The organism is Streptomyces sp. JLBT605 (genome assembly GCF_058215555.1).
On record NZ_CM177087.1, the window covers coordinates 5,117,031 to 5,347,716 of the forward strand.

At 72.1% G+C, this 230,686-nt stretch carries 198 protein-coding genes, 1 tRNA gene, 1 pseudogene and 2 riboswitches (2 of these 202 only partly in view); of the genes and pseudogenes, 124 read left to right on the forward strand and 76 right to left on the reverse strand.

The genetic code is table 11. The annotated features are described in order from the left end of the window. The 4 genes from sucB to AC4BDD_RS22330 all read right to left on the reverse strand — a co-directional run. A protein-coding gene (gene sucB, locus AC4BDD_RS22315; protein ID WP_490687232.1) for a 2-oxoglutarate dehydrogenase, E2 component, dihydrolipoamide succinyltransferase crosses the window boundary here: on the reverse strand, positions 1 to 195 show its beginning. 1,584 nt of this gene lie to the left of the window's left edge; the window shows 195 of its 1,779 coding nt (coding positions 1-195); its start codon is at positions 193 to 195; its stop codon lies off the left edge, out of view. A gap of 47 nt (positions 196 to 242) precedes the next feature. Beyond that, the gene (lpdA, locus tag AC4BDD_RS22320; RefSeq protein WP_490687233.1) at positions 243 to 1,631 is read right to left on the reverse strand and encodes a dihydrolipoyl dehydrogenase; all 1,389 of its coding nucleotides are present in this window, start codon (positions 1,629 to 1,631) and stop codon (positions 243 to 245) included. A 322-nt stretch (positions 1,632 to 1,953) separates the two neighbouring features. After that, the gene (locus AC4BDD_RS22325) at positions 1,954 to 3,483 is read right to left on the reverse strand and encodes a leucyl aminopeptidase (RefSeq protein WP_490687234.1); all 1,530 of its coding nucleotides are present in this window, start codon (positions 3,481 to 3,483) and stop codon (positions 1,954 to 1,956) included. 470 nt (positions 3,484 to 3,953) lie between these two features. Then, positions 3,954 to 4,778 (reverse strand): adenosylcobinamide-GDP ribazoletransferase, encoded by an 825-nt coding sequence (locus tag AC4BDD_RS22330; RefSeq protein WP_490687235.1) that lies wholly within the window; start codon positions 4,776 to 4,778, stop codon positions 3,954 to 3,956. Between the two features lie 111 nt (positions 4,779 to 4,889). Between AC4BDD_RS22330 and AC4BDD_RS22335 the strand changes: the two genes are divergently transcribed. Beyond that, positions 4,890 to 5,630, forward strand: coding sequence for a hypothetical protein (locus AC4BDD_RS22335; protein ID WP_490687236.1), 741 nt, complete (start codon positions 4,890 to 4,892; stop codon positions 5,628 to 5,630). A 12-nt stretch (positions 5,631 to 5,642) separates the two neighbouring features. Here AC4BDD_RS22335 and AC4BDD_RS22340 read toward each other — a convergent pair whose 3' ends face one another. The 3 genes from AC4BDD_RS22340 to AC4BDD_RS22350 all read right to left on the reverse strand — a co-directional run bounded on the left by AC4BDD_RS22340 (position 5,643) and on the right by AC4BDD_RS22350 (position 10,415). Then, entirely contained in the window at positions 5,643 to 7,448 is a 1,806-nt protein-coding gene (locus tag AC4BDD_RS22340; protein ID WP_490687237.1) for a phosphatidylglycerol lysyltransferase domain-containing protein, read from the reverse strand. A gap of 155 nt (positions 7,449 to 7,603) precedes the next feature. Then, the gene (cobT, locus tag AC4BDD_RS22345; protein WP_490687238.1) at positions 7,604 to 8,650 is read right to left on the reverse strand and encodes a nicotinate-nucleotide--dimethylbenzimidazole phosphoribosyltransferase; all 1,047 of its coding nucleotides are present in this window, start codon (positions 8,648 to 8,650) and stop codon (positions 7,604 to 7,606) included. A gap of 559 nt (positions 8,651 to 9,209) precedes the next feature. Then, a complete protein-coding gene (locus AC4BDD_RS22350; RefSeq protein ID WP_490687239.1) occupies positions 9,210 to 10,415 on the reverse strand; it encodes a bifunctional adenosylcobinamide kinase/adenosylcobinamide-phosphate guanylyltransferase in 1,206 nt (401 codons plus the stop codon). Between the two features lie 173 nt (positions 10,416 to 10,588). Between AC4BDD_RS22350 and AC4BDD_RS22355 the strand changes: the two genes are divergently transcribed. Beyond that, a complete protein-coding gene (locus AC4BDD_RS22355) occupies positions 10,589 to 10,795 on the forward strand; it encodes a hypothetical protein (RefSeq protein WP_490687240.1) in 207 nt (68 codons plus the stop codon). Positions 10,796 to 10,829: 34 nt separating this feature from the next. On the opposite strand, the gene AC4BDD_RS22360 is transcribed toward AC4BDD_RS22355, so the two are convergent. From AC4BDD_RS22360 to AC4BDD_RS22370, 3 genes are all read right to left on the reverse strand, one after another. Further along, the gene (locus tag AC4BDD_RS22360) at positions 10,830 to 11,936 is read right to left on the reverse strand and encodes a S1C family serine protease (protein ID WP_490687241.1); all 1,107 of its coding nucleotides are present in this window, start codon (positions 11,934 to 11,936) and stop codon (positions 10,830 to 10,832) included. A 107-nt stretch (positions 11,937 to 12,043) separates the two neighbouring features. Continuing rightward, on the reverse strand, positions 12,044 to 12,781 hold the full coding sequence (locus AC4BDD_RS22365) for a class I SAM-dependent methyltransferase (RefSeq protein ID WP_490687242.1): 738 nt from the start codon (positions 12,779 to 12,781) through the stop codon (positions 12,044 to 12,046). Positions 12,782 to 12,867: 86 nt separating this feature from the next. After that, the gene (locus tag AC4BDD_RS22370; RefSeq protein WP_490691891.1) at positions 12,868 to 13,506 is read right to left on the reverse strand and encodes a DUF3043 domain-containing protein; all 639 of its coding nucleotides are present in this window, start codon (positions 13,504 to 13,506) and stop codon (positions 12,868 to 12,870) included. A 231-nt stretch (positions 13,507 to 13,737) separates the two neighbouring features. Here AC4BDD_RS22370 and AC4BDD_RS22375 point away from each other — a divergent pair, with 231 nt between their 5' ends. The 4 genes from AC4BDD_RS22375 (at position 13,738) to AC4BDD_RS22390 (ending at position 16,866) form a co-directional block, all read left to right on the forward strand. After that, positions 13,738 to 14,526, forward strand: coding sequence for a PspA/IM30 family protein (locus AC4BDD_RS22375; protein ID WP_490687243.1), 789 nt, complete (start codon positions 13,738 to 13,740; stop codon positions 14,524 to 14,526). 41 nt (positions 14,527 to 14,567) lie between these two features. Beyond that, positions 14,568 to 14,846: a PspA-associated protein PspAA gene (gene pspAA / locus AC4BDD_RS22380; RefSeq protein WP_490687244.1), complete on the forward strand. Its 279-nt coding sequence runs from the start codon at positions 14,568 to 14,570 to the stop codon at positions 14,844 to 14,846. 65 nt (positions 14,847 to 14,911) lie between these two features. Beyond that, positions 14,912 to 16,195 (forward strand): sensor histidine kinase, encoded by a 1,284-nt coding sequence (locus AC4BDD_RS22385; protein ID WP_490687245.1) that lies wholly within the window; start codon positions 14,912 to 14,914, stop codon positions 16,193 to 16,195. After that, entirely contained in the window at positions 16,192 to 16,866 is a 675-nt protein-coding gene (locus AC4BDD_RS22390) for a response regulator (protein WP_490687246.1), read from the forward strand. Before AC4BDD_RS22385 ends, AC4BDD_RS22390 begins: the two co-directional genes overlap by 4 nt. A 127-nt stretch (positions 16,867 to 16,993) precedes the next feature. Here AC4BDD_RS22390 and nadA read toward each other — a convergent pair whose 3' ends face one another. After that, complete coding sequence (gene nadA, locus AC4BDD_RS22395) at positions 16,994 to 18,172, reverse strand: quinolinate synthase NadA (protein WP_490687247.1); 1,179 nt, start codon at positions 18,170 to 18,172, stop codon at positions 16,994 to 16,996. A gap of 251 nt (positions 18,173 to 18,423) precedes the next feature. Between nadA and erpA the strand changes: the two genes are divergently transcribed. After that, positions 18,424 to 18,777: an iron-sulfur cluster insertion protein ErpA gene (erpA, locus tag AC4BDD_RS22400; RefSeq protein WP_135340779.1), complete on the forward strand. Its 354-nt coding sequence runs from the start codon at positions 18,424 to 18,426 to the stop codon at positions 18,775 to 18,777. Positions 18,778 to 18,886: 109 nt separating this feature from the next. Here erpA and AC4BDD_RS22405 read toward each other — a convergent pair whose 3' ends face one another. Together AC4BDD_RS22405 and AC4BDD_RS22410 are read right to left on the reverse strand one after the other, a co-directional pair. Continuing rightward, on the reverse strand, positions 18,887 to 20,581 hold the full coding sequence (locus tag AC4BDD_RS22405) for a hypothetical protein (RefSeq protein WP_490687248.1): 1,695 nt from the start codon (positions 20,579 to 20,581) through the stop codon (positions 18,887 to 18,889). A 184-nt stretch (positions 20,582 to 20,765) separates the two neighbouring features. Continuing rightward, entirely contained in the window at positions 20,766 to 20,987 is a 222-nt protein-coding gene (locus AC4BDD_RS22410; protein ID WP_490687249.1) for a hypothetical protein, read from the reverse strand. Between the two features lie 176 nt (positions 20,988 to 21,163). Here AC4BDD_RS22410 and AC4BDD_RS22415 point away from each other — a divergent pair, with 176 nt between their 5' ends. Next, the gene (locus AC4BDD_RS22415; protein WP_490687250.1) at positions 21,164 to 22,138 is read left to right on the forward strand and encodes a carbohydrate kinase family protein; all 975 of its coding nucleotides are present in this window, start codon (positions 21,164 to 21,166) and stop codon (positions 22,136 to 22,138) included. A 104-nt stretch (positions 22,139 to 22,242) separates the two neighbouring features. Here AC4BDD_RS22415 and AC4BDD_RS22420 read toward each other — a convergent pair whose 3' ends face one another. Further along, a complete protein-coding gene (locus AC4BDD_RS22420) occupies positions 22,243 to 23,772 on the reverse strand; it encodes a cysteine desulfurase/sulfurtransferase TusA family protein (protein ID WP_490687251.1) in 1,530 nt (509 codons plus the stop codon). Positions 23,773 to 24,308: 536 nt separating this feature from the next. On the opposite strand from AC4BDD_RS22420, the gene ctaC reads away from it, so the two are divergent. From ctaC to AC4BDD_RS22440, 4 genes are all read left to right on the forward strand, one after another. Further along, the gene (ctaC, locus tag AC4BDD_RS22425) at positions 24,309 to 25,316 is read left to right on the forward strand and encodes an aa3-type cytochrome oxidase subunit II (RefSeq protein WP_490687252.1); all 1,008 of its coding nucleotides are present in this window, start codon (positions 24,309 to 24,311) and stop codon (positions 25,314 to 25,316) included. After that, positions 25,313 to 27,052 (forward strand): aa3-type cytochrome oxidase subunit I, encoded by a 1,740-nt coding sequence (gene ctaD / locus AC4BDD_RS22430; protein ID WP_490687253.1) that lies wholly within the window; start codon positions 25,313 to 25,315, stop codon positions 27,050 to 27,052. The genes ctaC and ctaD overlap by 4 nt, the downstream gene beginning before the upstream one ends. After that, positions 27,049 to 27,447, forward strand: a complete 399-nt coding sequence (locus AC4BDD_RS22435; RefSeq protein WP_490687254.1) for a cytochrome c oxidase subunit 4 — start codon at positions 27,049 to 27,051, stop codon at positions 27,445 to 27,447. The genes ctaD and AC4BDD_RS22435 overlap by 4 nt, the downstream gene beginning before the upstream one ends. Before the next feature lie 220 nt (positions 27,448 to 27,667). Continuing rightward, the gene (locus tag AC4BDD_RS22440; protein ID WP_490687255.1) at positions 27,668 to 28,918 is read left to right on the forward strand and encodes a L,D-transpeptidase; all 1,251 of its coding nucleotides are present in this window, start codon (positions 27,668 to 27,670) and stop codon (positions 28,916 to 28,918) included. Between the two features lie 47 nt (positions 28,919 to 28,965). Here the strand turns inward: AC4BDD_RS22440 and AC4BDD_RS22445 are convergent, their stop codons facing one another. Next, complete coding sequence (locus AC4BDD_RS22445) at positions 28,966 to 29,370, reverse strand: hypothetical protein (protein WP_490687256.1); 405 nt, start codon at positions 29,368 to 29,370, stop codon at positions 28,966 to 28,968. A gap of 183 nt (positions 29,371 to 29,553) precedes the next feature. Here AC4BDD_RS22445 and ctaE point away from each other — a divergent pair, with 183 nt between their 5' ends. The 6 genes from ctaE to AC4BDD_RS22475 all read left to right on the forward strand — a co-directional run bounded on the left by ctaE (position 29,554) and on the right by AC4BDD_RS22475 (position 36,843). Beyond that, complete coding sequence (ctaE, locus tag AC4BDD_RS22450) at positions 29,554 to 30,174, forward strand: aa3-type cytochrome oxidase subunit III (RefSeq protein WP_490687257.1); 621 nt, start codon at positions 29,554 to 29,556, stop codon at positions 30,172 to 30,174. 83 nt (positions 30,175 to 30,257) lie between these two features. Continuing rightward, the gene (gene qcrC / locus AC4BDD_RS22455; protein WP_490687258.1) at positions 30,258 to 31,067 is read left to right on the forward strand and encodes a cytochrome bc1 complex diheme cytochrome c subunit; all 810 of its coding nucleotides are present in this window, start codon (positions 30,258 to 30,260) and stop codon (positions 31,065 to 31,067) included. Continuing rightward, a complete protein-coding gene (gene qcrA, locus AC4BDD_RS22460) occupies positions 31,064 to 32,113 on the forward strand; it encodes a cytochrome bc1 complex Rieske iron-sulfur subunit (protein ID WP_490687259.1) in 1,050 nt (349 codons plus the stop codon). The genes qcrC and qcrA overlap by 4 nt, the downstream gene beginning before the upstream one ends. Further along, positions 32,110 to 33,741 carry a cytochrome bc1 complex cytochrome b subunit gene (gene qcrB / locus AC4BDD_RS22465; protein ID WP_490687260.1) on the forward strand — a complete coding sequence of 544 codons (1,632 nt, stop codon included), beginning with the start codon at positions 32,110 to 32,112 and terminating at the stop codon, positions 33,739 to 33,741. Before qcrA ends, qcrB begins: the two co-directional genes overlap by 4 nt. A 227-nt stretch (positions 33,742 to 33,968) precedes the next feature. After that, positions 33,969 to 35,036, forward strand: a complete 1,068-nt coding sequence (gene trpD, locus AC4BDD_RS22470; RefSeq protein WP_490687261.1) for an anthranilate phosphoribosyltransferase — start codon at positions 33,969 to 33,971, stop codon at positions 35,034 to 35,036. Positions 35,037 to 35,147: 111 nt separating this feature from the next. Next, positions 35,148 to 35,265, forward strand: a riboswitch (SAM riboswitch). A 171-nt stretch (positions 35,266 to 35,436) separates the two neighbouring features. After that, positions 35,437 to 36,843, forward strand: a complete 1,407-nt coding sequence (locus AC4BDD_RS22475; RefSeq protein ID WP_490687262.1) for an aminotransferase class V-fold PLP-dependent enzyme — start codon at positions 35,437 to 35,439, stop codon at positions 36,841 to 36,843. A gap of 54 nt (positions 36,844 to 36,897) precedes the next feature. On the opposite strand, the gene AC4BDD_RS22480 is transcribed toward AC4BDD_RS22475, so the two are convergent. Together AC4BDD_RS22480 and AC4BDD_RS22485 are read right to left on the reverse strand one after the other, a co-directional pair. Further along, the gene (locus AC4BDD_RS22480; RefSeq protein WP_490687263.1) at positions 36,898 to 37,179 is read right to left on the reverse strand and encodes an Lrp/AsnC family transcriptional regulator; all 282 of its coding nucleotides are present in this window, start codon (positions 37,177 to 37,179) and stop codon (positions 36,898 to 36,900) included. After that, positions 37,176 to 37,883, reverse strand: coding sequence for a rhomboid family intramembrane serine protease (locus AC4BDD_RS22485; protein ID WP_490687264.1), 708 nt, complete (start codon positions 37,881 to 37,883; stop codon positions 37,176 to 37,178). Before AC4BDD_RS22485 ends, AC4BDD_RS22480 begins: the two co-directional genes overlap by 4 nt. A 182-nt stretch (positions 37,884 to 38,065) precedes the next feature. On the opposite strand from AC4BDD_RS22485, the gene AC4BDD_RS22490 reads away from it, so the two are divergent. The 5 genes from AC4BDD_RS22490 (at position 38,066) to AC4BDD_RS22510 (ending at position 43,777) form a co-directional block, all read left to right on the forward strand. Then, positions 38,066 to 38,311 carry a hypothetical protein gene (locus AC4BDD_RS22490; protein ID WP_490691892.1) on the forward strand — a complete coding sequence of 82 codons (246 nt, stop codon included), beginning with the start codon at positions 38,066 to 38,068 and terminating at the stop codon, positions 38,309 to 38,311. Positions 38,312 to 38,332: 21 nt separating this feature from the next. Then, entirely contained in the window at positions 38,333 to 39,694 is a 1,362-nt protein-coding gene (locus tag AC4BDD_RS22495; RefSeq protein WP_490691893.1) for an NYN domain-containing protein, read from the forward strand. A gap of 392 nt (positions 39,695 to 40,086) precedes the next feature. Beyond that, positions 40,087 to 41,109, forward strand: coding sequence for a C40 family peptidase (locus AC4BDD_RS22500; protein ID WP_490687265.1), 1,023 nt, complete (start codon positions 40,087 to 40,089; stop codon positions 41,107 to 41,109). A 244-nt stretch (positions 41,110 to 41,353) separates the two neighbouring features. After that, entirely contained in the window at positions 41,354 to 42,400 is a 1,047-nt protein-coding gene (locus AC4BDD_RS22505) for a C40 family peptidase (RefSeq protein WP_490687266.1), read from the forward strand. Positions 42,401 to 42,550: 150 nt separating this feature from the next. After that, positions 42,551 to 43,777: a hypothetical protein gene (locus AC4BDD_RS22510; protein WP_490691894.1), complete on the forward strand. Its 1,227-nt coding sequence runs from the start codon at positions 42,551 to 42,553 to the stop codon at positions 43,775 to 43,777. Here AC4BDD_RS22510 and AC4BDD_RS22515 read toward each other — a convergent pair. Beyond that, entirely contained in the window at positions 43,758 to 44,327 is a 570-nt protein-coding gene (locus tag AC4BDD_RS22515) for a PadR family transcriptional regulator (protein ID WP_490687267.1), read from the reverse strand. The genes AC4BDD_RS22510 and AC4BDD_RS22515 overlap by 20 nt on opposite strands. Before the next feature lie 124 nt (positions 44,328 to 44,451). Between AC4BDD_RS22515 and AC4BDD_RS22520 the strand changes: the two genes are divergently transcribed. Further along, positions 44,452 to 46,125 (forward strand): MATE family efflux transporter, encoded by a 1,674-nt coding sequence (locus tag AC4BDD_RS22520; protein WP_490687268.1) that lies wholly within the window; start codon positions 44,452 to 44,454, stop codon positions 46,123 to 46,125. Here the strand turns inward: AC4BDD_RS22520 and AC4BDD_RS22525 are convergent. Continuing rightward, entirely contained in the window at positions 46,080 to 47,330 is a 1,251-nt protein-coding gene (locus tag AC4BDD_RS22525; protein WP_490691895.1) for a glycosyltransferase 87 family protein, read from the reverse strand. The genes AC4BDD_RS22520 and AC4BDD_RS22525 overlap by 46 nt on opposite strands. A 137-nt stretch (positions 47,331 to 47,467) precedes the next feature. Between AC4BDD_RS22525 and AC4BDD_RS22530 the strand changes: the two genes are divergently transcribed. Next, the gene (locus tag AC4BDD_RS22530; protein ID WP_490687269.1) at positions 47,468 to 48,610 is read left to right on the forward strand and encodes a glycosyltransferase family 4 protein; all 1,143 of its coding nucleotides are present in this window, start codon (positions 47,468 to 47,470) and stop codon (positions 48,608 to 48,610) included. Positions 48,611 to 48,779: 169 nt separating this feature from the next. Here AC4BDD_RS22530 and AC4BDD_RS22535 read toward each other — a convergent pair whose 3' ends face one another. Then, positions 48,780 to 50,579 (reverse strand): AMP-dependent synthetase/ligase, encoded by a 1,800-nt coding sequence (locus AC4BDD_RS22535; RefSeq protein ID WP_490687270.1) that lies wholly within the window; start codon positions 50,577 to 50,579, stop codon positions 48,780 to 48,782. 265 nt (positions 50,580 to 50,844) lie between these two features. On the opposite strand from AC4BDD_RS22535, the gene AC4BDD_RS22540 reads away from it, so the two are divergent. The 6 genes from AC4BDD_RS22540 to AC4BDD_RS22565 all read left to right on the forward strand — a co-directional run bounded on the left by AC4BDD_RS22540 (position 50,845) and on the right by AC4BDD_RS22565 (position 56,103). Next, a complete protein-coding gene (locus AC4BDD_RS22540; RefSeq protein ID WP_490687271.1) occupies positions 50,845 to 51,627 on the forward strand; it encodes a metallophosphoesterase family protein in 783 nt (260 codons plus the stop codon). Between the two features lie 66 nt (positions 51,628 to 51,693). Continuing rightward, a complete protein-coding gene (locus AC4BDD_RS22545; protein ID WP_490687272.1) occupies positions 51,694 to 52,137 on the forward strand; it encodes an SRPBCC family protein in 444 nt (147 codons plus the stop codon). A 71-nt stretch (positions 52,138 to 52,208) separates the two neighbouring features. Beyond that, the gene (locus AC4BDD_RS22550; RefSeq protein WP_490687273.1) at positions 52,209 to 53,495 is read left to right on the forward strand and encodes an ArsA family ATPase; all 1,287 of its coding nucleotides are present in this window, start codon (positions 52,209 to 52,211) and stop codon (positions 53,493 to 53,495) included. Between the two features lie 125 nt (positions 53,496 to 53,620). Beyond that, positions 53,621 to 54,160: a DUF5304 family protein gene (locus tag AC4BDD_RS22555; protein WP_490687274.1), complete on the forward strand. Its 540-nt coding sequence runs from the start codon at positions 53,621 to 53,623 to the stop codon at positions 54,158 to 54,160. A 58-nt stretch (positions 54,161 to 54,218) separates the two neighbouring features. Beyond that, positions 54,219 to 55,160: an ROK family glucokinase gene (locus AC4BDD_RS22560; RefSeq protein WP_490687275.1), complete on the forward strand. Its 942-nt coding sequence runs from the start codon at positions 54,219 to 54,221 to the stop codon at positions 55,158 to 55,160. Between the two features lie 154 nt (positions 55,161 to 55,314). Further along, positions 55,315 to 56,103: an endonuclease/exonuclease/phosphatase family protein gene (locus AC4BDD_RS22565; protein WP_490687276.1), complete on the forward strand. Its 789-nt coding sequence runs from the start codon at positions 55,315 to 55,317 to the stop codon at positions 56,101 to 56,103. Positions 56,104 to 56,143: 40 nt separating this feature from the next. Here AC4BDD_RS22565 and AC4BDD_RS22570 read toward each other — a convergent pair whose 3' ends face one another. Together AC4BDD_RS22570 and AC4BDD_RS22575 are read right to left on the reverse strand one after the other, a co-directional pair. Then, a complete protein-coding gene (locus AC4BDD_RS22570) occupies positions 56,144 to 56,743 on the reverse strand; it encodes a hypothetical protein (RefSeq protein ID WP_490687277.1) in 600 nt (199 codons plus the stop codon). Then, positions 56,730 to 57,557, reverse strand: coding sequence for an alpha/beta hydrolase (locus AC4BDD_RS22575; RefSeq protein WP_490691896.1), 828 nt, complete (start codon positions 57,555 to 57,557; stop codon positions 56,730 to 56,732). The genes AC4BDD_RS22570 and AC4BDD_RS22575 overlap by 14 nt, the downstream gene beginning before the upstream one ends. Positions 57,558 to 57,697: 140 nt before the next feature. Between AC4BDD_RS22575 and AC4BDD_RS22580 the strand changes: the two genes are divergently transcribed. From AC4BDD_RS22580 to AC4BDD_RS22595, 4 genes are all read left to right on the forward strand, one after another. After that, positions 57,698 to 58,513, forward strand: a complete 816-nt coding sequence (locus AC4BDD_RS22580) for a lysophospholipid acyltransferase family protein (protein WP_490687278.1) — start codon at positions 57,698 to 57,700, stop codon at positions 58,511 to 58,513. A 134-nt stretch (positions 58,514 to 58,647) separates the two neighbouring features. Next, complete coding sequence (gene macS / locus AC4BDD_RS22585; protein ID WP_490691897.1) at positions 58,648 to 59,868, forward strand: MacS family sensor histidine kinase; 1,221 nt, start codon at positions 58,648 to 58,650, stop codon at positions 59,866 to 59,868. A gap of 35 nt (positions 59,869 to 59,903) precedes the next feature. Continuing rightward, on the forward strand, positions 59,904 to 60,596 hold the full coding sequence (locus AC4BDD_RS22590; RefSeq protein ID WP_490691898.1) for a response regulator: 693 nt from the start codon (positions 59,904 to 59,906) through the stop codon (positions 60,594 to 60,596). Positions 60,597 to 60,718: 122 nt separating this feature from the next. Then, positions 60,719 to 61,747: a 6-phosphofructokinase gene (locus AC4BDD_RS22595; RefSeq protein WP_490687279.1), complete on the forward strand. Its 1,029-nt coding sequence runs from the start codon at positions 60,719 to 60,721 to the stop codon at positions 61,745 to 61,747. 124 nt (positions 61,748 to 61,871) lie between these two features. Here AC4BDD_RS22595 and AC4BDD_RS22600 read toward each other — a convergent pair whose 3' ends face one another. Both AC4BDD_RS22600 and AC4BDD_RS22605 read right to left on the reverse strand, forming a co-directional pair. Continuing rightward, positions 61,872 to 63,788, reverse strand: coding sequence for an anthranilate synthase family protein (locus tag AC4BDD_RS22600; RefSeq protein ID WP_490687280.1), 1,917 nt, complete (start codon positions 63,786 to 63,788; stop codon positions 61,872 to 61,874). Positions 63,789 to 63,899: 111 nt separating this feature from the next. Next, positions 63,900 to 63,956 (reverse strand): trp operon leader peptide, encoded by a 57-nt coding sequence (locus AC4BDD_RS22605; protein WP_369696850.1) that lies wholly within the window; start codon positions 63,954 to 63,956, stop codon positions 63,900 to 63,902. A 150-nt stretch (positions 63,957 to 64,106) separates the two neighbouring features. Here AC4BDD_RS22605 and AC4BDD_RS22610 point away from each other — a divergent pair, with 150 nt between their 5' ends. Further along, on the forward strand, positions 64,107 to 65,456 hold the full coding sequence (locus tag AC4BDD_RS22610) for a class II 3-deoxy-7-phosphoheptulonate synthase (protein WP_490687281.1): 1,350 nt from the start codon (positions 64,107 to 64,109) through the stop codon (positions 65,454 to 65,456). Positions 65,457 to 65,605: 149 nt separating this feature from the next. Beyond that, positions 65,606 to 65,851 carry a (2Fe-2S)-binding protein gene (locus tag AC4BDD_RS22615; protein ID WP_490687282.1) on the forward strand — a complete coding sequence of 82 codons (246 nt, stop codon included), beginning with the start codon at positions 65,606 to 65,608 and terminating at the stop codon, positions 65,849 to 65,851. A 40-nt stretch (positions 65,852 to 65,891) separates the two neighbouring features. On the opposite strand, the gene bfr is transcribed toward AC4BDD_RS22615, so the two are convergent. Beyond that, positions 65,892 to 66,380, reverse strand: coding sequence for a bacterioferritin (gene bfr, locus AC4BDD_RS22620; protein WP_490687283.1), 489 nt, complete (start codon positions 66,378 to 66,380; stop codon positions 65,892 to 65,894). A 156-nt stretch (positions 66,381 to 66,536) separates the two neighbouring features. Between bfr and AC4BDD_RS22625 the strand changes: the two genes are divergently transcribed. After that, entirely contained in the window at positions 66,537 to 67,160 is a 624-nt protein-coding gene (locus AC4BDD_RS22625) for a sulfite oxidase-like oxidoreductase (protein WP_490687284.1), read from the forward strand. Positions 67,161 to 67,209: 49 nt separating this feature from the next. Here the strand turns inward: AC4BDD_RS22625 and AC4BDD_RS22630 are convergent, their stop codons facing one another. The 5 genes from AC4BDD_RS22630 to thiO form a co-directional block, all read right to left on the reverse strand. Next, positions 67,210 to 68,085 (reverse strand): deoxyribonuclease IV, encoded by an 876-nt coding sequence (locus AC4BDD_RS22630; RefSeq protein ID WP_490687285.1) that lies wholly within the window; start codon positions 68,083 to 68,085, stop codon positions 67,210 to 67,212. Positions 68,086 to 68,213: 128 nt separating this feature from the next. Continuing rightward, positions 68,214 to 70,199 (reverse strand): Stk1 family PASTA domain-containing Ser/Thr kinase, encoded by a 1,986-nt coding sequence (gene pknB, locus AC4BDD_RS22635; RefSeq protein ID WP_490687286.1) that lies wholly within the window; start codon positions 70,197 to 70,199, stop codon positions 68,214 to 68,216. Positions 70,200 to 70,321: 122 nt separating this feature from the next. Next, positions 70,322 to 71,062, reverse strand: coding sequence for a thiazole synthase (locus AC4BDD_RS22640; protein WP_490691899.1), 741 nt, complete (start codon positions 71,060 to 71,062; stop codon positions 70,322 to 70,324). A 194-nt stretch (positions 71,063 to 71,256) separates the two neighbouring features. Next, positions 71,257 to 71,457, reverse strand: coding sequence for a sulfur carrier protein ThiS (gene thiS / locus AC4BDD_RS22645; protein WP_490687287.1), 201 nt, complete (start codon positions 71,455 to 71,457; stop codon positions 71,257 to 71,259). Next, positions 71,454 to 72,653, reverse strand: coding sequence for a glycine oxidase ThiO (thiO, locus tag AC4BDD_RS22650; RefSeq protein WP_490687288.1), 1,200 nt, complete (start codon positions 72,651 to 72,653; stop codon positions 71,454 to 71,456). Before thiO ends, thiS begins: the two co-directional genes overlap by 4 nt. Then, positions 72,651 to 72,763: riboswitch (TPP riboswitch) on the reverse strand. (Overlaps the previous gene by 3 nt.) Before the next feature lie 180 nt (positions 72,764 to 72,943). Between thiO and AC4BDD_RS22655 the strand changes: the two genes are divergently transcribed. From AC4BDD_RS22655 to AC4BDD_RS22675, 5 genes are all read left to right on the forward strand, one after another. After that, positions 72,944 to 74,218, forward strand: coding sequence for an NAD(P)/FAD-dependent oxidoreductase (locus AC4BDD_RS22655; protein ID WP_490691900.1), 1,275 nt, complete (start codon positions 72,944 to 72,946; stop codon positions 74,216 to 74,218). 146 nt (positions 74,219 to 74,364) lie between these two features. Continuing rightward, positions 74,365 to 74,730 carry an Rv2175c family DNA-binding protein gene (locus AC4BDD_RS22660; RefSeq protein ID WP_490687289.1) on the forward strand — a complete coding sequence of 122 codons (366 nt, stop codon included), beginning with the start codon at positions 74,365 to 74,367 and terminating at the stop codon, positions 74,728 to 74,730. Positions 74,731 to 74,806: 76 nt separating this feature from the next. Then, the gene (gene thiE, locus AC4BDD_RS22665) at positions 74,807 to 75,526 is read left to right on the forward strand and encodes a thiamine phosphate synthase (RefSeq protein ID WP_490687290.1); all 720 of its coding nucleotides are present in this window, start codon (positions 74,807 to 74,809) and stop codon (positions 75,524 to 75,526) included. Between the two features lie 157 nt (positions 75,527 to 75,683). After that, positions 75,684 to 76,604 carry a methylenetetrahydrofolate reductase [NAD(P)H] gene (metF, locus tag AC4BDD_RS22670; protein ID WP_490687291.1) on the forward strand — a complete coding sequence of 307 codons (921 nt, stop codon included), beginning with the start codon at positions 75,684 to 75,686 and terminating at the stop codon, positions 76,602 to 76,604. A 39-nt stretch (positions 76,605 to 76,643) separates the two neighbouring features. Beyond that, positions 76,644 to 77,654 (forward strand): hypothetical protein, encoded by a 1,011-nt coding sequence (locus tag AC4BDD_RS22675; RefSeq protein ID WP_490687292.1) that lies wholly within the window; start codon positions 76,644 to 76,646, stop codon positions 77,652 to 77,654. A gap of 184 nt (positions 77,655 to 77,838) precedes the next feature. Here the strand turns inward: AC4BDD_RS22675 and AC4BDD_RS22680 are convergent, their stop codons facing one another. From AC4BDD_RS22680 to AC4BDD_RS22695, 4 genes are all read right to left on the reverse strand, one after another. Next, complete coding sequence (locus AC4BDD_RS22680) at positions 77,839 to 79,443, reverse strand: phytoene desaturase family protein (protein ID WP_490687293.1); 1,605 nt, start codon at positions 79,441 to 79,443, stop codon at positions 77,839 to 77,841. A 515-nt stretch (positions 79,444 to 79,958) separates the two neighbouring features. Next, on the reverse strand, positions 79,959 to 80,597 hold the full coding sequence (locus AC4BDD_RS22685) for a TetR/AcrR family transcriptional regulator (RefSeq protein ID WP_490687294.1): 639 nt from the start codon (positions 80,595 to 80,597) through the stop codon (positions 79,959 to 79,961). A gap of 85 nt (positions 80,598 to 80,682) precedes the next feature. Beyond that, positions 80,683 to 82,767 (reverse strand): YhgE/Pip family protein, encoded by a 2,085-nt coding sequence (locus AC4BDD_RS22690; protein WP_490687295.1) that lies wholly within the window; start codon positions 82,765 to 82,767, stop codon positions 80,683 to 80,685. Beyond that, positions 82,739 to 83,587, reverse strand: coding sequence for an ATP-binding cassette domain-containing protein (locus AC4BDD_RS22695; protein WP_490687296.1), 849 nt, complete (start codon positions 83,585 to 83,587; stop codon positions 82,739 to 82,741). The genes AC4BDD_RS22690 and AC4BDD_RS22695 overlap by 29 nt, the downstream gene beginning before the upstream one ends. Positions 83,588 to 83,828: 241 nt before the next feature. Here AC4BDD_RS22695 and AC4BDD_RS22700 point away from each other — a divergent pair, with 241 nt between their 5' ends. The 3 genes from AC4BDD_RS22700 to AC4BDD_RS22710 all read left to right on the forward strand — a co-directional run bounded on the left by AC4BDD_RS22700 (position 83,829) and on the right by AC4BDD_RS22710 (position 86,033). Next, a complete protein-coding gene (locus tag AC4BDD_RS22700) occupies positions 83,829 to 84,440 on the forward strand; it encodes an SAV_6107 family HEPN domain-containing protein (protein ID WP_490687297.1) in 612 nt (203 codons plus the stop codon). A gap of 130 nt (positions 84,441 to 84,570) precedes the next feature. Then, positions 84,571 to 85,362, forward strand: a complete 792-nt coding sequence (locus AC4BDD_RS22705) for a methyltransferase (RefSeq protein WP_490687298.1) — start codon at positions 84,571 to 84,573, stop codon at positions 85,360 to 85,362. Between the two features lie 269 nt (positions 85,363 to 85,631). Continuing rightward, positions 85,632 to 86,033, forward strand: a complete 402-nt coding sequence (locus AC4BDD_RS22710) for an SCO2097 family morphological protein (protein WP_490687299.1) — start codon at positions 85,632 to 85,634, stop codon at positions 86,031 to 86,033. A 228-nt stretch (positions 86,034 to 86,261) separates the two neighbouring features. On the opposite strand, the gene AC4BDD_RS22715 is transcribed toward AC4BDD_RS22710, so the two are convergent. From AC4BDD_RS22715 to AC4BDD_RS22730, 4 genes are all read right to left on the reverse strand, one after another. Then, positions 86,262 to 88,706 carry a transglutaminase TgpA family protein gene (locus tag AC4BDD_RS22715; RefSeq protein WP_490687300.1) on the reverse strand — a complete coding sequence of 815 codons (2,445 nt, stop codon included), beginning with the start codon at positions 88,704 to 88,706 and terminating at the stop codon, positions 86,262 to 86,264. Beyond that, positions 88,703 to 90,079: a DUF58 domain-containing protein gene (locus AC4BDD_RS22720; RefSeq protein WP_490687301.1), complete on the reverse strand. Its 1,377-nt coding sequence runs from the start codon at positions 90,077 to 90,079 to the stop codon at positions 88,703 to 88,705. Before AC4BDD_RS22720 ends, AC4BDD_RS22715 begins: the two co-directional genes overlap by 4 nt. Next, positions 90,079 to 91,194, reverse strand: coding sequence for an AAA family ATPase (locus tag AC4BDD_RS22725; protein WP_490687302.1), 1,116 nt, complete (start codon positions 91,192 to 91,194; stop codon positions 90,079 to 90,081). The genes AC4BDD_RS22720 and AC4BDD_RS22725 overlap by 1 nt, the downstream gene beginning before the upstream one ends. A gap of 200 nt (positions 91,195 to 91,394) precedes the next feature. Next, complete coding sequence (locus AC4BDD_RS22730) at positions 91,395 to 91,979, reverse strand: beta-class carbonic anhydrase (RefSeq protein WP_490687303.1); 585 nt, start codon at positions 91,977 to 91,979, stop codon at positions 91,395 to 91,397. Positions 91,980 to 92,373: 394 nt separating this feature from the next. On the opposite strand from AC4BDD_RS22730, the gene rsmH reads away from it, so the two are divergent. The 16 genes from rsmH to AC4BDD_RS22810 all read left to right on the forward strand — a co-directional run bounded on the left by rsmH (position 92,374) and on the right by AC4BDD_RS22810 (position 110,629). Next, positions 92,374 to 93,333 (forward strand): 16S rRNA (cytosine(1402)-N(4))-methyltransferase RsmH, encoded by a 960-nt coding sequence (gene rsmH / locus AC4BDD_RS22735; protein WP_490687304.1) that lies wholly within the window; start codon positions 92,374 to 92,376, stop codon positions 93,331 to 93,333. Between the two features lie 121 nt (positions 93,334 to 93,454). Further along, on the forward strand, positions 93,455 to 93,862 hold the full coding sequence (ftsL, locus tag AC4BDD_RS22740; protein WP_490687305.1) for a cell division protein FtsL: 408 nt from the start codon (positions 93,455 to 93,457) through the stop codon (positions 93,860 to 93,862). Between the two features lie 10 nt (positions 93,863 to 93,872). Beyond that, positions 93,873 to 95,879 (forward strand): peptidoglycan D,D-transpeptidase FtsI family protein, encoded by a 2,007-nt coding sequence (locus AC4BDD_RS22745; RefSeq protein ID WP_490687306.1) that lies wholly within the window; start codon positions 93,873 to 93,875, stop codon positions 95,877 to 95,879. A 10-nt stretch (positions 95,880 to 95,889) separates the two neighbouring features. Further along, on the forward strand, positions 95,890 to 97,647 hold the full coding sequence (locus AC4BDD_RS22750) for a UDP-N-acetylmuramoyl-L-alanyl-D-glutamate--2,6-diaminopimelate ligase (RefSeq protein WP_490687307.1): 1,758 nt from the start codon (positions 95,890 to 95,892) through the stop codon (positions 97,645 to 97,647). 62 nt (positions 97,648 to 97,709) lie between these two features. Continuing rightward, positions 97,710 to 99,146 carry a UDP-N-acetylmuramoyl-tripeptide--D-alanyl-D-alanine ligase gene (locus tag AC4BDD_RS22755; protein WP_490687308.1) on the forward strand — a complete coding sequence of 479 codons (1,437 nt, stop codon included), beginning with the start codon at positions 97,710 to 97,712 and terminating at the stop codon, positions 99,144 to 99,146. Further along, a complete protein-coding gene (gene mraY / locus AC4BDD_RS22760) occupies positions 99,143 to 100,207 on the forward strand; it encodes a phospho-N-acetylmuramoyl-pentapeptide-transferase (RefSeq protein ID WP_490691901.1) in 1,065 nt (354 codons plus the stop codon). The genes AC4BDD_RS22755 and mraY overlap by 4 nt, the downstream gene beginning before the upstream one ends. Then, the gene (gene murD / locus AC4BDD_RS22765; protein WP_490687309.1) at positions 100,204 to 101,685 is read left to right on the forward strand and encodes a UDP-N-acetylmuramoyl-L-alanine--D-glutamate ligase; all 1,482 of its coding nucleotides are present in this window, start codon (positions 100,204 to 100,206) and stop codon (positions 101,683 to 101,685) included. Before mraY ends, murD begins: the two co-directional genes overlap by 4 nt. A gap of 53 nt (positions 101,686 to 101,738) precedes the next feature. After that, positions 101,739 to 103,361, forward strand: a complete 1,623-nt coding sequence (gene ftsW / locus AC4BDD_RS22770) for a putative lipid II flippase FtsW (RefSeq protein WP_490687310.1) — start codon at positions 101,739 to 101,741, stop codon at positions 103,359 to 103,361. Positions 103,362 to 103,367: 6 nt separating this feature from the next. Then, the gene (murG, locus tag AC4BDD_RS22775; RefSeq protein WP_490687311.1) at positions 103,368 to 104,462 is read left to right on the forward strand and encodes an undecaprenyldiphospho-muramoylpentapeptide beta-N-acetylglucosaminyltransferase; all 1,095 of its coding nucleotides are present in this window, start codon (positions 103,368 to 103,370) and stop codon (positions 104,460 to 104,462) included. An 83-nt stretch (positions 104,463 to 104,545) separates the two neighbouring features. Then, positions 104,546 to 105,343 carry a cell division protein FtsQ/DivIB gene (locus tag AC4BDD_RS22780; RefSeq protein ID WP_490687312.1) on the forward strand — a complete coding sequence of 266 codons (798 nt, stop codon included), beginning with the start codon at positions 104,546 to 104,548 and terminating at the stop codon, positions 105,341 to 105,343. A gap of 287 nt (positions 105,344 to 105,630) precedes the next feature. Continuing rightward, a complete protein-coding gene (gene ftsZ / locus AC4BDD_RS22785; protein WP_490687313.1) occupies positions 105,631 to 106,878 on the forward strand; it encodes a cell division protein FtsZ in 1,248 nt (415 codons plus the stop codon). 12 nt (positions 106,879 to 106,890) lie between these two features. Continuing rightward, positions 106,891 to 107,652 (forward strand): peptidoglycan editing factor PgeF, encoded by a 762-nt coding sequence (gene pgeF, locus AC4BDD_RS22790; RefSeq protein ID WP_490687314.1) that lies wholly within the window; start codon positions 106,891 to 106,893, stop codon positions 107,650 to 107,652. Continuing rightward, complete coding sequence (locus tag AC4BDD_RS22795) at positions 107,649 to 108,368, forward strand: YggS family pyridoxal phosphate-dependent enzyme (RefSeq protein WP_490687315.1); 720 nt, start codon at positions 107,649 to 107,651, stop codon at positions 108,366 to 108,368. The genes pgeF and AC4BDD_RS22795 overlap by 4 nt, the downstream gene beginning before the upstream one ends. A 123-nt stretch (positions 108,369 to 108,491) precedes the next feature. Beyond that, on the forward strand, positions 108,492 to 109,127 hold the full coding sequence (locus AC4BDD_RS22800) for a cell division protein SepF (protein ID WP_490687316.1): 636 nt from the start codon (positions 108,492 to 108,494) through the stop codon (positions 109,125 to 109,127). Positions 109,128 to 109,201: 74 nt separating this feature from the next. After that, positions 109,202 to 109,498 carry a YggT family protein gene (locus AC4BDD_RS22805; protein WP_490687317.1) on the forward strand — a complete coding sequence of 99 codons (297 nt, stop codon included), beginning with the start codon at positions 109,202 to 109,204 and terminating at the stop codon, positions 109,496 to 109,498. Positions 109,499 to 109,546: 48 nt separating this feature from the next. Beyond that, complete coding sequence (locus tag AC4BDD_RS22810) at positions 109,547 to 110,629, forward strand: DivIVA domain-containing protein (RefSeq protein WP_490687318.1); 1,083 nt, start codon at positions 109,547 to 109,549, stop codon at positions 110,627 to 110,629. Between the two features lie 304 nt (positions 110,630 to 110,933). On the opposite strand, the gene ileS is transcribed toward AC4BDD_RS22810, so the two are convergent. Continuing rightward, positions 110,934 to 114,077, reverse strand: a complete 3,144-nt coding sequence (ileS, locus tag AC4BDD_RS22815; protein ID WP_490687319.1) for an isoleucine--tRNA ligase — start codon at positions 114,075 to 114,077, stop codon at positions 110,934 to 110,936. 655 nt (positions 114,078 to 114,732) lie between these two features. Here ileS and AC4BDD_RS22820 point away from each other — a divergent pair. The 5 genes from AC4BDD_RS22820 to AC4BDD_RS22840 all read left to right on the forward strand — a co-directional run bounded on the left by AC4BDD_RS22820 (position 114,733) and on the right by AC4BDD_RS22840 (position 118,840). Beyond that, complete coding sequence (locus AC4BDD_RS22820; protein ID WP_490687320.1) at positions 114,733 to 115,638, forward strand: TraR/DksA family transcriptional regulator; 906 nt, start codon at positions 114,733 to 114,735, stop codon at positions 115,636 to 115,638. A gap of 79 nt (positions 115,639 to 115,717) precedes the next feature. Then, positions 115,718 to 116,320, forward strand: a complete 603-nt coding sequence (locus tag AC4BDD_RS22825; protein WP_490687321.1) for a signal peptidase II — start codon at positions 115,718 to 115,720, stop codon at positions 116,318 to 116,320. 265 nt (positions 116,321 to 116,585) lie between these two features. Next, on the forward strand, positions 116,586 to 117,527 hold the full coding sequence (locus tag AC4BDD_RS22830; protein WP_490687322.1) for an RluA family pseudouridine synthase: 942 nt from the start codon (positions 116,586 to 116,588) through the stop codon (positions 117,525 to 117,527). Continuing rightward, on the forward strand, positions 117,527 to 118,054 hold the full coding sequence (locus AC4BDD_RS22835) for a GNAT family N-acetyltransferase (RefSeq protein ID WP_490691902.1): 528 nt from the start codon (positions 117,527 to 117,529) through the stop codon (positions 118,052 to 118,054). Before AC4BDD_RS22830 ends, AC4BDD_RS22835 begins: the two co-directional genes overlap by 1 nt. A 186-nt stretch (positions 118,055 to 118,240) precedes the next feature. Continuing rightward, positions 118,241 to 118,840, forward strand: coding sequence for a dienelactone hydrolase family protein (locus AC4BDD_RS22840; RefSeq protein WP_490687323.1), 600 nt, complete (start codon positions 118,241 to 118,243; stop codon positions 118,838 to 118,840). Positions 118,841 to 118,907: 67 nt separating this feature from the next. Here AC4BDD_RS22840 and AC4BDD_RS22845 read toward each other — a convergent pair whose 3' ends face one another. From AC4BDD_RS22845 to AC4BDD_RS22865, 5 genes are all read right to left on the reverse strand, one after another. Further along, on the reverse strand, positions 118,908 to 120,545 hold the full coding sequence (locus AC4BDD_RS22845; RefSeq protein WP_490687324.1) for an alkaline phosphatase D family protein: 1,638 nt from the start codon (positions 120,543 to 120,545) through the stop codon (positions 118,908 to 118,910). Positions 120,546 to 120,857: 312 nt separating this feature from the next. Continuing rightward, entirely contained in the window at positions 120,858 to 121,694 is an 837-nt protein-coding gene (locus tag AC4BDD_RS22850) for a thioredoxin domain-containing protein (protein WP_490687325.1), read from the reverse strand. 68 nt (positions 121,695 to 121,762) lie between these two features. Then, positions 121,763 to 122,431, reverse strand: coding sequence for a hypothetical protein (locus AC4BDD_RS22855; RefSeq protein WP_490687326.1), 669 nt, complete (start codon positions 122,429 to 122,431; stop codon positions 121,763 to 121,765). Between the two features lie 104 nt (positions 122,432 to 122,535). After that, positions 122,536 to 123,642 (reverse strand): thioredoxin domain-containing protein, encoded by a 1,107-nt coding sequence (locus tag AC4BDD_RS22860; RefSeq protein WP_490687327.1) that lies wholly within the window; start codon positions 123,640 to 123,642, stop codon positions 122,536 to 122,538. After that, the gene (locus AC4BDD_RS22865) at positions 123,639 to 124,979 is read right to left on the reverse strand and encodes a DUF2252 domain-containing protein (protein WP_490687328.1); all 1,341 of its coding nucleotides are present in this window, start codon (positions 124,977 to 124,979) and stop codon (positions 123,639 to 123,641) included. Before AC4BDD_RS22865 ends, AC4BDD_RS22860 begins: the two co-directional genes overlap by 4 nt. A gap of 192 nt (positions 124,980 to 125,171) precedes the next feature. Between AC4BDD_RS22865 and dnaE the strand changes: the two genes are divergently transcribed. Next, the gene (gene dnaE, locus AC4BDD_RS22870; RefSeq protein WP_490687329.1) at positions 125,172 to 128,714 is read left to right on the forward strand and encodes a DNA polymerase III subunit alpha; all 3,543 of its coding nucleotides are present in this window, start codon (positions 125,172 to 125,174) and stop codon (positions 128,712 to 128,714) included. A 113-nt stretch (positions 128,715 to 128,827) separates the two neighbouring features. Here the strand turns inward: dnaE and AC4BDD_RS22875 are convergent, their stop codons facing one another. Continuing rightward, complete coding sequence (locus AC4BDD_RS22875; RefSeq protein WP_490687330.1) at positions 128,828 to 129,004, reverse strand: hypothetical protein; 177 nt, start codon at positions 129,002 to 129,004, stop codon at positions 128,828 to 128,830. 259 nt (positions 129,005 to 129,263) lie between these two features. Between AC4BDD_RS22875 and AC4BDD_RS22880 the strand changes: the two genes are divergently transcribed. The 4 genes from AC4BDD_RS22880 to AC4BDD_RS22895 all read left to right on the forward strand — a co-directional run bounded on the left by AC4BDD_RS22880 (position 129,264) and on the right by AC4BDD_RS22895 (position 133,473). Continuing rightward, positions 129,264 to 130,544, forward strand: coding sequence for an NYN domain-containing protein (locus tag AC4BDD_RS22880; RefSeq protein WP_490687331.1), 1,281 nt, complete (start codon positions 129,264 to 129,266; stop codon positions 130,542 to 130,544). 187 nt (positions 130,545 to 130,731) lie between these two features. Further along, positions 130,732 to 131,712 (forward strand): ABC transporter ATP-binding protein, encoded by a 981-nt coding sequence (locus AC4BDD_RS22885; RefSeq protein WP_490691903.1) that lies wholly within the window; start codon positions 130,732 to 130,734, stop codon positions 131,710 to 131,712. 187 nt (positions 131,713 to 131,899) lie between these two features. After that, complete coding sequence (locus tag AC4BDD_RS22890) at positions 131,900 to 132,724, forward strand: ABC transporter permease (RefSeq protein ID WP_490687332.1); 825 nt, start codon at positions 131,900 to 131,902, stop codon at positions 132,722 to 132,724. 59 nt (positions 132,725 to 132,783) lie between these two features. Next, positions 132,784 to 133,473: a hypothetical protein gene (locus AC4BDD_RS22895; protein ID WP_490687333.1), complete on the forward strand. Its 690-nt coding sequence runs from the start codon at positions 132,784 to 132,786 to the stop codon at positions 133,471 to 133,473. A 40-nt stretch (positions 133,474 to 133,513) separates the two neighbouring features. On the opposite strand, the gene ybaK is transcribed toward AC4BDD_RS22895, so the two are convergent. From ybaK to AC4BDD_RS22910, 3 genes are all read right to left on the reverse strand, one after another. Next, positions 133,514 to 134,011 carry a Cys-tRNA(Pro) deacylase gene (ybaK, locus tag AC4BDD_RS22900; protein ID WP_490687334.1) on the reverse strand — a complete coding sequence of 166 codons (498 nt, stop codon included), beginning with the start codon at positions 134,009 to 134,011 and terminating at the stop codon, positions 133,514 to 133,516. Positions 134,012 to 134,029: 18 nt separating this feature from the next. Further along, entirely contained in the window at positions 134,030 to 134,770 is a 741-nt protein-coding gene (locus AC4BDD_RS22905; protein WP_490687335.1) for an LON peptidase substrate-binding domain-containing protein, read from the reverse strand. A 132-nt stretch (positions 134,771 to 134,902) separates the two neighbouring features. Further along, entirely contained in the window at positions 134,903 to 136,501 is a 1,599-nt protein-coding gene (locus AC4BDD_RS22910; RefSeq protein WP_490687336.1) for an oxidoreductase, read from the reverse strand. A 156-nt stretch (positions 136,502 to 136,657) separates the two neighbouring features. On the opposite strand from AC4BDD_RS22910, the gene hisD reads away from it, so the two are divergent. From hisD to hisF, 8 genes and pseudogenes are all read left to right on the forward strand, one after another. Further along, a complete protein-coding gene (hisD, locus tag AC4BDD_RS22915) occupies positions 136,658 to 137,992 on the forward strand; it encodes a histidinol dehydrogenase (RefSeq protein ID WP_490687337.1) in 1,335 nt (444 codons plus the stop codon). Then, a pseudogene (locus tag AC4BDD_RS22920) lies at positions 137,989 to 139,089 on the forward strand (histidinol-phosphate transaminase); the annotation flags it as partial. The gene hisD and the pseudogene AC4BDD_RS22920, both read left to right, overlap by 4 nt. 125 nt (positions 139,090 to 139,214) lie before the next feature. Beyond that, positions 139,215 to 139,817, forward strand: coding sequence for an imidazoleglycerol-phosphate dehydratase HisB (hisB, locus tag AC4BDD_RS22925; protein WP_490687338.1), 603 nt, complete (start codon positions 139,215 to 139,217; stop codon positions 139,815 to 139,817). Beyond that, on the forward strand, positions 139,814 to 139,978 hold the full coding sequence (locus AC4BDD_RS22930; protein ID WP_490687339.1) for a hypothetical protein: 165 nt from the start codon (positions 139,814 to 139,816) through the stop codon (positions 139,976 to 139,978). Before hisB ends, AC4BDD_RS22930 begins: the two co-directional genes overlap by 4 nt. Next, positions 139,975 to 140,616 carry an imidazole glycerol phosphate synthase subunit HisH gene (gene hisH, locus AC4BDD_RS22935; protein ID WP_490687340.1) on the forward strand — a complete coding sequence of 214 codons (642 nt, stop codon included), beginning with the start codon at positions 139,975 to 139,977 and terminating at the stop codon, positions 140,614 to 140,616. The genes AC4BDD_RS22930 and hisH overlap by 4 nt, the downstream gene beginning before the upstream one ends. After that, positions 140,616 to 141,338, forward strand: coding sequence for a bifunctional 1-(5-phosphoribosyl)-5-((5-phosphoribosylamino)methylideneamino)imidazole-4-carboxamide isomerase/phosphoribosylanthranilate isomerase PriA (priA, locus tag AC4BDD_RS22940; RefSeq protein WP_490687341.1), 723 nt, complete (start codon positions 140,616 to 140,618; stop codon positions 141,336 to 141,338). Before hisH ends, priA begins: the two co-directional genes overlap by 1 nt. Next, positions 141,335 to 141,739 carry a RidA family protein gene (locus AC4BDD_RS22945; RefSeq protein WP_490691904.1) on the forward strand — a complete coding sequence of 135 codons (405 nt, stop codon included), beginning with the start codon at positions 141,335 to 141,337 and terminating at the stop codon, positions 141,737 to 141,739. Before priA ends, AC4BDD_RS22945 begins: the two co-directional genes overlap by 4 nt. Next, positions 141,736 to 142,506, forward strand: coding sequence for an imidazole glycerol phosphate synthase subunit HisF (gene hisF, locus AC4BDD_RS22950; RefSeq protein WP_490687342.1), 771 nt, complete (start codon positions 141,736 to 141,738; stop codon positions 142,504 to 142,506). Before AC4BDD_RS22945 ends, hisF begins: the two co-directional genes overlap by 4 nt. A 23-nt stretch (positions 142,507 to 142,529) precedes the next feature. Here hisF and AC4BDD_RS22955 read toward each other — a convergent pair whose 3' ends face one another. From AC4BDD_RS22955 to AC4BDD_RS22965, 3 genes are all read right to left on the reverse strand, one after another. Further along, complete coding sequence (locus AC4BDD_RS22955; protein WP_490687343.1) at positions 142,530 to 143,162, reverse strand: TIGR03085 family metal-binding protein; 633 nt, start codon at positions 143,160 to 143,162, stop codon at positions 142,530 to 142,532. Positions 143,163 to 143,268: 106 nt separating this feature from the next. Beyond that, a complete protein-coding gene (locus AC4BDD_RS22960) occupies positions 143,269 to 144,519 on the reverse strand; it encodes a PucR family transcriptional regulator (RefSeq protein WP_490687344.1) in 1,251 nt (416 codons plus the stop codon). 120 nt (positions 144,520 to 144,639) lie between these two features. After that, positions 144,640 to 145,527 (reverse strand): hypothetical protein, encoded by an 888-nt coding sequence (locus AC4BDD_RS22965; protein WP_490687345.1) that lies wholly within the window; start codon positions 145,525 to 145,527, stop codon positions 144,640 to 144,642. Positions 145,528 to 145,642: 115 nt separating this feature from the next. Between AC4BDD_RS22965 and hisI the strand changes: the two genes are divergently transcribed. From hisI to pepN, 20 genes are all read left to right on the forward strand, one after another. Next, positions 145,643 to 146,023: a phosphoribosyl-AMP cyclohydrolase gene (gene hisI / locus AC4BDD_RS22970; protein ID WP_490687346.1), complete on the forward strand. Its 381-nt coding sequence runs from the start codon at positions 145,643 to 145,645 to the stop codon at positions 146,021 to 146,023. Between the two features lie 11 nt (positions 146,024 to 146,034). Beyond that, positions 146,035 to 147,534, forward strand: coding sequence for an anthranilate synthase component I (locus AC4BDD_RS22975; RefSeq protein ID WP_490687347.1), 1,500 nt, complete (start codon positions 146,035 to 146,037; stop codon positions 147,532 to 147,534). A gap of 200 nt (positions 147,535 to 147,734) precedes the next feature. Then, positions 147,735 to 148,382: a TIGR02234 family membrane protein gene (locus AC4BDD_RS22980; protein ID WP_490687348.1), complete on the forward strand. Its 648-nt coding sequence runs from the start codon at positions 147,735 to 147,737 to the stop codon at positions 148,380 to 148,382. A gap of 437 nt (positions 148,383 to 148,819) precedes the next feature. After that, positions 148,820 to 149,050, forward strand: a complete 231-nt coding sequence (locus tag AC4BDD_RS22985; protein WP_490687349.1) for an HGxxPAAW family protein — start codon at positions 148,820 to 148,822, stop codon at positions 149,048 to 149,050. 169 nt (positions 149,051 to 149,219) lie between these two features. Next, on the forward strand, positions 149,220 to 149,657 hold the full coding sequence (locus AC4BDD_RS22990; protein ID WP_490691905.1) for a DUF2752 domain-containing protein: 438 nt from the start codon (positions 149,220 to 149,222) through the stop codon (positions 149,655 to 149,657). Positions 149,658 to 149,802: 145 nt separating this feature from the next. Beyond that, on the forward strand, positions 149,803 to 150,612 hold the full coding sequence (gene trpC, locus AC4BDD_RS22995) for an indole-3-glycerol phosphate synthase TrpC (protein WP_490687350.1): 810 nt from the start codon (positions 149,803 to 149,805) through the stop codon (positions 150,610 to 150,612). Positions 150,613 to 150,776: 164 nt separating this feature from the next. Further along, positions 150,777 to 150,947, forward strand: coding sequence for a tryptophan biosynthesis modulator TrpM (gene trpM / locus AC4BDD_RS23000; protein ID WP_490687351.1), 171 nt, complete (start codon positions 150,777 to 150,779; stop codon positions 150,945 to 150,947). 196 nt (positions 150,948 to 151,143) lie between these two features. Further along, positions 151,144 to 152,385, forward strand: a complete 1,242-nt coding sequence (gene trpB, locus AC4BDD_RS23005; protein ID WP_490687352.1) for a tryptophan synthase subunit beta — start codon at positions 151,144 to 151,146, stop codon at positions 152,383 to 152,385. Further along, complete coding sequence (trpA, locus tag AC4BDD_RS23010; protein WP_490687353.1) at positions 152,385 to 153,230, forward strand: tryptophan synthase subunit alpha; 846 nt, start codon at positions 152,385 to 152,387, stop codon at positions 153,228 to 153,230. Before trpB ends, trpA begins: the two co-directional genes overlap by 1 nt. A gap of 124 nt (positions 153,231 to 153,354) precedes the next feature. Then, positions 153,355 to 154,158 (forward strand): DsbA family protein, encoded by an 804-nt coding sequence (locus AC4BDD_RS23015; RefSeq protein ID WP_490687354.1) that lies wholly within the window; start codon positions 153,355 to 153,357, stop codon positions 154,156 to 154,158. An 87-nt stretch (positions 154,159 to 154,245) separates the two neighbouring features. Further along, complete coding sequence (gene lgt / locus AC4BDD_RS23020) at positions 154,246 to 155,229, forward strand: prolipoprotein diacylglyceryl transferase (protein WP_490687355.1); 984 nt, start codon at positions 154,246 to 154,248, stop codon at positions 155,227 to 155,229. A gap of 329 nt (positions 155,230 to 155,558) precedes the next feature. Continuing rightward, positions 155,559 to 156,290, forward strand: a complete 732-nt coding sequence (locus AC4BDD_RS23025; RefSeq protein WP_490687356.1) for a VIT1/CCC1 transporter family protein — start codon at positions 155,559 to 155,561, stop codon at positions 156,288 to 156,290. A 519-nt stretch (positions 156,291 to 156,809) separates the two neighbouring features. Continuing rightward, positions 156,810 to 161,333 carry a glutamate synthase large subunit gene (gltB, locus tag AC4BDD_RS23030; RefSeq protein ID WP_490691906.1) on the forward strand — a complete coding sequence of 1,508 codons (4,524 nt, stop codon included), beginning with the start codon at positions 156,810 to 156,812 and terminating at the stop codon, positions 161,331 to 161,333. Next, on the forward strand, positions 161,326 to 162,786 hold the full coding sequence (locus tag AC4BDD_RS23035; RefSeq protein WP_490687357.1) for a glutamate synthase subunit beta: 1,461 nt from the start codon (positions 161,326 to 161,328) through the stop codon (positions 162,784 to 162,786). Before gltB ends, AC4BDD_RS23035 begins: the two co-directional genes overlap by 8 nt. Positions 162,787 to 163,100: 314 nt before the next feature. Further along, the gene (locus tag AC4BDD_RS23040) at positions 163,101 to 163,946 is read left to right on the forward strand and encodes a S1 family peptidase (protein WP_490687358.1); all 846 of its coding nucleotides are present in this window, start codon (positions 163,101 to 163,103) and stop codon (positions 163,944 to 163,946) included. Between the two features lie 373 nt (positions 163,947 to 164,319). Next, positions 164,320 to 165,147: a S1 family peptidase gene (locus AC4BDD_RS23045; RefSeq protein WP_490687359.1), complete on the forward strand. Its 828-nt coding sequence runs from the start codon at positions 164,320 to 164,322 to the stop codon at positions 165,145 to 165,147. Between the two features lie 326 nt (positions 165,148 to 165,473). Beyond that, complete coding sequence (locus AC4BDD_RS23050) at positions 165,474 to 168,590, forward strand: endo-alpha-N-acetylgalactosaminidase family protein (RefSeq protein ID WP_490687360.1); 3,117 nt, start codon at positions 165,474 to 165,476, stop codon at positions 168,588 to 168,590. Between the two features lie 156 nt (positions 168,591 to 168,746). Continuing rightward, entirely contained in the window at positions 168,747 to 169,640 is an 894-nt protein-coding gene (locus AC4BDD_RS23055) for a helix-turn-helix domain-containing protein (RefSeq protein ID WP_490687361.1), read from the forward strand. 9 nt (positions 169,641 to 169,649) lie between these two features. Next, complete coding sequence (locus AC4BDD_RS23060; RefSeq protein ID WP_490687362.1) at positions 169,650 to 169,955, forward strand: chorismate mutase; 306 nt, start codon at positions 169,650 to 169,652, stop codon at positions 169,953 to 169,955. Positions 169,956 to 170,096: 141 nt separating this feature from the next. Next, the gene (gene pepN / locus AC4BDD_RS23065; protein ID WP_490687363.1) at positions 170,097 to 172,652 is read left to right on the forward strand and encodes an aminopeptidase N; all 2,556 of its coding nucleotides are present in this window, start codon (positions 170,097 to 170,099) and stop codon (positions 172,650 to 172,652) included. A gap of 203 nt (positions 172,653 to 172,855) precedes the next feature. Here pepN and atpF read toward each other — a convergent pair whose 3' ends face one another. The 3 genes from atpF to AC4BDD_RS23080 all read right to left on the reverse strand — a co-directional run bounded on the left by atpF (position 172,856) and on the right by AC4BDD_RS23080 (position 175,786). Next, positions 172,856 to 173,332 carry a F0F1 ATP synthase subunit B gene (gene atpF, locus AC4BDD_RS23070; RefSeq protein WP_490687364.1) on the reverse strand — a complete coding sequence of 159 codons (477 nt, stop codon included), beginning with the start codon at positions 173,330 to 173,332 and terminating at the stop codon, positions 172,856 to 172,858. Positions 173,333 to 173,464: 132 nt separating this feature from the next. Further along, positions 173,465 to 173,914 (reverse strand): hypothetical protein, encoded by a 450-nt coding sequence (locus AC4BDD_RS23075; RefSeq protein ID WP_490687365.1) that lies wholly within the window; start codon positions 173,912 to 173,914, stop codon positions 173,465 to 173,467. A gap of 72 nt (positions 173,915 to 173,986) precedes the next feature. Next, positions 173,987 to 175,786, reverse strand: a complete 1,800-nt coding sequence (locus AC4BDD_RS23080) for a bifunctional metallophosphatase/5'-nucleotidase (RefSeq protein WP_490687366.1) — start codon at positions 175,784 to 175,786, stop codon at positions 173,987 to 173,989. 151 nt (positions 175,787 to 175,937) lie between these two features. On the opposite strand from AC4BDD_RS23080, the gene AC4BDD_RS23085 reads away from it, so the two are divergent. Then, on the forward strand, positions 175,938 to 176,636 hold the full coding sequence (locus AC4BDD_RS23085; RefSeq protein ID WP_490687367.1) for an SIMPL domain-containing protein: 699 nt from the start codon (positions 175,938 to 175,940) through the stop codon (positions 176,634 to 176,636). Between the two features lie 145 nt (positions 176,637 to 176,781). After that, positions 176,782 to 178,233, forward strand: coding sequence for a pyruvate kinase (gene pyk, locus AC4BDD_RS23090; protein ID WP_490687368.1), 1,452 nt, complete (start codon positions 176,782 to 176,784; stop codon positions 178,231 to 178,233). A gap of 20 nt (positions 178,234 to 178,253) precedes the next feature. Here pyk and AC4BDD_RS23095 read toward each other — a convergent pair. After that, positions 178,254 to 178,326: transfer RNA gene (locus AC4BDD_RS23095), tRNA-Leu, on the reverse strand. Positions 178,327 to 178,425: 99 nt separating this feature from the next. On the opposite strand from AC4BDD_RS23095, the gene AC4BDD_RS23100 reads away from it, so the two are divergent. Further along, complete coding sequence (locus AC4BDD_RS23100; protein ID WP_490687369.1) at positions 178,426 to 179,061, forward strand: ANTAR domain-containing response regulator; 636 nt, start codon at positions 178,426 to 178,428, stop codon at positions 179,059 to 179,061. 88 nt (positions 179,062 to 179,149) lie between these two features. Here AC4BDD_RS23100 and AC4BDD_RS23105 read toward each other — a convergent pair whose 3' ends face one another. From AC4BDD_RS23105 to AC4BDD_RS23145, 9 genes are all read right to left on the reverse strand, one after another. Then, positions 179,150 to 179,866 carry an ABC transporter ATP-binding protein gene (locus tag AC4BDD_RS23105; RefSeq protein ID WP_490687370.1) on the reverse strand — a complete coding sequence of 239 codons (717 nt, stop codon included), beginning with the start codon at positions 179,864 to 179,866 and terminating at the stop codon, positions 179,150 to 179,152. Then, the gene (locus tag AC4BDD_RS23110) at positions 179,863 to 180,804 is read right to left on the reverse strand and encodes an ABC transporter ATP-binding protein (RefSeq protein WP_490687371.1); all 942 of its coding nucleotides are present in this window, start codon (positions 180,802 to 180,804) and stop codon (positions 179,863 to 179,865) included. The genes AC4BDD_RS23105 and AC4BDD_RS23110 overlap by 4 nt, the downstream gene beginning before the upstream one ends. 6 nt (positions 180,805 to 180,810) lie before the next feature. After that, entirely contained in the window at positions 180,811 to 182,547 is a 1,737-nt protein-coding gene (locus AC4BDD_RS23115) for a branched-chain amino acid ABC transporter permease (RefSeq protein WP_490687372.1), read from the reverse strand. A gap of 13 nt (positions 182,548 to 182,560) precedes the next feature. Then, positions 182,561 to 183,493, reverse strand: a complete 933-nt coding sequence (locus AC4BDD_RS23120; RefSeq protein ID WP_490687373.1) for a branched-chain amino acid ABC transporter permease — start codon at positions 183,491 to 183,493, stop codon at positions 182,561 to 182,563. A gap of 95 nt (positions 183,494 to 183,588) precedes the next feature. Beyond that, complete coding sequence (locus tag AC4BDD_RS23125) at positions 183,589 to 184,821, reverse strand: branched-chain amino acid ABC transporter substrate-binding protein (protein WP_490687374.1); 1,233 nt, start codon at positions 184,819 to 184,821, stop codon at positions 183,589 to 183,591. 463 nt (positions 184,822 to 185,284) lie between these two features. Next, positions 185,285 to 185,722 (reverse strand): hypothetical protein, encoded by a 438-nt coding sequence (locus AC4BDD_RS23130; RefSeq protein ID WP_490687375.1) that lies wholly within the window; start codon positions 185,720 to 185,722, stop codon positions 185,285 to 185,287. A gap of 119 nt (positions 185,723 to 185,841) precedes the next feature. Further along, on the reverse strand, positions 185,842 to 186,738 hold the full coding sequence (locus tag AC4BDD_RS23135) for a trypsin-like serine protease (protein ID WP_490687376.1): 897 nt from the start codon (positions 186,736 to 186,738) through the stop codon (positions 185,842 to 185,844). A 170-nt stretch (positions 186,739 to 186,908) separates the two neighbouring features. After that, entirely contained in the window at positions 186,909 to 187,415 is a 507-nt protein-coding gene (locus AC4BDD_RS23140; RefSeq protein ID WP_490687377.1) for a hotdog fold thioesterase, read from the reverse strand. Positions 187,416 to 187,478: 63 nt separating this feature from the next. Further along, positions 187,479 to 189,791 (reverse strand): FdhF/YdeP family oxidoreductase, encoded by a 2,313-nt coding sequence (locus tag AC4BDD_RS23145; protein WP_490687378.1) that lies wholly within the window; start codon positions 189,789 to 189,791, stop codon positions 187,479 to 187,481. A 166-nt stretch (positions 189,792 to 189,957) separates the two neighbouring features. Here AC4BDD_RS23145 and polA point away from each other — a divergent pair, with 166 nt between their 5' ends. The 4 genes from polA (at position 189,958) to pgfA (ending at position 195,965) form a co-directional block, all read left to right on the forward strand. Then, the gene (gene polA / locus AC4BDD_RS23150; protein ID WP_490687379.1) at positions 189,958 to 192,708 is read left to right on the forward strand and encodes a DNA polymerase I; all 2,751 of its coding nucleotides are present in this window, start codon (positions 189,958 to 189,960) and stop codon (positions 192,706 to 192,708) included. A gap of 123 nt (positions 192,709 to 192,831) precedes the next feature. Further along, on the forward strand, positions 192,832 to 194,586 hold the full coding sequence (locus tag AC4BDD_RS23155; RefSeq protein ID WP_490687380.1) for a lytic transglycosylase domain-containing protein: 1,755 nt from the start codon (positions 192,832 to 192,834) through the stop codon (positions 194,584 to 194,586). A gap of 158 nt (positions 194,587 to 194,744) precedes the next feature. Then, complete coding sequence (locus AC4BDD_RS23160) at positions 194,745 to 194,879, forward strand: SPW_0924 family protein (RefSeq protein WP_490687381.1); 135 nt, start codon at positions 194,745 to 194,747, stop codon at positions 194,877 to 194,879. 15 nt (positions 194,880 to 194,894) lie between these two features. Further along, a complete protein-coding gene (gene pgfA, locus AC4BDD_RS23165; protein ID WP_490687382.1) occupies positions 194,895 to 195,965 on the forward strand; it encodes a cell envelope lipid trafficking protein PgfA in 1,071 nt (356 codons plus the stop codon). 61 nt (positions 195,966 to 196,026) lie between these two features. Here pgfA and AC4BDD_RS23170 read toward each other — a convergent pair whose 3' ends face one another. Both AC4BDD_RS23170 and AC4BDD_RS23175 read right to left on the reverse strand, forming a co-directional pair. Beyond that, on the reverse strand, positions 196,027 to 198,876 hold the full coding sequence (locus tag AC4BDD_RS23170; protein WP_490687383.1) for an ATP-dependent RNA helicase: 2,850 nt from the start codon (positions 198,874 to 198,876) through the stop codon (positions 196,027 to 196,029). A gap of 4 nt (positions 198,877 to 198,880) precedes the next feature. Next, positions 198,881 to 199,741, reverse strand: a complete 861-nt coding sequence (locus AC4BDD_RS23175) for a class I SAM-dependent methyltransferase (protein ID WP_490687384.1) — start codon at positions 199,739 to 199,741, stop codon at positions 198,881 to 198,883. Positions 199,742 to 200,107: 366 nt separating this feature from the next. Here AC4BDD_RS23175 and rpsA point away from each other — a divergent pair, with 366 nt between their 5' ends. From rpsA to AC4BDD_RS23195, 4 genes are all read left to right on the forward strand, one after another. Next, complete coding sequence (gene rpsA / locus AC4BDD_RS23180) at positions 200,108 to 201,607, forward strand: 30S ribosomal protein S1 (RefSeq protein WP_490687385.1); 1,500 nt, start codon at positions 200,108 to 200,110, stop codon at positions 201,605 to 201,607. A gap of 309 nt (positions 201,608 to 201,916) precedes the next feature. After that, positions 201,917 to 202,861 carry a PAC2 family protein gene (locus tag AC4BDD_RS23185; protein ID WP_490687386.1) on the forward strand — a complete coding sequence of 315 codons (945 nt, stop codon included), beginning with the start codon at positions 201,917 to 201,919 and terminating at the stop codon, positions 202,859 to 202,861. Positions 202,862 to 203,024: 163 nt separating this feature from the next. Continuing rightward, a complete protein-coding gene (gene coaE, locus AC4BDD_RS23190; RefSeq protein ID WP_490687387.1) occupies positions 203,025 to 203,633 on the forward strand; it encodes a dephospho-CoA kinase in 609 nt (202 codons plus the stop codon). A gap of 145 nt (positions 203,634 to 203,778) precedes the next feature. Continuing rightward, complete coding sequence (locus AC4BDD_RS23195; protein WP_490687388.1) at positions 203,779 to 204,147, forward strand: tetratricopeptide repeat protein; 369 nt, start codon at positions 203,779 to 203,781, stop codon at positions 204,145 to 204,147. 87 nt (positions 204,148 to 204,234) lie between these two features. Here AC4BDD_RS23195 and AC4BDD_RS23200 read toward each other — a convergent pair whose 3' ends face one another. Beyond that, positions 204,235 to 204,555 (reverse strand): DUF6343 family protein, encoded by a 321-nt coding sequence (locus tag AC4BDD_RS23200; RefSeq protein WP_490687389.1) that lies wholly within the window; start codon positions 204,553 to 204,555, stop codon positions 204,235 to 204,237. 137 nt (positions 204,556 to 204,692) lie between these two features. Here AC4BDD_RS23200 and AC4BDD_RS23205 point away from each other — a divergent pair, with 137 nt between their 5' ends. Next, positions 204,693 to 205,424, forward strand: a complete 732-nt coding sequence (locus tag AC4BDD_RS23205) for a DUF7873 family protein (RefSeq protein ID WP_490687390.1) — start codon at positions 204,693 to 204,695, stop codon at positions 205,422 to 205,424. A 364-nt stretch (positions 205,425 to 205,788) separates the two neighbouring features. On the opposite strand, the gene AC4BDD_RS23210 is transcribed toward AC4BDD_RS23205, so the two are convergent. Beyond that, complete coding sequence (locus tag AC4BDD_RS23210; RefSeq protein ID WP_490691907.1) at positions 205,789 to 206,976, reverse strand: FUSC family protein; 1,188 nt, start codon at positions 206,974 to 206,976, stop codon at positions 205,789 to 205,791. Between the two features lie 129 nt (positions 206,977 to 207,105). Continuing rightward, positions 207,106 to 207,651 (reverse strand): DUF1697 domain-containing protein, encoded by a 546-nt coding sequence (locus AC4BDD_RS23215; RefSeq protein ID WP_490687391.1) that lies wholly within the window; start codon positions 207,649 to 207,651, stop codon positions 207,106 to 207,108. A 111-nt stretch (positions 207,652 to 207,762) separates the two neighbouring features. Between AC4BDD_RS23215 and AC4BDD_RS23220 the strand changes: the two genes are divergently transcribed. Next, positions 207,763 to 208,404 carry a nucleoside/nucleotide kinase family protein gene (locus AC4BDD_RS23220; RefSeq protein WP_490687392.1) on the forward strand — a complete coding sequence of 214 codons (642 nt, stop codon included), beginning with the start codon at positions 207,763 to 207,765 and terminating at the stop codon, positions 208,402 to 208,404. 71 nt (positions 208,405 to 208,475) lie between these two features. On the opposite strand, the gene AC4BDD_RS23225 is transcribed toward AC4BDD_RS23220, so the two are convergent. Then, positions 208,476 to 209,057, reverse strand: coding sequence for a methylated-DNA--[protein]-cysteine S-methyltransferase (locus AC4BDD_RS23225; RefSeq protein ID WP_490687393.1), 582 nt, complete (start codon positions 209,055 to 209,057; stop codon positions 208,476 to 208,478). Positions 209,058 to 209,114: 57 nt separating this feature from the next. Continuing rightward, on the reverse strand, positions 209,115 to 210,101 hold the full coding sequence (locus AC4BDD_RS23230; protein ID WP_490687394.1) for a glycerophosphodiester phosphodiesterase: 987 nt from the start codon (positions 210,099 to 210,101) through the stop codon (positions 209,115 to 209,117). A gap of 198 nt (positions 210,102 to 210,299) precedes the next feature. On the opposite strand from AC4BDD_RS23230, the gene uvrB reads away from it, so the two are divergent. The 4 genes from uvrB to AC4BDD_RS23250 all read left to right on the forward strand — a co-directional run bounded on the left by uvrB (position 210,300) and on the right by AC4BDD_RS23250 (position 216,522). Next, positions 210,300 to 212,456 (forward strand): excinuclease ABC subunit UvrB, encoded by a 2,157-nt coding sequence (gene uvrB, locus AC4BDD_RS23235; RefSeq protein WP_490687395.1) that lies wholly within the window; start codon positions 210,300 to 210,302, stop codon positions 212,454 to 212,456. A gap of 218 nt (positions 212,457 to 212,674) precedes the next feature. Further along, the gene (locus AC4BDD_RS23240; RefSeq protein ID WP_490687396.1) at positions 212,675 to 213,253 is read left to right on the forward strand and encodes a TerD family protein; all 579 of its coding nucleotides are present in this window, start codon (positions 212,675 to 212,677) and stop codon (positions 213,251 to 213,253) included. A 129-nt stretch (positions 213,254 to 213,382) separates the two neighbouring features. Beyond that, positions 213,383 to 215,305 carry a TerD family protein gene (locus AC4BDD_RS23245; RefSeq protein WP_490687397.1) on the forward strand — a complete coding sequence of 641 codons (1,923 nt, stop codon included), beginning with the start codon at positions 213,383 to 213,385 and terminating at the stop codon, positions 215,303 to 215,305. 200 nt (positions 215,306 to 215,505) lie between these two features. Next, positions 215,506 to 216,522: a TerC family protein gene (locus AC4BDD_RS23250; protein WP_490687398.1), complete on the forward strand. Its 1,017-nt coding sequence runs from the start codon at positions 215,506 to 215,508 to the stop codon at positions 216,520 to 216,522. A 40-nt stretch (positions 216,523 to 216,562) separates the two neighbouring features. On the opposite strand, the gene AC4BDD_RS23255 is transcribed toward AC4BDD_RS23250, so the two are convergent. The 3 genes from AC4BDD_RS23255 to AC4BDD_RS23265 all read right to left on the reverse strand — a co-directional run bounded on the left by AC4BDD_RS23255 (position 216,563) and on the right by AC4BDD_RS23265 (position 219,376). Next, the gene (locus AC4BDD_RS23255) at positions 216,563 to 217,846 is read right to left on the reverse strand and encodes an MFS transporter (protein ID WP_490691908.1); all 1,284 of its coding nucleotides are present in this window, start codon (positions 217,844 to 217,846) and stop codon (positions 216,563 to 216,565) included. 155 nt (positions 217,847 to 218,001) lie between these two features. Next, a complete protein-coding gene (locus AC4BDD_RS23260; RefSeq protein ID WP_490687399.1) occupies positions 218,002 to 218,655 on the reverse strand; it encodes an MBL fold metallo-hydrolase in 654 nt (217 codons plus the stop codon). A gap of 4 nt (positions 218,656 to 218,659) precedes the next feature. Further along, on the reverse strand, positions 218,660 to 219,376 hold the full coding sequence (locus AC4BDD_RS23265; protein WP_490687400.1) for a maleylpyruvate isomerase family mycothiol-dependent enzyme: 717 nt from the start codon (positions 219,374 to 219,376) through the stop codon (positions 218,660 to 218,662). A gap of 245 nt (positions 219,377 to 219,621) precedes the next feature. Here AC4BDD_RS23265 and uvrA point away from each other — a divergent pair, with 245 nt between their 5' ends. After that, on the forward strand, positions 219,622 to 222,639 hold the full coding sequence (gene uvrA, locus AC4BDD_RS23270; protein ID WP_490687401.1) for an excinuclease ABC subunit UvrA: 3,018 nt from the start codon (positions 219,622 to 219,624) through the stop codon (positions 222,637 to 222,639). Positions 222,640 to 222,865: 226 nt separating this feature from the next. Here uvrA and AC4BDD_RS23275 read toward each other — a convergent pair whose 3' ends face one another. Continuing rightward, positions 222,866 to 223,834: a carbohydrate kinase family protein gene (locus tag AC4BDD_RS23275; protein ID WP_490687402.1), complete on the reverse strand. Its 969-nt coding sequence runs from the start codon at positions 223,832 to 223,834 to the stop codon at positions 222,866 to 222,868. Positions 223,835 to 224,117: 283 nt separating this feature from the next. Here AC4BDD_RS23275 and AC4BDD_RS23280 point away from each other — a divergent pair, with 283 nt between their 5' ends. After that, positions 224,118 to 224,540, forward strand: coding sequence for a Rieske (2Fe-2S) protein (locus AC4BDD_RS23280; protein ID WP_490687403.1), 423 nt, complete (start codon positions 224,118 to 224,120; stop codon positions 224,538 to 224,540). A gap of 55 nt (positions 224,541 to 224,595) precedes the next feature. Here AC4BDD_RS23280 and AC4BDD_RS23285 read toward each other — a convergent pair whose 3' ends face one another. Continuing rightward, entirely contained in the window at positions 224,596 to 225,540 is a 945-nt protein-coding gene (locus tag AC4BDD_RS23285) for a hypothetical protein (protein WP_490687404.1), read from the reverse strand. A gap of 333 nt (positions 225,541 to 225,873) precedes the next feature. On the opposite strand from AC4BDD_RS23285, the gene AC4BDD_RS23290 reads away from it, so the two are divergent. From AC4BDD_RS23290 to AC4BDD_RS23310, 5 genes are all read left to right on the forward strand, one after another. Then, positions 225,874 to 226,521 carry a papain-like cysteine protease family protein gene (locus tag AC4BDD_RS23290; RefSeq protein ID WP_490687405.1) on the forward strand — a complete coding sequence of 216 codons (648 nt, stop codon included), beginning with the start codon at positions 225,874 to 225,876 and terminating at the stop codon, positions 226,519 to 226,521. Next, positions 226,518 to 227,375 (forward strand): hypothetical protein, encoded by an 858-nt coding sequence (locus AC4BDD_RS23295; RefSeq protein ID WP_490687406.1) that lies wholly within the window; start codon positions 226,518 to 226,520, stop codon positions 227,373 to 227,375. Before AC4BDD_RS23290 ends, AC4BDD_RS23295 begins: the two co-directional genes overlap by 4 nt. Before the next feature lie 211 nt (positions 227,376 to 227,586). Beyond that, positions 227,587 to 229,626 carry an excinuclease ABC subunit UvrC gene (gene uvrC / locus AC4BDD_RS23300; protein WP_490687407.1) on the forward strand — a complete coding sequence of 680 codons (2,040 nt, stop codon included), beginning with the start codon at positions 227,587 to 227,589 and terminating at the stop codon, positions 229,624 to 229,626. Continuing rightward, positions 229,623 to 230,567 (forward strand): RNase adapter RapZ, encoded by a 945-nt coding sequence (gene rapZ / locus AC4BDD_RS23305; protein ID WP_490687408.1) that lies wholly within the window; start codon positions 229,623 to 229,625, stop codon positions 230,565 to 230,567. The genes uvrC and rapZ overlap by 4 nt, the downstream gene beginning before the upstream one ends. Continuing rightward, positions 230,564 to 230,686 carry the 5' end (the start) of a gluconeogenesis factor YvcK family protein gene (locus AC4BDD_RS23310; protein WP_490687409.1) on the forward strand. The gene runs 906 nt beyond the window's last position, so 123 of the gene's 1,029 nt are visible here — the first part of the coding sequence; its start codon is at positions 230,564 to 230,566; its stop codon lies beyond the right edge, outside the window. Before rapZ ends, AC4BDD_RS23310 begins: the two co-directional genes overlap by 4 nt.

A 230,686-nucleotide genomic window follows, 5' to 3' on the forward strand; every position in this document is an offset into this window, starting at 1 on the left:
CTCGTCCTCGGCCACCTTGATGGAGGAGAGGATGCCGGAGGCGGGCGCCGGGATCTCGGTGTCGACCTTGTCGGTCGACACCTCGAGCAGCGGCTCGTCGGCCTCGACACGCTCACCCTCGGCCTTGAGCCAGCGGGTGACGGTGCCCTCGGTCACGCTCTCGCCGAGCGCCGGCAGGGTTACGGAAACCGCCATGGTTTCGGTTGCTCCTAACGATCTGTGCGGATGGGTCGCGCCCGGGATTAGTCGTGCGAGTGCAGCGGCTTGCCGGCCAGCGCCAGGTGCGCCTCGCCGAGAGCCTCGTTCTGGGTCGGGTGCGCGTGGATCAGCTGCGCGACCTCGGCCGGCAGCGCCTCCCAGTTGTAGATCAGCTGCGCTTCGCCGACCTGCTCGCCCATACGGTCACCGACCATGTGGACGCCGACCACGGCTCCGTCACGGACCTGGACGAGCTTGATCTCGCCCGCGGTCTTGAGGATCTTGCTCTTGCCGTTGCCCGCGAGGTTGTACTTCAGAGCGACGACCTTGTCAGCGCCGTACAGCTCCTTGGCCTTGGCCTCGGTGATGCCGACCGAGGCGACCTCCGGGTGGCAGTACGTGACACGGGGCACGCCGTCGTAGTCGATCGGCACGGTCTTGAGACCGGCCAGCCGCTCCGCCACCAGGATGCCCTCGGCGAAGCCGACGTGCGCGAGCTGGAGGGTCGGGACGAGGTCGCCGACCGCCGAGATCGTCGGGACGTTGGTCTGCATGTACTCGTCCACGAGGACGTAGCCGCGGTCCATGGCGACCCCGGCCTCCTCGTAGCCCAGGCCCTGGGAGACCGGGCCGCGGCCGATGGCGACCAGCAGCACCTCGGCCTCGAAGGTCTTGCCGTCGGCCAGGGTGACGCGGACACCGTTCTCGGTGTACTCGGCCTTCTCGAAGAAGGTGCCCAGGTTGAACTTGATGCCGCGCTTGCGGAAAGCGCGCTCAAGAAGCTTGGAGCTGTTCTCGTCCTCGACCGGGACGAGGTGCTTGAGGCCCTCGACGATGGTGACGTCGGTGCCGAAGGACTTCCACGCGGAGGCGAACTCGACGCCGATGACGCCGCCGCCCAGGATGATCGCGGACTGCGGGACGCGGTCCAGGGTCAGGGCGTGGTCCGAGGAGATGATGCGGTTGCCGTCGATCTCCAGGCCCGGCAGCGACTTCGGCACGGAGCCGGTGGCCAGCAGGATGTGGCGGCCCTGGATGCGCTGGCCGTTCACGTCCACGGAGGTCGGGGACGACAGGCGGCCCTCGCCCTCGATGTAGGTCACCTTGCGGGAGGCCACGAGGCCCTGCAGGCCCTTGTACAGGCCCGCGATCACGTCGTCCTTGTACTTGTGGACGGCCGCGATGTCGATGCCCTCGAAGGTGGTCTTGACACCGAACTGGTCGGCCTCGCGCGCCTGGTCGGCGACCTCGCCGGCGTGCAGCAGGGCCTTGGTGGGGATGCAGCCGTTGTGCAGGCAGGTGCCGCCGAGCTTGTTCTTCTCGATCAGGGCGACGTCCAGGCCCAGCTGGGCTCCGCGCAGGGCCGCGGCGTAACCGCCACTGCCACCGCCGAGGATCACTAGGTCGAAAACGGTGCTGGCGTCGTTCGCCACGTCACGTCCTCCATGCATGTGCGCCGGTCGCCGGGTCCCCTCCCTGGGGGTACGACCGGCATGTCGGCTGGTGTTCGGCCGCTTTGTCTTCGGCCCTGTGGTGGGGGCCCTGTCCTGCCGAGAACCCATCTTCGCACTTGTTGACGGAAGGCGGGACGCGGGGCCCGATGTGTGAGACCCCCGGTCAACCCGTGTCCGGGGGTTACTCACGCGTACGCCGACTCCTTCGGGTACGGATCCCGACGGTCGGCGCGATGAGCCGTACGGGCCGAATGGCCCCGGGCACAGGGCCCGGGGCCACGAGACGGCCGTCAGCCCGCTGTCAGCCGAGGTCGCCGTCGGCGGTGCGCTCCGCCAGCCGGACCAGGGTGCGGATCGCGGAGCCGGTGCCGCCCTTGGGGGTGTACCCGGAAGGACCGGACTCGTTGAAGGCCGGGCCGGCGATGTCCAGGTGCGCCCAGGTGATGCCCTCGCCCACGAACTCCTTGAGGAAGAGGCCGGCCACCAGGCCGCCGCCCATCCGCTCACCCATGTTGGCCAGGTCGGCGACCTGCGAGTCCATGCCCTTGCGCAGGTCGGACGGGAGCGGCATCGGCCAGGACTGCTCGCCGACCTCGCCGGCGATCTCGTGGATCGCGGTGCGGTAGGCCTCGTCGTTCGCCATGATCCCGAAGGTGCGGTTGCCCAGCGCCATCACCATCGCGCCGGTCAGCGTGGCCACGTCCACGATGGCGTCCGGCTTCTCCTCCGAGGCGCGGGTCAGCGCGTCGGCGAGCACCAGCCGGCCCTCGGCGTCGGTGTTGAGCACCTCGACGGTCTTGCCGCGGTACATGGTCAGCACATCACCCGGTCGGGTGGCGGAGCCGGAAGGCATGTTCTCCGCGAGCGCCAGCCAGCCGGTGACGTTGACCCGCAGGCCCAGCCGCGCGGCGGCGACCACGGCGGAGAACACGGCGGCGGCGCCGGCCATGTCGCACTTCATCGTCTCGTTGTGGCCGGCCGGCTTCAGCGAGATGCCGCCGGAGTCGTAGGTGATGCCCTTGCCGACCAGCGCCAGGGTCTTCTCCGCCTTGGCGTGCGTGTAGCTGAGCTTCACCAGGCGCGGCGGGGTGGCCGAGCCCTGGCCGACGCCGAGGATGCCGCCGTAGCCGCCCTTCTTGAGCGCCTTCTCGTCCAGCACCTCGATCTTGAGGCCGTGCTCCTTGGCCGCCTCCTGGGCGATGGCGGTGAACGCCTTCGGGTCCAGCACGTTGGGCGGGGTGTTGACCAGGTCGCGGGCGCGGTTGATCTCGGCGACCAGCGCGACGGTGCGCTCGGCGGCGGCCTTGAACGCCTTGTCGCGCGGCTTGGCACCGAGCACGGCGACCTCGGCGAGCGGGGCGCCGTTCCCCTTCTTCTTCGCCTCACCGCGGTCGTTGGCGTAGGAGTACGCGCCCAGCAGCGCGCCCTCGGCGATCGCCGCGGCGTCCCCGGCGTCCTGGATCGGCAGCGCGAAGGCGCCCTTCTTGGACCCGGCCAGGGCACGGGCGGCGGCGCCGGCGGCCCGGCGCAGCGCCTCGGTGCCGTACCGGCCGTCGTCGCCGTCCTCCTCGGTGGGGACGTCGCCGAGACCGACCGCGAGCACGACCGGGGCCTTCAGCCCGGCCGGCGCCGGCAGCTTGGTCACCTCGGCCTCGGCGCCGGACGCGCCGAGCGTCTCCAGTACGGTCGCCAGCTTGCCGTCGAACGCGGAGTCCACGGCCTCGGCGCCGGGGGCGACGACGGGGCCCTTGGGGCCCTTCGCCACGCCGACGACGACGGCGTCCGCGCGCAGCGTCGCCGCGGAGGAGGTGCTGAGAGTGAGTGCAGTCACGGTAGTGGGGTCCCTCTTCCGGTAGTTCCCTCGGCCGATGGGTGGGTCAGCCGCGCCCTGCTGGCATCGTATGCGCCGGTTGTCTGGTGGCCCGGCGCGGGCCGTCGCCGATGCCGGGGGCGGGCGTGCAGGCCATCGGGAGCCTAACTCGCCCGGAGCGGCCCGCGTGCCGCCCGCCTCCGGGTACGGCGGCCGGTCCGCCGTCCGGGGAGGCGGAGTTGACCCGCCGCGCCGGAGCCCGCCCCCGTCCCCGGCCCCGCCGGCGGACCCGGACCGCGGCCGCCGGGCCGCCCGACGGCGGGGTCCGGGTCGCGGTCGGCGGCGGGGTCCGGGGCCGTGGCTGCCGGGCCGCTGATGGCCGGGTTCGGGTGCCGGTTGCCGGGTGCCCGCGGGCCGGGTCCGGGTCGTGGTCGCCGGGGGGCTGATGGCCGGGTCGGGGCCGTGCGGCCGGACGGCGTCAGTGGACGGTGTCAGCCGAGGGTGAGGACCAGCCAGGCGGTGACCGTGGCGGTCTCCGCCAGCCCGCCGAAGACATCGCCGGTCACCCCGCCGAAGCGGCGGCGGCAGTGCCGCAGCAGGAGTTCGGAGGCGGCCAGCGCGGCCGCCGCGGCGAGCCCGTGGCGCACCGCCGCCGACGGCCCGAAGACCGCGCCCAGCGCCGCGCATCCGGCAGTGACCAGCGCGGCGGACAGCGCGGCCGAGCGCACCGGCACCGCCCCGGCCACCGCCGCGCCCAGGCCGCCCGGCCGGGCGGCCGGCACCGTGCTGCGGGCCGCCAGGGTCAGCGCGCAGCGCGCCACGGTGGCGGCGACGGCCGCCGCGACCGCGCCGTGCGCCCAGTCCTCGGCATACAGCTCGTAGCCCGCCGCGACCTGGGCGAACAGCACGAACACCAGGGTGATGACGCCGAACGGCCCGATGTCGGACTGCTTCATGATGCGCAGCGCGTCCTCGGCGGGCTTGCCGCTGCCGAGCCCGTCGGCGGTGTCCGCGAGCCCGTCGAGGTGCAATCCGCGGGTGAGCGCGGCGGGCAGCGCGGCGGTGGCGACGGCGGCGAGCAGCGGGCCGCTGCCGAACAGCAGCAGCAGACCGCCGAGCGCGGCCGCGCACCCCCCGACCACCAGCCCGGCCAGCGGCGCGCAGAGCATGCCGGTGCGGGCCGCCGCCCGGTCCCAGCGCGCCACCGTCACCGGCAGCGCGGTGAGCGTTCCGAAGGCGAAGCGCACACCGTCCGTCAACCCGGCGCGCGGTGGGTGCGGCGGGCGTGCGGGGGACGCTTGCGGCGTGGTGTCCATGGCCGCGCAGGCTATCGCTTGCACGCTGAGAGGCCAGAGGTCGCGCGGCGGCCGTCGACCGCGGTCGTGGGAGGGGGTACCTCCCAGCGGCAGCTGGAGGTAGGGAGGGACATGGGGCACTGGTGGGAGCGGAACATCGTGGAGCCCGGCAAGCTGCCGCTGTTCCTGGCTCTGCTGTCGTTCATCCTGTCCTTCCTGATCACCCGGACCATCACCCGGATGATCAAGGCGGGGAAGGGGCCGTTCCGCAACGTCACGCCGGGCGGGCTGCACATCCACCACGTGGTGCCGGGCGTGCTGCTCTGCGTGATCGGCGGCTTCGGCGCGGTCGGCAGCGGCACGCACGGCTTCGGCGCCTACGTCTCGGCCGTGCTGTTCGGGGTGGGCACCGGACTGGTCCTGGACGAGTTCGCGCTGATCCTGCACCTGCACGACGTGTACTGGAGCGAACAGGGCCGGCAGAGCGTCGAGGTCGTGGTCATCACCGCGGCCCTGGTGGGGCTGTTGCTCAGCGGATTCGTGCCGTTCGGGGTGGACGACCTGTCCCAGGAGGAGCAGGGCGACCGCACGACGGTGGTGCTGACCATCTGCGGCAACTTCCTGGTCGCGCTGCTCGCGCTGGGCAAGGGCAAACCGCGGATGGCGGTGGTGGGGGCGCTGCTGCCCCCGGTGGCGGTGCTCGGCGCGGTGCGGCTGGCCCGGCCCGCCTCGCCCTGGGCACGCCGTCTCTACCGCCGCCGCCCGCGGACGCTGGCCCGCGCGCGGGTGCGCGCAGAGCGGCACGACGCGCGCTGGAACGCGGTGCGGCGGCGGTTCCAGGACCTGATCGGCGGCTTCTCCGAGGAGCCGTGACCGGCCCTCTTCTCAGGCGCGGACCGGCCTCTCGGCGCCCTGCCCTGGCTCCTGGGGATCGGGACCGTCCCCGCTGGTCTCCAGATGGCTGCGGTTGAGCCATTTGGGCAGGCCGGGGGCTTGCAGGAACCCCTCGGCGCGGGCGCTGGCGAGGGCGATGCGCGGCAGGTCGGTGCTCTTCTCGAAGAGCAGGTAGCGCGGCTCCCAGAACGGGCGGTACTTGGCGTTGGCCCGGTAGAGCGACTCGATCTGCCACCAGCGGGAGAAGAAGCTGAGCAGCGAGCGCCACAGCCGCAGCACCGGGCCCGCGCCCAGCCGCGAGCCGCGCTCGAAGACCGACCGGAACATCGCGAAGTTCAGCGAGATCTGGGTGACGTCGACCTCCGCCGCCCGCTGGATCAGCTCCAGGACCATGAACTCCATCAGGCCGTTGTCCGAGTCCCGGTCACGGCGCATCAGGTCCAGCGACAGGCCGCCGGCGCCCCAGGGCGCGAAGCTCAGCAGCGCCCGCGGCTTCCCGTCGGCGTCGGAGCAGTCCAGCATCACGCAGCGGCCGTCGGCCGGGTCCCCCAGCCGGCCGAGCGCCATGGAGAAGCCGCGCTCGGTCTCGCCGTCCCGCCAGTCGTCGGCGAGCCGCACCAGTGCGGCCATCTCGTCGGCCGGAATGTCCTCGTGGCGGCGGATCCGGACGGTGTATCCGGCGCGCCGGATGCGGTTGTACGCCTGGCGGACGGTGCGCATCGCCCGGCCTTCCAGGGTGAACTCGCCGGTGTCCACGATCGCCTCGTCGCCGATCTCCAGCGCGTCCAGGCCGTGCCGGGCGTAGATGGTGCCGCCCTCCTCACTGGCGCCGATGACGGCCGGGATCCAGCCGTGCTCGCGTGCCTCGGCCAGCCAGCGGTCGATCGCCCCCGGCCACGCCTCGGGGTCGCCGAGGGGATCACCGGAGGCGAGGGAGACCCCGCCCACCACCCGGTAGGTCACGGCCGACTTGGCGGTGGGCGACCAGATGACGCTCTTGTCGTGGCGCAGCGCGAAGTAGCCGAGCGAGTCGCGGTCGCCGTGCCGGGCCAGCAGGCCGCGCAGCCGCTCCTCGTCCTCCCTGGTGAGCGGGTCGACGGCACGGCGCGCGCGGAAGGCCGCGTAGAGCACCAGGAGCAGCAGCAGGGTGCTCATGACGTTGATGGCGACGTTGACCCAGGCGGGCGTCCGGATGTCGGCGAACCGCTCGTCGGCCGGGGCCAGCGACACCAGCCGCAGCACGCCGTAGCGCCAGCGGTCGAGAAAGGTGGCGTGCTCCTCGCCGGGCGCGGTGTTGGTGACGGTGACCAGGCCGGCGGCGATCAGCGAGCCGGCCAGCACGCCGAGGACGGCGACCGCGGCCGCCAGGCGCGGGTTGGCGCGGTCGCCCTTGGCGTAGAACTCGCGGCGCCCGGCGAGCAGCGCGGCGAGGAACATCACCGTGAGGATCAGCGAGATCCAGTTCTGCGGGTGCCTGCGGAAGTCGTGCCACAGCATGGCGAGCACCAGCAGGCCGGTGAACAGGCCGCTGAGCACCAGGTTCAGGATCCAGGCGGCCCGCTTGCGGCGGCGCATGGTGATGGCGAGGAACAGCGAGAGGGCGGCCGAGAAGAAGCCCGCGGTCAGCAGGTACGGGGTGAAGAGCTCGTCCTCGTTGTGGCTCCGGATGTCGTTGCCGAAGGACACCCATACCGCGCCGAGCAGATTGACGAAGGTGACGGCGCGCAGGTACCAGACGGCGAAGGCGGCGCCGCGCTGCGGCCAGGCGCGGCGGCGTGTTCCCTCTTGCTGACTCAATGCGGACGTCTCCCGTCAAAAGCGATCTTAGGAGGATCCTAAGAGGGGAGAGCGTTCTGGGGTAAATCGGACTTAGGTGGACTTGGTGAGGCTCGATCGGGCCGAGGTCTCATCCGGCCGAAGGTCGAAGGTGTACGGCTGGGAACGTGCGGCCGTCACGCGCGCTCGGGCAACTCCGCCAGGAGCGCCGCCGCGGCCTGCACCAGCGGCAGGGCCAGCAGCGCCCCGGTTCCCTCGCCCACCGTGACGCCGTGGTCGAGCAGCGGGTTGAGCGCCATCCGGTCCAGCGCCTTCTCCTGCGCCGGCTCGCCGCTCGCCTGACCGGCCAGCCACCAATCCGGCGCGCGGAACGCCACGCGCTGCGCCACCAGGGCACACGCCGCCGAGACCACGCCGTCCAGGATCACCGGCGTCCGCCGCACGGCGCTCTGCAGCAGGAACCCGGTGATCGCCGTCAGATCCGCGCCGCCGACCGCCGCCAGCAGCTGGAGCTGGTCCCCGAGCACCGGCCGCGCCCGCCGCAGCCCGTCCCGGATCGCGGCGCACTTGCGCATCCAGGCCAGGTCGTCGATGGCCACGCCGCCGCGGCCGGTGACCACCGAGGCGTCGGTGCCGCACAGCGCGGCGATCAAGGTGCCCGCGGCGGTGGTACCGCCCACGCTCAGGTCGCCGAGCACCACCAGATCGGTGCCCGCGTCGGCCTCCTCGTCGGCCACCGCCATCCCGGCCCGGAAGGCCCGCTCCGCCTCCTCGGCGGTGAGCGTGTCCTCGATGTCCAGCCGGCCCGAGCCGCGCCGCACTCGATACCGGGTGACCTCCTCGGGCAGCTCGGCCGGATCGCAGTCCAGCGACATGTCGACCACCCGCAGCGGAACCCCGAAGCGGCGAGCCAGCACCGCGACCGGGCTCTCCCCGTCCAGGGCCGCGCGGACCAGGGTGACCGCGCTGCCGGCCGGGCGGCCCGACACGTCCAGCTGTGCCACCTGGTGATCGCCCGCGAAAAGCAGCACCCGCGGCCGCTCGACGGGCCTGACCGGCACCTGCCCCTGGGCGGCGCTGAGCCACTCGCCCAGCTCGTCCAGCCGGCCCAGCGCGCCGGGTGCCGGCACGAGCCGTTCCCGCCGCTCCTCGGCGTCACGCCGAACGCTGCCGTCAGGCCGCTCGATCAGGTCGACGAAGTCATCCAGATTCAGACCGCTCACCCGCAAAACCCTATCGCCTCCCGGCGAGGGGCCGTTCGGCGCTGAGCTGATGCGGGGCGCAAGCACGGTGGCCGGGTCGGTGCCGCCCCGGGGCGTCACCTCGTGCGGCGCGACTACTGGTCGCTCGCTGGGACGAGCCGCGTCGCCCGCGCCTTCTGCGGGGAGCGCCCCGACGCGTCCCCTTCCGCCGTCCTGCGGCTGTCCCCCGCCCGCTCGACGGCACCTACGCCGGCCGACGTCCCCTTCCGCCGTCCTGCGCTGACCGTAGGTCCCGCGTATGGTCCGCGAGGTCCTCGGGGCCGTCTCCGGTGGCTGACCGGAGCCCTGCAATCGTCGGGGTCGGGTCCCACCGGGTCTCAGTCGCGGGACGGCGGGAGGGTGGGTACCGGGGCGCTCCCCGCAGAAGGCGCAGGAAACGTCGCCGAGCCCTGCGGTCTACCCGTGGCCTGCGCCGCACGTGGGGGCACCTCCCAGCGGTAGCTGGGGGAGAGACGCCTCGGTGCACACCCGACCCAGCCACCGGGGCATGCGACCCAACGCCCACCCGCGGGCAGGCAAACTAGCCGCGTAGCGCCAGCGCCTGTCCCGCCACGACCAGCAGGACGTGCTCGCACTCCGCCGCGAACGCCGCGTTCAGGCGGCCCAGTTCGTCCCGGAAGCGGCGCCCGGCGGCGGTGGCCGGCACCACCCCGGAGCCCACCTCGTTGCTCACCGCGACCACCGTGCGCCCGGTGGCCCGTACCGCCGCGACCAGCTCCGACACCCGTTCCCGCAGGGCCCTCTCGCCGCCCTCCGCCCAGCTGGTGTCGTCCCACGCGCCCACCGCGTCCATCGCGTCCGTCAGCCACAGCGACAGGCAGTCGATCAGCAGCGGCGGCCCGTCCGAGGCGAGCAGCGGCACCAGGTCGCAGCTCTCGGTGGTCCGCCAGCTGCCCGGCCGCCGCTCGCGGTGGAGCGCGATCCGCGCGGCCCACTCCGGGTCGCCGTCCCGGGAGCCCCCGGTGGCCACGTACAGCACCTCCGGGAACGACTCCAGCCGCCGCTCCGCCTCCACCGACTTCCCCGACCGCGCCCCGCCCAGCACCAGGGTGCGCCGGGGCAGGTCCGGGACGAAGCGGTACTCGCCGACGGTCAGCGTCGACCCGTCCGGCACCGCCCGCGCGCCCGCGGCGGCCAGCCGGCGGTGCAACTCGGGGCCGGGCGGCACCTCGTGGCCCAGATGGACGGCGAGCACATCGGTGGTGGCGGTCACCGCGCCCGCCGCCCGCAGCCGGGCCAGCGCGTCCGGGCGGCCCAGTACGTCCAGCAGCACCATGTCGTACGGCAGGGCCTGCCCGGACTCCGCGAGGCCGGCGGGGGCGGCGCCCGGCGGGAGGTAGAGCAGCCGGTCGCCGTCCGGACCGGTGACCTCGTAGCCGGTGCCGGGGGCGTCCAGCGCGACGGCCAGTACCCGGTGCCCGCTGATCAGCGCCAGCTCCCGCCCGTCCGGCACCCGCGCGGGCGTGGGCAGCCCCGCCGGGTACTCGAACGCCGGGCCGTCGTGCGGATGCGACAGCAGCACCTGCCGCACACCGGTCAGCGAATGCCCGGCGCGCGCGGCCGCGAACGCCGGACCGGGGGTCAGATCGAGCAGCAGGGCGCCATCGACGAGCAGCGCGGTCGACGCCCGCGCCTCGTCGCCCACGGCGGCGGCGCAGGCCGCGCAGGGGCAGCCGTGGCGCGGCAGCCCGTCCGGGGCCCCGGTGCCGAGGAGAGTGAGTTCCACGCCCTGATCGTCTCGCGTCGGCGCCGGGCGGGCGCGCGGGGCCACCACTTGGGGTGAGCCCGCAGTGGTCCCCGCGACGTCCGGACCGTCCCCATGGGCGGTGATCAGCGCCTAGGCTGCCAGGAGCACCACCGAGCAGCACCCTTGCGAACGGCGTGATCGAGGAGGCGTACATGGCGTGGACCTGGCGGTTCGAGAAGTCGGACGGTACGGAGACCGAGCCCGCGGTGGAGCCCGAGGAATTCCAGAACCAGGGGGACGCCGAGTCCTGGATCGGCCAGGTCTGGCAGGAACTGCTGGAGGGCGGCGCGGACCAGGTGCGGCTGTTCGAGGACGGCGCGGAGATCTACGGGCCGATGAGCCTGCACGCTCAGTCCTAGCCCTCGTGGCGGAGGACGCGCCGGGCGGCGCCGGTCACAGCTCGCCGAGGGTGACCTCCACCGTCCGGCGCTCGCCGTCCCGCTCGAAGCCGACGGTCGCCTTGTCACCGGGCTCATGGGCGGCCAGCGCCTCGGACAGCGCGGTCATCGAGCCGATCTGGGTGCCGTTCAGGGCGGTGATGACGTCGCCCGCCTCGATCCCGGCCTCGGCGGCCGAGCCGCCGTCGGCGACCGAGACCACGGCCACACCCTGCGGCCGGTAGTCGTCGCCGAGCACGGTGCGGGCGGTGATGCCGAGCGCCGCTTTCCCCGAGGCGGTGACCTTGCCGTCCCGGATGATCTGATCGGCGATCTCGGTCACCGTGGAGGAGGGGATGGCGAATCCGATTCCGGCCGCCGAGTCCCCCAGGTCCGGGGCGGTCGCGGCCAGGGTCGGCACCCCGATGACCTGGTCGGCGAGGTTGACCAGCGCGCCGCCGCTGTTGCCCGGGTTGATCGCCGCGGAGGTCTGCACCAGATCGTTCATGGTGGTCGCGCCGCCCTCCTGGTCGTTCTCGCTGACCGTGCGGCCCACCGCCGAGACGATGCCCTGGGTGACGCTGCCGGAGAGCCCCAGCGGGCTGCCCATGGCCAGCACGATCTGCCCGACCTGCACCGTCGAGGAGTCGGCGAAGACGGCCGGCTTCAGCCCGCGCGGCACACCGTCCAGCTTGATCACGGCCAGGTCCTGCTCCGGGTAGCTGGCCACCAGGGAGGCCGACCGGGTCTCCTTGCCCGTGGCCAGCGTGACGTCGAAGGTCTTGGCGTCGCCGACCACATGGGCATTGGTGACCACATGGCCCTTGCGGTCGTAGACCACCCCGGAGCCCAGGCTGTCCCCGGTGGTGATCTGGACGACCGAGGGGAGCACCGCCGCGACCGTCTTCTCGTACCCCTCCTGGAGCTCGGCACTGCCCTGGGCGGGGGAGAGTCCGCTGCCGGAGGCGGGCGCGGAGACCGACGGGGAGGGGGCGAGCGGCCCGGCGTGTTTGCCGGGCCGGTCCCCGAGGCCGCATCCCGTCGCCCCCCATCCGGTGAACAGCACCAGCGTGGACAGGGCGACGGCGGCCGGCGGGTGTCTGTGGGGGCGAGATCCGTCCATGACGGAAGTGTCCCTTTCACCGGGAACCGCGGCCATGCCGGTCGGCTGTACGGGTCAGCCAGGGGTTGCCGGGCCCGGTCGGCGGCCGGGCCCGGGGCGCTCTGGGGTCAGCCGCCCCGTACCCCGCACAGGTGCAGCAGCGCGGCGACCGCGCGATACGGGTCGGTGCGCCCGGCGCGGTCCTCGGCCGCCAGCAGCCGGGCCAGCCGCTCGGGCTCCGGTGGCAGTTCGTCGTCGCCGGCCTGATCGGTGAAGAGCCGGACGCCGTACCAGGTGTCCAGCGGCACCCCTATACCCGCGAGGGTCGCCGTCAGGTCCGCCAGCCGGTCCGCGCGCACCCGCAGCCCCAGGCGGTTGGTGTAGACCGGCGATCCGAAGGCCGCCAGCGCGGTGTCCCAGTCCCCGGCCATGCCCGGCCGCAGGGCGAGCGCGTCGGCGTTGCGTACCAGCAGGGACAGCAGGCCGCCGGGCGCCAGCACCCGGGCCAGCCCGGCCAGCATCGGGTCCGGCTCCGGCACGTACATCAGCACGCCGTGGCAGAGCACCACGTCGAAGGAGCCGGGCAGGAAGTGCGCGCCGGTGTCCCGGCCGTCGCCCTCGATCAGCCGCACCCGCTCCCGGATGCCCTCCGGCTCGCCGGCCAGCGTGCCGCGCACCGCGTCCAGCATCGCCGGATCGGACTCCAGGCCGGTCACCTCATGGCCCACCCGGGCCAGCCGGAGCGCCTGGGTGCCCTGGCCGAGACCGACGTCGAGCACCCGCAGCCGCCGGCCCACCGGATAGCGGGCGGCGATCCGCTCGTCGAGCTGGCGGGCGACCAGTTCCTGCCGCACGGTGTTCCGCAAGCCCCCAAGGCCGCTCAGCCAGCCTTCGGCACCACCGGAGAAGCCCTGCGCGAAGCCGGCCGAAGAAGCCGGCGGCTGGGTCGGGCTCAGGGCCGCTCTCCGCGCTTGACCTGCGGCTTGGGCAGCCGCAGACGACGCATCTGAAGGGTGCGCATCAGGGCGTACGGCACCGCGCCGCGCAGGTTCTCGTCGGGGAAGCGCTGCCGCAGCTGCCGCTTGAGCCGAACCCCGATCACGACGGAGTTCGCGACGATCAGGAGGATCACGACCATCCACGCCAGCAGCACATAGCTCTGCATGGCACCGGCCTGGATCATGCTCAGCACCAGGATGAGCACGGCCAGCGGCAGGAAGAACTCCGCGATCACGAACCGGGAGTCCACGTAGTCACGCGCGAACCGCCGCACCGGACCCTTGTCCCGGGCGGGCAGGTACCGCTCGTCACCATTGGCCAGCGCCTCGCGCTGCCGGGCGAGGTCGACGCGCCGGGCCTCCCGCTGCCGCCGCGCGGCCTCCTTGCGGTTGGTCGGCGTCTGCGCCAGGCTGCGGCGCTGCGACTGGGCCTCGCTGCGCTTGGGCGTGGGGCGGCCCTTGGGCGCCTGCGGGTTACGGGACGGCTGCTGTGGCTGGTCCGCGGTCACCTTGGCGGGCGCGGCCTGCTCTTCCTTCGAACGGCTTCGGAACACGAAACCCAAGGGTACGGGGTCCCGGGGTGTGGGCCCCAGCCCCGAGGGGAACGATCCGGCAACGGCAACCCGCCGTAGCGTGCCCCGGCGGACCGGCTGGTCGCCCGCTTCACCGGGCTCCTCCCTCCGCCGGAGAGACGGCACCGCCGATCGTCCTGGAGGAGGAGTACGAGCGGCTCCGGACAGTGCGGTAATGGAAGCAGGGCCCGTACGCTGGGTCTGTCAGGGTGTGCCGGAGTCTCGTCCGTCAGAAGGGGGCGCGCGAAGCCCATGAGCGGTGTCATGAAGCGTATGGGGATGATCTTCCGCGCGAAGGCCAACAAGGCCCTCGACCGGGCCGAGGATCCGCGCGAGACCCTCGACTACTCGTACCAGAAGCAGCTGGAGCTGCTGCAGAAGGTGCGACGCGGCGTCGCCGACGTGGCCACCTCGCGCAAGCGCCTGGAGCTCCAGCTCAATCAACTGCAGAGCCAGTCCGTCAAGCTGGAGGACCAGGGCCGCAAGGCGCTGGCACTGGGCCGCGAGGACCTGGCGCGCGAGGCGCTGTCCCGGCGCGCCTCGCTCCAGCAGCAGGTCACCGACCTGGAAACGCAGCACCGGACCCTCCAGGGCGAGGAGGAGAAGCTGACGCTGGCCGCGCAGCGGCTGCAGGCCAAGGTCGACGCCTTCCGCACCCGGAAGGAGACCCTCAAGGCCACCTACACCGCCGCCCAGGCGCAGACCCGGATCGGCGAGGCGTTCTCCGGCATCTCGGAGGAGATGGGCGACGTCGGCATGGCGATCCAGCGTGCCGAGGACAAGACCGCCCAGATGCAGGCGCGCGCGGGCGCGATCGACGAGCTGCTGGCTTCCGGCGCCCTGGACGACCCGACCGGCATGGCCAAGGACGACCTCACCGCCGAGCTGGAGCGGATCTCCGGTGGGGCGGACGTGGAGCTGGAGCTCCAGCGGATGAAGGCCGAACTGGCGGGCGGCAGCGGTCCGCAGCAGGCTATTGAGGGCGGCCGGCCGGAGCGGACCGAGCAGGCCCAGGGGCAGCACAAGTTCGACAAGAGCTGAGCCGGCGGCCCCTCGCCGGGCGGATCTCTTCAGGAGGCGTCGTGATCGTACGCATCATGGGGGAGGGGCAGCTGAAGCTGGCGGACAGCCATTTCTCCGGCCTGAACAAGCTGGACGACGAACTGCTCGCCGAGGTCGAGCGGGGGGACGAGGAAGGCTTCCGGCGCACCCTCGCGGCCCTCCTCGACGCCGTGCGAGCACTGGGCGAGCCCCTGCCGGACGACACCCTGGAGCCGTCCGAGCTGATCCTCCCGGCATCCGACGCCACCCTGGACGAGGTCAAGCGGATGCTCAGCGACGACGGGCTCATCCCCAGCTGACCGAAGTCCACCCGGCTGATCCAGGTGGCAAGCGGGGCACACCGGACGCGCCCCAGCACTTACCTTTGGATGCCGTGACTCCCTTCGCCGCCGGACCGGGCCTCGCCCGCTCCTACCGCTGGCTGCGCGCGCATCCCTACGCCCTGGACACCGTGCTGGCCCTGGGCGTCTTCGGCACCATCCTGATCGGCGCGGTGACCAATCCGCGCCACACCGAGCCCGCCCCGCTCGGCGCCGTCTTCGTGCTCGTCTGCGCGCTCGCCTCCGCGGCCCTGATCCTGCGCGGCCGGTACCCGCGCAGCGTGCTCGCCTTCACCAGCGCCGCGTCGCTCGCCGAGCTGGTGGGCCCGGTGCGGGACGGCCCGCCGCGCGGCGCGATCATCCTCAGCGTCGTGGTGGCGCTGTACACCGTCGCCTCGCGCACCGATCGGCCCACCACCTGGCGGATCGGCGCCGCCACCGTCGCGGTCATCAGCGGGTCCAGCATGCTGCTGGGCACCGGCCCCTGGTACGCCGCGGAGCATCTGGGGGTCTTCGCCTGGACCGGCATGGCCGCGGCCGCCGGGGACGCGGTGCGCAGCCGCCGGGCGTACGTGGCCGCCATAGAGGAGCGCGCGGTGCGGGCGGAGCAGAGCCGTGAGGAGGAGGCCCGCCGCCGGGTCGCCGAGGAGCGGCTGCGCATCGCCCGCGAGCTGCATGACGTCGTCGCCCACCACATCGCCCTGGTCAACGTGCAGGCCGGGGTGGCCTCGCACGTCATGGACAACCGCCCCGACCAGGCAAAACAGGCCCTCGCGCACGTCCGGGAGGCGAGCCGCTCGGCGCTCGACGAACTGCGCGCCACCGTCGGCCTGCTGCGCCAGTACGGCGACCCGGCCGCTCCCACCGAGCCGGCCCCCGGCCTCGGTGTCCTCGGCCAGCTCGTCGACGGCTTCGTACGCGCCGGGCTGAGCGTCGCGGTCACCATCGAGCCGGCGGAGGGGCCCGGAGCGCTGGCCGCGAGCGTGGACCTGACCGCCTACCGGGTGGTGCAGGAGGCGCTGACCAATGTGCACAAGCACGCCGGGCCGCAGGCCAAGGCCGAGGTGCGGATCGTCCGGTCCCGGGCCGCGCTGGAGGTCACCGTGGAGGACGACGGCGCGGGCGGAGGTCCGGCGGAGGACGGCGCCGGCGGCCGGCACGACGGCAGGGCCGGCGGCGATGGGGGTGGCGGACACGGGCTGATCGGCATGCGGGAGCGGGTCGCCGCGCTGCGCGGCGAGTGCGAAGCCGGACCCCGGAGCGAGGGCGGCTTCCGGGTACGGGCGAGACTTCCCCTGCAGGCCCGCACGGGAGGGGACCCCGAATGACGATCAAGGTGCTGCTCGCCGACGACCAGGCGTTGCTCCGCAGCGCGTTCCGGATACTGGTCGACTCCGAGCCGGACATGGAGGTGGTCGGCGAGGCGTCGGACGGCGCCGAGGCGGTGAAGATCGCCCGCGAGCAGGGCGCCGACGTGGTGCTGATGGACATTCGGATGCCCGGCACCGACGGGCTGGCGGCCACCCGCATGATCACCGAGGACCCGCGGCTGTCCGGGGTGCGGGTGGTCATGCTGACCACCTTCGAGGTGGACGAGTACGTCGTGGAGTCGCTGCGCGCGGGCGCCAGCGGCTTCCTGGGCAAGGGCGCCGAGCCCGAGGAACTGCTGTCCGCGATCCGGGTCGCGGCGGGCGGCGAGGCGCTGCTCTCGCCCGCCGCGACCAAGGGGCTGATCGCCCGGTTCCTGGCCCAGGGCGGCGGCGACCAGCCGGCCGACTACGACTCGGCCCGGCTGGACGCGCTGACCTCGCGGGAGCGCGAGGTGCTGGTGCAGGTCGCGGGCGGCCTGTCGAACGACGAGATCGCCGAGCGGCTGGAGGTCAGCCCGCTCACCGTGAAGACGCACGTCAACCGGGCGATGGCGAAGCTCGGCGCGCGCGACCGGGCCCAGCTGGTGGTCATCTCCTACGAAACCGGCCTGGTCCGCCCCCGGGCATAAGGGGCGCGGGGAGTCCTCAATCGCCGGATGGGCAAGATCAGCCCGTCCGGCGATTGAGGACTGGGGGTCCCCCCGACGAAGTCTGGGGGAGGGCCCGGGGCGGAGCCCCGGCTCAAAGGCAGGCTGCCTACGGCAGCGCGAGCATCCGCTCCAGCGCCAGCTTCGCGAAGCTCTCGGTCTCCCGGTCGACCTGGATCCGGTTGACGACCTTGCCCGCCGCGAGCGACTCCAGCGCCCACACCAGGTGCGGCAGGTCGATCCGGTTCATCGTGGAGCAGAAGCAGACCGTCTTGTCGAGGAAGACGATCTCCTTGCCCTGGTCGGCGAAACGGTTCGCCAGCCGGCGCACCAGGTTCAGCTCCGTGCCGATGGCCCACTTGGACCCGGCCGGGGCGGCCTCCAGCGTCTTGATGATGTACTCCGTGGAGCCGACGTAGTCCGCCGCCGCCACGACCTCGTGCTTGCACTCGGGGTGCACCAGCACGTTGACGCCCGGGATCCGCTCCCGCACGTCGTTGACCGAGTCCAGCGAGAAGCGGCCGTGCACCGAGCAGTGCCCGCGCCACAGGATCATCTTCGCGGCGCGCAGCTCCTCGTCGGTCAGCCCGCCGTTCGGCTTGTGCGGGTTGTAGACGACGCAGTCGTCCAGCGACATCCCCATGTCGCGGACCGCGGTGTTCCGCCCGAGGTGCTGGTCGGGCAGGAAGAGGACCTTCTCACCCTGCTCGAACGCCCAGTCCAGGGCGCGCTTGGCGTTGGAGGAGGTGCAGATGGTGCCGCCGTGCTTGCCGGTGAACGCCTTGATGTCCGCGGAGGAGTTCATGTACGAGACCGGGACGGTGAGCTCGGCGATGCCCGCCTCGGTGAGCCGGTCCCAGCACTCGGCGACCTGCTCGGCGGTGGCCATGTCGGCCATCGAGCAGCCCGCGGCCAGGTCGGGGAGGATGACCTGCTGGTCGTCGCCGGTGAGGATGTCCGCGGACTCGGCCATGAAGTGCACACCGCAGAAGACGATGTACTCGGCGTCCGGCCGGGCGGCCGCGTCCCGGGCGAGCTTGAAGGAGTCGCCGGTGACGTCGGCGAACTCGATGACCTCGTCGCGCTGGTAGTGGTGGCCGAGGACGAAGACCTTGTCCCCGAGCTTTGCCTTCGCCGCGCGGGCGCGCTCCACCAGGTCCGGGTCGGAGGGCGCGGGCAGATCGCCGGGACACTCCACGCCGCGTTCGCTCTTCGGGTCGGCCTCGCGGCCGAGCAGAAGCAGGGCGAGCGGTGTCGGCTGGACATCGAGTGGCTGGGCGGTGGTCACGACACGCACCCTTCTTTCTTCGTCTGCGGGAAGCCCCGAACGAGGCTTGTCGTCATACTGACGCTATTTATCATAACCGGTTTGTGTCACGTTGACGATGGCCATCGCGTCGATGTGACGCATTCCCGTGTGCCTGAGCGGTGTGCGAGCATGAGGGGCACACGAGAAATGCGCTGGGCCCCGGAATGAATCCGGGTTGCCGCTGGTTGAAGCCGACGGCAAGCAGTCCGTACGACCCTGGAGAGAAGCAGATGACCGTTCAGGACGAGACCACCGCGAGCGAGGGCATCATCCTGTCCGACGCCGCCGCGTCGAAGGTCAAGAGCCTGCTGGAGCAGGAAGGCCGCGACGACCTCGCGCTGCGCGTCGCCGTCCAGCCCGGTGGTTGCTCGGGCCTGCGCTACCAGCTCTTCTTCGACGAGCGTTCGCTCGACGGCGATGTGGTGAAGGACTTCGACGGCGTCAAGGTCGTCACCGACCGCATGAGCGCCCCGTACCTGGGCGGTGCCTCCATCGACTTCGTGGACACCATCGAGAAGCAGGGCTTCACCATCGACAACCCGAACGCCACCGGCTCCTGCGCCTGCGGCGACTCCTTCAGCTGAGCCTCGCCGGCCGTCCGGCGAGACGCGTGGAGGCGGTGGTCCCGATCCGGGACCACCGCCTTCGCGTATGTTCAGCGCCCGCGCCGCCCTCGGCTCATGGGCGCTCCGGTCACCTCACCGGCACGGTCTCACCGGTGGAGGCGTCGACCACCTTCCGGTCGCCCAGCGGCTTGTCGAGCGTCACCTTCGTCTCCTGCTCCTGCGCGAGCGTGATGCACGGCCGACCCGGCTCGTCCCGCTCGCCGGTGATCCGGACCTTCACCTCGCCGGACGACTCCTCGGCGGTGCCGGTGTAGGTGGAGCACACTCCGCCGAAGAAGCGCAGGGTCAGCGTCCTGCCGTGCGTCGCATAGGCGACGGCATGCTCGGTGGAGTCCCACTTGCCCGGCTTGACGGGGGTGCCCGGTGCGGCCTCCTGGCCCGGCTCCTCGCCGGGGGCTGCCGGCTCATCGCCGGGGGCCTGCTCCTCGCCGCCGTCCGCCGCGGTCCCCTTGACGAACGCCGGGTCGATCGCGGGCGGGGCGACGAACGACGTGGCCCCATCGCCGCTCGCGCCCGGCGAGCGCACCTCGAAGATCCACGACGGCACCAGCGCGTACCGGCCGTCCACCGAGTGGGCCGCCAGCCCGAAGGTGGCCTTCTCCACGGTCATGGTGGCGGGCCTGCCGGGCGCCGGCGCGCACTCGGCGGACCCGTCCTTGCCCTTGCCGCCACCGACCGTGCCGTCCGTGGTCTTGCTGTCCTTGCCCTTGCCGTCGGCGCCCGGCTCCGAGCCGTCGGTGTGCGGCACCGGCACCGCGCAGTTCGTCGGCTTCTTCGGCGCCACCCCTCCGGCCGCGTCGTCGTTCAGCCGCTTCAGCGTCTTCTCGGCGCTGAGCAGCGGATAGTCCCCGGTCGGCTTCAGCTCCGAGAGCATCCCGCTGCCGCCGACGACGGAGCCGTCCGCGGCGATCTGCAGCCGGGTCTGCCAGCCGTGCGTGGGCAGCCCGCCGATCACCGGGCTCGCGGTGACCACGCGCAGCGCGCCGTGCACCTCACCGGCGTCCAGCTTCGCCCCGCTCAGCCCGAGCGTCTTCAGCACCGGCGCGGCGGCGCGCTTCGCGGCCTGCTCGGAGACGGCCGTGGAGCCGCCGGAGGCACCGGAGCCGCCGCGGAGGCTGCCGCAGCCCTTGGGTGCCGGGCCCTCCTCGGCATCCGAGGAGGAGACGCTGTCGTCGGGGGAGCCAACACCCAGCGGCCGCTCGACGCAGGTGGAGCCGCCGGGGGTGCCGTACATCGAGTACATCCAGCCGCCCGGGCCCTCCTGGTTGACCTGGAGGGTCGGGCTCATCGCGTCCGGAGTGCCGCCGACCTTCCAGACGAGCCGATCGGCGTGCGGAGTGCCGGAGACGTCCAGCGCCTTCGCCAGCCGGGCCACCTCTTCCTTGGTGACCTTCCCCCCGGTCAGATAGGCCGGCGCGGACTTCGGCCCGTCGGGCAGCTTGCCGCCGGCCTTGTACCGCGTGCCGTACGGATTGTGCTCTCCGACCGCGATGCCGTGCGACGCGCCGGTCCCCGACTCGCCCTTCCCCACGCCGGGGTACTGGTCCAGCGCCAGCGGCTCGGGGGCTCCGCCCTGGGCCGATCCACCGCCCGACCCGCCGTCGCCGGACGCCACCGCCGCCCAGTACGCTCCGCCGCCACCGGCGAGCAGCACGGCCGCGGCGACCGAGGCGACGGCCAGCGGCGAACGCCGTCGGCGGGCCGGGGCGTCGTCGACGTCGGGGCCGGGGGTCTGAGGGGTGTCTTCGGTGCTCTCGCTCACCGGTCCGCTCCTTCGTGCTCCGCTCGATGTGTACGGCTCGTCCCCTTCATGGGACGCCGCTGTGACGGAGCAGGGCGGCGAGCGGTTCCCCGCGTTCGTTTTCCGGGCGCGCCTTTCCCGAGGGCGCTGCCCGGGCGAGCGTTTCCGGCGGGCGGTTCCCGGCGGGCGGTTCCCGGCGCGGCGGTCAGTCGCCGTAGTCGGACATGCCGTCCACCAGACGGGCGGACTTCGGCGGAACGGTGACCCCGTGGATGCGCGAGGGGGAGACGCGGTCCGGGACCGGCGCTACGGTGGCGGACCAGTGGGCGGCCATCGCGGCGCAGTCGCCGCGCAACTCGGCCAGCGACTCGGCCTCGGCGTCGGTGCCGGTGGTTCCGGGAAGGTCGGGGGTGGTCTGCTGATGCATGGAAGCTCCCGTTCCGGGGGGCCGCGCTCGCGGCCCCGTACAAAAGCACCGTATGCAGCGCTCGGGCGGTGAAGAAGGCCCTACTATCGGGTAGTTTCGCCCGTTCGTTGGGTGACCCATGGACCGGGTAGCGTGAAGCGTCAGAATTCGCCGTCCTTCGCAGGAGCAGATTCGCCGTGCGCATCGCAGTCACCGGCTCCATCGCTACCGACCACCTGATGACCTTCCCCGGCCGCTTCGCCGATCAGCTGGTCGCCGACCAGCTGCACACGGTCTCCCTCTCCTTCCTGGTCGACACGCTCGACGTCCGCCGCGGCGGCGTCGCCCCGAACATCTGCTTCGGCATGGGCGTGCTCGGCCTGCGGCCGATCCTGGTGGGCGCCGCCGGCTCGGACTTCGCCGAGTACCGCGCGTGGCTGGACCGGCACGGGGTGGACACCGCCTCGGTCCGCATCTCCGAGGTCCTGCACACGGCCCGCTTCGTGTGCACCACGGACACCGACCACAACCAGATCGCGTCCTTCTACACCGGTGCGATGAGCGAGGCCCGGCAGATCGAGCTGCAGCCGGTGGCCGACCGCGTCGGCGGGCTCGACCTGGTGCTGATCGGCGCGGACGACCCCGAGGCGATGGTCCGGCACACCGAGGAGTGCCGCACCCGGGGCATCCCGTTCGCCGCCGACCCCTCGCAGCAGCTCGCGCGGATGGACGGCGAGGACATCCGCGGCCTCATCGAGGGCGCCGAATACCTCTTCACCAACGAGTACGAGAAGGCCCTGGTCGAGAACAAGACCGGCTGGAGCGCCGACGAGATCCTCGGCAAGGTCGGCGCCCGCGTCACCACGCTGGGCGCGCGCGGGGTGCGCATCGAGCGCTCGGGTGAGGAGCCGATCGTCGTCGGCTGCCCGGAGGAGGACGCCAAGGTCGACCCGACCGGGGTCGGCGACGCCTTCCGCGCGGGCTTCCTCGCCGGTCTCTCCTGGGAGCTGCCGCTGGAGCGGTCGGCCCAGATCGGCTGCATGCTCGCGACCCTGGTGATCGAGACGCTCGGCACCCAGGAGTACGAGCTGCGGCGCGGCCACTTCATGGAGCGCTTCGCGAAGGCGTACGGGGACGATGCGGCGGCCGAGGTCCGCAGCCACCTGGCCTGATCGGCCGAGAGCCCACAGCCCACAGCCCCCCGGCACGCCCGGGGGGCTGTGGGCGCTCCGGTGGGTCGCCGTAGGAGAAGGAGTGGCGACCCACCGGGCACGCCCTATCGGCTGCGCGCCACCCGGTAGGCCGTTCCGCGCTCGGCCGGGCGTTCACCCAGGTAGTCGTGGCCGCGCATGGCGCACCAGGCGGGGATGTCCAGCCGGGCCGCCTCGTCGTCGGAGAGCACCGCCACCACGGCGCCGACCGGCACTTCGCCGATCACCTTGGCCAGCTCGATCACCGGAATGGGGCAGCGCTTGCCGAGGGAGTCGACGACCAGCGCGTCCGCCGGCTCGTTGGGCTCGGACGGCGCGTCCGGCGCCGACTCGGTCCTCGCATCCGTCGCGGCCGTCGCGGCCGTCGCATCCGTCGCATCCGTCGCGGCCGGCCCGGCGGTCGGCGCGCCCGCCGGTGCGGCGCTCGTCGCGGCCACCTCCGGGAGCGTCGCCGCGGCGGGGGCACCCAGCCGCTCGCGCACCGATCGCACCACTCCCGGCAGCAGCTCCAGGAAGCGCTCCACCTCCGCCGCCTCGGTGCCGGCCGGCAGCGACACCCGTACGTTCCCCTCCGACAGCACCCCCATCGCCCGCAGCACATGGCTGGGCGTCAGCGTGCTGGAGGTGCAGGAGGAACCGGAGGAGACGGAGAACCCGGCACGGTCCAGCTCGTGCAGCAATGTCTCCCCGTCGACATAGAGACAGGAGAAGGTGACCAGGTGCGGGAGCCGCCGCACCGGATCGCCTACCACCTCCACCTCGGGCACCAGCTCCGGCACCCGCCTGCGGATCCGGTCCACCAGCTCCCGCAGCCGCGCCGACTCGGCCGCCGCCTCCTGCCGCACCGCTCGCAGCGAGGCCGCGGCGGCGACGATCGCCGGGAGGTTCTCGAAACCGGCCGCGCGCCCGGACTCCCGTTCGTCCGCCGGTCCCTGGGCGGCGAACCGCACCCCCTTGCGCACCACCAGCAGCCCGACCCCGGCCGGTCCGCCCCACTTGTGGGCGCTTCCCGTCAGCAGCGACCAGTCGCCCTCGACCGGACCCCAGCCCAGCGACTGCGCCGCGTCGACCAGCAGCGGCACCTCGGCCGCCCGGCACTCCTCGGCGATCGCGGCGACCGGCTGCTCGGTGCCGACCTCGTGGTTGGCCGACTGGAGGCAGGCCAGGGCGGTCGGGCCGGGCGCCTCGCGCAGCGCCGCCGCGTAGGAACCGGGCGCGACCCGGCCGGTACGGTCCACCGGCACCTCGGTGACGGTTCCGCCGGCGGCCTCGTGCGCCGCGGCGGAGTGCAGCACCGCGGAGTGCTCGACGGCCGAGACGATCAGGTGGCGGCCGGCCCGGCGGCGGCCCGCCAGCGCTCCGGCGATGCCGTCGTGCAGCGCGCGCGTCCCCGAGCTGGTGAAGACCAGTTCGTCGGGGCGGCAGCCGACCGCCTCGGCCGCGGTCTGCCGGGCGGCGTCCAGCAGCATCCGGGCGCGCCGCCCCTCGCGGTAGAGCCTGGCCGGGTCGGCCCAGCCCTCATCGAGGGCGGCGACCAGCGCCTGCCGGGCGACGGGGTGCAGCGGGGCGGAAGAGGCGGCGTCGAAGTAGGGCACGTAACGAACGCTAGTCGCTCGGCCCGTGCGGGCAAGGGCCGAGTCGTCCGGCCATGGGCGGCGGCGGGGCAACGGCCGGGGTGGCGCGGTCCCCGCGCGGTCCCGGGCAGTCCCCGCGCGGTCACTCGCGCAGCCCCCGCCCGGTGGCGGAACCGTCCGGTCATGCGCGGCGGTGCGGCCCCGCCAGGGAGACGGAACCGTTTCCGGCCAGGGTGGCCGGGGGAGGGGGATTCGGCCGTGCCGCTCCGCCTCTGTCCGGCCTCGCTCGGATACCGTGTCCACACGCTCGCCAGGGCACGGCTCGACGGCCCGTCAACGGCGGGGCCCACCAGGGCGGAACCGCTGGCGGAGGCCGTTATTCCACCCCTTCGGGGAGTGACGCGGCGCGTTGGGCACCCTCCCCGCGCGGCCCTAAAAGGCGTCCAGTAGGGTTTGGTCCGCATAAACATCCAAACCCCTGCCCGCACCGGGCCGGCGACCGACCAGCGAGACGGCCGCAGCCGGCCGCGCGGGCGAGACTCTCGGGAAGGCGCTACGTGAGTCCCAACGGCTCCGACCGCTCGTCGCGGCGCCCGGTGCGGCGGAAGCTGCTGCAGGCGCTGTCCGCGGGCTTGGTCCTGGCGACCGCCACCGGTTGCACATCCAAGGACTTCCCCCGCCTCGGATTGCCCGATCCCGCTACGGAAGAGGCGCCGCGGATCCTCTCCCTGTGGCAGGGCTCCTGGGCTGCTGCCCTCGCGGTCGGCGTCCTGGTGTGGGGCCTGATCCTGTGGAGCTGCATCTTCCACCGGCGCAGCAGGACCAAGGTCGAGGTTCCTCCGCAGACCCGGTACAACATGCCCATCGAGGCGCTGTACACCGTGGTCCCGATCATCATCGTCTCGGTGCTCTTCTACTTCACGGCCCGTGACGAGAACGAGCTCCTCAAGGTCGACAAGAAGCCCGACCACGTCGTCAACGTCGTGGGCTACCAGTGGAGCTGGGGCTTCAACTACATGGAGAACGTGGACGGCGACGCCGCCACGGGCTACACGTACAAGGCCAAGAAGGGCGACGAGAAGCTCCCGAAGCAGAACACTCCGCCGGAGAACATCGCCAACATCCCGGACCGCATGCTGGCCACCGTGCCCGCCGGCGCCGAGGGTGTCTACGACGCGGGCATCCCGGGCGACCGGAACCCGGACAAGGGCTGGCCCGGTCCCACGCTGTGGCTGCCCAAGGGCGAGACCGTCGAGTTCATCCTGACCTCCCGGGACGTCATCCACTCGTTCTGGGTCGTGCCGTTCCTGATGAAGCAGGACGTCATCCCCGGGCACACCAACCGCTTCCAGGTGACTCCGAACAAGGAGGGCACCTTCATGGGCAAGTGCGCCGAGCTCTGCGGCGCCGACCACTCCCGGATGCTCTTCAACGTCAAGGTCGTCTCCCCCGAGGAGTACCGGGCGCACCTGAAGGAGCTCAAGGACAAGGGTCAGACCGGCTACATCCCGTCGGGTATCGAGCAGACTGACCATGCCAAGAACGCGGAGACGAAGCAGAAGTGAGCATCGAAAACGAACCTCGGGCGGCGAGCGAAGCCGCCTCCTACGAGGACGAGCTGCCAGTCCGCACCAAGCAGCCCGGCAATGTCGTGGTGAAGTGGCTGACGACCACTGACCACAAGACCATCGGTACGCTGTACCTGGTCACCTCGTTCGCGTTCTTCTGCATCGGTGGTCTGCTGGCGCTGTTCATGCGCGCCGAGCTGGCGCGTCCCGGCACGCAGATGATGTCGAACGAGCAGTTCAACCAGGCGTTCACGATGCATGGCACGATCATGCTGCTGATGTTCGCCACGCCGCTGTTCGCGGGCTTCGCGAACTGGATCATGCCGCTGCAGATCGGTGCGCCGGATGTGGCCTTCCCGCGGCTGAACATGTTCGCCTACTGGCTCTACCTGTTCGGTTCGCTGATCGCGGTGGCCGGGTTCATCACCCCGCAGGGCGCGGCCGACTTCGGCTGGTTCGCCTACTCCCCGCTGTCGGACGCGGTCCGCTCCCCGGGTGTGGGCGCGGACATGTGGATCATGGGTCTGGCGTTCTCCGGTTTCGGTACGATCCTGGGCTCGGTCAACTTCATCACCACCATCATCTGCATGCGTGCCCCGGGCATGACGATGTTCCGGATGCCGATCTTCACCTGGAACGTGCTGCTGACCGGTGTGCTGGTGCTGCTGGCCTTCCCGGTGCTGGCCGCGGCGCTGTTCGCGCTGGAGGCGGACCGCAAGTTCGGCGCGCATGTCTTCGACGCGTCCAACGGTGGCGCGCTGCTGTGGCAGCACCTGTTCTGGTTCTTCGGCCACCCTGAGGTGTACATCATCGCGCTGCCGTTCTTCGGCATCATCTCCGAGGTCGTGCCGGTCTTCTCGCGCAAGCCGATGTTCGGTTACGGCAGCCTGATCGCCGCGACCATCGCGATCGCGGGTCTGTCGGTGACGGTGTGGGCGCACCACATGTACGTCACCGGTGGTGTGCTGCTGCCGTTCTTCTCCTTCATGACCTTCCTGATCGCGGTTCCCACCGGTGTGAAGTTCTTCAACTGGCTGGGCACCATGTGGAAGGGCTCGCTCAGCTTCGAGACACCCATGCTGTGGGCCGTCGGCTTCCTGATCACCTTCACCTTCGGTGGACTGACCGGCGTCATCCTGGCCTCGCCGCCGCTGGACTTCCACGTCTCGGACTCGTACTTCGTCGTCGCGCACTTCCACTACGTGATCTTCGGCACCGTGGTGTTCGCGATGTTCTCCGGATTCCACTTCTGGTGGCCGAAGTTCACCGGCAAGATGCTGGACGAGCGGCTCGGCAAGATCACCTTCTGGACGCTGTTCATCGGCTTCCACGGCACCTTCCTCGTCCAGCACTGGCTGGGTGCCGAGGGCATGCCGCGCCGTTACGCGGACTACCTGGCCGCCGACGGCTTCACCACGCTGAACACCATCTCGACGATCAGCTCCTTCCTGCTGGGCCTGTCGATCCTGCCGTTCTTCTACAACGTGTGGAAGACGGCGAAGTACGGCAAGAAGGTCGAGGTCGACGACCCGTGGGGTTACGGCCGCTCGCTGGAGTGGGCGACCTCCTGCCCGCCGCCGCGGCACAACTTCCTCACCCTGCCCCGCATCCGCTCCGAATCCCCGGCGTTCGACCTGCACCACCCGGAGATCGCGGCGCTTGACCAGCTGGAAAACCTGGGCGAGCACGCCGAAGACAAGGCCCTGGCGGGCGGCAAGGAGGCCGGCAAGTGAAGGTCCAAGGCCGGATGTTCATCTGGCTCGCCGTCTTCGTCCTCGCCATGGCCGTGGTCTACGGCGTGTGGTCGAAGGAGCCGGCGGGCACCACCGCGCTGTTCCTGGCCTTCGGCCTGTGCATCATGATCGGCTACTACCTGGCCTTCACGGCTCGCCGGGTGGACACCGGAGCGCAGGACAACAAGGACGCTGACGTCGCGGACGACGCTGGTGAGCTGGGCTTCTTCTCCCCGCACAGCTGGCAGCCGCTGTCCCTGGCCGTCGGTGGCGCGTTCGCCTTCATGGGCGTCATCTTCGGCTGGTGGCTGCTGTACTTCTCGGCCCCGATCATCCTGGTCGGCCTCTTCGGCTGGGTGTTCGAGTACTACCGCGGCGAGAACCAGAACCAGTAGCTCACGCACGACGCCGCGCGCGGCGAGCAAGACAGGGCCCGGACACCTCCTCAGGTGTCCGGGCCCTTCGTCGTACCGTCCGTCATCCGCTCACGTCATCCGCTCGCGTGATCCGCTCGCGTCATCCGGGACCGCGCGATCCGCCCCGAGCGGTCCCGGCGCCCCTCGATTGCAGTCATCCGGCGCGCCGTTCCTGCCATTTCTTCATAGTTTGTGGTTTATGAGTCACAGCTCTCGTACCCGCACTGTCCCGGTCTGCGCCCTGCTGGTGGCGCCGCTCGCGGCGGGCCTCGCCGGCTGCGGCGGCTCGTCCTCGGATCCGCTCGCCGCCAAGCCGTACGACGCCGCGGGGCACGTCGCCTTCGGCGGCCTCGCCACGGGCAGGCAGGTCGATCCGGACAAGCCCCTGGAGGTGACCGTCAAGGGGGACGGCAGCCACATCACCGACGTGACCGCCACGGACGCCGCAGGACGGTACGTACGCGGCGAACTCAACGCCGACGGCACGAGATGGCGCAGCACCGCGCCGCTGGCCGCAGGGGCCCACTACACGCTGCGGGTGAGCACCGAGGACGCGGTCGGCCGGCCCGGCCGCCGGACCATCGGCTTCGACACCGCCCCCGCCGACCGGCGACTGCGCGTCACCTTCGGCCCGGACAGCGGCACCTACGGGGTGGGGCAGCCCATCACCGCCGAGCTGAGCAGGCCGGTCAAGAGCGCCTCGGGGCGCGCGGCGGTGGAGAGCGCCCTGAAGGTGGAGGCGCAGCCCGCGGTCAAGGGCGCCTGGCACTGGGTGAACGCGCGGACCCTGCACTACCGGCCCAAGGCCTACTGGCCCGCAGGCGCCCGCATCTCCGTCCGCTCCGCACTGGACGGCGTCAGGGTCGGCCGCGGGCTGTACGGCGGGGCCTCCAAGCCGCTGAAGCTGCGCACCGGTGCCCGGATCGAGGCCATCACGGACGCGCGTACCCACCAGATGACCGTGCTGCACGACGGCAAGAAGATCCGCACCATCCCGATCACCACCGGACGACCCGGTTTCGACACCCGCAACGGTGTCAAGGTGGTCCTCGCCAAGGAAGCCTTCGTACGGATGCGCGGCACCAGCATCGGCATTCCCGAGGGAAGTTCGGACTCCTACGACCTGCCGGTCTACTGGGCCACCCGGGTCACCTGGAGCGGCGAATACGTGCACGCGGCGCCCTGGTCGGTGGGCTCGCAGGGGTCGGCGAACGTCAGCCACGGCTGCACCGGGATGAGCACCGAGAACGCCCGCTGGTTCTTCGGCGCGATCCACGTCGGCGACATCGTCAAGGTCCAGGGCAGCAGGGGCGCGACCATGACGCCCTTCGACAACGGCTTCGGCGACTGGAACATGTCGTGGGAGAAGTGGAAGAAGGGCAGCGCGCTGCGGCCTACGGCGGACCGGGGCGGCCTGGCCGACGCGGCCAGGCTCCGCCCCACGGTGTGAGGCCCCCGGCCCGTGGTGTGAGCGGCGAGGGCCCCCGGCCGCCAGGCTCAGGCGGCCCCGAGCTCCAGTCTCCTGCGCAACAGTCCGGCCAGCGCGTCGGCGAACGCCACCGGATCCACCGGATGGGTGACGGCGGCCTCCGCGCGGCTCCAGGTCGCCAACCAGGCGTCCTGCGGACGGGCGATGAGCAGCAGCACCGGCGGACAGCGGAAGATCTCGTCCTTGATCTGCCGGCACACCCCCATGCCGCCCGCCGGCACGGCCTCGCCGTCCAGCACGCAGACGTCGACGCCGCCCGCCTCCAGGGCGGAGAGCACGGCGGGCAGGGTGGCGCACTCCAGGAACTCGACCGGCGGGACGTCGGGGGCCGGGCGCCGGCCGGCGGCCAGCCTGACCTGCTCGCGGACGGTCGCGTCATCGCTGTAGACCAGCACCGTGGCGGTCGGCTGCATTGTTCCTCCACGCTCGTAGACGGCACGCTTGCGGTTCCGGAACCGTGCCGCGGATGCTACTCCTCACGCGCCCCTCCGGCAGCGGTACGAACAGTGCTGCGATGGGCCGTTCGGGCCCCGCACAGGGTGCTGACACACCGAACGGCACCCCCCGGAGTGAGGGCTGGATAAGCGACCGACATAATGTCGGTCGTGGCGACAGCAACAGCAGTAGATACCGGGCACGCGCACCCGTCGGTCAACCGGCCGAACCTCACCAGCGTCGGAACCATCATCTGGCTGAGTTCCGAGCTGATGTTCTTCGCGGCCCTCTTCGCGATGTACTTCACCCTTCGATCGGTGACGGGCTCCGAGCACTGGAAGGAAATGGCCGATGCGCTGAACTTCCCGTTCTCGGCCACCAACACCACGATCCTGGTGCTCTCCTCCCTCACCTGTCAGCTCGGCGTGTTCGCCGCCGAGCGCGGTGACGTGAAGAAGCTCCGCATGTGGTTCGTGATCACCTTCATCATGGGTGCCATCTTCATCGGCGGACAGGTCTTCGAGTACACCGAACTGGTCAAGCACGAGGGTCTCTCGCTCTCGTCCGACCCGTACGGCTCGGTGTTCTACCTGACCACCGGCTTCCACGGACTGCACGTGACGGGCGGACTCATCGCCTTCCTGCTGGTCCTGGGCAGGACGTACGCGGCCAAGAGGTTCACCCACGAGCAGGCGACCGCGGCCATCGTCGTGTCCTACTACTGGCACTTCGTCGATGTCGTCTGGATCGGCCTCTTCGCCACGATCTACATGATCAAGTAATCCGGCGGCCGGGATGTCACATCCCGCACCGGAGCAACGTCCTTAAAGCATCGACGCAGAAGATCCTGACACCGGGGTAATCCGTGAAAAAGCTCTCCGCACGACGACGCCATCCGCTGGCGGCGGTCGTCGTCCTACTCTTCGCGCTGGCGGTCACTGGGGGGCTGTACGCCGCGTTCGCACCCGCGGACAAGGCGAAGGCCGATGATTCCGCCCAGTCCCTCGCCATCGAGGAGGGCAAGAAGCTCTACACCGTGGGGTGCGCAACCTGCCACGGTACCGGCGGACAGGGCACGAGCGACGGCCCGAGCCTGGTCGGCGTCGGTTCGGCCGCCGTCGACTTCCAGGTCAGCACCGGCCGCATGCCCGCGCAGCAGCCCGGAGCCCAGGTCCCGAAGAAGAAGGTGATCTACACCGAGGCCCAGACCGAGCAGCTGGCCGCGTACATCGCCTCGCTCGGCCCCGGCCCGGAGACGCCGACCAAGAGCCAGTACGACCCCTCGGACGCGGACATCGCCAAGGGCGGTGAGCTCTTCCGTACGAACTGCGCGCAGTGCCACAACTTCACCGGTAAGGGTGGCGCCCTCACCGACGGCAAGTACGCGCCGAAGCTCGACAACGTCAGCCCGAAGCACATCTACGAGGCCATGCAGACCGGCCCGCAGAACATGCCCTCCTTCCCCGACTCGACCATGCCGGAGAAGGAGAAGCAGAACATCATCGCGTACCTCGGCGAGGTCAACAGCTCGGACACCGAGACCCCCGGCGGCATGGAACTGGGCGGGCTCGGCCCGGTCAGTGAGGGCCTGTTCGCCTGGATCTTCGGTCTCGGCGCCCTGATCGTCGTCACCATCTGGGTTGGCGCCCGGACCGCAAAGGCCAAGAAGTCATGAGTACCCAAGACATCCCAGAAGAAGAGAACCTGCCGGCAGAGCAGGGCGCCGAGGCGGTAGCCGTTCCGGAAGACCCCTTCCACGACCCCGGTGTGCCGCCGCACGAGCCGCGGATCCAGGACATCGACGAGCGGGCCGCCCGGCGCTCCGAGCGCACGGTCGCACTGCTGTTCACCCTGTCGATGCTCGCCACGATCGGCTTCATCGCCTCGTTCGTGGCCTTCCCGGTCGACGAGATCGTCTACGTCTTCCCGCTCGGCCACATCAGCTCGCTCAACTTCGCGCTGGGCCTGACGCTCGCCATCGCCCTCTTCTGCATCGGCGCGGGCGCGGTCCACTGGGCCCGCACCCTGATGTCGGACCACGAGGAGTTCAACGAGCGTCACCCGATCGAGGCGACCCCGGAGCTTCGCGAGAAGGTCTTCGAGGACTGGAACCAGGGCGTCGCGGACTCCGGCTTCGGCCGCCGCAAGCTGGTGCGCAACACGATGTTCGGCGCGCTGACCCTGGTGCCGCTCGCCGGCCTGGTGCTGCTGCGCGACCTCGGTCCGCTGCCGGAGGACAAGCTCCGGCACACCAAGTGGGCCAAGGGCAAGCGCCTGATGAACCAGAACACCATGACGGCGCTGCGTCCCGAGGACATCCCCGTGGGTTCGCTGACCTTCGCCATGCCCGAGGGCATGAGCGAGGAGGACCACGACTTCCAGATGCAGATCGCCAAGGCCGCCCTGATGATCGTCCGGATCAAGCCGGAGGACATCAAGGACAAGCGCGAGCTGGACTGGTCGCACGACGGCATCGTCGCGTTCTCCAAGATCTGCACGCACGTCGGCTGCCCGATCAGCCTGTACGAGCAGCAGACGCACCACGTGCTCTGCCCCTGCCACCAGTCGACGTTCGACCTCGCCGACGGCGGCCGAGTGATCTTCGGCCCGGCCGGTCACGCCCTGCCGCAGCTGCGGATCACTGTGAACGACGAGGGCTACCTCGAAGCCATGGGCGACTTCGCTGAGCCCGTCGGCCCTGGTTTTTGGGAGCGCGGATGAGCACCACTACCGAAACGCGACGCAGGGGCAAGGCTCCGGCCGGCGAGCGGGTCGCCGACTGGATGGACGGTCGGCTGGGCACCTACAAGCTGGCCAAGGGCGGCCTGCGCAAGGTCTTCCCGGACCACTGGTCGTTCATGCTGGGCGAGGTCTGCCTCTACAGCTTCATCGTCATCATCCTCACGGGTGTCTACCTGACGCTCTTCTTCCACCCCAGCATGGAAGAGGTCGTCTACCACGGTCCGTACGTCCCGATGCAGGGTGTGCGGATGTCCGAGGCGTTCGCCTCGACCCTGGACATCAGCTTCGAGGTCCGCGGTGGTCTGCTCATCCGGCAGATCCACCACTGGGCCGCGCTGATCTTCCTGGGCGGCATGCTCGTCCACATGATGCGGGTGTTCTTCACCGGCGCGTTCCGCAAGCCGCGTGAGATCAACTGGGTCTTCGGCTTCCTGCTCTTCGTCCTCGGCATGTTCACCGGTTTCACCGGTTACTCGCTGCCGGACGACCTGCTCTCCGGAACCGGTATCCGCTTCATGCAGGGTGTGCTGCTGTCGATCCCGCTGATCGGCACGTACCTGTCGATGTTCCTCTTCGGCGGCGAGTTCCCCGGCATGGACATCATTCCGCGGCTGTACTCGATCCACATCCTGCTGCTGCCCGGCATCATGCTGGGCCTGGTGGTCGCCCACCTGATCCTGGTCTTCTACCACAAGCACACCCAGTGGCCCGGGCCCGGCAGGAGCGAGAAGAACGTGGAGGGCATGCCGCTCTTCCCGGTCTACACGGCCAAGGCGGGCGGCTTCTTCTTCCTGGTCTTCGGTGTCATCGCGTTCATCTCCGCGATCGCCACGATCAACCCGATCTGGGCCATCGGCCCGTACCGGCCGGACCAGGTGTCCACCGGCGCCCAGCCGGACTGGTACCTGGGCTTCGCCGAGGGTCTGGTCCGTGTGATGCCGGGCTGGGAGATCAGCGCGTGGGGTCACACCCTCGTCCTGGGTGTGTTCATCCCGATCGTGATCTTCCCGCTGGTCCTGATCGCGCTGGCGGTGTACCCGTTCGTCGAGTCCTGGGCCACCGGTGACAAGCGCGAGCACCACATCCTGGACCGGCCGCGCAACCGGCCGACCCGCACCGCCTTCGGTGTGGCCTGGGTGACCCTCTACATGATCACCCTGATCGGTGGCGGTAACGACCTGTGGGCGACCCACTTCTCGCTCTCGATCAACCAGGTCACCTGGTTCGTGCGGATCGGCATGTTCGCCGGCCCGGTGATCGCCTACGTCGTGACCAAGCGGATCTGCCTGGGTCTGCAGCGCCGCGACCGCGACAAGGTGCTGCACGGTCGCGAGACCGGCATCATCAAGCGCCTGCCGCACGGTGAGTTCATCGAGGTGCACGAGCCGCTCCCGCAGGACCAGCTGCACAAGCTGACCTCGCACGACCAGCCCAAGCCGCTGGAGCTGGAGCCGGAGGTCGACGAGAACGGCGTGCGGCGCAAGGTGACGCGTTCCGAGAAGCTCCGTGTGAAGCTCTCCAAGAGCCTCTACGGCGAGGGCACGCAGATCCCCAAGCCGACCGCCGAGGAGTACAAGGAGATCACCGAAGGCCACGGCCACCACTGATCATCCGCTCGTCGAGCTGACGCCACAGCCGAGGGCCCCGGCCCGCCCCCACGGGGGTGGACCGGGGCCCTCGGCCTGTCCCTGGCGTGTTTCCCGGACCGTCCAACCCGGCGTCCGCCCTGCGGGCAGGACCGCGGCGGGCGGCGGTGCGCCGCTAGGCTGGCTGACGGCCCCGCCTGCGGCAGGCGGACCGCCTTTTCAGCCCACCGCGGATCCAGGAGCGGACCATGGACGTTGTCAGCCCAGTCGGAGGCGACCCGCGTGCGACGGCCACCAGCTGGCCGGAGATTCTCAACTCGCTGCTGCGCGGGGTGGACCTGAGCGCCGACGACACCGCCTGGGCGATGGACCGCATCATGCGCGGGGAGGCGACCGACGCGCAGATCGCCGGCTTCGCGGTCGCGCTGCGCGCCAAGGGCGAGACCGTCGCCGAGGTGTCCGGGCTGGTCCGCACGATGTACGAGCACGCGACCCTGATCGAGGTGGAGGGGCCGGCCGTCGACATCGTCGGCACCGGAGGGGACCAGGCGAAGACGGTCAACATCTCCACCATGTCCGCCCTGGTCGTGGCCGGCGCCGGGGTGAAGGTGGTCAAGCACGGCAACCGCGCCTCCTCCTCGGCCAGCGGATCCTCCGATGTGCTGGAGAAGCTGGGAGTCAACCTGGAGCTGTCGCCGGGGCGCGTCGTCGAGGTGGCCCAGGAAGCGGGCATCACCTTCTGCTTCGCGGTCAGGTTCCACCCCTCGCTGCGGCATGTCGCGCCCGCCCGGCGCGAGCTGGGCATCCCCACCACCTTCAACTTCCTCGGCCCGCTGACCAACCCGGCCAGGGTCACCGCCCAGGCGACCGGGGTCGCGGACGCCCGGATGGCGCCGATCATCGCCGGCGTGCTGGCCGACCGGGGCTCGTCGGCCCTGGTCTTCCGCGGCGAGGACGGCCTGGACGAGCTGACCGTCACCGCGCCCTCCCAGGTGTGGGTGGTCCAGGAGGGCACGGTGCGCCCGGAGCGCTTCGACCCGCGCGATGTCGGCATCGACCTGGTGCCGGTGGAGGCGCTGCGCGGCGCCGACGCCTCGTACAACGCGGACGTGGCCCGGCGGCTGCTGGCCGGCGAGCGCGGCCCGGTACGGGACGCGGTGCTGCTGAACGCGGCCGCCGCGCTGGTCGCCCTCGACCCGGGCCCCGGGTCGCTGACGGAGCAGATCGCGGCCGGTATCGACCGGGCCGCGGAGTCCATCGACTCGGGCTCGGCCCAGCGGGCCCTGCAGCGCTGGGTCGAGGCCAGCAACGTGTAACTCCCTTGCGGAGTCCGCCGATGGGGCCGGACCGGTGGTCCGGCCCCATCGCCGTCCCGTCATGCGGACGGCTACTTGCGCTGCGGCGATCATTTGGCATACTTCCCGTCAGGTCACGAGTGACAGCGACTACGGCCCCGGCCCGCTGTCCGGCAACCCTCCGTCCGTGGCGGGGTGCCCCGGGTGATGACCAGGCCGCAGGCAGCGAGGTCTGCGGCAAGCGCGGACCCCTTGCGATCCCTGGGGTCCTGGTCCTCAAGGGAGCAGTCTCGTGAGCAAGCGAATGCGATAGGGCCCGTCGGCCCCTCTTCCGCACACCCCTCTCTCCTTTTCTCCGCTGTCGCGCGTTGCCCTGCCGCCGCGCAGTGGGTTTCGCCTGCCTTCCCCACGGGAGTTCGCCATGTCTGTCTCCACCGTTGCCGCCGACCCGTCGATTTGTGCCCCGCTGCCCGTTCTGGGACGGGACGTTCGGGTGCCGCTCGTCACCGGTGGCGAGGTGACCTACGCCGCCCTGGACTACGCCGCCAGCGCCCCCGCCCTCCAGCGGGTCTGGGACGACATCGCCGCCTACGCCCCGTACTACGGCAGCGTGCACCGGGGAGCGGGCTACCTCTCGCAGCTGTCCACCGAACTGTTCGAGAACAGCCGCGGGCAGGTCGCCTCGTTCCTCGGCTGCCGCCCCGACGACCAGGTCGTCTTCACCCGGTCCACCACGGATTCGCTCAATCTGCTGGCCGCCGCGCTGCCCGCCGGCACCCGGGTCTTCGTCTTCGAGACCGAGCACCACGCCTCGCTGCTGCCCTGGGAGCGCCGGGCGGACGTCGAGGTGACCTACCTGGCCGCGCCCCGGTCGCGCCGCGAAGCGGTCGAGAGCCTGGAGCGGGCGCTCACCGATCGCGAGCCCCACGGCCCGGCGCTGGTGTGCGTCACCGGCGCCTCCAACGTGACCGGCGAGCTGTGGCCGGTGGAGGAGCTGGCGGCCGCCGCGCATGCGCACGGGGCGCGGATCGTGCTGGACGCCGCGCAACTGGCGCCGCATCACCCGGTGGACATCGCGGCGGCGGACGTGGACTGGGTGGCCTTCTCCGGGCACAAGCTGTACGCCCCGTTCGGCGCCGGGGTGCTGGCCGGGCGGGCGGACTGGCTGCGCGAGGCGGATCCGTACCTGGCCGGTGGCGGGGCGAGCCGCACGGTGGCGCGCCGGCCCGACGGCGGGGTGGACGTGGAGTGGCACACCAGCGCGGCGCGGCACGAGGCCGGTTCGCCCAACGTCATCGGTGCCTACGCCGTCGCCGCCGCCTGCAAGGCGCTGACCGAGGCCGGGTTCGAGGCCCTGGTCGCCCGTGAGCAGCGGCTGCTGACCCGGGTCCTGGCCGGCCTCGCCGAGGTGCCCGAGGTGCGCGTGCTGTCGCTGTTCGGCGACGACACCGCAGACAGGGTGGGCGTGGTGTCGTTCGTGGTGGAGGGCTGGAACAGCTCGCACCTGGCCGCGGCGCTCTCCGCCGAGTACGGCATCGGGGTGCGCGACGGGCTGTTCTGCGCCCACCCGCTGGTCCGCACCCTGCTGGGCGGCGACGCCCAGGACCCGGGGGAGTGCGGTGCTCCGGAGGCGGCGCCGGGTGTGGACCCCTCCTCGCCGAAGGCGGGCGAGGAGGGAAGGTCGCTCAACGCCATCCGGGTGAGCTTCGGCGCCGGGACCCCCGACGAGCACGTCGAGCGGTTCGTCGCCGCGGTGAAGGAGCTGGTCCGGGACGGCGCGAAGTGGAGGTACCGCACGGAGGACGGGCGCTGCGTCCCGGCGGTCTAGCGCCTGTGGCAGGGGGGCCGGGGCGCGAAAGCGCCCCCGCGGCGCCCCCCGGGGTCAGGCGTCCAGGCCGATGGCGAACGCCGCTTCCAGGTCGTGCTGGGAGTACGTACGGAAGGCCACGTGCGTCTCCGTCGAGGCGACGCCGGGCACCTTGTTGATCCGGCCGGGGATGACATCCGCGAGGTTCTCGTGGCCGGGCACCCGCACCATCGCGATCAGGTCGTGCGCACCGGTGACCGAATAGACCTCACTGACCCCCTCCAGAGAGGCGATCTTCTCGGCGATCTCGGGGATCTGGTCGACGTGGGTCTTGATGAGCACGATGGCGGTGATCACGGTGGACTGTCTCCCTCACTGGGACGGGCTGCGCCCCTCACTCTATCCGGCCCCCGGAAACGCCCCCAGGCGAAGAGGAAGCCGAGGGTGAAGCCGATCAGATGGGCCAGATAGGCCACCCCGGGACGATCGCCCGCCTGGTGGACGGCCAGCCACTGGAGGGCGAACCAGAAGATCAGTACCACCCAGGCCGGGAAGCGCAGCGGCAGGAAGAGCAGGAACGGGAAGAGGCTGGTCACCCGGGCCCGGGGGAAGAGCCACAGGAAGGCGCCGAGCACCCCGGAGATGGACCCGGACGCCCCGACCAGGGGCTGCGTGGAGCCGGCGTGCGCGATGGCGTAGCCGGCCAGCGCCAGATAGCCGGTGCCCAGGTAGAAGACGGCGAACAGCGGACGGCCCATCCGCTGCTCGGCCATGGTGCCGAAGACGTACAAGAACAGCATGTTTCCGAGCAGATGCAGCCAGTTGCCGTGTACGAACAGCGCGGTGAGCGGGGTGAGCGCGTCGTCCGGGCCCGCGAGGAAGTCCTCCGGCACCACGCCCCAGCGCGCGAAGTACTCCGTCTGCCGGCGGAGCAGCTCCCCTCCCGTGCCGTAACCGGGGTTGAACCCGGAGGCCGGACCGATCGCGAAGACCAGGCAGCAGACGCCGATGAGCGCGTAGGTCACGGTGGGCCGGCCGGGAGCTGCTGGCGTCTCGATCACGCACAGATCATGGCGTACCGGGTGGAACCTGCCCAGAGTGCCTCGCCGCGGCCGCGGTGGCGACAGGCCCCGGCGCCCGGCACCCCTCAGGCCGTAGGGTTACAGCACGCGGCATGGACATCGTGCCCGCGCCCAGGATGTGCGCCGCGGCGCCCGCGGCATCCCGAGAAGAGGACGAGACGATGGCCGTTCCCGAGCCGACCGACCGGACCCGGTGGCGCTGCACCCTGTGCGGCAACCTCACCCGCTTCGACGTGACCCGGTCGACCAAGGCCGTGGAGTACGTCCACCTGGATCTGGCCGGGGAGCCGGCGATCGAGGAGCGCCAGGTGGTCAGTGAGACCATCGAGTCGGTGCGTTGCCGCTGGTGCAACGCGGTCGACCAGATCGAGCTGGTGGACCGCCCGGGCGCCGGCGCGAGCGCCTGAGAAACGGAGCGGTGACAGGTGGTGGAACGGACGGACGGCCCGCAGGCGGCCGGTGACGCCGATGGTGGCGGCACCGAGTCCCTGGACCGTCCCCTGCCCGAAGGGGTGCGGCGCCGGGTCGTGGCGCTCGTCGCGGAGGCCTTCGGTGGCCTGACGGTCACCGAACTCCCACCCCAGTTGCGGCAGTACGCCCGTTTCACCCCGACTCGTCGGGCGAAGTTCGCGGGGAACGCCATGGCGGCCGCGGTGGAGGGCGACGCCGTCTTCCGGCAGCGGATCGGCGTCCGGCTCCGCGAGGCGCACGGCGAGCTGGCCGAGGCGATCGACGGCGGATCGCCGCCGGCCGCCGCGGATCCGGTCGACGTGGCGGCGCTGGCCTATGTGCTGCGCCCGGCCGGCTGGGTCAAGCTCGTCGAGGCGGCGGGCGAGGAGGTGCAGCGGGCGGATGCCGAGCGGGCCGGCGAGGAGGCGGAGCGCGAGGTGGCTCGGCTGCGCGAGGAGCTGGCGCAGACCCGGGCCGCGGGCCGGGCCGAGGCCGAGCGGAACCGGGCCGAGCTGGAGGCCGCCCGCAAGGAGGCCGAAGCGCTGCACCGCAAGCTGCGCAGTGCGCTGAGCGATGTGAAGCGCGGTGAGGCCGCCCTGCGCAAGGCGGAGGCCGAGCTGGAGTCGGTGCGCTCCGCGGCCGCCGCGCAAGGGGCCATGGCGGACGGTGAGGCGCGCCGGCTGCGGGCCCGGGTGGCGGAGGCCGAGGCGGCGCTGGAGGCGAGCCGCCGGGCCGCGCGCGAGGGCCGCAGCGTGGAGGACATGCGGGTGCGGCTGCTGCTGGACACGGTGCTGGAGTCGGCGCAGGGCCTGCGCCGGGAGCTGGCGCTGCCGCCCGCGTCCACCCGTCCGGCGGACACCGTGGACGCGGTCGAGCCGGGGAAGATGACGCCGAAGGACATCGCGCGGCGGGCCCTGTCGGAGACCGACCCCGCGCTGCTGGACCAGCTGCTGGCGCTGCCTCAGGCGCATCTGGTGGTGGACGGCTACAACGTCACCAAGACCGGCTATCCGACCATGCCGCTGGAGAAGCAGCGGCTGCGGCTGCTGGGCGGGCTCGCGGTGCTGGCGGCGCAGACCGGCGCCGAGATGACCTGCGTCTTCGATGGAGCCGAGCTGGCGGCCCCGGTGCTGCTCGCGCCGCCGCGCGGGGTGCGGGTGCTGTTCAGCAAGCCGGGGGTGACGGCCGACGAGCTCATCCGGCAGCTGGTGCGCGCCGAACCGCCGGGCCGTCCGGTGGTGGTGGTCTCCACCGACCGTGAGGTGGCGGACGGGGTGGCCAGGGCCGGGGCGCGGCCGGTGGCGTCCGCGTTGCTGCTCAAGCGACTTGCCCGCACCTGAGTGTTATGCCCGACCTGGCCAGCGTGCCCGCGCCTGAGCGGCGTGCCCCACGCCCGGCCGGTGACGAACGTGCTCGCGCCTGAGTGGCGTGCTCGAACCTGATGCGAACATATTCGGCGGCGACCCGGATCTGATCGTCAGCGCAGCGTCAACTGCCCATCACGGTACGTATGATGTTTGTAAAAGATACGCGTGTGGACAGAGTTTTTTGCCGGTGGGATTTGAAGCGATCACGATGAGGTTACTAAGGTCAACCTCGAACCTCCGCGCGGGTGATCATCCACCGAGGATGGCCGCGGAGGTACCGCCGAGTCCGCGGTGTGAGAGCGGAGCCGGGGTCATGTACCCCCACCAACCCGGTAGGCGGCTGGAGGAAGAAGGAGCTCGCCCCCGTGGCGTCCCACCGTCGACCCAAGCAGCCGAGCCGCACTCGGGTAACCGTCTTCACCGCGACCGCCGCCGCTGCCGTGGCGCTCTCGTCCCAGGCGGCCAACGCCGAGCCGAAGCAGACCAAGGAGCAGGTCAAGGCCAAGGTCGACAGGCTGTACGAGCAGGCGGAGCAGGCCACCGAGGCGTACAACGGTGCCAAGTCGCAGCAGGAGAAGCTGGAACAGCAGGTCAAGGACCTCCAGGACAAGGTCGCGCGCGGCCAGGAGGACCTGAACAAGCTGCGTGACGGGCTGGGTTCGATGGCCACCGCCCAGTACCGCTCCGGCGGCATCGACCCCTCCGTCCAGCTGCTGCTCTCCTCCGACCCGGACGACTACCTGGACAAGGCGTCCACCCTCGACCAGCTGACCACCAAGCAGGCCGGGGCGATCCAGCGGATCGGCGAGAAGCAGCGGACGCTGGAGCAGCAGCGCACCGAGGCGAAGACCAAGCTGAAGGACCTGGCCGCGACGCGTAAGTCGCTCGGCGAGAAGAAGAAGGAAATCCAGGGCAAGCTCGCCGAGGCCCAGCGGCTGCTGAACACCCTCACCGAGAAGGAGCGGGCCGCGCTCGCCGCCAAGGAGGAGCGCGCCAACCGCGCCGACGACCGGGTCGACCTGGGTGACGACGTCCCCGAGTCGCAGCGGGCCGCCGCCGCGCTGGCCGCCGCCAAGACCAAGATCGGCGCCCCGTACGTGTGGGGCGCGACCGGCCCCAGCTCCTTCGACTGCTCCGGCCTCACCTCCTGGGCGTACGCGCAGGCCGGCGTCCAGCTGGACCGCACCTCGCAGGCGCAGGCCAACAACGGCACCCGGATCGGGCAGAGCCAGCTCAAGCCGGGCGATCTGGTGCTCTTCTACGACGACCTGCACCACATAGGCCTTTACGCGGGCAACGGCCAGGTGCTGCACGCCCCGAAGCCCGGCGCCAACGTGCGCTACGAGTCGATGAACAACATGCCGTTCATGTTCGGCGTCCGCATCTGAGGACGTCCCTCGCGCCGGGGTCTGAACCCCGGCGGGCCCCGGCCCGCCGCGGACGCCCGCGAGAAACGCCCGTCCGGGCGAATCCGGGCACTCTCCGCTGACCCCACGCCCCGCCGGTGACCTGCGCGTACCGGCGGGGCGTCGCCGTGTGTGCGAGGCGCGGAGCTTTGGAAGCCGCGCGGTGGCGGGGCTACTGTCTGCGCCCAGTTCTTTCCTCGACTCAGCGGAAGGGGTGCGGCGTACCGTGGCGTCCCATCGCCGGCCCTCGCCGTCCGGGCTCGACCGGGTGCGGCGGGCAACCGTTCTGTCCGCCGCCGTGGCCTCGGCGGCCGCGGCGCTCTCGACCGTTCCGGCCACCGCTGAGCCCAGGGACCCGGCGGCCGCCGCGGCATCGGCGAAGAAGAAGGTCGACCGGCTCTACGCGCAGGCGGAGCGGGCCACCGAGAGGTACAACGCGGCGGGTGAGCGCGCCACCCGGCTGCGCCGCGAGGTGAACCAGCTTCAGGACCGGGTGGCCCGCGGTCAGGAGCGCGTCAACCGGATGCGGGACAACCTCGGCGCGCTCGCCGGTGCCCAGTACCGGTCGGGCGGAATCCATCCGGGCCTGACACTGATCTTCTCCGAGGATCCGGACAGCTACCTGGAGAAGGCCGCGACCCTGGAGCGGATCGGCCATCAGCAGTCCGGACGGCTGCGCGAGCTGCGGACCGCGCTGCGCGCGCTGCGCCAGGAGCGGGCCGAGGCGGCCGAGAAGCTCACCGAACTGGCCGGCAGCCGGGCGGCCGTGGACCGCCACAAGAAATCCGTTCGGCACCGGCTCGCCACCGCGCGCCGGGTGCTCAGCGCGCTCTCCCCCGACGCCCGCGCGGCATACGACCGCGCCTCCCGGGGCGACGGCCACGGGGGCGTCGAACTGCCCGGCATGCCGGACCTGTCCGGCTCCTCGGCCCGCGGGGCGGCGGCCCTGCTGGCGGCGCGGCAGGCGGTCGGTTCGCCGTACGTCTGGGGGCAGGCCGGGCCCGGCGCGTTCGACTGCTCGGGGCTGACCCAGTGGGCGTACCAGCGGGCCGGGGTGGCCATTCCGCGCACCTCGCAGGCGCAGCGGTTCGCGGGCCGGTCGGTGCCGCTGTCCCAGGCCCGCCCCGGCGACCTGGTCGTCTACCGCTCGGACGCCAGCCATGTGGCGATGTACGCGGGTGGCGGCCAGGTGATCCACGCGCCCTACCCCGGGGCCCGGGTGCGGTACGACCCGGTCGGCATGATGCCGATCGCCTCTGTCACCCGGCCCTGAGCGGAGCGGGCCCGCCGCGAGCCCACCGCGCCCTCGCCATGGGCGCGGATTCCGGCCGCCGTTGGCCGAAGTACGCGCTCCGCACGCCGTGGGGCGGCTCGTACGATCTGACGCGTGGCAGGTCAGCGGTGGTGGGGTGGCGGATGGCGGATGGTGCTGGGACCGGTGGTGAGTGCCGTGCTGCTGGCCGCCACCCTCACCGGATGCGGTGACAGCACGGCCGCCGGCCCCGGTGGGGCGGACCGCACGGCCATCCAGCGGATGCTGGACCGGCGGGCCGAGGCGGTACGGGAGCGGGACGCGGGCGCCTTCCTCGCCACCGTGGACCGGGGCGCGCGCGGCTATCTCGGCGGGCAGCGGCGGGTGTTCGACAACCTGGCGGACGTCCCGCTGCGCAGCTGGACCTATCGGCTCACCGACACCGGCGGCTTCGAACCGATCGCCGGGTCGGGGCACCGGATCGCCGCCCAGGTCGAACTCCGCTACCGATTGGCCGGATATGACAGCGCGCCGGTCATCAGTGAGCAGTTTCTGACGCTGGTCCGGCGCCGCGGGCAGTGGTACATCGCCGGCGGCGGTCGGCGCACCGCGCAGCAGCTGTGGGACCAGGGCGCCGTGGAGGTGGTGCGCGGCGAGCACAGCCTGGTCCTCGGCGTCGGCCACCGCCGCGACCGGCTGCGCGCCATCGCGCGCACCGCCGACCGCGCGGTGCCCGCCGTGAACCGGGTGTGGCACGACCGTTGGGCGGGGCGCGTGGTCATCCAGGTGCCCGCCTCCCTGGACCGGATGGGCGCCCTGCTGGGCGCCCCGGCGAGCCACTACCGGGGCATCGCGGCCGTCACCACCGGCGAGGTCGGCGGCACCGGCAGCGCGCCCGCTGACCGGGTGATCGTCAATCCGGAGACGTATCCGGTCCTTGCCGAGCTGGGCCGCCAGGTGGTGATCACCCATGAGACCGCCCATGTCGCCACCCGCGCCTCCACCACCGAGGGCACCCCGCTGTGGCTGTCCGAGGGCTTCGCCGACTGGGTGGGCTACCGGGACACCGGCCGCGCGCCCCGCGACATAGCCCCCGAACTCACCCGGGCCGTCGCCGCGGGCAGCGCCCCGCGCGAGCTGCCGCGCACCGCGGACTTCAGCTTCGGCGAGGATCCCGCCGCGCTGTCCCGGGCGTACGAGGAGGGCTGGCTGGCCTGCCGGATGATCGCCGAGCGCTGGGGCGAGCGGAAGCTGGTGGAGTTCTACCGCGCGGTCGGCGCGAACCCGGCCAAGGACCAGCGAGCCTCGGTGGAGGCGGCGGTCTCAGCCGTCCTCGGGATGGCGCCGGATCGGTTCACGGCGCAGTGGCGGGCGTACGTCAGGAAGGTTCTGGGCTAGCCCCCGAGTCCGCCCCGGCCTCCCGCCGGTCCTCCAGCGCCTTCAGGGCCTCGGCCAGCCAGGCCCGCTCCGCCTCGCCCGTGGCGCGCGCGATCCGCAGCATGCCCTGCCGGAAGAGGTCCCCGGCCTCCTCCGCCCGCACCGGCGCGCCGTCCCGGTAGAAGAAGCTCGACGGTGCCTCCAGGAACGCCTTCCTCCGCCGCAGCACCGCGGCCTGCTCGGCGGGGTCCGGCAGATGCCGGAGGAAGGCCAGCACCGTGAAGAAGCGCTGGCCGTCGGTGATCTCCACCTCCTTGGGGGTGCGCAGCCGGGCGAGCAGCTCCTCGCGGCCCGCCTCGGTCAGCGACAGCACGCGGCGCGGCGCGGCACCGGTGCCCGGACCGGTGCGCTGCGCCACCAGGCCGTTCTTCACCAGGCGGCTGATCGCGGGGTAGAGGGCGCCGTCGCTGACCGGGCGGACGTGCCCGCTCAGGCCCTTGATGCGCTCCTTGAGCTCGTACCCGTGCAGCGGCTCGTCCTGGAGGAAGCCCAGGATCGTCAGCTCCAGCATGCGCACCGTCCCTTCGCCCCGGCCCGTCCTGTTGTCCGGCCCGTCCTGTTGTACGGCCAGGTGGCTTCATGATACCTCTCAACGCTGTACATCGAATCGAGGTATCGAAGGTCATGGGGGAGCTGTGGCAGGGAAGACCGATCGCGGGAGACTCATCGCGCTGGCCTGGCCGGTCTACGGCGAGCTGCTCGCCGGAGTGGTGGCCGGCATCGTCAACATGGTCTGGGTGGCCCGGCTGGGCGGTGACGCCGTCGCCGCGGTCGCCGTCGCCACCAACGTCGAGAACCTGCTGCTCGGCGTGGTCCTGATGGCGGGCAGCGGGACGACGGTGCTCGTCGCCCGGGCCGCCGGAGCCCGCCACCCGGCCGGGCTGCGCGCCGCCGTCCGCGGCGGGGTGGCGCTGGGCGCCCTGCTCACCCCTGTCGTGGCCGTCGGCGGCTGGACGCTGCGCGAGCCGCTGGCCCGGCTGGTGCTCGGCGGCCAGGACGGCCCGGTGCTCTCGCTGGCCACCGGCTACTTCGCGATCTCGCTGCCCGGCATCGCGGTCTTCTACGCCCAGAACATCCTGGACGGGATCCTCAAGGGGACCGGCGACACCCGCACTCCGATGCGCCTGGCGCTGCTGGCGAACGCATTGATACTGATCCTCGACCCGCTGCTCATCCTCGGCCTGCTGGGCCTGCCCGAACTGGGCGTGCCGGGCGCGGCGCTGGCCACCGTCATCGGCCGGTCCATCGCGCTCGCCGCCGGTGTGGCGGCGCTGCGCCGCAACCCGCTGCTCCGTCCGGCGCGCGGCATCCGGCCCGCCGAGCCGCTCGGCGCGGCGCTGCGCCGCACGGCCGCCACCGGGGTGCCGATGTCCGCCGACTTCCTGATCCGGATGGCCGGGTCGCTGGCCCTGGTCGCGATCGTGGCCCGGCTCGGCGTCACCGAGGTCGCCGCCTACGGCATCGCGACCAAGGCCATGTACGTGGCCACGATGGGCTTCTACGCGCTGCGGCAGGCGGCGTCGATCCACACCGCGCAGACCCTCGGCGCCCGCGAGGCGGGCTGTCCCGAGGCATCCGACACCCCGGCGCCGCGCGTGCCCACGCCGGGCGTGCCGGTGCCGGCGTCTGTGCCGGCGTCGGGGTCTGTACCCGTGCCGGTGCCGGCTTCTGTGCCAGTGCCCGTGTCTGGGCCGGTGCCTGCGCCCGTGCCCGTGCCCGTGCCCGACGAGGCTGCCCTCGGCGGGCTGGCGCCGGGCCGGTCGGCTCCCGTCCGGGTCGCCGCTGACGCGCCCGCGCTCAACACGCCTGCACCCGACGCGCCCGCACCCGACGCGCCCGCGCGGCGCCAGCCTGCTTTCGGCCGGCTCGCCGCCGACGACGAGCGGGCCGTGATCGGGCGGCAGGCGCTGCTGCTGGGCGGTGCGTTCGGCGCGGGCGCCTCGGTGGTGTTGCTGGTGGCCGCCCCGTGGCTGATGCGGGCGTTCGGCGCCGAGCCGGCGGTCGTCGCGGCCGGGGTGCTGTTCCTGCGCTGCCTGGGCCCGTATCTCACCCTGCTGGCCTGCTTCATCGCGCTCGGCGGGGTCTTCGAGGGCAGCGGCGGCAGCCCGCTGATGATGCGGGTCACGACAATCGGGGTCGCCGTCCAACTCCCGCTCGCCTACGCCCTGTCGGGCCTCGGGCTGCCCGGGGTGTGCCTGGCGATGGGGGTGAGCGCGGGGCTGCAGTGCCTCGCCGTGCTCCGCCTCTTCCGGCGTCTGGCCGGTCAGCCGGAGCGGACCGGTCCGGTGGGCGCGGCCTCCTCGGGCTGAGGCGTGCCCCGCTCCCCAGGCCGGGGCACGGTCGAACGCCACAGCCGGGCGCCGGAGACCACGGCCGCGGCGACCAGCAGGCCGTTGCGCAGCGCCAGCACCCCGATCCCGGGCCAGTCGCTCGCCACCACGTGGTCGAACCAGACCGGGAACTCCAGCAGGGTGACGGCGGTCGCGGCCAGCACCAGCAGCGCGGCCGGCCGCTGCCGGCTGGAGCGCACGGTCAGACAGACCGCGGCCAGCCCCACCAGCCACAGCAGATACTGCGGGCTGATCACCCGGCTGGTGACGGTGAACAGCAGCACGGCGGTGAGCGCCGCGTCGTACACCGTGCCCGCGGTCCACCGCCGGGCCCGCCATCGCCACAGCAGCAGCCAGCCGAAGACGGGCCCGGTCAGGATCAGCGCGGCCCGGCTGACCGCCGCCACGTACGGGCCCAGGAACTCCACCGAGCCGTAGTGCAGCAGCACCTGTCCGTCCCAGCCCAGCCGGCGGCCGACGTGGAACACCAGCGCGCCCAGCGACTCGACCTCGGTGCCCCGGCCCCGCTGCGCGGTGAGGAAGTTCAGCGAGCCCGGCGCCACGGCCCAGCTCACCAGCAGCCCGGCGCCCAGCGCGGTGGCGGCGGCCGCCACCGTCGCGCGGGTCCGGGCGCCGCGCGGGCTGCCGGTGACCAGCAGTGCCGGCCAGACCTTCAGCAGCGCCCCGAAGCCCATCAGCGCCCCCGCCAGCCGGGGCCGCCGCCCGGCCGCGAGCAGCGCGGCCACCGCCACCGCGGTCACCATCAGGTCGTAGCGGGCGTAGCCGGTCGGCCCCAGCAGCGGCACCCCGGCCACCCACAGCCAGGCCCCGGCCGAGCCGCGCCCGGGTCCGCGCCCGGCCCGTACCAGCAGCGCCAGCACCGTCGCGTCGGCGGCGCACAGCAGGACGGAGAAGGCGACGGCGTAGTCCAGGAACGGCAGCAGACCGGGGGAGAGCACCGCGAGCGCGGCGCCCGGCGGGTACTGCCAGGCCACGTCGTCGGCCGGGAAGGCGCCCGAGCGCAGCAAGATCGACCACCCCCGGTAGATCACCGACACATCACCGGTGACGTCCGGCCCCGGCAGCACCAGCACCTTGGCCACGGACAGCAGGAGCAGCGCCCGGGTTGCGGCCCACACCGGAAAGAGCGCCCGTACCCCGCCGAAACGCGACATGACAGGCATCATGCCCGCCCGCTCCCTCCGGGCCCGGAACCTCCCGGGGCGTGGCGGCGCGGGCCAGCCCCCGCGGCGCGCTGCCGGACACCCCCCCAAGCGGCACCGGACGCGGTCGCCGATCGCACCCGGTACTGTCGGCGGCGATGCACAAGACGCTGATCGTGACCAACGACTTCCCGCCGCGCCCCGGCGGTATCCAGTCGTTCCTGCACAACATCGCGCTGCGGCTGGATCCCGAGCGGATCGTCGTCTACGCCTCCACCTGGAAGCGCGGCCGGGAAGGCGCCGAGGCCACTGCCCGCTTCGACGCCGAGCAGCCCTTCCCGGTGGTGCGGGACCGGACCACGATGCTGCTGCCCACCCCGCGCGTCACCCGGCGCGCGGCCGCGCTGCTGCGCGAACACGACTGCACCTCGGTGTGGTTCGGCGCGGCGGCGCCGCTCGGCCTGATGGCCCCCGCGCTGCGCGCGGCGGGCGCGGACCGGCTGGTCGCCACCACCCACGGCCACGAGGCGGGCTGGGCCCAACTCCCCGCCGCCCGGCAGCTGTTGCGCAGGATCGGCGAGGGCACCGACACCATCACCTACCTCGGTGAGTACACCAGGTCGCGGATCGCCGGCGCGCTCACCGAGCAGGCCGCCGCCCGCATGGTGCAGCTCACCCCCGGCGTGGACGAGAAGACCTTCCACCCCGGCTCGGGCGGTGACGAGGTGCGCGAGCGGATGGGCCTGGCGGACCGCCCGGTGGTGGTCTGCGTCTCCCGGCTCGTGCCGCGCAAGGGACAGGACACCCTGATCCGCGCCATGCCGCGAGTGCTGCGCGCCGCCCCGGACGCGGTGCTGCTCATCGTCGGCGGCGGCCCGTACGCCAAGGACCTGGCGAAGCTGGCCGCCGCGACCGGGGTCGGCCACGCGGTGCGCTTCACCGGAGCCGTGCCCTGGGAGGAACTGCCCGCTCATTACGGCGCGGGCGACGTCTTCGCCATGCCGTGCCGCACCCGCCGCGGCGGCCTGGACGTGGAGGGCCTGGGCATCGTCTACCTGGAGGCGTCCGCCACCGGGCTGCCGGTCATCGCCGGGGACTCCGGCGGCGCGCCGGACGCGGTGCTCGACGGCGAGACCGGCTGGGTGGTCAGCGGCGGCTCCGCCGAGCAGACCGCCGACCGGATCGTCACCCTCCTGGACGACCCGGACCTGCGCCGCCGGATGGGGGAGCGCGGGCGGGCCTGGGTGGAGGAGCGCTGGCGCTGGGACCTGCTCGCCGAGCGCCTCAAGGACCTGCTCTGACCGGACCGGCCCCGAGAGGACCCGTACGACCGGACCGGCCCGAGGGAACCCGTCCGACCGGACCGGCCCCGGGAGGAGCGGCTCCGACCCGCTCCGGCAGACCCGCTCCGGCCTACGCGCGAGGGGCGCGGCACCCGCGTGCCGCGCCCCTCACCCGTATCTCCGCGCCTCAGCTCTGGTAGATCGCCTCGATCTCGGCCGCGTAGTCCTTGGCCACCACATTCCGCTTGAGCTTCAGCGACGGCGTGACATGGCCGGAGTCCTCGGTGAACTGGGCGGGCAGGATGCGGAACTTGCGCACCGACTCGGCCCGCGAGACCGCCGCGTTGCCGTCCTCCACCGCGCTCTGGATCGCGGCCAGCAGCTCCGGGTCCTCCCGCAGCTCCGCGACGGTGGTGCCGGCCGGCTTGCCGTGCTCCTCCAGCCAGCGCGGCAGGAACTCCTCGTCGATGGTGACGAGCGCGCCGACGAACGGGCGGCCGTCGCCGACCACCATGCACTCGGCGACCAGCGCGTGCGCCCGGATCCGGTCCTCGATCACCGCCGGGGCGACGTTCTTGCCGCCCGAGGTGATGATGATCTCCTTCTTCCGGCCGGTGATGGTGAGGTAGCCGTCCTCGTCCAGCGTGCCGACGTCACCGGTGTGGAACCAGCCGTCGGACATCGCCTCCGCGGTCGCGCCAGGGTTCTTCCAGTACTCGGTGAACAGGTGGTCGCCGTGGAGCAGCACCTCGCCGTCGTCGGCGATCCGCACCACCGTGCCCGGCATCGGCTGCCCGACGGTGCCGATCTTCTGCCGGTCCCAGGGGTTGAAGGTGGTCGCCGCACAGGACTCGGTCAGGCCGTAGCCCTCCAGCACCGTGAAGCCGATGCCGCGGTAGAAGTGGCCCAGCCGGGCGCCCAGCGGCCCGCCGCCGGAGATGGCGTGGGTGGCCCGGCCGCCCAGCACCGCGCGCAGCTTGCTGAAGACCAGCCGGTCGAAGACCTTGTGCTTCAGGCGGAGCCCCAGGGACGGACCGGAGGGGGAGTCGAGCGCCTCGCTGTAGGCGATCGCCACATCGGCGGCCTTGTCGAAGATCTTGCCCTTGCCGTCCGCCTGGGCCTTCGCCCGCGCCGAGTTGTAGACCTTCTCGAAGACCCGCGGCACGCCCAGGATCAGCGTCGGGCGGAAGGAGGCCAGCTCGTCGGTGAGCGTCTTGATGTCGCTGACGTGGCCCAGCTTGATCGGGGCCAGCACCGCGCAGATCTCCACCAGCCGCCCGAAGACATGGGCCTCGGGGAGGAAGAGCAGCACGGACGACTCACCGGTGGCGAAGATCGGCTTGAGCCGGGCGACCGCGTTGCCGCACTCGGCGAAGAAGCTGCGGTGCGAGAGCACACAGCCCTTGGGGCGGCCGGTGGTGCCCGAGGTGTAGACGATGGTGGCCGGGGAGTCCGCGGTGGCCACCGCGGAGCGCTGGTCGACCAGCTCCTCGGAGACGTCCGCGCCGGCGGCGGTCAGCTGCTCGATGGCGCCGCCGCCCTCGATCCGCCACAGGTGCTTCAGCTCCGGCAGGGAGTCCCGGATGGAGTCCACGGCCGACTCGTGGGCGGCGGTCTCCACCAGCACCGCGACCGCGCCCGAGTCGCTGAGGATCCACTGGATCTGCTCCGGCGAGCTCGTCTCGTAGACCGGCACGGTGACCGCGCCCGCGCTCCAGATCGCGAAGTCCAGCAGGGTCCACTCGTACCGGGTGCGCGACATCAGCCCCACCCGGTCGCCCGGCTGCACGCCCGAGGCGATCAGACCCTTGGCCGCGGTGCGCACCTCGGCCAGGAACTCGGTCGCGGTGACGTCCTGCCACTCGTTGCCGATCTTGCGGCCGACGACCGCCACATCAGGATGCTGGGCGGCATTGCGGCGGATGAGATCCGTCAGATTGCCGTCGGCCGGAACCTCGTACAGGGCCGGGAGGCTGAACTCGCGCAAGACTGCTGCTCCTCGTCGGGCGCCGGCGCCACGACACTGTGGGCTGTGCGTCGGCTGCGGTCCATGATCTGGCAGGGGGGTGGTGGACTGCCCGGACGTTACCCATCGGTATGGCCTCCGGGATAGAGGGTGCCGCCCAGATGTTTTATGCGTCACACACTGCGACGCTGCCCAGCGCAGACTAGTCGAGTCGCCCTGCCACCCGGAAGTAACCGCAGGTAGATGACCTTCCAGCGACATACCCGGAACGCCTAAGGTGATCAGCATGCGTGTCCATGTGGTCAGCGACGTACACGGGAACAGCGAGGCCCTGGCCAAGGCCGGCGACGGCGCCGACGCCCTGGTCTGCCTCGGTGACCTCGTCCTCTTCCTCGACTACGCCGATCACTCGCGCGGCATCTTCCCCGACCTGTTCGGGGAGGCCAACGCCGACCGGATCGTGGAGCTGCGCACCGCGCGCCGCTTCGAGGAGGCCCGCGACTTCGGCCGGCGGCTGTGGGAGGCGCTGCCCGGCGGGGGCACCCCGGCGGGCAAGCAGGCGGCCATCGAGTCCGCCGTCCGCAAGCAGTACGCCGAACTCTTCGCCGCCTTCCCCGCTCCGACGTACGCCACCTACGGCAATGTCGACATCCCGCGCCTGTGGCCGGAGTACGCGGCCCCCGGCACCACCGTCCTGGACGGCGAGCGGGTCGAGATCGGCGGCCGGGTCTTCGGCTTCGTCGGCGGCGGACTGCGCACCCCGATGCGCACCCCGTACGAGATCGACGACGAGACCTACGCCGCGAAGATCCTGGCGCTCGGCGAGGTCGACGTGCTGTGCACCCACATCCCCCCGGACGTGCCCGAACTCTGCTACGACACCGTCGCCCGCCGCTTCGAGCGGGGCAGTAGCGCCCTGCTCGACGCCCTTCACACCGTCCGCCCCGAATACCACCTCTTCGGCCACGTCCATCAGCCGCTGGCCCGCCGGATGCGGATCGGCGGCACCGAGTGCGTCAACGTCGGCCACTTCGCCTCCACCGGCACCCCCTGGGCCCTGGAGTGGTGACCGGCGCACGATAGCCTTCCCCCGCAGGCACACCAGTCGGCGGACCGGTACGAAGGAGTCACGGCGATGGCGGAACACACCAGCTCAAGCATCACGATCGAAGCGGCACCGGCCGACGTGATGGCGGTGATCGCCGACTTCGAGCGCTACCCGGAGTGGTCGGGAGAGGTCAAGGAGGCCACCATCCTCACCAAGGACGGGGAAGGCCGGGCCGAGCAGGTGCGGATGGTCCTCGACGCCGGCGCCATCAAGGACGACTACACCCTCGCCTACACCTGGACCGGCGCCGACCAGGTCAGCTGGTCGCTGGTGAAGTCCCAGATGCTGCGCGCCCTCGACGGCTCCTACCGGCTCGCCCCGCAGGCCGGCGGGGCCCGCACCACGGTGACCTACCAGCTCACCGTGGACGTCAAGATCCCGATGCTCGGCATGATCAAGCGCAAGGCCGAGAAGGTCATCATCGACCGTGCCCTGGACGGGTTGAAGAAGCGCGTCGAGAGCCGCGCCTGACGCGCCTGACGCCTTTCGTCCCGGCACCTGCCCACCGGGACTTCCCCGCCGGAACCCTCCCCGGAGCTGAGATGCGCACGGTCCTCGTCACCGGACTCGGCGGCGCGGGCCGCACCACCGTCGCGGCCGCCACCGCGCACGCCGCCGCCCGCGCCGGCCGCCACGTCCTGCTGCTCACCACCGACCGGAGCGCCGGGGCCCAGGCCCTGCTCGGGCTGCCGGCCCGCGAGGAGGCCGAGCCCGGGCGGCCGTGGACCCCGCCGGTGGAGACGGCGCCGGGGCTGTGGGCCGCCACGATCGCCTCCGGGGACCACTTCCGGGCCGAACTGGGCGCCCTCCAGCAGCGCGGCAGCGGCCTGCTCGACCTCCTGGGCGCCACCCCGCTGGAGGGCGAGGAGCTCACCGAGCTCCCCGGAGCCGAGGCGTTCGCCCTGCTCCGAGCCCTGCACCTGGCCGCCGGACCCGCGGACCATGCCGCCCCGACCGCCGCCGCGGACGGAGACCACGCGCCCGCCGACGGCGCCGCCGCCCGGTGGGACCTGCTCGTCGTCGACATGCCGCCGGCCGCGGACACCGTCGCCCTGCTCGCCCTGCCCGCACAGCTGCGCCGCTATCTGCGACGGCTGCTGCCCCCCGGGCGCCAGGCCGCCCGCGGCGCGCTGCGGCCGATGCTCGCCCAGCTCGCCGGGGTGCCGGCCCCCGCCGAGCGGCTGTACGAGTGGGCCGAGCGCTGGGAGCGTGAGCTGGCCGCCGTCCAGGGTGTCGTGGACTCGGCCGCCACCACGGTGCGGCTGGTCACCGACCCCGGGCCGTCGTCGGCCGCGACCCTGGGCGCCGTCCGCGCCGGACTGGCCCTGCACGGCTGCCGGGTCGACGCCGTCGTCGCCAACCGGCTGCTGCCCACCGGCTCCGCCGACCCCTGGCTGGCCGCCGTCTCCGGCGGGCAGCAGGCGGCGCTGAAGGAGCTGCTCGAGGAGTGGGGGCCCGTCGCGCCGGTCCATGAACTGCCGCACCTGGGCGCCGAACCGGACGGCGCCGCCCCGGCCGCGCTCACCGCCTGCCTGCCGGCCCCCGACGACCGGCCCGACCTGCCGGCCGCGGACCCCTGGACCGTGGAGGACCGGATCGCCGCCGACGGCGAGCTGGTGTGGCGGCTGCCGCTCCCCGGCGCCACCCGCGACACCCTCGGGCTGATCCGGCGGGGCGACGAACTCATCGTCAGCGTGGGCCGGTTCCACCGGCTGCTGCCCCTGCCCTCCGCGCTGCGCCGCTGCACGGTCGCCGGCGCCGGGCTGCGCGACGGTGAGCTGAGCGTGCGCTTCGCCCCCGACCCGGCGCTCTGGCCCCAGCGGTCCTGAGCCCGTGCCGAGCCCGTCCGGAGCCTGCCTCGGCGGCCGGGGCAGCGCGCACCGGCGGCGGGGTCCGTTCGGGTAACGTCGAAGACAAGCCGCCAGCAGCCAGTTTCCCGCCGCAGGAGCCCGCCATGAGCGATGCCACCGAGCGCCCCGCCGACGCCGACGTCCCCTCCCCGGACGGGACACCCGACCGGAGCGCCCGGGCCGACGCCGACGCGTCCGCGACCAAGGACCCGGACGCCGGGGCCGGTGCGGACGGCGGCACGGAGGTCCCCTTCAAGGACGACATCGACGCCGACGCCTGGCGGCGGGCCTGCGCCGAGGACCTGGCCGCCGAGCAGGCCCGCCGCCGGGCCCGGCACAGCGAGCGGCAGCCGGGCAGCGCGGCCGAGGAACTGCGCAAGCTCGCCGAGGCGGTCGCCGAGAAGGTGTCCGCCCTCCAGGCCCCGATCGCCGGCACGGCGGTCCACGGGGCCGTACAACAATTGATCGCACAGGCGAAGGCCGCGGTCGAGCCCGTCATCGAGCGCAATCCCGAGGTCTTCGACCACCTCGCCTCCGCGGGAACCGAGCTGTTGGCCGCATACCGGGCCGCGGTCGCCGGGCAGGAGCAGCGCTGGGCCCAGGGCTCCGAGCGTTCGAGTAGTGAACACATCGACCTCGACTGAGCCGATGCTCCGGTACGGTGTTCCCCGGCGGGGTTCGACCTAAAAACTGAGGGACCACATGGGACTCACCATCGGCGTTGACATCGGCGGCACGAAGATCGCAGCTGGTGTGGTCGACGAAGAGGGCGCGATTCTCGACACGAGCACGGTGCCCACCCCGTCGACTCCCGAAGGCGTCATCGACGCCATCGCCGACGCGGTACGCACCGTCAGTACCGGTCACGAGATCGAGGCGGTCGGCATCGGAGCCGCCGGATACGTGGACGACAAGCGCGCCACGGTGCTCTTCGCGCCCAACATCAACTGGCGCCACGAGGCACTCAAGGACAAGGTCGAGCAGCGCGTCGGACTCCCCGTCGTCGTCGAGAACGACGCCAACGCCGCCGCCTGGGGCGAGTACCGCTTCGGCGCCGGCCAGGGCCACGACGACGTCGTCTGCATCACCCTGGGCACCGGCCTCGGCGGCGGCATCATCATCGGCGGCAGGCTGCACCGCGGCCGCTTCGGCGTCGCGGCCGAGTTCGGCCACCTCAGGGTCGTGCCGGACGGTCTGCTGTGCGGCTGCGGCAGCCAGGGCTGCTGGGAGCAGTACGCCTCGGGCCGCGCGCTCGTCCGCTACGCCCGGCAGCGCGCCGCGGCCACCCCCGAGAACGCCGCGCTGCTGCTCAGCCTCGGCGACGGCACCCCCGAGGGCATCCAGGGCAAGCACGTCAGCGACGCCGCCCGCCAGGGCGACCCGGTCGCCATCGACTCCTTCCGCGAGCTGGCGCGCTGGGCCGGCGCCGGCCTGGCCGACCTCGCCTCGCTCTTCGACCCCTCGGCGTTCATCGTCGGCGGTGGTGTCTCCGACGAGGGCGACCTGGTCCTGGACCCGATCCGCAAGTCCTTCCGGCGCTGGCTGGTGGGCAGCCAGTGGCGGCCGCACGCCCAGGTGCTCGCCGCCCAGCTCGGCGGCAAGGCCGGTCTGGTCGGCGCGGCCGACCTGGCCCGCCAGGGCTGAATCAGGGGCCGGTCGGCGACACGAGCGGCCGGCACCAGTCGGGTTCGCGCGGACCGCGCGGCCCGAGGCCGTCCGGGTGGGGGTGCCGCCAGGCGGGCGCCCCCATCGCGGCGGGGAGGGATAGCACCGCGCTCCCGGGGAAAGGGATAGCACCGTGCCGCATGATCTCCCCGCCTCCCGCACCGAGCCCGACGGCTCGGCCGTGGTCCGCCTGCTCAGCTACAACATCCGCTCGATGCGCGACGACACGGCGGCGCTGGCCCGGGTCATCCGGGCCTGCGACCCCGATGTGGTGTGCGTCCAGGAGGCGCCGCGCTTCTTCCGCTGGCGCAAGGCCGCGGCCCGGCTCGCCCGCGACACCGGCCTGATGTACGCCACCGGCGGCGCCACCACCGCGGGCCCGATGATCCTCACCTCGCTGCGCGCCCAGGTGGAGCGCACCGAAGAGGTCCTGCTGCCCCGCACCCCCGGGCTGCACCAGCGCGGGCTGGCCATCGCCGAACTCCGCTTCGGTGCCAGGACCGGTGCCGGAGCCGGGGTACGGCTGGGGGTGCTCAGCTGCCACTTGAGCCTCGCCGCCGCCGAGCGCTACCAGCAGGCGGGGCTGCTGCTCGACAAGCTCGCCGGCCTCGACGTCCCGCACGCGGTGGCCGCCGGCGACATCAACGAGCCCCCGCACGGCCGGAGTTTCCAGCGGCTGGCCGGAGCGCTACGGGACGGCTGGAGCGCCAAGCCGTGGGGCGGGGAGCACACCACCCCGCCCGAGCGGCCCCGTCAACGCATCGACGCGATCTTCGCGACCGAGGGTGTGGAGGTGCTGGGCTGCGGGGTGCCGTCCGGGCTGCCGGGGGTCACGGCACACGACCTGACGGCGGCCACCGACCACCTTCCGGTCCTCGCCGCGCTGCGGATCACCCCCGTCGCGGCCGACCCTCCCTCTTGAGGGCCCATAAGGCCCTGGCAACCGGCTGCGTCGCGCGGCCTCAGACCACGGCGCCGCGCCCCGGGTCGTCGTCCTCGTCCTCGTCACGGTCCTTCATCCGCATCACCAGGGTGACGAAGCCGCCGAGGAAGCCGACGACCCCCAGGGTGCTGATCCACCAGACCATCTCCACCTGGAGCAGCACCGTGCCCAGCAGCAGCAACGGGCCACCGATGACGCCCAGCCAGGCGAACCGCGCGGTGGTGTCGGCGGGCGGCAGCGGCGGCGGCTCCGGGGGCACGAAATGGCCCTCGTCGGTCTCGTCGAAGTCGTCCTCGGACGCCTCGGCGGGCTCCCAGTCGCGCGGGCCCACGCCCGGTGCGAAGACGATGAAGCTGCCGACCTGCTTGCCGCCCGGGCCGGACGCCTCCGGCTCCGGACCGCCGGAGGCCTCCTCGGCGTCCGCGTCGGCGGCCTCCCCGGCGGGCCGGCCGGCGCCGACCGGCCCCGCGGCTGCGGGCTCCCGGCGGACGCCCTCGGCGTCCGGCCAGGGCGCGGCGCCCGGCGGGTCCGGGGGCTCCGCGCCGTACGCCGCGACGATCTCGGCGAACGCGGCGTCGTCGTCGCGCGCGCCGGTCCCGTCCGGGTCACGCTCCGCCACTGGCCGCCGTCCCCTCCGCACCGGCGCCGGTCGCGTCCGCGACCGCGCCGGTCCCCGCCGCTTCGGCACCCGGCGTCAGCCGGTCGATGAACGCGGCGGTCTCGGCGAAGATCAGGTCGGCGTCCCAGTCCAGCGTCGCCACGTGGTAGCTGCGCTCCAGCAGCCGCTCGGTGACGTCCCGGGAGGAGACCCGGCCGAGGATGCGCGCCGAGTCGACCGGCGGCACCACGTGGTCCTGCGGGCTGTGCAGCACCATCAGCGGCTGGGTGACCTGCGGCAGGTCGGCGTCGACCAGCCGGAAGAACTGCCGCAGCGAGTGCACGGCGTGCAGCGGCACCCGGTCGTATCCGACCTCCGCCGCGCCCGGCTTGGCGATGTCGCTGATGATGCCCTTGACCGAGGGGATCAGATGGCGCGCGATCGGCACCGCCACCGCCGCCTTGTCGTGCACCTTGTTGCCGGGGTTGACCAGGACCAGACCACTGACCGCCGCTCCGTGCTTGGCCGCCAGCCGCAGCGCCAGCGCACCACCCAGCGACAGCCCGCAGACGAACACCTGGCGGCAGCGCTCGGTCAGCGCGCGCAGTTCGCGGTCCACCTCGGCGTACCAGTCCTGCCAGCCGGTGACCGCGAGGTCCTGCCAGCGGGTGCCGTGGCCGGGCAGCAGCGGCAGCGAGACGGTCATCCCGCGCTCCGCGAGATGGTCGGCCCAGGGGCGCACCGACTGGGGGGAACCGGTGAAGCCGTGACAGACGAGCACGCCGGTCTCTCCGCCGTCGTGGCGGAACGGCTCGGCTCCGGGCAGCAGCGGCAGCGGCACCGGGGGTCTCCGTTCGACGAGTGGGAAAATGGCTGTGGGCGGGGCCAGGGCGGCCCCGTCGCCTCAGCGTACGCGGCGCGCCCCCCAGGGGGTAGGCAGGTAAGGTCTCCTCGTCAGACACAGGAGGTCCTCGGTTGTTCTACGGTGCGATGAAGCTGTCGGTTGGTGGCGCGTTGAAGCTCACTTTCCGGCCATGGGTGGAGGGCCTGGAGAACATCCCCGCTTCGGGTCCGGCGATCCTGGCGAGCAACCACCTCTCCTTCTCCGACTCCTTCTTCCTGCCCGCGATGCTCGACCGGAAGGTCACCTTCATCGCGAAGCAGGAATATTTCACCTCGCCCGGAGTCAAGGGAAAGCTGACGGCCGCCTTCTTCAAGGGCGTCGGGCAGCTGCCGGTGGACCGCTCGGGCGCCCGGGGCGCGGGCGAGGCCGCGATCAAGAGCGGCATCGAGGTGCTGGAGCGCGGTGAGTTGTTCGGCATCTACCCGGAGGGCACCCGCTCGCCCGACGGCCGCCTCTACCGCGGCAAGCCCGGTGGGCTGGCCCGGGTGGCGCTGGCCACCGGTGCGCCGGTGATCCCGGTCGCGATGATCGACACCGAGAAGATCCAGCCGCCGGGCAAGGTGATGCCCAAGATCATGCGGCCCGGCATCCGGATCGGGAAGCCGCTGGACTTCAGCCGCTACCACGGCATGGACGGCGACCGCTTCATCCTGCGCTCGGTGACCGACGAGGTCATGTACGAGATCATGAAGCTGTCCGGCCAGGAGTACGTGGACATCTACGCCACGGCCGCCAAGCGGCAGATCGCCGACCGGGCCAAGGCCGAGGCGGAGGCCGCGAAGGAAGCCGCCAAGGAGGCCGCCAAGGCAGCCGGGCAGCAGCCTGACGAAGGGGAGAACCACGGCCGCAGGCTGTGGAAGAAGACCGCCGGTCAGCGCGGGGCGTAGCCGCGCCCGGCGGGGTGCCCCTCCCGGCCTCGGCGCCCGAAGAGGCCGAGCGGGAGAGGCCGAGGGGGGAGAGGGAAGTGCGGGAGCCGAAGCCCGCCCCGGAGCGGGAGCCGAAGCCCGCCCGGGTGGTCCGGATGTCCGTGGAACAGCCGCTGTGGCAGGCGCTGACCGCCTACCGGGTGCTGACCCTGCTGTACGCCATCGCGCTCTTCGCCCTGGCCTACGACAGGTACGAGCACCCGCTGGGCGCGGGCGCCTACATGCTGGTGCTGACCGTGTGGACCGCCTGCACGGTGCGCATGGTCTCCTCGGCGGAACGCTGCACGCTCCGCTTCCTGGTCGCCGATCTCACCGTCGCGGTGGCCGGCGTCCTGCTCACCCCCGTGGTGGACACGCACGACCGGATCGCCGACGGCGCCCCCACCCTGCCGTCGATATGGACCGCGGGTGCGGTGCTCGGCTTCGCGATCAAGGGCGGCTGGCGGTGGGCCGCGTGGACCTCGGCGATCGTCGGGGTCGCCAACATCGTCCAGCGCGGCGGCTTCGCCCAGGGCAGCGTGCACTCGGTGGTCCTGGTCTGGGTGGCGAGCGTGGCCATCGGCTATGTCGTCGAAGTCGCCCGGGCCAGTGAGCGCACCCTCGCCCGCGCCCTGCAGATCGAGGCCGCGACCCGGGAGCGGGAGCGGCTGGCCCGTGACATCCACGACAGCGTGCTCCAGGTGCTGGCGATGGTGCAGCGGCGCGGTGCCGCGATCGGCGGTGAGGCGGCCGAACTCGGCCGGATGGCCGGCGAGCAGGAGGTCGCGCTGCGCACGCTGGTCTCCAGCGGGCTGGTGAGCCGTCAGCGCACGGCGAGCGGGCACGAGGAGGTGACCCCCGGCGGGGATGCGCCGCCGTCGCCGGGTGCGGGTCGGTCGTGCCCACCGGTTCCGCCCCAGTCGAACGAATGCCCGCAACCGTGCGATCTCCGTGCGCTCCTCGCTTCGTACGCCGGATCGCGGGTCACCTTCTCCGAGCCCGGGGCCCCGGTGCTGATGGAGGCGTCCGCCGCCGCGGAGTTGGCCGCGGCGGTCGGTGCCGCACTGGACAACGTGTGGGTGCACGCCGGCCCCGGCGCCCGGGTGTGGATCCTGGTGGAGGACGAGCCGGACGCGGTCATGGTGACCGTCCGGGACGACGGACCGGGCATCGCGGAGGGGCGGCTGGCCGACGCCGAGCGCGAAGGGCGCCTGGGGGTGGCGCTGTCGATCCGCGGGCGTCTGCGCGATCTCGGCGGCAGTGCCGAGTGGATCTCGGCTCCCGGTCAGGGCACCGAGGTGGAGTTGACAGTTCCGCGGGGGAAGGCAGAGCGATGAACGGCACGAGGCGGCAGACGGACGACGCGGACGACATGAACGGCACGAGCGGCGCGAGTGACGCGGCGATCAAGGTGATGGTGGTCGACGACCACCCGATGTGGCGGGACGCGGTCGCCCGCGATCTGGCCGAGGCCGGTTTCCAGGTGGTGGCCACCGCGGGCGACGGCCCGCAGGCGGTGCGCCGGGCCAAGGCCGCCGAGCCGGACGTGCTGGTCCTCGACCTCAATCTGCCAGGGCTGCCGGGGGTCGAGGTCTGCAAGGAGCTGGTGGGCGGCAACCCGGCACTGCGGGTGCTGGTGCTCTCCGCGAGCGGCGAGCACGCCGACGTGCTGGAGGCGGTGAAGTCCGGCGCCACCGGCTATCTGCTCAAGTCGGCCAGTACCGAGGAACTGCAGGACGCGGTGCGCCGGACCGCGGCCGGCGACGCGGTGTTCACCCCGGGCCTGGCAGGCCTGGTGCTCGGCGAGTTCCGCCGGCTGGCCGGCGAACCGGCCCCGGCCGCCGCCTCCGGCGAACCGCCCGCCCCGAAGCTCACCGAGCGGGAGACCGAGGTGCTTCGGCTGGTGGCCAAGGGGCTGTCGTACAAGCAGATCGCCGAACGCCTGGTCATCTCGCACCGCACGGTGCAGAACCACGTCCAGAACACCCTGGGCAAGCTCCAGCTGCACAACCGCGTGGAGCTGGTGCGGTACGCCATCGAACGCGGCCTCGACTCTTCCGGGTGAACCCCGGATCTCAACTCCCTTGATCCGCACCTGAATTCACCCTTCACCCCATCCCGTGTGACCTGGATCACCACTACCGTTGCCGTCGGTAGGGGAAGTCCTCACGGAGAAGGGAAGATGCGATGCGGGTCGGAGTACTGACCGGCGGCGGCGACTGCCCCGGGCTCAACGCGGTCATCCGCGCCGTCGTCCGCAAGGGCGTGCAGGAATACGGCTACGACTTCACCGGCTTCCGCGACGGCTGGCGCGGTCCCCTCGAGGGCGACACCGTGGCCCTCGACATCCCGGCGGTGCGCGGCATCCTGCCGCGCGGCGGCACCGTCCTCGGCTCCTCGCGGACCAATCCCCTCAAGGCGGAGAACGGAATCCGCCGCATCAAGGAGAACCTCGACAAGTACGAGGTGGACGCGCTCATCGCGATCGGCGGCGAGGACACCCTGGGCGTCGCCGCCCGGCTCAGCGGCGAGTACGGCATCGCGTGCGTCGGCGTCCCCAAGACCATCGACAACGACCTGTCCGCCACCGACTACACCTTCGGCTTCGACACCGCCGTCAACATCGCGACCGAGGCCATCGACCGGCTGCACACCACCGCCGAGTCCCACATGCGGGTCCTGGTGGTCGAGGTGATGGGCCGGCACGCCGGCTGGATCGCCCTGCACTCGGGGCTCGCGGGCGGGGCCAACGTCATCCTCGTCCCCGAGCAGCGCTTCGACGTCGACCAGGTCTGCGCCTGGGTGGAGTCCCGCTTCCAGATCCGCTACGCCCCGATCGTGGTCGTCGCCGAGGGTGCCATGCCCAGGGACGGCGACGCGGTGCTCAAGGACGAAACGCTCGACTCCTTCGGCCATGTGCGGCTCTCCGGCGTCGGCGAGTGGCTGGCCAAGGAGATCGAGAAGCGCACCGGCAAGGAGGCCCGGACCACCGTGCTCGGGCACGTGCAGCGCGGTGGCACACCCAGCGCCTTCGACCGCTGGCTGGCCACCCGCTTCGGCCTGCACGCCATCGACGCCGTCCGCGACCGGGACTTCGGGAAGATGGTCGCCCTGCGCGGCACCGACATCGTCCGCGTCCCGCTCGCCGACGCGACGGCGAAGCTGAAGACGGTCGACCCGTCGCTCTACGCCGAAGCGGGCGTCTTCTTCGGCTGAGCGCCGGGTTGTGGGCATTCGTCCCGGAGGGCGGGACGGGTGGGCACAACCCGGCCACCGGCCCGCAGTCGCGTACGAGACGGTCATGCCCGGCGGGCGGTGCGCGCACCGTCGCCGGGTGCCGTCAGACGCGTACTGTCGCAAGCAGCTCCGCCACGATCGCGACACCGTTCATCGTGAGGACCGACTCCGGGTGGAACTGCACGCCGGCGAAGCCCGGACCGCGCAGCGCGTGCACATCCCCGGTCGCCGGGTCCCGGCTCACCTCGACCCCGCGCATGCCCAGCTCCGCCGCGGCAACCGCGTCGCACCGGGCGGTGAAGGTGTTGTAGAAGCCCACCACCTCCTCGCGCCCGAAGAAGTCGACGCGCTCCTGCGCCCCCTGGAAGGGCACGCTCTTGCGGGCGATGCCCAGCCCCAGCTCGGCCGCGATCAGCTCATGGCCCAGGCACACGCCCAGAAGGCCGTACCGGTGTCCCAGGAGCAGCTCCGCCGTCAGCCCGCGCAGCAGCCGCATCTTCGGGTCGGCCGGATCGGAGGGGTTCCCCGGGCCGGGGCCGAGGACGATCGGGCCCTGGTGGGCGAGCGCCGCCTCGCGCAGCCCGGGCTCGTCGAAGCGGCGGACGGTGACGGTCAGGCCGGAGGTGCGCAGCAGATGCGCCAGCATCGCGGTGAAGGTGTCCTCGCCGTCGATGATCAGCGCGTCCCCGGTCAGGGGCGCCGCCTGGGCCGTGGTCCGCATCCGCAGCCAGAACGGCGCCAGGTCGGCGCGGCGGGCGTCCAGCGCGGCCCGTACCCGGGGGTCGTCCGCCAGCCGCGGCAGGTCCGGCTCCGCGGCCCCGGCCGGCGCGGGCCGCACGCCCAGCGCGCTCAGCACCCCGGCCGCCTTGGCGTGCGTCTCGGCGACCTCGCCGTGCGGGTCGGAGGCCCGTACCAGCGTGGCGCCGACCGGCACCCGCAGCCCGCCGTCCGCGTCGATGTCCGCGGTGCGGATCAGGATCGGCGAATCCAGGGTCTGCGCCCCGCCCGCGTCCCGCCCGATGAGCGCCAGCGCGCCCGCGTAGTAGCCGCGCCCGCCGACCTCGTGCCGCTCGATCACCCGGCAGGCGTTCTGCACCGGTGATCCGGTGACCGTGGCCGCGAACATCGTCTCCCGCAGCACCTCGCGCACATCCAGCGTGGACCTGCCGCGCAGCTCGTACTCGGTGTGTGCCAGATGGGCCATCTCCCGCAGCCGCGGCCCGACGACCACCCCGCCCCGGTCGCCGACGGTGCACATCATCTTCAGCTCCTCGTCCACGACCATGGACAGCTCCTCCACCTCCTTGCGGTCGTGCAGGAACTCCAGCAGCCCCGCCGTGCTCGCCCCCTCGCGCGGATAGCGGTAGGTCCCGCTGATCGGGTTCATCACGACGGTGCCCCCGGACATCCGCACATGGACCTCGGGGCTGGCCCCCACCAGCGTCCGGTCGCCCAGGTGCACCAGATAGGTCCAGTACGCGCCGCGCTCGCCGGAGAGCAGCCGCCGCAGCAGCGCCAGCGCGTCCCGGGCGCCGAAGCCGGGGATCTGCCCCCGGAAGGTGCGGCGGATGACGAAATTGGCGCCCTCGCCGGTCCCGATCTCCTCCGCGATGACCCGCTCGACGATCCGGGCGTACTCCTCGTCACTCACGTCGAAACGGCCGTCCTCGACCCGCACCCGGTGGCCGGGAAGCGCCGCCAGCAGCTCCGCCAGCGGCAGCCGGCGGGTCTCCCGCGGCCGCAGCACGGCCAGCGGGGTGGCGTCGTCACGCACCTGGAAGCCGCGCTCCCGGATCTGCCGGAAGGGGATCAGCGCCAGCGCGTCGACCGCGGGGCCGTGCTCGGGCACCCCGGTGGGCAGGGGGATGTCCGTCAGCCGCTCGACCTCGGTGACCTGGCCGGTCAGCACCTCGACGGTGGACTCGGCGGCGCCGGGGGTGCGGCGGTGCAGCACGGCGAAGGGCGGGGCGTCGGGCGAGAGCAGCTGTCGCACGACGGCGGCGGCGGTGTCGTGGCGCATGTGCGGTGTTCCTTCCGGTGGGAGGAACGACCCCGGGCTGTGTCTGTCTCACAGCGTGCCGAAGGCCGCCCCTCGGGCGGCCTTCGCGATCTGGTCTGGGATGCGCGCGAATCAGTGGGCCGCCGGATGAGCGGTCCACCACCAGTCCATGGTCAGTCGCGCGAACATGCCCCGCACCCTACCCGACGCCGGCGCGGACTCCTCGCACGCAAAAGCCGCGGACCCGTCCCGGATCGTCGTGTGATCGTCATGGGGACGAGTTGTCTCACCCTGTGGGCGGGGGGCTGGACCAGCCGGTTGACCCCGTAATGTTGAAGCGTGACCGTGAACGCTGAAATCCACGCCGGTGGAAACACCTGGCGCTCCCTTCCCGCGGCGCAGCAGCCTGACTGGCCGGACCAAGAGGCTCTGCGCGATGTCATCGCCGAGCTCGAGTCCTATCCGCCGCTCGTCTTCGCAGGCGAGTGCGACCAGCTGCGCGCCCGGCTCGGAGCCGTCGCGCGTGGCGAGGCGTTCCTGCTCCAGGGCGGCGACTGCGCCGAGGCGTTCGACGCCGTCGGCGCCGACCAGATCCGCAACAAGCTCAAGACGCTGCTGCAGATGGGCGCCGTGCTCACCTACGCCGGGTCCGTCCCGGTGGTGAAGGTGGGCCGCATCGCCGGTCAGTACAGCAAGCCGCGCTCCAAGCCGACCGAGACCCGCGACGGGGTCACGCTGCCCACCTACCGCGGCGACTCGGTCAACGGCTTCGAGTTCACCGCCGAGGCGCGCACCCCGGACCCGCAGCGGCTCAAGCGGATGTACCACGCGTCCGCCTCGACGCTGAACCTCGTCCGCGCCTTCACCACCGGTGGCTACGCGGACCTGCGCCAGGTCCACGCCTGGAACCAGGACTTCGTGAAGTCCTCCCCCTCCGGCCAGCGCTACGAGGCGCTGGCCCGGGAGATCGACCGGGCGCTGAACTTCATGAACGCCTGCGGGGTGGACCCGGAGGAGTTCCGGACCGTCGAGTTCTACTCGTCGCACGAGGCGCTGATCCTGGACTACGAGTCGGCGCTGACCCGCATCGACTCGCGCAGCGGGCAGCTGTACGACGTCTCCGGCCACATGGTGTGGATCGGCGAGCGCACCCGGCAGCTGGACGGGGCGCACGTGGAGTTCGCCGCCCGGATCCGGAACCCGATCGGCGTGAAGCTCGGCCCGACGACCACGCCCGAGGACGCGCTGACGCTGATCGACCGGCTCGACCCGGACCGCGAGCCGGGCCGTCTGACCTTCATCACCCGGATGGGCGCGGACAAGATCCGCGAGAAGCTGCCCACGCTGGTGGAGAAGGTCACCGCCTCCGGTGCCCAGGTCGTGTGGATCTGCGACCCGATGCACGGCAACACCTTCGAGGCGGCCTCCGGCCACAAGACCCGGCGCTTCGACGACGTGCTGGACGAGGTCAAGGGCTTCTTCGAGGTCCACAAGAGCCTCGGCACGCACCCGGGCGGCATCCACGTGGAGCTGACCGGCGACGACGTCACCGAGTGCGTGGGCGGCGGCGACGAGATCTTCGTCGACGACCTGCACCAGCGCTACGAGACGGCCTGCGACCCGCGGCTCAACCGCAGCCAGTCGCTGGACCTGGCGTTCCTGGTGGCGGAGATGTACCGGGACCAGTAGCGGGACCTTTCAGGCCCGCGCGTGCGGTGCCTTGGTGGGTAGGGCGCGGATCACAGCGATCCGCGCCCTCTCGCTCTTTTGCGCCAGGACCGGGGCGGGTAAGGTGAGGGTAACCTTACTGATCAATCCGGTTCATTCGGGAGCACCGCGTGTACGTCTGCTCATGCTTCGGCATCACCGAGAAGCAGGTGCAAGAGCATGCGGCTGCCGGTGCCTGCACCCCCCGGCAGATAGCCGGCGCCTGCAAGGCCGGCACGGACTGCGGCTCCTGCGTCCGCCGTATCCAGGCGCTGCTCGGACGGGGCGCGTGCCCCCGCCGTGAGCTGCTCGACCAGGGCGAGCCCGCCTCCGCGGCGCTGGCCTCCGGTGCCGCCCTCGCCGCTCCGGCCGCCTGACCCTGGCCTCTGGCCCTGACCCTGGCCAAGGCCCGGCTCGTCAGCCGCTTCCCGGGCTCGTCTGCTCGATCTGCTGCGCGAGGTAGAGCGCTTCGCCGAGCTTCTCGATGAGCTCCAGCTGGGTGTCGAGGTAGTCGATGTGGTGCTCCTCGTCCGCCAGGATGCTCTCGAAGATGTTGGCCGAGGTGATGTCGCCCTTGCTCCGCATCACCTCGATGCCGCGGCGCAGCCGGTCGATCGCCTCCACCTCGACCTGGCGGTCCGCCTGGAACATCTCGGTGACCGTCTGGCCGACCCGGACGTGGAAGAGCCGCTGGTAGTTGGGCAGGCCGTCGAGGAACAGGATCCGGTCGGTGAGCACCTCGGCGTGCTTCATCTCGTCGAAGGACTCATGGCGGGTGTACGCCGCGAGCTTGGTCCAGCCGAAGTTGTCCTGCATCTTGGCGTGCAGGAAGTACTGGTTGATCGCGGTGAGCTCGCCGGTGAGCTGCTCGTTGAGGAACTCGATGACCTCGGGGTCGCCCTGCATCGAAGGGCTCCTTCCCATGGGAATGCGGAACGGCAGGTTGCGCGCATCCTCGCACCGCACCTGTGGGCCGTCCAGTAAGTTCACGCTTAGTACGGCTTGTCCCATGTGTCCAGTGGCCGGTCACGACCACCCCTTACGGTCTGACACCATGGACCCATGGGTCAGTCGGAAAGCCGCGAGGGGGAGCTCGCACAGCTGCCCCCGGGGCAGCGGCTGCAGCGCGGTTGGCCGGTTACGCACTACGGACCGGTCCCGAAGTTCAAACCGGACCGCTGGGAGTTCCGGGTCTTCGGCGCCACGGCCGACGGGGGCAAGCACACCTGGACGCATGACGAGTTCTCCACGCTGCCGTACACCACGGTCGTGGCCGATCTGCACTGCGTCACGAAGTTCAGCATGCTGGGCGCGGAGTGGGGCGGTGTCGCGGCGCGCACCTTCCTGGAGCTCGCCCCGCCCGCGCCGGAGGCCACCCATGTGATGGTCTGGGCCGAGTACGGCTTCAGCTCGAACCTGCGCCTCGCGGACTTCGCCTCCGACAGCACGATCTTCGCCACGCACAAGGACGGCGAGCCGCTCACCGCCGAGCACGGCTTCCCGGTCCGGCTGATCGTCCCGCACCTGTACGCCTGGAAGGGCCCCAAGTGGGTGCGCGGCGTGGAGTACATGACGGCGGACCGCCGCGGCTTCTGGGAGGAGCGCGGCTACCACAACATCGGCGACCCCTGGCGTGAGCAGCGCTATTCGTACCAGGAGGAGCCGGGGGACGGCCCGGAGCTGTGACGGCCCGGAGCTGTGATCCGGTGACGCGCTGACGCGCGCGCCTTCGCCGTCAGCCGTCCCGCAGCGCCTTGAGCATCGCCACATCGGCCGCGTCCCGGCCCTCTGAGCCCGGGGTCTCGATCACCAGCGGCACGCCCGTCGTCGCCGGATGCGTGAACAGCTCGCGGAACGGCTCCGCCCCGATGTGGCCCGCGCCGATGTTCTCGTGCCGGTCCCGGTGGGCGCCGGCGACGTCCTTGGAGTCGTTGGCGTGGATCAGTTTCAGCCGCCCCTCGCCGACCACGGAGACCAACTCGTCGAGGGTCTGCTTCGTCCCGCCGGGGGCCGCCAGGTCGTGCCCGGCCGCGAAGACATGGCAGGTGTCGAGGCAGACGCCCAGCCGGGGGTGGTGGTCCAGGGCGTCGAAGTACGGCCCGAGGTCGGCCACCAGCGAGCACAGCGAGGCGCCCTGCCCGGCCGTCGGCTCCAGCAGCAGCCAGGGATCGTCCTCGTGGTCCAGCTCGTCCAGCAGCGGCAGCACCAGTGAGCGGACCTGGGTGAGCGCGGTGGCGCGATCCCGCCCGCCGGTGGCGGAGCCGGTGTGCACCACGACGCCCCGCGCGCCGATCGCCCGGCCGCGGCGCAGCGAGTGGCGCAGCGAGAGGCAGGAGCTGTCGGCGGTCGCCGGGTTGTTCGTGCCGAAGTTGATCAGGTACGGCGCGTGGATGTAGGCCGGGATCGACAACTCGGCGCAGTGGGCGCGGAACTTCTCGTCCTGGACGGCATCGCCGGGCGGCGTTGCCCAGCCGCGCGGGTTGGCGACGAAGACCTGGACGACCTCGGCGTCGATCGCGGAGGCGTGCGCGAGGCCCGAAGTGGCCAGGCCGCCGGCCACCCGGACATGGGCGCCGATGGGGTTGCGGGTGCGGTTGGCTGACGTGCTCACCGTACCCAGGGTGCCAGGTTCCGCGGTGCGCCCCGCACCGGCCCTGCCCGTCCGGAAAACGCGGCCGCCGCTCCCCCGGGCGGGCGAGCGGCGGCCGACTGCTGAAACGTGCGGGTGGCCGGGGGCGGCTAGAAGACGCCCCCGTCGAGCTCCAGGGTGATCTCGCTGCCCTCCGGGGCTTCCTCGCCGGCGTCCACCGACTGGTCCTTGACCGTGTCACCGGGGAAGAGCAGCGGCTTGTCGACCTTCACGTCGAAGCCCAGGTCCTTCAGCGTCTCCTTGGCGTCGTCGACGTTCTCGCCCTCGACGTCGGGCACCTCCACCATCCGCGGTCCCTTGGACAGCGTCAGGGTGATGGTGTCGCCCTTGCCGGCCTTCTGGTCTTCCCCCGGCGACTGCGCGGCGACGGTGCCCGCGTCCTCCTCGGAGAACACCTGCTCCTCGGCGAACTCGACCTTGAAGCCCTCGTCCCGCAGATCCGACTCCGCGTCCGCCGCGGACTCGCCCAGCACGTCCGGGATCTTGATCGCCTCGCCCCTGCTGACGATGAGCGAGACCGCGCTGTCCGGCCGGCGCTCGGCTCCCGCGCGCGGGTCGGCGGAGAGCACCGTGCCCTGCGGGGTCTCGGAGCTGAACTTCCGGGTCACCTTCCCCACGGTCAGCCCCGCGTCGCTGATCTTCTCCTTCGCCTCGCTGAGCGGCATGCCGACCACATTGGGCACCTCGGCGCGCGGCGGACCCTGGGAGACCCGGATGGTGACCGTGCCGGTGTTCCGGATGCGCTCACCGACCCCGGGCTTGGTGTCGATGACCTTGCCCTTGCCGACCAGGTCGCTGAACTCCTTGACGACCTTCACGTCCAGGCCCGCGTCGTGCAGTTTCTTCTCCGCCTTGGCCTGCTCCAGACCGATCACGCCCGGCACCTTGGTGAACTGGCCGGAGCTGACATACCAGACCCCGGCGCCGATGCCCAACAGCAGCAGCACCGCGGCGACCACGGTGACGATCGGATTCGGCATCCGCCTGCGCCGCGTGGGCGGGGCGGGGGCGGGGGGCTCCGGCGGCAGCTGGAGGCGGCTGGTGCGGTCGATCCCGTTGGCCCCGGCAGCCGTGGCCGGCACGGCGCCGGCCGGCCCCGGCCCGTCCGCGCCGACCGGCCGGGCGATGACGCTGGTGCGGTCCTGGGACCCGTCGTGGCCACCGGGCCTCGCCTGCGGCGGCATGAGGTCCAGCTGCTCGTCGGTGAGCCCGGCGCGGACCGCCCGGGCCAGCCCCAGCAGCTCCACCGCGTCGGCCGGACGCCGCTCGGGGTCGCGGGCGGTGGCGGCCGCCACCAGGTCGTCCAGCCCGGAGGCGAGCCCCGGCACCGCGGCGGACGGCGGGGGGACGTCCTCGTTCAGGTGCTGGTAGAGGATGTGCGCCGGGGTCCCGCCGCCGTGCGGCTTGCCGCCGGTCAGCATCTCGTACACCACCACGCCGCAGGCGTAGATGTCCGCGCGGGTGTCCGCGGTGCCGTGCTCGATCTGCTCGGGCGCCAGATAGGACACCGTGCCCATGATCGACTGGGTGTCGGTGCTGGTGGCCGCGCCGACGGCACGCGCCAGCCCGAAGTCGGCGACCTTGACCCGGCCGTCGTCCCCGATCAGGACGTTCTCCGGCTTCATGTCGCGGTGCACGAAACCGGCCCGGTGGGCGGCCCCGAGCGCGGCGAGCACCGGCTCCAGGATGTCGAGGGCGGCCCGGGGCTGCAGGGCACCGCGACCGCGCAGCACGTCGCGGAGGGTGCACCCGGCGACGTACTCCATCGCCAGGTAGACGTAGCCGCGGTCGGTGCCCTGATCGAACACGCCGACCACATTGGGGTGGGCGAGTCTGGCCACGGACTTCGCCTCGCGGATGAAGCGGTCCACGAAGGCGGCGTCGGTGGCCAGCGACGGGTGCATCACCTTGAGGGCGAGCACCCGGTCGAGCCGGGTGTCGAGGGCCCGGTAGACCGTGGCCATGCCGCCCACGGCGATACGCGCCTCGACGCGGTAGCGGCCGTCGAGCACCTGCCCGACCAGCGGGTCTTCCCGGTGCGAGCCGGGGGCAGGGTCCTGCAGGGTGGTATCCACGAGAAGGCAGTTTACGAGCCGCCCCGACACGCTTTGGTCACCCCGGGGGCGACCGGGAGGGACTGCAGCCGAACAGTGACATGCTCACGGCCTTCGCACGGCATTCCCTGCCGTCTCCCGGCTCAGAAGGCGGGGCGTTCCGGGTCGAAGTCGGCCATCCCCTCGGCCGGTGACGACGCCAGCGCGAAGTGCCGGCGCGGGATCCGGCCCGCCCGCCAGGCCAGCCTGCCCGCCTCGACCGCGTGCCGCATCGCCTGGGCCATCAGCACCGGCTCCTGGGCGCGGGTCACCGCCGAGGCGAGCATCACCGCGGCACAGCCCAGCTCCATGGCGAGCGCCGCGTCCGAGGCGGTCCCGGCCCCCGCGTCGAGGATCACCGGCACCGTGGCCCGCTCGGTGATCAGCTGGAAGTTGTGCGGGTTGCGGATGCCGAGCCCGGAGCCGATGGGCGAGCCCAGCGGCATGATCGCCGCGCACCCCACGTCCTCCAGTTTCCGGGCCAGCACCGGATCGTCGTTGGTGTAGGGCAGCACCGTGAAGCCGTCGTCGACCAGGATCTCGGCGGCGTCCAGCAGCTCGACCGGGTCGGGCAGCAGGGTCCGCTCGTCCGCCACCACCTCCAGCTTGATCCAGTTCGTACCGAGTGCCTCCCGGGCCAGCCGCGCGGTCAGCACCGCCTCGCCGGCGGTGAAGCAGCCCGCCGTGTTCGGCAGGACCCGGATGCCGTGCCGGTCGAGCACGGAGAGCACCGAGCCCCGCACGGTCGGGTCCAGGCGGCGCATCGCCACGGTCGTCAGCTCGGTGCCGGAGGCGAGCAGCGCCCGCTCCATCACGTCCAGGCTGGGCGCGCCGCCGGTGCCCATGATCAGCCGGGAGGTGAAGGTGGTGGAGCCGATGGTGAGCGGGTCGGCCGCCGGGCCCGCGCTCGGGTCGTGTCCGGCGGTGGCGGCGGCGGTCGTGGTGGCGGTGGCCAGGTCGGGTCCTGCGGTAGCCGGGTCGGAGACAGCGGTGGCGGTGGCGGTGGCGCCGGCCGGTTCGGTGGTGCGGGCCATCCTGATCAGCCTCCCTGGACTGCGGTGAGGACCTCGATCCGGTCGCCGTCGCCGAGCCGGGTGGCCGGCCACTGGCCGCGCGGGACCACGGTCTCGTTGACGGCGGCGGCCACGCCGGCCGCGGCCTGGGTGAAGGTCGCCACGAGCAGGTCGAGGGTGAGGCCGTCGGGGACCTCGCGGGTGACTCCGTTGACGCTGACGGTCATGCGGGCTGCTCCTGGAGTGCGGGTGCGCTGAAGCGCCGGGGGGTGAAGGGGCGGGCCAGGCCGGGGAGTTCGCCGGTGGTGAGCGACTCGGCCAGGATGTCCCCGGTGATCGGGGTGAGCAGGACGCCGTTGCGGTGGTGGCCGGTGGCCAGCTGGAGTCCCGGCAGCTCGGTCGGCCCCAGCAGCGGGGCGTTGTCGGGGGAGCCGGGACGCAGCCCGGCGCGGGTCTCGGTGAGCGGCAGCTCGGTGATGCCGGGCACCAGCTCGTGCGCGTCCCGCAGCAGCTCGTAGACCCCGCCGGCGGTGACGGTGGTGTCCCAGCCCAGCTCCTCGGTGGTCGCCCCCACCACCAGCTCGCCGTTCTCCCGGGGCACCAGATAGATCTGACCGCCGCGGACCACCGCACGCACCGTCCGCGAGAGGAACGGCGCGTACGCCTCGGGCACGCGGAGCCGCAGCACCTGGCCCTTCACCGGGCGGACCGGCGGCAGTACCTCGGGCGGCACCCCCTCCAGCAGCCCGCTGTGACTGCCCGCGGCAAGCACCACCTGGCCGGCGGCCACGGTCCGCCCGGCGAGGACGACGCCGGTCGCCCGGTCCCCGGTCAGCACCAGCCGCTCCACCCGGGAGGGCAGGAAGCCGACCCCGGCCCGCCGGCAGGCGGTCAGCAGCGCCGCGGCCAGCCGCCGCGGATCGGCCTGGTGGTCGCCGTCGACGCGCAGTCCGCCGCGTACGCCGGGCGCCAGCATCGGCTCCAGCCGGCGGCACTCCCGCCCGCTCAGCCACTGCGAGTCCAGCCCGCAGCGCTGCTGAAGCGCGTGGAGTTCCCGCAGGTGGGCGCGGTCGTCGGCGTCCAGTGCGACGGCCAGGGTGCCGCAGGGCCGGAAGCCGATGTCCTGACCGCTCGCCTCCGCCAGCTCGGCCGCGAAGTCCGGATAGCGGCGCGCGGAGGCGAGGTTGAGATCGAGCAGGGTCTCCTCGCCGTAGTGCAGTTCGGTGACCGCCGCCAGCATCCCGGCCGCCACCTGCGCGGCGCCGCCGCCCGGCTCCGGGTCGGCCACCGCGGCGCGCAGCCCGCGCTGGGCCGCCCGCCAGGCCGTGACCAGCCCGATGATGCCGCCGCCGACCACCAGGACGTCGTATGGACCGCGCGGGACATCATCCGCTTCGTGCCATTTGTGCTTATTCGCGTGCATGGGCGCTCAGCCCCTCCCTTCGCCGGCATGACCCGGATCAGGTTCGTACGGTCGGAGGCCGCGACAGCCTCCCTCTCAGCCCGGTGCGCCGGGCTCCCGCGAGTGCGTATGTGGCCGCCACCCTAGTACGCCGCCCGAATCGGCCGGAAGGGCGCTCGCCGCCCGCCCGCTCCGGCCACCGCGCGCTCGCGCCCCCGTGTCGCCGAGGCTGACGGTGTGTCAGAGATCTCGCCGCGCGGGTCTCCGGTCGACCCCGGGCCACGTCCTACAGTGATCGTGTGACTGATCGGCTGAGCGAGCGTGACCAGACCGGGACGGGCGGCGGAGAGGGCCGCCGCGTGGTGATCGCCGGGGCGGGGATCGCCGGCGTGCAGACCGCCGTGGCGCTGCGCGAGGAGGGCTGGCGCGGTGCCATCGCGCTGGTGGGTGCCGAGCCCCACCAGCCGTATGACCGCCCGCCGCTGTCCAAGGGCATCCTCCTGGGCAAGGCCGAAGGCTCCACCTTCGACATCGACTTCGAGGCCCTCGGCGTCGAGCTGCACCTCGGCCGCCGGGCCACCGGGCTGCGCGCCGAGGAACAGCTGCTGGAGACCGAGGCCGGCCCCGAGCGCTACGACCACCTGGTGATCGCCACCGGCGCCGAGCCCATCGCCCCGCCCGGCCTGGAGTGGCAGCCGTCCCCGTCCGGCGGAGCCGACCTGCCCGGTGTCCACCTGCTGCGCACCCTGGACGACGCCGAACGGCTGCGGCCGGTCCTGACCGGGCAGCAGGACGTCGTGGTGGTCGGCGCGGGCTGGATCGGCGCCGAGTTCGCCACCGCGGCGCGCGAGGCGGGCTGCGCGGTGACCGTCGTCGAGGCCGCGGACCGGCCGCTCGCCGGGGCCCTGCCGCCCGAGGTCTCCGCCTACATGGCGGGCTGGTATCTGGGCAGCGGCGCGGAGCTGATCACCGGCGCGCGGGTGACCGCGGTCGAGGAGGGCGGGGTGCGGCTGGCGGACGGCCGCCGGCTGACCGCGGGAGCGGTGCTCGTCGGCATCGGCGCCCGGCCCGCGACCGGATGGCTCGCCGGTTCCGGCATCGAGCTGGCCGCCGACGGTTCCGTGCCGGTGGACGAGCGGCTGCGCACCGGGCTGCCGGAGGTGTACGCCGTCGGCGACTGCGCCTCCTTCCCCTCCGCCCGCTACGGCGAGCGGCTGCTGGTCCACCACTGGGACAACGCGCTCCAGGGGCCGCACACCGTCGCCGCCAACCTGGTCGGCTCGCAGCGGCCGAACTTCACCGGTGCCGTCTACGACCCGGTGCCGTACTTCTGGTCCGAGCAGTTCGGCCGCTTCGTGCAGTACGCGGGTCACCACGCCGCCGCGGACGAGCTGGTGTGGCGGGGCGATCCGAGCGGCGCGGCGTGGTCGGTGTGCTGGCTGCGGGACGGCGTGCTGGTCGCCCTGCTGGCGGTGGGCAGGCCGCGGGATCTGGCCCAGGGGCGCAAGCTGATCGAGCGGGGCGCGGCCCTGGACAGGAACCGCGCGATGGACGCATCGGTTCCGCTGAAGTCCGCACTGCTGTGACCCCGGACGCGGTCCGGACGGCGGCGCGGCGGCGGCGAGCCGACCGCCAAACGACCGCGGGACGACGGAAGCGATAGCGGAAGCGATGACTCCAAGGGGTGCGGAGCGGTCGCCGAGTGTCAGTCCCAGATGGCAGGCTTGTTCCCGTGACCGAGATTGACACAAAGATCGATGCTCTCGTACCCGACTGGCTCACCCTCCCCGACGTCGCCGAGCGTCTCGACGTCGAAGTGACCCGGGTCCGGCAGCTGGTCAAGGAGGGCCAGCTGATCGCCGTCCGGCGTGGCGAGAACCGCGTACTTCAGGTGCCCGCCGCCTTCGTCGGCGACGGAAAGATCGTCAAGGGCCTCGCCGGCACCCTGACGCTGCTGAAGGACGACGGGTTCAGCGACGAAGAGATGCTCGAGTGGCTCTTCACCTCCGACCCGACCCTGCCGGGCACGCCCGCCGACGCCCTGCGCGAGAATCGCGGCACGGAGGTGAAGCGCCGCGCCCAGGCGCTCGCCGTCTGACAGCCCGCAGCCGTACGGTGTGCGGACCGGGACGCCCCCGGTCCGCACACCGCCAACCCGGGGGGTACGCACTTCCATGGCCACCGCCGCAGCCACCGACCCAGCCACCGCCGCCGCGGACCCGGCCCTCGCCGAGGCCCAGGCCCCCGCCGCCCGCCGACAGCTCGCCGACGCCCGGCTGTATCTGTGCACCGACGCGCGCAAGCGCCAGGGCGACCTGCCGGAATTCCTGGACGCCGTGCTCAGCGGCGGCGTCGACATCGTCCAGCTGCGTGACAAGGGCATGGAGGCGGGCGAGGAGCTCGAGCACCTCCAGGTCTTCGCCGACGCCTGCCGGCGCCACGGCAAGCTGCTGGCGGTCAACGACCGCGCCGATGTGGCGCACGCCATCGCCTCCGACGTGCTGCACCTGGGCCAGGGCGACCTGCCCGTCCCGGCGGCCCGCGCCATCCTCGGCCCCGACGTCCTGATCGGCCGGTCGACGCATGCCGAGGCGGAGGTGGCGGCGGCGATCGCCGAGCCCGGCGTGGACTACTTCTGCACCGGGCCCTGCTGGCCCACCCCGACCAAGCCGGGCCGGCACGCCCCCGGGCTCTCCCTGGTGCGGTACGCCGCCGCGCGGCGGCCGGAGCGGCCCTGGTTCGCGATCGGCGGGATCGACGCGGGCAACCTGGACGAGGTGCTGGACGCCGGCGCCCGCCGGGTGGTCGTGGTGCGCGCGATCACCGAGGCCGACGATCCGGGCGCCGCGGCGGCCGATCTGGCCAAGCGGGTGCGGGCCGCGGCCGGCCACTGAACCGGTCACTGAGCCGGCCACTGATTCAGCCACTGAGCCGGTCGCTGGGCCGACTCTGAGCCAACATCATGTCCGAAGTATGGACGTCGGCCCGGCGAAAAGGGCATATCGACTTGGTTGACTGTGCCAGTGGCAGGCCGCTGGTTAACCTGCCGGTATGGCCCTAGGCACCGCTTCCACCAGGACAGATCGCGCACGCACGGTGCGTGAACTGCTCGCGTCGGGCGAGCAGTCCTATTCCTTCGAGTTCGCCGCACCGAAGACCGAGAAGGGCGAGCGGACCCTGTGGAACGCTATTCGCCGTATCGAGGCGGTATCGCCCACCTTCGTCTCCGTGACCTATGGAGCGGGCGGCTCCTCCCGGGAAGGCACGGTCCGCGCCACCGAGCGCATCGCCACTGACACCACGCTCACCCCGGTCGCCCACCTCACCGCGGTCAACCACTCCGTGGCGGAGCTGCGGAACATCATCGGCCAGTACGCCGACGCCGGGATCCGGAACATGCTCGCCGTCCGCGGTGACCCGCCCGGCGACCCGATGGGCGAGTGGCTGCGGCACCCCGAGGGCGTCCGCTACGCCGCGGAACTGGTGCGGCTGATCAAGGAGTCCGGCGACTTCTGCGTGGGCGTCGCGGCCTTCCCCGAGATGCACCCGCGCTCGACGGACTGGGAGACCGATGTCCGTCATTTCGTCGACAAATGCCGGGCGGGCGCGGACTTCGCGATCACGCAGATGTTCTTCTACCCGGAGGACTATCTGCGGCTGCGTGACCGGGTCGCGGCGGCGGGCTGCCAGACGCCGATCATCCCCGAGATCATGCCGGTCACCAACGTCCGGCAGATCGAGCGATTCGCGCAGCTCAGCAATGCCGCGTTCCCCCCGGAGCTGGCGGAGCGGATCCTGGCGGTGCAGGACGACCCGGCCGCTGTACGCTCAATCGGAATCGACTACGCCACGAACCTGTGCGCGCGGTTGATGGCCGAGGAGATCCCCGGGCTGCATTTCATTACGCTGAACCACTCCACGGCGACCCTGGAAATCTATGAGAATCTCGGACTGCATCAGCGGTCCGGGTGACGGCAGCCGGCATCCGGCCGCCGTGGGAGTGGGGCGTACATGGGCTGGACGGTCCTCTACATCGCGTTCGGCATCGTCGCGCTGTGGCTGCTCGGCGAGGTGCTGCTGCAGCACAAGGCACGGCTGCGCTGGCGGCTGCTCGCCTTCGCCGGCTTCCTGGGCGTGGTCGCCGGGGTCCTCATCCCGTCCGTGATCGTGATCGGGGTGGGGGCCGCGGCCTTCGCCGTGGGCCAGACCTATGTCACGCTCTCCTTCCGCCGCGGCTTCTCGGCGGGCTGGGCGCTGAACGTCGGGAAGGGCACTGCCAAGCGGCGACCCGAGCCGGTGAACGCCGAGCCCACCCTCCAGGTCTCCGGCCTGGAGGTCTCCGGCGCGGACGGCTCCGGCCCGGAGTCGGTGCCGGGCGCGCCGCCGGTGCCCGCCGCGGTCCCGGCCGCCGCCCCTGAGCCGCCCACCTACCAGCCCGAGCCGCTGCCCGACGAGGACACCGGCGGGTACGCCGCCTACCGCGACCCGGCACCCGAGCCCGGCTACGCCCCGTACGCCGCCGAGCAGACCGGCTACGCCGACTACGGCAGCTACGACAGCTACGGCGGCTACGGAGCCCCGGCCGCCGGGCACGACGCGCCGGCCGGCGCCGGCCAGGACCTGCTGACCGGTGGCGTCCAGGGCTATGCCGACGCCGCCGCCGGGGCCGGCTACCCGGCCCCGGGTGATCCCGGTGGCTACGGCTACGAGACGGACGCCGGGGGATACGCCGTCTACTCCGACCCGTACGGGACCGGCGGGCAGCACAACTACCCGTCCTACGAGCCGCCCTACGACCCCTACGGGCACCAGAGTTACGGCCACGGCACCGACGACCTCTACGCCGCCCAGGACCCCTACGCCGTGGCCCAGCCCTACGCCGCGGGCCCGGAGGGAACCGGGCAGGACGGGCTGTGGGTGCCCCAGCAGCGCGACGGCGAGCCCGGACAGCCCGCCCCCGACCAGCACTACCCGTACCAGCAGGGCTATCCGACCGGCTACGACGAGCAGTACCGCTACTGAGCACCGCCGCGAGCAGGGCGGGGACGGGCGCCGACGTGAGCAGGGCGGAAACGGGTACGGGCAGTGCCGTGCCCGGCGCGTCCCCGATCCGCCCGGCGCTGAGCGGGACCAGCCGTTCCGGTGGCGGCAGCCCGGCCGCGTGATGTGAATGCAGGGCCCCACGGCTTGTGGGGCCCTGCGGCGTTCACTGGGAGCCGCGCCACTCCGCGCCGTCGACGATCAGGCCGGCGACCATCGCGCCGGACATCCCGGCATGGGCCAGCCCGCCGCCGGGGTGGGCCCAGCCGCCCGCCAGATAGAGCCCCGGTATCCGGGTGAGGTTCGCGGGCCGCAGCTGCCGCCCGCCCGCCCCGGCCAGCGCGGGCGCCGGGACGGCGCCGCCCGCGGCGCCGGTCTGGGCCGCGATGTCGCACGGGGTGCGCACCTCGCGCCACAGCAGCCGCTCCCGCAGCCCGGGTATCGCCGCTTCGGCCGCCGCGACCAGCCGGTCCGCCGCGGCCTCGGCCGCTGCCCGGTCGGACCAGTCCACCGGGCCGTGCGGGGCGACGGTCGCGGTGAGCGTGACGGCCTCGTGGTCCTCGTCCGGGCGCGTCGTCGGATCGTCCGGCCGCAGCACCGACACCGTCGGACGCGGGCACAGCGGAGCCGCTCCGGCGCCGCCGTCGCCGAAGACGGCCGTCAGCTCGGCGGCCCGGTCCCCGGCATGGACCACGGTGCGGTGCGCGGTGCCCGCAGGGCGGGCGCCGGAGAGCGCGAGGAAGACCGTGAGCCGGGCGGCCGGCCGCCCGGCCGGACCGGTCGGCGGCGCCACGTCCCCCTGCTGCCAGGGGTGCGCGCCGCCCAGCAGCGGCGGAAGCGCCGACGGGTCGATCCCGGCGACCACCACATCCGCCTCGATGACCGTGCCCCGCCCCGCGGCGGAGTCCGGCCCGCTCGCGTCCGGCCCGGTGCCGTCGCTCCCGCCGGGGGTCTCGGCCAGCACGATGCCCGCCGCGCGCCCGTCCTTCTCGACGATCCCGGTCACCTCGGCCCCGAAGACGAACTCCACCTTCCGGGCCCGGCACCGCTCGTACAGCGCGTCGGCGATCGCCCGCATCCCGCCGCGCGCGTACCAACTGCCGAAGGTCTGCTCCAGATAGGCCAGCACCGTCGCGCTCGCCGGGGCGGTGCGCGGATCGAGGCCGTGCGCCAGGGCATGGCTCTCCAGCAGCGCGACCAGCCCCGCGCTCCGCAGCTCGCGCGCCGCGACCTCGGCCAGCGTGCCGGGCCGGGCGGGACCCCGGCGGAACCAGCCGCGCCGCGCCACCGCCGGATACGGATCCCGGCCGAGCGGCGACCAGTCGGCGCGCAGCGGCTCCTCCAGCAGCGGCCGGCGGGTGGCGTCCCACGTCTCACGGGCGCGGTTGATCAGATCGCTCCAGCGCTCGCCGGCGCCCGCCCCCAACGCCTCGTCCAGCGCCCGGACCACGCCCGCGCGGGAGGCGTTGGGCAGCGGGAGGTCGGTGCCGTCGGGGAAGAGGTGCCTGCTCGCCGGGTCGACCTGGGACAGCTCGACGCGGCTCTCCAGGGACTCCTTGCCGGTCTTGAGGAACAGATCGCGATAGACGGCGGGGAGATGCAGCAGCCCGGGGCCGGTGTCGAAGACGAACCCGTCCCGCTCGAAGCGCCCGAGAGCGCCGCCGTGGGTGCGCCCTCGTTCGTACACCACCACCCGGTGGCCCGCGACGGCCAGCCGGGCGGCGGCCGCCATCGCGCCCATCCCGGCGCCGATCACCGCAATCCGTGCCATGCCCGCGACTTTATCCGCCGCCACCGACAACGCTCCGCGCCAGGTGGGGTGCGGGGCGCGTGGCCGGGACTGAGGACGAGCGCGCAGGCCGCGGGCGACCGGGAACCCACGACTGAGTATCCGTACCTAGTCCCGGAGATGAGTAGCAGCGCGGATGGGCGGGCCGCCGGGCGGGGGAGAGAGTGGGGGGCACGGACCGGGCGCGGCGCCGGCACCGCCGACACGGGGCGGCGGAACGGCGGCGCGGCGACCTGGCCGTGCAGGGGGAGGCCATCGCACGGGGCATATGGGGGCTCCGGGCGGAGGCATGGGGGAAAGACGGGGGTGAACGGGGTTCGTCCTCAACCGTCGGACGGGGCATGGCCAACGGGCCTCTCCCACGGTTGGGGACACCCCCCGGGACCTCCCCGGGGTCCCGGGGACACATCGCGGCCGACATCGCGGCTGACATCGCGGGTGCGGGGGCAGCACAGCACCGGTGGGACTCCCCGGGATCGGCTCCCGCCGTCGGCTTCTCAGCTCCCGGTCGCCGCGTTCTGCGAGTGCGGTCGCCCGCTGACCCGGCCCTGGAGCAGCCGGGAGAGCGCCGCGTGCACATCGTCGATCGACCGCTCCGGCTGGTACGACTGCCAGTCCAGCGCGGCCACCAGCACCATGCCGAAGAGAGCGGACGCGGTCAGCGGGATGTCGATCTCCTCGCTCAGCTCCCCCTCGGTCACCGCCTCCCGCAGCACCGACTCGATCACCGCTATGGCGCGCTGCCGTACGCGCATCAGCGTGGACTGCCAGGCCCGGTTGGTCCGCCACAGCTCCGCGACGTACAGCTGGGTCAGCGCGGGGTAGCGGGAGATGAAGTCCAACCCCGCCCGGATCATCGCGTCGAGCGCGTCCACATGGCTGCCGCCCCGCTCGGCGGTCTCGTCGGCGGCGTGCTGGAGCGAGTCGGTGAGCAGTTCGATGCCGTGCCGCAGCAACTCCTCGAAGAGCACGGTCTTGCTGGCGAAGTTGTAGTAGACCGTGCCCTTCGCCACCCCGGCCCGCTCGGCGATCTCGTCCACCGTGGTGGAGGAGAAACCCTGCTCGGCGATGAGCGTGACCGCTGCCTCGAAGAGTTTCTGCCGGGTGGCCTGGCGGCGTGTGCTGCTGCTGTCCATGACTCCGATTCTCCCTGCTGAAGGGCGTGTTCCGGACCGCCGGCCGGGCTCGGTCACCCGGCCGGGGTTCGAACGCGCTGCCTGGTCACAGGCTGAGTTCCGGGTGCAGGCGGCTGAAGGACCAGACCTGCTTGCGCCGCGCCGTCCAGGCGGTGAGCGCCAGGGCGGCCACGGTGTACGCGCCCAGTACCGCGCCCGCCTCCCACACCGGCGCCAGGCCGCCTCCGCTGATCAGCCGTCGCAGTCCGGACACGATGTGGCTCATCGGCAGGAAGGGGTGCAGGGCGCTGAAGAAGCCGGGGCTGGTCTGCACCGGATAGGTGCCGCCCGCCGAGGTCAGCTGGAGCATCAGCAGCGCCAGTACCAGGATCCGGCCGGCCGGGCCGAAGCAGGCGTTCAGCCACTGCACGATCGCCGCGAAGCAGGCGGTCACCAGCAGCAGGAAGGCGACCGTGCCGCCGGCCCGCTCCATCTCCAGGCCCAGCTGCCAGTGGAGTACGGACATCAGCGCCAGCGTCTGCAGGACCCCGATGGCGACCACCGGCAGCCAGCCGGCCAGCGCGATACGCCAGGAGGCGGCGCCCGCGGCGAGTGCGCGCCGGTTGAGCGGCTGGATCAGCATGTAGGCCACCATCGCGCCCACCCACAGGGACAGCGGGATGAAGTACGGCGCGAACCCGGTGCCGTAGTTGGGCGCCTTGTGCAGCGTCTGCGAGGCGAGCTGGACGGGATCGGCCATCACCTCGGTGCGGGCGTCGCGGTCCCGCTTGTCGTAGTCCGGGATCTTCCCGGCGCCCTTGTGCAGCCCGTCGGAGAGCTTCCCCGACCCGTCGACGAGCCTGAGCAGGCCGCCGTCGAGCGAGTCGGCGCCCTTGCGCAGCTCGCCGATACCGGTGTCCAGGGAGCCCGAACCCTTCTTGGCGCTGGTCAGCCCGGTGTGGATGCCGTCCGCGCCCTTGGCGACCTGGTGCGCGCCGGTGTTCAGGGCGTTGATCTTCTTGACGGCGGTGTCCAGGTCCTCGGCCAGATGCGGCGCCTTCTTCGCCAGCCACTGCGCCTTGGTGTGCAGATCGTCCAGATGGCCGCCGAGGGTCTCCAGGTCGGTGGTGTGCTTCTGGACCAGGTCGTCGACGTCCTCGGCGACGTCCGCGGCGGTGTCGGCCGCGTCGACCGCCTTCTTCAGCGCCGTGCAGTCGGGAGCCGTCTCCACCAGCCCCTCGCAGCGCAGCTTGTAGTCGGCGGCCAGATCGTCGGAGGCGGTCCGCGCGCGGGTCGCGGCGGTGGACGCCGCCTCGGGCAGCTTGTCCAGGTCCTCGGACGCCTTCTGCGCGGCGTCCGCGACGAGTTGTGAGGCGTCGCCGATGTCCTTGCCGTGCTCCTTGAGGAACGGCCGGACCTTGTCGGCTGTGCCGTTGACCTTGTCCGCCAGCGTCTGGGTGCCGTCGGCCAGGTCACCGGCCCCGGTCTCCAGCCTCCCCGCGCCCTGGTCGAGTGTGGTGAGGCCCTTCTTGAGGCTGCGGCTGCCCTTCTTCGCCTTGGCCAGCCCGGTGGCCAGGGTGTCGGCGCCCTTCTCGGCCTTGCCCAGGCCCTTGTCGATCCGGGCGGCGCCCTTCGCGGCCTTCAGGGTCTCACCGTGGATGTCGGAGAAGGAGACGAAGATGTTGTCGTAGAAGTTGCGGGACACCTTGGCGGAGGCGGCGGCCCGCACTTCGGAGAAGACCGAGCGGGAGATCTGGCTGACGATGTAGTTGTTGGCGTCGTTGGTCCGCACCCGCAGCGCACCGGTCTCCGGGCTGTCGCCCGAACTGGAGGAGATCCGCTTGCTGAAGTCCGCGGGCATGGTGAGGGAGAGGTAGTACCTGCCGTCCTCCAGCCCCTTGCGGGCATCGGCCGCGCTGGTCTCGTGCCACTCGAAGGTCTTGCTGTCCAGCAGCCGCTTGGTGATGTCGTCGCCCGCGGTGATCTTCTCGCCCTTCACCTGCACGCCCCGGTCGTCGTTGACCAGTGCCACCGGGATCTTCTCCAGCCGCCCGTACGGGTCCCAGAACGACCAGAGGTAGAGCGCGCCGTAGAGCAGGGGGAGCAGGAGCAGGGCGACCAGCGCCGCCCGGGGCATCCGCCCTCGGCCGAAGCGCTTCAGCTCAAGCGCGGCCAGCTTCGGAGATCGCATGCTCCGCTCCTTCCTCGTCGTCACCGCGGGCTTCGTCGTCGCCTTCCGCGGTTTCCGTGGCTTCGGCGGTTTCCGTGGCTTCGGTGGTCCGGGGGGTCTCGGTGGTTGCCGGGGCGGTGCGGACGACCACCGCGTCGTCGGGTGCCTGGCTGCACACCGCCAGCACCGTGGTGCCGTCCGCCGCGATGGCGCGCAGCAGCTCCCAGGCCCGCTCGCGCTCGGCGTCCGAGAGCTTGAGGTCGGTGTCGTCGACGGCCAGCAGGCGGGGCCGCGCGATCAGCGCCAGCGCCAGCGACAGCCGGAGCGCCTCGAGCCGTTCCAGGTCGCGGACGGCCGTACGCGGGCCCTTCGGCAGCTCCGTGAGGTCGAGGCCGGCGGCCGCCATGGCCGCGTCGATCCGGGCCCGCGCCGCCCGGGTCCGCTCGGCGCGGGGACGCAGCAGCGCCCGTGGCGAGCCGGTGAAGCGGCGCTGGAGCAGCGCGTGTTCGCGCAGGTGCTCGGCGACGGTCAGCGCCGGGTCGAGTTCGGTGACGCCGGGGACGTGGGCGAGCGCCGAGACGCGCCGCACGGCCGGCATGCGCGCCGGCAGCCGGTGTCCGGCGACTTCGGCGTGTCCGGCGGTGACGCGCATACGGCCGGTGAGGGCGAGCAGGAGACAGGTACGGCCGGAACCGGACGGCCCCTCGACGGCGATCAGCGAGCCCGGATCCGCGGTGATGTCGACGTCGCGGAATGCCCAGCCGCGCGGGCCGGAGATGCCGAGTCCCTCGGCGAAGACAGCGGCCCCGTGCGGGGCGGACTGCGGTGGCGTGGCTTCCAACGGGCCCCTCCCTCTCCCGAATTTTTGAACTGACCAGTCAGTCTAAAACAGTATGCGGGACGGCGTCCGGGGAACGGGTGACCGGGTGGCGGACAGAGCTGTGGAGGCAGCCTGTGATCGATGGAGTCGAGAGCGTGTTCGCGCAGGTCAGAGCGATTGTCAGTGGTGTGCCGGACGATGGGCGCAGATGGCGGGCACGTCGGTTTCGGCGGATCCGCCCTGGGACGACAGGAGGTTCGTCATGGCCACCACCGCCGCCGCGCGTCGGCACCGTGCCGCCCGCACCGCCCCCTCGTTGACCGGCCCCGCGAGTGATGTCCACCCCGTCCTGCGCCGGACCGCGGCCCCGCCCGCCGCGCTCGGCCTGCTGGCCCAGGCCCACCTCGGCCTGGAGGAAGCCACCCTCCTCGAAGCGGCCAACGACCGGTTCGCCGCCGCCCACCTGGCCGCGCTGCGCACCGCCGCCGCCGTGCTCGCCGTCCGCGGCCGCCCCGAGCCGGCCCCGCGCCGCCGCGCGCGGATCCGCAGCGCCTGGGAGGTGCTGCCCGAGGTCGCCCCCGAACTGGCCGAGTGGAGCGCGCTCTTCGCCTCCGGGGCTGAGCGCCGGGCGCGCGCCGAGGCCGGGATACCGGGCGCGGCGAGCCACCGGGACGCCGACGATCTGCTCCGTGCCGTCGCCATGTTCCTGCGCGTCGTCGAGCGGATGCTGGTCCTCCAGCCGGCCCTCCCGCGGCAGCCCGCGGACGCGGGCGCCCCGAGTTCGGGCGCCCCGAGGCCGGACACCCCGAGTCCGAGCACCCCGAGTCCGGACACCCTCGACGGGCCGCCCCGCGCGGCGGCGGGCGGCTGGTGAGGCGATAGGCGCCGGCTGGGAACAGGGCTGCCGGGCCGCCCCTTCGCCGCCCATTAGGCTGGGGATGTCGACGTCAGCCACCCGTCACCACCGCACCGGTGCGACGAACCCGCGCGAGGAGCCATCCGCCGTGTCAGACGCTTCCCCCATCCCCGGCGGGGAGACCCCCTTCCGCCCCCGCGCGTCCCTGCGCACCGCCGTGGTGTGGGAGGTCCTCAAGGACGCCCTGGACCGGCGGGCCAAGTCGGCTGATCCGGCGGCCGGGGGCGTGCTCGACGTGCTCGACACCGGCGGCGGCACCGGCAACTTCGCGGTGCCGGTGGCCCGGCTGGGACACCGCGTCACCGTCGTCGACCCGAGCCCGAACGCGCTGTTCGCGCTGGAGCGGCGGGCCGCCGAGGCCGGGGTCGCCGACCGGGTGCGCGGTGTGCAGGGCGACGCGCACGGCCTCTTCGACGTCGTCGAGCCCGCGGGTTACGACGTGGTCCTCTGCCATGGCGTGCTGGAGTACGTCGACGACCCGGCCGAGGGCGTGCGCAACGCCGCCACCGCCCTCCGCCCCTCGGGCACCCTCAGCCTGCTCGCCGCCGGGCTCGGCGGCGCGGTGCTGGCCCGGGCGCTCGCCGGGCACTTCACCGAGGCCCGGCACGCGCTGACCGACCCCGCGGGCCGGTGGGGGAAGGGCGACCCGGTCCCGCACCGCTTCACCGCCGAGCAGCTCACCGAACTCGTCACCGCCGCCGGACTGGAAGTCGGCGCCGTGCACGGCGTCCGGGTCTTCGCCGACCTGGTCCCCGGGGTGCTGGTGGACACCGAGCCCGGCGCGGTGGACGCCCTTCTCCAGCTGGAGGCGGCCGCCGCGGAGCTGCCCGCCTTCCACGCCGTCGCCACTCAGCTGCACGTCCTCGCAGAGCGGGGCTGAGTACCCCACACGCCTCCGAGCTGCGGTTCCGGGCAGGTGGAGTAGGCCACAGCCTGCCCGGTCGGGCGGTTCGCCCCGTATGATCGGGGGACACCGTCCGGCATGGCGGATCGGCGGGTGGGGAATGGAGCTCTCAGCACCACCATCCACCAGGGCGGTACCGGTGGGTGAATTGGCGCAGAGGGGCGGGTTTCACGGGGGCGATTCCCTGCCTATCCTGAAAGGGTCGCATCCGGTCGCCCCCCGCGACCGACGAGTAGGAGGACTCCGTGCCGCTCTCGGAGCACGAGCAGCGCATGCTCGAGCAGATGGAGCGAGCGCTGTACGCCGAAGATCCCAAGTTCGCGACAGCGCTTGAGGGTAGCGGCCTGCGTACGTACACCCGACGACGGGTCTACCAGGCGGTCGCTGGGTTTCTGGTGGGTATCGCGCTCCTGATGGTCGGCGTCGCTGTCCAGGAGATCTGGGTCAGCGTGGTGGGCTTCCTCGTCATGCTCGGCTGTGCCGTGCTCGCGGTCACCGGCTGGCGCAAGGCGCCCAAGCCGGGGGAGCAGCGCGCCGCCGGACACGGCGGAGCACCGGGTGGTCGCCGCCAGGGCCGTCAGCGTCGTTCGATGATGAACCGGATGGAGGAGCGGTGGCAGCGCCGCCGCGATGACCAGGGCCACTGAACGACTGCCGGCCGGCAGTAGCTGAAAGCTTGCGTGAGGGCGGACGCCGCATGGCGTCCGCCCTCACTGCGTTGCCCGCCCCATCACGTCTTACGTCGTCGCTGGGGCCCTGCGTAGGCACTGGCGCTGCGGTCCGGCGGTCTCGGAGGTGACCGGACCGCCGCCCGGGCCGCCGCCCGGGCCGACCGCCCGGAGCGGCCGGCCCGATCGATCAGGACCCGGAGGCGGTCAGCCGCGCTGCCGGCCCGGACGCCGGGCCAGGTCCCGCCAGCGGTTCCACCGGGGCGCCGCCGGTCCCCACCGCTCCAGCCAGGTCGACCAGCGCTGCGCGGCCGCCCACCCCACTCGGACGGCAGAGCGCGGGGCGAGCAGGGCACGCAGCCGGGTGCGCCGGTCCGCCGAGCTCCGCAGCCCGGCGACCACCAGCCGCACATCGTCCGCCAGGCCCGCGGCCGGGCGCGGCGAGGGCGCGTACAGCAGCTGCTCCACCGCCGCCGCCACCCGCCCCGCCGCCTCGGTCGCGGCCGGATCCAGCCCGCGGTCCCCGGCGATCCGGGCCACCGCCTTCCGCGAGGTCTGCGAGTCGTCGGGGACGACACCGAAGTCCCAGCCCGAGTCGATCAGCTCATGCCAGGCGGCGAGCGTGCGGTCCGCGGCGTCCTCGGGCGTGCGGCCCCCGGAGCCGTTCAGCCGCCGGGCGCGTATCCGCAGCCGCCACAGCATCGGCAGCAGCACCAGGACGACCAGCAGCAACACCGGCGCAGCGATCCCCAGGACCGGGCGGATCCGCCAGTGCCCCCCGCCGGAGGAGGCGTCGTCGGCCGTGTCGACCGGCGCGGCACCGCACTCACCGAGCTTCCGCTCCTGCGGCGGGCAGCTCTCGGCGGCCGACGGCGCGGCGTGGGACGGCTTGGCCGAATCGGTCGGCTTGGGCTCCGCCACATCGGTGCCGTCGTCGGAGGGGATGGTCTCCCGGGTGTAGTCCGGCTGGCTGCCGCGGCTCGGCGTGGGCTCGAAGCGGGTCCAGCCCACCCCCTCGAAGTACAGCTCGGGCCAGGCGTGCGCGTCCCTGATCCCGACGGACATCGTGCCGTTCGACCGGGCGGTGCCCGGGGTGAAGCCGACGGCCACCCGCGCCGGTATGCCCAGGGTGCGGGCCATGGCCGCCATCGAGAAGGAGAAGTGGACGCAGAAACCCTCCCGCTGCTCCAGGAAGGTCGCGATGGCGTTGGGCCCGCTGCCGGCCTGCACCTGGGTGTCGTAGCGGAAGCCGCCGCTGACGGCGAACCAGTTCTGCAGCTTGACGGCCTGCTCGTACGGGTTGTTCACCCCCGAGGTCACCTCGCGGGCGGTCTGCGCCACGATCGTCGGCAGCGACTCGGGCACCTTGGTGTACTCGCGCAGCAGCGACGCGGGCGGCTCGGGGGCCGCGGCCAGCTGCTCGGCGGTCGGCTCCACCCGCAGGCTGGAGACCTGGTAGTCCACCCCCTTGGTGGTCTGCCCCCGGTCGCCGACCAGGGTCCTGCCCTCCGGCTCGAACCGCCAGCGGCCGTCGATGTCGACGCCGGTGGCCGGATACGGCATCGGGAGCCAGCTCTGGGCGTACCAGTCGGCGGCCGTGATGCTGGTGTTGATCTCGGTGGTGCGCGCGTCGCTGCCCAGCCCCTGCGGCTGGGGCAGCGGATTCGGCACATCCTTGACGGCCCGCTCCGAGGGCTTCCAGGTGGCGCCGTCGAACTTGTCGAGCGCGACGATCCGCAGGTAGAGGTCCTGGGTGCGGTCGGAGGTGGTGCGGTAGCGCAGCACCTCACGGTTGGCCGGCTGGTTGAGGCTGTTCTGCAGCGACACCAGCGGATTCACCGCCGAGATCGTGCCGCCCGAGCCGCCCCCCGAGCCGCCCTCGCCCTGCTGGTCCAGCAGCCCCGGCCCCAGCGACGGCAGCACCGCGGGCACCGCCAGCGCGACGCCCAGCGCCAGCGCCCCGATCCTGCGCCCGGTACGCACCGGGGCCGGAGCCGGCCCGCCGTCCGCGTCCAGGGCGGACGGCATCCGGCCCCCGGCGCCGGGCCCGCCGCCCGGGGCGGGGAACACCCGGCCCCACCGCGACAGCCGCTCCCGGCCCTCGGCCAGGAGCAGCAGCAGATAGCCGCTCGCCGCCAGCAGGAACCACAACCAGTCCCGGTCGCCGTCGGACAGACCGGCCGCGACCGAGTACAGCGCGAGCAGCGGCAGACCGGCCGGCGCGGCCGTCCGGTACGTCACCGCCAGCGCGTCCACCACCAGGCCGATCAGCAGCACCCCGGCGATCAGCAGCACCCGGATGCCGTCGGTCAGCGGCGCCGGGATGGCGTACGTGCCCACGTCATCGGCGCCCTGAGCGACCAGGCGGCCGAAGTCCTGTATCGACCCGGGGCTGGGCAGCAGCCCGAGGAAGGCCCGCTCACGGGCGAAGACGAGGTTGAGCAGCACCAGGCTCACCAGCGCCTGCGCCACCACCGTCAGCGGTCGGGCCAGCGGCACCCGCCGGCCCACCGCCCCCACTCCACTCTGCACCGCCAGCAGCAGGACCGCCTGGACGATCCAGCGGGACGGATGCACCAGCGGCAGCAGCGCGCAGGCCGCCGCCATCGTCGCCAGCGCCGCGCAGACCGCCAGCCGCGACCGCCCGCTCATGACCACACCCCCGTACCGCTCCCCGCCACCGCCGGCCCGTCCTGGGCCCGGCCCCCGCCATGGGCGTCGGCCTGCCGCCACAGCCCGGCCAGCGGGGTGCCCGGACCGACCGGCAGCGCCGTCCAGCCCGCCTCGCGCAGCAACCGCAGCCGCGGCTCCAGACGCGGGTCGGCGGCCTGCCCACCGCGCGCCCAGGCGGCGTTGTCCAGCACGAACGCCACCGCGCCCCCGCCGCGCGGCCGCATCCGGGCGGCGATCGCCGCCTGCTCGTCGTCCAGATCACCGAAGAAGGCCACCAACAGCCCCTCGTTCCCCCCGCGCAGCGCGTCGTGCGCCAGGTCCAGCCCCGCCTCGTCCGAGTGCTCCACCACGGCGAGCATGTCCAGCAGCAGGCCGACGGTGTCCGCCGACTCCAGGGCGGGGCCGGCCCCGTGACCGCCCGCCGCGTCGGTGCCCGGCACCGAGGCGCCGGTGTCGGTCAGCAGCCGGACCGCGTACCCCCGCTGCAGCAGATGGACCGCCGCGGACGCCGCGCCGGAGACCGCCCACTCGAACGGCGAGTCCGGCCCCGAGCCCTGGTGGGCCACGGCCCGGGTGTCCAGCAGCACCGTGCAGTGCGCCCGCTGCGGCTGCTCCTCGCGACGGACCATCAGCTCGCCGTACCGGGCGGTGGACCGCCAGTGCACGCGGCGCAGATCGTCGCCGTACCGGTAGCCGCGCGGGATGACGTCGTCCTCGCCGGCCAGCGCCAGCGAGCGGTTCCGCCCGTCGCCGTACCCTGCGGACTCGCCCGCGAGCCGGACCGCGGGCAGCGGCTCCACCCGCGGTACCACCGTCAGGGTGTCGTACGCGCTGAAGGCGCGGGTCAGCTCGCACATCCCGAACGGATCGCACAGCCGCAGCTGGAGCGGGCCCAGCGGATACCGCCCCCGCAGATCCGACCGGACCCGGTAGGCCACCTCGCGCCGCCCGGCCGGCTCGATCCGGTCGAGCACGAAGCGGGGGCGCGGCCCGAGCACGTACGGCACCCGGTCCTGGAGCATCAGCAGACCGGTGGGCAGCCGCGAGATGTTGTCGATGCGCAGCTGCACCCGCGCCTGGGAGCCCGCGGGCACCCGCCCGGGGCTCAGCCGCCGGCTGCCGGCCACCCGGTGCCGGGTGCGGTAGAGCACCGCCACGCACACCAGGGGCAGCGCCGCCAGCAGCAGGCCGACCCGCAGCAGGTCGGCCTGGCCCAGCACGTAGGCGCAGACCGCCGCGGCGATCCCGGCGGCCAGGAAGGACCGGCCGCGCGTGGTCAGTCCGCCGAGCGCGGCGCGCATCCCGCCCCTGTCGTCACCGCCGTCGCCCGGCGGCATCCCCCCTGCGGACATCACAGCCTCCGCGCCCCCGGCGGCTGGTGGCCGTAGTCGGTGGGCGGCATCGCCGCGGGCCTGGCCGGAGGCATGCCCGGGGGCATGGCCGGCGGCGCGACCGGAGGCATGGCCATCGTGTGCGCCGGGACCGGCTGCGGGCCGCGCGGGGTGGCGGTGGGCACCGGGGTGCGGTGCAGGATGTCCGCCACCACCTGCTCGGCGGTGCGCCGGTTCAGCTGGGCCTGGGCGGTGGGCAGCAGCCGGTGCGCCAGCACCGGCACGGCCAGCGACTGCACGTCGTCCGGCAGCGCGAACTCCCGCCCGGCGAGCGCGGCCGACGCCTTGGCGGCCCGCAGCAGGTGCAGCGTGGCCCGCGGGGACGCGCCCAGCCGCAGCTCGGGGTGGTTCCGGGTGGCCGCGACCAGGTCCACGACATACCGCCGCACGGCCTCGGCCACATGGACGGTGCGCACCGCGTCGACGAGCTTGACGATGTCGTCGGCGTGCGCGACCGGCCGCAGGTCGTCCAGCGGCGAGAGGCCGCCGTGCACGTCCAGCATCTGCAGCTCGGCCTCGGGGCTGGGATAACCCATCGACACCCGCGCCATGAAGCGGTCGCGCTGGGCCTCGGGCAGCGGGTAGGTGCCCTCCATCTCGACCGGGTTCTGGGTGGCCACCACCATGAACGGACCGGGCAGCTCATAGGTGTGCCCGTCGATGGTGACCTGCCGCTCCTCCATCGACTCCAGCAGCGCCGACTGGGTCTTGGGCGAGGCGCGGTTGATCTCGTCGCCGATCACGATCTGCGCGAAGATCGCGCCCGGCTTGAACTCGAATTCCTTGCGCTGCTGGTCGAAGATGCTCACGCCGGTGATGTCCGACGGCAGCAGGTCCGGCGTGAACTGGATCCGGCGCACCGAGCAGTCGATGGACCGGGCCAGCGCCTTGGCGAGCATGGTCTTGCCCACGCCCGGGACGTCCTCGATCAGCAGATGTCCCTCGGCGAGCAGGACGGTCAGCGAAAGCCGCACGACCTCGGGCTTGCCCTCGATCACACCCTCCACCGACCTGCGGACCCGCTCCGCTGTGGTGGTCAGATCTCCGAGGCTTAGCTGCTCGTCATAGGTCGTCACCCGGCCCTCCTAGGCCCGTCCTTCGGGCCGACGCCCTCGATACGGACCCGACCCACCCCGATACGCGGACACCGTCCCCGCCCATCGGCGGGAACGATGTTCCTCACGCATTCTTGCCGCCCCCGCGGCATCCCGTCACTCGCCTGTGGACAACGGGCAGGCGCGCGCCGGGATCGCGCCGCCAAGGCGCCGACGCGGGCTCAGCCTCGAGGCTCGGCTGCCGCGGTCGGCCCGGCCGGGTCGATCTCGCGCAGCAGGCCCGTGTGCACATCGAAGACGAAGCCTCGCACATCGTCCCTGTGCAGCAGGAACGGGGAGGTACGCACCCGCTGCATCGACTGGCGCACGTCCTTGTCGAGGTCCTTGAACGCCTCCACCGCCCACGACGGCCGCTGGCCCACCTCGGCCTCCAGCTCGTGCCGGAAGTCCTCGGTCAGGTTCAGCAGGCCGCAGCCGGTGTGGTGGATGAGCACCACGCTGCGGGTGCCCAGCGCTCGCTGGCTGATGGTGAGGGAGCGGATGACGTCGTCGGTGACGACGCCGCCCGCGTTGCGGATGGTGTGGCAGTCGCCGAGCCGGAGGCCCAGCGCGGCATGCAGGTCGAGACGGGCGTCCATACAGGCGACGACGGCGACGCGCAGCACGGGGCGGGCGTCCATCCCGGGGTCGTGGAAGTCGCTGGAGTAACGGGCGTTGGCTTCGACGAGACGGTCCGTGACCGTGCCTCCCGGACGGGACACGCTGTCGGCGGACTGGGGCAGCGGCTGAGGCGCGGATATCGACATGGTTACGAAGGTATGCGGAGCTGCGTCGATGTGTCGCCTGTGAGGTCGGGCAAACGCGGGCACATCACACCTCGGGAGCATCATGTGAGCTAACCCACACGGGTGAGATCCGGTGTGTCGCGCCGGCGGTCGGGCTGGTCCGGCGCGGCCATGAGACGCGCTGGCCAGTTGGTTGACCGAAGGGACGAGTGGACTAAAGTGACGCGAAGTGGGAGGCGCGACGCTCCCCCTGGATCCCGAAAAATGCCACGTGCGCGGTGCGTACGTACCTCTCGGCCTCCTCCCGCTCCCGGCCGCCTGACGTCACTTCCCCGGCGCCAGAAGGCCACTTCCCCTTCGAGCGGGTGGGGACCTGGCGGTGCGTGCCGCCGCGCCGGACCTCCCAGAAGGGCGCATGAGCAGCAACGCTCTCCACGTTCCCGTCATGCTCCAGCGCTGCCTGGACATGCTCGCTCCCGCCCTCGCCGAGCCCGGTGCGGTCGTCGTCGACTGCACCCTCGGCCTCGGCGGACACAGTGAGGCGCTGCTGAAGAGCTTCCCCGCCGCCCGGCTGGTGGCGCTCGACCGCGACCCGGCCGCCCTGAAGCTCTCCGCGGAGCGCCTGGCGCCGTATCGAGATCGCGCCACCTTGGTCCACGCGGTCTACGACGAGCTCCCCGACGTCCTCGACCGGCTCGGGCTGCCCCGGGTCCAGGGCGTCCTCTTCGACCTCGGCGTCTCCTCCATGCAGCTGGACGAGGCCGACCGCGGCTTCGCCTACGCCCAGGACGCGCCGCTGGACATGCGGATGGACCAGACGACCGGCATCAGCGCCGCCGAGGTGCTGAACACCTACCCGCCCGGCGAACTCGTCCGCATCCTGCGCACCTACGGCGAGGAGAAGTTCGCCCGGAAGATCGTGGACGCGGTGGTCCGGGAGCGGGAGAAGGAGCCGTTCAGCAACAGCGCCCGGCTCGTGGAGCTGATCCGCGACGCGCTGCCGCAGGCCGCCAAGCGCACCGGGGGCAATCCGGCCAAGCGCACCTTCCAGGCCCTGCGGATCGAGGTGAACGGCGAGCTCAGCGTGTTGGAGCAGGCCATCCCGGCCGCGGTGGGAAGGCTCGCCGTCGGCGGCCGGATCGCCGTCCTGTCCTACCACTCGCTGGAGGACCGCCTGGTCAAGCAGGTGTTCGCGGCCGGCGCCGCGAACACCGCGCCGCCCGGCCTGCCGGTCGTCCCCGAGCAGTACCAGCCGCGGCTGAAGCTGCTGACGCGCGGCGCCGAGCTGCCCACCGAGGAGGAGGTCGCGGAGAACCGCCGCGCCGCCCCCGCCCGGCTGCGCGGCGCCCAGCGCATCCGCGAGGACGTCCGGTGATCCGGCGCGGCCCCCGAGGCTCGGCGCGGCACCGGCCGCAGCCGTACAGCCCGGAGCCGTGCAGCCCGCGGCCGCGCGTCGCCGGGAGCGTCCTCGGGAGCGACGCCGGCCAGGGGTCGGAATGAGGGGCTCCGGGGGGTCGGGGGCGGCCCGTCGGACGCCCTTCGTACTGCTGGTCGTGGTGTTGCTGAGCTCCGGGCTGATCAGCCTGCTGGTGCTCAATTCCGCGCTCAACCAGGGATCCTTCGAGCTGGAAAGACTGGAGAAGCGGACCAGCGAGCTGGGCGACGAACGCCAGGCCCTCCAGCAGGAGGTGGACGAGCTCTCCGCTCCGGACGCGCTGGAGCGGCGCGCCCGCGAGCTGGGCCTGGTCCCCGGCGGCACCCCGGTCTTCCTCGGCCCGGACGGCACCGTCCACGGCGTGCCCGGCGCCGCCGACTCCTCCACCGTCCTGCGCGCCCCCCGCTCCGGGCCGGCGCCGCTCGCCCCGCTCGCCCCCGCGAGGCCCGCCGCTCCCGACCCTCGGTAGGTGACGCCGCATGACCACCCCACGAGACCCGCGGCGCCGCGTGCCGGGCCCCTCCCGCCCGCGCGGCGAGTCGGCAGGGCGCTCCGCCGCCCGGCCGAAGGACGCCGCCGCCCGGCCCCGCCCGGCCGCCCGGCAAGGCTCCCGCCCCGGCCCCCGCCCCGCGCGCCCCGGCGGATCCGGCCGGGCGCCCCAGCCCTTTCGGCTGGGCAGCCCGCGCCCCCGGCTGCGGCTGGTCAGCCTGCTGCTGACCCTGGTGATGGCGGCCTTCGTCATCCGGCTGCTCCAGGTGCAGGCCGTGGACGCCGACACCTACTCGGCCAAGGCCAACGTCAACCGCTACGTCCCGGTCACCCTCGCCGCCGAGCGCGGCACCATCACCGACCGGTCCGGGATCGACCTGGCCACCACCGTGGACGCCTACGACATCACCGCCGCCCCCGACCTGCTCACCCGCCGCACCACCGGCACCGGTGACGCGCCCCGGCAGGCCGCCGCGCTGCTCGCCCCGATCCTGGGCGCAAGCGAGGCGGAGCTGGAGAAGAAGCTCACCGCCAACCCCGAATCCAAGTACGTCGTGCTGGCGCGGCAGCAGTCCCCGCAGGTCTGGAACCAGATCAAGGACCTGAAGAAGGCGCTGGCCGACAAGGCCGAGCAGACCGAGGGCGTGAACGTCCTGGCCGGGGTCAACCGCGAGCCGCACAGCAGGCGCGTCTACCCCAACGGCGACCTCGCCGCGGGCGTGCTGGGCTTCGTCAACACCGAGGGCAAGGGCGCCGGAGGCATCGAGCAGCAGCTGGACACGGAGCTCGCCGGCCAGGACGGCAAGCGCGTGTACGCCCAGTCCGGCGGCCGCCAGGTGCCCACCGCCGACGCCGACGAGCACGCCGCGGTGCCCGGCTCGGACGTCGAGCTGACCATCGACCGGGACATCCAGTGGGCCGCCCAGCGGGCCATCAGCGAGCAGGTCAGCCGGTCCAAGGCGGACCGCGGCTACGTCGTCGTCCAGGACACCCGCACCGGCGAGATCCTCGCCCTGGCCAACGCCCCCGGCTTCGACCCGGGCGACGTCTCCGGCGCCGACGCCGCGGCCCTGGGCAACGCCGCGCTCGGCGACGCCTACGAGCCGGGCAGCGTCAGCAAGGTGATGTCGATGGCCGCCGTGCTGGAGGAGGGCGCCGCGCGCTGGGACACCCACGTGGAGGTCCCCAACCGGCTGCCCCGGGCCGACCGCGCCTTCGCCGACGACATCGACCACGCCACCTGGTACCTCACGCTCAACGGCGTGCTCGCCAAGTCCAGCAACATCGGCACGATCCTCGCCACCGAGCAGCTGGGCAAGACCCAGTCGCAGGCCAACCGGGTCCTCTACTCCTACCTGCGGAAATTCGGGATCGGCCAGCGCACCGGGCTCGGCTTCCCCGGCGAGACCCCGGGCATCCTGGCCAAACCGGAGGACTGGAGCGCCTCGCAGCAGTACACCATCCCGTTCGGCCAGGGGCTCTCCCTCAACGCCGTCCAGGCGGCCTCGGTCTACTCCACCATCGCCAACGGCGGTGAGCGCGTCGCGCCCTCGCTGGTGCGCGGCACCCAGGGGCCGGACGGCCGCTTCACCCCCGCTCCCGCCCCCAAGCGCACCCGGGTGGTGAGCGAGAAGACCGCGAGGACCCTGGCCGCCATGCTGGAGTCGGTGGTGGACGACCGCGAGGGCACCGGAAACCGGGCGAAGATCCCCGGCTACCGCGTCGCGGGCAAGACCGGCACGTCCAACCGGGTGGATCCCAAGACCGGCAGGTACCACGGATACACGGCCTCCTTCGCCGGTTTCGCCCCCGCCGACCAGCCCCGCGTCACCGTCTACTGCGCCGTGCAGAATCCGACCAGCGGGAGCTACTTCGGCGGCCAGGTCTGCGGCCCGGTGTACAAGCAGGTCATGGAATTCGCGCTGAAGACGATGGGCGTCCCGCCCTCCGGCAAATCCTCCGCCCGACTGCCGGTGAGCTACTCCCCGGGCGGCTGAGCACACCACCGTGACGACCATCACCCCCGGTCCCGGGAATCGCCGCCCATTTCGCGGCGAGGCGGGTACGCCCGGTACGCTCACCGCCGTGCCACAAGCTGATCAGTCCCAAACCTCCCAGAAGGACATTCCCGCGGTTCCCCCGGGAGCGCCCCGTCCTGACCAGGCCCGCTCCACCCCGCTCGCGGAGCTGGCCGATCAGCTGGGCATCGAGGCCCCGGAGGGGAAGCCGGTCACCGGCATCACCCACGACTCCCGGGCGGTACGGCCCGGCGACCTGTACGCCGCGCTGCCCGGCGCCCGCGTGCACGGCGCCGACTTCGCCGCCCAGGCCGCCGACCTCGGAGCCGTGGGCGTCCTGACCGACCCGGCGGGCGCCGAGCGTGCCGCCGCCACCGGGCTGCCGGTCCTGGCCGTGCCGGACCCCCGGGCCCGGATGGGCCGGCTGGCCGCCACCATCTACGGCGATCCGGGCTCCGACCTGCTCCAGATCGGCATCACCGGTACCTCGGGCAAGACCACCACCGCCTACCTCGTCGAGGGCGGCCTGCGGGCCGCCGCGGCGCGACAGGGCGACGGCGGGCTGACCGGCCTGATCGGGACGGTCGAGTCGCGGATCGGTGACGAGCGCGTCAAGTCCGAGCGCACCACCCCCGAGGCCACCGACCTCCAGGCGCTCTTCGCCGTGATGCGCGAGCGCCGGGTGCGCTCGGTGGTGATGGAGGTCTCCAGCCACGCCCTGGTGCTGGGCCGGGTCGACGGCTGCGTCTTCGACGTCGCGGTCTTCAACAACCTCAGCCCGGAACACATGGAGTTCCACACCGGCATGGAGGACTACTTCCAGGCCAAGGCCAGGCTCTTCACCACCGCGCGCAGCCGCGCCGGCGTGGTGAACTACGACGACGAGTACGGCAAGCGCCTGGCGCGGGAGTCCGAGGTCCCGGTCACCACCTTCTCCGCCGAGGGCCACCCGGACGCCGACTGGCGCGCCACCGACGTCGAGGTCGGGGCGCTCGGCTCGACCTTCGTCGCACGCGGCCCCGGCGGCGTGGCCGTGCGGGCCGCGTCCCCGATCCCCGGCCCGTTCAACGTCGCCAACGCGCTCGCCGCCATCACCGCCCTCGTCGTCGCCGGGATCGACCCGCAGACCGCCGCCGACGGTGTCGCGGCCGTCCCCGGGGTGCCCGGCCGACTGGAGCGCGTGGACGCCGGACAGCCGTACCTGGCGGTCGTGGACTACGCCCACAAGACCGACGCCGTCGAATCGGTGCTGCGCGCCCTGCGCAAGGTCACCAAGGGCAGGCTGCACGCCGTGCTCGGCTGCGGCGGCGACCGCGACCCGCACAAGCGCGCCCCGATGGGCGCCGCGGTCGCGCGCTTCGCCGACACCGCCGTGCTGACCTCCGACAACCCGCGCTCCGAGGACCCGCTGGCCATCCTGGCGACCATGCTCGCCGGCGCCGCCGAGGTGCCCGCCCACGAGCGCGGCGAGGTGCTGGTGGACGCCGACCGCGCCGCCGCCATCGCCGCCGCCGTGGCCCGCGCCGAGCCCGGCGACACCGTCCTGGTCGCGGGCAAGGGCCATGAGCAGGGCCAGGACATCGCCGGAGTGGTGCGTCCCTTCGACGACCGCGAGGTGCTGCGCCAGGCCATCGAACGCTCCAGGGCCGCCACCCCGGGCGCCGCCGGGGACCCGCACGACGCCCCCGCCTCGTTCCGCCCCTCTTCATCCGTTTCCCCCTCCTCGCACCACCACGACCAGGGATGACAGACCGACATGCGCGCACCAGCCTCCAACAGGAAGCTTTTCGGTACCCCCGGAGGTGACCAGTGATCGCACTGTCCCTCGCCGAGATCACCGCGATCGTCGGTGGACAGCCGCACGACATACCGGACGGGGACCAGCCGGTCACCGGCCCGGTCGTCATCGACTCCCGTGAGGTGCGGCCCGGCGCCCTCTTCGCGGCCTTCGCCGGCAGCTCGGTCGACGGCCACGACTTCGCGACGCGCGCCGTCGCGGCGGGCGCGGTGGCGGTCCTGGCCACCCGCCCCCTCGGCGTCCCGGCGATCGTCGTGGACGACGTCGAGCGGGCCCTGGGCGCGCTGGCCCGGGCCGTGGTCGAGCGGCTGGGCACCACGGTCGTCGCCCTCACCGGCTCTTCCGGCAAGACCAGCACCAAGGACCTGATCGCGCAGGTGATCCAGCACCACGCGCCGACGGTGTGGACCCCCGGCTCGCTCAACAACGAGATCGGCCTGCCCCTCACCGCGCTCAGCGCGGACGAGAACACCCGCCACCTCGTGCTGGAGATGGGCGCCCGCGGCGTGGGCCACATCCGCTACCTCACCAGCCTCACCCCGCCGCGGATCGGCCTGGTCCTCAACGTCGGCACCGCGCACCTGGGAGAGTTCGGCGGCCGCGAGCAGATCGCCGAGGCCAAGGGCGAACTCGTCGAGGACCTGCCCGCCGCCGAGGCCGGCGGAGTGGCCGTGCTCAACGCGGACGACCCGCTGGTCCGCGCCATGAGCAGCCGCACCAAGGCCCGTACCGTGCTGTTCGGCGAGGCCGAGGACGCGGATGTGCGCGCCGAGAATGTCCGGCTCACTACGGAAGGTCAGCCCGCCTTCACGCTTCACACCCCCACCGGGTGCAGCGACGTGACCTTGCGCCTGTACGGTGAGCACCACGTGTCGAACGCGCTCGCCGCGGCCGCCGTCGCCCATGAGTTGGGCATGTCCGCGCAGGAGATCGCCGTGGCGCTCTCCGAGGCCGGGCAGCTCTCCCGCTGGCGTATGGAGGTCACCGAGCGCGCGGACGGCGTGACGGTCGTCAACGACGCCTACAACGCGAACCCCGAGTCCATGCGAGCCGCGCTGCGTGCGCTGGCCGCGATGGGCAAGGCCAGGCAGGCACAGGGTGGGCGTACGTGGGCGGTGCTGGGCCAGATGGCCGAGCTCGGCGAGGAGTCACTCGCCGAGCACGACGCGGTCGGGCGGCTGGCCGTCCGGCTCAACGTCAGCAAGCTCGTGGCGGTCGGCGGCCAGGAGGCCGCCTGGCTCGACATGGGCGCCAAGAACGAGGGTTCGTGGGGTGAGGAGTCGGTGCACGTGTCCGACGTGCGGGCGGCGGTCGACCTGTTGCGCAGTGAGCTGCGTCCGGGGGACGTCGTGCTGGTGAAGGCGTCCAGGTCGGTGGGCCTGGAGCGGATCGCGCTGGAGCTGCTGGACAGCGCGGGCGAGGGTGAGGTCGCCGGCCGATGGGCATGAGGCAGATCCTCTTCTCCGGAGCCATCGGGCTCTTTCTCACGCTGATCGGCACCCCGCTGCTGATCAAGCTGCTGGCCCGCAAGGGCTACGGGCAGTTCATCCGCGACGACGGCCCGCGTACCCACGGCAGCAAGAAGGGCACGCCCACCATGGGCGGCATCGCCTTCATCCTGGCCACGATCATCGCGTACGCCCTGACGAAGGTGATCACCTCCAGCGACCCGACCTTCTCCGGTGTCCTGGTGCTCTTCCTCTTCGCGGGCATGGGCCTGGTCGGCTTCCTCGACGACTACATCAAGATCGTCAAGCAGCGGAGCCTGGGTCTGCGCGCCAAGGCGAAGATGGCCGGCCAGCTGATCGTCGGCATCGCCTTCGCGATCCTGTCGCTGAACTTCGCGGACGCCCGCAACCAGACGCCGGCCTCCGACAAGCTCTCCTTCACCCAGGACTTCGGCTGGCAGATCGGCCCGGTGATCTTCGCGATCTGGGCGCTGTTCATGATCCTGGCGATGTCCAACGGCGTGAACCTCACCGACGGTCTGGACGGTCTGGCCACCGGTGCCTCGGTGATGGTCTTCGGCGCCTACACCTTCATCGGTGTCTGGCAGTACCAGGAGTCCTGCGCCAACCAGCCCACCGCGTACCAGGCCTGCTTCGAGGTCCGGGACCCGCTCGACCTCGCCGTCGTCGCGTCCGCGCTGATGGGCTCCTGCTTCGGCTTCCTGTGGTGGAACACCTCCCCGGCCAAGATCTTCATGGGTGACACCGGATCGCTCGCCCTCGGCGGCGCGCTGGCGGGTCTGGCGATCTGCTCCCGCACCGAGATGCTGCTGGCCATCCTCGGCGGCCTCTTCGTGCTGATCACCCTCTCCGTGATCATCCAGGTCGGATCGTTCCGCCTGACCGGCCGACGGGTCTTCCGGATGGCGCCACTCCAGCACCACTTCGAGCTGAAGGGCTGGAGCGAAGTCCTGGTCGTGGTCAGGTTCTGGATCATCCAGGGCATGTGCGTCATCGTGGGACTGGGCATCTTCTACGCGAGCTGGCGGGCCAACAAGTGAGCGAGCAGGGGACACCGGACTTCACCGGCAAGCGCGTCACGGTCGCCGGACTCGGCGTCTCCGGGGTCCCCGCAGCCCGCGTGCTGCGGGGCCTGGGCGCCGAGGTCACCGTCGTCAACGGCAGCGACGGGCCACGCGAACGCGCCCAGGCGGCCGAGCTGGAGCCGCTCGGGGTCACCGTGCGGCTGGGCGACGCCTCGCTGCCCGAGGGCACCGAGCTGGTCGTCACCACCCCCGGCTGGAAGCCGTCCAGCCCGATCTTCGCCGCCGCCGAGCAGGCCGGGGTCCCGGTCTGGGGCGACGTGGAGCTGGCCTGGCGGCTGCGCGGACCGGACGCGGCGCCCTGGCTCGCGATCACCGGCACCAACGGCAAGACGACCACCGTCCGCATGCTGGCGTCCATCCTCGAGGCCGCCGGACTGCGCACCGCGGCCGTCGGCAACATCGGCGTCTCGCTGCTGGACATCGTCACCGGCGACGAGCAGTACGACGTGCTGGCCGTGGAGCTCTCCAGCTACCAGCTGCACTGGGCGCCCTCGGTCCGCGCGCACTCCGCCGCGGTCCTCAACCTGGCCCCCGACCACCTCGACTGGCACGGCTCGATGACCGCGTACGCCGCCGACAAGGGCCGGATCTACGAGGGCAACCGGATCGCCTGCGTCTACAACGCCGCCGACCCGGCCACCGAGAACCTGGTGCGGGAGGCCGACGTCGAGGAGGGCTGCCGCGCCATCGGCTTCACCCTCGGCACCCCGGGCCTGTCCGAACTCGGCGTCGTGGACGGCATCCTCGTCGACCGGGCCTTCGTGGCCAACCGGCGCGAGCAGGCCCAGGAGCTCGCCGAGGTCAGCGACATCGCCGCGTCTTCCCGGACGGCCCCCGGGGCCCCCGGGCCGGCGCCGCACAACATCGCCAACGCCCTGGCCGCCGCCGCCCTGGCCCGCGCCTTCGGCGTGGAGCCCGCGGCGGTGCGCGAGGGGCTGCGGGCCTTCCGCCCGGACGCCCACCGCATCGCGCACGTCGCCGACGTCGACGGCGTCGCCTACGTGAACGACTCCAAGGCCACCAACACCCATGCCGCCGAGGCGTCGTTGGCGGCGTACGAGCCGATCGTGTGGATCGCCGGCGGCCTCGCCAAGGGCGCCACCTTCGACGGCCTGGTCACCGCGGCCGCGGGGCGGTTGCGCGGCGTCGTGCTGATCGGGGCCGACCGCGCCCTGATCCGCGAAGCGCTGGCGCGACACGCCCCGGATGTCCCGGTCGTCGACCTCGACCGGACCGACACTGGAGCGATGGCGGCGGCGGTCCGGGAGGCCGCGCGGCTCGCCGAACCGGGGGACACGGTCCTGCTGGCCCCGGCCTGCGCCTCGATGGACATGTTCGTCAACTACACCGTGCGGGGTGACGCCTTCGCCGCGGCCGTTGCCGAGCTGGCCGGCGGCGCCCACGGCGCGGACGACGGACCGAACGAGCATTGACCCGCCGGTCCGCCGCGAGGACCGCTCGCGCGGGCTGTACGGAGGGATGCGAGATGACTCATGACGAGTCCGCGGCATCGCGGCCCCGGGCGGCCCGCCCCGCGGTGGACCGGGGCCGCCCGCCGGAGCCCGCCCAGGCCCGCTTCGGCGTACGCGCGCTGCTGTCCGGGCTGAGCCGGCCGCGAGGACACCGGCCGCGCGCCGGCCTGGCGGGCGGTGGCTTCGCCGCCCCGGTGCGCGGCGGCTTCCTCGCCCCTGCGGGCGGTGGCGTCCTTCCCCCCGTGGCGCACCCTGGCCCCCCGGGTCTCGCCCTGCGGGAGCGCTCGGTGGCCCGTACCGGGCGCCCGGGGCGCACCGTCGGCCCGGTGCGCCGCGGCGGCGGCGCGTCCGGCGGGCCGCGAGCCCCGCGCGGCGGCGCCTCCGGCGGGCCGCGGCAGCTGCTGGCCAGGGCCCGGCGGGCCTGGGACCGGCCGCTCACCGCCTACTACGTGATCCTCGGCGGCAGCCTCCTGATCATCGTGCTGGGCCTGGTGATGGTCTACTCCGCCTCCCAGATCAAGGCGCTGCAATCCGGCCTCGCCCCCTCCTACTTCTTCCGCAAGCAGCTGCTGGCGGCCGTCCTCGGCGGCGCCCTGATGCTGTTCGCCGCGCGCACCCCGATCAAGCTGCACCGCGCCTTCGCCTATCCGCTGCTCGCCGTCTCCGTCTTCCTGATGTGCCTGGTCCAGGTGCCGGGGATAGGAGTGGCGGTCAACGGCAACCGGAACTGGATCTCCTTCGGCGGCCCCTTCCTGCTGCAGCCGAGCGAGTTCGGCAAGCTGGCGCTGGTGCTGTGGGGCGCGGACCTGCTGGCCCGCAAGCACGAGAAGCGGCTGCTCACCCAGTGGAAGCACCTGCTGATCCCGCTGGTGCCCGCCACCTTCGTCCTGCTCACCCTGATCATGCTGGGCGGCGACATGGGCACCGCCATCATCCTGACCGCGATCCTCTTCGGGGTGCTGTGGCTGGCCGGCGCGCCCACCCGGCTCTTCGTCGGCGTGCTCGGCTGCGCCGCGTTCATCGGCGTCCTGCTGATCAAGACCAGCGCAAACCGGATGTCCCGGCTGGCCTGCCTGGGGGCCACCGAGCCCGGCGACGGCGATCAGTGCTGGCAGGCGGTGCACGGCATCTACGCCCTGGCCAACGGCGGATGGTTCGGATCCGGCCTCGGGGCCAGCATGGAGAAATGGGGCGAACTCCCTGAACCACACACCGACTTCATCTTCGCCATTACCGGGGAGGAACTCGGCCTCGCGGGGACACTGTCGGTGCTCGCCCTCTTCGCGGCTCTAGGCTATGCGGGTATCCGCGTGGCCGGACGCACGGAGGACCCCTTCGTGAGGTATGCCGCGGGAGGCGTGACCTGCTGGATCACGGCCCAGGCCGTGGTCAACATCGGTGCGGTGCTCGGTCTGCTGCCGATCGCCGGCGTCCCGCTCCCGCTGTTCTCCTACGGAGGGTCCGCCCTGCTGCCGACCATGTTCGCCATCGGGCTGCTGATCGCCTTCGCGCGAGCGGAACCCGGTGCCCGAGCGGCCTTGGCCATGCGGCAGCCTGTGTTCGGTAAGAAGCGGGCTGGGCTGAGATGGAAGACGATGAGACGGCGCGGCGACAAGCGGCCGTCCGGAGAGCGGTGAATTTCGGTGCATGTCGTACTCGCCGGTGGGGGGACCGCCGGCCACATCGAGCCCGCGCTCGCCCTCGCGGACGCCCTGCGGAGGCAGGACCCGACCGTGGGGATCACGGCGCTCGGCACGGAGCGGGGTCTTGAGACCCGGCTCGTACCCGAGCGGGGGTACGAACTCGGGCTGATCCCGGCCGTCCCGCTGCCGCGCAAGCCCACCCCTGAGCTGATCACCGTCCCCGGGCGGCTGCGCGGCACCATCAAGGCCGCCGAGCAGATCCTGGAGCGCACCAAGGCCGACTGCGTCGTCGGCTTCGGTGGCTATGTGGCCCTGCCCGGCTATCTGGCGGCGAAGCGGCTCGGGGTGCCGATCGTGGTCCACGAGGCGAACGCCCGGCCCGGCCTGGCCAACAAGATCGGCTCCCGCTACGCCAAGTTCGTCGCGGTCAGCACCCCGGACAGCAAGCTGCGCAACGCCCACTACGTCGGCATCCCGCTGCGCCGCTCCATCGCCACCCTCGACCGGGCCGCGGTGCGCCCCGAGGCCCGCGCCGCCTTCGGGCTCGACCCCAACCTGCCCACGCTGCTGGTCTCCGGCGGCTCGCAGGGCGCTCGCCGGCTCAATGAGGTGGTGCAGACGGTCGCGCCCTTCCTCCAGCGCTCCGGGATCCAGATCCTGCACGCGGTCGGCCCCAAGAACGAGCTGCCGCCCGTGGACAACATGCCCGGAATGCCGCCGTACATCCCGGTATCGTATGTGGACCGGATGGACCTCGCGTACGCCGCGGCCGACATGATGCTCTGCCGCGCGGGTGCGATGACCGTCGCCGAACTCTCCGCCGTCGGGCTGCCCGCCGCCTACGTCCCGCTGCCCATCGGCAACGGCGAACAGCGGCTGAACGCCCAGCCGGTCGTCAAGGCCGGCGGCGGTCTGCTGGTCGACGACGCCGAGCTCAGCCCCGAGTGGGTGCAGTCCCAGGTGCTCCCGGTGCTCAGCGACCCGCACCGGCTGTACGAGATGTCGCGGCGCGCCGCGGAGTTCGGCCGCAGGGACGCCGACGAGCTGCTGGTCGGCATGGTGTACGAGGCGATCGCCCAGCGCCGCCAGGCGTGACCGGGCAGGTGCGCCGCCAGGTGTGAGGCCGCGGGCCCGGGGAGGTCAACCCCCGGGCATTCGGCCGGAAGGAGTGGGGCAGCGTGGCCGGACCGACGACCGCCAAGCGCGGTGACCGACCGGCGCCGTCGTCCGGCCCGGCGCCCCGGACCCTCCGGGCGCGCCGCCGGCTGCGATTGCCCGGCCGCCGCACCCTGCTGCTGCTCCTGGTGGCCGCCGCCCTGCTCGGCGGGGGCGGTACCTGGCTGTTCTACGGCTCGAGCTGGCTTCGGGCCGAGCGGGTGAACATCACCGGAACCGAGGTCCTGACCCCCGGCGAGGTACGGAAGGCGGCGGCGGCTCCGCTGGACTCCCCGATGGTCTCGGTGGACACCGGCGCGATCGAGCACAGGCTCCTTGCGCGGCTGCCGAGGATCGCGGCGGTGAAGGTGGCCCGTTCCTGGCCGCACACCATCCGCGTCGAGGTGACCGAACGGAAGCCGGTGGCCATTCTCCGCACCGGCGGGAAGTTCACCGAAGTCGACAAGTCCGGTGTCCGGTTCGCCACCGTCGCCGAGGCCCCGAAAGACGTTCCGCTGCTCGAATTGGGCATCGAGCGATCGGCGAGTTCCCGCCGATTCGGCGCCGACCGGTTGCGCCGTGAAGGAGTGCGGGTCGCGACCGCGCTTCCCGCGCGCGTCCACCAGGACACCCGCCGGATCCGGGTAAACTCCTACGACTCCATCACCGTGGTGCTGACCGGCGACCGTACGGTGATGTGGGGCAGCGGGGAGCGCGGCGCCGCAAAGGCCCGGGCGCTGACCGCGCTGATGAAAGCGGTGCCCCAGGCGGGTCACTTCGACGTCAGTGCGCCGAGTGCCCCCGCCGCGTCCGGTAGTTGACGTAGATGTGGACGGACATCCCGGCAGGCCAGCACCCTGGTTGGCTACCCCTAGGGGTGATCACATAGGGTGAAAAGAAAAACGGGAGGTTCGGCGTGTTCATTGAACGCGCCCGGCTTGTCGACTTAGTGTCCTGTTCCAAGAACCCAGGGAACAGCAGCACTAGTAACCCTAAACTTCACCTTTAGGGTTGGGCCGGCCAAGAGGACCGCCCCATTCGGCATCAGTCGGCGCACCGCAGCAACTGCGGAGTGGCGACACGTAAATCGAGGCGAGAGGCCTTCGACGTGGCAGCACCGCAGAACTACCTCGCAGTCATCAAGGTCGTCGGCATCGGCGGCGGTGGCGTGAACGCCATCAACCGGATGATCGAGGTCGGGCTCAAGGGCGTCGAGTTCATCGCGATCAACACCGATGCGCAGGCCCTGCTGATGAGCGACGCCGACGTCAAGCTCGACGTCGGCCGGGAGCTCACCCGCGGTCTCGGCGCCGGCGCCAACCCCGACGTCGGCCGGAAGGCCGCGGAGGACCACCGCGAGGAGATCGAGGAGGTCCTCAAGGGGGCCGACATGGTCTTCGTGACGGCGGGCGAGGGCGGTGGCACGGGCACCGGTGGCGCGCCCGTCGTCGCCAACATCGCGCGGTCGCTCGGCGCTCTGACGATCGGTGTGGTCACCCGCCCGTTCACCTTCGAGGGACGCCGCCGGGCGAACCAGGCGGAGGACGGCATCGCGCAGCTGCGCGACGAGGTCGACACCCTCATCGTGATCCCGAACGACCGACTGCTGTCCATCTCGGACCGACAGGTGAGCGTGCTCGACGCGTTCAAGTCCGCGGACCAGGTGCTGCTGTCGGGTGTCCAGGGCATCACCGACCTGATCACCACCCCCGGCCTGATCAACCTGGACTTCGCCGACGTCAAGTCCGTGATGTCCGAGGCGGGCTCGGCCCTGATGGGCATCGGCTCGGCGCGTGGCGACGACCGCGCGGTGGCGGCGGCCGAGATGGCCATCTCCTCGCCGCTGCTGGAGGCGTCCATCGACGGCGCCCGCGGCGTCCTGCTCTCCATCTCCGGCGGCAGCGACCTCGGTCTCTTCGAGATCAACGAGGCCGCCCAGCTGGTGAGCGAGGCCGCGCACCCCGAGGCGAACATCATCTTCGGTGCCGTCATCGACGACGCGCTCGGCGACGAGGTCCGGGTCACCGTCATCGCGGCCGGCTTCGACGGCGGCCAGCCGCCGGCCAAGTCCCGCGACAAGGGGATCGGTTCGTACAGCCGGGACGACTCCGCCGGCGGCTCCGCGGCCCGCTCGGCCGCCCCGGCCGAGCCCAGCCGGCCGTCCTTCGGCGGACTGGGCAGCGTCACCCAACGGGAGGAGGAGCCGGTTCCGGACACTTCGCCGGTCGCCGACGTCCCGCCCGCGTCCTACTCCGGCGCGTCCTCCGCCCCGGTCAGCACGCCGCAGGTCCCGCCGGCCCGTCCCTACCAGGACAGCCAGGCCGAGGAGCTGGACGTGCCGGACTTCCTGAAGTAAGTACCGCCTGAAGTGATAGGGCAACAGCACCGAGCGAGCGGCGCGCACTTCGCTTTCACCGACCGGTGGGGCGGGGTGAGCGCCGCTCCGTACGCGGAGCTCAACCTCGGCGGCGCGGTCGGCGACGACCCCGCGGTGGTCCGGACCAACCGGGAGCTCGCCGCCAAGGCGCTCGGCCTGGATCCGGCGGCGGTGGTCTGGATGAACCAGGTGCACGGCCGGGACGTCGCCATCGTCGACGGCCCGTGGCCAGCAGACCTCGCGCCGGAAGAGGTGCCCGGCGTGGACGCGGTGGTGACCAACCGCCCAGGGCTCGCCCTCGCCGTGCTCACCGCCGACTGCACTCCGGTGCTGCTGGCCGACCCGGTCGCCGGAGTCGCCGGCGCGGCGCACGCCGGCCGGCCGGGCCTGGTGGCCGGAGTCATCCCCGCGGTGGTGGAGGCGATGCTGACACTCGGCGCCGAACCGTCCCGGATCGTCGCGCACACCGGACCCTCGATCTGCGGCCGCTGTTACGAAGTACCCGAGGCGATGCGGGACGCGGTCGCCGAGGCGGTCCCCGCGGCCCGGTCCCGTACCAGCTGGCAGACCCCGGCGGTGGATGTGGCGGCCGGGGTCATCGCCCAACTCGCCGCGTTCGGTGTGAGAATCGCGGGACGGTCTCCCGTCTGCACGCTCGAATCGGCGGACCACTTCTCTTACCGGCGCGACCGCACCACGGGGCGGCTCGCGAGCTATGTCTGGGTCGGGGGCCCTGGGGGAGCTGAGCTGTGACCGATCGCAAGGCGGAACTGGCCGCGAACCTGGCCCGGGTAGAGGAACGTATCTCTGCCGCCTGCGCCGCCGCCGGCCGGAAGCGCGAGGAGGTGACCCTGATCGTGGTCACCAAGACCTACCCCGCCAGTGACGTCCGGCTGCTGGCGGAGCTGGGTGTGCGGCAGGTCGCGGAGAACCGCGATCAGGACGCGGCGCCCAAGGCCGCCGAATGCGCCGATCTGTCCCTTGCTTGGCATTTCGTCGGCCAATTGCAGACAAACAAAGTGCGTTCGGTGGCGAGTTATGCCGATATCGTGCAATCAGTCGACAGACGGCGGCTGGTTGACGCGCTGTCCACCGCGGCGGTGCGGGCCGGGCGCGAGCTGGGCTGTCTCATCCAGGTCGCGTTCGACGCCGGATCGGGTGAGGGTGCCGGGCGCGGTGGAGTCCCGCCGGAGCGGGTGGCCGAACTGGCGGACGCCGTGGCCGAAGCCCAAGGTCTGCGCCTGGAGGGGCTGATGACCGTCGCTCCGCTCGCCGGCCCGTACGCGGGCAGACCGCGAGCGTCCTTCGACCGGCTGATGGAAATCTCAACCGGCCTGCGCGCGAACCATCCTGCTGCGAACATGGTCTCGGCAGGGATGAGTGCGGACCTCGAGGACGCCGTGGCGGCGGGAGCGACACATGTGCGTGTAGGCACCGCGGTACTCGGAGTCCGACCCCGGCTCCGGTAACGTCGCCAAGAAGTCGGACCACAGTAGAAAATATGGTCATTCCCGCGAAAAGGCGGGCAGACCGCGTGGATCCACGGTATCCGGTGGCGGAGCCGATCCACCACAGAGCGGAGGACGCAGAGAATGGCCGGCGCGATGCGCAAGATGGCGGTCTACCTCGGCCTCGTGGAGGACGATGGGTACGACGGCCGGGGGTTCGACCCCGACGACGAGTTCGAGCCCGAACCGGAGCCCGAGCGCAGGCGGCACCAAGCACCGCCGGAGCCTCGCTCGGAAAGGGACGAATCGGTTCGAGTCGCCCTTCCGCCCGCCCAGCGTGAACCCGCTCCGCTCGTAACGGAAAGCGGACGTTCTGGGTCCCTCCTTGCCGAAGGAGGGCGAGGGGGAAGAATCGCCCCCGTGGCGTCCATCACACCTGACCGCCAGAATCTGGAGAAGAACGCACCGGTGATCATGCCCAAGGTTGTGTCCGAGCGTGAGCCTTACCGCATCACGACACTGCACCCCCGGACCTACAACGAAGCCCGTACCATCGGGGAACACTTCCGTGAGGGCACTCCGGTGATCATGAATCTGACGGAGATGGACGACACCGACGCGAAGCGACTTGTCGACTTTGCCGCCGGTCTGGTCTTCGGTCTCCACGGGAGTATTGAGCGGGTGACACAGAAGGTGTTCCTGTTGTCTCCTGCTAACGTCGATGTCACGGCGGAGGACAAGGCCCGTATCGCTGAGGGCGGGTTCTTCAACCAAAGCTGAGACGCAACAGCGGTAGCACCGAGCAGATCCGGCCGCGAGGCCGAGGTACGAGCAAGGGGAGAGGGAAGCGCGGGATGGACATCGCACTCCAGGTGATCTACATCGCGCTGTATTGCTTCCTGATCGTGCTGATCTTCCGGCTGGTCATGGACTACGTCTTCCAGTTCGCCCGGTCGTGGCAACCCGGGAAGGCGATGGTGGTCATCCTTGAGGCCGCCTACACTGTCACCGATCCGCCGCTCAAGCTGCTGCGGCGGTTCATCCCGCCGCTGCGTCTCGGGGGCGTGGCGCTCGACCTGTCCTTCTTCGTACTGATGATCATCGTCTACATCCTGATCACCGTCGTGAGCAACGTTGCGAGCAGCGTGTGAACGATACGGTCTTGCAATTGCCGACGACTACGTTGAGGTGAAGAAGAGATGCCATTGACCCCCGAGGACGTGCGGAACAAGCAGTTCACGACCGTCCGCCTCCGTGAAGGCTATGACGAGGACGAGGTCGATGCCTTCCTCGACGAGGTCGAGGCCGAGCTGACCCGGCTGCTGCGCGAGAACGAGGACCTGCGGGCGAAGCTGGCCGCCGCGACTCGTGCCGCCGCGCAGAACCAGCAGCAGGGCATGCGTAAACCTCCCGAGCCACAAGATCGACCGGGCGCTCCGGTGCCCGCTGCCATATCGGGCCCGCAGCCGGTGCCCCCGCAGCAGCAGCAGATGGGCGGTCCGCCCCAACTGCCCGGCGGTGCACCCCAGCTGCCTCCCGGCCCTGGTGGCCACGGCCCGCAGGGCCCGCACGGTCCCGGCCCGATGGGCGGCCCGCTCGGTCCCGGCCCTATGGGCCAGCAGGGTCCGATGGGCGGTCCCGGCCCGCAGCTCCCGCAGCCCGGTCAGGGCCCCGGTGGCGACAGCGCCGCCCGGGTGCTCTCGCTGGCGCAGCAGACCGCCGACCAGGCGATCGCGGAGGCCCGCTCCGAGGCCAACAAGATCGTCGGCGAGGCCCGCAGCCGCGCCGAGGGCCTGGAGCGCGACGCCCGCGCCAAGGCGGACGCGCTGGAGCGGGACGCGCAGGAGAAGCACCGCGTCGCGATGGGCTCCCTGGAGTCCGCCCGCGCCACGCTGGAGCGCAAGGTCGAGGACCTGCGCGGCTTCGAGCGCGAGTACCGCACCCGCCTGAAGTCGTACCTGGAGAGCCAGCTGCGTCAGCTGGAGAACCAGGCCGACGACTCGCTGGCTCCGCCGCGGACCACGGCCGCTCCCTCGCTGCCGCCGTCCCCGTCGATGGCCTCGGCCGCCGCGGGCCCGATGAGCGGGGGCCACACCATGGGCGGAAACCAGACCATGGGCGGCCACAACCAGGCCGGCGGTGCGCCGTCCTACGGTGGCCAGCAGCAGATGTCCCCGGCGATGACCCAGCCGATGGCACCGGTGCGGCCGCAGGGCCCGCAGCCGATGCAGCAGGCGCCGAGCCCGATGCGGGGCTTTCTGATCGACGAGGACGACAACTGATCGCGCGGTTCGCGCGGAGCGCGTAGCCGTCGGCAGGCAGAACGGGCCGGGCCCCGGGAGGATTCTCCTCCCGGGGCCCGGCCCGTTTGCGCTGCGCCTTGGACGGCGGCCGTTTCTTTGTTCCCCGCCCCGCCCCGTCCCGTACGGGGGCTGGCCCCCGTACCCCCAGTCCTCAATCGCCGGACGGGCTTGAACACCTGCCCGGACGGGCTGGATCTTTCAGCCCCTCCGGCGATTGAGGAGCGGGGTCTGGGGCGGAGCCCCAGTTCGGGACGGGGGCACCCCCGGACGGAGTCCCGCGGGGTTACGCCTTGCGGAGGCGGAAGGCGAGAGCCAGCCCCTCGTCCACGAACTCCTCACCGTAGGAGTCGTCCGCCTCGCCGTCCGCCAGGTCCACCGCCAGCACCTCGTCCGCGATCAGCGACGCGTGCTCGGCCACGGCCTCCGCCGTCTCCGCATCGGTGGCGCGCCAGCGCAGCGCGATCCGGTCGGCTACGTCCAGCCCGCTGTTCTTCCGGGCCTCCTGGATGAGCCGGATCGCGTCGCGGGCCACGCCCGCGCGCCGCAGCTCCGGGGTGATCTCCAGGTCCAGCGCCACGGTGGCGCCCGCGTCGGAGGCGACCGACCAGCCTTCCCGCGGGGTCTCGGTGATGATCACCTCGTCGGGGGAGAGGGCCACCGGCTCACCGTCGACCGGCACCGAAGCGGTGCCCTCGCGCAGCGCGAGCGACAGCGCGGCCGCGTCCGCCTCCGCGATCGCCTTGGCCACCGCCTGCACTCCCTTGCCGAACCGCTTGCCCAGCGCCCGGAAGTTGGCCTTCGCGGTGGTGTCGACCAGCGATCCGCCGACCTCGGAGAGCGACGCCAGCGAGGTGACGTTCAGCTCCTCGGTGATCTGGCTGTGCAGCTCGGGGGAGAGCGTCTCGAAACCGGCCGCGGCGACCAGGGCGCGGGACAGCGGCTGCCGGGTCTTGACCCCGGACTCGGCGCGGCTCGCACGGCCCAGCTCGACCAGGCGCCGGACCAGCACCATCTGCTGGGAGAGCGCCGGGTCGATCAGCGTCCGGTCGGCGGTCGGCCAGCTCGACAGGTGCACCGACTCCGGGGCGTCCGGGGTCACCGGGACGACCAGGTCCTGCCAGACCCGCTCGGTGATGAAGGGGACCAGCGGCGCCATGAGCCGGGTGACCGTCTCGACGCACTCGTGCAGCGTGCGCAGCGCGGCCGCGTCACCCTGCCAGAACCGGCGGCGCGAGCGGCGCACGTACCAGTTGGACAGGTCGTCCACGAACGCCGACAGCAGCTTTCCGGCCCGCTGGGTGTCGTAGGCCTCCAGGGCCTGGGTGGTCTGTTCGACCAGGGTGTTCAGCTCGCCCAGCAGCCAGCGGTCCAGTAGCGGCCGGTCGGCCGGGGCCGGGTCGGCCTCGCTGGGCGCCCAGCCGGAGGTGCGCGCGTACAGCGCCTGGAAGGCGACGGTGTTCCAGTAGGTCAGCAGGGTCTTGCGGACGACCTCCTGGATGGTGCCGTGGCCCACCCGGCGGGCCGCCCACGGCGAGCCGCCGGCCGCCATGAACCAGCGCACCGCGTCCGCGCCGTGCTGGTCCATGAGCGGGATCGGCTGGAGGATGTTCCCCAGGTGCTTGGACATCTTCCGGCCGTCCTCGGCGAGGATGTGGCCCAGGCAGACGACGTTCTCGTAGCTCGACTTGTCGAAGACGAGGGTGCCGACCGCCATCAGCGTGTAGAACCACCCGCGGGTCTGGTCGATGGCCTCGGAGATGAACTGCGCCGGGTAGCGCTTCTCGAAGATCTCCTTGTTCTTGTAGGGGTACCCCCACTGCGCGAACGGCATCGAGCCCGAGTCGTACCAGGCGTCGATCACCTCCGGCACGCGCACCGCCGTCAGCTCGCAGCCCTCGGCGGGGCAGGTGAAGGTGACGTGGTCGATGAACGGGCGGTGCGGGTCGAGCCTGGACTGGTCGCTGCCGGTCAGCTCGGAGAGCTCGGCCAGCGAGCCGACGCAGGTGAGGTGGGCCTCCTCGCAGCGCCAGATCGGCAGCGGCGTGCCCCAGTAGCGGTTGCGGGAGAGCGCCCAGTCGATGTTGTTGCTGAGCCAGTCACCGAACCGGCCGTGCTTGACCGACTCGGGGAACCAGTTGGTCTTCTCGTTCTCCCGCAGCAGCGCGTCCTTGACCGCGGTGGTGCGGATGTACCAGGACGGCTGGGCGTAGTAGAGCAGCGCGGTGTGGCAGCGCCAGCAGTGCGGGTAGCTGTGCTCGTAGGCGACGTGGCGGAAGAGCAGGCCACGGGCCTGGAGGTCGGCGGTGAGCGCCTCGTCGGCCTTCTTGAAGAACTGGCCGCCGACCAGTGCGACGTCCTCGGCGAAGGTGCCGTCCGGGCGCACCGGGTTGATCACCGGCAGGCCGTAGGCGCGGCAGGTCCTCAGGTCGTCCTCACCGAAGGCGGGTGCCTGGTGCACCAGACCGGTGCCGTCCTCGGTGGTGACGTACTCGGCGTTGACGACGAAGTGCGCGTCCTCGATCGCGACCAGCGAGAAGGGGCGGTCGTAGGTCCAGCGCTCCATCTCACGGCCGGTGAAGGACTGGCCGGTGGGCTCCCAGCCCTCACCGAGCGCCTTGGAGAGAAGCTGCTCGGCGACGACCACCTTCTCCTCGCCGTCGGTCGCGACGACGTAGCGGACATCGGGGTGGGCGGCGACGGCGGTGTTGGACACCAGGGTCCAGGGGGTCGTCGTCCACACCAGCAGGGACGCCTCGCCCGCCAGCGGGCCGGAGGTGAGCGGGAAGCGGACGAAGACCGACGGGTCCACCACGGTCTCGTAGCCCTGGGCCAGCTCGTGGTCGGACAGCCCGGTACCGCAGCGCGGGCACCAGGGGGCGACCCGGTGGTCCTGGACCAGCAGGCCCTTGTTGAAGATCTCCTTCAGCGACCACCACACCGACTCGATGTACTCGGGGTTCATCGTCCGGTAGGCGTCGTCGAGGTCGACCCAGTAGCCCATCCGGGTGGTGAGCTCGGTGAACGCGTCGGTGTGCCGGGTCACCGACTCACGGCACTTCGCGTTGAACTCCGCGATCCCGTACGCCTCGATGTCCTTCTTGCCGCTGAAGCCGAGCTCCTTCTCCACCGCCAGCTCGACCGGCAGGCCGTGGCAGTCCCAGCCCGCCTTGCGGCCGACGTGGTAGCCCTGCATGGTGCGGAAGCGCGGGAAGACGTCCTTGAAGACCCGGGCCTCGATGTGGTGGGCACCGGGCATGCCGTTGGCGGTCGGCGGGCCCTCGTAGAAGACCCACTCGGGCCGTCCCTCGGACTGGTCCAGGCTGCGGGCGAAGATCTTGTTGTCCCGCCAGAAATCGAGCACGGCGTGCTCGAGGGCGGGCAGGTCGACCTGGGCGGGCACCTGGCGGTACTGCGGCTGCGGACTCATCGGGGTCGTCCTCCGGCGGACACGTCGTTTCCGTTCCGTCGGAGGGACGAGAGCTGCGCGCTCCCGCGGTACCACCCTCCTTGACCGCGAGCGGTCTCGCTCCCGGCCCCCTCATTGGGGTCGCGAAGCCGGCTCTACTCGCCCTCGGCGGCCCCAGCGGAGCGGGCCCCATGGATCGGGCTTTCTTCCGGCAGCTCCGGGGTGATCCTTCACATCGCGCTCGCCCCCGGGCTCGCACCGTCCCCGGGTCGCTCATGGCTGCGTACGACGTTACTCGTCCCCATCCACGCCTTTCGCTGCTCCCCCGGGCTCTCGTCTTCGCTCGAGCTGGGGGCGCCCCCACAGTGTAAGGGCCCGGGCCGGGTGTGGCCGCCTGGTTTTCCCGCCGGCCCGGGCGGGCGGACCGACCGGACTCCTCCGCTCGGCCGACCGGAGGAGTGGGCGTGCCCCGCCCCGCCGGCACCCGGGCGAGGGGCCCGGCGTGGCGTCCGGCGGATTATCGGGCGGGACGTGGGGCACAACGGATGAGACCGCTTTCTCGTACGAGCAAGCCGGGCGAATCGGGCGGCGTGCCCCGTTGCCGCGTGCTCGGAGTCGATTTATCGTTCCGGGACGATTCGCGCGCAAGATCACAATATGTGAAGGGGCCGCGGCCATGGTGGCCAAGAAGACCGTGCCGGCCGGGAAGGCCGAGACGAAGAGCGCACCGGGCAAGAAGGCCGTACCGGCGAAGACGGCCACGGCCAAGGCCGCCGCGGACGACGGCACCGCGAAGACGAACGCCGAGACGAACGCCGAGACGGCCGCGAAGACGACCGCGAAGACGACCGCGCGGAAGACCACCCGGAAGGCCGCGGCGGAGACGACGGCCGCGAAGAAGACCGCATCGGCGAATGCGAAGAAGACCGCGTCGGCGAAGAAGACGAGCCCGAGGAAGACGGTCTCGAGTAACTCGAAGAAGACGGCCCCGAGGAAGACGGTCCCCCAGAAGTCCACAGCCACCAAGCCCGCACCGGCGAAGAAGGCGGTGCCCGCGGAGAAGACGGGAGCCAGGACATTGGCGCTGAAGAAGACACCGGGTGGCGCGCTGCCGGCCGGCGGGGCCCCCGCCCCGGCGGCGGACGCGGTTCCGAACGCGGTTCCCAAGGCGCGCGGCGGAGCCGACCCCGGCGAGCTGGCGGTCCGCCCCGGGGAGGACCCCTGGACCTCCGAGGAGGTGGCCGCGGCCCGCAGCGAACTGCACGACGACGCGGAGCGGCTGCGCGGCGAGATCCTCGCCTCCGAGGCGGCGATCACCCGGCTGATGCGCGACTCCGGGGACGGCGCGGGCGACGACGAGGCGGACACCGGCTCCAAGAACATCACCCGGGAACACGAGCTGGCGCTGGCGACCATCGCCCGCGAACGGCTGCAACAGACCGAGCGGGCCCTGGATCGTCTGGACGCCGGGACGTACGGACTGTGCGAGAGCTGCGGCAAGCCCATCGGCAAGGCCCGGACGCAGGCGTTTCCGCGCGCGACCCTGTGCGTGGAGTGCAAGCAACGCCAGGAGCGCCGCTGACCACTCGTACGAGTGTGCCGTAACCTCGTCCTCAGCCAGGCGGGCGCTTGGCGCCGGACGGATACGTTGAGGGACTCACGTGACAGAGGCGGAGCAGGCCATCGGTACGCCAGACGCGGACAGCGGCGACGAGGCCGGAGCGACGGCGGGCGCCGAGCCCACGGGCGCCGGGCAGCCGGAGACCACGGACGGCCGTGGCAGGCGCCGGATCGGCACGCTGCTCGGGGTGGCCGCCTTCGCCTACCTGCTCGACCTGGTCAGCAAGCTGCTCGTCGTCGCTCACCTGGAGCACCACGCGCCGGTCGAGGTGTTCGGCAGCTGGCTGCAGCTCGAGGTGATCCGCAACCGGGGCGCGGCCTTCGGCGTCGGCGAGGCGATGACCATCGTCTTCACGGTGATCGCCGCGGCGGTGATCGTGGTGATCGCGCGGATCGCCCGCAAGCTGTACAGCCTGCCGTGGGCCATCGCGCTGGGCATGCTGCTCGGCGGCGCCTTCGGCAACCTCACCGACCGCCTCTTCCGGGCCCCCGGCGGGCTGCAGGGCGCGGTGGTGGACTTCGTCGCGCCGGCGCACTTCGCGGTGTTCAACCTCGCGGACTCCGCCATCGTCTGCGGCGGCTTCCTGATCGTGATCCTTTCCTTCCGCGGCCTCGACCCGGACGGGACCGTCCACCACGACTGACCGTGCACCACGACTGACCGTGCACCACGGCTGACCGTGCACCACGGCTGATCGCGTGACCGGGCTCACGACTGACCGCCCTCACGGCTGACCGCCGCACGACCGACCGGGCGCGACGACGGCCGCGCACACGACTGACGGCCGCGACGACGGCCGCGCACACGGCTGACCGGGCACGACGACCGGCCGTTCACCGGCGCCGGGCGCGGCCCCGGCCGGAAGCCGGCCGTACCGAGCCCGGCGCGCGGTCCGGCATACTCGTCGGGTGAGCACGATTCCCGAGATCCGAACCCTGCCCGTGCCCGAGGGCCTCGAAGGCGAGCGCGTCGACGCCGCCATAGCCCGTATGTTCGGCTTTTCGCGGACCAAGGCGGCAGAGCTGGCCGCCGCCGGGAAGGTCCAGGTCGACGGCAGCGTCGCCGGCAAGTCCGACCGCGTGTCCGGCGGGGCCTGGCTCGAGGTCGAGATGCCGCAGGCCGCGCCGCCGGTGCGGGTCGTCGCCGAGCCCGTCGAGGGCATGGAGATCGTGCACGACGACGAGGACGTCGTGGTGATCGTCAAGCCGGTCGGCGTCGCCGCCCACCCCAGCCCCGGCTGGACCGGGCCGACAGTGATCGGCGGGCTCGCCGCCGCGGGCTACCGGATCTCCACCTCCGGCGCCGCCGAGCGCCAGGGCATCGTGCACCGGCTGGACGTCGGCACCTCCGGGCTGATGGTCGTCGCCAAGTCCGAGCGCGCCTACACCCTGCTCAAGCAGCAGTTCCGGGAGCGCACCGTCGACAAGCGCTACCACGCGCTGGTCCAGGGCCACCCGGACCCGCTCAGCGGCACCATCGACGCCCCCATCGGCCGCCACCCCACCCACGACTACAAGTGGGCGGTCATCGCCGAGGGCAAGCCCAGCGTCACGCACTACGACCTGGTCGAGGCGTTCCGGGCCGCCAGCCTCCTCGACATCAAGCTGGAGACCGGCCGTACCCACCAGATCCGGGTGCACATGGCCGCCCACCGCCACCCGTGCGTCGGCGACCTGACCTACGGAGCCGACCCGACGCTCGCCAAGCGACTGAAGATCACCCGGCAGTGGCTGCACGCGGTGCGCCTCGGCTTCGAGCACCCCGCCGACGGCTCCTGGGTGGAGTTCCACAGCGCGTACCCCGACGACCTCCAGAACGCGCTGGACATCGTCCGCGCGGAGAGCGCGTGATACCGGCGCCCGAGGCGCCGGGGGGCATCGAGATCACGGTGGTGCCGGGGGACGGCGACCTGACGGGCTGCCACGCCGTCCGCCGTGAGGTGTTCATCGAGGAGCAGGGCATCGCGGTGGAGGAGGAGCTGGACGCGTACGACCTGCACGCCGTCCACCTGCTCGCCACCGGCCCGGACGGCACCGCGCTCGGCACCGCGCGCTTCCTGCACGGCCCGGCCGCGGACACCAAGTACGGCCACGCCGGGATCGACGGCCGCGTCACCGCCGTGCTCGGTCGGCTGGCTGTGGGCCGCGCGGCCCGCGGCACCGGCCTGGGCGCGGCCCTGGTCCGCGCGGTGGAGGCCGAAGCCCGCCGGACCGGGCTGGCCGAGGTCTACCTGGAGTCGCAGACCCATGCGCTGGGGTTCTACCAGCGGCTCGGTTACGCGGCGTACGGCCCGGAGTTCGACGAGGGCAGCGGGATCCCGCACCGCGCCATGCGGAAGGCGCTGACGACCGCGCCCGACGGTTCCGGCCGCACCTGACGCTCCACGCTTGCCGGCCGCGCCTGACGCCGCACGCCTCACGCTTGGCCTCTGCCGGCCGCACCGGTCAACCGGTCGGGCACCCGGTGCGCCGGGTGGGGCGCCGCACCGGGCGGTCGCGCCGGCTACCGGAACCAACTGGCACGATGGACCTGATCGACATCCAGCGACAGGGAAGTGACAGCTGTGGCGGCCTCCTCGGACCCCTCGACGATTCTCCTTCTGCACTCGGCCTTCGGGCTGCGGCCGGCGGTGCACGCCGCGGCGGACCGGCTGCGGGCCGCCGGACACGAGGTGCACGTCCCCGACCTCTACGAAGACCGGCCGGTGCGGACGGCGGAGACCGTCGAGGAGGGCATGGCGATCAAGGACGCGATCGGCACCGACGAACTGCTGCGGCGCGCCGTCGCGGCCGCCGCGCCGCTCTCCGACCGCGGCGTGGTCTACGCCGGATTCTCGCTCGGCGCGGCGCTTGCGCAGAACCTCGCCCTCGCGGACGAGAAGGCGCGCGGGCTGCTGCTCCTGCACGGCACCTCGGACCTGGCGGAGGACGCGTCGGTCGACGACCTGCCGGTCCAGCTCCATGTCGCGGACCCGGACCCGTTCGAGCCGCACGACTGGTTGAACGCCTGGTACCTGCGGATGCGGCGGGCCGGCGCCGAGGTCGAGGTCTTCCGGTACGCGGGCGCGGGCCATCTGTACACCGACCCGGAGCTGCCGGACTACGACGAGGAGGCGGCGGACGCCACCTGGAAGGTGGCGCTCGGCTTCCTGTCGGAGCTGTGACGCGACGCGGGGCCGCCGAGTCAAGGCCGCGGGGCCGCCGCGACCGGCGGCGGCCCCTTGAAGGTGGCTAGCGCACCGGCTGGTCCGCGCGCTCCACGCGCTGGGTGCCGCTCCGGGTGCGGTAGGAGCGGGCCCAGGCGGAGGTGGCCTGGGGGTCGGTCTTGTCGGACACGGTGAAGTAGTCCATCTGCGTCCGCTCGGCGGTCACGTCCAGCACCCCGTAGCCGTGGTTGTCCATGTCCAGCCACTTCACATGGCGGTTGGCAGCCCGGATCGCGCCCTCGGCCACCGTGGAGAGCGTGTTCGGCAGCACATGCAGCATGTCGTCGATGTTGTCCGAGGTCACCGAGGTGACCACGAACTCGGTGGCGGCCGACCGGGACAGCGGATAGGTGGCGGCCCGCACCGGCACGTCGTTCGCCCACGCCATGTGGATGTCGCCGGTGAGGAAGACGGTGTTGTCGATGGAGCGCTCGGTCAGGTGGGCGAGCAGCTCGCGCCGGTCGTCGGTGTAGCCGTCCCACTGGTCGACGTTGATCGCCAGCCCCTCCTGGGGCAGCCCCAGCAACTCGGCCAGCGGCCCCAGCAGATGGGCGGGTACGGAGCCGAAGGCCACCGGCGAGATCATCACCGAGGTGCCCACCAGCTTCCAGGTGGTGTCCGAGCCGGCCAGCCCCGCCTTCAGCCAGTCCAGCTGGGCGCGCCCGGTGATCGTGCGGTCCTTGTCGTCCACCTCGCCGCTGCCGATACGGGACTGCTCGGAGCGGAACGAGCGCAGGTCCAGCAGGTGCAGGTCGGCGAGGCTGCCGAAGCGCAGCCGCCGGTAGGTGGTGCCCTCGGTGGAGGTCCGCACCGGCATCCACTCGAAGTACGCCTGCTTGGCGGCGGCGACCCGCTGCGCCCAGTCGCCCTCGGCGCCGGGCGTGTGGTTCTCCGCCCCGCCCGCCCAGGCGTCGTTGGCGAACTCGTGGTCGTCCCAGATCGCCACGACGGGATGCGCGTGGTGCATCGCCTGGAGGTCGGGGTCGGTCTTGTAACGGCCGTGCCGGGTGCGGTAGTCGGCGAGCGTGGTGATCTCGTGGGCGGGGGAGTGCTGCCGGACGACGTACTTCGGCTCCGGGTACTGGCCCGTCCCGTACTCGTAGATGTAGTCGCCGAGGTGCAGCACCGCGTCCAGGTCGCGACGGGCGGCCAGATGGCGGTAGGGCGCGAAGTAGCCCGACTCCCAGTTGGCGCAGGAGACGACGCCGAAGCGGACGCCGCCGACGGCCTGGCCGTGGGCCGGCGCGGTCCGGGTGCGTCCGGCGGGGGAGCGCACCTCGCCGACCGCGAACCGGTAGTAGTAGCCGGTGGCCGGCCGCAGCCCGCGCACATCGGCCTTGACGGTGTGGTCGGCGGCGGCGGAGGTCTTCACGGTGCCGCGCGCCACGACCTTGCCGAACGCCTGGTCCTCGGCCACCTCCCAGGCGACCTCGACCTGCGGGCCCTGCCCGGACCCGGGCTCAGCTCCGGGCTCCGGGGTCACCCGGGTCCACAGCAGGATCCCGTCCGGAAGCGGGTCGCCGGAGGCGACACCGTGCAGGAAGGCGGGCCCGGAGCTGTCGGCGCGTGCGGCGGGGGCTCCGGTGGCAAGGGGAAGAACGGCTGCGGCAGCGGCGACGGCCGTGACGGCGCTGCGGCGCGATATGGAGTCGTGGGAGGTCACGGCGGCCGACCCTACTGGCAAGTAGGTGGAGTGAGAAGGCTTACGGGCAGGTGAACTCCAAAAGTTCGCTTGTTGGTTGCTTGGCGTGCGTATGCAGCGACGGTTGCCCTATGGCCAGCATGACGGACAGGCCCGGTTTGTTGAATTTTGCGCAACTGGCCGTGAGGGCGAAGTGCTTCGAGTCGCCGTTCCACCCGCCGAGGGACTGCTTCCGAGCGACTGACCATCGCCTCTGACGCACAGGGCCCCGCCGTGTCCCTTCGGACGCGGCGGGGCTCCGGCGTTCAGCGCTCGTCAAGGCCGAGCGGCGAACTACTTCTTCAGCACCGGCTTGAGCGCGACCTCAAGCTGCTCAGGGGTCATCGGGACGTTCTTGCCGTCGTAGGTCAGCCTGTCGCCCTTGTGGAACAGGGCGGGGGTGCCGTTGACCTTGTTCTTCTCGAAGAGCGTGCCCATCTCCAGCGCCCACTTGTCGAAGGTGCCCTTCCGGACGTCCTTCTCGAAGCCCTTGTTGCCCTTGAGCGCCTTGACCTGCTGGGCGACCTCGATCAGCCGCTCGTCGTCCGAGTAGGCGTCATCGCGCTCCTGGGGGTGGTTCTTCTCGTCGTACAGGGCGGCCTTGTACTCGAGGAACGCCTCCGGGCTGACGTTCAACGCCGCGCCGAGCGCGCTGACCGCGTTCTTCGAGCCGCTTCCGCCGGCCATGCCGTCGATGAAGTTGACCATCACGAACCGCACCTTGTAGCGGCCGCTGTCCAGGTCCTTGGCGACCTGCTGGCCGGCGTTCGCCTCGAAGATCGCGCAGGCCGGGCAACGCGGGTCCTCGTAGAGCTCGATGGTCTCCTTGGCCTGCTTCTTGCCGATGACGATCTCGGTGCCCTTGTCACCGGTGGTGTTGGCGGGCTTGACGTAGGTCGTCTTCGCGGCCGCCGCGCGCCACTCCTTGTTGCTCACCTTGACGTTCTTGCTGCCGTCGGTGGAGTTGCTGATCGCGTAGCCGATGCCGCCGGCCACTGCCAGGACGACCACGATCGAGCCGGCGACCGTCAGTTGACGGCGGACCTTGTCCTTCTTGGCCTGGCGCTCGCGCTCGGCGCGCAGCCGCTCTCGGGCTGCCTGCTTGTTGGCCTGGCTGTTCCGGTTGCTCATGATTTCTTCTTCTCCGTCGCAAAAGGGGTCGGTGAGAGGTACAACGCCGTGTTCGGGCGGCCGGATACTCAGACGGCCGCGATCGGACACGGCGGACCACGCCGGACCACCGAGTGCACCAGGAGCGGAAGCGCGCGCGGTCTGCGCGCGCGGTGCCGGGAAGGCGCGAGGGGACGGGTCTGCCGGGCGGGGGCGACGACCGCGGCCACCGCCATCAGCAGCGGGCGGAAGGCGAACGCGGCGACCGCGCCCAGCAGTCGGACCAGCGCCGCCTCGCCGCGCCGCAGCCAGGCCGCGGCGATCATGCCGACCGCGACGTGCGCGGCGAGCAGCAGCCAGGGGGAGACGCCGGGCAGGCCGGGCGGGTGGGCGCCGGAGACCTGGACGAACGAGCCGCCCACGCTCCCACCCGAGCAGAGGAAATCGACGCCGAACGCCCGCAGCGGCCCGGTCACTGGGCCGCCGGTCGGGCCGTAGCAGGCGTGCTGGCCGGTGGTGAAGGCCGTGTCGGCGGCGAGCTCAAGCGGCACCAGCAGGGCGGCGATCCGCCAGTAGCTCCGCTCCCGGCCGGCCAGCGCGTAGGCGATCGTGAAGACGCCGACGCAGAGCCCGGCGACCGTGGTCACCGGCAGCGGCATCCCCGACAGCAGCACATGCGACGCGGCGGACAGCGTCACGCACAGCGCTGTGAAGAGCGCTGCGCGTGCTGCCCGCAGATGAGTCGCAGTAATGTCCATCGGCGCAGAGTGTGCCACGACCGGACGTAGGCGTCGCGTCAAGATTTGGTCTCTCCGCGACGCCGCCGCCCTGCCCGCCGCCCCGACACCCTTCCCCAAGGCTCCTAGAGGCGCTTGGCCACCGCGGCGTTGTACTCCGCGGGGCTCATCGGGGTGCCGCCGCCCTCGGCCAGCGGCTGACCGTCCAGCCGGACCGACGGCACGCTGCCGACGCCCGCCTCCATGAAGGCGGCCGCCACCTTCTCCGCCCAGGCGTCGTACGTGCCCTCCCGCACCGCCTTGGCGAAGCCGGCGTCGGACTTCAGCGCGGGGACCTCCCGGGCCACCTTCAGCAGGTAGTCGTCGTCGGCGAAGGAGTCGACGGACTCCTCCGGGTGGTGCTCCTCGGAGTAGAGCGCCTTCTTGTACGCGAGGAAGGCGTCCGGGCTCACGTCGAGCGCCGCGCCCAGCGCGCTGAGCGCGTTCTTCGAGCCGGATCCGGTGAGCTTGCCGTCCAGGAAGGCGGCCATGTGGAACTGCGCCTTGTACTTGCCGGCCTCGATGTCCTTGGCCACGGTCGAGCCGACCTTCTGCTCGAACATGGCACAGAACGGGCAGCGCATGTCCTCGTAGACATCGAGGGTGTGCTTGCTGTCCTTCTCGCCGACCACGATGGTGGTGCCGTCCGGGCCGGTGGTGTGGCCCGGCTTGACCAGCCGGCCCGAGCTGCCGCCGGTGGTGGTGCCGGTGTCCTCACCGCTGTTCTCGCCGGAGCCGCCGCCGGTGTCGGTGCCGGGCGTCCCGGGGCGGGCGGGCGCGGCGCCGGGCTCATCGCCGTCCGCGCCGTCGACCTTGGCGACGCCGGCGGCCTTGCCCTTGGAGTCGCTGTCGTCGTCGGTGAAGAGGAAGACCGCGCCGGCCCCCAGCACCACGAACGCCACGGCCGCGGCTATCCAGCCCATGAGGGCCTGCCGCCGGGCGCGGTCCGAGCGCGTCGGGACCGGGACCGGAGGGGCGGCCGGATACCCGGCCGCGGGCTGCTGCGCGCCGTACGGCGCCGCCGGTGGCGGGGCCCCGTGCGGCCCGGGGACTCCCGGCTGCGCCGCGGCCTGGCCGTCGCCCTGCGGCGGCGCGGGCGGCGCGGGCGGTGTGGGAGGTGCGGGCGGTTGGCCCTGCTGGGGGGCCGCGCCCTGCTCGTGTCCCGGCTGCTCGCCGGGGTGCCGGCCGGTCACAGGCCCGGGATCCGGCCGTTGCGGAACAGGTCCACGAAGATCTGGTGGTCGGCCCGCGCCCGTGCCCCGTAGGAGTGCGCGAAGGCCACCAGCAGCTCGCCGAACCCGTCCTCGTCGGCGGCGATCACGGCGTCGATCGCCCGCTCGGTGGAGAACGGCACCAGCGAGTGGCCGCTCTGGTCGTCGGCCGCGGAGTGCATGGTCGCGGTCGCCCGGCCCAGGTCGGCCACGACCGCCGAGATCTCGGCCGGGTCGTCCAGATCGGACCAGTCGAGGTCGACCGCGTATGGCGAGACCTCGGCGACCAGCTGCCCGGCCCCGTCCAGCTCCGTCCAGCCCAGCCACGGGTCGGCGTGCGCCTGGAGGGCGCGCTGCGAGATCACCGTGCGGTGGCCCTCGTGGTGGAAGTACCCCCGCACCCGCTCGTCGGTGATGTGACGGGAGACCGCCGGGACCTGCGCCTGCTTCATGTAGATCACGACGTCGTTCTCCAGGGCGTCGCTGTTGCCCTCCAGCAGGATGTTGTACGAGGGCAGACCGGCGCTGCCGATCCCGATGCCGCGGCGGCCGACGACGTCCTTGACGCGGTAGGAGTCGGGCCGGGCCAGGCTGGACTCGGGCAGCGTCTCCAGGTATCCGTCGAAGGCGGCCAGCACCTTGTACCGGGTGGCCGCGTCCAGCTCGATGGAGCCGCCCCCGGCGGAGAAGACCCGCTCGTACTCGCGGATCTCGGTCATCGAGTCCAGCAGCCCGAAGCGGGTCATCGCACGGGCGGCGCGCAGCGAGCCCAGCAGCGGGCCATCGGCGGTGTCCAGGGAGAAGGGCGGCACCTCGTCGTCCTCGGCGCCCGCGGCCAGCGCGTGGATACGCGCCCGGTAGGCGGCGGCGTAGGTGCGCACCAGCTCGCTGATCTTCTCGTCGCTGAGCGCCTTGGTGTAGCCGATCAGCGCGATCGATGCGGCGAAACGCTTGAGGTCCCAGGTGAACGGGCCGACGTACGCCTCGTCGAAGTCGTTGACGTTGAAGATCAGGCGGCCGGTGGCGTCCATGTAGGTGCCGAAGTTCTCGGCGTGCAGATCGCCGTGGATCCACACCCGGCTGGTGCGGTCGTCCAGGTAGGGCCCGTCGTTCTTGTCCTCGGTCCGCTCCAGGTCGGCATAGAACAGGCACGCCGTGCCCCGGTAGAAGGCGAAGGCCGAGGCGGCCATCTTCCGGAACTTCACCCGGAACGCGGCCGGGTCGGCGGCGAGCAGCTCCCCGAACGCGGTGCCGAAGACGGAGAGGATCTCCTCTCCGCGTTGATCGACGTCCTTCCGGGGGACGTGCAGGTCGGACATCGAGGGGTGCCTCCTGGGTACTGGTGCGCGGACTGGTGTTCCATCGCGGACAACGCGTGAGGCTACTCCGGAGTGCCCGGCTCTGTCGGTGCGGAGGGGTAGTCTTCGAAGCTGTCCCCACCCCCGGAGCAGACCACATCGGGGAGACGGGGATCACAGCCGTCATCGAGAGTTTCCCGGGGGTTTTCCACCGTGGCCAAGCAGCCGTTCACGCACCTGCACGTACACACCCAGTACTCCCTGCTGGACGGTGCGGCGCGGCTGAAGGACATGTTCCAGGCGTGCAACGACATGGGCATGACCCATATCGCCATGACCGACCACGGCAACCTGCACGGCGCCTACGACTTCTTCCAGCAGGCCACCTCGGCCGGGGTCACCCCGATCATCGGCATCGAGGCGTACGTCGCGCCGGAGTCCCGCCGGTACAAGCGCAAGGTGCAGTGGGGCCAGCCGCACCAGAAGCGCGACGACGTCTCGGGTTCGGGTGGTTACACCCACAAGACGATCTGGGCGGCGAACAAGACCGGCCTGCACAACCTCTTCCGGCTCTCCTCCGACGCCTACATGGAGGGCTTCCTCCAGAAGTGGCCCCGGATGGACAAGGAGACGATCTCCCAGTGGTCCGAAGGGCTGATCGCCTCCACCGGCTGCCCCTCCGGCGAGGTGCAGACCAGGCTCCGGCTCGGCCAGCCGGAGGAGGCGCTCAAGGCCGCCGCCGACTACCAGGAGATCTTCGGCAAGGGCCGGTACTTCCTGGAGTTGATGGACCACGGGATCGAGATCGAGAAGCGGGTCCGCGACGGCCTGCTGGAGATCGGCAAGAAGCTCGGCATCCCCCCGCTGGTCACCAATGACTCGCACTACACCTACGCCAGCGAGTCGGAGGCCCACGACGCTCTGCTGTGCGTCCAGACCGGCAAGAACCTCTCCGATCCCGACCGCTTCCGCTTCGACGGCACCGGCTACTACCTGAAGTCCACGGAGGAGATGTACGCCATCGACTCCTCCGACGCCTGGCAGGAGGGCTGCGCCAACACGCTGCTGGTCGCCGAGCAGGTGGACACCACGGGCTGGTTCGACAAGCGCGACCTGATGCCCCGCTTCGACGTCCCCGAGGGGTACACCGAGGTCACCTGGTTCCAGGAGGAGGTCAAGCGGGGCATGGCCCGCCGGTACCCGGGCGGCATCCCGGAGGACCGGCAGAAGCTCGCCGAGTACGAGATGGACGTCATCATCCAGATGGGGTTCCCGGGGTACTTCCTCGTCGTCGCCGACTTCATCATGTGGGCCAAGAACAACGGCATCGCGGTCGGCCCCGGCCGAGGCTCCGCGGCCGGCTCGATCGTCTCGTACGCCATGGGCATCACCGACCTCGACCCGGTCGACCACGGCCTGATCTTCGAGCGGTTCCTCAACCCCGAGCGCGTGTCCATGCCCGATGTCGACATCGACTTCGACGAGCGTCGGCGCGGTGAGGTCATCCGGTACGTGACCGAGAAATACGGCGCCGACAAGGTCGCCCAGATCGGCACCTACGGCACCATCAAGGCCAAGAACGCGATCAAGGACTCCGCCCGCGTCCTCGGCTACCCGTACGCCATGGGCGACCGGATCACCAAGGCCATGCCCGCCGACGTCCTCGGCAAGGGCATCCCGCTCTCCGGCATCACGGACGAGAAGCACCCGCGGTACAGCGAGGCCGCCGAGGTCCGCGGCATGTACGAGAACGAGCCGGACGTGCGGAAGGTGATCGAGACCGCGCGCGGCATCGAGGGCCTGGTCCGCCAGATGGGTGTGCACGCGGCCGGCGTGATCATGTCCAGCGAGAAGCTGACCGACCACGTCCCGGTCTTCTCCCCGAAGAACGACGGCCAGGTCGTCACCCAGTGGGACTACCCCACCTGTGAGTCGCTCGGCCTGCTGAAGATGGACTTCCTGGGCCTTCGCAACCTCACGATCATGGACGACGCCGTCAAGATGGTGAAGGCCAACAAGGGCGTCGACCTCAAGCTGCTCGAGCTGCCGCTGGACGACCCCAAGACCTACGAGCTGCTGTGCCGGGGCGACACCCTGGGCGTCTTCCAGTTCGACGGCGGTCCGATGCGCTCCCTGCTGCGCATGATGAAGCCGGACAACTTCGAGGACATCTCCGCCGTCTCGGCCCTGTACCGGCCGGGCCCGATGGGCATGAACTCGCACATCAACTACGCCCTCCGGAAGAACGGCCAGCAGGAGATCACGCCGATCCACCCGGAGCTGGAGGAGCCTCTCAAGGAGGTCCTCGACATCACCTACGGCCTGATCGTCTACCAGGAGCAGGTGCAGAAGGCCGCCCAGGTGCTCGCCGGGTACTCGCTCGGACAGGCCGACCTGCTCCGCCGTGCCATGGGCAAGAAGAAGCAGGAGGTCCTGGACAAGGAGTTCGTGCCCTTCCAGGCGGGCTGCCGGGAGCGCGGCTACTCGGACGAGGCCATCAAGGCGGTGTGGGACGTCCTGGTCCCGTTCGCCGGATACGCGTTCAACAAGGCGCACTCCTCGGCGTACGGGCTGGTCACCTACTGGACCGCCTACCTCAAGGCGAACTACCCGGCCGAGTACATGGCGGCGCTGCTCACCTCGGTCCGCGACGACAAGGACAAGTCGGCCGTCTACCTCAACGAGTGCCGCCGTATGGGCATCAAGGTGCTCCCGCCGAACGTCAATGAGTCCGAGGCGAACTTCACCGCCCAGGGTGACGACGTGATCCTCTTCGGCCTCACCGCGGTCCGGAACGTCGGCCAGAACGTGGTCGACGCGATCATCCGTGGCCGGAAGTCGAAGGGGAAGTACAACTCCTTCCCCGACTACCTCGACAAGGTCGAGGCGGTGGTCTGCAACAAGCGCACCACCGAATCGCTGATCAAGGCGGGCGCCTTCGACGAGATGGGCCACACCCGCAAGGGCCTGACGGCGCACTACGAGCCCATGATCGACAACGTGGTCGCGGTCAAGCGCAAGGAGGCCGAGGGCCAGTTCGACCTCTTCGGCGGCATGGGTGACGACACCGGCGACGACGGTCCTGGCTTCGGGCTCGACGTGGAGTTCTCCGACGTCGAGTGGGACAAGGCGTACCTGCTCGCCCAGGAGCGCGAGATGCTCGGCCTCTACGTCTCCGACCACCCGCTCTTCGGCATCGAGCACGTCCTCAACGACAAGGCCGACGCGGCCATCGCGCAGCTGACCGGCGGCGAGCACGCCGACGGCGCGATCGTCACCATCGGCGGCATCATCTCCGGCCTCCAGCGCAAGATGACCAAGCAGGGCAACGCCTGGGCCATCGCCACCGTCGAGGACCTGGCGGGCTCCATCGACTGCATGTTCTTCCCGGCCACCTACCAGCTGATCTCCACCCAGCTGGTGGAGGACGCGGTGGTCTTCGTCAAGGGACGCCTGGACAAGCGGGAGGACGTGCCCCGGCTGGTCGCCATGGAGCTGATGGTCCCGGATCTGTCCGAGGCGTCGGCCAACGCGCCGGTGACCATCACCATCCCGACCGTCAAGGTCACCCCGCCGCTGGTCGAGAAGCTCGGCGAGGTGCTCACCCACCACCGGGGATCGACCGAGGTGCGGATCCGGCTCCAGGGGGCTCGGAAGACCACCGTGCTGCGGCTGGACCGGCACCGGGTCACCCCGGACCCGGCGCTCTTCGGGGACCTCAAGGTGCTGCTCGGCCCGTCCTGCCTGGCGGGCTGAGGCCCACCGAGCCGAGGGCAGGTCGAGCCAGGCCAAGGACAGGTTGAGAGGCAGGTTGAAGGGGGCGCGCTCGGAGTAGGCGCGCCCCCTTCAAGTTTCCGGGTGGCTTTCGGTCAGTTGTGACCGAAGCGTCTTTGCCGACCCTTGTTGGTCATGCCAGACGGGCTCATCGGCGACTGCATCTCCTCGTCCGGGGCATCCATCGAGGAGGGCCTGGCCTGCTCGTCACCCTGCTCGGCGGCGCCACGGTTCCGGCCCTTGCTGCGGTCGCGATTCTTGTTCTTCGCCATGTCTGCTATGCCTCCCGTTTGGGGTCGGGTTCCCCCGGGGTCACCCTGACACGGTTGAACGTAGTGCGCATTTCGGGCAATTACCGTGAGTGAGATGGCCTTGTGAGGGGTAAGCCGTATCCGCCACGCCGTTGATCCAGTTCGCACTGATAAGCCCTCCCTCGGCCGGGCAGACTCGAGGTGAAGCCGCGGAGAACGGGGAGCACGGCTGCGCCGGGGGGTGAGACCGCAATTCCGTAACCGAGGGAAGAGGTGGAACGTGGACCGCTGCGTCGTCCTGGTGGACGCCGGCTATCTGCTGGGCGCCGCCGCGAGTCTGCTGGCCGGAGAACCCGCCCGGTCCCGCATCACCGTCGACCACGCGACCCTCATCCAGGGGCTGCGCGAGCGGGCCGAGGCCGACACCGAGCGCCCGCTGCTGCGGATCTACTGGTTCGACGGCGCCCCCGACCGGCTGCCCCAGCCCGAGCACCGGCGGCTGCGGGTGATGCCCCGGGTCACCGTCCGGCTGGGCGCTCTGACCCGCAGCGACGGCCGCTGGGCCCAGAAGGGGGTGGACGCGGCCATGCACGCCGAGCTCACCGGACTCGCCCGCAACCGCGCCTGCTCCGACATCGTGCTCGTCACCGGCGACGGTGACCTGCTGCCCGGCCTGATGGACGCCAAGGAGCACGGCGTCGCCATCCACCTGTGGGCCGTCCAGGCCGCTGACGGTGACTTCAACCAGTCGGAGGACCTCGTCGCCGAGGCCGACGAGCGGCGGGTGCTCGACCGCACCTGGATCACCCGCGCCGTCCGGGCCAAGGAGAGCACCGCGGCCGGCGCCCCGGCCCCCGGCCCCCGGCCCGAGATCGCCGCCATCCTCGCCGCCCCGCTGCCCGAGACGGCCGCGGCCGCCGCGGCGCCCACCGCGGCCGATCCGGCCCCCGGGGCCAACGGCACTCCCCGCCCCGCCCGGGCCGCCGCGGCACCCGTGACCGCCGCGCCGCCCGCCGACCCGACCCCCTGCGGGGCGCCCCCGGCGCCCGGCACCCGCGGGGTGCCCACCCCCAAGGACCTCGCCGGCCTCGGCCGGACCGGCGGGCAGCCGGGCGGCCTGGTCCCGCAGCCCGTGCCCAGCGCGACCCTGCGGTGGTCCTCGGACAAGGGCTGGGTCGACCGTGGCGCGCCGTCGGCCGAGCCGCCCGAGACGGCCGCGCTGCCCATGCTCGCCCAGCTCACCACCGCCGAGCAGCGCTGGGCGGACCGCGAGGAGGACATCACCACGGTCAGCGGCGACCCCTACGAGGTCGGCCAGGTGTTCGCCCGGCGCTGGAGCGAGCGGCTCTCCGACCTCGGCCACCTCCAGCAGCTGTCGGCCGAGTATCCGCGCATCCCGCACCGCATCGACGGCGAGCTGCTGCGGTACGCCGCCCGCTTCGGGCTGCTCGCGCACAAGGACGACCAGATCGACGAGCACGACCGGTACGCCATCCGGGCGGGCTTCTGGCGCGAGATCGACAGCCGCACGGCCGCCGAGCACGCCCCAGCGGGCGACTGACGTCCCTTCAGCGGGGCCTCGCGCGGCCCTCGCCCCGCGAGCGGGCCCGGCGCACCGACGGGGAAGGCCGGGGGAGGTTGTCACCCGGTGAGCGCAACCCGTGCCCCGAGGCCGACCCACGGCACACGGGCGCGTACCCTCGTAGCTCGTGAGGACGGGCACAAATGAGGCGGCAGGCGGCGATGCGGTGTGCACCGTACGCGGCCTGGTCAAGACCTACCCAGCCGCGCGCCCGCGCCGCGGGGTGCCCGCCGCTCCCGCGGTCCGCGCCACCGACGGCGTCGACCTCACCATCGGCCGTGGTGAGGTCTTCGGGCTCCTGGGTCCCAACGGCGCCGGGAAGACCACCCTGGTACGCCAGCTCACCGGGCTGCTGCGGCCCGACACCGGCAGCGTGGAGATCCTCGGCCACGATCTGGTCCGCCACCCCGAGCGGGCCGCCCGGCTGATCGGCTACCTCGGCCAGGAGTCCACCGCCCTCGACGAACTGACGGTCTCGCTCGCGGCCGAGACCACCGGCCGGCTGCGCGGCCTGGACATCCACACCGCCCGCGCCGAGCGCGACGCGGTGCTGGCCGAGCTGGGCCTGACCGAGCTCGCCGGGCGCCCGCTGAAGAAGCTCTCCGGCGGCCAGCGGCGGCTCGCCTGCGTGGCGGCGGCGCTCGTCGGCGAGCGCCCGCTGCTGGTGCTGGACGAGCCAACCAGCGGCATGGACCCGGTGGCCCGGCGCGCCGTGTGGGCCGCCGTGGACCGGCGCCGGGCCGAGCTGGGCACCACGGTGCTGCTGGTCACCCACAACGTCATCGAGGCGGAGACCGTGCTGGACCGGGTCGCCGTACTGGAGCGCGGCAAGGTGATCGCCTGCGACACGCCGGCCGGGCTCAAGGCCCTGGTCGCCGAGGAGGTCCGGGTCGAGCTGGTGTGGCGGAGCGAGCCTCCGCTGCATGTGCCCGAGGTCGCCGCGTTGCGGGAGAGCGCGCACGCGCACGGACGGCGCTGGCGGCTGCGGCTCGCCCCCGAGGAGGCCCGCGCCGCGATCGCCGCGGTGACCGGCGGACCGGCCTTCGCCGCCCTCGACGACTTCACCCTCGCCACGCCCAGCCTGGAGGACGTCTACCTGGCGCTGGGCGGCCGGGCGGAAGGCAGCGAGGGGCTGGTGAAGGCGTGACCCGTCACCCCGCCGGACGGCCGCCCCGCCGCTCCGCCCCGGCCGGGCGCCCTGTCCTCGCCGGGCATCCCGCCCTCGCCCGGCGTCCCGTACTGGCCGGGCGCGGCGCCGGCTGCCGCCCCGCCGTCCTGACCCGCCACTTTGGACTCCGTCCATGGGGACCCGCACCGAAGAGGAGCCGCGCGACGTGACTGCCGTGTCCCTGGAGGCCGCGACCCGCGATGAGCGCCGGCCGAGGCCGGCCGGTGCCGCCGCACCGGCCCCGCTGGCGGCGCGGGCGCGACTGCTGCCCGCCCTCGGCGCCGTCTACCGGGCGCAGCTCTCCCGGGCCCGGGTGGCCCGCATCCCGCTGCTGTTCGTGGCCACCTTCCAGTCCATCGGGATCATGGTCCTGATGCGCGGGGTGGTGGACGGCGGCAGCGAGGCCCGGGCCGTGGTCGCCGGATCCAGCGTGCTGGTGGTGGCGTTCGTCGCGCTCAACCTGCTGGCCCAGTACTTCGGCCAGCTGCGCGCCGGCGGCGGCCTCGACCACTACGCGACACTGCCGGTGCCACCCGCCGCCGTGGTGCTCGGCGCGGCCGCCGCGTACGCCTCCTTCACCGTCCCCGGGACCGTGGTCACCGCGGTGACCGGCAGCCTGCTCTTCCAGCTGCCGATGGGGCAGCTGTGGGTGCTGGCGGCCGTCATCCCGCTCTCCGGCGCGGCCCTGGCCGGGCTCGGCGCCGCCCTCGGGCTGCTCGCCCCGCGCCCCGAGCTGGCCACCCTCGGCGGCCAGCTCGGCATGTCCGCCGCGCTGCTGCTCGGGGTGCTGCCCGCCGAGCGGATGCCGGCGGTGGTGTCGTACGCCCGTGATCTGCTGCCCTCCACGTACGGTGTGGAGGCGCTGGCCCGGACCTTCCAGACCCGGCCGGACTGGCTCGCCGTCCTCGCCGATCTGGGCGTCTGCGCGGCGGTCGGCGTCGCGTCGCTGGCCGTCGCGACCTGGGCCTACCGCCGGGCGGCGGTGCGGTGACGCATCGCAGTGGCCCTCCTGACGACATACCGACGCCGCCCACCTGGCACGATGACGGGGTGACCGCACCGTTGACGCCGCACGACAAGCCCATGCCCGAGGACGAGCCCACCCCCGGGCCGCAGCCGTCGGGATCCACCGCCTACCCCGTTCCCGAGCGCCGGGACGAGGGAGAGCACGGGCCGGTGTCCATGGCGGAGATCATCGAAGCGGTGCTGGTCGCGCTCGCCGTCGGGGTCCTCGGCGTGGGGCTCGGCCTGCTGTGGGTGTGGCTGGCGCCGCGCGTCCCGCTGATCTCGAACGGCCAGGCGATCTACCTGGAGAACTCCGAGGCCGAGGACGCGATCGCGGCCGACGGGCTCTTCGTCCTGCTCGGGCTGGGCATGGGCCTGCTGACGGCCGTCGCGGTCTTCCTGTTCCGCAAGCGCGGCGGCATCCCGCTGGTGCTCGGCCTGGCCGTCGGCGGGATCCTCGGTTCGCTGCTCGCCTGGCGCCTGGGCGTCTCCCTCGGGCCGGACACGGACATCAGGGCGCACGCCCGCGAGGTCGGCCCCGGGGTCACCTTCGACAAGCCGCTGGAGCTGAACGCCAAGGGCGCGCTGCTGGCCTGGCCGGTGGCGGCGATGGCGGTGCACCTGGCGCTGACCGGTCTCTTCGGCCCGCGCGACCCCCAGCCGCAGACCCACTGGGCCGCCCCGGCCCCTGGTCCGGGGCCGGAGTCCGCCCCGGACACCCCCCGCTCCGGCTGAGCGCTGCCCGCCGGTGAGCGGCCCCCTCGGGCGAGTCTCGTCAGCCGCGGGCGATCGGCGCGATCACCGCGCCGGTGAGTGCCGCCAGGTCTGCGGGGGACAGCTCGACCTCCAGGCCCCGGCGGCCCGCCGACACGCATACCGTCGGATGCCCGGCGGCCGACGCGTCCAGCGCGGTGGGCAGCCGCTTGCGCTGGCCGAGCGGGGAGATGCCGCCGCGTACGTAACCGGTGGTGCGCTCGGCGACCGCCGGATCCGCCATCGCCGCGCGCTTGCCGCCCATCGCGCCCGCCAGCGCCTTGAGATCGAGCGAGGCCGAGACCGGCACGACGGCGACCGTGAGCGCCTCGTCCACGGTGGCGATGAGTGTCTTGAAGACCCTCGCCGGATCCACGCCCAGCGCCCGGGCGGCCTCCTCGCCGTAGGAGGGCACCGCCGGATCGTGCTCGTAGGAGTGCACGGTGAAGTCGGTACCCGCCGCGGTGAGCGCGACCGTCGCCGGCGTCCCCGCGCTCTGCTTCCTGGACTTCTTCGCCACGGCCTGGTCGCCTCCGGATCAGTTGGGGCTGGTCGGGCGCTGAGTGGGGTCGACCAGCGGCAGCGACGGGAGCTTACCGATCAGCGTGGTCTCGGCGCGCAGCAGTTTCAGCTCGTCGGCCAGCCGGGAGGCGGTGTCGGGCGCCTGGAGCAGCCGCTGCTTGACGGAGTTGTCGAGCACCGCGGCGGCGGCCACCAGATAGGACACCACCGACGGTTCGCCGGGCAGGTCCTGCTCGGTCGCCAGGGTGCGCTCCCGCGCCCCCGCCAGCCGCTTCTGGTACGCGCGGAAGGCACGCAGCACCCCGGCGGCGAGCGCCCCGGCGCCCTCGCCCTCCTCCTCCGGCAGATGCTCGACCTCGCCGGTCAGATACGGACCGGAGGCGTCCACCGACAGCAGCCGGAACCGGGTGGTGCCGGTGGAGAGCACCTCGAAGGTGCCGTCCGACCGCTCCCGGATGGTCGCCGCGTCCGCGACGCAGCCGACCGAGTGGAAGGCCTGCATGGGGTGCGCGCCGAAACCGGCCGCGGCGCCGCGCTCGGGCAGCGCGGTGGCGTCCGGCATCCCCGGCGCGGTGGGGGCGACCTCCCGGCCGTCGCGGATGGCGATCACCCCGAAGCGGCGCGGCGCGTCCTCGGGAAGTGCCGACAGATCACGCATCAGGGCGCGATACCGCTCCTCGAAGACGTTCAGCGGCAGCACGAGGCCCGGGAACAGCACCGTGTTCAGCGGAAAGAGCGGCAGGCGGGCGGAGGTCACGACGGGTAAGCGTAATGGCCCAGGGCGCCAGGACCCGCCCCGGTGCCCGCATCCGCCGCCCTGTCGCCGCCCGCTTCCCGTCTCCCTCCGGTGTTCTTCCCCGCCTTCCTCGAAGTTTTCTTCATCAGCCTGTCACTGCCGCCGCAGCAGCCGGGAGGCGCCGGCGGCGACCGAGGTGGCCAGGATCCAGCCCAGCAGGATCAGCACTGCCGCGACCCACTGGACCGCTCCGCCCGGCCGCCAGTAGGCGTCCTGCCCCAGATCGACGACCGGCAGCAGCAGATCCAGCGTGTAGAGGTAGGCGTTCCAGTGCGGCGACTCGCCCGGCTTGAGCGCGTCCGGCCGGTGCTGGGCGAAGAAGACCGTGCCGATCGCCCACAGCACCGCCATCCACACCGCGGCCCGCCCCGGGCGGTAGCCGTACGCCACCGTCCAGTCCTGCAGATAGCCCCACAGCTTCCCGGCCAGCGGCAGGGTCTCGCGCCGCCGCCGCTGCTTGGCCAGTAAGACCTCGCGGGCGTCCGCGTCCTCACCGCTGGTGCGCAGCGCGGTGGCCAGCATCTCGTACGGGTCGGGGTGGTACTCGGGCGTGGCGGCGGAGACCCACTCCAGCCGCCGGGACAGCGGGAAGTGGCCGCGCGGAATGAGGTGCTCGTAGGCGAAGCCGGCCATCGCCAGCTGGCCCGGCCCCGGCCAGCTCACCGACCTGTCGACCAGGTTCACCACCTTGGCACCGGAGAGGATCACCCGTCCGCGCTGCGGCCGCTCGCCGAGGAACCGCAGCTCCGGCGTCTGCACCCGGCGCATGGACAGCTCCTGGTCGTTCTCCATGACGAAGCGCGCCTGGTCGAAGTCGATGGCGTCCCCGAACCGCCCGTCGTCCAGCCGCACCCCGCCCTCGCACTCGAAACGCTGGATGCGGGTGCCGCGGGTCGGCGTGCTGATGCCGTACGGGGGAGTGGCCCCGCTGGAGAACGGCGAGCTGCTGACCCCCGCCGCGGTCAGGTACAGCGTCCGCTCGACGGTCAGCTGCGGGGCGTTGAGCGCCCGCCGCCCGTACGGATTGCGCAGCTGGCTGCCGCGCAGGCTCAGGCTGACGCCGATCTGCGCGCCGCGCAGGCTCAGCTCGCCGTACGACTCGATCATCTCGGCCTGCAGATCCTGGCCGACCGTCAGACCGTCCGCGGTGATCGACCGGCCGCGCCGGTCCCGCCGCACCACCAGCTGGTTGAGCAGCAGATCGGTGCCGATGTGGGCGTCGGTCAGCCGTATCCCGTGCTCGACCACGCAGCGCGGCAGATGCAGGTCGCCCTCGGTGTGCAGCCGGGCCGCCTCCACGCGTGGCACCGCGCAGCCCACCAGCCGCAGCGTGCTGAACCGGCTCTCCGGCAGCAGCAGCTCCTGCTCGAAGCGGCAGTTGCGCATCTCCACGTACGGGTCGATGGTGCCGCCGGCGAGATCGAGGGTGCCGGTGATGTGCACGCCGTTCAGCTTGAGCGCCGCGACCCGGCCCGGCTGCGGCGTCGGGCCGTTGAGCAGCAGCAGCGCGACCACCCGCGCCCGCACGCTGCGCTCCGGGCCCCAGGCGTGCGGCCCGGTCGGATCGTTCCGCTGGGGCTGCGGGGTGCGCAGATCGAGGGTGCTGCCGTTGCGGAACGCCTGCCACATCGCCCACTCGGGGGTGGTCAGGTCGAGCCCCGCGGGTGGATCACCGTCGTGTGGCTCGGTCACAGCCTTCTTCCCCTCCCGTCCGCCGTGCGCCCGCACGGGTCCCCATTCCCGCTGAGTAACCGGTTGAACGCCAGCGGTCAGGATCAACTTAGGGGCTGCGTATCACAGGCTGATACGCGGCATCGGCCGCGCAGGCCGTCTGAGACAATTGGCCGCGTGATCTCCCGACTCGATCTGCGCGGCGCCGCCCGTCCGGAGGGTTCTCCCGACGGCGGCATCGACCGCGACCTGCTGCCCCGTGCTGAGCTCGACGTCGAGGCCGCCCTGGAGAAGGTGCGGCCCATCTGCGACGACGTGCATCATCGCGGCACCGCGGCGCTGATCGAGTACGCGGAGCGTTTCGACGGCGTGAAGATCGACCGCGTCCGCGTCCCCGCCGAGGCCCTCGCCCGCGCTCTGGAGGAGCTGGACCCGGCCGTCCGGGCGGCCCTGGAGGAGACCATCCGGCGCGCCCGGATCGTCCACCGCGAGCAGCGGCGCACCGACCAGACCGTCACCGTGGTGCCCGGCGGCACGGTGACCGAGCGCTGGGTGCCGGTCGACCGCGTGGGCCTCTACGTCCCCGGCGGCAACGCCGTCTACCCGTCCTCCGTCGTGATGAACGTCGTCCCCGCGCAGGAGGCGGGCGTCGGCTCGCTCGCCGTCTCCTCCCCGCCGCAGCGGGACCACGGCGGCCTGCCGCACCCCACCATCCTGGCGGCCTGCGCGCTGCTCGGTGTGGACGAGGTGTACGCGGCCGGCGGCGCCCAGGCCATCGCGATGTTCGCCTACGGCACCGACGAGTGCCGTCCCGTCCAGCTGGTCACCGGCCCGGGGAACATCTGGGTGGCGGCCGCCAAGCGGCTGCTCAAGGGCCGCATCGGCATCGACGCCGAGGCCGGCCCGACCGAGATCGCGATCCTCGCCGACGACACCGCCGACCCCTCGCACGTGGCCGCGGACCTGATCAGCCAGGCCGAGCACGACACGCTCGCCGCCGCCGTGCTGGTCACCCCCTCGCCGGCGCTCGCCGAGGCCGTCGAGGCGGAGCTGAAGACCCAGGTCGCGGCGGCCAAGCACCGGGAGCGGATCACCGAGGCGCTGGCCGGCCGGCAGTCCGGCATCGTGCTCGTTGACGACCTCGACCAGGGCCTGGCCGTGGTGGACGCGTACGCCGCCGAGCACCTGGAGATCCAGACCGCGGACGCCGCCGGTGTCGCCGCCCGGGTGCGCAACGCCGGCGCGATCTTCGTCGGCCCGTACGCGCCGGTCTCCCTCGGCGACTACTGCGCCGGATCCAACCACGTCCTGCCCACCGGCGGCTGCGCCTGCCACTCCTCCGGGCTGTCCGTCCAGTCCTTCCTGCGCGGTATCCACGTCGTGGACTACACCCGCGAGGCCCTGGCCGACGTCACCCACCACGTGGTGACGCTCGCCGAGGCCGAGGACCTGCCGGCGCACGGCGCGGCCCTCAAGGCAAGGTTCGATGGGAAGGTGCCGCAAGACCAGTGACCGGCAAGACCCCCTCCCCCTGGGACGAGCTCCCCATCAGGGACGAACTGCGCGGCAAGTCCCCGTACGGCGCCCCGCAGCTCGACGTGCCCGTCCGGCTGAACACCAACGAGAACCCCTACCCGCTGCCCGAGCCGCTGGTGGCCCGGATCGCCGAGCGCGTCGCCGAGGCCGCCCGCCACCTCAACCGCTACCCGGACCGGGACGCGGTGGAGCTGCGCACCCAGCTGGCGCACTACCTCTCCCGGACCTGCGGACACCACGTCGGCCCGGCGAACATCTGGGCCGCCAACGGATCCAACGAGGTGCTCCAGCAGCTGCTGCAGACCTTCGGCGGGCCCGGCCGCACCGCGATCGGCTTCGAGCCCTCGTACTCGATGCACGCGCTGATCGCGCGCTCCACCGGCACCGGCTGGATCTCCGGCCCGCGCAACGACGACTTCACCATCGACGTGGACGCCGCCCGGGCGGTCATCGCCGAGCGCCGCCCCGACGTCGTCTTCATCACCTCGCCGAACAACCCCACCGGCACGGCCGTCGAGGCCGACACCGTCCTCGCGCTGTACGAGGCGGCGCAAGCGGCCAAGCCGTCGATGGTGATCGTGGACGAGGCGTACGGCGAGTTCAGCCACCGGCCCTCGCTGCTGCCGCTCATCGAGGGCCGCCGCCACCTGGTGATCTCCCGCACCATGTCCAAGGCGTTCGGCGCCGCCGGGCTTCGGCTGGGCTACCTGGCCGCCGACCCGGCCGTGGTCGACGCCGTCCAGCTGGTCCGGCTGCCCTACCACCTGTCGGCGGTGACCCAGGCCACCGCGCTCGCCGCGCTGGAGCACACCGACACGCTGCTGAAGTACGTCGAGCAGCTCAAGGAGGAGCGCGACCGCCTGGTCGCCGAGCTCCGCGCGATCGGCATCGAGGTCACCGACTCGGACGCCAACTTCGTGCAGTTCGGGCGCTTCCCGGACAGCCACCGGGCGTGGCAGGGCCTGCTGGACCGGGGTGTCCTGGTCCGGGACAACGGAGTGCCGGGCTGGCTGCGGGTCACCGCGGGCACCCCGGCCGAGAACGACGCGTTCCTCGATGCGGTGCGCGACCTTCTGCTGCATCTCCCGGGGGCTCAGACATCAGCGGCTGACGCCGCGGGCCCCCGGACCCCCAGCCGGAAGAGCCGGGGCGAAGCCGAACGAATGCCGCTGGGGACACAGAGCAAGGAGAGCAAGTCATGACGGGCGCCGGCCGTGTCGGAAGAATCGAGCGCACCACCAAGGAGACCTCGGTCCTCGTCGAGATCGACCTCGACGGCACCGGCCAGGTCGACGTCTCCACCGGCGTCGGTTTCTATGACCACATGCTCGACCAGCTCGGTCGCCACGGGCTGTTCGACCTGACCGTCAAGACCGACGGCGATCTGCACATCGACACCCACCACACCATCGAGGACACCGCCCTCGCGCTCGGCGCCGCCTTCAAGCAGGCGCTCGGCGACAAGGTCGGGATTTATCGATTCGGCAACTGCACCGTGCCGCTGGACGAGTCGCTGGCCCAGGTGACGGTGGACCTCTCCGGGCGCCCCTACCTCGTGCACAGCGAGCCGGAGAACATGGCGCCGATGATCGGCACCTACGACACCACGATGACCCGGCACATACTGGAGTCGTTCGTCGCCCAGGCGCAGATCGCCCTGCACGTCCACGTCCCTTACGGGCGCAACGCCCACCACATCGTCGAGTGCCAGTTCAAGGCGCTCGCCCGGGCCCTGCGCTACGCCAGCGAGCGTGACCCGCGTGCGGCCGGAATCCTTCCCTCCACGAAGGGCGCCCTGTGAACGGCACGTCCACCCTCTTCATCCTCCTCGGCCTCTTCCTGCTCGGCGGAGTGATCTCCTTCGTCAAGCAGGGCATGTCCAAGAGCATGATCACCCTCCTCAGCATCGGCGCCGGGATGTCCCTGATCGCCGGGATCATCCGGCTGGAGGTGTGGAGTTGAGCGCGGCCAAGAAGGTCGTGGTCTTCGACTACGGCTTCGGGAACGTCCGCTCCGCCGAGCGCGCCCTGGCCCACGTCGGCGCCGACGTGGAGATCACCCGCGACTACGACAGGGCGATGACCGCCGACGGGCTGCTGGTGCCCGGCGTCGGCGCCTTCGCCGCCTGCATGCACGGGCTGCGCGAGGCCCGCGGCGACTGGATCGTGGGGCGCCGGCTCTCCGGCGGACGCCCCGTCATGGGCATCTGCGTCGGCATGCAGATCCTCTTCGCCCGCGGCATCGAGCACGGCGTGGAGACCGAGGGACTGGACGAGTGGCCGGGCGCCGTCGAGCCGCTGCGCGCGCCGGTCGTCCCGCACATGGGCTGGAACACCGTCACCGCGCCCGAGGGCTCGCAGCTCTTCGCGGGCGCGGACGCCGACGCCCGCTACTACTTCGTGCACTCCTACGCGGTGCGCCAGTGGGAGCTGGAGGTCGGCAACCCGAGCATCCGCGCCCCCAAGGTGACCTGGTCCACGCATGGCGAGCCGTTCGTCGCGGCCGTCGAGAACGGCCCGCTGTGGGCCACCCAGTTCCACCCCGAGAAGTCCGGCGACGCCGGCGCCCAGCTGCTGACCAACTGGATCGAGACCCTCTGATGCCGAAGCTCGAACTCCTCCCCGCCGTCGACGTCCGCGACGGGCAGGCCGTCCGCCTGGTGCACGGCGAGTCCGGCACCGAGACCTCCTACGGCTCCCCGCTGGAGGCCGCCCTCGCCTGGCAGCGCGCGGGCGCCGAGTGGCTGCACCTGGTCGACCTCGACGCCGCCTTCGGCACCGGCGACAACCGCGCGCTGATCGCCGAGGTCGCGGGGGCCATGGACATCAAGGTGGAGCTGTCCGGCGGCATCCGCGACGACGACACCCTGGCCGCCGCCCTCGCCACCGGCTGCACCCGGGTCAACCTCGGCACCGCCGCCCTGGAGACCCCGGAGTGGGTCGCCAAGGTCATCGCCGAGCACGGCGACAAGATCGCGGTCGGCCTCGACGTCCGCGGCACCACGCTGCGCGGCCGCGGCTGGACCCGCGACGGCGGCGACCTCTACGAGACCCTGGCCCGCCTGGACGCCGAGGGCTGCGCCCGGTATGTCGTCACCGACATCGCCAAGGACGGCACCCTGCAGGGTCCCAACCTCCAGCTGCTGAAGGACGTCTGCGCGGTGACCGACAAGCCGGTCGTCGCCTCCGGCGGCGTTTCGTCCCTTGACGATCTGCGGGCCATCGCCACTCTGGTACCCGAGGGCGTCGAAGGGGCCATCGTGGGCAAGGCGCTCTACGCGAAGGCGTTCACCCTCGAAGAGGCACTGGAGGCTGTGTCCTGATGAACGAAGCCGTGCGGCGAGCGCTGACCGACGACCTTTGGGAAGAGACGATCGGTTCGGCGCGCGCCGTCGCGGCGGGGGACCGCGTCCTCGTCGCGGGCACGATGCCCTTCACCGGCACCGTGCTCCAGGGCGAGGGCGACCCCTACGAACAGGCGCTGGCGGCCTTCGGCAACGCGCTTGAGGCGCTGAAGGAGTTCGGCCTCGGTGCCGAAGCCGTCATCCGCACCCGTATGTACCTCACCCACCTGCGCGACGTGGACGCGGTGGGGCGTGCCCACAAGGAACTGTTCGGCCAGGTGCGGCCGGCCGCGACGATGGTCGTGGTCGACCGGTTCGTCGATTCCCGGGTCCTGGTGGAAGTCGAAGTAGAAGCATTCCGAGGAGAGCGCACATCATGACCCTGGCGGTCCGAGTGATCCCCTGCCTGGACGTGGACAACGGCCGGGTCGTCAAGGGAGTCAACTTCCAGAACCTGCGGGACGCCGGCGACCCCGTCGAGATGGCCCGCATCTACGGCGAGGAAGGCGCCGACGAGCTGACCTTCCTCGACATCACCGCCTCCTCGGGCAACCGCGAGACCACCTACGACGTGGTGCGCCGCACCGCCGAGCAGGTCTTCATCCCGCTCACCGTCGGCGGCGGCGTCCGCACCCCCGAGGACGTGGACAAGCTGCTGCGCGCCGGTGCGGACAAGGTCGGGGTCAACACCGCCGCGATCGCCCGGCCGGAGCTGATCCGGGAGATCGCCGAGCGCTTCGGCCGCCAGGTCCTGGTGCTCTCCGTGGACGCCCGCCGCACCCCCGAGGGCAGCGGCCCCTCCAGCGGCTTCGAGGTCACCACGCACGGCGGCCGGCGCGGCACCGGCATCGACGCCGTCGAGTGGGCGCACCAGGCCGCCGAGCTGGGGGCCGGCGAGATCCTGCTCAACTCCATGGACGCCGACGGCACCAAGGACGGCTACGACACCGAGATGATCGCCGCGGTGCGCAAGCACGTCACCGTCCCGGTCATCGCCAGCGGCGGCGCCGGGCGGCTCGCCGACTTCCCGCCGGCCATCGACGCGGGCGCGGACGCGGTGCTGGCCGCCTCCGTCTTCCACTTCGGCGACCTGCGCATCGGCCAGGTCAAGGACACCCTGCGCCAGGCCGGGCACCCGGTCCGCTAGGGCCCGCCGGGGCGCCCGGCGGCTCAGATGCCCAGGTCCGCCTCGAGCAGCCGGGCGGTGTCCTCCTTCTCGCCCTCCAGCTCGACCCGGGCCGCGTCCTGGCGCCCGTACAGGAAGATCATCAGCTCCCCGGGTTCGCCGGTGACGGTGACGACCGGGGTGCCGCGGTGGGCGACGGCGGTACGGCCGTCGGGGCGGCGCAGCACCAGGCCCACCGGGGACCTGCGGGCGAAGAGCCGGGCGCCGCGCTCGACGCGGGACCACAGGGCGTCGGCGAGGACCGGATCCACCGGGCGCGGGGTCCAGTCCGGCTGGGCGCGGCGGATGTCCTCCGCGTGGACGAAGAACTCCACCGTGTTCGCGGCCTCGTCCACGGGCTTCCAAGCGAACGGCGAGAGCCGCGGCGGGCCGGTGCGGATGAGCTGGATCAGCTCCTCGTACGGCTTCGCGGCGAATTCGGCCTGCACCCGCTCCAGGCGGGCCGCCAGCGGCGGCAGCAGGAGGCCGCCGGCCGCGTCGGGGCGGCGTTCGCGGACCACCAGATGGGCGGCGAGGTCGCGGGTCGTCCAGTCGTCGCAGAGTGTCGGTGCCTGCGGTCCCGAGCTCTCCAAGAGGTCGGCGATGAGCAGGCGTTCGCGCTTCGCGTGAGTCGACATGCGGTCAGCCTACGGCCGGGCCAGGGGCGCTGCCATGGTGCCGCGCCCGGCCGCGGACGAGCCGGCGCGGCGACCGCCGGTGGCCGGCCCGCGCTGCCGGAGCGGCTCAGGCGGCCGGTCCGGCGCAGACCCGGTGGGCGATGAGCGCGGCGTGGATCGTCGGCAGGTCCGCGGGCCGGCTGGTGTCCAGGCCGGTCAGCGCCGCCACCTTGCGCAGCCGGTAGTCGACGGTGTTGGGGTGCACCTGGAGCGTGGCGGCGGCCTGCCGCCGGTCGATCGGCCCGGCCATGAACGCGCGCAGGGTGTCCAGCAGCTCCGGCTTGTCGGCCAGCGGTGCCAGCAGCGCCGCCAGCTCGGCGCGGGCCGGGCCGGGGCGGGACAGCTGGTGTTCCAGGGCGACGTCCGCCAGCCGGTACACACCGGGCGCGCGGCCGAAGGCGACGGCCACCTCGCACACCTCGCCGGCCAGCCGGGCGGCCTCCGACACCCCGTCCGGGTCGGTGGCCACCACCCCGGAGGTGATCCGGGCGCCGGACACCAGGCTCATGTAGCGGACCACGCCGGACAGCCAGTCCCAGTCCTGGGCGGTCAGCTCGGCGGCGGCGACCTCGCGCGGCACCAGCGCGATGCCGCCGTCGGCGGAGAGCACCGAGAGCACCACCCCCGCGACGTGCCGCTCCAACTCGACCCGCAGCCGCCGGAGTTTCCGCCGGGCCGCCACGGCGCTGTCGACCCCGGGCCGCAGCTCGTCCGGGTGCGGCCCGGCCCGCAGCGCGAGCACGAGATAGCAGGCCGGCAGCCGCACGCCCGCCCGTCCCGCGGCCTCCTGCGCGGGGGCCCCGTCCAGCAGGGCGGAGAGCAGGGACTGCCGTGCGGAGTGCTCATCGCCGAAGGCGGCCTGACGCTCCTGCGAATAACCCGCCGACGCCGCCGAGGTCATCAGCTGCAGATACTGGAGCACCAGCCGGCTGGTGGCGAAGACCGCGGACAGGTCCCCGGGCTCGGCGGCCGGCGCCATGTGGTCCAGGCACACCTGGGCGCCCAGGTGGTAGGCGCTGAGCACCGCCTCCAACGGCACCCCGTCCTCGGCCCGCTTGGCCGCCGACTCGCGCAGCGAGGCCAGGTGTTCGGGGCCCGGGAGGGTGCCGGTGGTGAGCACGTCGACGAAGGTGCGGATGGACTGCTCGACGACCTGGCTGATATCGGTGCGCAGCTGCTCCACGGGCAGCCTGCTGTACACCGGCAGCCGCTCGGTCAGTTCGTCGATGACCAGCGCCGCGAGATCGTGTACGGCCGAGGACAGCCGCTGGCGCAGCGGTGTGCCGCCGAATGTGATGGTCGCCTGCTGGACAGCCATGCTTCCCCCCGTCGAAGACTCGGTCGGTGTCGCGCGGGACAGTCCCTGTTACCAATGGGTAACACGACGGCCGGTCGGACACCAGGCACCTGGGGAGGGAAATGCCTGCCAATCGGGCCGTCAGCCCGGCAGCGGCGCGGAGAGCTTGCGGCCGTCCAGGCTGCCGCTGAGCGTCAGCGAGCAGGAGATCTGGTTCTTGCCCCGGTAGGTGTAGGTGTCCCGGGCCGGATAGATCGCGTAGTAGTAGTACATCCGGCCGTCCTTGATGGTGGCCAGCCGCTTGCCGGCGTCCTCCCGGCAGAGCGTCAGCACCTTCTTCTGGAGCGCCTCCTCGGTGGCGAACTCCCCGGTCAGCGTCTCGTTGGCGATGATCTCCCCGTCGTGCGGCCCGTCGCAGGACCGGGTCTGCACGGTGCGCACGCTGCTGTCCAGGGCCGGGTGGTCGAAGCACTGGCCCGGCTTGAGGACGACGTACGGCACCACCTCGGCGGGCGAGGAGGCGGACGGGCTGGGGTCCGGCTCCTCGCTCTCCGGCCCGCCCGGGCCGCCGCCCAGCGGTGCCCCCTGGCCGGGGTTCTCACTGGCGGACGGCTCGGCGGCCGAGGGGGAGGCGGACGGGGTGCCGGAGGCGGCGGGCTTGCCCCCCGGTGTCTTCCCCGCCGAGGACCCGTGATCGTCGCCGCCCCGGAGCGCCAGGGCGAGGCCGCCGGCGACCAGGGCGGCTATGACCACGGTGCCGGTCACGATCCAGGCCGTCTTCGGACCGCGCCTGCCGGGCGGGGGCGGCGGCGGGCCGTACCCGCCCGGCGCACCCGGGCCCCCGAACCCGCCCGGCGGCACCGGTCCGCCCGGCGGCACCGGTCCACCCGGTGCGCCGAATCCGCCCGGCGGCACCGGCGGCCCGAACCCCTGCGGCTGCGGCTGTCCGTCCCCGGAAGCCGGAGGAGGGCCGAAGCCGCCGTTGCCGGCGGGCGGACCGAACGCGTTCGACGGAGGCGGAAACGTCATGTCCGAAGCATGCCGCACGCCGCTGACAGCGCCGCGAGCGGGCATCCTTCCGCCAGGCCGTCCACCAGTCGGTCGGCCGGCCCGGCGGCCTTCGCCGACGAGGCAGAATGGGCGCATGACCGGCTCCGACAGCCCCGCGACCCCGTCCTCCCCGCTCGCCCCGGCCGTCGCCGCGCGCCTGAAGCGCACCGCCGACGGACTGATCCCCGCCATCGCCCAGCAGTACGACACCGGAGAGGTGCTGATGCTCGGCTGGATGGACGACGAGGCGCTGCACCGCACGCTCACCACCGGCCGCTGCACCTACTGGAGCCGCAGCCGCCAGGAGTACTGGGTCAAGGGCGACACCTCCGGCCATGTCCAGCACGTCAAGTCCGTGGCGCTGGACTGCGACGCCGACACCATTCTGGTCAAGGTCGACCAGGTCGGCGCGGCCTGTCACACCGGAGAGCGCACCTGCTTCGACGCCGACGTGCTGCCGCTCGGCGAAGAGTAGGGTCATCCGCCATGGATCTTGAGACGTTCCGCAAGCTGGCGTCCGACCGCCGTGTCATCCCCGTCAGCCGCCGCCTCCTCGCGGACGGCGACACCCCGGTCGGCCTCTACCGCAAGCTCGCCGGCGAGCGGCCCGGCACCTTCCTCCTGGAGTCCGCGGAGAACGGACGCTCCTGGTCCCGCTACTCCTTCATCGGCGTACGCTCCGACGCCACCCTCACCGAGCGGGACGGCCAGGCGCACTGGCTGGGCACCCCGCCGGTCGGCGTCCCCACCGACGGCGATCCGCTGGCCGCCCTGCGCGCCACCGTCGAGACGCTGCACACTCCGCGCGACCTCGCCGGCGGCCTGCCGCCGTTCACCGGCGGGATGGTCGGCTACCTCGGCTACGACATCGTGCGCCGCCTGGAGCGCATCGGCGACCAGGGCCGCGACGACCTGAAGCTGCCCGAGCTGACCATGCTGCTCACCTCCGACCTCGCGGTGCTCGACCACTGGGACGGCTCGGTCCTGCTGATCGCCAACGCGATCAACCACAACGACCTCGACACCGGCGTCGACGAGGCGTACGCGGACGCGGTCGCCCGCCTGGACGCGATGGAGGCGGACCTCGCGCGTCCGTCCGAGTACCAGCCGGTCGCGCTGCCGGCCTCCGAGCTGCCCGCGTACACCGCCCGCTGGGGCGGCGCGGACTTTAGGGACGCCGTCGAGGAGCTCAAGGAGCACATCAGGGCCGGCGACGCCTTCCAGGTCGTCCCCTCCCAGCGCTTCGAAACCCCGTGCGCGGCGAGCGCCCTGGACGTCTACCGCGTCCTGCGGGCCACCAACCCCTCGCCGTACATGTACCTCTTCCGCTTCCCGTGCGGGGAAGGGGAGTCCTTCGACGTCGTCGGCTCCAGCCCCGAGGCGCTGGTGAAGGTCGAGGACGGCCGCGCCATGGTCCACCCGATCGCCGGCACCCGGCACCGGGGCGCCACCCCGCAGGAGGACCAGGCCCTGGCCGAGGAGCTGCTGGCCGACCCCAAGGAGCGCGCCGAGCACCTGATGCTGGTCGACCTGGGCCGCAACGACCTGGGGCGGGTCTGCGAGCCGGGCAGCGTCGAGGTGGTCGACTTCATGTCCATCGAGCGCTACTCGCACGTCATGCACATCGTGTCCACGGTGACCGGCCGGGTCGCCGAGGGCCGCACCGCCTTCGACGTGCTCACCGCCTGCTTCCCCGCGGGCACCCTCTCCGGTGCCCCCAAGCCGCGGGCCATGCAGCTCATCGAGGAGCTGGAGCCGTCCCGCCGGGGCCTGTACGGCGGCTGCGTCGGCTATCTGGACTTCGCGGGCGACTCCGACACCGCCATCGCGATCCGCACCGCGCTGCTGCGGGACGGCACGGCGTACGTCCAGGCGGGCGCCGGGGTGGTGGCCGACTCCGACCCGGCGGCGGAGGACGCGGAGTGCCGGAACAAGGCGGCCGCGGTGCTGCGCGCGGTGCACACCGCGAACCGGCTGGGCGGGTAGCCGGTAGCCCGCAGCTGGTCTGCGGCCTCCGGGAGCCGGTCCCCGGTAGCCGGCCTGCGGCTGCCGGACGGCCGTCTGCCGCGGCTTTGCCGCACCGGTGGCGGATGTGGATCATCCGCTTCTGGTCGCCGCAGGGCTTCTGCGTACCGCTGGGCCGACCCGCCCGCGCTGTCCGTTTCGCGTACGGGATAGTGGTAGGCGTGAGTGCAGCAGCCGTACCCCCACAACGCGCCCAGTCCGAGCCGTCCGCCGCCGCGGAGCGCACGCGCCGGCGCAGTCTCGCCGTCGCCCTGCTCTCCGGTGCGGCAGGCGCCGCGCTCGTCCTGCTCGCCACCAGCCGCACCTGGGCCGAAGGCACCGCCGCGGTCGCCCAGGGCAGCATTCCGCAGCGCGCCGACGGCGACGACATCACCGGGCTGCCCGGCGCGCTCGCGGTCGTCGGCCTCGCCGCGCTGGTCGCGGTCTTCGCCGTCCGCCGCACCGGCCGCGTCATCGTCGCCGGTCTGCTCGCCCTGTGCGGCGCGGGCATCGTGGCCAGCGCGCTGGCCGGGGCCTCGGACACCGGGGCGCTGGAGGACAAGGCGTCCAGGGCGACCGGGCTGGCCGACAGCGCCATCCACGACGTGGCGCACACCGCCTGGCCGTGGGTGGCGCTCGCGGGCGGCCTGCTGCTGCTGCTCGCCGGGCTGCTCGCGCTGGGGTACGGCCGCCACTGGCCCGCCATGTCCGGGCGGTACGACCGCGGCGGCGGGCGCGCACCCCGTCCGCGACGCGCCGCCGCCGACCCGGACCGCCCGGACGAGCTGTGGAAGGCCCTGGACCGCGGCGAGGACCCCACCAGCCGTTAGGGGGTGTCCGATGGGTCTGCGCGGCGTCGCGACGCTCCCCCAGCTACCGCTGGGGGTGCCCCCAGGCACCAGCGCTCGCGGCGTTGTCGTCGGTCTCCCCCAAGCTCTCGGCTTCGCTCGAGCAGGGAGGTGCCCCCACCGCTCCGCGTGGACTCCCTCCTCCGCCTTGCGATCACAGGCACCAGGCGCCGCTCCTTCTCCCACGCCGACCCACCGGACACCCCCTAGCGGCCGGCGAGGACCCCAGCCCCTGGCGGCAGAGCACCCGCGTCACGTCCTCGAGGACACGTGATCCACGACCCCGACCCCCGCTGAAACAGCGGGGACGCATCGGGGAGAATGTGCGCGGAGCGTTCGCCCCCGCGGCCTGGCCCCGCGACACCCGGAGGTGGTCCGGGAGACGGAGCCGGGAAGCAGCACAGCAACGAGGAGTACTCATGGCGGGTAACAACCACGGTCACACCCCGGCGGCCTGGACCGGCGTCATCATCGCCTTCATCGGCTTCAGCATCTCGGGCGCCTTCACCGTGCTGGCCAACCCGGTCGGCTTCTGGGCCGGAATGGTGGTCGTCGCGCTCGGTGGCCTCGTGGGCCTGGGCATGAGGATGGCCGGATTCGGTCAGCAGCCGCGCCGCACCGCGGCGAAGTCGGCGCAGCCGCAGCACTGAGCCGAGCGGCCGAGCGGAGTCGCGGCACCCGGCCGAGGGAGCCGCGGCACGGCCCACCCGGCGCGCACGGCCCGGACAGTCTCTCCGGGCTGCGCCGTGATCGCCCGCGGGTGAGACTCGACGGGTGAGCGAGAGCCCCGTGAGCCGGACCAGCGTGAGCCGGACCAGCGTGAGCCGGAGCCGCCCCGCGAAGGCGCCCGTGGCGCCCGGTGCGGTCCGCCCGCTGGCCGCCCCGCTGGGCGTGCTGGCCGGGGTCACCGCCGCCTTCACCGTGGTGGGCCTCGTCGACCCCAACGACCCGGGGCACTATCCGGTCTGCCCGCTGCTGCGCCACACCGGGCTGCTCTGTCCCGGCTGCGGCGGACTGCGCGGCGCCCACGCCCTGGCCCACGGCGACCTGGTCACCGCGCTCGGCGCCAACGCCCTGGCCTTCGCCGGGTACCTCGCGTTCGCCGTCTTCCTCGCGGACTGGCTGCTGCGATCCGCCACGGGGCGACCGCCGGCGGCGCCGCGCGCCCGGCCCGCGCACTGGTGGGCGCTGGCCGTGCTGACGCTGGCCTTCACCGTCGTCCGCAACCTGCCTCTCGGCCGGGCCCTCGCCCCCTGACTGTCCACCCAGTGGACCTCCCAGCGACCGGATGCGGACCCTCGGTCGATCGGCGGATACCATCGCAAGTGCAGGTGAAGTGGCTCGGTCCGCCTCGCCCGCAGCCGACCGAAGCTCCATCCCCGCCCGGAAGGGGGCCGCTCGCGTGAGTGTGCTCGACGAGATCATCGACGGAGTCCGTGCCGACCTCGCGGAGCGGCAGGCGCGCGTCACCCTCGACGAGCTCAAGGAGCGGGCCGCCAAGGCGCCCCAGGCAAGGGACGGCGTCGCCGCGCTCCGGGGCGACAGCGTCAAGGTGATCTGCGAGGTGAAGCGCTCCAGCCCGTCCAAGGGCGCGCTCGCCGCGATCGCCGACCCGGCCGGCCTCGCCGCCGACTACGAAGCGGGCGGCGCGGCCGTCATCAGCGTGCTCACCGAGCAGCGGCGCTTCGGCGGGTCCCTCGCGGACCTGGAGGCGGTGCGGGCCAAGGTGGACATCCCGGTGCTGCGCAAGGACTTCATCGTCACCGCCTACCAGCTGTGGGAGGCCCGGGCGTACGGCGCCGACCTCGCCCTGCTGATCGTCGCGGCCCTGGAGCAGGACGCGCTGGTCTCCCTGATCGAGCGCGCCGAGTCCATCGGGCTGACCCCGCTGGTCGAGGTGCACGACGAGGAAGAGGTGGAGCGGGCGGTCGACGCCGGGGCCCGGATCATCGGCGTCAACGCGCGGAACCTCAAGACCCTCGAGGTGGACCGAGGCACCTTCGCGCGCGTCGCCCCGGAGATCCCGGACCACCTCGTGAAGGTCGCGGAGTCCGGCGTGCGCGGCCCGCACGACCTGATCGCCTACGCCAACGACGGCGCCGACGCCGTGCTGGTCGGCGAGTCGCTGGTGACCGGCCGCGACCCGAAGGCCGCCGTCGCCGACCTGGTCGCCGCAGGCGCCCACCCGGCCCTCCGGCACGGACGGGGCTGACCGTCATGCGGGCGTACGCGCGTGGGTCCTGCCCGGTCGGTCAGGCCGGATCAGCGAGCGGCGTCTGGTGCGGTGGATCGCAAGGCGGAGGAGCCGAGCGCAGCGGCACTGCGCGCGGCGACGACAACGCCGCGAGGCGCCGTGCCAGGCGTCGTGAACCCGGCATGACCGGCTGGGCAGGACCCTTGGCTCGGGGCTGTCGGCCCCGGGGTTGCCGTGCGCCCGCGCGCCGCGTGCGGGGACGCCGCGTGCGCTACCACATCGGCTGCGAGCCGGGGCAGATCAACGGAATGCGATGGCGTGCGGTGGCCGACCACCGCACCCCGCGCCGCTAGGCCGAATCCTCACTCACGGAATTCCTGGATCACGGAACTCCTGGACCACGGAGCTCACGGATCACGGCGGGCGCGGACCGTCGGCGACCCGCGGCACGGACGCGTATCCGAGCCGTGGCGGGTCGGCCGCCGCATACCTTGATGCCCACCAATCGTGACGTGTCGGGGCATGTCCCCGATCGAGGAGATACGTCGGATGTCTTCTGACTTCTTCATCCCGGACCCGGAGGGTCTGGTTCCCAGTGCCGAGGGGTACTTCGGTGCGTTCGGCGGCAAGTTCATCCCGGAGGCGCTGGTCGCCGCGGTCGACGAGGTCGCCGCCGAGTACGCGAAGGCCAAGGCGGACCCGGCGTTCGCCGCCGAGCTGGAGGACCTGCTGGTCAACTACACCGGCCGGCCGAGCGCACTGACCGAGGTGCCGCGCTTCGCCGAGCACGCCGGTGGCGCCCGGATCTTCCTCAAGCGCGAGGACCTCAACCACACCGGTTCCCACAAGATCAACAACGTGCTCGGGCAGGCCCTGCTCACCAAGCGGATGGGCAAGACCCGGGTCATCGCGGAGACCGGCGCCGGCCAGCACGGCGTCGCCACCGCCACCGCCTGCGCCCTCTTCGGCCTGGAGTGCACCATCTACATGGGCGAGGTCGACACCGAGCGGCAGGCGCTCAACGTCGCCCGGATGCGGATCCTCGGCGCCGAGGTGGTGGCCGTGAAGTCCGGCAGCCGCACCCTGAAGGACGCCATCAACGAGGCGTTCCGCGACTGGGTCGCCAACGTCGACCGCACCCACTACCTCTTCGGCACCGTCGCCGGCCCGCACCCCTTCCCGGCGATGGTGCGCGACTTCCACCGGGTCATCGGCGTCGAGGCGCGCCACCAGATCGTGCACCGCGCGGGCCGCCTGCCGGACGCGGCGATCGCCTGCGTCGGCGGCGGATCCAACGCCATCGGCCTCTTCCACGCCTTCCTGCGGGACATGGACGTCCGGCTCGTCGGCTGCGAGCCGGCCGGCCGCGGCGTGGAGACCGGGGAGCACGCGGCCACCCTGAGCGAGGGCGAGCCCGGCATCCTGCACGGCTCCCGGAGCTACGTCCTCCAGGACGAGGACGGCCAGATCACCGAGCCGTACTCCATCTCCGCGGGCCTGGACTACCCAGGCGTCGGCCCCGAGCACGCGTATCTGAAGGACACCGGGCGGGGCGAGTACCGAGCGGTCACCGACGACGCGGCGATGGAGGCCCTGCGGCTGCTGGCCCGCACCGAGGGCATCATCCCGGCGATCGAGAGCGCGCACGCGCTGGCCGGCGCCCTGGAGGTCGGCCGCGAACTGGGCGAGGACGGCCTGCTGCTGGTCAACCTCTCCGGCCGGGGCGACAAGGACATGGACACCGCCGCCCGCTACTTCGGGCTGTACGACTCCGCCGCGGGGGGCAAGTGATGACCAAGGACACCGGAACCGCCGGCCCCGCCGGCAACATCGCACTGCTGGACACGGTGCTGGCCACCGCCAGGAGCGAGGGCCGCGCCGCGCTGGTCGGCTACCTCCCGGCCGGCTTCCCCACCGTCGACGGCGGGGTACGGGCCATCACGGCGATGATCGAGGGCGGCTGCGACATCGTCGAGGTCGGCCTGCCGCACAGTGACCCGGTGCTGGACGGGCCGGTCATCCAGACCGCCGACGACATCGCGCTGCGCGGCGGAGTGAAGATCGTCGACGTGATCCGCACGGTCCGCGAGGTGCACGCGGCGACCGGCGCGCCGGTGCTCTGCATGACCTACTGGAACCCGGTCGACCGATACGGCCCCGAGCGGTTCGCCGCCGAGCTCGCCGCGGCGGGCGGTGCCGGGTGCATCCTGCCCGACCTGCCCGTGGAGGAGTCCGACGCCTGGCGGAAGGCCGCCGAGCAGCACGGACTGGGCACCGTCTTCGTGGTGGCGCCGAGCAGCCGTGACGAGCGGCTCGCCAGGATCACCGCGGCCGGCAGCGGCTTCGTCTACGCGGCGTCCCTGATGGGCGTCACCGGAACCCGGGACTCGGTCGGGCGCGAGGCCCAGGACCTGGTGCGCCGCACCCGGGCCACCACCGAGCTGCCGGTCTGTGTCGGGCTCGGCGTGTCGAACGCGACGCAGGCGGCCGAGGTCGCCGCCTTCGCCGACGGGGTGATCGTCGGCTCGGCGTTCGTCAAGCGGCTGCTGGACGCGCCGGACCTGGAGAGCGGCCTGGCCGGGGTGCGGGAGCTGGCCGCCGACCTCGCTCAGGGAGTGCGCGGCCGGGCGGAGTAAGGCCCCATCCGGCGGGACGCGCCGTCCGGCCGGATGCGCCGTCCGGGCGCAAAACGGCGCCGGATCGGAGCAAAAGCGAGGCGGAGGAGCGCGGCGGTGCTCCTCCGCCTTGTTGTATCCGGGCGTGAGCCCAAGAAGCGGTGGAAGCGGTGACAAGGATGGCCGGGGGCCCGGGCGGGGCAGCGCCCGCGAGCGGCTGCGGGCCCAGCAGGAGCGGGACCGGGCGCGCGAGAAGCGCCGGCGCGCCCTGATGGTGGCGGTCGTGGGGGTGGCCGTGCTCGGCATCGCCGCCGGCATCGGGGTGCTGGTCTCCGGCGACGACAAGGCCGACACCTCCGGCCCGGTCACCGCGCCGAAGGGCGCCACCGGCAAGGACGATCTGGTGATCCCGACCGGCCCGGCGAACGCCCCGGTCACCCTCACCGTCTACGAGGACTTCCGCTGCCCGGGGTGCAAGCAGTTCGAGGACACCTTCCGGGAGACCATCCACGACCTCCAGGACACCGGCCGGCTGAAGACCGACTACCGGCTGGTCACGATCATCGACGGCAACCTGGGCGGCAGTGGCTCGCGGAACGCCGCGAACGCGGCGGCCTGCGCCCAGGACGCGGGGAAGTACCTTCCGTACCACGACACGCTCTTCATCAACCAGCCCAAGGAGACCGACGACGCCTACGCCGACCAGGACACCCTGATCGAGCTGGCGGGCAAGACCGAGGGCCTGGACACCCCGGCCTTCCGCCGTTGCGTCCGGGACGGCACCCACGACGGCTGGGTGGCGAAGTCCGCCGACGCCTTCTCCGGCTCCGGATTCAGCTCCACCCCGACCGTGCTGCTGGACGGGAAGAGCGTCTACCCCGGCGACCGGGACGACCCACTCACCCCGGACCGGCTCCGGAAGCTGGTCGACGAGGCGGCCCGAAGCTAGAAGGTGTCCCCCTGATGCCCGTTACGCAGCCGTTGCCCCGGGCGGGTTGCCGCGCGGGCCGTCGGGCAGGGTAGCGTCGACCCTGACATGGACCTCGCATACATTCCCAGCCCCTCGACCAGCGTGATCAATCTCGGCCCGATCCCGCTGCGCGGCTATGCCTTCTGCATCATCATCGGCGTCTTCGTCGCGGTCTGGCTCGGCGGGCGGCGCTGGGTCGCCCGTGGAGGCCAGGTCGGCACGGTCGCCGACATCGCCGTCTGGGCGGTGCCGTTCGGCCTGATCGGCGGCCGGCTCTACCACGTCGTCACCGACTACGAGCTGTACTTCTCCGACGGGCGCGACTGGGTCGACGCCTTCAAGATCTGGGAGGGCGGCCTCGGTATCTGGGGCGCCATCGCGCTCGGCGCGCTGGGCGCCTGGATCGGCTGCCGCCGCCGGGGCATCGCGCTGCCCGCCTACGCCGACGCGATCGCGCCCGGCATCGCCTTCGCCCAGGCGATCGGCCGCTGGGGCAACTGGTTCAACCAGGAGCTCTACGGCAAGGCCACCGACCTGCCGTGGGCGCTGAAGATCGACGCGGACACCGACGCGGGCCATGTCGCCGGTACCTACCACCCGACCTTCCTCTACGAGTCGCTGTGGTGCGTCGGAGTGGCACTGCTGGTGATCTGGGCGGACCGCCGCTTCAAGCTGGGCCACGGCCGGGCGTTCGCGCTGTACGTCGCGGCGTACACCGTGGGCCGCTTCTGGGTGGAGTACCTGCGGGTCGACGACGCCCACCACGTGCTGGGCATGCGGCTCAACAACTGGACCTCGATCGTGGTCTTCCTGGCCGCGGTGGCGTACATGGTGATCTCCGCGAAGCGGGCGCCGGGCCGCGAGGCCGTGGTCGAGCCGATCCCCTCCGGGGAGGACACCCCGACCGATCCGACCGATCAGGCTGATCCGACCGATCAGGCTGATCAGTCCGATGAGGATGTGGTCGCTGTCGCCGACGAGAAGGCCGCGGATCAGGCTGACGAGGACGACGCTGAGCCGTCCACGGAGGAGCCCTCCAAGAAGTCGTGACTGTGGGCGGGGCGGTCGGTCATCTTCCCCACCCCGCCCCTTCCCGTTCTTGTCCTCAATCGCCGGACGGGCTGGATTTTCCAGCCCGTCCGGCGATTGAGGACCGGGGTCCGGGGCGGAGCCCCGGGAGGTTGGGCAGGCCACCCTCACCACACGCGTGAGGGTGGCCTCCGCATTTCCGGATTTCGCCAAGCGCCCAGCATTCCCGCAGGTCAGAGAGGTAAGTTCGGCCTTGCTTGCTGGCGGGCAAGGGGAATTCGTGCGTACCTTCGAGGTGTTGGGATCACGGCGGACCACCGCCTGCCCAAGGGGAAGGGAGCACCACCGTCATGTCCGTCATCGACACCTCAGCGCCACTGCACGTCGCGCACCGCGACAACCACACCCACCGCGATGTCAACGGCGGCTGGCTTCGCCCCGCGGTGTTCGGCGCGATGGACGGCCTGGTCTCCAACCTCGCACTGATGACCGGTGTCGCCGGCGGCGCCGTGGACCGGCAGACCATCGTGATCACCGGTCTGGCCGGTCTGGCCGCCGGTGCCTTCTCGATGGCCGCGGGGGAGTACACCTCGGTCGCCTCGCAGCGCGAGCTGGTCGAGGCCGAGCTGGACGTCGAGCGCCGTGAGCTGCGCAAGCACCCCAAGGACGAACAGCGCGAGCTGGCCGCCCTCTACGTCTCGCGGGGCGTGGAGCCGGAGCTGGCCGGCAAGGTCGCGGAGCAGCTGTCCCGGGATCCGGAGCAGGCGCTGGAGATACACGCCCGGGAGGAGCTGGGCATCGCCCCGGACGACCTGCCGTCCCCCTCGCTCGCCGCGGTGTCCTCCTTCGGCTCCTTCGCGCTGGGTGCCCTGCTGCCGGTGCTGCCCTACCTGCTGGGCGCGACCGCGCTGTGGCCCGCGGTGCTGCTGGCGCTGATCGGGCTGTTCGCGTGCGGCGCGGTGGTGGCCCGGGTGACCGCCCGCACCTGGTGGTACAGCGGACTGCGGCAGCTCGCCCTGGGCGGCGCGGCCGCGGGTGTGACGTACGCCCTGGGCATCGTGTTCGGAACGGCCGTAAGCTGACCTACCGCGCGGTAACCGCGCGCCGCCGGCCGATCGGTCCGGCGGCGCTTCGGCATGGAATGTCTCGCCCCGGCGGGGCTCGGGTGACCCCTGAGGCCGAGGGGGCCGGTGGGGAAATTTCCGCAGCCGGCGTTACCTGGCGGTTTCGATCCGTTTACCAGTGGGCATAAGGCTCAGGCGCGTGGGCAACGTCGCCCGTCTCGCGCTGTCCCCCAGACCTCTCCCCCAGCCTTTCGGCCGGGTGGGGGTGCCCCCGGCCGAAGGCTGGGGGAGCGCCTCCAGGGTGGCGTACCCCAGCGGCAGTGGCCGTTTCCGCCCCCCTCGCTCACTGGTCATCCTCCATGCGGGTTGTCCGCATGTTGAAACGGAGTATCCGCTTCCTGGGAAGCGGGCCATCATGTAACCTGCACGAAAATTCGCAGAGGGCCAACGTCGTCCCTCGGCACTTCAAATGCCATGACGACGACGGGAGAGCCGATGCGTGCTGCGTCCACAGCGTCTTACCCCGCCCGACAGGGGATGTACGACCCGCGCAACGAGCATGACGCCTGTGGCGTGGGCTTTGTGGCGACGCTCACCGGAGAGGCGAGCCATACGCTCGTCGAACAGGCCCTCACCGTCCTGAGGAACCTCGAACACCGCGGTGCCACCGGCTCCGAGCCCGACTCGGGCGACGGCGCGGGCATCCTGGTGCAGGTCCCGGACCTCTTCCTGCGCGAGAACACCGGCTTCGATCTCCCGGAAGCCGGCGCCTACGCGGTGGGCATCGCCTTCCTCCCCGAGGACGAGGCCGAGCGCGCCGCCGCCACCGCCCGCATCGAACAGATCGCGGCCGAGGAGTCCCTGACCGTCCTCGGCTGGCGCGAGGTCCCCGTCACCCCCGACCTGCTCGGCAACGGCGCCCGGGCGACGATGCCCGCCTTCGCCCAGCTCTTCGTGGCCGACGGTGTCTCCACCGGGCTGGCCCTGGACCGCAAGGCGTTCGCCTTGCGCAAGCGTGCCGAGCGGGAGGCCGGGGTCTACTTCCCGTCGCTGTCCGCGCGCACCATCGTCTACAAGGGCATGCTGACCACCGGGCAGCTGGAGCCCTTCTTCCCGGACCTGTCCGACCGCCGTTTCGCCACCGCCGTCGCGCTGGTGCACTCGCGCTTCTCCACCAACACCTTCCCGAGCTGGCCGCTCGCCCACCCGTACCGCTTCGTGGCGCACAACGGTGAGATCAACACCGTCAAGGGCAACCGCAACTGGATGCGCGCCCGCGAATCGCAGCTGGCCAGCGAGGTGTTCGGCGACCGGGACCTGGCCCGGCTGTTCCCGGTGTGCACCCCCGACGCCTCCGACTCCGCCTCCTTCGACGAGGTCCTGGAGCTGCTCCACCTCGGCGGCCGCTCGCTGCCGCACAGCGTGCTGATGATGGTCCCCGAGGCGTGGGAGAACCACCCCACCATGGACCCGGCCCGGCGCGCCTTCTACCAGTACCACTCCACGATGATGGAGCCCTGGGACGGCCCGGCCTGCGTCACCTTCACCGACGGCGTCCAGGTCGGCGCGGTCCTGGACCGCAACGGACTGCGCCCCGGCCGCTACTGGGTCACCGACGACGGGCTCGTGGTGCTCTCCTCCGAGGTCGGCGTGCTCGACATCGACCCGGCCAAGGTCGTCCGCAAGGGCCGCCTCCAGCCCGGCAGGATGTTCCTGGTCGACACCGTTCAGAAGCGGATCATCGAGGACGACGAGATCAAGGCCGAGCTCGCCACCGCCGCCCCGTACGCGGAGTGGCTGGAGGCCGGCGAGATCGAGCTGACCGACCTGCCCGAGCGCGAGCACATCGTGCACACCCACGCCTCGGTCACCCGCCGCCAGCAGACCTTCGGCTACACCGAGGAGGAGCTGCGCGTCCTCCTGGCGCCGATGGCCCGGACCGGCGCCGAGCCGATCGGATCCATGGGCACCGACTCGCCGATCGCCGCGCTCTCCGAGCGGCCGCGGCTGCTGTTCGACTACTTCACCCAGCTGTTCGCGCAGGTCACCAACCCGCCGCTGGACGCCATCCGCGAGGAGCTGGTCACCTCGCTGATCTCCTCGCTGGGCCCGCAGGGCAACCTGCTCGCCCCGGACGCCGCGTCCTGCCGCAGCGTCACCCTGCCCTTCCCGGTGATCGACAACGACGAGCTGGCCAAGCTCATCCACATCAACGCCGACGGCGACATGCCGGGCATGAAGGCCGCCACGCTGTCCGGCCTGTACCGGGTCTCCGGCGGCGGCGACGCGCTCGCCGCCCGGCTGGCCGAGATCTGCGCCGAGGCCGACGCCGCCATCGAGGACGGCGCCCGGCTGATCGTGCTCTCCGACCGGCACTCCGACGCCGAGCACGCGCCCATCCCCTCGCTGCTGCTCACCTCCGCCGTCCACCACCACCTCATCCGCACCAAGCAGCGCACCCACGTCGGGCTGCTGGTCGAGGCCGGTGACGTCCGCGAGGTGCACCACGTCGCGCTGCTCATCGGCTACGGCGCGGCCGCGGTCAACCCGTATCTGGCGATGGAGTCGGTCGAGGACCTGGTCCGGGCCGGCACCTTCTTCCAGGACGTCCCCGGCCTGGAGCCGGAGCAGGCGATCCGCAACCTCATCTACGCCCTCGGCAAGGGCGTGCTGAAGGTGATGTCCAAGATGGGCATCTCCACCGTCGCCTCCTACCGCGGCGCACAGGTCTTCGAGGCCATCGGTCTGGACGAGGGCTTCGTGGACGCCTACTTCCACGGCACCGCCACCAAGATCGGCGGCGCCGGGCTGGACGTCGTCGCCAAGGAGGTCGCGGCACGGCACGCCAAGGCCTACCCGGTCACCGGCGTCCCCTCCGCGCACCGCGCGCTGGAGATCGGCGGCGAGTACCAGTGGCGCCGCGAGGGCGAGCCGCACCTGTTCGACCCCGAGACGGTCTTCCGGCTCCAGCACTCCACGCGCGAGCGCCGCTACGACATCTTCAAGAAGTACACCGAGCGGGTGAACGAGCAGTCCGAGCGGCTGATGACGCTGCGCGGCCTGTTCGGCTTCGCGTCCGACCGCCCGTCGATCCCGGTCGACGAGGTCGAGCCCGTCTCCGAGATCGTCAAGCGCTTCTCCACCGGTGCCATGTCCTACGGCTCCATCTCCAAGGAGGCGCACGAGACGCTGGCCATCGCCATGAACCAGCTGGGCGGTAAGTCCAACACCGGCGAGGGCGGCGAGGACCCGGAGCGGCTGTACGACCCGGCGCGCCGGTCCAGCATCAAGCAGGTGGCCTCCGGCCGCTTCGGTGTGACCAGCGAGTACCTGGTCAACTCCGACGACATCCAGATCAAGATGGCGCAGGGTGCCAAGCCCGGCGAGGGCGGCCAGCTGCCCGGCCACAAGGTCTACCCGTGGGTGGCCAAGACCCGGCACTCCACGCCGGGCGTGGGGCTGATCTCCCCGCCGCCGCACCACGACATCTACTCCATCGAGGACCTCGCCCAGCTCATCCACGACCTGAAGAACGCCAACCCGGCCGCCCGCATCCACGTGAAGCTGGTCTCCGAGGTCGGCGTGGGCACGGTCGCGGCCGGCGTCTCCAAGGCGCACGCCGACGTGGTGCTGATCTCCGGCCACGACGGCGGCACCGGCGCCTCCCCGCTCACCTCGCTGAAGCACGCGGGCGGCCCCTGGGAGCTGGGCCTGGCCGAGACCCAGCAGACGCTGCTGCTCAACGGGTTGCGCGACCGGATCGTGGTGCAGACCGACGGCCAGCTGAAGACCGGCCGCGATGTGCTGATCGCCGCGCTGCTGGGCGCCGAGGAGTTCGGTTTCGCGACCGCCCCGCTGGTCGTCTCCGGCTGCGTGATGATGCGCGTGTGCCACCTGGACACCTGCCCGGTCGGCATCGCCACCCAGAACCCGGTGCTGCGCGGCCGGTTCAGCGGCAAGGCCGAGTTCGTGGTGAACTTCTTCGAGTTCATCGCCGAGGAGGTCCGCGAGCTCCTGGCCGAGCTGGGCTTCCGCACCCTGAAGGAGGCGGTCGGCCACGCCGAGCTGCTGGACACCTCCCGCGCCGTCGACCACTGGAAGGCCCGCGGGCTGGACCTCGCCCCGCTGCTGCACGTGCCGGAGCTGCCGGCCGGCGCCGTCCGCCACCAGGCCGTCGCCCAGGACCACGGCCTGGAGAAGGCGCTGGACAACGAGCTGATCGAGCTCGCCGCGGACGCCCTGGCGGCGGAGACCGCCGAGGCCGCCCAGCCGGTGCGCGCCCAGGTCGCCATCCGCAACATCAACCGCACCGTCGGCACCATGCTCGGCCACGAGGTGACGAAGAAGTTCGGTGGTGCGGGCCTGCCCGACGACACCATCGACATCACCTTCACCGGCTCGGCCGGCCAGTCCTTCGGCGCCTTCGTGCCGCGCGGCATCACCCTGCGGCTGGAGGGCGACGCCAACGACTACGTCGGCAAGGGCCTGTCCGGCGGCCGGATCATCGTCCGCCCGGACCGCGGCGCCGACCACCTCGCCGAGTACAGCGTCATCGCCGGCAACACCCTGGCGTACGGCGCGACCGGCGGCGAGCTGTTCCTGCGCGGCCGGGTCGGCGAGCGGTTCTGCGTCCGCAACTCCGGTGCCACGGTGGTCTCCGAGGGCGTCGGCGACCACGGCTGCGAGTACATGACCGGTGGCCGGGCGGTCGTCCTCGGCGAGACCGGCCGCAACTTCGCGGCCGGCATGTCCGGCGGCATCGCGTACGTCATCGACCTGGACCGGGACAACGTCAACGCCGGGAACGCCGGGGCCGTCGAGGCTCTCGAGGAGAGCGACAAGCAGTGGCTGCACGATGTCGTGCGCCGCCACCACGAGGAGACCGGCTCCACCGTCGCCCAGACCCTGCTGGCGGACTGGGACGCGGCCGCCGCCCGGTTCAGCAAGATCATCCCGACCACGTACAAGGCCGTTCTCGCCGCCAAGGAAGCCGCCGAGCGCGCCGGACTGTCCGAGTCCGAGACCACCGAGAAGATGATGGAGGCGGCGATCAATGGCTGACCCCAAGGGCTTCCTGACCACTGACCGCGAGGTCGCCAAGACCCGTCCGGTGGGCGAGCGCGTCAAGGACTGGAACGAGGTCTACGTCCCCGGCTCCCTGCTGCCGATCATCGGCAAGCAGGCCGGCCGGTGCATGGACTGCGGCATCCCGTTCTGCCACAACGGCTGTCCGCTGGGGAACCTCATCCCCGAGTGGAACGACTACGCCTACCGCGAGGACTGGACCGAGGCCAGCGAGCGGCTGCACGCCACCAACAACTTCCCGGAGTTCACCGGGCGGCTGTGCCCCGCGCCGTGCGAGTCCGCCTGCGTGCTCGGCATCAACCAGCCCGCGGTGACCATCAAGAACGTCGAGGTCAGCATTATCGACAGGGCGTGGGAGGACGGGAACGTCACCCCGCAGCCGCCGGAGCGGCTGTCCGGCAAGACGGTGGCCGTCATCGGCTCCGGCCCGGCCGGGCTCGCCGCCGCCCAGCAGCTCACCCGGGCCGGGCACACGGTCGCCGTCTACGAGCGCGCCGACCGCATCGGCGGCCTGCTGCGCTACGGCATCCCCGAGTTCAAGATGGAGAAGCGCCACATCAACCGCCGCATCGAGCAGATGCGCGCGGAGGGGACCAAGTTCCGCACCGGTGTGGAGATCGGCCGGGACATCGACGCCGCCAAGCTGCGCAAGCGGTACGACGCGGTGGTGATCGCCGCCGGCGCCACCACCGCCCGCGACCTGCCCGTCCCCGGGCGCGAGCTGAACGGCATCCACCAGGCGATGGACTACCTGCCGCTCGCCAACAAGGTGCAGGAGGGCGACTACATCGCCCCGCCGATCACCGCCGAGGGCAAGCACGTGGTGGTCATCGGCGGCGGTGACACCGGCGCGGACTGCGTGGGCACCGCCCACCGCCAGGGCGCGGCCTCGGTCACCCAGCTGGAGATCATGCCGCGGCCGTCCGAGGACCGCCCGGCCCACCAGCCCTGGCCGACCTTCCCGATGCTGTACAAGGTGACCTCCGCGCACGAGGAGGGCGGCGAGCGGGTGTACTCCGTCTCCACCACCCACTTCGAGGGCGACGAGGACGGGAACGTGCAGTTCCTGCACCTGGTCGAGGTCGAGTTCACCGGCGGCAAGCTGGAGCAGAAGCCGGGCACCGAGCGGAAGATCCCCGCCCAGCTGGTCACCCTCGCCATGGGCTTTACCGGCACCGACCAGGAGAACGGCCTGGTCCGGCAGTTCGGCCTGGAGCTGGACGAGCGCGGCAACGTCGCCCGCGACGCGGATTTCGCCACCAACGTCGACGGCGTCTTCGTCGCCGGTGACGCCGGCCGCGGCCAGTCGCTGATCGTCTGGGCCATCGCCGAGGGCCGCTCCGCCGCGCGCGGTGTCGACCGCTACCTCACCGGCACCAGCGCCCTGCCCGCCCCGATCCGCCCGACCGACCGGTCCCTGACGGTCTGAGGCCCTCGACGGCGCCGAGGGCCTCGACAGCCCTGACGCCTTCGACGGCCTGACCCTTTCCGGGGCTTCCCGGCACAACTCCACAGGCTCCGCCGCACAGCGCCGTGCGGGCCGGATGCGCGGCGTCTGCCCCCTCCCGACCGGGCAGACGCCGCGCGCTTTTGTGCCGCCCAGGGAGCGTCCGGAGTGCGAACGTGACTGGCCGGAAACCGCACCTTGTCACGCCCTTCACCCCGTCCACATAATCACACCAATGTGCTTGGCATGTGCGTGCCAAGTGCCTGCCACGCTCTTCCCCCACGAGAGGACATCCCTTGCGGAACATCCTGAAGAACGTGAAGAGATCGGCGGTCCTCGCAGCGGTGACACTCGCCGGGGTCAGCCTGCTGCCCGGCACCGCGCTCGCCGGGTCCGGCAGCGCCACGCACGACAGCGCCAGGCACGACGGCGTGAAGTCCGCCGCCGCCAAGCCCGGCCCCGGCGTCATCGGCGGCACCCGGGCCGCGCAGGGCGAATTCCCCTTCATGGTCCGGCTCTCCATGGGCTGCGGCGGCGCGCTGTACTCCAAGACGCTGGTGCTGACCGCCGCGCACTGCGTCAACGGCAGCGGCGCCAACACCTCGATCACCGCCACCGCGGGCGTCGTCGACCTGCAGAGCAGCAGTGCCATCAAGGTGCGCTCCACCCGGGTGCTCCAGGCCCCCGGCTACAACGGCAGCGGCAAGGACTGGGCGCTGATCAAGCTCGCCCAGCCGATCAACCTGCCCACCCTGAAGATCGCCGAGACCCCCGAGTACAACAAGGGCGACTTCACGGTGGCCGGCTGGGGAGCGGCCCGTGAGGGCGGGCCCCAGCAGCGCTACCTGCTCAAGGCCACGGTGCCGTTCGTGGACGACGCCACCTGCCAGTCCGCCTACGGTGGCGGCCTGATCCCGGCCGAGGAGATCTGCGCCGGCTTCATGGAGCAGGGCGGGGTGGACACCTGCCAGGGTGACTCCGGCGGCCCGATGTTCCGCAAGGACAACACCGGCCAGTGGATCGAGGTCGGCATCGTCAGCTGGGGCGAGGGCTGTGCGCGTCCGGGCAAGCCCGGTGTGTACACCGAGGTGAGCACCTTCGCCAAGGACATCAAGGCGGGTGCCGCCCAGCTCGGCGGCTGACGACCTGGCCGCTGACGGCCCGCGCCGCTGACGACCTGGTCGCTCCACCGCCGCACCACCTTGGGCGCTCCCGTGAACGCCGCCCCGGCCGGACCTTTCCCCCCGGCCGGGGCGGCGCCATATCGCCTACGTGCACGGCCTGTTCAGGGCGGTGTCCGCAATATGGACGTGGGTGGCCGGAAAGCGACCCTTGTCATCGTGTTGATGAAGTACACATAATCACAAGGCGCTTTGCGGACTCATCCCCCACTGGGTCCGGAGCACCTGACGGTGTACCGCCGCATGCCGACGCCTTGGCGTCCGCGGTGGCTTTCCGGATTTCCGGTTGGCATGGTCCTGCCATGCGCAGCAACCCCCCACGAAAGGAAATCCGTTGCAGAACATCCTGAAGCAGGTGAAGCGCACAGCAGCCGTCGGCGCTGTGGCCCTGGCCGGGTTCAGCCTCTTCCCCGCCGCCGCCCAGGCCGACCCCCACACCCTCAAGGCCGGGCAGCACAGCGCCAAGCCGGGGCCCCGCGTCGTCGGCGGCACCAAGGCCGAGCAGGGCGAGTTCCCCTTCATGGTCCGGCTGTCCATGGGCTGTGGCGGTGCCCTGTACACCCAGGACATCGTGCTGACCGCCGCCCACTGTGTGGACGGCAGCGGTCCCAACACCGACATCACCGCCACCGCGGGCGTGGTGGACCTGGAGGACTCCGCCGCCGTCACCGCCAAGTCCACCGAGGTGCTGCAGGCCCCGGGCTACGACGGCCACGGCAAGGACTGGGCACTGATCAAGCTGGACAAGAAGATCGACCTGCCCACCCTGCCGATCGCCGAGACGGACGCCTACAACAACGGCGACTTCCAGATCGCCGGTTGGGGCGCCGACAAGGAGGGCGGCGACCAGCAGCGCTACCTGCTCAAGGCGTCCGTGCCGTTCGTCGACGACGCCACCTGCAAGGGCGCCGGCGGCGACTACGCCAACCTCGTGGAGAACGAGGAGATCTGCGCCGGTCTGCTGGACCAGGGTGGGGTGGACACCTGCCAGGGTGACTCCGGCGGCCCGATGTTCCGCAAGGACGACTCCGACAAGTGGATACAGGTCGGCATCGTCAGCTGGGGCGAGGGCTGCGCGCGTCCGGGCAAGCCCGGCGTGTACACCGAGGTGAGCAACTTCGCGGCCGACATCAAGGCGGGCGCCGAGCAGCTCGGCGGCTGACCGGCACGAGCCGAGCCGGCCTGTCCAGGCCGACTGAAGAGAGAAGCGGGCGCCGTCCCCGGCCGGTACTCCTCCCGGCCGGGGGCGGCGCCTTGCCGTACGCCTCGCGCGAGCGGCCGGTACGTCCGGTGCGCGCGCCGTTAGTCCAACACTCCCGCGCCTTTGTCCATGGGCGGTCGCCCCGCCGCCGTCCCAGGGTGGAGCACCGGTCACACCCGCGAGGCGGAGGAGTCAGCGCGTTGAGACAGACAGGGGCGGCAGAGACAGGGGCGGCAGAGGCGGAGCCGGCACGGACAGGGCAGGGGCGGCCGAGCCGCAGAGCCGTCGTGGTCACCGGCACACTGACCGGCATCGGCACCGCGATCGGCACCGCCATCGGCGCGGGCGGGGGCACCGCTCAGGCTGCCGCGGCCGAGGGCACCGCGCAGGCCGCCGAGCGCGTCCTGCGGTCGGCCCGGCTGGAGGTCCGCGTCGACCCGGCCTTCCCGCGCGTCATCTCCTACACCGACACCGGGACCGGCGCGATCCTCCACGGGCAGCGGCAACCGGTCACCTCGGTGCTCATCGACGAGGTCGAGCGGACCCCCGAGGTCACCAGCACCGCCGGCACCGACCGCATCACCTACACCCTCGCCTTCGCGCCCGGTGCCGCCGCGGAAGCGGCGGAGCGCACCCGGATCGAGGTCGAGATCCGGGTGCGGGGCTGGCAGGTCCACTGGCGGGTCACCCGCGTCACCGACACCGACGCCCTCCGGGTGGGCACCCTGCGCATCCCCGGCCTGGCACTGCTCAGCGTCCACGCCGACCAGCCGGGCGCCACCCTGTACGCCGCCCGCATCGAGCTGGACAAGGCCAGGAGCGGCGACACCCTGATCCGGCTCGGCGCCATCACCCCGACCGACCCCGCGCCGCTCGGCTGCGCCTACGCGGTCGTCTCCACCGACCGGCTGGCCGCCGCCGTCGAGACCAACACCGTCTGGGACAAGCCCTCCTCCGCAGCCGGCACCACCTGGGAGAACGGCCGGCTGTGGCGTCAGACGGTGACCGAGGACGGCCGGATCACCGCCCGCCTGAGCTGCGGCCAGTGGACCCACCGGGCCGCCACCTCGCCGGTGGACGCCACCGAGCCCCTGCCGTACGCCACCGTCATCCTCACCCGCGACCGCAACGGCGACGGCGTCGTCGACTGGCAGGACGCCGCCATCGCCCTGCGCGAGATCATGGTCAACCCGCCCGGCGCCGACGAGCAGCATCTGCGCGTCGTCCCGCACATCCCCTTCAACTTCGCCAGCCAGGCCACCCATCCCTTCCTGGCCATCCTCGACAACGTCAAGCGGATCGCGCTGGCCACCGACGGGCTGCGGCAGTTCACCCTGCTCAAGGGCTACCAGTCGGAGGGGCACGACTCAGCCCACCCCGACTACGCGGGCAACTACAACAAGCGCGCCGGCGGGCTCGCCGACCTCAACACCCTGCTGCGTGCCGGCGCCGCCTGGAACAGCGACTTCGCGGTGCACGTCAACGCCACCGAGTCCTACCCGGTCGCCAACGCCTTCTCCGAGCGACTCGTGGACAAGGGCAACCCGCAGTGGGACTGGCTCGACCAGTCCTACCGCATCGACGCCCGCCGCGACCTGGTCTCCGGCGACATCGTCAAACGCTTCCAGGACCTGCGAGACCAGACCGATCCCGCGCTGGGCATGCTCTACATCGACGTCTTCCGCGAGTCCGGCTGGAACTCCGACCGGCTCCAGCGCGCCCTTCGCGACCAGGGCTGGCAGATCACCACCGAATGGGGACACGGCCTGGAGCGCTCCTCGCTGTGGTCGCACTGGGCCACCGAGACCGACTACGGACCGGACACCTCACGCGGCATCAACTCCCGGCTGATCCGCTTCCTCCGCAACCATCAGAAGGACGTCTTCGCCGACAAGTGGCCCACGCTGCTCGGCATCCCGCGCACCGGCAACTTCGAGGGCTGGGTCGGGAAGACCGACTGGCACGCGTTCTACCGGCTGATCTGGACCGACAGCCTGCCCGCCAAGTATCTCCAGGCCCACCCCATCCGTACCTGGCGCGAGCACGAGATCACCTTCGAGGGCCCCACCAGGACCTCGGTCACCGACACCGGCGGCGTCCGGCGCATCACCACCGACGGGCGGCTGGTCTACGACGGCGGCCGCTATCTGCTGCCCTGGGAGCCCCGCGAGGCCACCGACCCCGCCAAGCTCTACCACTACAACCCGGCCGGCGGCGCCACCACCTGGCGGCTGCCCCGCGGCTGGGCGGCCCTGGAACAGGTCCGGCTCCACCCGCTCACCGACCAGGGCCGGGGCGAGCCCGTCACCCTGCCGGTCAGCGACGGAAAGGTCAGCATCACCGCCGAACCCGGCCGGCCCTACGTCGTCCTGCCGGCCCTCTCTCGGACGTCGTCCGGCGACGCCCCCGGCCCGGCCCAGGCCGCGCCCGGCTGGGGCGAAGGCACCCCGCTGTACGACCCCGGCTTCCACTCCGGCACGCTGGACGGCTGGCAGACCACCGGACCGGCCCGGGTCGAGCTCAGCGAGCCGGGCGACTACGAACTGGTCATCGGCGCGGGCCCGGCCGCCACCGTCCGGCAGCGGCTGGCCCGCCTGGCGCCCGGCGGCTACGCCGCCTCCGTCCAGGTCGAGGTGGGCGCCGAGCCGGGGGAGCGGCGCCGGGCGGCGCTGGAGTTGCGCACCGCCGACGGGGTCACCGCGGCGAACTGGACCGAGACCTCCACCGCGGTCAACCACGTGGCCGCGGACCGCAAGCACGGCACTCGCTTCCAGCGGATGTTCACCTACTTCACCGTCCCCGAGGGCGGCGGACCGGTCGACCTCACCCTGCGCGCCGAGGCCGGGACGGCACGCGTGCGGTTCGACAACATACGGATCGTCCCGGCGGTCCCCAGCCGCAAGGACGGCGCCCTCGTCTTCGAGGACTTCGAGCGGGTGCCCCAGGGCTGGGGGCCGTTCGTCAAGGGCGACGCCGGCGGCTCGACCGACCCGCGCACCCATATCGCCCAGCGGCACGCCCCGTTCACCCAGGCCGGCTGGAACGGCAAGGCCGTCGACGACGTCCTGGAAGGCGGCGAATCGCTCAAATCGCGCGGCGAGAACACCGGAGTCGTCTACCGCACCGTGCCGCACACCGTGCGCTTCCGGGCCGGCCGTACCTACCGGGTCACCCTGCGGTACGCCAACGAGAAGGCCGGCCAGTACGCGTGGATCACCGCGGCCGACGACCCCGGGGCACGCGAGCTGGAACGCACCCCGCTGCCCGCCACCGGCCCGGCCACCCACACGTACACCTTCACCGCCCCGGCCACCGGCGATCCATGGGTGGGGCTGCGAAAGACGGGCGACGACGGAACCTCGGAGTTCACTTTGGACTCCTTCACGGTGGAGGAGCTGGAGTAGGGGACACCCCCTGGCGCTCCTTCCCGGCGGCCGTCTTCGTCCCCTACCGCTCACAACCCCCCACAGGGGGCGAAGACGGCCCGCCGCCCCCCGCACCCTGGCGTGGAGCCGGTCCATGGACGAAGATCGCCCCGACCGGTACCGACGGGAGCGCGGATGTATCACACGTGGATGCGGTACTTCACCCCCAGCCCGGCCCACCATCGCCTCGGCCTGGTCTGCCTGGGCGTCGGGCTCCAGCACGGCGCCCTGCCGGCCGTCGGACCGCGCACCCTCGACCACCACGTGGCGGTGGTGATCAGCGCGGGCAGCGGCTGGTTCCGCGGCCCGGACGGCCGCCGTCAGACCGTCACCGCGCCCGCCCTGCTCTGGCTCACCCCCGGCGCCAGCCACCACTACGCGCCCGACCCGGTGTGGGACGAGGCGTTCGTCGACTTCACCGGACCGGCCGCCGCCACCTACACCGAGCTGGGCTACATCGACCCCGGCCGGCCCGTGGTCCCGCTCGCCGACGCCGCCACCGCCCGCACCACCATCAACCGCATCGCCCGCGCCGCCCGGCCGGGCAACCCCTTCCTGGAGGTGGAGACCGCCGCCGCCGTCCACGAACTGCTGGTCGCGCTCCGCCGGGCCCGCGCCGGCACCGGCGGCCACCCCGTCCTCCAGGCCCTTGCCCGGGACGCCTTCCTGCCGCTGTCCGTCGCCGAACACGCCGCCCGGCACGGAATGACCCCCGCCGAGCTGCGCTCCGCGGTGCGCCGGGGAGCGGGCTGCAGCCCCAAGGACTACCTGCTGGGCGTCCGCCTCGGCCACGCCAAGGAGCTGCTGGCCGGCACCGAACTGCCCGTCGCCGCCGTCGCCCGCCGCGTCGGCTACCACGACCCCGCCTATTTCAGCCGGCTCTTCGCCCGTCGGGTCGGCACCGCCCCGGCGCGCTTCCGGGAACAGCAGGGCCGCGCGGTCCCCGGCGGCTTCAGCGACCGGATACCCGACCCGGATCACCCGCCCACCATTCAGACAGACGCGACGGCGCGGCGCCCGGGCACATAGTGTCGGTCCATGACGAACAGCGAAATCGACGCGTCCGCGCGCGCAGAGCTGGACCGGCTGCGTGAAAGCATCGACAACATCGACGCCGCCGTGGTCTACATACTCGCCGAACGCTTCAAGTGCACCCAGCAGGTGGGCCATCTGAAGGCCGCCCACAAGCTGCCGCCGGCCGACCCGGCCCGCGAGGCCCGCCAGATCGCCCGGCTGCGCGACCTCGCACAGAGCGCGAACCTCGACCCGGCGTTCGCCGAGAAACTGCTCAACTTCGTCATCGCCGAGGTCATCCGGCACCACGAGACCATCGCCCGCGACTGAGCCGCTCGCCCGGTGCGCCGTACCAGGGGCCCGGCACCCCCGGTACGACGCCCTGGGCCCAGGCCGCACGCGTTCCGCTGTGCGCTGAAAGCGCCGGTCACCCCGGTGTGCCAGGCGAGGGGCGTACGGCAGCATGGCCACATGTCCGTAACCACGCGCGACGAAGCGCAGACCCGAGCCCGGCTCCTCGACGTTCACCGCTACCTCATCGACCTGGACTTCACCCGCGGCCCGGAGCTCTTCGGCTCCACCACCACCATCCGCTTCACCGCGCGAGAGGCGGGGGCGGACACCTTCGCGGAGATCAAGGCCGCCACCGTGCACCGCGCCACCCTCGACGGCCGCGAGCTGGACCTCGGCGCGTACACGGACGACCGCCTCCACCTCACCGGCCTCACCGAGGGCGAGCACGAGCTGCGCGTCGAGGCCGACATGCGCTACTCGCACACCGGCGAGGGCATCCACCGCTTCACCGACCCGGCCGACGACGAGACCTATCTGTACTCCATGTGCTGCATGGCCGAGGCAAACCAGGTCTTCGCCGCCTTCGACCAGCCCGATCTCAAGGCAGTCTTCGAGGTCACCGTCACCGCCCCGCCGCGGTGGACCGTCCTCGGCAACGGCATCGCCGAGCGCACCGGGGATCCGGCCGACGGGCGCTGGCACATCGCTCCCACCCCGCCGATCAGCACCTATCTGCTGGCCGTCGCCGCCGGCCCCTACCACTCGGTGCGCACCGAGCACCGCGGACTGCCCCTCGGGCTGCACGTCCGCCGCTCCCTCGCCCCCCACCTCGACGCCGACGTCGACGAACTCTTCGACATCACCAAGCGCTGCTTCGACCGCTACCAGGAGATCTTCCACGAGCCCTACCCCTTCGACTCCTACGACCAGGCCTTCGTGCCGGAGTTCAACGCCGGCGCCATGGAGAACCCCGGACTGGTCACCTTCCGCGACGAGTTCATCTACCGTTCCGCGGTCACCGACGCCCAGCGCCAGACCCGCGCCATGGTCATCGCCCACGAGATGGCCCATATGTGGTTCGGCGACCTGGTCACCATGGGCTGGTGGGACGACATCTGGCTGAACGAGTCCTTCGCCGAGTACATGGGCTTCCAGATCCTCAACGAGGTCGCGGACGCGCGCCCCGGGAGCCCGGCCCCCGCCTGGCGCAGGTCCGACACCTGGGCCGACTTCGGCATCCGCCGCAAGAGCTGGGGCTACGACGCCGACCAGCGGCCCTCCACCCACGCCGTCGCCCCCGACCCCGACGGCGTCCCGGACACCGACGCCGCCCGCCTCAACTTCGACGGCATCTCCTACGCCAAGGGCGCCTCCGCGCTGCGCCAGCTCGTCGCCTGGCTCGGCGAGAAGGACTTCCTCGCGGGGATCAACGACCACTTCACCCGGCACCGCTTCGGCAACGCCACCCTCGCCGACTTCATCGACTCGCTCGCCCGATCCTCCGGCCGGGACGTGCACGGCTGGGCCGAGCGCTGGCTGCGCACCACCGGCGTCGACACCCTCACCCCCGAGATCACCACCAACGGCGACCGCTGGACCGCCGCCATCCGCCACGACGGCAGCCGCCCGCACCGCATCGCCATCGGTCTGTACGACCAGGCGCCCGCCGACCCGCGCCGGCTCCAGCTGCGCGAGCGGATCGACGCCGACCTCAGCGACGACGGCGCCACCCTCACCCTCTCCTTCACCGGTCCCCGCCCCGACCTTCTGCTGCTCAACGACGGCGACCTCAGCTACGCCAAGATCCGCCTCGACCCGGCCTCCTGGGAGACCGCGGTGCGCTCGCTCTCCGGCCTGCCCGACGCGCTCAGCCGCGCCGTGGTGTGGAACGCCGCCCGCGACATGGTGCGTGACGGCCTGCTCGCGCCCACCGCCTACCTCGACGCGGTCCGCGCCCACCTGCCGCACGAGACGGACACCGCTGCCGTCGAGGGCGTCCTGGCATTCGCCCGGCTGCACGTGGCCGACCGCTTCCTCACCCCCGAGCAGCGGCCCGCCGCCCTCGCCACCCTCGTGGCCACCTGTCGCGACCTGCTGCGCCGCACCGAGGACGGCGACGCCCCCGGCCTGCGGCTGGCCGCCCTGCGCACCTTCCTCGACAGCGCCACCAACACCGCGGAGCTGGCCCACTGGCTGGCCGACGGGATGGTGCCCGGCGGCCCGGCCCTCGACCCCGAGCTGCGCTGGCGCACCCTCTACCGGCTCGCCGTCCTGGGCGCGGCCACCCGCGCCGACATCGACGCCGAACTCGCCCGCGACTCCAGCGCCACCGGCCAGGAAGGCGCCGCCCGGTGCCGCGCCGCACTCCCTGACGCCGAGGCCAAGGCCGCCGCGTGGGCCGACCTCTTCGAGCCCCGGGAAGAGGCCCAGGAGCTGTCGAACTACCTGTTCACCGCGACCGCCCAGGGCTTCTGGCAGCCTGAGCAGCACGATCTGCTCCGCCCCTACCTCCCGCGCTACTTCCCCGAAGCCGTCCGGCTCGCCGACCGCCGGGGCCCGGTGATCGCCGAGGCCATCGGCCGCTTCGGCTTCCCGGTGACGGTCGACGCCGAGACCCTGCGGCTGGGGGAGGAGTGCCTGCGCGGCGAAGACCTCCACCCGGCGCTGCGCCGCCGCCTCGCCGACGAACTGGACGACGCACGGCGCGCCCTGCGCGTCCAGCAGACGGCATAGGGGGTGCCCGGTGGGCGCGCCCGATCGCGTCGCCGGATGACCCTGGCCCGGGGAGCCGGCCGCCGGTCTCGGCCGGCCGGCCTCCCGCCCCCGGAACCACCCGAGCGTCCCGGACACACATGAGCCCGGACGCACATGAGCCCGGACGCACATGAGCCGGGCTCCGCATCCGGAGCCCGGCTCACACCGACAATCGGGTGACCTCAGATCCGGTCGCGGGCGAACTCCTCCAGCGGCTCACCGACGATCTTGCCCGCCAGCTTGGTCGCCATCGAGCCGATCTCGGCGTTGAGCGAAGCCTCCGCCAGCGCGCGGTCGGCGTCGATCTGTGCCCGCGCGGCCGTCAGCATCTCCTCGCGCTGGCGCTGGCCCTCGGCGCGCAGCTCGGCCAGCAGCGCCGCACCCTGCTCCGCGGACTCCTGACGCAGCCGCGCCGCCTCGTGGCGCGCCTCCGCCAGCAGCGCCTGGTACTCCTCATGAGCGCGCTCTGCCTCCGCGCGCAGGTCCTCTGCCCGGTGCTGACCTCCTTCGATCCTCTGCTCACGCTCACTCAGCACCTTCGCGATGCGCGGCAGGAAGACCCCGGCCAGCATCCCGAAGCAGACGACGAAAGCGATGAACGCGACAACAAGGTCCTGCCACTCCGGCTTGAGCGGCCCGATATCCAAGGCAAGTTCCATACCCGCAAGGGTACGGGGCGGCGCGCGGCGGTCGCGTTCCGCCCACCCTTCCGCGTGGTCGCCCGTACGGGTGATCCGGGCGGCGGGCAAGCCCCGGGCGCGGCCCGGCGCGCGGCCCGGGCCGCCGGGAGGCTACGCCCCGCCACCCCGCTTGCGCTTCCGGCGCGGGCCGCGCTCCTTGGCGCCGGGCTCCGGCGGCACCGGCCGGGCGGGCAGCTCCCCGATCAGCGCGACCTTCTCGCCGCTGCGCGGGCAGGACCACACGGCCGTGCCGCCTATGACCCCCGGCCGCAGCGGATGCGAGTCGGGGTGGCCGGGACACTCGGGCCACACCGCGGGCAGCAGCGCCGCGCACAGGGCTTCCACCGCCCAGTCCTGCGCCTGGTCGGCGATGTGCTCGATGCGCTCGGCCAGGCTCCTGCCTTCCCATATCCCGATGCCCGTGCCGGAGCCGTCCGGTTCGTACAGCATCACGTACGTCTCGCCGTGGTGAACCTCTTCGACGACCTTCGGCCGCACGGCACAGGTACGGGACAGGTCCCGGAGCACGGGCTCCAGCGCGGTGGCGAACTCCTCGTTCATGCCGCCAGTGTGCCGGGTCCGGCCCGGGACCTCTCCTCGTTATCCACAGGGGCTGGCCGATTATCGGAAGAATCAGAAGACGGGGGCGCCGTCCCGGGTCAGCTTCCAGTCCACCGACGCGAACCGCGCCACGTCGATCGTGCCGTTCGCCTTCACCCACGCGATGATCGTGTTGCGGATCTCCTCGGAGTTGGCCCACACCTGCTGCGCCTTGGCCACATGCGGGAAGTTCCCGCCGCCGCTCGCCCGGTAGTTGTTGACCGCCAGCACGAACCGGGCCGCCGGGTCGACCGGCTTCCCCTCGAAGGCCAGGTTCGCGATCCGCGAGCCGGCCTCCTTGGCGATGTCGATCTCGTACGTCAGGCCGCTGACCGCGTCGTAGTTGTAGTCCGGGATGCCGTCCGCGCCTGTGAGCTTCGCCGGGTCGACCTCGCCGCCCGCCGGAGTCCGCACGTAGTACCGGGCCGAGAACTCCAGGTAGTCCTTCAGCTGGGCGCCGGTCAGTACCCGCGCCTGAAGGGTGTTCTCGAACGGGTAGAGGCCCGCCACCTCGCGGATGGTCACCTCACCCGCCGGGATCGCCGCCGTCCGCGAGAAGCACGACGCCTGGGAGAGCACCGGCAGCGCCGCGTGCTCGGTGCCGGCCAGCGCCTGCCGCACCGTCGCGGCCTGGACATGGTTGATGAAGTCGATGATCGCGGTGTCCTCGTACGGCGCCTTGTCCGCCGCCATCGCCGCCGTCGAGGTGCCGATGACCTGGTTGACGTAGGCCACGACCTTCTTGTGCTCGTCGCCGAGGAGCGCGGTGATCTCCGGGTCCTCCTCGGCCGTGTTGGAGTTCAGCACCTTCGCCGACACCGACTCCACCTGCCAGCGGCCCTTGCACCGCACCAGCTCGAAGTCGAAGAGCGTCAGCCGCTGGCCCCACTTCAGCGGCTCGGAGAGCACGACCTCCTTGCCGGTCTCCTTGTTCGCCACCCGGTACTCCGGGATCTCGGTGTGCGCGTGCCCCACCAGAATGGCGTCGATCCCCGGGACCTGCTCGGCCACCAGCGCCGCCGCGTTCTCGATGTACGGCAGCTGGTCGCCGTAGCTGGAGGTGCCGCTGGAGCCGGAGTGCGCCGAGACGATCACCACGTCGGCGCCCATCGAGCGCAGCTTCGGCACCCACTTCGCCGCCTGCTCCTCAAGGCCCGGGAAGGTCATCTTCCCCTGCACATGGGCCTTGTCCCAGATCGCGATGCCGGGGTTCGTCAGCCCCAGCACCGCCACCTTCACATCCCGGCCGCACGGGGTGCGCAGCCTACCCATCCAGTACGGCGGGAAGGCCGGGCGCAGCGTCCGGGCGTCCAGCGCGTTCGCGCCCAGCAGCGGGAAGTCGCACTGCTCCTGGAACTTCCGCAGCACCGGTATGCCGTAGTTGAACTCGTGGTTGCCGAGCGCCGCCGCGTCGTAGCCGATGGCGTTCATCGCCTGAGCCATCGGGTGCACCGGGCCGTCGGCGCCGGTGATCGGGTCCACCTTGGCGTAGTAGTAGGAGAGTTGGGTGCCCTGAATGGTGTCACCGGCGTCGATCAGCAGGGTGTTCTCCCGGCCCTTCTCCCGCCGCACCTGCTCCACCAGGGTCGAGATCTTGGCCAGGCCGACGTCGTTGTGCGCCTTGTCGTCGAACTCCCGGTCGGTGAAGTAGTCCCAGTTGAAAACGTTTCCGTGCAGGTCCGTGGTGCCCATCACGGTGAAGGAGTACCGCTTGCGGCGCGGCCCACCGGACTCCTGCGCCACGGCCGGCGCGGCGGCCGCCGCGCCGGTCAGCGCGACCCCCGCCCCGGTCGCGGCGGATCGGCCCAGGAACGTCCTACGGTTGAGCGGCATATCGGTATCTCCCCTGAAGTGTGGTGCATAACGCGCGTAGATTCTGGCGCAGTGACCACCTGTCGCAACACCCCCGCAAGGTTTCGATCAGGTTGCCCTCGGGCCATGCTGGGGTGAGGACCGACGCCATCAGGACGACAGGAGTCCCCCCATGGAGCAGCAGCCCCAGCCCTACGGCACCCCCGACGCGCCCCGGCTGGCCGTCCGGGGCGAGGCCCGCCACGAGGTGGATCCCGAAATCGCCCGGATCCAGGTCACGGTCAACGCCCGCGGCACCGACCGGCGCGGTGCCATCGCCGACCTCACCACCCGCAACCAGCGCGTCCTGGAACTCCTCAAGGGTTACGGCGACGCGGTCGAGAAGGTGGAGACCGGCTCGCTGAGCATCGCCCCGCAACTCGCCACCAAGGGGCGCCACGAACGCGTCAGCTCCTACCTAGGCACGGTCCGCACCACCGCCACCGTCGGCGACTTCACCGCCCTCGGTGAACTCACCACCCGCCTCGCCGACCTGGAGCTGACCAGCGTCGCCGGACCCTGGTGGGCCCTGCGCCCCGACTCCCCGGCCTACCGGGCCGCCCGCCGCCAGGCCGTACACGAGGCTGTGCGGCGCGCCCGGGAGTACGCCGACGCACTCGGCGCGCGCCTGGTCGCGCTCCTGGAGCTCGCCGATCAGCACGCGGAGAGCCCGGGCCCGGTCGCCAGGGGCGGGTTCTCCGGCTCGATGCGAGCTCGCGGCCCGCACGAACCGGGAGCCGCGGCCCCGGCCGTCATCGACCTCGAACCGCAGCGCCAGACCGTCTACGCGCAGGTGAACGCCCGCTTCATGATGACCCGTCCCGAGCTGTGAGACACCCCGGCCCGAGGGCACTTTTCCGCTCATCGGAGCGCGCCCCTGCACGTTTCATTAGTTGTCAATACCCCTTCACCCAAAGGCCGTTGGGCTGTCGTGACGAGCGCCACCTTTACCAGCGGGTAGGTCGTAGGGTCGAAACATGCGCCGAGCGAAAATCGTCTGCACCCTGGGACCCGCCACCGACTCGTACGAGCAGATCAAGGCACTCGTCGAAGCCGGAATGGACATCGCCCGCTTCAACCTCAGCCACGGCACCTACGCCGAGCACGAGGAGCGGTACCGACGGGTGCGCAAAGCCTCCGCGGAGACCGGCCGCAGCGTGGGCGTCCTCGCCGACCTTCAAGGCCCGAAGATCCGGCTGGGCCGATTCCGGGAAGGGCCCGTACTCCTTGAACGCGGCGATGAGTTCACCATCACCGTGGAGAAAGTGGAAGGCGACCGCTGCCGCTGCGGCACCACCTACGACGGTCTCGCCGCCGATGTCAGCCGGGGCGAGCGCATCCTCGTCGACGACGGCCGGGTGACCCTCGAAGTCGTCGACGTCGACGGCCCGCGGGTCAACACCATCGTCATCGAAGGGGGGATGGTCTCCGACCACAAGGGGCTCAACCTCCCCGGCGTCGCGGTCTCCGTCCCCGCCCTGTCCGACAAGGACATCGAGGACCTCCGCTGGGCGCTGCGAACCGGAGCCGACGTCATCGCCCTCTCCTTCGTCCGCAACGCCGACGACATCACCGATGTGCACCGGGTGATGGAGGAGGAGTGCCGCCGGCTCCCGGTCATCGCCAAGATCGAGAAGCCGCAGGCGGTGGAGAACCTCGAAGCCATCGTGGACGCCTTCGACGGCATCATGGTGGCTCGCGGCGATCTGGGTGTCGAAATGCCGCTGGAGCAGGTCCCGATCGTGCAGAAGCGGGCCATCAAACTCGCCAAGCGGAATGCCAAGCCGGTCATCGTCGCCACCCAGATGCTCGACTCGATGATCGACAACTCCCGCCCCACCCGCGCCGAAGCCTCCGACGTCGCCAACGCGGTCATCGACGGCACGGACGCCGTGATGCTCTCCGGCGAGACCAGCGTCGGCACGTACCCGGTCACGACCGTCAAGACCATGGGCCGCATCGTCGCCGCGGCCGAGCAGGACATCCTCGCCAAGGGCCTGCCCCCGCTGACGGACCGCAACAAACCCCGCACCCAGGCCGGTGCCGTCGCCCGCGCCGCGGCCGAGATCGGCGACTTCCTGGGAGCCAAGTTCCTGGTGGCCTTCACGCAGAGCGGCGACACCGTGCGCCGCCTCTCGCGCTACCGCTCGCCCATCCCGCTGCTGGCCTTCACCCCCGAGCCGGCCACCCGCTCCCAGCTCAACCTCACCTGGGGCGTGGAGACCTTCCTGGGCCCGAAGGTGGACACCACCGACGAGATGGTCCGGCAAGTGGACGAGGAACTGTTGCGCATCGGCCGCTGCCGCAAGGGCGACACTGTGATCATCACCGCGGGGTCGCCGCCCGGAGTTCCCGGTTCCACCAACCTGGTGCGCGTGCACCACATCGGCGTGGACGATCCCTCGACGGGACCCTTGTCAGGACGCTGACCTTGGAAAACGAAGTTAAGTACCCCGGGTGGGATTCGAACCCACGCTGGATGGTGTTTGAGACCATTGCCTCTACCGCTGGGCTACCGGGGCGCCCTTCAAAATGAAGGCTAGCGGAGAATCGCCGTGCCTCAAACATACAGGAGATAGGTAGGCTCAGGGTGCCCCACCTGCCCAGAAGCGAGGAGCACAGTGAGCACCACTGACGCCCCCGACGCGCAGTCGCACGTCCCACCGCAGACCACCCGTGTCGTCATCGCCGAGGACGAGGCCCTGATCCGTCTCGACCTCAAAGAGATGCTCGAAGAAGAGGGGTACACCGTCGTCGGTGAGGCCGGCGACGGGGAGACGGCTGTCGCGCTCGCCCAGGAGCACCGCCCCGATCTGGTCATCCTCGATGTGAAGATGCCGGTGCTGGACGGTATCTCCGCCGCCGAGCGGATCGCCGCCGACAGCATCGCCCCCGTGCTGATGCTGACCGCCTTCTCCCAGCGCGAGCTGGTGGAGCGGGCGCGGGACGCCGGTGCGATGGCCTACCTGGTCAAGCCGTTCAGCAAGAGCGATGTGGTGCCGGCCATCGAGATGGCGGTGTCCCGGTTCGCGGAGCTGAAGGCGCTGGAGCAGGAGGTGGCCGACCTCGCGCAGCGACTGGAGACCCGGAAGCTGGTCGACCGGGCCAAGAGCGTCCTGCAGACGCAGTACGGGCTGACCGAGCCGGCCGCGTTCCGCTGGATCCAGAAGACGTCGATGGACCGACGTCTTTCGATGCAGCAGGTCGCGGAGGCGGTCATCGAGGACGCCGAGGAGAAGAAGGCCGGCAAGGAGTAGCCCGCCCGAACCCAGCGCCGAAGGGCCCGTACCGCCTTCGCGGTACGGGCCCTTCGGGCGCATTGGGCGGGTCGGTCCTCGCCCCGGGTCAGTCCTCGCCCAGATACGCCTTGCGCACCGACTCGTCGTGCAGCAGCGAGGCGCCGCTGCCGGAGAGCACGATGCTGCCGATCTCCATGACATGGCCCTGGTCGGCCAGCGAGAGCGCGGCCTGGGCGTTCTGCTCCACCAGCAGGATGGTGGTGCCCTGGGCCTTGAGCTCGCTGATGGTCGCCATGATCTTCTGCATCATGATCGGTGACAGGCCCATGGAGGGCTCGTCGAGCATCAGCAGCTTGGGCCGTGACATCAGGGCCCGGCCCATGGCGAGCATCTGCTGCTCACCGCCGGAGAGCGTGCCCGCCGCCTGGCCGCGGCGTTCGCCGAGGATCGGGAAGAGCTCGTAGGCGCGCTCGATGTCCTTGGCGATGCCGTCCTTGTCCTTGCGGAGGAAGGCCCCGAGCTCCAGGTTCTCGGCGATGGTGAGCCGCGGGAAGATGTGCCGTCCCTCGGGCGAGTGGGCCAGGCCCAGGGAGACGATCTTGTGCGCGGGGACCCCGGTCAGCGGCTTCCCCTCGAAGAGCACCTTGCCGCTGAGCGGCTTGAGCAGCCCCGAAAGGGTGCGCAGGGTGGTGGTCTTGCCGGCGCCGTTGGTACCGATCAGCGTGACGATCTGGCCGGCCTCGACGGTGAACGAGATGCCCTTGACGGCCTCGATCTTGCCGTAGGCGACCCGGAGGTCCTCGACCTCGAGCAGTGCGGTCACTGGTCGTCCTCCGTTGTTGCGGTGCTGCTGCTGTCCTGCGCCCCGGAATCACCGGCGGCCGCCGCGGCTTCGACGGCCTCCGCCGCCTCGGCCGCTTCGACTTCGGCGACCTCCTCCTGCCCCGGCGCCCCCTCGAACGGGGTGCCGAGGTAGGCGGCGACGACGCGTTCGTCGGCCTGGACGATCGCGGGGGTGCCCTCGACGAGCTTCTCGCCCTGGACGAGGCAGGCGACGCGGTCGCACAGGTTGAAGATGAAGCGCATGTCGTGCTCGATGACGAGGACGGCGATGCCCTTGTCCCGGATGGCGAAGATGAGTTCTTCGGCGGCCCGCGTCTCCTGCGGGTTCATGCCCGCGGTCGGCTCGTCGAGGAGCAGCAGCCCCGGATCGCTGGCGAGGGCGCGGGCGATCTCCAGCTTGCGCTGCTCGCCGTAGGGCAGGTTGCGGGAGAGGTGGTCCGCCTTGTGGTCCAGCCCGATGAACTCCAGGAGTTCCATGGCCCGTTCCCTGGAGGCGGCCTCGGCGCGCTTGAAGCCGGGGCCGCGCAGCAGGGCCGACCAGAGCCCTTCCCGGGTGCGGGTGTGGCGTCCGACGAGGACGTTCTCCAGCACCGTCATGTTGGCGAAGAGCCGGATGTTCTGGAAGGTGCGGGCAATGCCGGCCTGGGTGACCAGGTGCGGCTTGGGCGGCAGCACGGTCCCGCGGTAGGAGACCGTGCCCTCGGTCGGGACGTAGAGCCCGGTGAGGCAGTTGAAGAAGGTGGTCTTCCCGGCGCCGTTGGGGCCGATGAGACCGACGATCTCGCCGGGGTGCACGGTCAGGTCGACCGAACGCACCGCGGTGAGTCCGCCGAACCGCATCGTGACGCCCGCGGCGTTGAGGACCGGTGTGGTGCTCTCGCCGGTTTCCTTGGTGAGAGTGGGGGCATTCTCGGTCATGTCAGGTCACGCCTCCGCCTTGGTGACGCCGACGGTTGCGTCGTCCAGGCCCTTGTCGGGCACGTCGAGCTGGTCGGTCTCGTGGTATTCGAGTTGCTGTCGCCGGTTGGGGATGAGTCCCTCGGGGCGGAAGCGCATCAGCAGGATGAGAGCGACGCCGAAGGCGAGGAGCTGGTAGTCCTGGAGGAAGGTGAGCTTCTCCGGGATGAGGAAGAGCAGCGCGGCGCCGAGCAGCGGGCCGCTGATGGTGCCCATGCCGCCGAGGATGACCGCCGCGAGCAGGAACGCGGAGTTGGGGGCCACCGGTCCGGAGAAGACGTACTGCTCGGGCACCACGGTGTACTGCGTGTGGGCCCAGACGGTACCGGCGACTCCGGCGAGGGTGGCGCCCAGCGCGAAGGCGATGAGCTTGAGACGGAAGCCGTTGATGCCCATGGCGGTGGCGGCGGTCTCGTCCTCGCGGATGGCGACCCAGGCGCGGCCGATGCGGGAGTTCCCGGCCCGGCTGAAGACCGTCACCACCAGGATGGTGAACAGCAGCATCAGCAGGTAGTAGTTGGCGAACGAGCCCAGCTCGAAGCCGCCGATGGTGTGCGGCTGCCCGAAGTCGTATCCGAAGATCTTCAGATCCGGGATATTGGGGATGCCGTTGGGGCCGTTGGTGACCTTGGGGCCGGAGTCGCCGTCGAGGTTGTTCACCGCGATCCGGAAGATCTCTCCGAAGCCCAGGGTGACGATGGCCAGGTAGTCGCCGCGCAGCCGCAGCGTCGGCGCGCCGATCAGCACGCCGAAGATCAGCGCGACCACGGCTCCGGCCAGCACGGCCGCCCAGAACGGGAAGTGGATGTCCAGGGTGGAGGCGGTGGATCCGGAGACCAGCGCCGCGGTGTACGCGCCGACGCCGAGGAAGGCGACGTACCCGAGGTCGAGGAGACCGGCGAGGCCGACCACGACGTTCAGGCCGAGGGCGACGGTCGCGAAGATCAGGATGTTCACGCCGAGCTGGAGGTACTGGTCGTCGCTCTGGGTGAAGGGGAAGGCCGCGGCCGCCGCGAACGCCGCCGTGACGGTGGCGGTGCGGTGCTTCTGGGTGAGTGCCGACAGCCGGGCGGCGAGCCCCGACTTGAGCACGGCGGCGGCGCCGAAGCCGACGCTGAGGAGGTAGCCGATGAACTCCTCGCTGTTCTCGTCGTCGATGTCGATGCCGAAGGTCAGCACCTGGAGGGCGACGGCGAAAGCGGCGACGATGATCAGGATTTCCAGCCAGGAGGGCAGTTCCCCGGGGCGCTTGGCGAGCCGGGTGTCATCCGGGATCAGGAAGGCGAGGCCGGCCGGGATGGCCGAGGCGACGGCCGCGACATAGCCGCCAGGTTCGAGGTTGACCACTCCGCCGAGGTCGTAGGCGATGGCGATGACGGTGAACCAGGTGGTGGCGAAACCGCCGAGGGCCGCGAGCCGGACGGCCCGGGTGGCGCCGGTGGGTGCCGCCCAGCGCAGCCCCTTGATGTCGAGGGAGGCCAGCGCCAGCAGGGTGGTGGCCAGACCCATGATGAGGGTCAGGACCTGGAGGCCGGCCGGGTAGCCGTAGAAGGTCAGGTCGCCGGGGAAGGAGGAGGTCCAGGTCCACGGGAGCATGGTGCTGCCCGCGGTGGCCACTCCGCCCGCGGCCGTCAGCGCGCGCCAGAGGGTGGTACGGGAGTCCGGGCCGGTGATCTTGGCCAGGCTGGTGGTCTCGGTGCTCATGTGCGTCCCTCCCTCAGGCCCGGTCCGCTACGCGTTCACCGAGCAGGCCCTGTGGCCTGACCAGCAGTACGACGATGAGCAGGGTGAAGGCCCACACGTCCTTCCAGGCGCCGCCGCCGAGCTGCTCCATGCCGGGAATGTCCTCGATGTAGCGGATGGCGAGGGCCTCGGCGACGCCGAGCACGACTCCGCCGAGCATGGCGCCGTAGATGTTGCCGATGCCGCCGAGGACGGCCGCGGTGAAGGCCTTGAGGCCGGCGATGAAGCCCATCTCGAAGTTGATCTGGCCGTACTTCAGGCCGTGGGCGGTCGCGGCGACGGCGGCGAAGGCGCCGCCGATGGCGAAGGCCATGACGATGATGCGGTCGGTGTCGATGCCCATCAGCTTGGCGGTGTCCGGGTCCTGCGCCGTGGCCTGCATGGCGCGGCCGGTGCGGCTCTTGGAGACGAACATGCCCAGCGCCAGCATGCACAGCGGGGCGGCGATGAGCAGGAAGAGGTCACCGCGCTGGATGTGCAGGTCGTCGAAGATCTCGAACGACTCGCCCTGGAACTGCGGGAAGGATCGGGGCTTCTTGGCGTCCGGGTAGAAGGCCCAGATCAGCTGCTGCAGTGCGATGGACAAGCCGATCGCGGTGATCAGCGGCGCCAGCCGTGGCGCGCTGCGCAGGGGGCGGTAGGCGAAGCGTTCGGCGGCGGTGGCGACGCCGACCGAGGCGAGGGCACCGCCGATGAGCATCAGGGGTATCGCCAGGGTCAGCGCGGTTTCGCTGGGGAGCCACAGATAGACGGTGAGGGCGCCGAAGCCCCCGATCATGAAGATCTCGCCGTGGGCGAAGTTGATGAGCTGGACGATGCCGTAGACCATGGTGTACCCGATGGCGATCAAGCCGTACAGGGCACCGAGGGTCAGGCCATTGACCAGCGTTTGCGGCAGTTCGTGCACCGCAGGGCCTCCGATGAGCGTGTCGGATGTGAGGCCGCGCGAGGGCGCTGTTGGCACCCTCGCGCGGATCGATCAAGTGGTGCGGGGGTCGCTGGTCAGTCCTTGAAGGTCTCGCTCTTCTCGGTCTTCCACTCGCCGCCCTCGACCTTGTAGACGGTGAGCTGCTTGTTGGTGGTGTCGCCGTACTCGTCGAAGGAGACCTTGCCGGTCACACCGTCGAAGGAGACCTTGCTGAGGGCCTCGACGACCTTGGCGCGGGCGTCGTCGGGGAGCTTGCCGTCGTTCTCCTCGACCACGGTCTTGACGGCCTGGATGATCGCCCAGGCGGCGTCGTAGGAGTAGCCGCCGTAGGCCGCGTACGGGTCGTCGTACCCCTGGGCCTCGTAGTTCTTGATGAAGTCCTGGGCCGACTTCAGCTCCTCGACGGGGTAGCCGACCGAGGTGGCCAGGTCGCCGTCGTTGTTCTCGCTGGAGGCCTTGATGAAGGCGGGGTCGTAGATGCCGTCGCCGCCCATGGTCGGGACGTCGGCCCCGGCCTTCTTGATCTGGTCGGAGAGCAGACCGCCCTCGGGGTACTGGCCGCCGAAGTAGACCGAGTCGGCACCCTTGGACTTGATCTTGTCCGCGATGCCGGAGAAGTCGGTCTCCTTGACCGTCAGGTGGTCGGTGCCGACGACCTTGCCGCCGAGGCGCTCGAACTCCTGGGAGAAGATCGAGGCGAGGCCGGCGCCGTAGGTCTGCTTGTCGTCGACGACGAAGACCTTCCGCTTCTTCGCGTCCTTGTAGTAGTACTGCGCGGCGAAACGGCCCTGGATGACGTCCGTGGTCGCGGTGCGGAAGTAGGTGTCGAAGGGGCGCTTCTTGTCGCCCTTGGCCCAGTCGTCGCCCTGGGTGAGGGCCGGGTTGGTGTTGGCGGGGGAGACCTGGGCGAGGTCCGCCTTGGCGAAGACGCCCTGCATGGACTGGGCGACGCCGGAGTTCAGCGGGCCGACCACACCGATCACGTCGTCGTTGCCGACCAGCTTGGTGGCGTTCTGCTGGCCGGAGGCGGGTACGGCCTTGTCGTCGTAGGACTCGACCTTGAAGGTGACGCCCTCGACCAGGTTTTCCTTGTTCGCGGTCTTGGCGGCCAGGTCCACGGAGTTCTTGATGCCCTGGCCGAGTGCCGAGAGGGAACCGGTCAGCGGGGCGTCGACCCCGATGACCACCGTGGTCTTGCCGCCGCCGTTCTCGTTGTCTTTGTCGTTGTCCCGCGAGCCGCAGGCGGAGAGGGTGAGCGCTCCGGCCGTGATCGCGGTGGTGAAGAGGAGCAAGGAACGGTGTCGCACGGTGAGTCCTTTCCTGGCGCGGCACCCCGTGCTGGGGGCCGGAACGCTGGCCGGACGACATGGGCCGTGCTCGTGAAGAAAATGTGTGCCGTCCGTCCGCGTGGTGACTGGCCGTGACTCTAGGCGCGGGCGGCGATAAGGGGCAGTGGTGCAGGACAGGATGTGACTGTCTTGTTATGACGCAGGTCACCGGCCGTTGTCTGTGTAGCAGAATGCAGGGGACAACTCGGGCAATTCGACGTTTTTCATTGGTCCAGATAGTGAGAATCCGCAGTTCCGCTAAGGAGTCGCGGGCCGCTTGGGTACTTACGTGATCTGGGTCACCGAAATGCTCGGTGAAGAAGATGTGTCCTGTGTCTCAACGGAAATCAAGATCGCCGATCACATGTCATCGACGTTACGGAGTGTTACGGCAGGCCGCCTTCACAAAATGATCATGAAGCCCCCTTGGTCGGTCCGGCGGTCAGTCCGGCGGGCGCCAGTTCTCCGAGCTGCCGGTGGCCCCCTTCTCCTCGGCGCAACGCCGCCGTGACTGACGCCTGATCAGGTCGTCCGCCGCCGCCGCTCCATGCCGGCGGCGCTCCGCGCGCGCCGCCGCCAGCACCTCGTCATGGATCGCCAACTGCTCGTTGGACAGGCCCTTTTGCTCCCAGTCCAACCCGGCCCAGCTGCTGTCCTTGAGCGCCTCCCGGACCCAGTAGGAGATCAGCTGGGCGCACACCTCGGCGGGGTCGGCCGGCTCCGGCGCCGGGCTCCGGCCACCGTGGTCCCCGGTGTGAGGGGTGCGCTTCCCGGACGGCGTGCCGCCGGAGTCGGGCCCACCGCAGCCCGCCGCCAGGACGGCGGCCGCCATGGCGCACCCGGCGGCCCGGCGGATGCTCATCCGGGGCACGGCCCTCATGGCATACCACGCTAGGCCGCCGGGGCGACCCTTACAACAGCGCGGCGGCAACGCGCCGTTGAGGCCGGCTCGGGACCCGCCGGTCACATCGGACCGGGCAGTGGCCGAGCCGGCTTGAGTCAGGGCAGCTTCACAAACGGGGCCAGGAACGCGCGGGCGCCGGGAGTGTCGAGCCGGTAGGTGACATTGGTGGCATAGCACGGGGTGTCCCCGGTGATCGTGGTGGCGGCCAGCAGCCGCTTGCCGCCCACGGTGGCGAAGTTCGGCCCGCCCGAATCGCCGTAGCAGGCACCGCCGTTGCCCTGCGGCGCGGTCATCGCCAGCCGGAGCCAGGCGTCATTGACCGCGTCGAAGGTCACCGGCGCCTTCATCCGCACGCCGCCGCCGGGGTGGGTCTGCCCGCCGGGGCCGCGCTGGGCCTCCTGGGTGCCGTAACCGGCCACCATCCAGTCGGCGCCCTCCAGGCCGCGCGGGCCGAGGCGATCGAAGAGCCCGGCCGCCGGCAGGGTCGCCGGGGTGAACGACCAGCGGGCCCTGACCTGGTCGGCGGGGAGCTCGATCACCGAGATGTCGTGGGGGTCGGAGGCCGGACCGGGGTAGTCCGGGTGGCTGTGTGCGGTGCCGCCGACCGCCACCGCCGAGGCGACGGCCGCCGGGTCGCCGGGGTGCTTCGCCCCGGCCTCGTCCAGCTCGGCCTGCACGTCCTGGTCGAGCGACACGTAGAACTTCACGTTCTCGGGCCAGTCGGTGGTGCAGTGCGCGGCGGTGAGGAAGGTGTCGGTGTCCACCATCGTCCCGGAGCACACCCAGTCCACCCGGTCGGGCGTCGCGGGACTGCCGTCGTCGTCCCAGGTGGCGATCAGCGCGCCGACCTCGGTGCGCTCCGGGGCCGGTACGGCGTTGTACGAGTTGATGGCGGCGGCCGGGGACTGGGCGGCGAGGGCGAGGGCGGCGGCCCCCGCGGCCACGACGGTGGCGGCGCGCTTCCAGGTAGAGCTCAGGCGTATGGCCCGCAAAGCGAACTCCTTCGGTCCGGCTCCCGTCGGGGACCACGGTGGTGATCTCCCCGGGAGGCTCAGCCCGGCATTGAAGCGGCTCACGGCCCGCTGCGGAACCCTTTGAACACGGCCGCCGTCATCCCCGGGCGCGCGTCACCGCCGCACGCCGCGCCCCGGGGCAGCGGCTCTCACTGCCCGGCGGCCGCCCGCGCCTGCTCGACGTCGGCCAGGGTCGCGTCCGCCTCCGCGGGGCGCAGCAGACAGGTCAGCCGGGCGCTGCACACCCGCCGCTGCTGCTCGTCGCTGATCACGATCTCGTAGGTGGCGGTGGTACGGCCCCGGTGCACTGGGGTGGCGACGCCGGTGACCAGCCCTGACCGGACGCCCCGGTGGTGGGTGCAGTTGAGGTCGACACCCACGGCGATCTTGGTACTCCCGCCGTGCAGCATCGCGCCGATCGAGCCCAGCGTCTCCGCCAGCACCGCGGAGGCGCCGCCGTGCAGCAGCCCGTACGGCTGGGTGTTCCCCTCCACGGGCATGGTGCCCACCACGCGCTCCGCGGCGGCCTCCACGATCTGCACGCCCATCCGGGTGCCGAGGTGGCCGGCGGAGAACAGCGAGGGAAGGTCGACGCCGAGCGCCGCGTACTCGTCGATGACCTCTTGCGGGAACTTCACACTGGCCTGCTCGCCCATGGGGTCCGGCTCCGTTCGTCTGACTGTGGTGCGCACCGTCTTATCAGGACATTGAGCGAACGCTTAGGCGGGGGTGGTCTGTTCCAGGCGGATCACCAGCGACTTGCTGGCGGGGGTGTTGCTGGTGTCGGCGGTGGCGTCCAAGGGGACCAGGACGTTGGTCTCCGGGTAGTAGGCGGCGGCGCAGCCGCGGGCGGTGGGGTAGTGGACCACCCGGAACCCGGGGGCGCGGCGCTCGATGCCGTCCGTCCACTCGCTGACCAGGTCGGCGTAGGCGCCGTCGGCCAGCCCCAGCTCACGCGCGTCCTCGGGGTGCACCAGGACCACCCGGCGGCCGCCCTTGATGCCCCGGTAGCGGTCGTCCAGGCCGTAGATCGTGGTGTTGTACTGGTCGTGGGAGCGCAGGGTCTGCAACAGCAGGCGCCCTTCGGGCAGCCCCGGGTACTCCACCTCGGCCGCCGTGAAATTGGCCTTGCCGGTAGTGGTGGGGAAGCGGCGGTCGTCGCGCGGCGCGTGCGGCAGGCGGAAGCCACCGGGGCGGGCGACCCGGGCGTTGAAGTCCTCGAAGCCCGGGATGACCCGGGCGATGCGGTCGCGCACCGCGCCGTAGTCCCGGCCGAACTCCTCCCAGGGGGTGCGGCTGTCCGGCCCCAGCACCCGGCGGGCCAGCCGGCAGACGATGTCCGGCTCGGACAGCAGCTGCGGACCGGCCGGCTCCAGACGTCCGCGCGAGGCGTGCACCATCCCCATGGAGTCCTCGACGGTGACGAACTGCGCGGCGCGCTTGCCGTCCCGGCCGACCCGGACGTCCCGCTCGGTGCGGCCCAGGGTGGGCAGGATCAGCGCCCGCGCCCCGGTGACCACATGGGAGCGATTGAGCTTGGTGGAGACATGGACGGTCAGCCGGGCCCTGCGCATCGCGGCCTCGGTGACCTCGGTGTCGGGGGAGGCGGCGACGAAGTTGCCGCCCATGGCGAAGAAGACCTTCGCCTGCCCGTCACGCAGCGCCCGGATGGCCCGCACCACGTCGAGCCCGTGCTCGCGCGGCGGGGCGAAGCCGAACTCCTTCTCCAAGGCGTCGAGGAACGCCGGGGCCGGGCGCTCGAAGATGCCCATGGTGCGGTCGCCCTGCACGTTGCTGTGACCGCGCACCGGGCAGACACCGGCACCCGGACGACCCACGTTGCCGCGCAGCAGGAGGAAGTTGACCACTTCCCGGATGGTGGGCACGGCGTGCTTGTGCTGGGTCAGGCCCATCGCCCAGCAGACGATGATGCGCCGGGACTGAAGGATCATGGCCAGCGCCCGCTCGATCTCGGCGCGGGTCAGCCCGGTGGCGGCGAGCGTCTCGTCCCAGTCGGCGGCCCGGGCCGCCGCGGCGAACTCCTCGAAGCCATGGGTGTGGTCCCGGATGAACTCCTCGTCCACCGCGTCCGGCCGCCCGCCCTCGGCGGCCTGGAGGATCAGCCCGTTCAGCGCGCGGAAGAGGGCCTGGTCGCCGCCGAGCCGGATCTGCAGGAAGAGGTCGGCGAGCGGCGTGCCGCCGCCCACCAGGCCGCGCGCGGTCTGCGGGTTCTTGAAGCGCTCCAGGCCCGCCTCGGGCAGCGGGTTGACGGTGATGATCCGGGCGCCGTTGCCCTTGGCCTTCTCCAGCGCGGTGAGCATGCGCGGATGGTTGGTGCCCGGATTCTGCCCGGCCACGATGATCAGATCGGCCTGGTGGAGATCCTCCAGCAGCACGCTGCCCTTGCCGACACCGAGCGTCTCGGTGAGCGCCGAGCCCGAGGACTCATGGCACATGTTGGAGCAGTCGGGGAGGTTGTTGGTGCCGAACTCGCGGGCGAAGAGCTGGTAGAGGAAGGCCGCCTCGTTGCTGGTGCGCCCGGAGGTGTAGAAGACGGCCTCGTCGGGGGAGTCCAGGTCGAGCAGCTCGTCGGCGATGATGTCGAAGGCCCGCTCCCAGGGCACCGGCTGGTAGGTGTCCGCGCCCTGTTCCAGATACATGGGCTGGGTGAGGCGGCCCTGCTGCCCGAGCCAGTAGCCGCTGCGGGTGGCCAGCTCGGAGACCGGGTGCGCGGCGAAGAACTCCGGGGTGACCCGGCGCAGGGTGGCCTCCTCGGCCACGGCTTTGGCGCCGTTCTCGCAGAACTCGGCGGTGTGCGGCTTGTCGGGCTCGGGCCAGGCGCAGCCGGGGCAGTCGAAGCCGTCGGGCTGGTTGACCTTGAGCAGGGTCAGGGTGGCGCGGCGCAGGCCCATCTGCTGCTGCGCGACGCGCACCGTGTGACCGAGCGCGGGCAGCCCGGCGGCGGCGTGCTGCGGGGCGGCCACCTCGGGTGCGTCCTGCACCGGATCCCCTGCGGGCGGCTTGGCTGCCATGGCGCTCTCCCTTGAGCGGTCGTCGGCCTCGGTGGTCCGTGTCAGGCGGACCGTCTTTCGATCCTTTCACGGACCACTGACATCCGCGCCGGTGGCATCGCTCGCGGGGCGGGTCGTCCCCGGAGCGTGGGCGGGATTGTCAGTGGTCCGTGGCAGGATCGGATCCGTGGCAGAGAAAGCATCGAAGCAGCAAGCTCAGGACGCATCGACCCCGCAGGCAGCCGGGCCCGGGGGCGGTACAGACCGCCCCCGCCTGATGCTGCTCGACGGGCATTCCCTGGCATACCGGGCATTCTTCGCCCTGCCCGCGGAGAACTTCAACACCTCCACCGGGCAGACGACCAACGCGATCTACGGCTTCGCCTCGATGCTGGCGAACACACTCCGTGACGAGCAGCCCACCCACCTCGCCGTCGCCTTCGACGTCTCCCGCAAGACCTGGCGCTCGGCGGAGTTCCCCGAGTACAAGGCGAACCGCTCCAAGTCGCCGGACGAGTTCAAGGGGCAGGTCGAGCTGATCGGCGAGCTGCTCGACACGATGAACGTCACCCGCTTCGCCGTGGACGGCTTCGAGGCGGACGACGTGATCGCCACCCTCGCCACCCAGGCCGAGGCCGAGGGCTTCGAGGTGCTGATCGTCACCGGCGACCGGGATTCGTTCCAGCTGGTCAGCGACCACGTCACGGTGCTCTACCCGACCAAGGGCGTCTCCGAGCTGACCCGCTTCACCCCGGCGAAGGTGCAGGAGAAGTACGGCCTCAGCCCGCGGCAGTACCCGGACTTCGCGGCGCTGCGCGGCGACCCGTCCGACAACCTCCCCGGCATCCCCGGCGTCGGCGAGAAGACCGCGACGAAGTGGATCACCCAGTTCGGTTCCTTCGCCGAGCTGGTGGAGCGGGTCGACGAGGTCAAGGGCAAGGTCGGCGAGAAGCTGCGCGAGCACCTGGAGTCGGTCAAGCTCAACCGGCAGCTCACCGAGCTGGTGCGGGACGTCGAGCTGCCGGTCGGCCCGTCCGGTCTGGCCCGCGCCCCGTACGACCGCCAGGCGCTCTCGGTGATCCTCGACGCCCTGGAGTTCCGCCACCAGAACTTCCGCGACCGTCTGATGGCAGCCGACCCGGGCGAGGTCCAGGAGGAGGCCCCGCCCGCCGCGGGCGTCGCGGTGGACGGCGTGGCGCTCGGCTCGGGCGAGCTGGCCCCCTGGCTGGCCGAGCACGGCGACGGGCCGCTGGGCCTGGCCACCGTGCACGCCTGGGCGCTGGGCAGCGGCAGCGTCAGCGAGATCGCCCTGGCGACCGCCGCCGGCCCGGCCGCCTGGATCGACCCGACGGCTCTCGACGAGGCCGACGAGCGGGCGTTCGCCGAGTGGATCGCCGATCCGGCCCGGCCCAAGGTGATGCACGACGCCAAGAGCGTGATGCGGGTCTTCGCCGAGCATGGCTGGTCGGTCGAGGGCGTGCGGATGGACACCGCGCTCGCCGCCTACCTGGTCAAGCCCGGCCGCCGCTCCTTCGCGCTGGACGCCCTCTCCGTCGAGTACCTGGGCCGTGAGCTGGCCCCGGCCGCCGCCGAGAGCGGCCAGCTGGCCTTCGGCGCCGACGACCAGGCCGAGCAGGACGCCCTGATGACCCAGGCGCGCGCCATCCTGGACCTCGGCGACGCCTTCGGCGACCGGCTGCGTGACGTGGGCGCCGCCGAGCTGCTGCGCGATGTGGAGCTGCCGACCTCCGCGCTGCTGGCCCGCATGGAGCGCGCCGGGATCGCGGCCGACCGGGCCTGGCTGGAGCGCATGGAGCAGCAGTTCGCGGGCGCGGTGCAGCAGGCGGTGAGCGAGGCGCACCAGGCGGTGGGCCATGAGTTCAACCTCGGCTCGCCCAAGCAGCTCCAGGAAGTGCTCTTCGGCGAGCTGGGCCTGCCCAAGACCAAGAAGACCAAGACCGGTTACACCACCGACGCCGACGCGCTGGCCTGGCTCGCCGGGCAGACCGACCACGAGCTGCCCGTGATCATGCTGCGGCACCGGGAGCAGGCCCGGCTGCGCTCCACCGTCGAGGGCCTGATCAAGACCATCGCCCCCGACGGCCGGATCCACACCACGTTCAACCAGACCGTCGCCGCCACCGGCCGGCTCTCCTCCACCGACCCCAACCTGCAGAACATCCCGGTCCGCACCGACGAAGGCCGCGCGATCCGGCGGGGCTTCGTGGTCGGCGAGGGCTTCGAGTCCCTGCTGACCGCGGACTACAGCCAGATCGAGCTGCGGGTCATGGCCCATCTGTCCGAGGACGAGGGCCTGATCGAGGCGTTCACCTCCGGCGAGGACCTGCACACCACGGTCGCCTCGCAGGTGTTCTCGGTCGCCAAGACCGACGTCGACCCGGAAATGCGCCGCAAAATCAAGGCGATGTCCTACGGCCTGGCGTACGGGCTCTCCGCCTTCGGCCTCTCCCAGCAGCTCAGCATCGCTCCGGACGAGGCCCGCAAGCTGATGGACACCTTCTTCGAGCGGTTCGGCGGCGTGCGCGACTACCTGCAGCGGGTCGTCGAGGAGGCGCGGGCCACCGGATACACCCAGACCATGCTGGGCCGCCGCCGCTACCTGCCCGACCTGAACAGCGACAACCGCCAGCGCCGCGAGATGGCCGAGCGGATGGCGCTCAACGCCCCGATCCAGGGCACCGCCGCCGATATCGTCAAGGTCGCGATGCTCAAGGTGGACCAGGCGCTGCGGGCCGAGCGGCTCGACTCCCGGATGCTGCTCCAGGTGCATGACGAGATCGTGTTGGAGATCGCCCCCGGTGAAAGGGAACGCGTCCAGCGTCTGGTGCGTCAGGAGATGACAGGAGCGGTCGCACTGCGCGCGCCGCTCGATGTGTCCATCGGTGACGGTTCGGATTGGGAATCCGCGGCGCACTGACGGGCAAGCGGGGCCGGGGCAGCGGAGCAGACGAGGCCATGGCTGGCCGCCGCTGGTTGTCGTAGTGTCACGAGGGTTGTCGCGCGGGGGAGCGCACGGCACCCGACGGGAGGGGATCGGAAGATGGCAGCGCACTACGGTCGGCGGCTCCGCAAGGGGGCGGCCACGACGGCGGTGGCGGCGGTCGCGATGGCCGCCCTCACCGCTTCACAGGCCCCGGGGTTCGCCGGTTCACACCAGCGCGAACGGGATGCCGCCAGTGATGCCAGGCCCACACCGCCGCCAGGCACACCCATCGACGGCGGCTCCTCGTACCACACCGATCTGCCGCCGCTGGTGAAGCCGGGCAAGCCGGAGGCCTCCGCCGACCTGCCCGGCAAGGACAAGGGCGGCAAGGGCGACGGCCCGCTGATCGGCACCGGCCCTGCCGAGCGAGGCATACCGGCCTCGGTCCTGGCCGCCTACAAGCGGGCGGAGGCGAAGCTCCGGGAGAGCAACCCCGGCTGCAACCTGCCCTGGGAACTCCTCGCCGCGATCGGCAAGGTCGAGTCCGGCCAGGCCAGGGGCGGCGCCGTCGACGCCGACGGCACCACCCGCGCCCCGATCCTGGGCCCCCAGCTCAACGGAGACGGCTTCGCCAGGATCACCGACACCGACGGCGGGGCGTACGACGGCGACACCACGCACGACCGCGCCGTCGGACCGATGCAGTTCATCCCGTCCACCTGGGCCACTTGGGGCCGGGACGGCAACGGCGACGGCGAGAAGAACCCCAACAACATCTACGACGCGGCGCTGGCCGCGGGCGGTTACCTCTGCGCGGGCGGCCGTGACCTGTCCGTCAAGGCCCATCTGGACCGCGCGATCCTCGGCTACAACCACTCGCAGGAGTACCTGCGGACGGTGCTCTCCTGGTTCGCGTTCTACCGGAACGGCACCCATGAGGTGCCCGATGGCAGTGGAGTGCTGCCCCGGCGTACCGGCCCCGGCGCCCCTTCGGGCAAGAACGAGGACAAGCACAAGGGCAAGCACCCCGACAAGAACAAGCGCGACAAGCCGGGCAAGGACGACGGCGGCAAGGGCCCGGGCCACCGCCCCAAGCCGGGCGGCGACGACAAGCCCAAGCCCCCCGGCGACGACGACAAGGACAAGCCGGGCCCCCACGTCCCGACCCCCGCTGACGCCGCCGACCTGGTGACCGTCGGCGAGAGCACCCTGACCGCCACCGTGGGCGGGCAGTTCGCCCGCTCGCCCCAGGTGCGCGCCGAGGACGCGGCGGGCAAACCGGTCATCGGCGTCCTCGTCCAGTACGAGATCCGCGGCGAGACCGACGCGCACTTCGCCGGCAAGGTGCGCCGGGTGCGGGTGCAGACCGGTCGGGACGGCATCGCCCTCGCGCCCAAGCTGTACGCGGGAGCCAAGGCCGGCGACTTCACGGTCCGGGCCACCGCGGTGGGCCGGCACATCGACACCGTCGACTTCGCCTCCACCGTCACGCCCCCGCCGGTGCCCCAGGCCGACGCGCTGGCCCGCACCGACACCAAGGTCCTCCAGACCACCGCGGGCAGCCCGTTCGCCGACCTCATCGGCGTCAAGGCAACCCACAAGGGCAAGGTGGCGGCCGGCGTTCCGGTGACCGCGACCATGATCACCTCGGATCAGGTCAACCCCGCGCAGAACGACCGCGGCCCGTTCTTCAAGGACGCCGCGGGTCGGCCGGTCCGTGTCCTGGAAGACCTGAAGACCGACGCCGAGGGCAAGCTGACCCTCCCGCAGGTCTTCGCCGACGACCAGACCGGAGACTTCCGCCTCCGCCTCACCACCGCCGACGGCACGGAGCTCGTCATCACGCTCTCGGTCACCCCCGCCGCCGGCTGACCTGCCCGGCCCGCACCCGGGCCCCGCGCGGCGACACCTGCCGGACCTCCCCCACGCCCACCGGGCGCGGGGGAGGTCCGGCATGTTCTCATCTGCGCTCCCCGTTGCTACGGTGCCCCAACTATCTGACGCGGCATCAGCCGGGGACGGAGGTGGGCATGCGCGCGATCCTCGCAGCGGCCATCGGACTCGCCGCCGCCCTCGCCCTCGTCCTCGCCGTGACGGCCATCGGACCGCCCAGCGGTGAGACCTCCCCCGAGCCGCTGCTCACCACCGTCCCCGAGCACCCCTAGCCGAAGGACCTGGCCATGCGGAGAAAAGCCAGCCTGGTGCTGCTCGCCTTCGCCGTCTTCTTCGCCGCCCTGGCGCCACTGATCCGCTGGTACGCCTTCCCCCGGCTCGCCAAGATCCCGCCCGAGGAGTACCAGACCTCCGTTCTGGAGGCGAAGCCCGCCACGCTTCTCGACTACAGCACCCTGCGCCCCCGGAAGGTCTCCAAGGTCACCATCGTCCAGACCCTCAAGGGCGACGTGGCCGCCTCGGAGAAGATCGAGAGGACCGTGGACCGCGATGTCGTCGTGTGGGACACGCTGTCCTACGTCGTCGGCCCCGACGGGAAGATGGTCTCGGAGATCCCCGAGCGCTACATCTTCGACGCCCACTCCCAGGCCCCGGTGCACGCACCCGGAGAGATGGTCGACGGCGACCCGGTCCGGCGGAAGGGCATCGAGTTCAAGTGGCCCTTCCTGACCGAGAAACGGGACTACCAGTACTTCGACGCCCAGGCCCGGATCTCGGCACCCATCCACTACCAGGGCACCCGCACCTTCCGGGGCCTGGAGGTCTACTACTTCGAGCAGACCATCCCCTGGACCAGGGTCCCGCTGCCCAAGAAGCTGCCCGTCGGCGGCGTCACACCCGAGTCGGTCGCCAAGGCGGGCACCACCCGCTGGTACACCACGAAGCGAATGTTCTGGGTGGAACCGGTCACCGGGGCACCGGTCAACGGCGAGGAGATCCACCGGGAGGAGCTGCGCGGCGGTGCGCTGCTCGGCGGCCGTGACAAGGTGACCGCCTTCGCCGGGCACGTGAAGATGCGCGAGGACTACATCGAGCACACCGTCGACCTGGTCACCTCCCAGCGGCGGCTGATCCTGCTGCTCACCCGCTATCTGCCCTGGGGGTCCGTCGTCCTCTCCACCCTGCTGCTGGCGCTGTCCCTGCTGCTGGAGGCCCGCGGCCGCGGGCCGGCCCCGCCGGGACGAAGCCCCCGACACCGCTCGACACCGCGGCCGACCAGGCCCTGGCGGGCCCTCGCCGGCCGGCACTCCGGCACGGTGCCGGCCCGAGGGAGCCCAGGGCCCGCCGCCCCTTCCTGACGCCCGGCCGCACCGCGGCGCTCACCGCCACCGCTGCGATCGGGCAGCGGGCCGGCCCCGACTACCGGCGTGCGTTGGTCCGCCGGGTGGCCTGCGCCGTCGAAGGGTCCTCCGGCCAGGGATGCTTGGGGTACCGGCCCCGCAACTCCGCCCGGACGGACCGGTAGCCGTCCTTCCAGAACGACGCCAGGTCGGCGGTGACCGCCGCCGGACGCCCGGCCGGCGACAGCAGATGGACCAGCACCGGGACGCCCGCCACCCGCGGCGTCTCGGCGAGCCCGAACATCTCCTGCAACTTCACCGCGAGCACCGGTTGATCCTCGCCGTAGTCCACCCGCACCCGCGAGCCGCTGGGCACCTCGATCCGCTCCGGCGCCAGCTCGTCCAGCCGCGCAGCCTCGCCCGTCGCCCACGGCAACAGCCGCCCCAGCGCCGCGCCCGCGTCGATCCGCGCCAGATCCGCCCGTCGCCGGGCAGCGGAGAGCTCGGGTTCAAGCCACTCGTCGGCACGTTCCAGCAGGGCCGCATCCGACACATCCGGCCATGGCTCGCCCACCGCCCGGCGCAGGAAGGCCAGCCGCTCGCGGAGCCGACCCGCCTCCGCGGTCCAGCGCAGCAGCCTCGGCCCCTCCCGTCGCAGGCCCGTCAGCACCGCCTCGCGGAGCAGTACGGGATCGGGCGAGGCCAGCGGCCGGGCGGTCAGCTCGACCGCCCCGAGCCGTTCCACCTCGCGGGCCACCACATCGCCGTCCGCCCAGCCCACCTCCGCACCGGAGTAGTGGAGCGCGGACGCCGCCCGGCGGGCAGTGCCCTCGTCGATCACGGCCGCGAGGCGGATCCGCGCGGACGCGGAGGTCACCGGCCGGTCCGCCACGGCCACCGCCAGCCACGGCGCACCCCGCAGCCCTGAACCCTCGGCCGTCTCCGCGCCCGTCCCGGCGGCCATGAGATACGCCCGTCCGCCACGCGCCCGAGCCACCCGCTCGGGGAAGGCCAGCGCGGCAATCAGCCCGGCCACCGCGTCCTCGCCACCCCCGGTACGCACCGAGGACGGCTCCGCGGGCCCATGCTCGGCCGCCGATGCCGATGCCGACGCCGAAGCCGGCGCCGATGCCGACGCCGCGCGTGCGGGCTTCCGGGCCGTGGTCGTCGCCACCGCGCGTTCCAGTCGGCGAGCCTCCTGCCGCCAGCGCGCGGCGTAGCCGTCGCCGCCGCGCCGGGCGGTGCGCCACGCGGCCGCCAGGTCGTCCCCGTAGTTACGTGGCGGCTCCTCGCTCAGCAGCGCCACGATCTCCGCCGCCCGCCGCGCGCCGACCTCCCGCGCGCCGTCCAGCAGCGCCCGGCCGAGCCTGGGGTGCAGACCCAACCGGGTCAGCCGGCTCCCTCGCTCGGTCGCCTTGCCCTGGGCGTCCACGGCGCCGATCGCCGCCAGCACCTCCCGCGCGGCGGCCATCGCTCCGCTCGGCGGCGGGTCGAGGAGCGCCAGCCCGGAGGCGTCCGGGTCTCCCCAGCACGCCGCTTGCAGCGCGAACGCGGTCAGATCCGCGACCGCGATCTCCGGCGAGGGCCAGCGCGGCAGCCGGGCGTCGTCGGCCTCGCTCCAGCAGCGGTAGACGACGCCCGGTGCCTCCCGCCCGGCCCGCCCGGCGCGCTGCCGCGCCGACGCCTGCGAGGCCCGTACGGTCGTCAGCGCGCTCAGCCCCCGCGCATGATCCACTCGCGGCTCGCGGGCCAGCCCGGAGTCGACCACGATCCGCACCCCGGGCACGGTCAGGCTCGACTCGGCGACCGAGGTCGCCAGCACCACCCGGCGCTCCGCCGCCCCTGCCACCGGCTGCCGACCGCTCCTGGTGCCACCGCCCGTACCGGCATCGGTGCCGGCGCCATCGGCGCCGCCCGCACCGGCCCGCGCCGCGTCCGGACCTTCCGAGGCCGCGTCCCGGCCGTTTCGCGGTGCCGGCCGGCCCGCGAGCACCGCGTCCTGCACGGCCGCCGGGGCGCGCCCGTGCACCTGGAACACCTCCGCGCCGCAGCCGTCCAGCAGCCCGGCCACCCGGGCGATCTCGCCCACGCCCGGCAGAAAACAGAGCACATCGCCGCTGTGTTCGGCCAGTGCCCGGCGCACTACCGACGCCACATGGGCGAGGAGCTCGGGGTCCACCCGCATGCCGTGCGGCGGTCGCACCGGCCGGGCAGGCGGCGCCCACACCACCGCCACCGGGTGCGAGGCGCCCTCGGCCTCGATCACCGGCGCCTCGCCGGACCCGCCCGCGGCCCCGAGGGCGTCGGCAGCGCCGGCCGAGTCACCGCCCAGCAACCGGGCCCAGCCCGCCGCGTCGGTGGTCGCCGAGGCCGCGATCAGCCGCAGATCCGGGCGGAGGGTGGCGCGTACGTCCAGCAGAAAGGCGGCCACGGTGTCCGCGTCCAGATGCCGTTCATGGCATTCGTCCAGGATGACCGTGTCGATCCCGCTCAGCTCCGGGTCGCGCTGGAGCCGCTGCAGCAGCACGCCGGTGGTCACCACTTCTACAACGGTGTCCGGCCCGGCGCGCCGCTCTCCTCGTACGGTGAAGCCGACTCGCCCGCTCCGCCTCTCGCCCGGTCCTTCGCCTGGTCCTTGTCCTTCGCCTGGTCCTTCGCCCGGAGCATCGCCCAGGGATTCGCCCAGCAGCCAGGCCATCCGCCGCGCGGCGGCCCGGGCCGCGATCCGCCGTGGCTCGGCGACGATCACCCGCCGCACCGGCCGGCCGTCGTCCAGCAGCCCGGCCACAGCCAGCGGCACCAGGGTCGTCTTCCCCGTCCCGGGCGGCGCACAGAGCACCGCGACACCGTGCTCGTCCAGCGCGCGCAGCAGCGCGGGAACGGCGCCGCGCACCGGAAGCCGGTCGAGCGCGCCAGTCCGTATCGTCATCCGGTCAGTTCCCCCCGCCGCCTCCGGCCGGGGGCACCCCCACCTCGCCGCGCTCGCACACGAAGATCGCCGTGCCGGGGATGAGGTGTCCGCGCAGCGGGGACCAGCCGCCCCACTCCTGGGTGTTCCAGGCCGGCCACTCCGGTTCGACCAGATCCACCAGCCGGAATCCCGCCGCGACCACGTCCCGCACCCGGTCACCCAGCGTCCGGTGGTGCTCCACGTAGACGGCCCGGCCGGAATCGTCCTGCTCCACATAGGGCGTGCGGTCGAAGTAGGAGGCGGCGACACTCAGCCCCTCCGGGCCCGGCTCGTCCGGGAACGCCCAGCGAATCGGGTGGGTCACCGAGAAGACCCACCGGCCGCCGGGCCGCAGCACCCGGTGCACCTCGCGCATCACCCGCACCGGATCGGCGACGAACGGAATGGCGCCGTACGCCGAGCAGGCCAGGTCGAAGGAGGCGTCCGCGAACGGCAGTGCCCCCGCGTCGGCCTCCACCAGCGGGAAGCCGGAGCCGATGCGCAGCGCGTGCTGCAACTGCCGGTGTGAGACGTCGAGCGCCACCGGCCGCGCGCCCTGGGCGGCCAGCCAGCGCGAGCACTGGGCGGCGCCCGCGCCGATCTCCAGGACGTCGCGCCCCTTCAGCGCGCTCGCCGGGCCGAGCAGCCCGGCCTCGGCCTCGTCCAGCCCCTCCGGGCCCCAGACGAAGCGGTCGTCGCCGAGGAAGCCGCCGTGCTCGCTCTGGTACTCGTCCGCGTTCCGGTCCCACCAGCCCCTGCTGGCCCGGCTGCTTTCCGTGTCACTCGCGGCACGCCGGGTCGCGGTCGGTTCCGCCGGTCCCTGGACCTCGTCATCTTGGATCATCGGGCGCGTCGTCGTACTCTCTGGTCGACATGTGGCTGCGGGGCGGTGTGAGCCGCGTCGCAGTCGGACAAGCAATGCCGGGTATGGGACAAAAGTCCCGGGGTCACCCTCTTCGTGCATTGACCCTGCCCGGCTGCCCCCGTATGCTACAAGTTGCGTTGCGAGCCTGCGCGCCTCAGACGGAGCAGGCCGCGCTCGCATCTGTTGTATGTCCCCTCGGTTGTCGAGGCGCTGTTCACTTCTCTCGGAAGAGATTCCGGGGAAGCGGAGAGACCGCCTCCAAGCTGTCCGGCTTCTGCAGTGCGATACGGGCTCACGGCGTAGCAGTACCTACGACTCAATGTCCGTACCGGAGCCCTTTCCCACATGACGAGCAGCACCGAGGCAACCCGCACCACCCCGCAGGTGGCGGTCAACGACATCGGTTCCGAGGAAGCCTTCCTCGCCGCGATCGACGAGACGATCAAGTACTTCAACGACGGCGACATCGTCGACGGCGTCATCGTGAAGGTCGACCGGGACGAGGTCCTGCTCGACATCGGTTACAAGACCGAAGGCGTCATTCCTTCCCGCGAGCTTTCGATCAAGCACGACGTCGACCCGAACGAGGTCGTGTCCGTCGGCGACGAGATCGAGGCCCTGGTTCTCCAGAAGGAGGACAAGGAAGGCCGCCTGATCCTCTCGAAGAAGCGCGCCCAGTACGAGCGTGCCTGGGGCACCATCGAGAAGATCAAGGACGAGGACGGCATCGTCACCGGTACCGTCATCGAGGTCGTCAAGGGTGGTCTCATCCTCGACATCGGCCTCCGTGGCTTCCTCCCGGCGTCCCTGGTCGAGATGCGTCGTGTCCGCGACCTCCAGCCCTACGTGGGCAAGGAGCTCGAGGCGAAGATCATCGAGCTCGACAAGAACCGCAACAACGTGGTCCTGTCCCGCCGCGCCTGGCTGGAGCAGACCCAGAGCGAGGTCCGCCAGACCTTCCTCACCACCCTCCAGAAGGGCCAGGTGCGCTCCGGCGTCGTCTCCTCCATCGTCAACTTCGGTGCCTTCGTGGACCTGGGTGGCGTCGACGGTCTGGTTCACGTCTCCGAGCTGTCCTGGAAGCACATCGACCACCCGTCCGAGGTCGTCGAGGTCGGCCAGGAGGTCACGGTCGAGGTCCTCGACGTCGACATGGACCGCGAGCGCGTCTCCCTGTCGCTCAAGGCGACCCAGGAAGACCCGTGGCAGCAGTTCGCCCGGACCCACCAGATCGGTCAGGTCGTCCCGGGTAAGGTCACCAAGCTCGTTCCGTTCGGTGCGTTCGTCCGCGTCGACGAGGGCATCGAGGGCCTGGTCCACATCTCCGAGCTGGCCGAGCGCCACGTGGAGATCCCGGAGCAGGTCGTCCAGGTCAACGACGAGATCTTCGTCAAGGTCATCGACATCGACCTGGAGCGCCGCCGCATCAGCCTCTCGCTGAAGCAGGCCAACGAGTCCTTCGGCGCCGACCCGGCCTCGGTCGAGTTCGACCCGACCCTCTACGGCATGGCCGCGTCCTACGACGACCAGGGCAACTACATCTACCCCGAGGGCTTCGACCCGGAGACCAACGACTGGCTGCCGGGCTACGAGGCCCAGCGCGAGGCGTGGGAGACCCAGTACGCCGAGGCGCAGCAGCGCTTCGAGCAGCACCAGGCTCAGGTCATCAAGTCCCGCGAGGCCGACGAGCAGGCCGCTGCCGAGGCCGGCAACGCCGCGCCGCAGGCCGGTGGCCAGGCTTCCGGTGGCTCGTACTCCTCGGAGTCGGCGGACAACTCCGGCGCCCTGGCGTCGGACGAGGCCCTGGCCGCGCTCCGCGAGAAGCTCGCCGGCGGCCAGAGCTGACGCTCTGACCTCGCTGGTCGCTAGCTGACAGCTGAGGCCCGCTCCCCACTCGGGGAGCGGGCCTCGGTGCGTTTCCGGGAGACCGTGCGTCAAATCCGCGCACCGCGACCTCACCCGTTGAACTGACCGGACCGGTCGTCAAGTTGACGGCCGCCGGAGTCAGCAGGGGGCTCTTCCCAGGCAATACGCAAAGGTCCGGGCGGGTTCCCCGCAAGGACCGGCAAAGAAAGCGCGGCCGACTCGCGGGACGGGAATGCCCGCGCCCCGCCCGGGCGTTCTTGATGTCGGAACACGAGGAGGAGCGTCAGGGTGTTGAATCCGCAGGAGTTGTACGCATGGGACCCGAGCGGGCTCGCGACGGTCGACGCCATAGCCTCTCGGGACTCGGCCGGGCTGGTGATGCTCTACCACTTCGACGGCTACATCGACGCGGGCGAGACGGGCGAGCAGATCGTCACCCGGCTGCTTGACGGACTGCCGCACCAGGTCGTCGCCCGCTTCGACCACGACCGGCTGGTGGACTACCGGGCCCGCCGTCCGCTGCTCACCTTCGAGCGGGACCGGTGGACCGAGTACGAGACCCCCGCCATCGAGCTTCACCTGGTGCGCGACGCGACCGGCTCTCCCTTCCTGCTGCTCGCCGGCCCCGAGCCCGACGTGGAGTGGGAGCGGTTCGCCGTGGCCGTGCGGCAGATCGTCGAGCGGCTCGGCGTCCGGCTCTCGGTGAACTTCCACGGCATCCCGATGGGCGTGCCGCACACCCGGCCGGTCGGCCTCACCCCGCACGGCAACCGCGTCGACCTCACCCCCGGCCACCGCGGTCTCTTCACCGAGGCGCAGGTGCCCGGCAGCGCCGAAGCCCTCACCGAATTCCGGCTCGCCGAAGCCGGCCACGATGTCCTCGGTGTCGCGGCCCACGTCCCGCACTACGTGGCCCGCTCGCCGTACCCGGACGCCGCGCTCACCGCCCTCGAAGCCGTCACCGCCGCCACCGGCCTGGTTCTGCCGGGTGTGGCCCACGCCCTGCGCACCGAGGCGCTCAAGACCCAGGAAGAGATCGAGCGCCAGATCTCCGAAGGGGACGAAGAGCTGGTCGCGCTGGTCCGGGGCCTTGAGCACCAGTACGACGCGGTCGCCGGGGCGGAGACGCGCGGCAGTCTGGTCGCCGAGCCGGTCGAGCTGCCCTCGGCCGATGAGCTGGGAGCGGAGTTCGAGCGCTTCCTCGCCGAGCGGGAAGGCGAGAGCGGCAGCTGAGCATCGCGCGCCCGGGCGCCCCGCCGGCTCCCGTCGCCGGGGTCCACCGGGCTGCCCGATCTGCCTACCCTCGGGTAGCGTGACGGCCGACCGGCGCCGCCGCGGCGCCCGGGCGGACATCCCCGCATCGGCGGGGGCGAGCGAGTGAGTGGAGGGGGCCGCCATGCTCTCGGTGGGCCTGACAGGCGGAATCGGCGCGGGCAAGAGCGAGGTGTCCCGGCTGCTCTCTTCCTACGGGGCGGTGCTGATCGACTCGGACCGGATCTCCCGTGAGGTGGTCGAGCCGGGCACGCCGGGGCTGGCGGCGGTGGTCGACGCGTTCGGTCCCGAGGTGCTCAACCCCGAAGGCGCCCTGGACCGCCCGAAGCTCGGCGCCATCGTCTTCGCAAGCCCCGAGCGTCTGCGCACCCTCAACGACATCATCCACCCGCTGGTGCGCGCACGGTCCGCCGAACTGGCCGCCGCGGCCGGCCCCGACGCGATCATCGTGAACGACGTCCCGCTGCTCACCGAGAACGCCCTCGCCCCGCTCTACGACCTGGTCATCGTGGTCGACGCCGCCCCGCAGACCCAGCTCGACCGGCTGGTCCGGCTGCGCGGCATGACCGAGGACGAGGCCCGGGCCCGGATGTCCGCCCAGGCCACCCGCGAGCAGCGGCTGGCCATCGCGGATGTCGTCATCGACAACGACGGCCCGCTCCAAGCCCTGGAACCGCAGGTCCGGAAGGTCTGGGCGGACCTGGTGGAGCGGGAGCGGCGGCAGCGCGGCTGACTCCGCTCGCACCCGCGGGGGCGGCCCGCGGCGCCTGGCGCGACCGTGCGGGAATGCCCTGGCCGGGTCGCTCGTTGTGCTGCTCGTAGCGAGCGCCGGCGGCGTCCCCCGCCGACGGCGACATGTCGACGGGAAGGAACTGGCTGTGCCCGCACCCACGCCCGAGACCCATGTGATCGACTACCGCGCCGCGGAGCAACTGCTCAACGCCCGGGACGCGCGTGGCGCCGTCAAGCTGCTCGACTCCGTCATCCGCGCTCACCCGGAGAACACAGCGGCCCGGCTGCTGCGGGCACGTGCCTTCTTCCTGGCCGCGCAACTGCGCGCCGCCGAGCTGGAGTTCCAGCTCGTACTGGAGCGTGAGCCGGACAACGCCTTCGCGTACTTCGCGCTGGGCCGCACGCTGGAGCGCGCCAACCGCCCGGACGAAGCCATCCGGCACTTCCGCCTCGCCGCCGCCCTCGACCCGCGCCCCGATTTCGTCGCGGCCGCGCGATTCGGCGAGACCCGCTGAGCTCCGGCCCCGACCAGATCAACCTGTGCGGCCCGGGTGAACCGGCCCGGGCCGGATCGCGGCACGCCCTCGGTCGGTACCCGGCGGCTACGGCCGGAAGTCCCACCGCTTCCGCTCGTCGTACCGCCGCCCCGGCTCGCGATCGCTGACCGGCGCGTACGGCGGGACATCCCGGCCCGGCTGATAGTGCGGCCCCTGCCGGATGTGCCGGATCACGATGATCAGGTCCACGAGGGCGATGACCGCCACCACGCCGCACGCGATCGCCCAGCCCGTCCGGCCCACGGCGCTGAACAGCACCACCCCGGCGACAGCCCACAGCAGCCCCCACACCGCCAGCCCGCAGCGCAGCCGCAGCGCGCTCCGCGCATGCACCGGCTCATCGCCGGTCCGCACCAACCGCCACATCGCGACGCATCTCCCCTGATCGGAGCCGCATCTCCCCGGCGTCGGAGCCCGCCGGGCCCACCCCCAAGCTACTCCGGCCGCATGCCCCCCGGAAACTCGTTCGAGAGACTCGGGCACCCTCTGTTAGCGTTCGACACGTGGCGAAACTGAACCAGATCATCGCGGTGGAAAAGGGCGTCAAGTCCAAGACGCAGCAGGACCTGACGGCAGCTCAGCACGGGCTCCAGAAGCCGGCCCTGCTGGCCGGGATATCCCGCACCTACCAGCCCAAGGACGAAGAGGGCGAGCAGCTTCCGCCGGAGTCCACCCGCGTCCAGGTCAAGGCCGAGGACGTCCTGCGGGACACCGCTGCCCTGCTGACCCGCCTCTTCGACGTCACCGCCACCAAGGACTGGGCCAACTGCACGGCTCGAGCCGACGTCACCGTCGAAGGCCGCACCCTGCTGCGTGACGTCCCGGTCTCCTACCTCCTCTTCCTGGAGAAGCAACTGGCCGACCTCGGCGCCTTCCTGCGCAGGCTCCCGGTCCTGGACGCCGCCGAGTCCTGGTCCCTGGACCCGTCCACGGACGCGTGGAAGACGGAGCCGGTCCGCACCGTCCGCACCAAGAAGGTGCCCCGCAACCACGTCAAGGCCGAGGCCACCGACAAGCACCCGGCCCAGGTCGAGGTCTACTACGAGGACATCCCGGTCGGCTACTGGACCACCGTGAAGTTCTCCGGCGCGCTCCCCGCCCGCCGGGTCAACGAGCTCCTGGACCGCGTCGAGAAGCTCCAGCAGGCCGTCAAGTTCGCCCGCGAGGAGGCGAACGCGGTCGAGGTCACCGACCAGCGCGTCGGTGACGCGGTTTTCGGCTACCTCTTCGGGTAGTCTCATCAACTCCCCGGCCGCCCGAGTGCGGTCGGGGTGCGCGAGGAGCGCAAGCTGAAGCTGAAGTTTGTCGTGACGGCACGGTCCGGCGCTACTGACGCCGGATCGTGATCAATCTCAGACTCTCGCTCCAGACTCAGCATTCGCCGCCGATCGCCGGACAGACCGGGCCCAGGCTTGGTCGTCGGATGCCGGTTCAAGTCCGGCCCGCGCAGCTCTTCTTCTCACCGATGCGCGGTAGTTCAAAGGCAGAACACGACGACATGATGACTGACCTGTGCCCGAAGTGACGCCGGCGTGCGATTCCGGCGGCATCCCGGGGCCCGGGGGCAGGCTACGCCCCCGGGCCCGCTCGCTCTCGCCCTCACGCCCCGTCGCCGCCGCGCACCAATTGGCGGAAGCGGTCGGCGAGCGGGAAGCGGCGGCGCTGCTCGCGGGCGCTGCGGTCGAGCTCCTCCATCAGACGGGTGGCGCGGTGCTCCATGTCCAGCTCGTCGATGATGCGGTCGACCTCGGCGAGGATGGCGCCGTGCAGCTGCCACTGGCGGGGGTGCTGCCGGACGCGATCGAGGAGCATGTCGGCGACGGTGTTGCGGCAGGCGATGGCGGCGTCCAGTTCGGTGGACAGGCGGGTCTCGGCTTCCTCGGCGTTGCTGGAGACCTGCGTGGTGACCAGGATCGCGAAGCTCTGCACGGCCGCGGCGATGTGGAAGAACAAATCTTCCAGGGCTGCGGCCACGTCGTCGGGGAAGAGCGGTTCGTCGGGACGGTGCTTGGCCAGGTCGGTGATGCTGCGGGCCAGGACGCGCAGCACCACGGCGCAGATCTCCAGAGTGTCCAGGCCGGTGCGGAGCACGATGCGGTGGAGAAGGCCCTCCTTGACCCGGGGGTTGAGGCGCAGGCTGTCCTCGGCCTGACGGAGGGCGGCGTCGACCAGGGCGACGTCGTTGTCCAGACGGCGGGCCTCGTGGAGGCGCGCGGCGGCTTCCTCGACGGGGATGTGGTCCGCCAGCTGGGCGCCGAGCCGGACCAGCAGGTCGCGCAGCCGGCGGGCGAGGTCCTCGATCGCCTCGCCGGCGCTCTGCACCCACACCGGCGGGGCGAAGAGGAAGTTGAACAGCAGCCCCACCAAGGCGCCGATCAGTGTCTCCAGCACCCGGGCCCAGGCCGTGTGCGCCACCTGGGTCACGCCCAGCACCAGCATCGCGCTGATCGCGACCTCGGGAACGAATTCGTCCACCCGCACCAGATGGCCGGCGGCCAGCGAGGCGAGGATGATCAGTCCCAGGCTCCACCAGGTCAGGCCGACCAGGGAGCTGAAGGCGCTGGCGATCAGCACTCCGGCCACCACCGAGTTCACCCTGCGGATACCGGTCGTCAGGGTGGAGTAAAGGGTGACCTGGACGACGAGCAGCGCGGTGAGCGGGGCGGTCAGCGGGGCCGGCTCGCTGCTCAGGTGGAGGGCGACGACATAGGAGATCGTGGCAGCCACCGTGGAGCGCAGGGCCTGCGCCACGACGGGGCTGCGGCCGTGCTTGACCAGTCTGGCCATGGGGTCGGTTGCATCACGCACCCCCTCCTCCTTCCCGCTGTCCGGTGTCCCCGACACCGTCAAGCACCGGCTGCCACCTGGCTGGACGCCCTCTCCCGCCCGGGCCGGGCCGAGGCCCGCCACGCCCGGTCAGACGGCGTCGGCCAGGGCCAGCAGCTTGGTGACGGTGTTCCAGTTGCGGGCGGTGACGGTGACGCCGAGCCTGATGCTGGTGATCTTCTCGGCGAGCTTCGACCGGCCGATGCCGTCCGGGCACCACAGATAGATCTCCCGACCGATCAGCCGGAACCGGTCAGGGCCGTACGCGGACGGGTCGAGGGCGTCCAGGCGGGCGGTGTCGGCCGGGACGTCGGACAGGAACACCACATGCAGCGTCTTGGGCTCGGCCGCGGCCTGGGGGTAGGGATTGGCGGCCACGGTGGCGGCCAGCTCGTCGCGGGTCCGCACCATCACCGGCACCGGGAAGCCGAGGTCGGTGGCGATCCGATCCTCGATCCGCCGGGCCGTCTCCTCGGGCGGCGTGCCGGGGTCGGCGAAGACGATGTTGCCGCTCTGCAGGTGCACGGTGACGTCCTCGTACCCCAGGGCGTGCATCAGCTCGCGCTGCCGGGCCATGGGGAATTTCTTGTGGCCGCCGACGTTGATGCCGCGGAGCAGGGCGATCTGGGCAGGCATGGCGGTCTCCTCAGGTGTGGTGCAGCGCGGTGCGGTGGGTGCGGTGCGTCGGACGCGGTACGCGGTGCGGACGCCGACGTCGCGTCGGTCGGGAGAGGGGATGATGGGGCCGTGCGGCTGGAAGCGATCACCTGGGAACGGCTGACCGAGGCCCTCGCCGGGCACATCACCGGGTCTGAGGCGGCCGACGGCGGACCGTGGCTGCGGGTGGCGGTCGACGGTGCTCCCGCGGCTCGCACCGGCGAGCTGGCGGACCGGCTCGCCGACGCGCTGCGCGCCCGGGGCCGCCCGGCCGTGGTGGTCGGCTCGCACGGCTTCCTCCGGTCTGCCTCGTTGCGCTACGAGCACGGGCGGGAGGACGTCGACGCCTATTACGGCGACTGGACCGACACCGGCGCGCTGTGGCGGGAGGTCTTCACCCCGCTGGAGCCCGGTGGCTCCGGCCGGGTGCTGCCGGATCTGTGGGATCCGGTGACCGACCGGGCCACGCGCAGCGGCTACACCGAAATCCCGCCCGGCGGGGTGCTGTTGCTGCACGGTCCGTTCCTGCTCGGCCATTGGTTCCCCTTTGATCTCGCCGTCCATCTGCGACTCTCGCCGGGCGCTCTCGCCCGGCGCACCGAAGAAGGCGAACGCTGGACGCTGCCCGCGTTCGCGCGCTACGAGGACGAGGTGCGGCCCGACGAGGCCGCTGACGTGGTGATACGCGCCGATGACCCCGGACATCCGGCGTGGAGCGGCATCGGGCGCTGAGGCCGCCCGGCGGGCCACCGGGCACTGGCCAAGCAGTGCCGGGCGGTGTCAGGCAGCGGTATCAGGAGGTGTCAGAAGAGCGGCTGCGGCAGGATGCCCTCCAGGGCCAGCAGGGTGCGCTTGGTCTCCAGGCCGCCGCCGAAGCCGCCTATCCCGCCGCCGCTCTCGACGACCCGGTGGCAGGGCACCACGACCGGCAGCGGATTGCTGCCCATGGCCATCCCGACCGCACGGGCCGCGCCCGGCTCATGGACCCGGTCGGCCAGGTCCTGGTAGCCGACCACCGTGCCGAACGGGACGTGCTCGAACAGCTCGCGCAGGACTCGCCGGTTGAAGCCGGTGGTCAGGGACCAGTCGAGGGGCAGGGTGAACACGCGCAGGGTGCCGGAGAAGTACGCCTCCAGCTGGGATATCGCCGCCTCCAGATGGCGGTGGCGGGCCGCGGCGGGAGCACGGCCCAGGCGGCGGGTGAGGCGCGCGACGGCCTGGGCCGCCGTGCTCTCGTCGGCGTGGAAGACCACCTGGGCCAGGCCCTGGTCGGTCGCCGCGAGCAGCAGTGGCCCGATGGGGGTGTCCAGCACCGCCCACGACCAGGGACGTGCGTCCGGCTGCGGCGCCGGTTCCGCCGGCTCCGTCGGCTCTGTGTTCGTCACGCCTGCAAGGGTAGGCGGGGGCACTGACAGTGCCCCCGCCTGAGTCACCCCGCGGGACTACGGCGCCACGCCGGCCGCGGCATTCTCCGCCACCGTCGCGGTCGGGTCGCCCGCCGCCGCGGCCTTCCTCTCCAACACGGTCGCGGCCCGGTAGCCCGGCGCGGCCGCGTCGGCCTCGTCCACGGCGTCCCGGATGACGTCGGGCTTGTTGGTGATGATCCCGGACACGCCCATCCTGGTCACCGCGACGGCGCTGGGGCCGTCGTTCACCGTCCAGGTGAAGACTTCCAGCGGCCGGCCGTGCGCGCCGTTGACCGCGCGCACCGCCGCGACGTACCCGGCGTCGATCGTCTTGTAGCTCGGGTTGATCTGGTCGCTGAACTCCGCGTACTTCGGCAGGTCGGCGATGGCCGGGGTGCCCAGGAAGCCCGTCTTGACGTCCGGCCGCAGCTCATGGACGGCCTTCAGCGAGGGGGCGCTGAAGCTCTGCACCACGAGCCGGTGCTTGACGTGGTGCCGGTTCAGCCAGCCCTCCGAGCGCAGTTCGGCGAGTGTCTGCCGTTCTATCCCGGGGTAGAGCTCGGGCGCCTTGAGCTCCATGAGCAGGTTCTGGTGATTGTCCGAGACCCGGTCCAGGTACTCCGACAGGGTGGGCACCTGCTCGCCTTCGAACTCGGGTCCGAACCAGCTGCCGGCGTCGAGCCGCTCGATCTCCTCGAGGGTGAAGTCGGAGATCTTCCAGGGGGCGCGGCCGGGGAAGACCTGTTCGACGTCGGTGGTCCGGCTCAGGGTGGTGTCGTGCATGATGATCAGCTCGCCGTCCTTGGTGCGCTGGACGTCGTTCTCCACCCAGCGGATGCCCAGGTCATCGGCCGCGTCGACGGCGGCGAGCGTGTTCTCGGGGGCATAGGCGGAGGCGCCGCGGTGCGCCACGGTGACCGGTCGGTGCGGATGGTCGGCGCCCTGGGCGGCCGCGGACGGGAGGAACAAGGCGGAGGCACCCAGAAGCGCACCGGTGACGGCGGCAAGAGGGCGAATATGCATTGGTTACTCCTCGCATCGTCTCTGTCACGGACGCGCGAAGCGTCCCAGCCATCATGGACCGGGGGATAGGGGCCGGATGGCCACAAAATGAACGCGGCGTTTCCCGGAGGTTCTGCTCGGGCCGCCGAGGCGCCCGCGCGGCGGGCTTCAGGGGCGAGGAATCGGGCCGTTGTCAGTGGCGGGTCGTACCGTGGTTCCATGCGGCCCGTATCGAAAATCGAACGCAAGGTGGCGCCTTTCGAGGTCGTCAGCCCCTATCAGCCCAATGGCGACCAGCCGGCGGCGATCGCCGACCTGGAGCGGCGCATCCGCGCCGGTGAGAAGGACGTCGTGCTGCTCGGGGCGACCGGCACGGGAAAGTCCGCGACCACCGCGTGGATGATCGAGAAGCTGCAGCGGCCGACGCTGGTCATGGCCCCCAACAAGACCCTCGCGGCCCAGCTCGCCAACGAGTTCCGAGAGCTCCTGCCGAACAACGCAGTCGAGTACTTCGTGTCGTACTACGACTACTACCAGCCCGAGGCGTACGTCCCGCAGTCGGACACCTACATCGAGAAGGACTCCTCGATCAACGAGGAGGTCGAGCGGCTCCGGCACTCCGCGACCAACTCCCTGCTCACCCGGCGCGACGTGATCGTGGTGGCCTCGGTCTCCTGCATCTACGGCCTGGGCACCCCCCAGGAGTACGTCGACCGGATGGTGCCGCTCAAGGTCGGCGACGAGATCGACCGCGACCAGCTGCTGCGCAGGTTCGTCGACATCCAGTACACGCGCAACGACCTGGCGTTCACCCGTGGCACCTTCCGGGTCCGGGGCGACACCATCGAGATCTTCCCGGTCTACGAAGAGCTCGCGGTCCGCATCGAGATGTTCGGCGACGAGATCGAGGCGCTGTCCACGCTCCACCCGCTGACCGGCGAGGTCATCTCCGACGACCAGGAGCTGTACGTCTTCCCGGCCAGCCACTACGTCGCCGGACCCGAGCGGATGGAGAAGGCCATCGCCGGGATCGAGAGCGAGCTGGCCGAGACGCTCGCCCGGATGGAGAAGCAGGGCAAGCTGCTGGAGGCGCAGCGGCTGCGGATGCGCACGACCTACGACATCGAGATGATGCGGCAGATCGGCTCCTGCTCCGGCATCGAGAACTACTCGCTGCACATCGACGGCCGCGAGTCCGGCACCCCGCCGCACACCCTCCTGGACTACTTCCCCGAGGACTTCCTGCTCGTCATCGACGAGTCGCACGTCACCGTGCCGCAGATCGGCGCGATGTACGAGGGCGACGCCTCCCGCAAGCGGACCCTGATCGAGCACGGCTTCCGGCTGCCCTCCGCGCTGGACAACCGCCCGCTGAAATGGGAGGAGTTCCTGGAGCGCGTCGACCAGACGGTGTATCTGTCCGCCACCCCGGGGCCGTACGAACTCTCCCGTTCGGACGGCTTCGTGGAGCAGATCATCCGGCCGACCGGTCTCGTCGACCCCGAGGTCGTGGTCAAGTCCACCGAGGGCCAGATCGACGACCTCATCCACGAGATCCGTACCCGCACGGAGAAGGACGAGCGGGTCCTGGTCACCACCCTCACCAAGAAGATGGCCGAGGACCTCACCGACTACATGCTGGAGCTGGGCATCCAGGTCCGCTATCTGCACAGCGACGTGGACACCCTGCGCCGGGTGGAGCTGCTGCGCGAGCTGCGGGCCGGGGAGTTCGACGTGCTGGTCGGCATCAACCTGCTCCGTGAGGGCCTGGACCTCCCCGAAGTCTCGCTGGTCGCCATCCTGGACGCCGACAAGGAAGGCTTCCTGCGCTCCGGGACGTCGCTGATCCAGACCATCGGGCGTGCCGCCCGCAACGTCTCCGGCCAGGTCCATATGTACGCCGACAAGATCACCCCGGCGATGGAGAAGGCCATCGACGAGACCAACCGCCGCCGGGAGAAGCAGATCGCCTACAACACGGCGAACGGCATCGACCCGCAGCCGCTGCGCAAGAAGATCGGCGACATCGTCGCGACCATCGCGCGCGAGGAGATCGACACCAAGGAGCTGCTGGGCAGCGGCTATCGGCAGGCGGCTCAGCCGGCCGCCAAGGGCAAGGGCCAGACCAAGGCACCGGCGAAGGGGCAGGCGAAGGCCCCGGTGCCGGCGCTCGCCTCGCACAAGACGACCGGTGGCAAGGGTGCCGGGCTCACCGACCGTCCCGCCGCCGAACTCGCCGAGCTGATCGAGGAGATGACCGACCGGATGCGGGCCGCCGCGGCGGAGCTGCAGTTCGAGGTGGCCGCCCGACTGCGCGACGAGGTGGGGGAGTTGAAGAAGGAGCTGCGTCAGATGCGCGAGGCCGGGATCGCCTGACCGGGCCTGATCCGGGCCGGGCCCGGCGAGCGGCAGCCTGCCGGCGGGTGCGCGCGGCGGCGCCTGCCCGCCGGCCCGGTATGCCTCCTGGTGTGTTGCAAGAGCGACACAAAAGCCGACACCGGTGGTGGGACGGCTCGCGGCAGTGCATAGGGTTCTGACGGGCCGTACCGACGGACGGCCACGCGGAAAACGAGAGACGAGAGTAGGGACAGCGCGTGACGGTCAACATGTCCAAGGGCCAGGCCATCAGCCTGCAGAAGGCCGACGGGGGCACCCTGACCGCGGTGCGAATGGGACTGGGATGGCAGGCAGCCGCCCGCCGCGGGCTGTTCGGCTCCCGTACACGGGAGATCGACCTCGACGCCTCGGCCGTGCTCTTCGCCGACAAGCAGCCGACTGACGTGGTCTTCTTCCGCCACCTCACCAGCGACGACGGCTCGGTCCGGCACACCGGTGACAACCTGGTCGGCGGCGTGGGCCAGGGCGGCGACGACGAGGCGATCCTCGTCGACCTGCAGCGGGTGCCGGTGCACATCGACCAGATCATCTTCACCGTCAACTCCTTCACCGGTCAGACCTTCGCCGAGGTGCAGAACGCCTTCTGCCGCCTGGTGGACGAGACCAACGGGCAGGAGCTGGCGCGCTACACCCTCACCGGCGGCGGCCAGTACACCGCCCAGATCATGGCGAAGGTGCAGCGGGTCGGGGACGGCTGGCAGATGAAGGCGGTCGGCGAGCCCGCCAACGGCCGCACCTTCCAGGACCTGATGCCGCACATCGTGCCGCACCTGTAGGCCACGGCCGCGCCCGCGCGACGTGACGCCAGACGCGGCCCGGTGGCGCTCCGCCGCCGGGCCGCCCGCACGTCCGGGCATCGCCGGCGCATGTACCGACGCAGTGAAACGCAACGAGGGAGCACAGCGATGACGGCCGAGCTGGTCCGCGGGCAGAACCACCCACTGCCTCAGACCCGTTTGGAAATCCGGGTCTCGGCGGCCAAACCGGTCGTGGCCGGAGCGACGCTCGGCGACGAGCACGGCACGGTGCGGGGGGCGGAATGGGTCGCTCACCCGGCCGCCCCGCAACTCCCCGGCATCGAGGTGTCCAAGCAGGCCGCGGCCGAGCACCGACTCGCCGTCGACCTCGACGCCCTGCCCGAGACGGTCCACCGGGTCAGTGTGCTGCTCGCGCTGCCGACCGACACCGGCGGTCCGGTGCGGTTCGGCGGCCTCCCCGCGCCCTCCGCCACGGTCACCGGTCTCGACGGCACGGGAATCGCCGGCTACACCCTCACCGATCTGGACTCCGAGGCGGCGGTGGTCGCCCTGGAGCTCTACCGCAGGCAAGGCGCCTGGAAGGTGCGAGCGGTGGGCCAGGGGTACGCGGGCGGGCTGGCCGCCATGCTCCAGGACCAGGGGCTGCCGCAGGCCGCCGAACTCGCCGCGCAGATCAATGAGGCCGTCGCCCGTGGGATGGCCCGCTCCGTCGCCCAGCCCCCGCCGCGCGCCGGTGAGGACGGCCGGCTGCGTACGGCGACCGGCAGCGGCGCGGCCGCCGACCCGGCCCCGGCGGACCAGCAGCCGACCGGCGCGGTGTCCCCCGCCGCGGTTCAGCCCACCGGCGGACCGGTCAACTACCAGCACCCGGGCCGCCGTACCTCCGCACCGCCCGCCCCCGCCCCCGAGGTGCCCGCCGCCCCGCCCGGACAGCCCGCGCCCCCGGTCGCCGGCGACGCCTCCGGCTGGACCATGGAGGAGCGGCTCTACAACCAGGTCTGGGGCATGTTCGAGGACCTGGCCCGCACGACCGCGGCCTACCGCAGCGCCGTCGACTTCGCCGAGTCCCGGATGGAGCAGGAGCTGGACCGGGTGCTGTCCGACCCGCGCACCCGGGTCGGCCCGGCGGCCGACGCCGCGCGCTCCGAGGCAAGCGGCAAGCACGACCAGCTCGTGGAGCAGGCCCGCGCCGCTTTCGACCGGGACGTGGCCCAGCTGGTGGCCGAGTCGGAGGTCGTCGAGCCGGCGCTGCCGCCCGCCTACGCCGGCTGGGGCAGCCCCGTCTGGCACGCCTACCAGGTGCCCATGGAGATGCCGATGGCGATGCGCCTGGGCGACCTGCATCTCCCCGAGCACACCGACCTGCGGATCCCGATGCTGGTCCGGCTGCCGCTGGAGCGCGGGCTGTGGATCGACAGCGGGCGCGGCGGCTCGGCGGACGCGGCCCTGGCGGACTCGGCCGCGCTGCGCCGGCTGGCCATGGACACCGCGGTGGCGCACGCCGCCCGGCTGCTCGCGGTCTACCCCGCGGGCGAGTTCACCGTCCGGGTGATCGACCCGGCCGGGGCGGCCGCAGCCTCGCTGGAGCCGCTGGTCCGCGCCGGGGTGCTGCCGGAGCCGCCCGCGTCCGGGGCGCAGGGGGTGACCGCGGTGCTGGCCTCCTTGACCCAGCGCGTCGACCTGGTGCAGATGGCCGTCCGCAGCGGCGCCACCGACGCCCTGCCGCCGGATCTGGACCTCGCCCAACAGCTCCTCATCGTCAACGACTTCCCGCACGGCTTCGATGACCGGGCCGTCACCCAGCTGCGGTATCTGGCGGATGAGGGGCCGTCGGTCGGCGTGCACCTGATGATGGTGGCCGACCGGGAGGACGCACGGGCCTATGGGCCGGTGCTGGACCCGCTGTGGCGCGCGCTGCTGCGGATCACTCCGGTCGCCGACGACCATCTCGCCGATCCCTGGGTCGGCCATGCCTGGACGTACGAGCCGTCGCTGGCCCCGCAAGGCAGCCAGGTGCTGCATCAGGTGCTGGCGCAGGTGGCCCGAGCCAGGCAGGAATATGGCGGCTGATCAGGCCTTTTAGATTCCTCTTTACTCTTCCTTGGGTATTCCTGTACTCTTCTTTACGCGGAGGGGAGTACTCCTACGCGGCGTGCCCGTCACCACGGACCGGAACCGGTCCCGGGGCGCCGGCCCGTGGCATGAGCGCGGGTGGAAGAGACCTCCGGCAGCGACGACGCTGAATTTGCCGTACGAATGCCGGAGGACCAGTGGACGTTTCCTGGACGCTGTGGGTGCTGACCATCGTCGGTCTGTGCGCCCTCATCGCCGTCGACTTCTTCATCGGCGGCCGCAAACCGCATGAGGTCTCCCTCAAGGAGGCCGGGATCTGGACCGCGGTCTGGGTCGCACTCGCCGGACTCTTCGGACTCGGGCTGCTGCTCTTCGCGGGCAGCCAGCCCTCCGGCGAGTTCTTCGCGGGCTTCATCACCGAGAAATCGCTGAGCGTCGACAACCTCTTCGTCTTCGTCCTGATCATGGCGAAGTTCGCGGTGCCCACGGTCTATCAGCAGCGCGTGCTGATGGTCGGTGTGCTCATCGCCCTGGTGCTGCGCGCGATATTCATCGGTGCCGGCGCCGCGATCATCTCGACCTTCGCCTGGGTCTTCTACATCTTCGGCGCCTTCCTGATCTGGACGGCCTGGAAGCTCATCCAGGAGGCACGAGCCGAGGAGGAAGACGAGGAGTTCGAAGAGAACCGCTTCCTGAAGATGGTCGAGAAGCGCTTCCCGTCGACCGACAAGTACCAGGGCACCAAGCTGTTCGTCGTGGAGAACGGCAAGCGCCTGATGACGCCGATGCTGGTCGTCATGCTGGCGATCGGCACCACGGACGTCCTCTTCGCGCTCGACTCCATACCCGCGATCTTCGGCCTCACCCAGGACCCGTACATCGTCTTCACCGCCAACGCCTTCGCGCTGATGGGCCTGCGTCAGCTGTACTTCCTCATCGGCGGACTGCTCAAGAAGCTCGTCCACCTCTCGTACGGCCTGTCGGTGATCCTCGGCTTCATCGGTGTGAAGCTGGTGCTGCACGCGCTGCACGAGTCCGGGGTGCACGTCCCCGAGATCAGCATCCCGGTCTCGCTGGGCGTCATCTGCCTGGTGCTCGCGATCACCACGGTCACCAGCCTCTACGCCTCCAGGAAGCAGGCCGCCCAGGCGGTGGCCGAGGAGGCCGCCGAGGCCGGCCCCGGCGCCCGGGAGAAGGCCGGCGTCGACGCCTGACACGTCGGCCGGGCGCCCCGCGCGGCGGGGTGCCCGGCTGTCAGGCCGCCGCCTCCTCGGCCTCCACCGCCCGCAGCAGGCGGCCGTTGGTGTCCGGCAGGCAGGCGAAGCAGCCCAGGCTGAGCAGCGCCACACCGGTCAGGTAGGCGGCCACGCCCCACGGCGGTCCGCTGCCGTGCGACAGCGAGGTCGCCAGGATCGGGGTGAGGGCGCCGCCCAGCACCCCGGCCAGGTTGTAGCCCACCGCGGCACCGGTGCAGCGCACCCGCGGCTCGTACAGCTCCGGAAGATACGCGCCGGTGACCGCGATGGTGGGGGAGAAGGCGAGCAGCGCGCCGAGGAAGCCGATGAACATCGGCAGCGGCTCCCCGGTCCGCAACAGCGCGACGAGCGGGAACGTCCACAGCACGGTGGCGGCGCAGCCGGCCAGGCACAGCGTCCGACGCCCCAGGCGGTCACCGAGGTGTGCGAGCACCGGTGTCACCGCCCCGCTGACGGCGACGGCCGCCATGATGCAGCCGAGCATCACCGTGCGGCTGGCTCCCAGCCGCTCCGTGCCGTACGCCAGCGACCAGGTCGTCACCGTGTAGAACACCGCGTAGCCGAAGGCCACGCCGCCCGCCGTGAGCAGCACCAGCCGCCAGTGCGTGCGCACCACCTCGGCCAGCGGCGCCGTGGCGCGCTCGCCGCGCTCGGCGAGCTCCTGGAACTGCGGTGTCTCGGCCAGCTGGGAGCGGAGCAGCAGCCCGGTGGCGGCCAGTACTCCGGCGGCCCAGAACGGCACCCGCCAGCCCCACTCCCGGAACTGCGCGTCGGTCAGGGCACCGGAGAGCGCCAGCAGCAGGCCGTTGGCCAGCAGGAATCCCACCGGCGGGCCCATCTGCGGGAACGCTGCCCACAGTCCGCGCCGCCGGGCCGGCGCGTGCTCGGTGGCCAGGAGCACGGCACCGCCCCATTCGCCGCCGAGACCCAGTCCTTGCAGGAAGCGCAGCAGGGTCAGCAGCACCGGCGCGGCGATGCCGATGCTGTCGTAGGTGGGCACCAGTCCGACCGCGACGGTCGCGAGGCCGGTGAGCAGCAGTGAGGCGATCAGAACCGGCCGCCGCCCGTGCCGGTCGCCGATGTGGCCGAAGAGCACGGAGCCCAGCGGACGGGAGACGAAGCCGACGGCGAAGGTGCCGAAGGCGGCCAGCGTGCCCGCCAGCGGTGAGAAGTCCGGGAAGAACAGCGGGCCGAAGACCAGCGCCGCGGCGCTCCCGTAGACGAAGAAGTCGAAGAACTCGATGGCTGTGCCGACCAGGGACGCGGCGGCGAGGCGCGTCATGGACGGCGAGTGATCGTCGCGCATGAAGCACCAACCCCGGCCGCCCGGCCCCGGTTACGGGGCGTGCGGAAGCGGCGGGGTGTGCGCCCAGGGCGGGTGCCGCGAGCGAGCGGGCGCGGGGCCAGGTGCCGGGCGCCCGCTCGGTCAGGCCCTGGTCACCAGCCGCGTTCGCGCCATTCGCCCAGGTGGGGACGCTCGGCGCCCAGCGTGGTGTCATCGCCGTGACCGGGGTAGACCCAGGTCTCGTCGGCCAGGACGAAGAGCTTGGACTCCACGTCGTCGATGAGGCTGGCGAACGCCTTCGGGTCCTTGTGGGTGTTGCCCACGCCGCCCGGGAAGAGGCAGTCCCCGGTGAACACGTGCGGATGGCCGTGCGGGTCGTCGTAGACCAGCGCGATGCTGCCCGGTGTGTGTCCCACCAGGTGGCGGGCGGTGAGCTCGACTCGCCCGACGCGGATCGTGTCACCGTCCTCGACCAGCACGTCGGTCGGCACCGGGATGCCCTCGGCGTCGTACCGGCCGGCGTAGGTGCGGGCCCCCGTCGCTTCCACGACCTCCCGCAGCGCCCCCCAGTGGTCGGGATGCCGGTGGGTGGTGACGACGGAGGCGATGCCGCTGTCGCCGATCAGCGTCAGCAGCGTGTGGGGCTCGGCCGCGGCGTCGATCAGCAACTGCTCATCGGTCGCGCGGCAGCGCAACAGATAGGCGTTGTTGTTCATCGGGCCGACCGCGACCTTCGAGATCATCAGGTCGGGCAACTCGTGCACCTCGGCCGGGCCGCCGACCGTCACAGCTCCGCTGTACGTCATGATCTCAGCCTAGCGGCGGGAGCTGGGGGAGCGGGCCGCCGTCGCAGACCAGCCCGGTGCCGTCGGAGCGTCCGGTGAGCCAGCCCAGCAGCGCCACGGGGGAGCCGGCGACCGTCAGGCGCGGGCCGCCGTCGCCGCCGGTGGTGCGCTCCTGCCCGTCCTCGCCGCGCAGCACCAGGGCGGGGACGTCCGGGTGCCCGGCGAACTTCCCCTGGGCGAGGAAGTCGATCTCCTGGGCCACGAACTCGGCGGGCAGGTCGGCCAGGGTGTAGCCGATGTTCAGGTCGACGTGGTGCAGCTCGACCTCCACCAGCCTGCGGAACGGCAGCCGCGCGGCCCGCTCGGTCACCCCGTTGCGCATGGCCACCTCGTACGACCAGCGCTCCCGGGGGAGGGCAGCGGCCGCCGTGTTGAACCGGAAGGCGCTGGTGCGCAGGTCGTCGAGGTGGACGGCGAGCGGCCGGCCGGCGTCCCGGGCGATGTCGGCGTTGCGGGCGTCGTCGCTCGCGTACATCGGGGTGACCACGTCGGTGCGTGCCCAGGTGAGCAGGTTGGTGAGGGCATCGGCGTTACGGGCCAGGTGACCCAGGATGTGGCCGCGGGTCCAGCCGGGGAGCAGGGACGCCTCGGTGACGGCGGCCTCATCGAGCCCGGCCACGGCGGTGAGCAGCCGGTCGGTGGCTCCCTGTACAGCGGAAGCATCGTGTGCGAAGTCACTCATGCCCTGACCGTAATGCCTCCACCACACGTTCGGGTGAAGCCGGCTGACTTCCCCCGCAAATCGAATGTGCGTGCTATAGGCTCGGAGTGCTGCATCCTTGAAAGACATCGCCGTACCGGCCCATACCCTGGGTCGGGGGGCTTCGCTCCGTGCCGTCCGCGTCATGCGAACAGCCGACGCGGTACAGCGCGGCCCAGCAGGAGCCCGGCGCACCCCACACGTCCTCCAGAAAGGTGCCGACCGGCGTGGCCGACCGTCTCATCGTCCGTGGCGCTCGCGAGCACAACCTCAAGAACGTCTCGCTCGACCTTCCCCGCGACTCCCTCATCGTCTTCACCGGACTTTCGGGGTCGGGCAAGTCCTCCCTCGCGTTCGACACGATCTTCGCCGAGGGGCAGCGCCGCTACGTCGAGTCGCTCTCCTCTTACGCCCGGCAGTTCCTGGGCCAGATGGACAAGCCCGATGTCGACTTCATCGAGGGCCTGTCCCCCGCTGTCTCCATCGACCAGAAGTCCACCTCGCGCAATCCGCGCTCCACGGTCGGCACCATCACGGAGGTCTACGACTACCTCCGGCTGCTGTTCGCCCGGATCGGCAAGCCGCACTGCCCCGAGTGCCGGCGGCCGATCGCCCGGCAGTCCCCGCAGGCCATCGTGGACAAGGTCCTGGAACTCCCCGAGGGCAGCCGCTTCCAGGTGCTGTCACCGCTGGTCCGCGAGCGCAAGGGCGAGTTCGTCGACCTCTTCGCCGATCTTCAGACCAAGGGCTACAGCCGGGCCCGGGTGGACGGTCAGACCATCCACCTGGCGGAGCCGCCCACGCTGAAGAAGCAGGAGAAGCACACCATCGAGGTCGTCGTCGACCGCCTCACCGTCAAGGACAGCGCCAAGCGGCGGCTGACCGACTCGGTGGAAACCGCGCTGGGGCTCTCGGGCGGCATGGTGATCCTCGACTTCGTCGATCTCGACGAGGACGATCCGCAGCGCGAGCGGATGTTCTCCGAGCACCTCTACTGCCCGTATGACGACCTGTCCTTCGAGGAGCTGGAGCCGCGCTCCTTCTCCTTCAACTCGCCCTTCGGCGCCTGCCCGGAGTGCACCGGCATCGGCACGCGCATGGAGGTCGACCCGGAGCTGATCGTCCCGGACGAGGACCGCACCCTGGACGCGGGCGCGATCCACCTCTGGTCGCACGGTCACACCAAGGACTACTTCGGCCGCCTGGTCGGGGCGCTCGCCGACGCCCTCGGCTTCCGCACCGACATCCCCTGGGCCGGGCTGCCGCAGCGGGCCAAGAAGGCCCTGCTGTACGGGCACAAGACGCAGATCGAGGTGCGCTACCGCAACCGGTACGGCCGCGAGCGGGCCTACACCACCGCCTTCGAGGGCGCCGTGCCGTTCGTCAAGCGGCGCCACTCGGAGGCGGAGAGCGACTCCAGCCGGGAGCGCTTCGAGGGCTATATGCGCGAGGTGCCCTGCCCCACCTGCGAGGGCACCCGGCTCAAGCCGATCGTCCTCGCGGTCACCGTGCAGGAGCGGTCGATCGCGGAGGTCTCCGCGATGTCGATCAGCGAGTGCGCGGACTTCCTGCGCGGCATGAAGCTCAACGCCCGTGAGAAGAAGATCGCCGAGCGGGTGCTCAAGGAGGTCAACGAGCGGCTGCGGTTCCTGGTCGACGTCGGACTGGACTACCTCTCGCTCAACCGCGCGGCGGGCACCCTCTCCGGCGGCGAGGCCCAGCGCATCCGGCTTGCCACCCAGATCGGCTCGGGCCTCGTCGGCGTGCTCTACGTGTTGGACGAGCCGTCGATCGGCCTGCACCAGCGGGACAACCACCGGCTCATCGAAACCCTGGTGCGGCTGCGCGACCTGGGCAACACGCTGATCGTCGTCGAGCACGACGAGGACACCATCAAGACCTCCGACTGGGTCGTGGACATCGGCCCCGGCGCGGGCGAGCACGGCGGCAAGGTGGTGCACAGCGGTCCGCTCGCGGAGCTGCTGAGCAACGAGGAGTCGATGACCGGGCAGTACCTGTCCGGGAAGAAGGAGATCGCGCTGCCGGCGGGCCGGCGCCCGGTGGACCCGGATCGGCAGCTGACCGTGCACGGCGCCCGGGAGAACAACCTCCAGGACATCGACGTGTCCTTCCCGCTGGGCGTGCTGACCGCGGTCACCGGCGTCTCCGGCTCCGGGAAGTCCACCCTGGTCAACGACATCCTCTACACCCACCTGGCTCGGGAGCTGAACGGCGCCCGCTCGGTCCCCGGCCGCCACACCCGGGTGGACGGCGACGACCTGGTCGACAAGGTCGTGCACGTCGACCAGTCGCCCATCGGCCGTACTCCCCGGTCGAACCCGGCCACCTACACCGGGGTCTTCGACCATGTGCGCAAGCTCTTCGCCGAGACCATGGAGGCGAAGGTCCGCGGCTATCTGCCCGGTCGCTTCTCCTTCAACGTCAAGGGCGGCCGCTGCGAGAACTGCGCGGGCGACGGCACCATCAAGATCGAGATGAACTTCCTGCCGGATGTGTACGTGCCGTGCGAGGTCTGCCACGGTGCCCGCTACAACCGGGAGACCCTGGAGGTGCACTACAAGGGCAAGTCCATCGCCGAGGTGCTGGACATGCCCATCGAGGAGGCGCTCGACTTCTTCGAGGCGGTCCCGACCATCTCCCGTCATCTGCGCACGCTCAACGAGGTCGGGCTCGGCTATGTCCGGCTCGGCCAGTCCGCGCCGACCCTCTCCGGTGGCGAGGCGCAGCGCGTCAAGCTCGCCAGCGAGCTGCAGAAGCGGTCGACGGGCCGTACGGTCTACGTGCTCGACGAGCCGACCACCGGCCTGCACTTCGAGGACATCAGCAAGCTGATCAAGGTGCTCTCCGGGCTGGTCGACAAGGGCAACACCGTGATCGTCATCGAGCACAACCTCGATGTGATCAAGACGGCCGACTGGGTTCTGGACATGGGCCCGGAGGGCGGCAGCGGCGGTGGCCTGGTCATCGCCGAGGGCACCCCGGAGCAGGTGGCCGCGGTCCCGGCCAGCCACACGGGCAAGTTCCTGCGCGAGCTGCTGGGCGACCGGGTGAGCGACGCGGTGGTGCCCGCGGCCCGCAAGAAGCCCGGCACCAAGGCCGCGGCGAAGAAGACGGCGGCCAGGAAGACCGCGGCGAAGTCGGTCAACTCCACCGCGGTCCCGAAGGCGGCCTCGGCGACGACACCGACCGCCAAGAAGGCCGCCGCCCGGACCCGCCGGGCCTGAGGGCTCCGGCTCCCGGGCCGGTCGGACTCGGGCTGACGGCCAGGGTCCGCCGAGGCTGACAGCCAGGGTCCGCGGAGGCCGGCGGCATCTGCCGCCGGCCGCGCCCGGCTCGGGTGCCCGGCCCGCGCCGGCGGGTCCGCAACGCCGCCGGGGCCCGCCGGCCCGGGCCGCTCCGGCGGCGTCCGGCGGGCAGGGGCCGGGGCGGATCGCCTCGGACAGGCGTGCCTCAGGCGGGGAGTTCCGTGGGGTAGGGCGGCTGGGCGCCGGGCCGGGAGCAGGTGACGGCCGCGGCGCGGGCCGCGAACCGCAGCACGTCCCGCCAGGCGTCCTCGTCCAGTGCGGCGGCGGCCTCCGGGGAGAGGGCGTCGTGGGCGGCGAACCGGTGCAGAAGGGCCGCGTTGACGGTGTCGCCCGCGCCGATCGTGTCCACGACCGCCACCGGCTCGCCCGGGACGCTCAAGCGGAGACCGCCCCGGGTCAGCACGCTCAGCCCGTCCCCGCCCCGGGTGAGCACCACCGCCGCGGGCCCGGCGGCCAGCCATCCCTCCACGGCGTCCACGAGGTGAGCCTCGTCCTCGGCGGCGGCCAGCCAGCGCGCGTCCTCGACCGAGAGCTTGACCAGGCTCACATCCGGCAGCCAGGAGTGGAAGCGGGCCCGGTAGGCGGCCGGGTCGGGGATGAGACCGACACGGACGTTCGGGTCGAGCGCGGTGAGGAGACCTCGCCGCGCCTCCCGCCGCAGCAGTGCCTCGTAGGCGGTGGCGCCGGGCTCCAACACGAGTGAGCAGGTGCCGAAGGAGACCGCCGAGGCCCCCTCCGGCAAGGCGGCGGGCAGTGCGAAGAGCCGGTCCGCCGTCCCCTCGGCGTAGAAGCCGTAACCCGCCGAGCCGTCCGACCCGATGGCCGCGACGGCGAGCGTGGTGGGCTCCGGGCCGCGCTGTACCAGGGAGACGTCCACCCCGTCGGCCAGTAGTCCGGCCAGCAGGGCCTCGCCGAAGGCGTCGGTCGAGACCCGGGAGCAGAAGGCGACCGGGGAGCCGAGCCGCCCCAGCGCCAGGGCGGTGTTGTACGGTCCGCCGCCGCGCCGTGGCAGTAGCGCGGGCAGGTCGCCGCCTCTGGCCGGAGAGGGGCCGCCGCCCGCCGGGGCGGGGGCCGGCACCAGATCCATCAGCGCTTCTCCGGCGACGACGATCACCAGCCGTGGTCCTTTCCGTCGATCCCGCGGGCCTCGTCGAGTCCTACGGGGCTCCGTCGATCCTGCGGGGCCCGCCGACCCAGCGGGGCTCCGTCGGTCCTGCTGGGCGGCCGCCGGGTACCTCCGCGCGCGCCCGCCCCTTTTGGAGCCGGAACGTATCCCATCGCGGTGGCCGCGTAAACGCTCAGGCGGCTGGTCGGGGAGGGCGGCCGGCGCCGGGTACCGTCAGGCGGTAGCGGCGCGACACCCAGCGCCACCAGGAACGATGTCTGGGAGAAACACCATGAGCAGCCAGCAGCCCGCCCGCCGAACCGTGTTGCGAGGGGCCGCACTGGCCCCGGTCGCCGGTCTCGGAGCCGCCGCCTGCTCGCCCGCCGACGGCAAGCAGGGTCCCGCGACGCCGACCGCACCGGTCGACCTCGGTGCGCCCGACGCCGTGCCGGTCGGCGGCACCAAGATCTACCGCGAGGACCGGGTTCTGGTGACCCAGGTGGCGGAGGGCGAGTACAAGGCGTTCAGCGCGGTGTGCACGCACAAGCAGTGCGTGCTGAACGGGCTGGACGGCGACAGGGTGACCTGCTCCTGCCACGGCAGTGCCTTCGACGCGCGGACCGGCAAGGTGCTGCAGGGCCCGGCGAGTGCCCCGCTGCCGCCGGTTCCGGTGCGCACCGAGGGCGGGAAGCTCGTCGTCGGCCCCGAGGCCTGACGACAGCCCTCCGACCCCCGCCCCGGCCCCGGCAGCGCCCGTCCCACAGGCGTGCTCAGGACCAGTCCCAGCCGATGCCCAGGATGCCGGGGCCGATGTCGCGCTCGACGACGTGCACCACGCGGTGCTGGCCGCTCAGGGTCAGGTCGCGCTGGTCGGTGCGCGGTGCGGTGGGGGAGGCGCGGACGAAGCGGCGGCAGCGCACCGGCAGGGCCGCCTCGTCGAAGCGCACCTGGAGCACGTACTGCCCGCCGGCGAAGCTGAAGCTGCGGACGTACTCGTCGCACGGCTCGCCGGTGCCGTGCTCGAAGCCGTAGCCGAAGAGGTAGGTGTCCCCGGGACGCAGCCGCGCGTCGAAGAGCAGCTCCGCGACGACCAGGCCCGCCTCCTGGTGGCGGCGCACCCGGCCCAGCCGGCAGTTCTCGTTGGCGTGCACGACGACCGTGGCCGGGTCGCAGCCCGGTTCCCCGGTGTGGATGGCCAGATAGCGGTCGATGCCGTCCCGGTGCGCGCGCACCACGTGCTGGGAGTCGCGCGCCCGCAGCTCCCGGCCCGCGCCGACGTACACCCGCTCCAGATGCCAGACGGTGTGCAGGCCGCCGTCCGCGGGCGACTCCAGGTCGGCGAGCAATTCCTCCAGTGCCTCGGCCTCCTCCACCAGGGACCGGTACGAGCGGCCCGCGGGGCGCTCGGGCTGGGTTCGGAAGCCCGGCTCCAGCAGCCGGGTCAGCGCGTCCACCGGGAGCTCCAGGACCTCCTCCAGCGCCCGCACCGCCCGCAGTGACTCCGCCCGCTGGGGCCGCCGCGCGCCCTGCTGCCAGTAACTCAGGCTGGTCACCCCGACCTTGATGCCACGCTGCGCGAGCCGGTGCTGCACCCGGTGCAGGGCGAGGCCGCGTGCGGCGAGCGCGGCCCGCAGGGCCAGGTGGAAGGGGCCGGTGCGCAGCGCCCGTGCCAACTCCGCCTCGGCCGTGGCCGAGTGCGCGGTGACCTGCCGCATGCCCCGCTCCTTTGTGAACTTTCACGGACGGCCCGGGGGAGCGGTGAACCCTCCAGGACTCTTTTCCGTCATCCGAAGCCATATTTCGTTCACATCCGGTGGAAGACGTTCACACCCCGATGTTATTGCGCATTCAAGCGTGTTGACCCGCCCCCGACAACACCCGATGCTCCTCCCCAACGCCCGGACGCGTACCCCCCCCAACGTCCGGACGCGCACCCCCCAACGCACAACCCCCCACCCCCACGGCGGCCTGCCGGTGCACAGCGGGCCGCCGCCCCCCCCACGCATTCCTCACTCCCCACTTCACACCGTCATCACGGGAGGAACGCCATGCCACTCGTTCCACGCATGCCTCGCGCCGGACGATCACGCGGCAGACGACTGTCCATAGCCGCGGCCGCCGTCGCCGCGCTGCTCGCCCTTCCCGCCACGGCCGCGAGCGCGGCCGGCGAGGGCGCCGACCACACCACGGGCACCCGGAGCGGCTCCGTCGCGACCAGCTACAACGTGCTCGACATCGACATGCAGGCGCAGCAGAAGACCAACTGGTGCTGGGCCGCGTCCGGGAACACCATCGCCACCTGGTACGGGCGGAACTACTCGCAGAATCAGTTCTGCAACGCCGCCTTCAACCGCACCCAGGGCTACGACTGCCCCAACAACCAGGCCACCCTGGGCAATGTGCAGACCGCGCTGCGCTGGGCGGGCATCAGCCCCGGCTCCTACGTCAACGGCTGGCTCCGCTACTCGACCGTGCAGAGCGAGATCAACGCCGACCGCCCGATCGAGACCCGCATCCAGTGGTCCTCCGGCGGCGGCCACATGCACGTAGTGTACGGCTACGACACGTCCCAGAGCTGGGTCTACTGGGGCGACCCGTGGCCCGACAACTACCGTTACAACTGGGCTTCGCACGACTGGTACGTCAACAACGGCGAATTCTCCTGGACCCACTCGCTCTACCGGATCGGGGCGTGACGAAAGTGACCATCGTCAACACCGCCCGCGCGGCCTCCCTGGCCGCCGTCGCCACCGCCCTGATAGCCCTCGCCGCGCCCACCGCGTCCGCCACCGACGCCCCGGCGGCCCCCAAGGCGCCCAGCGCCACCGCCGTCGACGGCGCCCGGGACGCGGCCACCGCGCGCACCACCATCGACACGCTCTCCCGGTTCTTCGCCCGGGACGGCGCGGTCAGCAAGCGCGCCGCGGCCCCGCGGATCGAGGGCGCGACCGTGCCCGTGTACACCCTCTCCCCGGCCTTCGTGGCGGCCTCACCGAAGACCGAGGGGGTCGCTCGGACACCCGTCGCGGAGCTGGAGTTCTTCGCCAGCAAGGCCGTCGCCTCGAACGGACAGCAGGCGTCCGTGTGGTCGGTGCGGCAGGGCGGCTCCTTCCGGGTGGTGAACATCGCCACCGGCGCCGACGAGACGCTGTTCGCGGCCAAGGGGGCCAAGAAGCTGAAGGGCGGCACGGTCTTCCGGGAGCCGCAGATCGACGCCTGGTACGTGCAGCGCGGCTCCCGCGTCCTGCCGCTCGACCCGGACGCCACCAAGGCGATCGGCGCCCGGGGCACCACCGTCCGGGCCTACCAGCAGCGGGTCCACGACGCCTACGGTGACAAGCTGCCCGGCTCGGCCTACGCCAAGAAGGGCAAGGCCGGTGGCTTCCCCCTGGCCGGGCCCGGGGCCCGGCCGGACGGCGCGAAGCCGCAGGCGGCGGGGGCCGAGGGAAGTGAGCCGCTGCTGACCGCGACCTCCACCGTCGCGGGCGCGGGCGCGCTGGCCGCCCTCGGGCTGTGCGGCGCGGCGGCGCTGCGCGCACGGCGGCGCTGAGTCTCCCGCCGAGCCGGGCGCGGAGCACCTCCACGCGCCGGCCGGTGCCCCGGCGGCGGGTCCCGCCGGGGCACCGGCCGATACGCCGCCGGGGCTCCGGCCCTGAGCGGTCCCCGGGATCGCTCCCGGGGACCGCTCAGGGGTCGATCCGGGTCCGTTCGGGGTCCGTTCCGGGGCCCCACTGTCACCGCCCGCCAGTAGGGTGGTGACCATGGCCGACCCCAGCAGTTACCGACCCAAGCCGGGACAGATCCCCGACTCGCCGGGGGTCTACAAGTTCCGCGACGAGCACGGCCGGGTGATCTACGTCGGAAAGGCGAAGAGCCTGCGCCAGCGGCTCTCCTCGTACTTCCAGGACGTGGCGAACCTCCACCCGCGCACCCGCACCATGGTCACCACGGCCGGGTCCGTCGAATGGACCGTGGTCTCCACCGAGGTCGAGGCGCTGCAGCTCGAATACTCCTGGATCAAGGAGTTCGACCCCCGGTTCAACGTCAAGTACCGCGACGACAAGAGCTATCCCTCGCTCGCCGTCACCCTCAACGAGGAGTTCCCGCGCGTCCAGGTGATGCGCGGCCCCAAGAAGAAGGGCGTGCGCTACTTCGGCCCGTACGCCCACGCCTGGGCGATCCGCGAGACCGTCGACCTGATGCTGCGCGTCTTCCCCGTGCGGACCTGCTCCGCCGGGGTGTTCAAGCGCTCCGCGCAGATCGGCCGCCCCTGCCTGCTGGGATACATCGGCAAGTGCTCCGCGCCCTGCGTGGGCCGGGTCACCCCCGAAGAGCACCGCGAACTCGCCGAAGACTTCTGCGATTTCATGGCCGGCCGTACCGGCACCTACCTGCGCCGCCTCGAGGAGCGGATGCACCAGGCCGCCGAGGAGATGGAGTACGAGCGGGCCGCCCGGCTGCGCGACGACATCGGAGCGCTCAAACGGGCCATGGAGAAGAACGCCGTCGTGCTCGCCGACGCCACCGACGCCGACCTGATCGCCGTCGCCGAGGACGAGCTGGAAGCCGCCGTGCAGATCTTCCACGTGCGCGGCGGTCGGGTGCGCGGCCAGCGCGGGTGGGTCACCGACAAGGTCGAGGCGGTGGACACCGCCGGCCTGGTCGAGCACGCCCTCCAGCAGCTGTACGGCGAGGAGGAAGGCGACGCCGGCCACGGCCGCGGAAGCGGCGGCGTGCCCAGGGAAGTGCTGGTCCCCGCCCTGCCCGACCCGGTCGAACCGCTCGCCCAGTGGCTCAGCACACGCCGCGGCGCCCGCGTCGACCTGCGCATACCGCAGCGTGGCGACAAGAAGGACCTGATGGCCACGGTCCAGCGCAACGCCCAGCAGGCGCTGGTGCTGCACAAGACCAAGCGCGCCTCCGACCTGACCACCCGCTCCCGCGCCCTGGAGGAGATCGCCACCGCCCTGGAGCTGGACTCCGCCCCGCTGCGCGTCGAGTGCTTCGACATCTCCCACCTTCAGGGTGAGGACGTCGTGGCCTCGATGGTCGTCTTCGAGGACGGACTGGCCCGGAAGAACGAGTACCGCCGCTTCCAGATCAAGTCGTTCGCCGGGCAGGACGACGTCCGCTCCATGCACGAGGTGGTCAGCCGCCGCTTCCGCCGCTACCTCCAGGAGAAGCAGAAGACGGGGGAGTGGCAGGAGGAGGACGCCCCCGAGGCGACCGCCGGTCCCATCGGCGAGGACGGCAGGCCGAAGAAGTTCGCCTACCCGCCGCAGCTGGTGGTGGTCGACGGCGGCGCCCCGCAGGTCGCCGCCGCCCAGCGGGCGCTGGACGAGCTGGGCATCGACGACGTCGCGGTCTGCGGACTCGCCAAGCGCCTGGAGGAGGTCTGGCTGCCCGGCGAGACCGACCCGGTGGTGCTCCCCCGCAGCAGCGAGGGCCTCTACCTCCTCCAGCGCGTCCGGGACGAGGCGCACCGCTTCGCCATCAGCTACCAGCGCACCAAGCGCGCCAAGTCCATGAAGGCCGGGCCGCTGGACACCGTCCCGGGGCTCGGCGGCAGCCGGCGCCAGGCGCTGCTCAAGCACTTCGGCTCGCTCAAGCGGCTGCGGGCAGCCACCATCGAGGAGATCTGCGAGGTCCCCGGCATCGGCCGCAAGACGGCCGAGACCGTCGCCGCCGCCCTCGCGCAGGCGGCTCCGGCCGCCCCGGCGGTGAACACCGCCACAGGAGAGATCATTGAGGATGAGGCCGCCCCGGCGGCGTCGTCATCGACACGGGGGACGAGATCATGAACGAGCATGGAAACGACGGAGACGGAGCACAGGTGAGTTTGGGCACGACCGGCACGAACGGAGAGGCGTCCGACGCGACGGCCATCCCCGAGCTGGTGATCATCTCCGGGATGTCCGGGGCGGGCCGCAGTACCGCCGCGAAATGTCTGGAAGACCTCGGCTGGTTCGTCGTCGACAACCTCCCGCCGGCCCTGATCCCCACCATGGTGGACCTCGGCGCCCGCTCGCAGGGCAACGTGGCCCGCATCGCCGTGGTGGTGGACGTCCGCGGCCGCCGCTTCTTCGACAACCTCCGCGAGTCCCTGGCCGACCTGGAGGCCAAGAACGTCAAGCGGCGGGTGCTGTTCCTGGAGGCGTCCGACGAGGCCCTGGTCCGGCGTTTTGAGTCCGTCCGGCGCCCGCACCCGCTGCAGGGCGACGGCCGGATCGTGGACGGCATCGCCGCCGAGCGCGACCTGCTGCGCGAGCTGCGCGGCGACGCCGACCTGGTGATCGACACCTCCAGCCTCAACGTCCACGAGCTGCGCGCCAAGATGGACGCCCAGTTCGCCGGCGACGAGGAGCCGGAGCTGCGCGCCACAGTGATGTCCTTCGGCTACAAGTACGGCCTGCCCGTCGACGCCGACCTGGTCGTGGACTGCCGCTTCCTGCCCAATCCGCACTGGGTCCCCGAGCTGCGCCCCTTCACCGGCCTCAACGAGGAGGTGTCCGGTTACGTCTTCAACCAGCCGGGTGCCAAGGAGTTCCTCGACCGGTACGCCGAGCTGCTCCAGCTGATCGCCGCCGGCTACCGCCGCGAGGGCAAGCGCTATGTGACCATCGCGGTCGGCTGCACCGGCGGCAAGCACCGCAGCGTCGCCATGTCCGAGCGGCTCGCCGCCCGGCTGGCCGCCGAAGGGGTGGAGACCGTCGTCGTCCACCGCGACATGGGGCGCGAGTGAGCCACCCGCCCACCCGCACCCGGCGTCTGCGGCGGCTGGTCGGCGGCCGCAGCGGCCGAGGTGCGCAGCCCAAGGTCGTCGCGCTCGGCGGTGGCATGGGCCTGTCCGCCTCCCTCGCG

Excerpts from the sequence above, each read along its gene's own strand:
- AC4BDD_RS22330 (WP_490687235.1), bottom strand. The coding sequence starts at position 4,778 with ATGGACACCACGCCGCAAGCGTCCCCCGCACGCCCGCCGCACCCACCG.
- AC4BDD_RS22335 (WP_490687236.1), top strand. The coding sequence starts at position 4,890 with ATGGGGCACTGGTGGGAGCGGAACATCGTGGAGCCCGGCAAGCTGCCG.
- AC4BDD_RS22355 (WP_490687240.1), top strand. The coding sequence starts at position 10,589 with ATGGCGTGGACCTGGCGGTTCGAGAAGTCGGACGGTACGGAGACCGAG.
- AC4BDD_RS22360 (WP_490687241.1), bottom strand. The coding sequence starts at position 11,936 with ATGGACGGATCTCGCCCCCACAGACACCCGCCGGCCGCCGTCGCCCTG.
- AC4BDD_RS22375 (WP_490687243.1), top strand. The coding sequence starts at position 13,738 with ATGAGCGGTGTCATGAAGCGTATGGGGATGATCTTCCGCGCGAAGGCC.
- AC4BDD_RS22390 (WP_490687246.1), top strand. The coding sequence starts at position 16,192 with ATGACGATCAAGGTGCTGCTCGCCGACGACCAGGCGTTGCTCCGCAGC.
- erpA (WP_135340779.1), top strand. The coding sequence starts at position 18,424 with ATGACCGTTCAGGACGAGACCACCGCGAGCGAGGGCATCATCCTGTCC.
- AC4BDD_RS22410 (WP_490687249.1), bottom strand. The coding sequence starts at position 20,987 with ATGCATCAGCAGACCACCCCCGACCTTCCCGGAACCACCGGCACCGAC.
- AC4BDD_RS22440 (WP_490687255.1), top strand. The coding sequence starts at position 27,668 with ATGAGTCACAGCTCTCGTACCCGCACTGTCCCGGTCTGCGCCCTGCTG.
- AC4BDD_RS22445 (WP_490687256.1), bottom strand. The coding sequence starts at position 29,370 with ATGCAGCCGACCGCCACGGTGCTGGTCTACAGCGATGACGCGACCGTC.
- ctaE (WP_490687257.1), top strand. The coding sequence starts at position 29,554 with ATGTCGGTCGTGGCGACAGCAACAGCAGTAGATACCGGGCACGCGCAC.
- qcrA (WP_490687259.1), top strand. The coding sequence starts at position 31,064 with ATGAGTACCCAAGACATCCCAGAAGAAGAGAACCTGCCGGCAGAGCAG.
- qcrB (WP_490687260.1), top strand. The coding sequence starts at position 32,110 with ATGAGCACCACTACCGAAACGCGACGCAGGGGCAAGGCTCCGGCCGGC.
- trpD (WP_490687261.1), top strand. The coding sequence starts at position 33,969 with ATGGACGTTGTCAGCCCAGTCGGAGGCGACCCGCGTGCGACGGCCACC.
- AC4BDD_RS22475 (WP_490687262.1), top strand. The coding sequence starts at position 35,437 with ATGTCTGTCTCCACCGTTGCCGCCGACCCGTCGATTTGTGCCCCGCTG.
- AC4BDD_RS22490 (WP_490691892.1), top strand. The coding sequence starts at position 38,066 with ATGGCCGTTCCCGAGCCGACCGACCGGACCCGGTGGCGCTGCACCCTG.
- AC4BDD_RS22510 (WP_490691894.1), top strand. The coding sequence starts at position 42,551 with ATGGTGCTGGGACCGGTGGTGAGTGCCGTGCTGCTGGCCGCCACCCTC.
- AC4BDD_RS22515 (WP_490687267.1), bottom strand. The coding sequence starts at position 44,327 with ATGCTGGAGCTGACGATCCTGGGCTTCCTCCAGGACGAGCCGCTGCAC.
- AC4BDD_RS22525 (WP_490691895.1), bottom strand. The coding sequence starts at position 47,330 with ATGCCTGTCATGTCGCGTTTCGGCGGGGTACGGGCGCTCTTTCCGGTG.
- AC4BDD_RS22530 (WP_490687269.1), top strand. The coding sequence starts at position 47,468 with ATGCACAAGACGCTGATCGTGACCAACGACTTCCCGCCGCGCCCCGGC.
- AC4BDD_RS22540 (WP_490687271.1), top strand. The coding sequence starts at position 50,845 with ATGCGTGTCCATGTGGTCAGCGACGTACACGGGAACAGCGAGGCCCTG.
- AC4BDD_RS22545 (WP_490687272.1), top strand. The coding sequence starts at position 51,694 with ATGGCGGAACACACCAGCTCAAGCATCACGATCGAAGCGGCACCGGCC.
- AC4BDD_RS22550 (WP_490687273.1), top strand. The coding sequence starts at position 52,209 with ATGCGCACGGTCCTCGTCACCGGACTCGGCGGCGCGGGCCGCACCACC.
- AC4BDD_RS22555 (WP_490687274.1), top strand. The coding sequence starts at position 53,621 with ATGAGCGATGCCACCGAGCGCCCCGCCGACGCCGACGTCCCCTCCCCG.
- AC4BDD_RS22560 (WP_490687275.1), top strand. The coding sequence starts at position 54,219 with ATGGGACTCACCATCGGCGTTGACATCGGCGGCACGAAGATCGCAGCT.
- macS (WP_490691897.1), top strand. The coding sequence starts at position 58,648 with ATGTCCGTGGAACAGCCGCTGTGGCAGGCGCTGACCGCCTACCGGGTG.
- AC4BDD_RS22590 (WP_490691898.1), top strand. The coding sequence starts at position 59,904 with ATGAACGGCACGAGCGGCGCGAGTGACGCGGCGATCAAGGTGATGGTG.
- AC4BDD_RS22595 (WP_490687279.1), top strand. The coding sequence starts at position 60,719 with ATGCGGGTCGGAGTACTGACCGGCGGCGGCGACTGCCCCGGGCTCAAC.
- AC4BDD_RS22600 (WP_490687280.1), bottom strand. The coding sequence starts at position 63,788 with ATGCGCCACGACACCGCCGCCGCCGTCGTGCGACAGCTGCTCTCGCCC.
- bfr (WP_490687283.1), bottom strand. The coding sequence starts at position 66,380 with ATGCAGGGCGACCCCGAGGTCATCGAGTTCCTCAACGAGCAGCTCACC.
- AC4BDD_RS22625 (WP_490687284.1), top strand. The coding sequence starts at position 66,537 with ATGGGTCAGTCGGAAAGCCGCGAGGGGGAGCTCGCACAGCTGCCCCCG.
- AC4BDD_RS22640 (WP_490691899.1), bottom strand. The coding sequence starts at position 71,062 with ATGGGCACCGGCGGCGCGCCCAGCCTGGACGTGATGGAGCGGGCGCTG.
- thiS (WP_490687287.1), bottom strand. The coding sequence starts at position 71,457 with ATGACCGTCAGCGTCAACGGAGTCACCCGCGAGGTCCCCGACGGCCTC.
- thiO (WP_490687288.1), bottom strand. The coding sequence starts at position 72,653 with ATGCACGCGAATAAGCACAAATGGCACGAAGCGGATGATGTCCCGCGC.
- thiE (WP_490687290.1), top strand. The coding sequence starts at position 74,807 with ATGGCCACCGCCGCAGCCACCGACCCAGCCACCGCCGCCGCGGACCCG.
- metF (WP_490687291.1), top strand. The coding sequence starts at position 75,684 with ATGGCCCTAGGCACCGCTTCCACCAGGACAGATCGCGCACGCACGGTG.
- AC4BDD_RS22675 (WP_490687292.1), top strand. The coding sequence starts at position 76,644 with ATGGGCTGGACGGTCCTCTACATCGCGTTCGGCATCGTCGCGCTGTGG.
- AC4BDD_RS22680 (WP_490687293.1), bottom strand. The coding sequence starts at position 79,443 with ATGGCACGGATTGCGGTGATCGGCGCCGGGATGGGCGCGATGGCGGCC.
- AC4BDD_RS22685 (WP_490687294.1), bottom strand. The coding sequence starts at position 80,597 with ATGGACAGCAGCAGCACACGCCGCCAGGCCACCCGGCAGAAACTCTTC.
- AC4BDD_RS22690 (WP_490687295.1), bottom strand. The coding sequence starts at position 82,767 with ATGCGATCTCCGAAGCTGGCCGCGCTTGAGCTGAAGCGCTTCGGCCGA.
- AC4BDD_RS22700 (WP_490687297.1), top strand. The coding sequence starts at position 83,829 with ATGGCCACCACCGCCGCCGCGCGTCGGCACCGTGCCGCCCGCACCGCC.
- AC4BDD_RS22715 (WP_490687300.1), bottom strand. The coding sequence starts at position 88,706 with ATGAGCGGGCGGTCGCGGCTGGCGGTCTGCGCGGCGCTGGCGACGATG.
- AC4BDD_RS22720 (WP_490687301.1), bottom strand. The coding sequence starts at position 90,079 with ATGTCCGCAGGGGGGATGCCGCCGGGCGACGGCGGTGACGACAGGGGC.
- AC4BDD_RS22730 (WP_490687303.1), bottom strand. The coding sequence starts at position 91,979 with ATGTCGATATCCGCGCCTCAGCCGCTGCCCCAGTCCGCCGACAGCGTG.
- rsmH (WP_490687304.1), top strand. The coding sequence starts at position 92,374 with ATGAGCAGCAACGCTCTCCACGTTCCCGTCATGCTCCAGCGCTGCCTG.
- ftsL (WP_490687305.1), top strand. The coding sequence starts at position 93,455 with ATGAGGGGCTCCGGGGGGTCGGGGGCGGCCCGTCGGACGCCCTTCGTA.
- AC4BDD_RS22745 (WP_490687306.1), top strand. The coding sequence starts at position 93,873 with ATGACCACCCCACGAGACCCGCGGCGCCGCGTGCCGGGCCCCTCCCGC.
- mraY (WP_490691901.1), top strand. The coding sequence starts at position 99,143 with ATGAGGCAGATCCTCTTCTCCGGAGCCATCGGGCTCTTTCTCACGCTG.
- ftsW (WP_490687310.1), top strand. The coding sequence starts at position 101,739 with ATGACTCATGACGAGTCCGCGGCATCGCGGCCCCGGGCGGCCCGCCCC.
- AC4BDD_RS22800 (WP_490687316.1), top strand. The coding sequence starts at position 108,492 with ATGGCCGGCGCGATGCGCAAGATGGCGGTCTACCTCGGCCTCGTGGAG.
- AC4BDD_RS22805 (WP_490687317.1), top strand. The coding sequence starts at position 109,202 with ATGGACATCGCACTCCAGGTGATCTACATCGCGCTGTATTGCTTCCTG.
- AC4BDD_RS22810 (WP_490687318.1), top strand. The coding sequence starts at position 109,547 with ATGCCATTGACCCCCGAGGACGTGCGGAACAAGCAGTTCACGACCGTC.
- ileS (WP_490687319.1), bottom strand. The coding sequence starts at position 114,077 with ATGAGTCCGCAGCCGCAGTACCGCCAGGTGCCCGCCCAGGTCGACCTG.
- AC4BDD_RS22820 (WP_490687320.1), top strand. The coding sequence starts at position 114,733 with ATGGTGGCCAAGAAGACCGTGCCGGCCGGGAAGGCCGAGACGAAGAGC.
- AC4BDD_RS22850 (WP_490687325.1), bottom strand. The coding sequence starts at position 121,694 with ATGAGCAACCGGAACAGCCAGGCCAACAAGCAGGCAGCCCGAGAGCGG.
- AC4BDD_RS22855 (WP_490687326.1), bottom strand. The coding sequence starts at position 122,431 with ATGGACATTACTGCGACTCATCTGCGGGCAGCACGCGCAGCGCTCTTC.
- AC4BDD_RS22865 (WP_490687328.1), bottom strand. The coding sequence starts at position 124,979 with ATGTCCGACCTGCACGTCCCCCGGAAGGACGTCGATCAACGCGGAGAG.
- AC4BDD_RS22875 (WP_490687330.1), bottom strand. The coding sequence starts at position 129,004 with ATGGCGAAGAACAAGAATCGCGACCGCAGCAAGGGCCGGAACCGTGGC.
- hisB (WP_490687338.1), top strand. The coding sequence starts at position 139,215 with ATGACGGGCGCCGGCCGTGTCGGAAGAATCGAGCGCACCACCAAGGAG.
- priA (WP_490687341.1), top strand. The coding sequence starts at position 140,616 with ATGCCGAAGCTCGAACTCCTCCCCGCCGTCGACGTCCGCGACGGGCAG.
- hisF (WP_490687342.1), top strand. The coding sequence starts at position 141,736 with ATGACCCTGGCGGTCCGAGTGATCCCCTGCCTGGACGTGGACAACGGC.
- AC4BDD_RS22955 (WP_490687343.1), bottom strand. The coding sequence starts at position 143,162 with ATGTCGACTCACGCGAAGCGCGAACGCCTGCTCATCGCCGACCTCTTG.
- AC4BDD_RS22960 (WP_490687344.1), bottom strand. The coding sequence starts at position 144,519 with ATGGCTGTCCAGCAGGCGACCATCACATTCGGCGGCACACCGCTGCGC.
- AC4BDD_RS22965 (WP_490687345.1), bottom strand. The coding sequence starts at position 145,527 with ATGACGTTTCCGCCTCCGTCGAACGCGTTCGGTCCGCCCGCCGGCAAC.
- hisI (WP_490687346.1), top strand. The coding sequence starts at position 145,643 with ATGACCGGCTCCGACAGCCCCGCGACCCCGTCCTCCCCGCTCGCCCCG.
- AC4BDD_RS22975 (WP_490687347.1), top strand. The coding sequence starts at position 146,035 with ATGGATCTTGAGACGTTCCGCAAGCTGGCGTCCGACCGCCGTGTCATC.
- AC4BDD_RS22985 (WP_490687349.1), top strand. The coding sequence starts at position 148,820 with ATGGCGGGTAACAACCACGGTCACACCCCGGCGGCCTGGACCGGCGTC.
- trpM (WP_490687351.1), top strand. The coding sequence starts at position 150,777 with ATGACCGGCTGGGCAGGACCCTTGGCTCGGGGCTGTCGGCCCCGGGGT.
- trpB (WP_490687352.1), top strand. The coding sequence starts at position 151,144 with ATGTCTTCTGACTTCTTCATCCCGGACCCGGAGGGTCTGGTTCCCAGT.
- trpA (WP_490687353.1), top strand. The coding sequence starts at position 152,385 with ATGACCAAGGACACCGGAACCGCCGGCCCCGCCGGCAACATCGCACTG.
- lgt (WP_490687355.1), top strand. The coding sequence starts at position 154,246 with ATGGACCTCGCATACATTCCCAGCCCCTCGACCAGCGTGATCAATCTC.
- AC4BDD_RS23025 (WP_490687356.1), top strand. The coding sequence starts at position 155,559 with ATGTCCGTCATCGACACCTCAGCGCCACTGCACGTCGCGCACCGCGAC.
- gltB (WP_490691906.1), top strand. The coding sequence starts at position 156,810 with ATGTACGACCCGCGCAACGAGCATGACGCCTGTGGCGTGGGCTTTGTG.
- AC4BDD_RS23035 (WP_490687357.1), top strand. The coding sequence starts at position 161,326 with ATGGCTGACCCCAAGGGCTTCCTGACCACTGACCGCGAGGTCGCCAAG.
- AC4BDD_RS23055 (WP_490687361.1), top strand. The coding sequence starts at position 168,747 with ATGTATCACACGTGGATGCGGTACTTCACCCCCAGCCCGGCCCACCAT.
- AC4BDD_RS23060 (WP_490687362.1), top strand. The coding sequence starts at position 169,650 with ATGACGAACAGCGAAATCGACGCGTCCGCGCGCGCAGAGCTGGACCGG.
- pepN (WP_490687363.1), top strand. The coding sequence starts at position 170,097 with ATGTCCGTAACCACGCGCGACGAAGCGCAGACCCGAGCCCGGCTCCTC.
- atpF (WP_490687364.1), bottom strand. The coding sequence starts at position 173,332 with ATGGAACTTGCCTTGGATATCGGGCCGCTCAAGCCGGAGTGGCAGGAC.
- AC4BDD_RS23075 (WP_490687365.1), bottom strand. The coding sequence starts at position 173,914 with ATGAACGAGGAGTTCGCCACCGCGCTGGAGCCCGTGCTCCGGGACCTG.
- AC4BDD_RS23080 (WP_490687366.1), bottom strand. The coding sequence starts at position 175,786 with ATGCCGCTCAACCGTAGGACGTTCCTGGGCCGATCCGCCGCGACCGGG.
- AC4BDD_RS23085 (WP_490687367.1), top strand. The coding sequence starts at position 175,938 with ATGGAGCAGCAGCCCCAGCCCTACGGCACCCCCGACGCGCCCCGGCTG.
- pyk (WP_490687368.1), top strand. The coding sequence starts at position 176,782 with ATGCGCCGAGCGAAAATCGTCTGCACCCTGGGACCCGCCACCGACTCG.
- AC4BDD_RS23110 (WP_490687371.1), bottom strand. The coding sequence starts at position 180,804 with ATGACCGAGAATGCCCCCACTCTCACCAAGGAAACCGGCGAGAGCACC.
- AC4BDD_RS23115 (WP_490687372.1), bottom strand. The coding sequence starts at position 182,547 with ATGAGCACCGAGACCACCAGCCTGGCCAAGATCACCGGCCCGGACTCC.
- AC4BDD_RS23130 (WP_490687375.1), bottom strand. The coding sequence starts at position 185,722 with ATGAGGGCCGTGCCCCGGATGAGCATCCGCCGGGCCGCCGGGTGCGCC.
- AC4BDD_RS23140 (WP_490687377.1), bottom strand. The coding sequence starts at position 187,415 with ATGGGCGAGCAGGCCAGTGTGAAGTTCCCGCAAGAGGTCATCGACGAG.
- AC4BDD_RS23145 (WP_490687378.1), bottom strand. The coding sequence starts at position 189,791 with ATGGCAGCCAAGCCGCCCGCAGGGGATCCGGTGCAGGACGCACCCGAG.
- AC4BDD_RS23155 (WP_490687380.1), top strand. The coding sequence starts at position 192,832 with ATGGCAGCGCACTACGGTCGGCGGCTCCGCAAGGGGGCGGCCACGACG.
- AC4BDD_RS23160 (WP_490687381.1), top strand. The coding sequence starts at position 194,745 with ATGCGCGCGATCCTCGCAGCGGCCATCGGACTCGCCGCCGCCCTCGCC.
- pgfA (WP_490687382.1), top strand. The coding sequence starts at position 194,895 with ATGCGGAGAAAAGCCAGCCTGGTGCTGCTCGCCTTCGCCGTCTTCTTC.
- AC4BDD_RS23170 (WP_490687383.1), bottom strand. The coding sequence starts at position 198,876 with ATGACGATACGGACTGGCGCGCTCGACCGGCTTCCGGTGCGCGGCGCC.
- AC4BDD_RS23175 (WP_490687384.1), bottom strand. The coding sequence starts at position 199,741 with ATGATCCAAGATGACGAGGTCCAGGGACCGGCGGAACCGACCGCGACC.
- rpsA (WP_490687385.1), top strand. The coding sequence starts at position 200,108 with ATGACGAGCAGCACCGAGGCAACCCGCACCACCCCGCAGGTGGCGGTC.
- coaE (WP_490687387.1), top strand. The coding sequence starts at position 203,025 with ATGCTCTCGGTGGGCCTGACAGGCGGAATCGGCGCGGGCAAGAGCGAG.
- AC4BDD_RS23200 (WP_490687389.1), bottom strand. The coding sequence starts at position 204,555 with ATGTGGCGGTTGGTGCGGACCGGCGATGAGCCGGTGCATGCGCGGAGC.
- AC4BDD_RS23210 (WP_490691907.1), bottom strand. The coding sequence starts at position 206,976 with ATGGCCAGACTGGTCAAGCACGGCCGCAGCCCCGTCGTGGCGCAGGCC.
- AC4BDD_RS23215 (WP_490687391.1), bottom strand. The coding sequence starts at position 207,651 with ATGCCTGCCCAGATCGCCCTGCTCCGCGGCATCAACGTCGGCGGCCAC.
- AC4BDD_RS23230 (WP_490687394.1), bottom strand. The coding sequence starts at position 210,101 with ATGCATATTCGCCCTCTTGCCGCCGTCACCGGTGCGCTTCTGGGTGCC.
- uvrB (WP_490687395.1), top strand. The coding sequence starts at position 210,300 with ATGCGGCCCGTATCGAAAATCGAACGCAAGGTGGCGCCTTTCGAGGTC.
- AC4BDD_RS23245 (WP_490687397.1), top strand. The coding sequence starts at position 213,383 with ATGACGGCCGAGCTGGTCCGCGGGCAGAACCACCCACTGCCTCAGACC.
- AC4BDD_RS23255 (WP_490691908.1), bottom strand. The coding sequence starts at position 217,846 with ATGACGCGCCTCGCCGCCGCGTCCCTGGTCGGCACAGCCATCGAGTTC.
- AC4BDD_RS23260 (WP_490687399.1), bottom strand. The coding sequence starts at position 218,655 with ATGACGTACAGCGGAGCTGTGACGGTCGGCGGCCCGGCCGAGGTGCAC.
- AC4BDD_RS23265 (WP_490687400.1), bottom strand. The coding sequence starts at position 219,376 with ATGAGTGACTTCGCACACGATGCTTCCGCTGTACAGGGAGCCACCGAC.
- AC4BDD_RS23280 (WP_490687403.1), top strand. The coding sequence starts at position 224,118 with ATGAGCAGCCAGCAGCCCGCCCGCCGAACCGTGTTGCGAGGGGCCGCA.
- AC4BDD_RS23285 (WP_490687404.1), bottom strand. The coding sequence starts at position 225,540 with ATGCGGCAGGTCACCGCGCACTCGGCCACGGCCGAGGCGGAGTTGGCA.
- AC4BDD_RS23290 (WP_490687405.1), top strand. The coding sequence starts at position 225,874 with ATGCCACTCGTTCCACGCATGCCTCGCGCCGGACGATCACGCGGCAGA.
- uvrC (WP_490687407.1), top strand. The coding sequence starts at position 227,587 with ATGGCCGACCCCAGCAGTTACCGACCCAAGCCGGGACAGATCCCCGAC.
- rapZ (WP_490687408.1), top strand. The coding sequence starts at position 229,623 with ATGAACGAGCATGGAAACGACGGAGACGGAGCACAGGTGAGTTTGGGC.